The following is a 230,686-nucleotide window of genomic DNA, read 5'->3' as shown; positions in this document are numbered from 1 at the left end:
AATATCCCTAGTAATGCGAGTGACTTTTAATGATAATGAGAGTGCTTATCAATAATGGTATTTATCAATAAAATGTATTTGACCTTCTTCTATAGTAAATGACTACAATTATGAATCTTTTAAAAACTAGCCTAGCGCTTGCCATCAGTTTGGTTGCAACGTCTTCTATGGCAAACAGCTTGGATCAAGCTCAATCAATTCAAAACAAGACCAATAACGCGTCGGCTTCGAGCCAAAAGGTTATTGATAAAAGCTCACAAGCGACTTTAATGCTGCAAGCTGAGATTGAGCGTCTGCAAGAAGAAGTTAAAAACCTAGAAATCTATCACGATCACCTTGCTGCATTAGTTGAGAGCCAAAACCAAGAAGCTCAAAGCATTGAAGAGCAGATCGAAGAAATCAAATACACACGCCAAGGTGTTGTGCCATTGATGTATCAAATGATCGATGGTCTTGAACAGTTGGTAGAGAAAGACGTGCCGATTAAGAAAGAACAGCGTCTAGAAAGAGTAGAAAAGCTACAAGCAATGATGACTCGTGCTGATGTGAGTGATGCTGAGAAGTATCGTCGTATCCTGGAAGCTTACCAAATCGAGATGGACTACGGCATCAAGCTCGGTGCTTACCAAGGCCGTGTCGCATTGGCGAGTGATAAAACAATCGAGGCAGATGTTCTGCACCTAGGTCGTATCTCTTTGGTGGCTCGTAACCTAAATGGCAGCCAATATTGGTCTTGGAATCAAACACAAAATCAGTGGCAAGAGCTAGATTCTTCAATGAAATCTGAGCTAGATAAAGCTTACGACATTGCAAGCCAACAAGCGGCGCCAAGCCTAATTACTTTACCTGTTTCTTTAACTGTTGCGGAGGTTAAGTAATGAACTTAAAGCCATTAGCAGCATTGCTTTGCATTACATCACTTTCATTTTCAGCTTTCTCTGCATCAGATACGACGGCTCAGCTAGTTAATAAAGCAAAATCAGAGAGTCGAACTCAAGCTTCTCACAACGTAGTGCGTGAAGCTGATTTCAAAAAGACAGAACAAGAACTGAAAGCGATCAAAGCTCAGCTTGAAGCGAAGCGTACGTCTATCCAAGGTGCGACAGATGTTCTGACTCAAACGTTCAGTGATAACGAAAACAAGCTTGCTCGCTTAGAAGAGAAGCTGCGTTTAGAAACCGGTAGCTTAGGCGAGCTGTTCGGTGTCGTTCGTCAAAACGCAAAAGAACTCGGCGCAGAGCTTAGCTCAACCGTGAATAGTGTTGATCGTGCTGAACACACTGCAACTGTTGATCAAATCATTGATGCTAAATCACTGCCTTCAATGCCACAGCTGACCGGTTTGTGGATGAGCATGGTTGAACAGATCCAAGCGAGTTCTGAGCTTAGCAAATCTCAAATTGCATTCATTAATGGTGAAGGCAATACAAACAAGGTTGACGCTTACCGACTAGGTTCGATTGGTCTTGTGACAGAGCAAGGCTATGTTAGCTGGAACACTCAGCGTGAAGATGCGATCGCTTACCTTAAGCAACCATCAAATGGCCCAACGTTGGCATCGCTTTCTTCACTTGTGGATGGTGAAGTATCTAATGTAGTCGTCGATCCCTCACGCGGATTCATGCTAGAACAATTGGCTTTGGAACCAAGTCTAACTGATCGCCTTCAAGCGGGTGGTGTGGTTGGTAAAGTGATTCTTGGCCTACTAGCGATTGGTCTAATCATCGCATTGGTTCGCGGTATTTCTCTCGCTATCGCTCGTCAAAAAATTCGCGCGCAACTTAAGAACCCTGAGCAAGCGGGTGATAACCCACTAGGTCGTGTTCTTGCGATGTACAACAAGGAACAAAACCAAACGGTTGAAGCGTTAGAGTTGCGACTTTTAGAAGCGGTAGTTGATGAGCAGACTCACCTAGAGAAAGGTCTATCGATGCTTAAGCTATTGGCGGCACTAGCACCAATGTTGGGCCTTTTAGGTACAGTAACCGGCATGATCGAAACATTCCAAGTGATCACTCAGTTTGGTAATGGCGACCCTAAAGTTATGGCGGGTGGTATCTCGATGGCGCTTGTAACTACGGTACTTGGTCTGGTTGCGGCAATGCCTCTTCTACTGGCACACAACATTCTTAGCACTCAAGCAGAAAACATTCGCAATATTCTTGAGAAGCAAGGTATTGGTCTTGTTGCTGAGCAGGCTGAAAAGACCGTTGAATCAAACGCTGTTGTTTCACCAGTTGGGACTGCTGCGTAATGGATATTTTGTCGGGTTCTCTATTACCAGCGAGTTGGTTAACGAGTGACTGGCTGCTGTCTTTATCAAGCTTTATGGAGCAGGGCGGTTTCGTCCTGTGGTGGCTAGCGGCTGTCGTCCTAGTGTATTGGGTGCTTGTGGTAGAACGTGTGCTTTATCTTGCGTTCTACTTTCCTAAGCAACGCCAAGCTTGGATAGCGAAATGGCATGAAAGAGAAGATCACTCTTCTTGGCATGCCAAAGCCATTCGTGAAGGTTGGTTAGGGCAAGCGAGTATCTTGCTTAACCAAAACTTGAATTTTATTAAGCTGTTAGTCGCTATTTGCCCGATGTTGGGCTTGCTAGGCACTGTAACCGGTATGATCTCTGTTTTTGATGTTATGGCGACACAAGGCAGCAGTGACCCTAAATTGATGGCTTCAGGTATCTCGTTAGCAACACTGCCAACCATGGCAGGCATGGTTGCAGCGTTAGCGGGCATGTTCGTTCACGCTCGCTTAGCGAAAGTATGTAACCGCTTAGAATTGAAATTAGAAAAATCTTTAAGGAGTCAACGATGAGACTCGGTCGACGTCATTCTAAAAACGAAGAGGCTCAAATAGACCTTACTTCGATGCTTGATATTGTCTTTATCATGCTTATTTTCTTTATTGTGACCAGTTCATTTGTTCGTGAATCAGGGGTGGAAGTCAATCGCCCACAAGCGTCTAACGTAGTAAGCCAAAAGGATGCGGGTATCTTTGTAGCGATTACGTCTGCGAATGACATCTTCATCGATAAACGTGTTGTTGATGTTGAACGTGTTCAAGCGACGTTAGAGCATTTATTGCTAGAACAACCTGATGCTTCTTTGGTCATTCAAGCGGATGAACACGCTTACAACGGAACCGTTGTTAAAGTGATGGACGCCGCTAAAGGTGCGGGTGTTAAAAACATTGCGCTTGCTGCTGAAAAGCGATGATCTTGGAGGATCTTCATAAATGATTCGCCTATTTCTTGCTTTACCGCTAGCGGGTGCATTGGGCTTAGCACTGTTTTCTTTCATGGCTTGGATGGTCGATAATGGCCACCAACGTTCACCAGACGATAGCGAGACGTTAAGTTTCAACATGGTAATGGTGGAACAAGAACAAGAAGTTCAAAGAAGACAACGTGCAGTCCCTGAAAAACCAGAAATGCCAGAGCCGCCACCGGAAGCGCAAACGTCTCAGTCACAAGCTGAAGTTACGCCTCTGAATTCGATGTCTTCATTACCTTCTTTGGATTTGAATACATCCATTGACGGCCTAGCGATTAACGCGCCGACATTTTCTGATTTTGGGTCAAACCAACAAGCAATGCCTCTGTATCGAGTAGAACCTCGTTACCCACCTAAAGCGCTGAAGCGTGGCGCTGAAGGCCATGTGATAATGTCTTTTACCATCGACGAAACGGGACGCCCAATTGACATTCAAGTCACTGACGCAAACCCACGTCGTATGTTTGAACGTGAAGCGATGAGAGCACTTAAAAAATGGAAATATCAACCAAAAGTCGTCGATGGAAAAGCGATAGCTCAGGTTGGTCAAACCGTGAAACTAGAGTTTAAGTTGGCAAAATGATGAAACAGATATGGATATTAGTGGGCTTGTTGTTAATGCCCCTTACAACACAAGCGCAAGAGCTATCTCAATATACTGCCATTCGTGTTCAAAAGGCGCATAAGCTTGCTCAAGATGAACAGGTTAAACAGGCGATTGATGTACTCGCAGGCTTGGAGCTTTCTAAAGGTTACGACAAAGCATACGTAGCTCGTATGCTAGGTGTTTTTTACTGGCAAGATGGCAAAACCGATAAGGCGATTAAGCAGCTTACATACGCCGTCGATACCAATTTGCTGGTGGATGAACAAGCTTGGATAACGAAGCGTATGCTTGCGGATCTGTTATTAAACGATCAACAGTTCAAAAACGCGCTTCCACATTACTACGAGTTAGTAAAAACAGCGCCAGAGGCAGAAAAGAAAGACGTGCTTTGGATGCGAATTGCACAAGCGGAATACCAAATCGAAAACTGGTCAAAAGTACTGGTTGCTATTGGTAATCGCGACAAGTTCAATGCGAAATCAGAACTGTCGCCTCTTTCGCTAAAATTGGGTGCACAACTACAGTTAAAGCAATGGAAGCAATCTATTCCAACACTGGAAAGCCTGATTGAACTTCAGCCAGAAAAAGACAACTGGTGGCGTCAACTGGTTGGTATTCAACTTAGGTTAGATCGTAATCGTGATGCATTGAACACGTTAGCACTGGCTGATCTACAAGGTGTTGAGCTGAAGAACTCAGATCGCCGCTTGTTAGCGCAGCTTTACGCGAAACGTGGCATTCCAGAGCGCGCAGCACAAGAAATTAGTAAGTTAGATGATGCGAACAGCGATGTTCAACTTCTGGCTGAGCAAGCAACCTACTGGCAGTTAGCGAAAGAGTGGGACAGTGCTATTGAAGTATGGACGTTAGCGTCTAAAAAGGACACGCAATATCATTGGAATGTGGCTCAATTACTGGTTCAGCAAGGTTACTACGATCGTGCTCTGGTTGTTTTGGATAAAGTGAAAGACAAGAACAAGCAAGCTGATGTTGCTTTAGCGAAAGTACGTTCATGGTACAAGCTAAAGAATCTTGATAATGCTCTTGCTCAAGCGAAACGTGCGAACAACATTGAGCCTTCTTCTGAGGCAAAAGGTTGGATTAAATATCTGACTCAGCTAAGAACAGTGAGTGATAACGGCAACGTCTAACTGCGAATAGCACAACAGAAGACAAGAGAAAGTAATATAGAGAAAAGGGTGTCATTTGATGGTTCAAATGACACCCTTTTTAATTTTGGCGGTTAAAGCTTTTTGAACTTTATCGTTCCAATGCGGCAGTTAAGGCTCGCACATCGTGCCGCTGGACGTAGCACTTTGAATCACGCCGCTGGTATCAGCAACCCAATTAATGGTGCAGTCACGATAAGGGTTTTTGAATGCGTGTACTGTATAACCATTGTCTAACGGTTTCTTGGTTTCAATCCAAGCATAGTTTCGAGACGCCCAAAAACTGATAGGGCGTGAGCGTTCGGTGAGATAACGTTCTTGTACATCGGTTATGTCTGAACCGATGTATTGTTGAATATGTTCTTCCGTGCTGATTATTTGGCTGGTGCACGCCGTCACTAGCGCAGCAAAAGCCAAAACAAAAATACGCATTTCAAATCCTTTTAAGCTTCATTAGCTATCATCAAACCAGTGATCAAATAGTCCCAACTTTCTATCCTTAAAGCTACGACTGTTACCTTAAACCCATCTCAATCAAGCATGTTGAGATTGAGCTTTTTTGAGCTTTGACCCTGTTATCAATAACCTCTAATAAAACGAATCAAATCCCTTTAGTACACGTTAGCAAGAATATGCATACAGTTCGATTACTTCCCATGTAATGTTATGTAAATTTCCTTACGCCACTCGGCAAACGTAAACAATGTAAATTGAATGCCAATACGAATGATTATCAACTAAATTGTCGCCATAAAATTTATAGGTATTGGTTTGTATGTCGTTAAAAAGTAGGGCGGTTCAGTCATGGGCTCGTCGACTTCATGTTTATATTTCTATGGCGCTTCTGTTCGTGGTTCTTTTTTTCTCAGTAACCGGTATCACCCTGAACCGACCTGAGTTATTTGAATCAAGCCAACCCAATATCCAACGCTCTACGCTAACGCTTCCTACAAGTTTATTTACGGTTCAAGACGGACGTTTAAAAGCTGACGAGACAGCCTTTGAAACGTTTCTGTTCGAAGAAGCCAACCTCTCCGGCGTTCCTTCTGGTTTGGACATCTATGCAGAGATTGAAGATGGTGAGTTGCTCATCGGTGAGGTATCTATGGACTTCAAAGGACCCGGCTACAACGCTTCCGTTTTTGTTGACGTTACGTCTGAGTTTGTAGAAGTCGAAACCACTAATTACGGCGTTATCGCATTGTTGAACGATCTGCATAAAGGTCGTAACAGCGGTGAAGTATGGAAATGGTTTATCGATATCACTGCGCTATTGATGATCTTCTTTGTGCTTACTGGCGTGTGCTTACTGTTACCTAAGAAAAAGACGCTTAATACTTCCATCAAATGGACGGCGTTTGGGTCTGCAATCTCATTGGTTATCTATTTTGTCGCCGTGCCTTAACGCTTGATTCGATTGATGAATCGGATTGAAGAGCGAACTTAAGGTTAAACGGATTTAAAAGGTTGTTAAAAATGAAAAAAATGAACTGGAGCAAGGCGCTTCTTGCTTTATCTCTTTTGCCAAGCCTAGGTATGGCACAAGCGATTCCTGATACGGCAAAACTGGATGTCAGCTTTGAGCTTCCAAAGATTGATACCTCTATGTATGCACGTCCTTATGTGGCGGTGTGGGTAGAGAATAGCGAACGAAAGTCAGTGAAAACCATCGAGCTTTGGGTCGGTAAAGACGAATGGCTTAAGGATCTGCGCAGCTGGTGGAGAAAGGTTGGCCGTTACGATCGTGAACTGGTTGATGCTGTGACGTCTGCAACACGTCCTGCTGGCCAGTACCGTTTCGTGTGGGATGGTAAGAGCGACAGCGGTGAAACGTTAGAACAAGGCGAGTACACGGTTCATATCGAAGTGGTTCGTGAACACGGTGGCCGTAATTACCTTCGCCAAAAAGTATCACTCGCAGATTCAAACATATCTTACGAATTAAAAGCAACGGAAGAGACGGGTGAAATCACCCTGAACTACATCGCTAAATAGTAAGTGCGAACAGTAAAACCAAGCTGAACAGAATAGACAGTGGTCATCGTAGGCTCAGATAGAGCGACACGGCTAACAATTATGAATAATGGAATTGAACATGATGAAACAGACAAAAATCAAAGCACTTGCTCTAGCGGGTGTGATGGCATTCGGCCTAGCAGCAACGACAACGGCACAAGCTCACCCACGTTGGATTTTGCCATCTCACTTTACTGTATCTAAAGAAGGTGGTGATTGGCTAACGTTCGATGTTACTGCGTCTCACGGTACGTTTGTTTTTGATAAGCCTGCTGGCAGCGAAAATGCTCATGTCATCATGCCAGATGGCCGCAGCGAGCGTCCTAACTTCGTTATTCGTGGCAAGCGTCGTTCAATCTTCGACTTCTATTTTGAAGAAGAAGGTACACACAAAGTGGCGATCAACAACCAGCCGTCTTACTACACGCAATACAAAGCGGGTCGCCGTGACACGGTGAAGTGGATTAAAGCAAACAAAGCTGAGCGTGACTCAGTTCTGCCTGAAAAGTCACGTGACGTGGTAACACAAATCAGCTTCACCCGCGCAGAAAGCTACATCACGGTAGGTAAGCCAACGGATTCAGTGTTCAAAATTGAAGGCAAGCTTCTAGAAATGAAGCCTGTGACACACCCTTCAGATATCGTTGAAGGCGAACCTGTGACATTCCAGTTCTTCTACAACGGTGAAATCCAGAAAGACGTGAAAGCGGAGATTACTCGTGAAGGTACGCTTTACCGCAACCACCAAGAGCAGATTGATGTGGTGAGTGATGAGAACGGTGAAATCACGTTTACTCCAGACGTAGCAGGTCGTTACGTAATGAAAGCGAACTACAAAGGTGAGTTGATTGACAACCCACTGGCAGACAAAGCAAGCGCGAACGTTCACCTAACGTTCGAAACACTGCTTCAATAATCTGTGCTATCGGGGCTAGGTTCCTGATTAAGCAACCAAAAACTTAAGGGCTCATTTGAGCCCTTTATCGCTCAGTTTACTTCTGAGAATTTGCACTGTGGCTAGGGTACGAACCATGACAATAAAAACAAAACTTAACGCTTTAATGACTCCTTGCTTAGCATTGGGACTTGGTTTCGCTGCATTACCTGCGCAAGCACACTTTCCACTGATAAGCTGCTGGTTTGAAGGTAAGACTGTTGCTTGTGAAGCGGGTTATTCGGATGGCAGCAAAGCGATTGATTACGCAGTTGAGATGTACGATTACGAAGACAACTTGATTGCAAAAGAGATGACAGATAAACGTTCTATCGTTGAATTCCCACATCCTGACACTGAGTTCTACCTTGTGTTCGATTCAGGTCATGAGTTTCCAGTTGAAGTTGATGTTGTAGAGATCAGTGAAAAATGATGATTCAAAGCGTACGTGCTGATACGGGCGGCAGAGAGGGCAAATGGGTAGGACTGATCATTGTGTTCATCCTTTGCTTTGCAACTGTCGCAATCCCATTTCATCAGGCTGAATCCCACGTTAAAGCAGTGCTTGATCATCAAATTCTAGTGACTGATGTTGAACAAGAAAACTTGGCGATGCTATCAGAGCTGCGTTTAGCGCATGAAGAAATCCGTGACCTGCGCATGGACTCAGATGGTGAATGGCCGAGTGTTGCATCACTTAAAGATGAATGGGTTGCCCCGTTTGTAGAAGATCAGAGTTGGAAGCGCAAAGGTTCTCATGCTTGGGTACTGGACGAGCGTGGTTATTACTTTTCTACTCCAAGTGAACAAGCTACGCCTACCGATCATGGTTTTGCGGATTCCTTTATTTTAAATGCGAACAGCGTTTCTCCTGAAATCTGGATCTTCTTGGGCGGTGTAGCGAAACAGCCCGCTACTTTTGACCAACACACGCTAGAGTCTACGGGTTGGAAAATGGTCGTGAACGAATCAGAAATTGAACAGCATCATGAAAGCGATGCTCACTAATAATAAGAGAATTACTATGCGAATTATGACTCTGTTCATGTCGTTATTAGCGGTGTTCATGGCACCCAATGCATTGGCAAAAGAATATAAGATCGACAGCAACAAGCTGACGATTGGTATCACGCTTCAACCTTACTACAGCTACGTAAAAGCAGTAGTAGGCGACAAAGTGAACATCCTTCCTTTGGTTGATGCCGGCTTTAATCCGCATAACTACTTGCCACAACCGAACGACTTGAAGAGATTGAGCCAGATGGACGCCATCGTGGTAAACGGTATTGGTCACGATGACTTCGCGCTTAAAGTGATTTCAGCCGCGCAACGTGATGACCTAGTCGTGATCGAAGCAAACAAAGAAGTGCCTCTACTTCCTGCTCTTGGTCAGTCTGTTGGTCAAGGTGCCGTTAACCCACATACCTTTGTTGGGCTTTCGACAACAATTCAAAAGGTTTACACCATCGCGAGTGAGGTCTCTAAGCTCGACCCTGACAACGCGGCTTTTTATCGTAAGAATGCACGTAAATACGCAAAGCAATTTCGCTTTATGAAGCGCGATGCGATGTTGTCATTAGGTGAGTTAGATACTTCAGGTATGAAGGTGGCGACCACGCACAATGCGTATGGCTACATCCTTCAAGAATTTGGTGTGGATGTTGCGGCGGTGATTGAGCCTGCACACGGTGTTGAACCAAGTGCGAGCCAGTTGCAAGAAACGATCGAAAAGATCCGCGCATCGGGCATTGATGTGTTGTTCTACGAGCTAAACATGCCAAACCGTTTTGTTGACACGATTGAAGCGGAAACGGGTGTTCAGCTTTACCGTTTCTCTCACATGACGCATGGCGAATATGAAGACGACAAAGTCGAAGTTGAGATGCAGAAGAATCTCGAGACATTAATCGAAGCAATGAAATTTGCGGCGGCGAACCAAGCTAAAAGCGGGAACGCATAATGTTAGGTCCATCGATTTCAATCAATCAACTCGGTCTGCAATATGACAACAACGTCATTCTTGACGATATCTCACTAGAACTTAAAGCGGGTGAGTGCCATGTAATCATGGGGCCAAACGGCGGTGGTAAAACCTCTCTGCTACGCTCTGTTCTTGGTTTGACGCCTTTCTCTGGGCAAATCAATATTCATTGGCCAGAAAAGCCAAGTATCGGTTATGTTCCACAAAAAGCGACCTTCGAATCGAGCTTGCCTTTGACTGTCATGGATTTCGTGTTGCTTAACCAAACTCGAATTCCGCTATTTTGGCGTCGTAAGTCTAAGCAGTTGGATCTCGCACTCGCGCAATTGGATCGTGTGGGTATGGCGACTCGTAGCGATCGCAGAATGGGACAGTTGTCGGGTGGTGAGCAGCAACGCGTGCTGTTTGCCCAAGCGCTATTAGATAACCCAAGTCTACTGGTGTTGGATGAACCAACCACGGGTATGGACGAGCAGGGCGTTCGTTATCTTGAATCGTTAATTCGTGAATGTGTTAGTGAAGGTCGTACGATCCTTGCGGTACACCACGATGTCACGGCAGTGCGTCGACTCGAAGCGAACGTACATGTTGTGAATCGATTCTTGGTTGATAGTGGCCCACACGAACAAGTCTTACACCCAAGTAAAATCGAGAGCCTGTTCCAGCACTACAGCAGTGGCTCTGCGATGACCAAATCGAAGGAGGTTGCGTAATGGATTGGTTACGACAACTAGCCATTAGTGGCGTGGAAGCGGGCTGGTTATCAGACAGTTTCATGTATGCCTTCATGGTCAATGCTTTGGTTGCAGCGTTACTACTTGGTCCTCTGTTAGGTGGCCTGGGTACTTTGGTGATTGCTAAGCGTTTGGCTTTCTTCTCTGAAGCGGTAGGCCACGCGGCATTAACCGGTATCGCTATAGGTGTGTTGCTTGGCGAGCCACCAGAAAACCCAATTATTGGTCTGTTTAGCTTCTGTATGATCTTCGCGCTGCTTCTTCACTTTGTAAGAAACAGAACCAATGTGCCATACGATACTTTAGTTGGCGTTTTCCTTGCTTTAGCACTGGCAGTGGGTGCGGCATTGCTGATGTACGTGGCGCGTAAGATCAACATCCACATGCTTGAGAACGTACTATTTGGTTCGATTTTGACGGTAACAGACCAAGACTTAGCGATTCTCGCAGGCAGCTGCGCGATCATTATTTTGCTCTTGATACCGACGTTCAACCGTATTCTTCTAACCTGTATCAGCCCTGATATTGCCAAGGTTCGTGGTTATAACACCAGTTTCTACGACTACTTGTTTGTCATGATGATCACCTTAGTGACGATTGCAGCGGTGAAGATCGTAGGTGCTGTTCTGGTTGGTGCGTTATTGTTGATTCCAGGTGCGACCGCTCGATTGTTAACTAAACGTATGGGGAGCTTTGTTCTCTTGTCGGCATTACTCGCAACCATCGCATGTTTGGTTGGAACCGTGTTGCCTATGGAACTCAAACTGCCAGTGCCATCGGGCGCTTCAATCATCATCGTTTCTGCAACGTTTTTCCTAGCAGCAACGCTATACCGAATTGTAAGAAAGGCGTAATCATGACTTGTTTAATGAATCGTATCGCTAGCTCAGTAAAAGCAACGGCTCAAGTAGGTGTGCTTGGTAGTGTATTAATGGCTGGTTCTGTGATGTCACTGAACGTGAATGCAGAAGACATCCTAACCAGTACACCTGTGACTTATGCATTGGCGACAGAGCTAACCAAAGGCACGGACATTACGACCGAATATCTACCACCTAAGCGCTACGGTATTGACCGTCTGCCGAATTGGTTTGGTACCAAGGGTGCGAGTAAAGTGCTTCAATCGGGTGAAAAGGCGACCGTTGCGGTAACGTTGTCATCGATCTGGCAAGCCGACCCTACGTTTGTATACGCAAGACAGGGCAATATCCGTTTGGTTGAAGTGGATGCGGCTCAAGCGATTACACCGCGCGCGCAAGGTGTAGCTGCGCTGACGTTATCAAATGGTGAAGTGTCTAAATACGCGTGGTTAAACCCAACCAATCTAACGCGTATGGCGGCAATTGTGGCTGATGACTTTAAGTTGTTGTGGCCTGCGCAAGCTGAAACGATTGATAGCAACTTACAACGTGTGATGTTGGATGTTCGTGAACTGATCAACAAGCAGCAAGCAGTATTGCTCGACAATGACGTAGATTCAGTATTGTTGCTTTCAGAAAGCTTGGAAGATTTCGCCTCTGGCAGCCAACTGTTTGTTGAAGAACGCATGTTCAAAGCTGAACTGGAATGGACAGAGCAGGACAAAGCCAAGCTTAAAGAGATGTTTTCGGAAGATGATGCTCTATGGTTAGTTACAGCGAAAAAGCCAAGCAACTTGATTAAATCATTGGTACCGAATGAGCGTATCTTGGTAGTGGATTCTGTTGATCGTTGGGGCAGAGCGGGAATCAACGCAAAAGCACCGTTTGCCCGTTGGGAAGTGCAGCCATTCAAAGGCTAACCAGCGCGATTAAAAATGGTAGGATCAAAAAAGCAGCCCAATTTGAGGCTGCTTTTTTGTTCTTGTCTGTTGGCTCTGAAAAGAGTGTCAGACAAGAGGACTGCGAGTATAAACTTACTCTGCAGCTTTTGTCTCTTCAGCTTCAACAGTTGCTTCTACTGAACCTTCAGCTTGCTCTTGAGCTGCTTTCGCTTGTTCTTCAGCTTCCATTTTTGCACGGTCAGCTTTAGAGATGTAGCGAGGCTTGTTGCTACTATGCAGTTTAGAATTCGCCTGTTTCTGCTTCTTTTTTAGAATTTGATTGATTTTTTTCTTACGGTTCATTGCTGCATAGCCTTGTATTTAGTTTAGGCGGTGGAGGATAATCATTTTAGCTCTAGAACTCAATATTTACATGGTATTCAGCAAGGAAAATATCACTATGCAGTCAGTCGAGACCGAACGTTTAAGATTAAGAATGATCACACCTCAAGATGCGGCGTTTATTCAACGACTATACAGCTCAGAAGATTTCCTGCGTTACATTGGTGATAAGGAAATCAACGACACTGAAAAGGCTGTCGAGTACATTGAAAACAACATTCTTAAGATGCATGAAGAGAAGGGTGTCTGTTTGTTGATGGTTGAAATCAAAGAAACTTCAACGCCAATTGGTATCTGCGGATTAATAAAAAGAGACACCTTAGCGTCGCATGATATTGGCTACGGGTTTGCTCCTGAGTTTTATGGTCAAGGCTTTGCCCAAGAAGCCGCGGAGGCGATAATTGAACAAGCTAAGCAGAATGCTGATATCGATCATTTAGTTGCCATCACTACCTCTGATAACATTCGAAGTATCACACTACTGACTAAGTTAGGCTTTGTGTTCGAGCGAGTTGAAGATGTGATAAGCGAAAGCGTTAATCTCAACCTGTACGGTTTCTCATTAGGTAATTAAAACATGTTCCAACATAACAATATTCTACAAGGTGAGCTCGCAACGGAGTACAAAACCGTTATTGCGATGGTGCACATCTATTGCAAAGATCACCACGGTGAAGTTCGTCAGAATAACGCGTTATGTGAGGAGTGTGAGCAACTGTTGCGTTACGCCGAAACACGACTGGATAGATGTCCTTATGGCGAAGCAAAACCGACCTGTAATAAGTGTCCGATTCATTGCTATAAACCAGACCCGAAAGAGCAAATGCGATTGGTGATGCGCTATGCCGGGCCAAGAATGCTACTTAAGCATCCGATATTAGCGATTCGACATCTGATTCATGAGAAACGGAAAGTGCCTGAAAAGCCGTTGCCGAATGTGTCGAACCGCCATATCCGAATGAACAAGAAGTAAGTGGCGCTTTAAAGTAATTTCTAAAGAAATGCAAAAGGTCTGATTTCTCAGACCTTTTTTATGTAGATACGTTTTATCTAAGTTTGAATATAGCCAGGTAACTGAAACTTACGCCGCTTGAGGCTCTTCGTAGGTCACCGTTAGGTTGTTGATCCAGCGTCGGCTCAAGTAACGGTGTGAACAGATGGTCAATTTCACGACTTCTTCTACCAACATTAGACCATAGATGTATTTAAAGTCCCATTCAGCGACAAACGCGCCGTAAACACATACTGGAATGCCCACCATCCACATCGCGATGAAATCCATGCGAAGGCAGAACGCATTATCACCACCAGCACGAATAATACCGTTAATGATCACCATGTTGAGCATGCGAATCACGACCGCAAAGCACATGATCATCATCGCAGGTGAAGCAAGCGGGTATAAAGCGTCTTTGGTCAGGTTTAGCCATGACAGAACGTGCTCTTTACCCATAAACAATAGCAAGCCTACAACCGCACCAAAACCAACCACGGCTTTGATGAACGTCAGACCCATACTCATAGCGTCATCAAACTCATCACGACCGAGTGAGTGACCAAGCAACACGGAACACGCTACAGAAATACCAAAGAATATCGAGTAACACAGCGACTCAAAAGGCGCGAGCATAGAGAACACAGCAAGTTCCGTTGTGCCCATGTGACCGAAGATCATTTGGTATGCCATAGTACCCATTGCCCATAACACGGCATTCATCGTTAGTGGCAAAGCAATACGACGGTAAGATAGCCACAATGATGGACGATGTGGTGAGCTAGGCGTGGTTAACAACCAATGTTTACGCATGCGCATGTAGCTATACATCAAGCCGACTTGAATTGCGCGAGCGAGTGTCGTCGCTAGTGCTGCACCTGCTACGCCCATAGCGGGAATACCAAAGGCACCTTTGATTAGAACGAAGTTAAGCGCAATGTTGAGTGCAATGGTCACCGCGCCTAATAGTAGCGGGGTTACGGTGTCACCTGATGAGCGCATGCTTGCTTCTACCACGACCACAATGTGAGTCAGCAGAAGGACAGGGAATCCATACCACAGGTAAGTCGCGCCAAGTTCAATCACGGTTTGATCGCTGGTCTGCAACATCATTAAAAACTGAGAACCAAGAGTGATGATTGCAGTAACAGGCAGCAGAACTTTTAAGCCAAACACCATTGCGATAGATGATACCGTTCGCGCGCTTTTTCGGTCGTTCTTTCCCCAGTATTGAGCGACTAATGTTCCGTTTGCTGAGGCCAACCCTGCCATAATCATAATAGCAACGAAGTGCCATTTTGATGCAATTCCCACAGCCGCAGCTGCTTCCATACCATAATCACTGACCATTAATACGTCAGCAAGGGCAAGAATAGCGACAAGCGCACTTTGTAAAGCAACAGGTAAACCCAGTTTAACGATACGAGGTAAGATGCTCTCTGGCTTGTTATTCATAGATGAGTTAGGGTTGATGTTAGTTGTCATAAGCTCTCCGATTTATGGCAGAACTATAGTGATTTGAGCGAAGTAACAACATGTTTAAAAAACAACAAAACCTGTGCGAATCCGTCATTGATTCAATGAGACCAAAATCAACTTGGCATGATGATGTTTTTCTCGCTGAACAGTGCAAAGAACGTTTTTTGACCGTTGAAGATATTCCAGAGATGAAAAGCTTTGGTGTCTATATGGGCGGCATGGCGAAGCTATATGATGGCTACTGGGTTGAGCGCGAATCCGTTAATGTTCATACGTTGATTTTCACTATGGAAGGTGGCGGCATTCTAACAACCGCAACATCGGTCCAAGCGATTACACCTTATACACTCGTGGTGCTTCCTGCTGAAACCCCATTTCGTTTTGAACTCGATCCTCAATATAATTATTGGAAAATGGCGTGGATGCTGACGCCTGACACCAAGCAATGGCAGCACATAGCAAGTTTAGGACAGGGGATTGTGCCTTTTGGAGAGTGTGAGCAGATCTGGTCATTAATGAACTTGGTTTACTTTGAGATAGGCGGTAGAGCCAGTTACCGTAAGTTACTCTTGAGTGAAATTATCCGAACATTGACGGGGTTTGAGCCTAAGTCGACCAGCACCACTGAACGTGTTCAAGCGCTCTATAACGAAATTGAAAGTAGTCTGCATCAGCCATGGACAGTGGCAGGGATGGCTGAAAGAGTGTTTATCAGTGAAGAGCAACTCAATAGAGTCACCAAGACGCTATTCAACCTCTCACCACGCAGTAAATTGATTCAATTACGCATGGACAAAGCCACCAGTCTACTGAAATATCAAGATTGGTCAGTTTCTATGATTGCTAATCGCTTAGGCTACAAAGATCCTTATAACTTTTCGCATCGTTTCAAAAAGCATTTCGGTTTGTCACCCAGTCAATATCGAAAGAGCCATCGACTTCTTGGTTAGCCTTGCACGATGAAATGAGAAGTGTGGGAGAAGAAGGTTACATATAGGCATGAGTTGAAAAGAGCCCTTCGCTTAGACATAAAGTCTGAACTCGGAGCCCTAATGACACGCATCTAGTGTCTGTCTATTTAAGCTTACTCGCCTGCAATCTGTAGGTGAGAGCGCTTTAGGCTAGCAATCAACATGTAGATCGTTGTAGCAAGTAGAGACGCGAACAGGTAAGTGAACAATCCTGCTTGTGAATCCATAAAGCTGTCTGCAACGATTGGTCCCGCAACAGAACCGATGCTGTAGCAAAGTAGCATGATTTGAGTCACTGACACCAAGTAGCTTGGGTCAAGGTTACGGCAACCTAAGTTAATCGCGATTGGGTATAGCGCAAATGTGGCCATGCCTAATACGAACAAGCTCATGCCTAGTACGTAGAAATCGTGATTGATAGTCAGCACACCAATGCTTGCAACCCCTAGCAGGCAGAACAGAGCCATTAATAACACTTGTCCTACGTGGTGAGATAACCAAGTCACCATCGGCTGTACAGCCATACCACCCATGATAACCAAAGCCATCAAACCACCAATGTCTTCGTGTGCAATGTTACGTTGAGCAAGTTCAACTGGCATCAAGCCGTAAATCGCACCTAGCGTTAATCCGGAAACAATGCAGCCAATTAGCGCGCTGTGGCTTAATTTGCTGATCTGCTTTAAAGACAAAGATTGCGCATCGTGGATCTGTGGTGGAGTTGCTTGTCCGTACATCAGCACAATGATCGCACCAAACAGAAGGGTGAACATTGCGATGAAAGGTACGCCACCAGTAATACCTAAGTAACCGATACCAAGCTGACCAACTGCAGAACCGCCGTACAGTGAACACATGTAGATAGCGAGACGTTTTGCGCGTTGTGACTCGTCGCCGCTCATTAGCCAAGACTCTACAATCACGAAGATACCTGCAACCGCCACACCAGCCACAAAGCGAGCTAGTAGCCATACTGCTTGGTGTGGGATCAATGGCAATACAAGGATCGTTGCGATGAACACACTCAATGCGATGACGAACGCATCTTTGTGGCCAACACGCGCAATGGCACGTTCAATCAATAATGTACCAGCCAGTAGACCTGCATAGAATGCACTCGCTAACCAACTCGATAGATCTTTGTCTAAGCCATACTCAGACAGCATTAATGGTAATGAACTCATTAAGTAGCCTGAAGCGATCGCGTAAAAAGACAATGCAATAACAGGAACAGTTATGCGAGTTGTTGGTTGGATGTTGTCCAATGCAGGAGCCTCTGATAGTAAAAGAAACGATGAATTTTCCGCGACTATGGGGGAGAAACTGAATTGGGTAAAACAAATAAAAATGGTCGTTAAGATAAAAGAAATTTATCGACCAACTAAACTAAAATACGGTTGCGATATTTGGTGGTTTGGCGAGATTTTATGCGGGCAAAAAGTCGTTAAGCCGTTGTTCATTGGTGGTTTAATTTAGAAAAAGATTGCAGCGTGATTGTCTTTTTATGATTTGGATTGAGTGGGATTTTAAGTGTTAGACCGTTTCTTTACGGTATTGACGTGGCGAGTTACCACTCCACTTACGAAAGGCATGACGAAAGTTAGCGCTATCAGAAAAGCCAACTCGTTCAGATATCTCTTCAATACTCATTCGAGTTGAAGAAAGGTAGTGCCGGGAAAGGTGAAAGCGAACATGGTCCAGTATCTTCTGATAGCTCGTATCCGCTGCTTTCAGGTGACGACGCAGAGTTCGAGAAGACATGCCCAGTTCTGAAGAAATGGATTCTATAGAAGGGTAACATCCTGGCCTTTCAATCAGCATCTGAGAGACTTTCTCTTTGAGGCTACTGGGTGCACTGACTTTTGCCAACATGTCATCACACGATTTTAAGCACATCTGTAAAGTGATGGGGTTGGCGGTAGGAAGAGATGAATACAAGGTGGTTGCGTCGAACTCCCATTCAAGCCGGTCACTATTGAATTCAACCGGGCAGCGGAAAATCTCTGTGTATAGATCGCCGTATTCAGGTTTTGGATAGGGGAAGCGGATCACTTGAGAAGGAAAGGGCTTCTGTAAGACCTCTTCGCACAAACTGTGTATCGCTGCGAACCAGTATTCACAACAAAAGGGCAGTAAAGAATCGAGTTCGATAAGTTGCTCTGCGCGAAAGTAACCAATGTTGTCTTCTACAGACATGGTTTTCCTGAGGACAGGGCCAGCAAGTTGCAGATACTTAAACCCGATTAAAAAGGCATCGAGTAGTGTTTCGCTGCTAAACACCGCATAACCGAGCACGCCGAAATCGCTGAACCTCGCTTGTTGGCCAACTTTAAGCCCCAATCCGTCTTCGTTGGAATTCGCTAACGCATTACTGAACACAGCAAGCTTTTGCGCCAAAGTGATGTGTGTATCGGGTGTGTTGAGTTGGAGAGCATCGATGTTACTGCCTTCGAGCAACTCTTCGATACTGAGAACAGGCGACAGGTAACGATGCAGCAACTGAAGATCCAGAATGCCGAATGCTTGCATGTCGGGTTCGTAAACTGCGGTGTATTCCATAAGCTGCCTCTTGTTGAATATCGATATCTTAACCGAACTTTTAACATTTACGCCTGTTGCTTGTTCTCACTTTCGCAAGCTTGTTCCAAATTTTGGTTTATGTGTGCAAGGTTTTATTGGGCTAGCGCAGGCTGTGTCCGAATATCACCGGTTTTTGTCTTTTTGAAACCTGTTCGAAATGTTATAGAAATGTTGTAATTTATTGGGCTGCACATTGGAGCGTCTCAAACATTTTGCTCAATAACGACTCTTATCTACATGACACACCAATGTGCAGGCTCGTGATGACAAGAAAGAGACTTATTACAACGATTAGAACGTCTACGGTGACCGTCACAAACAGGTCTAAGCCGCACAAGGAGATCATGGATGCACAATCTTGCTGTTAATTTGGAGCGTAGCGCTTCGCTTTTTCCAACTAAAGCCGCTCTGCGTATGGGATCGGATGAAATCAGTTTTTCTCAGTTAGAACAACTTTCTGGAAACGTGGCTGCTAACTTGAAAAGACTTGGGTTGCAGAACGGAGATAAGGTAGCGTTGTCATGCCCGAACGTGACTTACTTTCCGATAGCCTATTACGGGATTCTAAAAGCGGGTTGTGTAGTCGTGCCTTTGAACGTGCTATTCAAGGCCAGAGAGATCGCTTATCACCTTAATGACTCTAACGCGAAGGCCTATTTATGTTTTGACGGCAGTGAAGAGCTTCCAATTGGTCGCTATGGTTTACAAGGTTTTGAGCAGGCAAACCACTGTGAACACTTTGTCGAGATGCCTATCCCAACAAACACAGACACTACTTTAGAAAGTAATGAGGAGCATGAATCAATCGCTGATTGGTTGGCACAACCTTTTACTCCTTTTGAGTCTGTGGCTTGTCATGGCGATGATACCGCTGTGATCCTTTATACCTCTGGCACGACGGGTCAACCAAAAGGGGCTGAGCTTTCCCACACCAACATGCAAACCAATGCGATGTCGTCACAGTATCTAATGAGATTGGAGTACAGCGACACCACAATGGCTACACTGCCTTTATTCCATAGCTTCGGTCAGACGGTGATGATGAACGCGAGTGTGCTAACAGGGTCCACCATGGTGTTGATTCCTCGTTTTGAACCGTCATTGGTTATTGAACAGATCATTAGCCATAAAGTCAGCGTGTTTGCGGGTGTTCCTACTATGTATATCGCGCTATTAAAGGCGGGAGAAGAGTCTTCTGATAGTTTAGAAAACACAAGCAAACGCTCTGAACAGGTTAAACACAGCTTGAGGTTAGGTGTTTCTGGCGGTGCTTCTATGCCGCTTGAGGTTATACGACAGTTTGAATCTCGTTTTGAATTACCAGTCTTAGAAGGTTATGGGCTCTCGGAAACGGCGCCGGTTGCGACCTTTAATCATATTGATGGCGATCGTTTATCGGGTAGTGTCGGTCAGCCTTTATGTGGCCACCTCATCAAGATTACTGATATACAAGGCAACTCTGTCGCTATGGGTGAACTCGGCGAAGTCTGTATTAAAAGCCCAAGTGTGATGAAAGGCTATTATCAAAGGCCAGAGGCGACAGCTGAATCTATTCGTGATGGTTGGTTCTTAACGGGAGATATCGGTCGCGTCGATGAGCATGGCAATTTGTTCATTGTTGACCGTGTTAAAGACATGATTATTCGTGGTGGGTACAACGTTTATCCACGTGAAGTCGAAGAAGTGTTGATGTGTCACCCCGATGTCGAAATGGTCGCGGTGGTAGGCGAGCATCATGAACATTTAGGCGAGGAGATCCACGCGCATGTGGTTCTTCACGAACATACGCAATGTGATAGTGCCGCCTTGATAGCATGGTGTCGTGAGCAACTCGCCGACTACAAATACCCGCGTAAGGTATTCATTCGTAAAGCCTTACCCATGACAGCAACCGGAAAAATCTTGAAGCGTGAGTTACACCCACTAGAAATAGCGGAGATGGCAAATGGATAGTTATGATTTTATTATTGTTGGCGGTGGTTCAGCTGGGTGTGTGATGGCTTCTCGGCTGTCGGAAGATCCTGATGTGACGGTTTGCTTGTTAGAAGCGGGTGGTAAAGACACCAGCCCATTCATTCACACACCCGTTGGCGTGGTGGCGATGATGCCAACCAAACTCAATAATTGGGCATTCGAAACGGTTGAACAGCCGGGTTTGAACGGTCGTAAAGGCTATCAGCCTAGAGGTAAGACACTTGGCGGTTCTAGCTCTATCAATGCCATGATGTACGCTCGTGGACATCGCTATGACTACGATAGATGGGAAAGCTTGGGCAATGCTGGCTGGAACTATGAATCCTGTTTGCCTTACTTTAAGAAAGCAGAAAACAACGAAGTCCACCAAGATGAGTTCCATGGCCAAGGTGGTCCTCTTAATGTGGCCAATCTTAGATCGCCAAGCCCTATGTTGGAACGTTATTTAACGGCGTGTGAATCGATAGGTGTACCTCGCAATGAGGATATTAACGGCGCTGCTCAGTTTGGGGCGATGCCGACGCAGGTAACACAGCTGAATGGTGAACGATGCAGTGCTGCCAAGGCTTACTTAACGCCAAACCTTTCACGATCGAATCTCACGGTCGTGACTAAAGCCACCACACATAAGGTCTTATTTGAAGGAAAGAAAGCGGTTGGCGTTGAATATGGATCTAACGGCAAGCGTTATCAGATCCAATGCAACAAAGAGGTGATTCTATCTGCTGGCGCGTTTGGTTCTCCGCAATTGCTACTACTGTCTGGTGTCGGTGCTCAAACTGAACTAGAGGTGCATGGCATCGAACAAGTTCATGAATTACCTGGAGTGGGCAAGAACCTTCAAGATCATATCGACTTAGTACATTCGTATAAATGCAGTGAAAAGCGTGAAACTTTTGGTATCTCGCTGCAAATGGCCTCTGAAATGACCAAAGCCTTACCACTATGGCGCAAAGAACGCCGCGGTAAAATGAGCAGTAATTTTGCAGAGGGAATAGGCTTTCTCTGTTCCGAAGATCATATCGCTGTACCGGATTTAGAGTTTGTATTTGTGGTCGCTGTTGTAGATGACCATGCTAGAAAAATTCATACCAGTCATGGCTTTACCTCTCATGTCACCTTATTGCGACCGAAGAGCTACGGCACCGTAACGCTCAATAGTAATGATCCCTATGATCCGCCTAAGATCGATCCTGCGTTTTTCAGTCATCCTGAAGACATGGAGATCATGATTAAGGGCTGGAAGAAGCAGTATCAAATGTTAGAGAGTTCCGCGTTTGATGATATCCGAGGCAATGCTTTCTACCCTGTGGACGCCAGTGATGACAAGGCTATCGAGCAAGATATTCGCAATCGTGCAGACACTCAGTATCACCCGATCGGGACCTGTAAAATGGGACCTAGTAGCGATTCTTTAGCTGTGGTAGATAAAGATCTCAAAGTTTATGGATTGGATAATTTGAGAGTCATTGATGCTTCTGTGATGCCGACACTGATTGGGGCAAACACCAATGCACCAACCATTATGATTGCTGAGAAAGTCGCAGATCAAATCAAACAGCAATACGGGTTTGGCAAGCAAGAATCTAATATTCAAGCGAAAGGCGAAGCTGTAGTTTTATTCAAGAAGTTAAGTGATAACCATAAATAAAACAGTAGGTTAGATAGTCTTGATTTGGTAAGACTCTCTAACCTATTTTTGTGTGCTTACTTAGAATTAAGTAATGCTAAATCAATAGCTTAACCAATAGTATTACTTAGTTAGTGCTTGATTAAGCCACTGATCAAATTGACCTTTTGGCAGTGCACCGTTAATCGTATCAACACGTTGACCGTTCTTGAACACCATCACCGTTGGGATGCTTCTGATTTGATACATAGCCGCCAGTTGCTGTTGAGCTTCGGTATCAATTTTAACAAATCGAACATCGCCAGCGCGCTCTTTAGCGACATCGCTAAATACAGGTGCGAAACCTACACATGGGTTGCACCATGTCGCCCAAAAATCGACAACGACAGGCTGTGAACTGTTCAAAATTGATTGGAAATTCAGTGACGTACCTTCGATTGGTGCACCGTCTAGAAGTGCGTTTTTGCACTTACCACAAGTAGGGCTTTCTGAAATTCTTTCTGAAGGAACTCGGTTTACGCCACCGCAAGAAGGGCAACGTGTGTTGAATGTAGACATAACTTTCTCTTTTTATTGCGTCTCCGTGCCTAACGCGATTTACGAATCATGTACGGAACGCTTATACTGTTTAAAACAAGAATAAGATACTCAAATAAAAACAAACAATAAACAGGTAAATGATGACAAAATTTTACGCTGAAATTACGGGCTGGGGAAAGTGTCTGCCACCAGCCGTGCTATCCAATGATGATTTAAGCACTTTCATTGATACGTCTGACGAGTGGATTCGTACTCGAACTGGTATCGAAAATCGTCGTATCAGTCATGTAAATACCTCTGAGCTAGCGACCGTTGCTGCTCAACATGCAATGGCGTGTGCTGGTTTAACAGCCGAAGATATCGATCTTGTGATCGTAGCGACATGCAGTCCAGACTCTCTTATTCCAAATACCGCGTCTAAAGTTCAACAGAACTTAGGCATCAAGAGCGCAGCAGCTTTTGACCTTAATGCAGCGTGTACAGGCTTTATCTACGGTGTTGAAACAGCAACTCGATTGATTCAAGCGGGCAACTACCGCAATGCGATCGTTGTGGGTGCAGAGCGTCTTTCATTCTTCATCGACTGGACCAAGCGTGATACTGCGGTTCTATTCGGTGATGGCGCTGGCGCTGTGGTTTTATCGCGTACTGAAGAACAAGTGGGTTTACAAGAAGCTCAAATCGGTTGTGACGCAGAGGGCCGTGACATTCTAGCAGTACCAAAATTCGGTACGTCTATGGACCGCTTTGCTGCTGATAACGGTTACTGGGATTTTGATTTCGTTGGTAAAGAGATCTTCAAGCGTGCAGTGAAAGGAATGGGCGCTGCAGCACATACAGTATTGAGTCGCACTGGCATCTCAACTGAAAACATCGATGTTGTGATTCCGCACCAAGCGAACATCCGAATTATTCAAACTCTGTGTGATATGGCGGGCATTGAACGTGAGAAAGCGTTTGTGAACATTCAAAACTATGGCAACACGTCGGCTGCGACTGTGCCAATTGCATTGTGTGAATCGTTAGAGCAAGGCTTTGTTAAACCGAACTCAAACATCCTTGTGGCGGCATTCGGTGCCGGTTTAACTTGGGGGGCAGGCCATATTAAGTGGGGTAGCCGTGTTGATCCGTTAGGTCAATCGGACGCTAAGCTTCCAGAAGCAGATAGCTCGGCATTAGAACTTCTAGAGAGAGCCATTTTACACTGTAAAACGCGTCCTAATTCTGAGAATGAGTAGCAGCATGGCCCAAGTTCGTTTTATGACAGAAGCCGACCTCGATGGAGCGGCTTTAGTTCACCAAGCTACTTTTGTTCGACAGCAAAACTCAAAAAATTGGTTACAATGTAACTTAAATGCTGCGCCACGCTTTCTTAACTTTGTTGCTGAAAGCGATGGCGAGATTGTCGGCTACATTATTTGGGTTCAAAAGAGTGGGTTTAGGCCTGAAGCTGTTTTGGAGCTAGAACAACTTGCTGTGTTACCGAGTGCTCAGGGGCAAGGATTGGGCAAAAAGCTGATTCTAGACTCTTTGCCTCAAGTGAAGCAGAAGCTATCAGAGCAGGGCTCGACACTAAAACATGTGCTAGTGACGACCAGAGCAGATAACTTTGCACAAAAGCTCTATCAGTCGACATTGGGCGCTCAAGTCGAAACCACGATTTCAAACTTTTACTCAGCCGATGAAGTGCTTATGATAGCTCGCAATGTAGGTGAGCGAATCTGATCGCCGAGTGATTAAAACTCATTATGATCAGCGATATAAGTCGACCACGATCGATAAACGTTTTATTAGGGGCTAAGTTAGTCCCTTTTGTTATTTCTTAGGAAGTGTTTTGAAGAAAGTTTTTGCAATTGGCTACGTTTGGCCAGAACCGAATTCATCGGCGGCTGGCAGCCATATGATGTCTCTTTTACGTCTATTTAAGAGACAAGGTTGGTCAGTTGAATTTGCAACACCCGCTCAAGAAACCGAGCACATGATTGATCTCTCTGAAGAGGGCATCACAAGCCAATCTATACAGTTAAATTGCGATAGCTTTGACGATTACATTGAAGAGCTGCAGCCCGATGTTGTGATGTTTGACCGTTTTATGATGGAAGAACAGTTTGGTTGGCGTGTCGAGAAAGTATGCCCGAATGCCTTTAAGTTACTGGATACGGAAGACTTACAGTTTCTGCGTAATGCTCGACACGAAGCGGTTAAGAAAGAAACAGATCTGACCAAAGCACACTTGTACAGTGACTTGGCTAAACGTGAAATTGCCGCGATTTTGCGCTGTGATCTTTCGTTGATCATTTCAAGTTACGAGATGGAACTGCTTCAATCTGAGTTCAATATCGATCCCAAACTGCTTCATCATCTGCCGTTCATGGTTGATCTTAATACGCTTCCTGAAAGCACGAAAAGCTTTGAAGAACGTAAGCATTTCATGACGATAGGCAACTTTAGACACGCACCGAACTGGGATGCCGTACTTCAGCTACAGAAGATTTGGCCGAAGATTCGTAAACAGTTACCTGACACTGAACTTCATATTTATGGATCGTATCCGCCGCCAAAAGCAACCGCTTTGCATAACCCTAAAACTGGCTTCCATATCAAAGGTTGGGCGAAAGACGCTCAAGAAGTGATGGAGCAGGCTCGTGTGTGTGTTGCACCTTTACGATTTGGCGCAGGCATTAAAGGCAAGTTACTTGATGCGATGAAGCTACAGACTCCGAACGTGACCAGTGAAATCGGCAGCGAAGGCATGTTGCCACAAGGAGAACTGCAATGGCCAGGTGCGGTTGCTGATGATATCGACGAATTTGTTGAAGCTGCAGTTGCCCTTTATAAAGATGAAGAGAAGTGGCTTAAGGCACAAAGCCGATGTCATTCAATCCTTGAAGCGCACTACGAGCAGAATAAACTGGGCGACACATTGATTGAGCGATTGATTGCGTTAGAGTCGGATCTTGAATCTCATCGACTGGATAACTTCTTTGGTTCGATGCTCAAACACCACAGCATGGCGAGCACGAAGTATATGTCCCAGTGGATAGCTGAAAAGAACAAGACTAAGTAGCTTACATAATACAACCAATACAACCGAATTAAATCATAAGCCCTTAGGTTAACGCCTAGGGGCTTTTTCATGCAGGGCGCTTGTTAATTCCAGACTTACAAAACGACACATACTCGCAGTACATTAGCATTGACTAATTTATATTTATTAGTAAACTCTAACTTATAGGTTGTTATGAGTTTATGATGTTTGTGGATAGGAGAGGTTTGTGCTTAGTTTGATTCCTTGGGATGCTTTTTTCGGCGGCATGTTGTTAGGCGTGTCGGCCATTGTTTTAATGTTGGGGATTGGTCGAGTTGCTGGCATTAGTGGCATTGTCAGCCGATTATTGCCAACTGGCACCAGCAACAAAGAACGTAAAGATGCGGATACAGCAAACACCGAAAAACACTGGCGTATCGCCTTTGTTGTGGGAATGGTCGCAAGTGGTTGGCTATTAATTCCGACGGGCTACCAACTTCCGCAGTTAGAAGAGATGAATCTCGCTTTAGTGATTATTGCTGGCCTTCTGGTGGGCTTTGGTACTAAAACAGCGAACGGTTGTACTAGCGGGCATGGCATTGTCGGAATGGCTCGTTTATCTAAACGTTCTATTGTTGCGACCTGTGTATTTATGGGTGTGGCAATCGTAACCGTGTTTATCAAGAATCTGACTGGCTTGGGGGCATAATGAAAAACGCTTCATTTACTATCGTTATCGGTTTGGTCGCAGGTATTCTTTTTGGCTCTGGCATGATCATCTCAGGGATGGTTGATCCTGAGAAGGTACTCGGCTTCTTAGACATTACCGGTAACTGGGACATTAGTTTGGCATTCGTCATGGGTGGCGCGCTATTGGTCTTTGCACCGTTTTATCATCTGGTCATTAAAAAGCGCGCTAAAGCCATCAATGGCGAGCCGTTAGATAGCCGTAACAATCCGTTGATAGACAGAAAGCTGATTCTTGGATCTACAGCGTTTGGCTTAGGCTGGGGGATTGCAGGCTTTTGCCCAGGCCCTGCGGTAACCAGCCTAAGTGGCGGCAACCCGACGGTGTGGGTGTTTATGATAAGCATGCTGGTGGGAATGTGGCTGGCGGATCGTATGAACAAAACGTGTTAGTAGCAAGCTTATAGCTGATTACATTGGCTTTGACGTTATCCGTTCTGAGCTGACCAAGCATAGAGGTTGACTCGCTTTCAGCACGAAAGTCAGTCAGCCTCTTTCTATATTTACTGTTTCTATTATTTTCAGTTATCTACAATCTGCTGTTATCTAAAATCTACTATTTAATAGTCGTTGAAACTGGGCAGTGGTCACTGAGTTTGTAGTCCAGAACATCTTGTGTTTCAAATACCTTCTGCTTTGCAGGAGAAGCATTTAGCGACTCACTCACCACAATATGATCAATAACAGAGCGGAACTGATGTGTGCGATAATTGTTGCGGTTAGAGCGTACCTTACAATCTGCACGGGTCTTTCGTGTCGCTAACTGCGCATCAGTATATTGTGATAACTCTTTCCACATCCAATCTCGTGAGTAAGCGAGGTTATGGTTAAAGTCGCCAAGAATGGCGTAGTCTTCGTTATTGCGCTCTCTTTGCTTTATCCACTTGTTCAGTTGCTGAGCTTGCTCTTTTAAACGAGAGCAATCGCGGTTGGACTTATACGCTCCGCTACAACCTGCCTTTAAATGCACAGACAACATGTGAATGGGTTTAAAGTTTGTTTCTACAACGATATAGCTGGCAAACCTAAGTTTACTGTTGGATGTGGTTTCAAGCGGAAAGTCAGCGTAGTCGGTGAGGGCTACTCCTTTACGAACTGCAAATCCCGTGTATTGGTTCACTTCTTTAAATTGGCGGTTGCTGTTCTTAGATAGCGTCCGGTCAGACATCAATATCTTGTATTGATCACCAGCCACACGCTGAATGGCATTTACGTTATCGACTTCTTGAAACGCAACCACGTCTGCGTCTAAGGATTGAAAATAAGTTGCGAGTTTGTCGAAATCAGCTTGATCACGTTTGTCAGAAAACTTATTCACAGCCTCGTTGGTTGATAACCATTCGATATTCCAACTGGATATGGTCAAAGGTTCAGCAAATGTCTGGCTACTGAGTAAGCAGCCTAACATTATCCAGTTTTGAAGTCGTTTCATGCCAAATATCCCTAATTTTGTCTGCCAATATTGATGAGCCGTTATCCTACAACACTTACCAAAAATTCAACTCTTTTTAGGAGTTTTTTTATTGTTACATTGTTTCTTTTCGACTTGAGAACTAGCGTAATAATATTGAATTGATCTTAGTCAGCGTTCTCTTTTTATTGATCCAAATCAATACTCAAAGTTGGTGGTTCTCGTTAAATACGCCACAATATCTAGTGTTAGTTAAACGATAAATCGCTCTATATAGTGTGTTTGTGGATAAGTCTGTGAATACCTCAAGAGTAAGGAGAAGTGGTGAAATCAATCGTAATCAAGCGTGATGGCTCAAGAGCTCCATTCAGTAGAGATCGCATCCAAGCTGCAGTGGAAGCAGCATCAGACAAAGCCGATAAGGAAATTGCTATTTATGCACTGAATGTGGCATTAGCAGTTGAGTTGAAGCTCGAAGACTACGATGAAGTTCATATCTCTGAAATTCAAACCATGGTCGAGAACGAGCTAATGCAGGGACCATACAAGTCTCTGGCTCGTGCCTACATTGAATATCGTCATGACCGCGACATCGCCCGTGAGAAGCAAAGCGCTTTAACTCGTGAGATCGAAGGTTTGATCGAAGAAAGCAACGTTGATCTAATCAATGAAAACGCGAACAAAGATGGCAAAGTAATCCCAACTCAGCGTGACCTGCTGGCGGGTATCGTGGCTAAACACTATGCGAAAACTCACATTTTGCCACGTGATATCGTACATGCTCACGAATGTGGTGATATTCACTACCACGATCTAGACTACGCACCGTTCTTCCCAATGTTTAACTGCATGCTTATCGATCTGAAAGGCATGTTAACGCATGGCTTCAAGATGGGTAACGCGGAAATCGACACACCTAAGTCTATTTCTACGGCGACAGCGGTAACCGCGCAGATCATCGCGCAAGTGGCGAGTCACATCTACGGCGGCACAACGATTAACCGCATCGATGAGGTTCTTGAACCTTACGTTATGGCGAGCTACGAGAAGCACTTATCGCTAGCGAAAGAGTGGGACATTCATAGCCCAGAAGCTTTTGCTATCTCTCGCACAGAGAAAGAGTGTTACGACGCGTTCCAATCTCTGGAGTACGAAGTAAACACGCTGCACACCGCTAATGGTCAAACACCATTCGTGACGTTTGGTTTTGGTTTAGGTGAAAGCTGGGGCTCGAAATTGATTCAGCAATCAATCTTGAAAAACCGCATTGCAGGTTTGGGTAAGAACCGTAAAACAGCCGTGTTCCCTAAACTGGTATTTGCGATCAAAGATGGTTTGAACCACCAGAAGCAAGATCCAAACTACGACATCAAGCAATTAGCGCTAGAGTGTGCGTCTAAGCGTATGTACCCAGACATTCTTAACTACGACAAAGTAGTAGAAGTGACAGGGTCATTTAAAACTCCTATGGGTTGTCGTAGCTTCTTGAATACTTACGAAGAAAATGGTGAGTTGATTCACGAAGGTCGTAACAACTTAGGTGTTGTTAGCTTGAACTTGCCACGTATTGCGATTAACGCAAAACAAGATATGGCTAAGTTCTACGAACTGCTTGATGATAAACTCAAGCTGGCTCGTCGTGCATTAGAAACTCGTATTTCTCGTCTAGAAAACGTGAAAGCGCGTGTTGCTCCAATCCTATACATGGAAGGTGCGTGTGGCGTTCGCTTGAAAGCAGACGACTCTATTGCAGACATCTTCAAGAACGGCCGTGCTTCTGTTTCTCTTGGTTACATTGGTATCCACGAAGCAATGACTGCGCTTTACGGCACAGACGTTCACTTGTACGATGATGGCGAAACGCGTGCTAAAGCGCTTGAGCTAGTGGAGTACATGAAGCGTGAAGTAGAATCTTGGACCAAAGAGACAGGTTATGCATTCAGCCTATACGGCACACCAAGTGAAAACCTATGTAGTCGTTTCTGCAGCATCGACACCAAAGAGTTTGGTGTGATTGATGGCGTAACAGACCGTGGTTATTACACCAACAGCTTTCACTTAGACGTGCAGAAGAAAGTGAACCCATACGACAAGATCGATTTTGAGATGCCTTATCCTGAAATCTCTAGTGGTGGTTTCATCTGTTACGGTGAGTTCCCGAACATGCAGAAGAACATCGAAGCACTAGAAAACGTATGGGACTACAGCTACACACGTGTTCCTTACTACGGTACAAATACGCCGATTGATGAGTGCTACGAATGTGGTTACAACGGTGAATTTGACTGTACTAGTAAGGGCTTTACGTGTCCTAAGTGTGGCAACCACGACTCAACCAAAGTATCGGTAACACGCCGTGTTTGTGGTTACCTTGGTAGCCCAGATGCACGACCATTTAACTTCGGTAAGCAAGAAGAAGTTAAACGCCGAGTGAAGCATCTTTAGTAAGCTCTAAGATTATTAGCTAGCTTATTTAGAAGAGCTACGTTTCAAGAAATATGATTGGTATCGGCGTTATGTCGATACCAATTCTTTCGTTTCAGCTTTTACAACACATCTTCTCAAACTATTAAGTAATCACGAGTTTTCAATACTGCCTTATGAATTATCACCAATATCACCCAATCGACGTTGTAAATGGCCCTGGAACACGCTGCACTTTGTTTGTGTCGGGTTGTGTACACCAGTGTCGCGGGTGTTATAACCAATCGACGCAAAGGTTGGACTCTGGGCATTTGTTTACTCAAGAACTGCAAGACCACATTATCGCTGATCTCAATGATCCGCGAATTAAGCGTCGTGGCTTGTCGCTTTCTGGTGGTGATCCTTTGCATCCTGCAAACGTGTCTGAAGTGCTTAAGCTTGTTCAGCGTGTAAAAGCAGAATGTGAAGGCAAAGACATCTGGATGTGGACGGGCTACGAGCTCGACGAACTCGACGAAAAGCAGAGGCAAGTACTTGAATATGTTGATACTTTGATTGATGGTCGTTTTGAGCAAGATAAAGCGGATCCAATGTTGGATTGGCGTGGTAGTTCAAACCAAATTATTCATCGGTTCCGACTCTAGTAGACTTTCGTTAGTTAACGTCAACCTACATTAGTGCAAATTAGTAGCCTCAGCTTCTCTGTTGAGGCTTTTTTATTTTATGACGTTCTAAATTTGTAAATTGATTGAATATTGAACTATATGGAATAGGGAATATTAGATTGCACCAGTCTCAACTAGAGTTATCTCCTAAAAATCAAAACTTTGATGAATTTCTGTTTCTTAAATTGTAAATAAAATGATAACTTGGAGGCCATTACTTGAATTTCAAAGGGTTGTGACTTTCATGTTTTCACATCTACCAAAACCAACTTTAGATCCAATTCTATCTCTTTCTGTTGCTTACCGCGGCGATACTCGTACTGATAAAGTCGACTTAGGCATTGGCGTTTACAAAAACGATCAAGGCGAAACTCCGATCATGAAAGCCGTTTCTATGGCTCAAGATATCGTTGTTGAAACGCAGAAAACCAAAGCTTACGTTGGCCTAGCAGGCTGTGAAGAGTTCAACCAGAGCATGGTTGATCTGCTGCTTAAAGGGACTTCTGCAATGGATCGCGTTGCTGCGATTCAAACACCGGGTGCAAGTGGTGCACTTCGCATGTTGGGTGACTTAATGAAAGTTTCTCAACCAGACACCACGGTTTGGATTTCAAACCCAAGCTACGTTAACCACAAACCGGTGATGGAAGCGGCAGGCTTAAAAGTTCGATATTACAATTACTTCAGTCCTGAAACGAAGCAAGTTGATACTGCAAGAATGTTGGATGACCTTTCAAAAGCGGGTCCATCAGATGTGGTACTACTGCACGGTTGCTGTCATAACCCAACGGGTGCGGATATCAACTTTGAAGCGTGGCAGGAAATCACCAAATTATCTCAGAAGAATGGTTTCTTACCGTTCGTTGATATTGCCTACCAAGGCTTTGGTGATGGCTTAGAAGAAGACGCAAAAGGTCTTCAACACATGGCTAACAACGTCGAAGAGATGTTGATTACGACATCTTGCTCGAAGAACTTCGGTTTATACCGTGAAAGAACGGGTGCCGCTATCGTGATTGGCAAAAACAGCGAACACGTTGGCAATGCTAAAGGTAAGCTTCTAACGCTTGCTCGTTCAACTTACACAATGCCGCCAGATCATGGTGCAGCTTTGGTTAAAACAATTCTTCAGAATCAAGAGCTAACCTCGATTTGGAAGCAAGAATTGAGTGAAATGCAGCAACGTTTGTTAAATCTGCGCCAAAGTTTATGTGATGAATTGCGAAATACTTATAACACGTCACAATTTGACTTCATTGAAAGCCATAAAGGCATGTTTAGTGTACTAGGCTTTAAAGAAACTCAAATGAATCAATTACGTGAAGAATATGGAGTCTATGGTGTTGGTGATGGACGCATCAATATCGCAGGCCTTTCCGAATCTCATATTCCTTATGTAGCAAAAGCGATAGCAAACGTTTCAAAATAGAAGGTGACTGAATGTATAATTGGAAAGCGATTGTAGTTTTAATGCTAAGTGGTGGCCTGTTTGCTTGTTCGGCTACAACTCAAACTCCTGTTGAGCCAGAGCAAAAGCCTCAAATCGAACAACCTGTTGTGGATGACTCTTCAAAAACTGACGCTACAGAAGGCGAGAAAGTAACGGAACCTACTGAGAAGCCTGAAGAAGTAAAACCAACTGAGCCGGAAGTAAAACCTGCACCTGTTGAAAAACCAGTAGAGAAGGTTAGAAAAACAAGTGATGGCAAACTGATTCTTGGTGAAGAAGAGTGGGTGTTTGTTCCTGGTTTAAAAGAAGCGTTTAAAGCACGTGTCGATACCGGTGCAACAACCTCTTCAATCAGTGCAGTTGATATTGTTGATTTTGAACGTGACGGCAAAGACTGGGTTAAGTTCAAGATTGAACACGACGGAATTACAACTGAAGAGATCAGCTTACCAGTAGAACGCTGGGTTAAGATCAAGCAATCAAGCGCAGAAGGCACACAACGACGCGCTGTGGTTGTAGCTTCGATTCAAATTGGCGATCTAAAAGACAAAACTGAATTTACGCTAGCCGACCGAACGCATCTTTCTTTCCCACTTCTGTTGGGTAGAAGCTTCTTTAGAGATGTTGCGGTTGTCGACGTGAGCAAAAAATACGTTCAGAAGAAAATTACTAAATAACAAGTTCTGCTCGTCATCAAAGCTTTTCGTTTTGAAGAGCTATAGTTTCAAAGGTGACGAGCTTAAAAGACTTTTAGTGTTGATAAATGAAATCCCTACCAGTTCTGCTGGTGGGGATTTTTTTATTTACACCCCATAACGTATGAAAAGCATCTAAATGGTCTATGTTTACTATTCGTTTACTGTTTAGCCTCGACAACGTGATCGAGATCTCTATATAATCCGCGCTTCGATTTTTGTTTAATCCATACTTTCGTACTTCTTATTTAGGTTCTTGAAATAGCCTAATAATTATCTGTCAGTACACGCTTAGGAATTAGTTCTTTGATATCTACCGCGAACATCACAATGCAATTTGGCGCAGAGCCGCTGTTTGAAAACATCTCTGCTAAATTTGGTAACGGCAACCGTTATGGTTTGATCGGCGCTAATGGTTGCGGCAAATCAACGTTCATGAAAATCCTAAGTGGCGCATTAACGCCAAGCTCGGGCAACGTTTCTATCACTCCAGGAGAAAAGCTGGGTGTGCTAAGCCAAGATCAGTTCGCTTTCGAACAGTACAGCGTTATCGACGTTGTGATCATGGGTGACAGAAAGCTGTGGGAAGTAAAACAAGAACGTGACCGCATTTACTCTTTGCCAGAAATGAGCGAAGACGATGGCATGAAAGTCGCTGAGCTTGAAAGCGAATTCGCGGAAATGGATGGCTACACAGCAGAAAGCCGTGCTGGCGACATCCTAATTCAAGCGGGTATTGAAGAAGAGTTCCATTTCGGCTTGATGCAGCAAGTAGCTCCAGGTTGGAAACTGCGTGTGCTATTGGCACAAGCTCTGTTTGCAAACCCAGATATCCTGCTTCTTGATGAACCAACCAACAACTTGGACATTCACACGATCAACTGGCTTGCTGAAGAGCTAAACCAGCGTAAATGTACAATGATCATCATTTCGCACGATAGACACTTCCTGAACTCTGTGTGTACACACATGGCAGACATCGACTACGGTGAGCTACGTGTCTACCCTGGTAACTACGAGTACTTCCTAGAAGCATCTGGCTTGATTCGTGAACAGCTTTTAGCAAGCAACGCTAAGAAAGCGGCTGAAATCAGCGAGCTTCAAGATTTCGTAAACCGTTTTGGTGCTAACGCATCTAAAGCAAAACAAGCAAGCTCTCGTGCCAAGAAAATGGATAAGATCACGCTTGATGAAGTGAAATCATCGAGCCGTATGAGCCCATCTATTGATTTTGGCGAAGGTAAGAAATTACACCGTCAAGCGCTTGAACTTAAAGAGCTTAGTCACGGCTTCGATGGCGAAACACTGTTTGCTGGTGGTAACTTGTTGCTTGAAGCGGGCACACGTCTTGCTGTTATCGGTGAGAACGGTGTGGGTAAAACCACGCTGCTACGTTGCCTAGTTCAAGAACTAGAGCAAAACGAAGGTATCGTTAAATGGTCTGAAAACGCATCGGTAGGCTACTGCCCACAAGATAGCACGACTGACTTTGACAACGACCTGAGCATCTTCGATTGGATCTCTCAATGGCGCACAGTGAAGCACGATGACCTTATGGTACGTGGCATTCTAGGTCGCCTATTGTTTACTGCTGACGATGCGAACAAAAAAGCGCGTAACTGTTCTGGTGGTGAGAAGAACCGTCTGTTATTCGGCAAGCTAATGATGCAAGACATCAACGTGCTTGTAATGGACGAACCAACCAACCACATGGACATGGAAGCAATCCAAGCCCTGAACGACGCGTTGAAGGTTTACACTGGCACGCTTATCTTCGTAAGCCATGACCGAGAGTTCGTTTCTTCATTAGCAACACACATCATCGATGTAAAAGATCAACAGCTAGTGAGCTTCCAAGGTACTTATGAAGAGTACTTAGATCACCAGAAAAAGATGCTGATGGTTAGCTTATAAAGCAAGTCGCTGGCTCAGGTCGTGAACGACTAAAAGCCAGCGAAACTAACAAACAAAAAAGCCCCGAACATTAATATGTTCGGGGCTTTTCTATGTAATACGTTTAGCTATTTATTACTCAGTAATTGAAATCTAGATTAGAATCCGAATCGAGCCGACATTAAGATTTGGTGGCCATATGTGCCGTTATTGCGCATATCAAGACCAACAGACAGTTGATCAGTTGAATGGAAACGAGCACCGATACCCAAAATTGAACGAGTGTCATCGTTGTCGATCAGTTGACCAAGGCGTGCGTTAACTTCAACGTTTGCCATTAACCAAGCTCTCAAGCCAAGGTTAATTTCTGTTTTGATGTGGTTATCGTCATTCCGTTCAATGTTGTGCAGTAACATTTGGCCAGTAACGTCAGCAAATTGACTGATTGGGCCGTTGAATCCCATACCTACCGCTGCATCCCAATCACTTTCAAATTCTGAATCGATACGAGCAACAAAATGAGAGTTCTGAGTGAACATTGTTGTGACTTCACCACCGAAAGTACTTGGGCTAGTACCCATGCGCAGCTCGAATGTGTTGTAGTTAAAGTTGTTTGCAGACGCAGAGAATGAACACAGTGCAGCGAGTCCTAAAAGGACAGTCTTATTCGTGCAACCTAGCATGGTGACTCCATATAAATTGTATTTTGCGGCAGTATAATACAAAAAAGCTTGCAATATGCAGGCCAATTATTTGAAGTCGGTATTTTTATATTAATCGCTTATAGAACCTGGATGTGGTCCACTTCGATTTCAGGTGTCTTACCACCTTCATATTCACCGAAGATACGAACTTTTGTATCAGCGGTCAGTGGTTGTGCTAGGCGGATATCATCATCAAGTTCGATTTGAATTTCACTCTGGCCATCAGAGAAGACAAACGTGTCATTCTTAAGTTGACGAACGATCTTGCCATCCACAATTGCTTCTTGCTCTGCGAACATGCTTGTGTCGGCAAGTAGTGTCGCAACAGAAACGGTTTCAATTGGGCCAGTATAAGCAATAGCGCTTTCGTGCTTGTTGCTGTTGTGGTCACTAGCCATTGCGAAAGTAGGAGCAAGGATAATAGTAGATGCGATAGCTAATACAGTTTTTTTCATGGTGAATCCCTTAATGTTGTTTTTAGTAGAAACGTTTTTCTGAATTTGAAACGTTTCTTTTCGTTAGTACGTTTTTTGTTGAAGCGCCTGTTATCGTTCACAAGCTTCGTTTCGATGGAGCTATTAAACAACACTGGGGTTGAATCCAGAGTGAGTAACACATTCATTTTCCATTCATTTTATTGAGCATCTACTCGGCAATGACGTTAAGATGGTCGCAGAGAAATATTGCCCACAGCTATAAATTGAAAATTAAGAAATTAAGGATTTAAGTACAAATGCGAGCACCATTAAGTGCCCTTATGGTTCAAGGGACAACGTCAGATGCCGGAAAAAGTGTTTTGGTGGCAGGTTTATGCCGTGTTTTGGCAAGGAAAGGAATCAAAGTGGCACCTTTTAAGCCACAAAACATGGCGTTGAACAGTGCTGTGACAAAAGATGGTGGCGAAATTGGCCGTGCTCAAGCGGTTCAGGCGCAAGCTTGTAATATAGAGCCAACCGTTCACATGAACCCTGTATTGCTAAAGCCCAACTCAGATACCGGCGCGCAAGTGATTTTGCAAGGCCGAGCGCTGAGCAACATGGAAGCGACGGGTTATCATGATTACAAGAAAGTGGCGATGGATACAGTTATCGATTCGTTTGACCGACTTTCTGAAGAATATGAAAGCGTGATGATTGAAGGTGCGGGGAGCCCAGCCGAAATCAATCTTCGTGAAAATGATATCGCTAACATGGGATTTGCTGAGAAAGCGGACATCCCTGTGCTCATCGTTGCTGATATTGACCGTGGTGGCGTTTTTGCGCATCTCTACGGGACATTAGCTCTATTGTCTGAATCTGAACAAGCTCGTGTAAAAGGCTTTGTGATAAATCGTTTTAGAGGCGATATCGCACTGCTTCAATCTGGCCTAGATTGGCTAGAGGAAAAAACCGGCAAGCCAGTCATTGGTGTTTTGCCATATCTGCATGGTTTTAACTTAGAAGCGGAAGATGCCATTACCTCTGCTCAAGAGTCTGACGGAGAAGCTAAGCTTAAGGTGGCGGTGCCAGTGCTAACCCGAATCAGCAACCATACAGACTTTGACGCGTTAAGATTGAATCCTTCGATTGATTTACGTTATGTCGGTAAAGGCGAACGTGTAAACAATGCTGATTTAATTATCTTGCCGGGTACAAAGTCGGTAAGAGCAGATTTGGATTACCTAAAAGAACAAGGCTGGGATAAAGATATTCAACGCCACCTGCGCTTAGGCGGCAAAGTGATGGGTATCTGCGGTGGCTACCAAATGTTAGGTAACATCATCCACGATCCTGATGGCGTTGAAGGGGAACCCGGCAGCAGCGAAGGGTTAAGGTATCTGGATACTGAAACGACCCTTACACAGCAGAAAACCTTAACCAACGTACGCGGCACCATGACGCTGGATGGCAAAACAGCACAAGTAAAAGGGTATGAAATCCACGTAGGTAGGACTGATGTCAAAGAAACAGCCTTACCGGTTCAGTTAGAATCTGGCAGCCTAGATGGCGCTGTGAATCAAGATAACTCGATTTTTGGTACTTACTTGCATGGCGTATTCGACAACAGTGATGCGTTGTCGCTTATTTGCGAATGGGCAGGAGCCAACGATGTGACCGCGATTGACCACGAACAGCTTAAAGAGCTGGGTATTAATCGAATCGCTGATGCCATCGAAGAGTACTTAAATCTTGATCTGCTTTGGCCAGAGTTAACAGCTTAAGCCGCCATTTAGAAGTTAGCTAAAGAACTTAAACGAACAATAGATAAGTGATAACAATGAAAAAGCGAGTCTTCCTTTTAACCATGGCTTTAACTTCGGCATTGAGTTCTAGTCATCTTTTTGCTGCGGAAAAGCTACGAGTTTACGCTGCATCGTCGATGACCAATGCGGTTAATCTGTTGGTTGAAGAGTTTGAGAAAGACCATTCTGTCGATGTGATTCCTGTGTACGCGAGTACATCGTCTTTGGTGCGACAAATCGAAAGAGGAGCACCAGCAGACATTTTTATCTCGGCAAATGAGAAATGGATGACGCATTTAGTCGATCGTAAATTGGTTTATAGTGACAATGTCACAAACCTATGTGAAAACGAACTGGTGCTGATTGCTCCTAAAGAGACATCGGTAACGTTAGACCTATCAAAAGGTGAACAATGGGCTAAACTTCTTACTAATGAAAGGCTTGCAGTGGGTAACACCATGTCGGTTCCTGCTGGTATCTATGCAAAAGAAGCGTTAGAAACGTTAGGTGTATGGGACGATGTGAAAACTCGATTGGCACCAAGTAACAATGTTCGTATGGCCTTAGCCTTAGTCGAGCGCAGTGAAGCTAAGCTTGGCATTGTCTACAAAACGGATGCGTTGCTTTCTAAAGAAGTAAACCTAGTGTCGACCTTCCCATCAGATCTGCACACACCAATACGTTACCCTGTAGCGAAGTTGAGTGATAAAGTTGTGGCAGAAGAGTTCTATACTTTCCTAAAGAGCGAAAAAGCGAAAGACACCTTGAACAGTTTTGGATTTGAAGTGCGTTAAATGATGTATTTATCGGAATACGAATACCAAGCCTTAATGCTGAGCTTAAAAGTCGCTGGGTTTGCAATCTTATGGCTTATCCCTATCGGTATTGGCTTAGCATGGCTACTTGCTAAGAAACAATTTGTAGGTAAGAGCATTGTTGAGAGTATTGTCCATTTACCTTTGGTACTTCCACCTGTGGTTATTGGCTATTTACTGCTAGTGATGATGGGCAGGCAAGGTATCATAGGTTCGTGGCTCAATGACGTGTTTGGTATTGTATTCAGCTTTAGCTGGAAGGGCGCGGCACTCGCTTGTGTGGTTGTGGCGTTGCCGCTGATGGTTCGCTCTATTAGATTGAGCCTAGAAACCGTAGACAGTAAGCTTGAAGAGGCGGCTGCTACATTAGGCGCTTCACCTCTTCGTGTGTTTTTCACGATCACTTTACCCTTGATGATCCCAGGGGTCATTACCGGCACCATGCTTTCATTCGCAAGAAGCCTAGGGGAGTTTGGCGCGACCATCAGCTTCGTTTCAAATATTCCCGGTGAAACTCAAACCATTCCTTTGGCTATGTATACCTTTATTGAAACCCCTGGCGCTGAAATGGAAGCCGCGCGTTTGTGTGTCATTTCTATTGTGATAGCGCTGGGTTCATTGATGCTATCTGAGTGGCTCAACAAAAAGTCAGCACAACGCTTGGGAGGCAATGCATGAGTGCTTTGATCCTCCAATATCAACAACAACTTGGTGAAACGTTCTTTGATATCGACTTGGAATTACCAAGTAGCGGCATTACGGCAATTTTTGGTCGTTCTGGCGCGGGTAAAACCTCACTTATCAATGCAATCAGTGGCCTTAAACAGCCCGATAAAGGTCTGATCAGCGTATCTGGAACCACACTGTTCGATAGTGAAAATGGCATTAATTTGCCGACTCACAAACGCAACGTCGGTTATGTGTTCCAAGAGTCGCGATTGTTTCCACATATGAAGGTGGCAGCGAACCTTAAATACGGTATGAAAAGCGTCGATCAAGCGCACTTTGAGCAAATAGTCTCGCTGTTGTCTTTGGGTTCATTGCTTGACCGATACCCAGCTCGTTTGTCTGGCGGTGAGAAGCAACGTGTGGCGATTGGCCGCGCTTTGTTATCAAAGCCGAGCATTTTGTTGATGGATGAGCCTTTAGCGTCTCTCGACTTGCCTCGTAAGCGCGAAGTGATGCCATTTCTGGAAAACTTATCCGAAACCGTCCAAATACCGATCATCTATGTCACCCATAGCCTCAATGAAATTTTACGCTTGGCAAATCACCTTGTGATTATTGACCAAGGCAAAGTGATTTCGTCGGGTGTGACGGAAGAGGTTTGGGCATCGAGAGCCATGCAACCTTGGCAATCTTTCTCAGAGCAAAGCTCGTTGTTTGAAGCGACATTAGCGGAACACAATGACGATTATGCGCTGTCTCGCCTGATGCTAGGAAAGTCGACGTCGTTATGGGTTCAGAAAGTATCGAGTGAGCTTGGTACGACAGTGAGGCTGCAAGTTAGGGCAAATGATGTCTCTATCACGCTAGAACGGCCGAAAGGGACTTCTATACGTAACATCCTTCCTGTCACCATTAAAAGCGTAGAGACGCACCAACAAGGCACAAATAAGCAGAGTGTCGAGGTCGAGCTAGAGTTAGAGTCTGGGTGCTACCTATGGGCAACCATTACATTGTGGGCGCTGGATGAGTTAAATCTAGAAATCGGGCAGCGTGTTTACGCTCAAATTAAAGGTGTGAGTGTCGCTCAAAGAGATATCGCGGTAACGCATTAAACCTGACAAGGTCAGTTTTTCGATATTGCCGCGATACTGCCTGTTATAGGTTCTGAAAATTCGGTCTTGATTCCATGAATGGATACATGCGTCATTTTTATACGGTATAACTGCCAGTTTTGCGTCACACTATATAAGTGTTAAAGCATATAATTTGTCGAATCATATGAACATTAGCAACAAGAACATACAGACGTAACGATCGACGAACAGAAAATAGCGGATATAAAAAAGCCGCGTGTTTAAAGAAACATGCGGCTTAATTCTAAGTAGTACTGTTAGCGCTTAGCCTAGTTTAGGCGACTAGCGACTTACTTAGTAAAAACTTCTTTGAAATCACGCTTCAAGATTGCATCACGACGAGCTTTCTTGATTTGTTTAACCATGTCTTTTACACAGTTGTGTAGAACTTGGTCTAGCAGTTGAGCACGGTACTCTTCTTTTTCTTCGTCAGACATGTCTTCTGGAAGTTTAAGAGTAGGGAACTCTTCCATCACGTTAACACCAGCGAAAGCTTGGCTAACTGAGATTAGAGCGTGGAACTGCTCGAAGTTGTCTAAAACATTTTGTGCGCTTGCTGGAAGACTATCCCAAGCTTCGCGTACTGCTTCTTCAGACACTTCGTGAATAGAAGTAACCATAAAGTGCATCTCTTTTGGTACGCCATCAAATTCGATAACTTGACGAAGTTCTGGTGAGATGGTGGTTAAATCGATTTCTTGTTGTTCGTTGTTTGTAGCGTCTGACATAGTATTTCTCTTTAAAAAGAAACAATGCTAAAAAGATCTGTAAAAAAGTCAATATAATATAGAGATTAGGGCATGATTTAAGCCCAAATTTGAGCTACTTTGAATATTCAACACTAGATAAAGGTGATGTGATGATAGAAAAGGGATCTTCAATGCGCATATTGCTGGTTGATGACGTTCAACTAGACAGGATGCAACTTGCTATCCGACTCAAGCAACTGGGTCATATTGTAGAAGCTGTCGGTAGCGGAAAAGAAGCCCTGAGTGTTTATTCTGATTTTGATCCTGAACTCGTGTTACTTGATATCAACATGCCTGATATGGATGGTTTTGAAGTGGCGAATGAGGTTCGAAGCCGATTCCCAGAATGGGTTCCCATCATCTTTCTTAGTGGTCACGAAGAACCTGAGATGATCGCAAAAGCGATTGACGCTGGTGGCGATGATTACCTGATCAAGCCAGTAAACAAGGTTGTTTTGAATTCTAAGCTGATTGCGATGCAACGTATCGCGCACATGAGACGAGAGCTAAAACAAAGCACAGCCAAACTCGAAGAACTGAACATCCTTCTGCAGCAACAAGCCAACGAAGATGGCCTGACCAAATTGTATAACCGTCGATATATGGATACTAAGCTTGAAGAGAGCATAGCGTGGCACGGAAGACGTAATATATCCATGACAGTCATACTTCTAGATGTAGACTTCTTTAAGCCTTACAACGATAATTATGGTCATATTCAAGGGGATAAGTGCTTACAAGGGCTTGCTAATACCTTGAAACAGCTGTTTGTTCGTGCGGGAGAATTTGTAGGTCGTTATGGCGGTGAAGAGTTTGTTCTGATTCTTAGCGATACAGACAGTGAAGGCGCTAAGGTACACGCGACTCGAGTTAAAGAGGCATTGCATGAGATGAACTACGCTCATGAACACTCAACGGTATCGGATAGAGTGACAGCGTCACAAGGTGTGTTGTCATTTGTGCCAGAAGGTGGCGAATCTATTGCGTCTATTTACGAAAAGGTCGATCAAGCGCTTTATCAAGCGAAGCAAAGTGGTAGAAATACCTTTGTACAACGTAACATTTTGGAGCTTGCGCGTTAGTTGGCGAGCTCTTTTAGATATTTGAATTTATACTTCTAATAGCGTTTGAGCTAGGAAGTACTTTAAGTGATAAAAGAAATGCCACATTCGAAGTCATTTTCTATGACTAACACATCTTGGACGCTTGCGGTTCCTCTATTTTTTACCGCTTTGGCGACCACTGTTAATGCCAATACGCTATCTGATCTTTTTCGAAAGGATCTAGAGCAGAGCTTTGCCACCAGTGTATTGCTCAACGACACCGATGTTTTCACTTTTGGTATCAATAACTTTGACCCCAATAAAGTGTTTAGTTTGGACAATGAAGACATCGGTTCGAATGATTCGGTAAGTCGTCGCCAAAACATCACCTCCCTGAGTTTGCCTTACACATTTGAATTACCAAGTTACATCGAAGACAACCATCAAGAGGTGACGCTACGCTTGTCTGCATTGCGAATCGAGAACGATGTCGAGTACGCGGCAGCAAACAGAAACGATTTTCAAAAAGAGTCGGTAGTGTCTGGCTACGTCGAATTCGCGAATGTGTCCCAGCTAGACGAATATTGGAGCTTCAGCTCTGCAATCGGTAACCACATCTCTTACTACCGCAATGATTATGAATATCGCGCTTCGTTGCTAAAGCCTATTCAAGACCAACTGGATGGCGTATATCTCAATACTGATGCTTGGGCTTACATCATCGAGCCTAAAATCAAGCTGATGTACGAAGATAAGAATGACTGGGGAAAGTATAAATTGAGCACCAGTTGGCATTACTTTAATGGCATCGGCTGGGGCGAGGCGAATAATGGCAATGTCGGTCATCCTGAAGGGTGGTATATCGCCAATGAAGCCAAGGTTTTCTATGATCTCGTGCGTTGGGATAAGAACATCACATCGATGTACTCGAGTATAAGACGAATTGATATTGGTGGTGACACCGTGGCATCTATGGGCACCACATCTTACTACGAGGGCAGTGTTGGTTGGTTGCTTAACCCAAACCTGTTTAATGAGTGGGTCGATAACGTGGGAATAGGTTTTACGATTAACTACGGAAGTAGCTTAAAAGGTGGCAGCTTGGTTATATTCTTCAACCAAGATTAAGCTCTTTTTTCCAGTTAAGCCCATACGGCCTCAAATCAATGAGGCTCGTTGAACTTGGAAGTGATAGTTATTGAAGCAGATCGCTATTAATGGCTTAAGCTATTTAGATCTCTAGCACTCAATATCTTTCGCTATCAACTATTGTTAACGGTCAATACACAGTTTGTTTCGACCGGTTTCTTTCGCTTTATACAGCGCTTGGTCAGCAAGCTTCAACACCTCTTCAGGATGTCTGGTGGTTGTACTATCAGACAATCCAATACTCACCGTCACATTCACCACTTCCGATGGTTTGCCTTTCTTGCCACGCTTTTTCATACCCACTTCATGATCGTCGGGGCGTTCATGACTATTACGAATCGTCATGTCGTAGTTTTGAACCTCGGAAATCAGAGCTTGAAGGTGCTCTTTAACTTGTTCCGAATGTTTTCCTTTGAAGATAATCGTGAACTCTTCTCCACCATAGCGATAAGCTTTAGCGCCGCCTGTGGTTTCCCTCAGAATGCGTGCCACCAGTTTTAACACATCGTCGCCAATGTCATGTCCGTAGGTATCGTTGAATTGTTTAAAGTGATCAATATCGACCATCGCCATCGAATACTTACGCCCCAAGTGCTTCATATCGACTTCTAAGGCGTGTCGACCGGGAATGTTAGTCAGTTGGTCGTTAAAGGCCATATCATGACTAGCAGACATCACATAGACGATGATCAGTGTGCCTGACAGCGAGAACATGGTGCTCGAGATGTACTGAATATCGAAGAAGATGAACGTACAAGAAGAAAGCAGGATAGCGCTATAAACCACAACATCGATAGAGCGGTTATACACCAACACGAGAATGGCAGTAAGGCCAAGCAAGCAAAGGCTATACAGCACTAAAACAAAAGGCAGTTTGGAGAAGTCTCTGACAATAAATAGAAGACCATCACTCCATGATTCAAAACCGCCGGCATGGAAGTGAGAGACGATCAATTGTGCCCACACCATAAACAGAACAAGAACGATGGCGTAGAGCAGCATCGACTTTGAGTTTACGCCGTTATCAGGGAAGGCATAAACAAGTAAGCAAGTGACAGGTACTAATGCCGCAAGTAACGAGAGCTCTAATAGCGTTGTGCCAGTATTGAGAGGCGTTTGTAAGCGAACTTGGATGATCAGATAAGCGACAAGCATGGTCACCGATACCATCGCCATTCGACCTTGTCTGAACGTATGGCATAGCAGAACCGCAACGCTCAATAAAATGTAAGGGAGGTTGCTAGCAAACCCTAAATTTGAGTCCGTCACGAGAATGACGTTGTCCATACCAACGAGCAAAATTGTTAACAGGACTAAAGGGAAGCAAAATCGAAACATGCTCGACGTTACAAAAGATGATGCCATTTATGTGGTGAGCCTAACTATATTGATGATCTTATTATTTAATACTATGCGTAGGATACGGTTAAACAAGCGATTGCCAAGCTTTTTGCCTAAATTAGAGCAAAAACATAGTCATAGGTCGCTATTGGTGCAATCATTTTTATATGTGTTTTGAGTTGCTATTAACCTTAGAACGAACTACACAGTATATATGAGAAATTAATTAGTCGTTATAGATACTTAACAAAATCTGCTCTGCTGCTCTTACGTTGGCGCTGTCACTTAAAGGGCTTGATGATCAGTTATCATTGAGTGACCTTTTCATTAAGCGACGAAGATCTGTAATGAAGTCAGAGTAAGATTAAATAATGCCTAAGTTTCAACTATGGACAGTAAAACCTATAACTGAGTTATAGAAAGCTATTAGGAATTGCATGGTTTCAAGTGACTTTAGAAACGACTGCGACTAGAAAAACCGCTACAAATGGAGGTGTGGTATGCAAATTAGTGTTGATGTACATAACTATATGGAAACTCTGGTCGGTCATGTATTGGCTACCGAGGAATATGTGTCTAGTTATACCAACGAACAGTTGGCCGATCTCGCGTGCTTGGCTTTGGGCCAGCTAAAACCTATCTATATTCGTTTTGATATCGATTTTCTGTCAGCATTGCCAGAAGACAAATTGGTGCTCTATAAACGCAATAGTGAGATCGCGGTCAAAAATGCAGAAAGTATGATTATTGACGATCGAAGACGTGAACGTGATGACAATGTGCCTGTTATATTTAGTCAACACAATTTTGACGATGACGTAGAATTGCAATGGTATGAAAAGCCGTTGTTGAACCGTAAACAGTCATGATAGTTTAGGGTGAATACGGTCATTTAAGGAGTAAAAACGTGGGATTCTTTTCTAGATTATTTGGTGGCAAAGAAAAAACCGAACAAAAAGTAGAGATTGAGCCAGTCGAATATAAGGGTTTCAATATCTATCAAGATGCCATTGCAGAATCTGGTCAATACCGTGTTGCTGGGCGAATCGAGAAAGAATTCGATGGTGAAATCAAAACTCACCGTTTTATTCGTTCAGATGTTGTTTCAAACAAACAAGATGCCGATGAATTGATGCTCAAAAAATCGCAGATGTTCATCGACCAAATGGGCGACAATATATTTAGCTAACCAATTAGGGTTAGAATTGATGTTGGTCATAATTTAGAGAGCTTTCAGTGTATATGCTGAAAGCTCTTTTTAGTTTTATGGATAAAGAACAGCTAGTGAGTTGTTATTAAAAGGATTATTTGCAAGTGGTTTGACCTCTTGGTTCGAGACGGTCGTCATTTATCCGAATGAAGCGCTCAAATTCCGTCCAAATCGTTATAAGTAATAACTTTTCCTGTTCTTTGAACAAAACGCTTGAAGTATTAGTTGTCGTTAGATACAAACGAATAAGTCATTCGTGCCAATAGTCAAGGAATAGCTATGCAAATTGGTGTACCAAGAGAAACGCTCGCAGGTGAAACGCGAGTCGCTGCTTCGCCGAAATCGGTAGAACAGCTTCTAAAATTAGGATTTGAAGTTTGTGTTGAATCACAAGCAGGTGCGTTAGCAAGTTTTGAAGATGCAGCTTATGAACAAGCTGGAGCAAAAGTTGTCACCGCAGATGAAGCTTGGAAATCCGATATTATCTTTAAAGTTAACGCTCCGATCGTTGACGAGTCTAAAAATGAAATCGATCTTCTTAAAGATGGCGCAACATTGGTCAGCTTTATTTGGCCTGCTCAAAATCCAGAGTTAATGGAACAATTGTCCAGTCGTAACATCAACGTGATGGCGATGGATTCTGTACCACGAATTTCAAGAGCTCAGGCGTTAGATGCATTGAGTTCTATGGCAAACATCGCGGGTTATCGTGCTGTTGTTGAAGCGGCGCATGAGTTTGGTCGATTCTTCACGGGCCAGATTACGGCTGCGGGTAAAGTTCCACCAGCAAAAGTACTGGTTGCAGGTGCTGGTGTTGCTGGACTAGCGGCAATCGGCGCTGCGGGTAGCTTAGGTGCGATCGTTCGTTCATTCGATGTTCGTCCTGAAGTTAAAGAACAAGTTGAGTCGATGGGCGCTGAATTCTTGGAAGTGGATTTCAAGGAAGACACCAGTGCTGGTGACGGCTACGCAAAAGAGATGTCTGAAGCATTCAATAAGAAAGCGGAAGAGCTTTATGCAGCTCAAGCAAAAGACGTTGATATCATCATTACTACGGCGCTGATTCCAGGTCGCCCGGCTCCGAAGCTGATTACCAAAGAGATGGTAGACAGCATGAGTGCAGGTAGTGTGATTGTAGACCTTGCGGCGGCCAATGGCGGTAACTGTGAATACACGGTTGCGGATCAAGTCATTACAACGGCTAATGGCGTGAAGGTGGTTGGTTACACTGATATGGTTGGTCGACTGCCGACTCAATCATCTCAGCTGTATGCAACGAACCTAGTTAACCTTTTGAAACTGCTTTGCAAAGAGAAAGATGGCAACATCAATATCGACTTTGAAGATGTTGTTCTGCGTGGTGTTACTGTCGTTAAAGAGGGCGAGGTCACTTGGCCAGCTCCACCAATTCAAGTTTCAGCTCAACCACAACAAGTTAAGCCAAAAGCGGCCAAACCAGAGCCTAAAGTTGAAGAACCTGTTTCTCCAATTAAGAAAGTGGCGGGTATGGCGGTAGCTGTTGGTGCATTCGCTTGGGTAGCTTCGGTTGCTCCAGCTGCGTTCTTATCTCACTTTACCGTTTTTGTTCTCGCTTGTGTGGTGGGTTATTACGTAGTTTGGAATGTAAGCCATTCTCTGCATACGCCTTTGATGTCCGTGACTAACGCGATTTCAGGCATCATTGTAGTAGGTGCACTGTTACAGATCGGACAAGGAAGTGGCGTCGTCACGTTCTTATCATTTATTGCCGTATTAATTGCAAGTATCAATATCTTTGGTGGCTTTACCGTGACCAAACGTATGCTTGAAATGTTCCGTAAAGACTAAGGAGTAACAGATGTCTGAAGGATTAGTACAAGCAGCTTATATTGTTGCTGCTGTATTTTTTATTATGAGCTTGGCTGGGTTATCGAAACAGGAATCTGCGCGTGCAGGTAACTATTACGGTATCACGGGTATGGCAATTGCGTTGATCGCGACGATCTTTGGTCCTCACTCTGCAGGTATTGTATGGATCATCATTGCTATGGTGATCGGTGGTGGTATTGGTATCCACTACGCAAGAAAAGTAGAAATGACTGAAATGCCAGAGCTGGTTGCAATTCTGCACAGCTTCGTAGGTATGGCTGCAGTACTTGTAGGTTACAACAGCTACATCGATCCACCTGCTGCTGTTTCTATCAACCCTGCAGATATTCATGCAGAGCACGTTATCCATCTAGTAGAAGTGTTCCTTGGCGTGTTTATCGGTGCGGTGACGTTCACGGGTTCTATTGTTGCGTTTGGTAAGCTTCGTGGCGTTATCTCTTCGTCTGCATTGAACATCCCTCATAAGCACAAGTGGAATCTAGCGGCTATCGTAGTTTCTACACTGCTGATGATCATGTTCGTTAAAGCAGACGGCAGCATGTTCGCACTAATGGTGATGACACTTATCGCATTCGCATTCGGTTACCACCTAGTGGCATCGATTGGCGGTGCAGATATGCCAGTAGTTGTCTCTATGCTGAACTCGTACTCTGGTTGGGCAGCAGCAGCGGCAGGTTTCATGCTTGCAAACGATCTGCTTATCGTAACTGGTGCATTGGTTGGTTCGTCGGGTGCGATTCTGTCTTACATTATGTGTAAGGCGATGAACCGCTCTTTCATCAGCGTTATTGCTGGTGGATTCGGCCAAGAAGTGGTTGTGTCTGATGGCGATGAAGAGCAAGGTGAACACCGCGAAACATCAGCTGAAGATGTGGCTGATATGCTGAAAAACTCTAAGTCAGTAATCATCACTCCTGGATACGGCATGGCAGTAGCTCAAGCACAATACCCAGTGCATGAAATCACTGAGAAGCTAAGAGCGCAGGGCATTAATGTTCGATTTGGTATCCACCCAGTTGCTGGTAGGTTACCGGGTCACATGAACGTACTGCTTGCTGAAGCGAAAGTGCCTTACGATATCGTTCTAGAAATGGACGAAATCAACGATGACTTCGATGAGACAGATACTGTATTGGTAATTGGTGCGAATGACACCGTAAACCCTGCAGCACTTGAAGATCCAAACAGCCCAATTGCTGGTATGCCAGTACTTGAAGTTTGGAACGCTCAGAATGTTATCGTATTCAAGCGTTCGATGAACACAGGTTACGCCGGTGTGCAAAACCCACTGTTCTTCAAAGAGAACACGCAGATGCTGTTTGGCGATGCTAAAAAGAGTTGTCAAAGTATCTTAGAACATCTATAGAGATCACCTCTAAACAATCTGTAACAACTCGATAAGGAGCTCATTTGAGCTCCTTTTTTTATCTTACGAAAGCGACTCTATGTGTGATCTCAGTTGATACGAAGTTGACGAAGCCTGATGCAAAACTTGTCGCAATTGAGGTTTGGCTTGCCAATCAGCCTACTAGTACGTATGTACAATGTGGCCGTAATATATTGGCCTTTATCTCTGTAGCTCGCCATTCTCAATGTTTTTCATGCGGTTAAAAATTTATCTTTGATAGCGAATGGTATATATTTGGTTGATCTATATGAATTTGCGTTGGTTTGTGATCATCAAAAGAACATTTACTCTTCTTATCGCTACGTTGTCTGTGTCTGCAAACGCATTTGCTGACTCTTTACCTGAGCGTATCGATAATTTCACCAAACTCTTTGATCATGAAACGGCAATCGAATCTTACGATATTCGAGTGCTACAGGCTGATTATCCAACACGTTTGATCATGCCGTCTTCTATGCTGCCACAAACAGCAGAGTACCCGTTAAAAGACATTCAGCGCTTGTACCAGTTATCAAAAACCTGTAGTGGTAAACTGCCGTTAAGCCCTTTGATTACTGAGCCTTTAGTTTTTACTCGTGCAATGTGTAAAGGCACCAAGCTTTCTGACCGTTGGTTTAGCCGTAGTGGTTTGATTCACCCTGGCGGCGGTTCTTATGCGGCACGATACGTTGAGAAGTACCCAGAAAAATTCGACTCTCTGAAGCGCTTTATGCATATTCAAGAGCGACCAAACACCGAACACGATGAACTACTGTCTCGCTTGCAACAAATGGATAGCGAAGCAATCACCGCGCTGTTAGCGGGTGCGAGTATGTTTGTTGAGCTTGATGAGATGTGGGTAAAACGCGGCTACAGATATTACCTGTATAAAAAATCAGTCTGGAACGAAAATGCCACGCTTGCTGGGTTATCGTTTAGCTTGTCTTCAGAAGGTAAAAGCTGTTTTGTCCAGCGTGGTAATGTGTGTTGGGAAATAGAAGATCATTCAGAGCTTCTGCAAGTCGCCATGTTTATCTTGGTTATTGCCAACATCATGCTTGTCTTAGGTTGGGCGATTTACCGCTGGAACAGCAAGAAACAAGAGATGAAGAGTCGCATGCTGGTTCTTCAAATCCTAACGCACGAATTAAGAACGCCGATTGCGAGTTTGTCATTGACGGTGGAAGGGTTCAGGCGTGAGTTCGAACACTTACCAGAATCGGTATATGATGAGTTCCGTAGGCTGTGTGAAGATACACGCCGTTTAAGACAGTTGGCGGAAGCAAGTAAAGATTACCTGCAATCAGATAATCAACCGCTCGCAACAGAGTGGGTGCCAAGTGTTGAAGAGTGGCTCCAATACAAAGTTGAAGAAGACTTTGCGCCGGGGATTGAACTCCGTGTAAACAAAGATATAGCTGCAAAAGTGAACGTATATTGGTTGGGAACGTGCATCGATAACCTAATCAGAAATGCCGTGAAATACGGTGTGGCTCCAGTAATTCTAGAACTGAATACTTCTGACAAGAAGCTGACATTCAAAGTTATAGATAATGGAGACTTGTCTCGCAAAGATTGGGGGCAACTAAGAAAGCCATTCGTAAGTAAGAGTGGACTCGGTTTAGGTCTGACGATAGTGGAATCTATGGTTGGAAAAATGGGCGGTCACATGACGCTTATCGGCCCCCCAACAACATTTATTTTGGAGATACCTTGTGAAACAGACATTGCTTCTCGTTGAAGATGATAAAAATTTAGCTGACGGTTTATTAGTTAGCCTTGAGCAAGCTGGATATGAATGTTTGCATGCAGAACTGATCTCTGAAGTTGAAGGCTACTGGGAACAAGCGGATTTAGTGATTCTAGACCGTCAACTTCCTGATGGCGACTCAGTAGATTCACTTCCAGGTTGGAAGAAAAAGAAAGATATCCCAGTTATTTTGCTGACGGCTCTCGTGACAGTAAAAGACAAAGTAGCGGGCCTAGATTCAGGTGCAAACGACTACTTAACAAAGCCATTCGCAGAGGCTGAGCTATTTGCTCGAATTCGTGCTCAACTTCGCCTGCCAGATTCTGAAGAACAAGATGCATCAAAAGTTATCGCTCAGAATCTTGTTATCGATAAAGCGACACGTGAAGTGTTTTTCAATGAACAGGAAGTAACGTTAACGCGCACTGAATTTGACCTTCTACTGTTCTTGGCAAGTAACCTTGGACGTGTGTTTACACGTGATGAACTGCTTGACCATGTATGGGGTTACAACCATTTCCCAACAACACGTACGGTAGACACGCACGTTCTGCAACTAAGACAGAAACTGCCGGGTCTAGAAATTGAAACGCTGCGTGGCGTTGGTTACAAGATGAAAGCGTAATGAGAATAGCCTTACTTCCACTATTAATGTTTTCTTGCGTAGCGAATACCGCGCAAGCAACGGATTGGTTTAAGAGCAGCGATGCTCTGACTCAAGTTCATAAACATCTGCTAGATAATGATTTACCTCAGATGTTTGACTCATTAGTGGAAGTTTGGCAAATCAACTCGTCTCAATCACGAGAAGATCACCTCAATGAACTGTTCGATCAAGCATTGAACAAAGATTGTGGTAAAACTCTCACCAGAAAAACACTCCCAGATTGGATTAGTTCAGTCGTCGTTAAAAGACACATCATTCAAAGCCCTGGCCGAGATACCTTTCGTGTATCGATTAATGTTGAATCCGAAAACAACATTCAAGACATTACCTTCGAGAAGTGGGTCGATAAGATCGTTTCTTCGGACAGTGAGTTAACCAAAGACAGTGAAGTGGTTAACAACGCATCGGTGAGTCTATACCGCAAGCGTTACAATTTAGCCTCTCAACTTGAATCCGGTTTATACCGTTTAAGCGTTAAAGGTGATGGCGGAAAGTCTTGGAGCACTTGGGTTGTTTTGGGTGAAGTTGCCATGCGTCAACAAGTTCGCTGGGCATCAAAAGACACGTGGCGAATCGATAAAAAAGAACTACTCAATCCTTATTGTCCGCTCCCTAAGCTCGAAATCGGTTTGTACGATTACGTTGATGAACACTATGAACAGGTCTGGGGCAAGAGCTACGAATCTGATTATCCAATGAACCTTACTGGTGAAGAACTTCCTAATGATCGCTATGTTTTAGCGGTTTCAATGGTGCATTCACGCTGGCAAGGCGACATAGCGATAGAACAAGCACAAACTATCAGCAAAACTTATGATATTTCTAGCGAAGAAGAGTTAAAGTAATTTAAAATTGTGCCGTTAACTATGTAAGGGATCTAACAAAGATAAACGGCATGAAAAAAACCACAAAACTACTCGCAGCGTCAATTGCATTCGCCAGTCTTCCTCTTTCAGCAGCAAACTACGCCATTGAAGCGCGTGGTGATGCGATGGGTGGTGTTGGTGTTGTTTCAGCAAACTTCCTAACTGCTCCATTCTATAACCCAGCACTTGTTGCGATTTATCGTCGTAATGATGACATGGGAATGATCACGCCAAGTTTTGGCGGTAATTATAATGACCCTAATAACTTAGTTGATGATATCGATAATTTAGTTGACAGCATTGAGTCAGGTACTGTGACTGGTTCTGATCTAGATGCTCTTAATGGTGATAGCCTGAATGTTGATTTAGGTGGTGTTGTAGCATTCGCTCTACCAAATCAGTATATTGCAGCAAACGTATTTGCAAAAGCATACACTGAATCATTTGTAACCCCTGATACATCTAGTGACGCTGCTAATAGTGACTTGGTTAATGCTGAGTTAACTGCTGTTAAAGCTGTTTCTATTGGCATTATGGAAGCTGGTATATCATTAGCAAAATATCAAACGTTCATGGGACAACATTTGTCGTTTGGTATTTCTCCAAAACTCCAAAGAATCTATACGTATAACTACATTGCCTCGGCACAAAACTACGATCTAAGTGATGTTCGAGAAAACGACACCGCGGAAACTACATTTAATATTGATGCAGGTGCGCTTTGGTTTTACGGCCCATTTAGAGTGGGTTTTTCTGCAACGAATATTATAGACCGTGAGATTGAAACTAAATCCGTTAGCCAACAGCTAACAAGCAGCACAGGGGCTACAAGAACAGTAACATCGAGTCATTCTTATAACCTGGGGCCTGTCTACACTGTTGGTGCGGGGATCGTTTCTGATTACTTTACGTTGAGTGTTGATTATGATTTGAATGAAGCAGAGAAGTTTACTTCGTTCGAAGACAACGAACAGATGATTCGTGTTGGTACTGAAGTCGACCTGTTACGTCAGCTTAAGCTAAGGGGAGGGTATTACAAGAACCTGGCTTACTCTGATTCAGAAGGAACAGTGACAGCTGGTGTTGGTATCTCGCCATTGAACTTGTTTCAGCTAGATCTAAGTGCTAACTACACGAATGAAAATGCAATGGGTGCATCCATCAATTTCCTTGCTAGTTACTAACAGTCCTTATATAGTTCTGCTCATAAATAAAGGAGCAGAGCATGCTAAACGACTTACCAACCCTTTCTCACGAAGAACAACAGAAAGCTGTTGAACGAATTCAAGAAATGATGACCCAAGGCATCAGCACAGCACAAGCTATCAAAATCGTTGCTGAGCAAATCCGTGAAGAAATGAGTAATAAAGAAGAGTAGGGCATCAGCCCTTCTTTTTTAATACGATAGTGCACTATAACTAAATATATTACCCTCTAGTATATTATCTCGTACATACCTACTCTTTAGTTTCTCTAAATCCCGACCTGTCCAAAACTCTTAAATACTTTTTATTCAACAAGTTACGTCAGAGTAATTAACTTCTCAGGCTTTACTTGGCTTTGAGTTGTAATTAAATTACAGCAATATCTGAAAGTAAAACAATCACCACTTTAGGTGTCAGTATTTGTGTCACCATGGCTAAATGGCTAAAAATGGCTAAATATATGGTGTTTTTACGGCTAGTGACGTTGTTACTTCTATTTTTAGCGGATACGAGTGTATGAATGTTCAGAAGCAGACAAATGAGGATTTCATCTAAAAACAGTGCGAGATAAGTAACGACGGTAATGTTCAAAACCGATACCGCGAATGGCTTACCACCGCTTAGAGCAAGCTTCGTTGCCACATATGTGCTTTACAGAATAAGTATTTAAAAAGCTTACGAGGCGTAAGGTGTTGTGTAGAAGTCGATTAAGGAATGCGGCGCGTATCAATTTGAGAATGCTAAATTGATGTGTTTTCTATTGGGGAATGATAAGTCTAAGCGATAGAACTTGTTAGAAATAGGGTCGCTTTGAGCGCTGTAGTTGTCGTCGTGGTTACGTATGTAGAATCGAAACCTTGGCTCCTCTTGACCTTCATATTCTATATTGATGGTGACCGAATCGAACGTTGAGAGATCGAGCCCTTTATTTTGGGTCGATATAACGAACTCAATTTCACAGAAGGGTAAGCTATAGGTTTGCTCAAAGTCACACTGTAACTCAATTCCATCTTCTGACTTATGTAATGAGCCTACGGTGCCACCATCGTGGTCTCTGTCCGTATTTACGCGCGTAGGCTATCTGTCAGGTGTGATGATGTAGTTCTTATCCATGAGCGTATTAAAAGAGATCAACGACACTAGCGTGATTGCTAGGCAAAAATACGCGCCCAGCGACAGATATATGCCTAAATAGCGTTGTTTTTGTTCGGTATTTATACGAAAGGTAACGTTTTTAAGGGGATAATAATTTAACTGTGTAAATATACAGTTGTTATTTGGGTTCTTTATTTTGTGTTCCATAGGACCAAGCTTTACCTGTACAGCTAGCTACAGTGTCACTTTACTTATTGATTACATGTGCCGATAAACATTATAAGCTTTCTAATCTCAGGCGGTAACACCATTGCAACTTCAAAGCAGGCATATCAGTTAGAGAAAACAAGTAAAGAAAAACTAAGCGCAATGGGTTTAAAGTAACTCTTAGGTTTATTACCAAAGCTACCTAAATCCAATTGAACGTAATTTCAGGGCAAACCGTGATTATGGATCTCCCAAGTATCGGTGTTGTGTACCAGCAATAAGTGTAATGAATCTATGCAAACTGAACACAAAGTACTAACTCTAGAGAGAATCGTTAAGAAGGTTTGAAAAATCTGTGTGCGGGTCTACATAAGACACACGAACTTTATTAGTTGATGGATTTAAACGAGAGCTAAGCATGTGCAGTTGATAAGAAACATTGGTCGCGTGTGTGAAATCTGGAATAGAAACAACAGCAATGCTTACAAGAATTGCACACAGCGCAGCGAACCGTTAGTGCAAACAGAGAAGTGGCATATAAGTTAAACCAGACGGACAAAGTTTCGCGTCAATTAGATTTTCTGAATGAAGATTGAATTGTGTAGACGCTGGCCGTACATATAATTATTAGATTTCAAATGCGATAAGAAAACTCTGAACGGCGCAAGAAGCGTGAGAGTCAGTTGGAACAAGGATTTTAAGGACAAAAGATGAGAATACTACCTTTAGAATTAACTACACGCATTATTAACTGCGTATTATGTACGTTATGTTAAATGGATTTTGATGTTTATAAGGCAGGTATCTTTGTGTGATGCCCTGCCTTTGTATTGTGGCGATATTCTCTAATTTATACTGTGTATTTAACCAAACTGGCTATTTACCATAAAATACCTAATAACCAGTGATAATAATCTTCGATTTTAACCCTGGTATTAGTTAGAGATTAACCGCCAGCAAATTTAACTTTGTAGCCTTTCTTTTCAAGGTGCGCTTTGATCTTGTCGCGCGCGTCACCTTGAATTTCGATGTTGCCATCTTTTACTGAGCCACCGCAGCCGCAAACTTTCTTGAGTTCTGCTGCCATTAGTTTTAATGGTGCGTCATCTAGGTCTAAGCCAGTTACGACAGAAACGCCTTTGCCTTTACGGCCTTTGGTTTCTTTTTGGATTCGAACGATACCATCGCCTTTAGGACGTTGGACTTTCTCTTCTTCAGGCTTAATGCGACCTGTTTCTGTTGAATATACTAGGCTCATAATTTACTTCTTTTGTTGCTCTGCTTTTTGTTTTGCGAGTAAGTAAGCTTCTATATGGCGTTGGATTGCAACCTTGCCGCCTTTGATTAAGCGACCGTTAAACATGCAATACCACGCATTAGGCTCACCGGTGTCATTCTTGATTTGGTAGCCGTTGAAGTTTTCAGTCGAGCCACCAGTTCCTCTCGACTTATTTAATGACATGAATTCTTTTGGATCAATAATAGATGCGGTATCAATCCACCAATCAATACTCTTTTTCACGGCAGCTAGGTTGCCCTGAATAACGTTGTTTTTTAACTTAGCACGCCAAACTGTGTTGTTAGCATCTATCGATTGAAGATGGACGCTTCGGTAAATTGAATTAGCCATATCTATTAATCATCTTTCTGTTTTCACTGCATTAATCATAAGTATACTAATAATGATATCAAGCATAATATGGTAAAAACACCTGTCGAGGTATGGTAATTTGAGAAAAAAAGTCCCTATTTTAACTGACTCTGTGATAATTAATTCATTTGTTGAAAAATTAAACAGCAACGCAACAATAGAAATTATAGATGAGTTGACAGGATTTCAATACTCTCGCAATTCACTGTTGGGCATTTACAGTGATTGGAATCGCTATCATGCGTTCTGTACCAAACATCGTATTAACACACTTCCCGCATCTATAACCGCTGTTCGTCGTTTTCTTGAAACGGAGTCTAACGATAGAAAATACGCATCGCTAAAACGTTACACTGCAACGCTTAGCATGTTACATACTGTGTTGAGCTTTGCTAACCCGATCAAGCACAGGCAAGTTCGCTTTACCCTACTCCACTTACAATCTCAAATGGCCGGTGACGCTAAACAAACCAATGCTATGACATCTGTGCATCTCACTGATTTGAATACGTTACTCTCCCATGAGAAAGCAAACCTGAAAGAGATCAGAGACATTGCTATTTATAACGTGATGTTCGAGTGTGCTTTAAAGCGCTCAGAGCTTAAGTTGTTATCGATGAGTGATGTTGAGTACGTTGAAGATCATTACCAAGTAACAGTCAAAGATTCGGCTTATCAGTTGTCACAAATAGCCAGTGTTGCACTTCAACGTTGGCTTTCGTTTACTGGTATACAAGATGACTTGCCAGTATTTCGTGCGATAGACAAGCATGAGAATATTGGTTTGCAGCCTTTAGATGATTCGTCCATCTATAGGATATTGAGAAGAGCTAGCGACTTACTTCAACTGCCAGAAAATCACCATTTCTCTGGAAATTCGATTCGTGTTGGTGCTGCACAAGAGTTGTCGAAACAAGGTCTTAAGGTTAGAGAGATTCAGGACTTTGGTCGCTGGCTTAGCCCTGCCATGCCAGCCCAATATGTGGGTTTCACGGGAACGGCTGAGAGTGAGAAGATGAAGTTTAAGGCGCTAATACCTTGGCAATAAACGGTTCGTAATTACTTGGATATAAGTTGTGGCTAAATGATAGATTCGTAAAAAACGGCTAGCTTTAAAAACAAAAAGTGCCTTGGCGAAAGCTTAAGGCACTTTTGGGTTCAGCTCTAAGTGAACGAAAACGAGTTAGAAACCTAAGAAAGGCTTGTTCTCACGCAGTTTTCTAAGAACTGGCTGAATTTGTGGCCGTCATGCTCAACCATTTTAGGGAACATGGAGATTGGCGTCATACCTGGGAAGGTGTTGACTTCGTTCAGGTAGATCTCGTTGTCTTGCGTTAAAAAGAAGTCGATACGAGACAAGTGACGAAGCTTCATCTGGGTGAAGACTTTTCGTGCGCTGTCTGCAATCAATTCACGCTGTTCGTCAGTTAAATTACTTGCTTCAACTTCAGTGATCGAGTGGCTGTCTGCACTGTACTTCTCTTCGTAAGAGTAAAATGCGCCATTCGGTGCAATCACCTCACCCGGCTTGCTGATGTGTAGCTCGCCATCGATTTCATAAGCAGCAATTTCTAGCTCTCTAGGCACCACTGATTTCTCAACCAATACTTGGTCCGAGAAAGTGAACGCCTTGTTGATAGCCTCGCTTAAATCTTCTACTTGGTTAACTTGGTAACAACCTACAGAAGAACCTTGACGAGCCGCTTTCACAAACACTTTACCCCACTTTTCAAATGCTTGAGTTGCTTGTGAGTGAGCTTGATCATTGTTGTCTGATAAGAACAGGTACGGCGTGTTTGGAATACCAAGTGCGTCGTACCAAAGCTTTGACGTGATTTTGTTAAAGCTGTTGTTGCTTGCTTCTGGACCACAACCTAGGTATGGAATTTTAGCCATTTCAAACAGTGATTGAATGTCACCTGTTTCACCTGGGAAACCGTGTATGCAAGGCACAATGAAATCGACTTTAGATGCTAAATTGTCACCGCGTAAGGTTTGGTCGTTAATATCAAGATAAACCAATTCACCTGAATCAAGACACCAGCCTTCGTTCTTAATTTCAACTCTTACAACGTTAAAATCTGCAACGCTATTAAGTTGTTCAAAAAGGTAATTGGCTGAAACTAAAGATACTTCATGCTCTGAAGATCCACCGCCGCAAAGTAGAAGGATGTTTGTGGTGTTCATGGGTAAATTCGGTCCTTGAAACTAGGAGTACTGACTTCAATGATAAACAAAAGTCGAGATAGGTACAGTGTTTTGATTGTTAAAATTGCGTTCGAAAGATCGAGCGATTAACTATTAAACAAAACAGCGAGTCTTAAAACAAAAGAAGGAGCATTTGCCCCTTCTTTATGAATCAAAACTTAGTTCAACTTGTTAAGCGTTGGGTATTCAGAGTTCTTGATGTCATCAATGCTCTTAACGAACGGCTTCAAGTTTTGGAAAGTGTTCGGCAGTGTTGAGATTGCCTTTTTAGCTTCTAAGCGTGTTGCGTAGTCACCATAAAGTACCGTGAACCACTTAGTGCCGTTAACCATTTTGTAGTTTTCCCAAACTGGCTGAGAAGTCGTAGGTAGCATTTTCACGAAAGAATCGACTTTACTTTGGCTGCCAACAGCAACAACTTGAACTGTGTAACCAAAACGCTGGTTCATGTCTTGTTGTTTCTTCGTTGGTCCTGTCACTACTGCAACTGGCTTAGCTTTAGTCGTTTGAGTGACTTTCTGTTCAACAGGTTCAGTTCTGATCACGTTGACAACGTTTTCTTCAACAACGCCTGTTTGCTCAGATTGAGATACAACTGGAGCTTCAACTTTGGCCGTCTTGTACTCTTCTTGATAACTATCTGAAGTGACATTGGTAACGTAGTCGTCAGATACACACGCAGCCAAGAGCAGTGGCAAAGTCACAATTGCAAATTTTTTCATGGAAAGCTCTATATCCTTAATAATAATTACTATAAATCATGCCGATACGTCGGTTTAGAATCAAGTTAACTTTGGGATTATACACCATTAGTGGGTGACCTATTTCACAAACTTTATGCAGTGTTTGCTTATTCATCTGAATTCGGTGAATTTGCCATCAACCTGTGAGTGCAAAGTAAGTTACGATGAACTTACGTGCATTGCTAGGATATGTCTATGAATCATCTTGATCCCCTACTTAAACCCCGTTCAATCGCTGTTGTTGGTGCTTCTCAACGAGAAACACGCGCAGGATATATTGTTATGAACAATTTGTTGCATGGGGATTTTAAAGGTGCGGTGATGCCGGTTACGCCGAAATATGATTCAGTGGCCGGTGTGCTTTCTTACAAGAACATTTTGTCGTTACCGATTGTTCCTGACCTCGCAATCTTGTGTACCAATGCGACCCGTAATGTCGCTATTTTTGAAGAACTGGCTGAGAAAGGTATAGCCTCTGTCATTGTGCTTTCTTCAGACATGCAGCAAGAAAGCGATAATGGTGAGACGTATGATGAACGATGCCTAGCGATTGCCAAAAAGCACAACATTCGAGTGTTGGGTTCCAATAGTTTGGGGGTGATTGTCCCTTGGTTAAATTTGAACGCCTCATTCTCTCCAGTGACAGCATTACCCGGTAAGATCGCCTTTGTTTCTCAGTCGGCAGCTGTGTGTACCACTATTCTCGATTGGGCTAATGACAAAGAGATCGGTTTTTCGGCGTTTATCTCTATAGGCAATGGTAGCGATATCGAATTCTCGGAGTTATTGGATTATCTCAGTACCGACTCTCACACCGAAGCGATATTGCTTTATGTAGACAGCATTACTGATGCGAGGCGCTTTATTTCTGCAGCGCGTGCGGCTTCGCGTAACCGACGAATTTTGGTGTTGAAAGGCGGTCGAACGGCGAAAGGCAGAGCCGCAGCAATGGCTCACACTGGCGGTGCCGACACATTAGATATTATTTATGATTCCGCAATCCGACGCAGCGGCATGCTACGAGTTAAGAACTTACATGAACTGTTTGCTGCGGTAGAAACACTGACTCATTCAGTACCATTGCGAGGCGAGCGCTTGGCTATTGTTACTAATGGTGGCGGCCCTGCGATTATGGCTGTGGACACCCTATTTGACCGCGGTGGTAAGCTCGCAGAGTTTTCAGAAGAGACACTTGATAAGTTGAACAAGGTTTTGCCATCGAGTTGGTCTCATAGCAATCCTATCGATATTGTCGGCGACGCTGGTGATCAACGTTATATCGACATTATAAACATCTTACTCGATGGCGATGAAGCAGACGCGATTCTTATCATGCACAGCCCTTCAGCGGTCGCACATTCCGCTAAAACGGCAGAACGAATTATTGAAGCGATTAAGAAGCACCCTCGCCACAAGCGCTTTAACATCCTGACGAATTGGTCTGGTGAGCTAACAGCAAGGCCCGCACGAAAGCTGTTTACCGAAGCGGGTTTCCCAACTTATCGGACCCCTGAAAGCTCTGTGGTCGCATTCATGCACTTAGTCGAGTACAGACGTAACCAACGTCAGTTAATGGAAACGCCGACCACTGCAGAAAAAGTACACATTGAAGATCTAGCAGATGCGAAAGGTTGGATAGAAAGAAAACTACTGGATAAAGATACAGTTAGCCTTGATACTCACCAAAACAGTCAGTTTTTCAAGAGCTTCAACCTCGATGTGTTACCAACTTGGATCGCTTCTGACCCAAGTGAAGCGGTACACATCGCTGAAACGATCGGTTATCCCGTCGCAGTAAAATTACGTTCGCCGGATATTGCACATAAGTCAGACGTACAAGGCGTAATGCTCAATTTGCGAAACAGCAGTGAAGTTGCCAATGCGGCTCAGGCAATTCTCGATCGTTCTCAATTATCCTTCCCTACAGCAAACATCCACGGCTTGTTAATTCAAGGTATGGCTAAGCTCGCGGGCGGCCAAGAGTTGCGTATTAAGGTTACAACAGACGAAACCTTCGGCCCAATCATATTACTTGGACAAGGTGGTTCGGAGTGGGATGAGTCGATTGATGCCGCAGCTGCTTTTCCACCGCTCAACATGACACTGGCGCGTTACTTGATTATTCGAGCGATAAAAAGCGGCAAGATTCGTCTACAAAAACTCCCTAACCCCATCGATATAGAAGGTTTGTCTGAGTTATTGGTACGTATATCGCAAATGGTAGTGGATTGCCCTGAAATACATGATTTGGATATCCATCCAGTACTGGCCAATGGTGACAAGTTCACGATATTAGATGCCGATATCATCTTGAAAGCGTACGAAGGCGATCCACAGGAACGTCTTGCGATTCGCCCTTATCCGGTCGAGCTTGAAGAACGTATCCAGCTAAAAGATGGAACCGAAGTGTTGTTACGCCCTATTCTTCCCGAAGATGAACCGCTTCATGCTGACTTCATTAACCGTGTGTCTAAGGAAGATCTCTATAAGCGTTTCTTTAGTGATGTCGGTGAATTCAATCATGAGGCGTTGGCGAATTTCACTCAGATTGATTTCGATAGAGAAATCGCCTTTGTGGTCGTTCGCGAGGAACAAGGCGTTCCAGCGATCATCGGCGTGTCCCGTGCACTGATTAACCCTGAGAACACAGACGCCGAATTCGCAATATTGATTCGTTCTGACCTTAAAGGTGTTGGTCTAGGTCGCATTCTTATGACCAAGGTTATCGATTACTGCCGTGCGAAGCAGACCAAGCAGATGTCGGGGATGACGATGCCAACCAATAGAGGGATGCTGACACTAGCTCAAAAGCTCGGTTTTAAGCTAGATATCAGTTTTGAAGATGGTACTGCAGATATGGTGTTACCGTTACTTTAACGCCCATGTCTTTTTAAGATGTTGGATACACCAAGACTTGGCGTCGCCCATTTTGTTGCGTCGCCAAGCCATAACAATATCGATCGGTTGTGGTTCTGTACCGGAGATCTGCTGTAGTACGCCAGATTCAATCAAAGGTTTAGCGACACTATTCGGTAAGGTGCCAATCCCTAGTCCTGATGTCAAAGCCTCTACTTTCGCAGGAAAGCTTGTCACGGTTAAACGTGGCTGTTTCTCTAGAATATTGATGCTTAGTGCTGGCTGATCGCGTGCGGTGTCTGCAATGGCAATAACCCTGTAACTTTCTCTCGCCTTCTGATCGAATTCACCAGAACGATTGTGAACATAGTGGCTTGATGCCGCGACCCACACCATCTCCATTTTACCAATTACGTCACTTTTCATATCGTTTGGAATTGTATCGAGCTTAGGGCATATCAATAAGTCAGCACGACCATCTGTGAGAGATTCCCAACAACCCGCTAAGATTTCCTCTTGCAAACGAACGCGTGTTTTACTGATTTTTCCTAGTTCATCTACCAGTGGGAAAAAGTTAGCAATCGGGATAATGCCATCAAAGGCGATGGTCAAATCGAGCTCCCAACCATTGGCTAGAATGCTTGCCTCGTTAACAAGACGTTCTGTAGCTCCAAGAATGATTCTACCTTGCTCAAGTATCAACTGACCCGCTTCCGTGAAATTTGCACGGTGGCCTGAGCGGTCAAAAATCATGATGTCTAGATCTTGTTCAAGCTTCTGTATTTGATAGCTGAGTGATGAAGGCGCTCTGTCCATTTCATTGGCCGCGGCGGCGAAACTTCCACGTCGGTCGATGGCGTCTAGGATGTGTAACGCTTCAAGTGTTATTGGACTATGCATAGCTTTCCTACTTTATAAATGAGACTTGAATCACAAAAACAGAAGCATTCAGACTGTGAATGGAACTGTAAAAGTCTTTTTAATACAGATATTTAAGAGTATTAATTATGAGTTAGTTGATAAAATTGAAAATTATTTAAATGCAAATAATAGTAATTATCATTTAGATCCAATATTATATTTCGCAAATCAAGATAATACTATGGAACTAAGGTAACTATCAGATGTATAAGCAATCCCTGCTCTCTGCTTCAATCGTTTTAGCGCTTTCATCAACATCAGCCTTTGCTGAAGATTATGCCCTATTTGACGAGGTTGTTGTATCTTCGACTCGTACTAATCAACAACTTGAAGATGTTGCTGCGTCGGTAACTGTGATTAACGATAAAGATATCGAAAAAAACATGGTTACGGATGTAGAAGACTTATTTAAGTACACACCAGGTGTCACGGTGACTACGAATTCTCGCCAAGGGATTCAAGGTATTAACATTCGTGGTATGGAAGGTAACCGAGTAAAGGTTATCGTTGATGGAGTATCACAAACTAGCCAATTTACTCCAAGTGGTACTCAGTCATATAACTTCATTAACTCTTCACGCATTGATGTCGATACGGATATGTTGAAGTCTGTCGAGATTGTTAAAGGTGCGGCTTCTTCTCTGTATGGTTCTGACGCGATTGGTGGTATTGCTGCGTTCGAAACAAAAGACCCGAGTGACTTTTTAAAAGACAAAGACTTCGGTGGCCACGCGAAGTTCAACTACTCTTCATCTGATAATACCTTTAGCGAATCGGTTGCTTTAGCAAATCGTATTGGCGACCTAGAAACGTTAGTTGCTTATACTCGCAGAGACGGTGAGCAAACTGATAACTTTGGTACACCTGATGAGCAAGATACTCAGAACAACAACTTGTTGGTTAAGCTTCAGTACCAATTAAACGAACAACACCGTTTAGAGTTTTCTGGTAACTTCATTGAGAATTCTGGTGATACCGATTTAAATAGTGCAAGTTACACCGACTACACTGGCGAAGACACAACTAGCCAACAGCAAATCGGTATCAAACATATTTGGGATGCTGACCTAGCGTTTGCAGATACTATTACTTGGCAAGCTGACTGGCTGAGCAAAGAAGAGAATGGCGTAACTAATCGTACTTCTAATGGCGGTATGTTCCTACCTCCGGCAGGTAATGTTCAGAAAAAGGACTATATCTACGAGGATGAAGGTTATCAATTTGATGTGCAATTCGATAAGTTCTTCATGACGGGTAATGTAGAAAACTACTTTATCTATGGCGCTTCATATTCGGACAAAGACATTAAAAACGTTAATAACGAATATAACTCCATCAGCGCAGACCAAGTTATTTTCTACATCCCTGCCGCATCTGAAAGAAAATATGGATTCTTTGCTCAAAATGAAATGACGATCGGAAATTGGATGATTACTCCGGGTGTTCGTTTTGATGGTTTTGAAACTGATCCAGGTGATACAAGTCAAAACCCAAGTGGTAACCCAGAAGAGTCTTATGCAAAATATTCAGACTCAGCTGTTACCGGACGTTTGGGTACAACTTACACGCTTAATGATGAAAATAAGATCTTCGGTCAAATCAGCCAAGGCTTTAGAGCTCCTGATTTCCAAGAGCTTTACTACTCATTTGGTAATCCTGCTCACGGTTATTTGAATGCCCCTAACCCTGACTTAGAAGCTGAAGAAAGTATTTCATACGAGTTAGGTTGGCGTCATAACACAAATTATTCATCAAGCGAAATCGCTATCTTCTACAGCGATTATGATAACTTTATTGATAACGTAGCAGTTAGTGGCTCAGCCACTCCGGCCGATCCAACAATATATCAGAATGTAAACATTGATGAAGCCGTAATTAAAGGTATCGAAGCGTCAAATACACAGTCTTGGAATAGCTTCATGCCAGTGAAAGGTGTTAGTACTCGTGTTTCTGCAACGTATACTGAAGGTGAAGATGGCGAAGGTAATCCTCTTAACAGTGTAAACCCTTGGAACGCTGTCGTTGGTTTTAACTATGATGCTCCTTCAGCACTATGGGGTACATCACTTAACATAAGCTACACAGCAGGTAAGAAGTCTAGTGATATCAACAGCGATGGTTTGAATGATGAAATTCTACCAATTGATTCAGCAACTGTAGTTGACCTAACAGCATACTACTTGCCGATGAAGGATCTTACGCTTAGAGCAGGTCTCTTCAACGTTACGGATGAAGAGTACTACTCGTGGAATGACGTTCGTGGATTCTCACAAGAAGATAAAGATTACACGCAAGCAGGTCGTAACTGGTCAATTACAGCTAAATACGAATTCTAATTCGTTAAAAAACTGAATTGCAGATACTAAAAAGCCAGCTAAATGCTGGCTTTTATTATTTCACTAAAAAATTGTATAAAAAAGGTAATAAGTGAAATTACTTCTCTGCCATCTCTTTTTTAACCATTACTGCAGCAGCAACGATGAAAGTGATGATTAGGCCTAGTTCCATGATTAACTCCAAAGAAAATTAACATTAAACATATAATTCGCGAGCATAATAACACAGCGGATACAGAATGATACTTTTTAACCACTAATTTACTTTTTATTCGATTAAGATCAAAAAAGATGCCCGAAAGCATCTTTTAATTTTTGAATCATTCACGAAACCACTAGGTTAACCAGGGAATCCATTCGGGTTTGTTGACTGCCAGCGCCATGTATCTTCGGTCATTTCAGCCAATGTGCGGCTTGCATTCCAGCCCAGTTCTTTCTGAGCTTTAGCTGGATCTGCCCAACACTCTGCGATGTCACCAGGACGGCGTTCAACTAGCTTGTAAGGGATCTCTTTACCGCTTGCTTGTTCGAATGCTTTAACCATGTCTAACACACTTGAACCGTTACCCGTACCAAGGTTGTAGATATGAAGACCGTCTTTGCACCCTACTTTCTCAAGCGCTGCGATGTGGCCATCAGACAGATCCATTACGTGGATGTAATCGCGAACGCCAGTCCCGTCTTTTGTTGGATAATCGCTACCAAATACAGATAGGAATTCACGGCGGCCCACTGCTACTTGAGAGACAAATGGCATTAGGTTATTTGGGATACCTTGCGGGTCTTCACCTAGCTCACCACTTGGATGTGAACCTACAGGGTTAAAGTAACGCAGCAGTGTAATGCTCCAATCAGGATTGGCTTTTTGGAAATCGGTTAAACACTCTTCAACCATTAGTTTACTACGACCATATGGGTTGGTAGCGCTTGTTGGGAAGTCTTCAGTAATTGGCACACTTGCAGGATCACCGTATACCGTTGCTGAAGAGCTAAATACCAAGGTTTTTACACCCGCATCACGCATTGCATCAACAAGAACTAAAGTGCCGTTTACGTTGTTGTCGTAGTATTCAAGAGGCTTTTCCACAGACTCTCCGACGGCTTTCAGACCAGCAAAATGGATAACCGCTTCGATGTTGTGTTGCTTCATAGTTTCAGTCAAAAGCGCTTTATCACGAACGTCACCTTCAATGAAGTTGGGACGAACGCCCGATACTTTTTCGATACGCTCTAGAACGCTTGGTTTACTGTTATACAAGCTATCAAAAAGTACAGGTGTCATTCCTGCGTTGATCATCTGGATACTTGTATGGCTACCGATGTAACCCATGCCACCTGTAACTAAAACATTCATGTTTAGCAGACCTTTTAATTAAAAATATTCAACCTATCACTTATGATACAACAACTTAGGTAGAGGTCACAAACGCCTACGGCTATTAACTATCACGAGAGAACACAAATTGACCTTTTCCTTTGCGTTTTGCTTGGTACATCGCCTCATCGGCAACCTTTAGGATCACGTCTATATCACGCTCTGAACCATCAACTAAGTGTATGCCCAAGCTCGCTCCAACATGAAGCGAACGCTGTTTATGGGTCACCTCTTGCCCGATTAGCTCCAACAGTCGCTCCGCTAACTTTGCTAATAAGACTTTGTTTGTCTGTTTAATAATAAGAACAAATTCATCACCCGACAAACGTGCAACCAAATCCCCCGCTCTTACCTGAGATAATAACCGGTTTGACACTTCTTTAAGGATTTCGTCACCCGCATCGTGACCATAGTTGTCATTCACTTCTTTGAAGCCATCCAAATCCAAGTAAATAACCGCAAAATGCTGATTTGAATAGTGGCTCGACGTGACAACATCATCCATAACCTTATACAGCTGCGCTCTATTCGCTAACCCGGTTAATGCATCGTGATGAGCCAAGTGTTCGAGTCTTTCCATCTCTTTAACGTTGGATAAATCAGACAGCGTTAATACCATATCAAACTCGTCTTTCTCGTTGTCTGAGGCAATTCGATTCACTTTGACAAACATTGGAACTAACGTGCCGGACGCGCTTTTCTCCCACACTTCGCCTTGCCATTGACCATAGTTGTCTAACGAACTGCGAATTGTCGGCATCAATGATGAAAATTGCTGCCACGAAAATACTTCAAATGGTGTTTTGCCCACCAGCAGCTCAGAGTGATAACCGAGAAGTTGTGTGATCGCCGGGTTAACCATGGTTATCACATTGGATGAGTTGAGCACGATCAAGCCGTCTTTACTGTTTTCGAAAACACCCGCAGCAATACGTTGGCGACTCATGGCCGTTTCTATGTCGGTGACATCTTGGATTGCATAAAGAATACGACCATGTTTTGTCAAAGAACGACTGCTCACACGAAGCCAGCGTTTTGATTGAAAGAGATCGGTGGTTTCCAGCAATTCGTCATTAAGTTCAATATTGGCATCAATAACATCTTGTAAGTAACCCGTTTGCTTGGTCGCGATCAACTCTTGGATCAACAAATTCTCAAGAAAGGCTTCCGAGCATTTAAAAATATCCCGAGTAGCTGCGTTCGCATGAAGAATGAGCCCTTTTTCATCCACCACCAACAAAGAGTGCTGAACGGTTTCAATGACCTCATTTGCGAATGATTTTTCTTCTTGTAACTTGTCTAACGTAAAATTGATTTGGTTATCGCGATGTTGAAGCCTTTCTAACATGGTATTGAAAGCTCGAACCAGATCGCCGATTTCATCGCGGTTCGTTACGACTAATTTAGGCTGCTTCGAACGACGCTCAACAAAGGCTTGCATCGCCTCATTGAGGTCAAACATCGGTTCGATAATCAAGCGTTGCACCAATTTGACCACTACTCCGCCTAACATCACCAGAAACAACAGGTAGACGACCGCAACCTTGAAAATATTCGTTAAGATCGAATTAAACGTCTCTTTCGATATTGTTACTCTCAAGTTCGCGATCACTGCGCCATCCAGTGTCACTGGAACGAGCAAGAAGATGAAATGCTCAGAGATGGCAAATTGATGATCGGCGATATCGTCTAATTCTTCTGCGTTTGGCCTTGGAACCAGAGTGTTGCTCACCTGATAGCTGGCAAAAAGCTGTTCGTTGATGTCATAGAGCTTCACTCTAACAATATCTTTATCTGCGACGAAAGCTGACAATATTTCCTGAGCCGATGACTTGTCTTCAAATAAAATCGCGGCTTGCAAGTTATAAGCAACACCTTGTGCTAGCACTTTAACACGCTGAATAAGACTCTCTTTTCTCTCTCAAACGTGACAGTGTAATTTACCGATTGGATCGTTACAAAAGTGACTGCGATGAAGATGATAATGGGTAATATCAGCTTGTTTTTAATCGATATGTTATTAATGAAAGACAACATTATTGGCCCTCCACTATAGCGATTCGTAACAGGTTCGAGCCAATGACGTAGTCACCGCGCCTTGCGTTCTCTAGATTGATCTTAGGTTTGAGCTTATTATCGATGTGCGTGAGTTCAATGATTCCACCTAAGTCCGTAAAGTTAGGGATATCACTGATTGTCACAGTATGTGGCGAGTGCTCTTGACTAAGAAATTGGTCATTTTTACGGTCAGACAAATACGTAATATCACACTTAGAAGTAATCGACTGTTGAACTCGGATAGCGAGCGAACGAATAGATTTCCCCTCGGTAATTGACGTTAGCACTTGGCTTACCTTTTCATCGCCAATCACACAAAAGTTCACAGCGTTCATTGAGCTTTCATCATTCCAACGTATAAAATTCGCAATTCTAAAAAGGTACACCGCTTTCACTTCATAAGGTTTGAAGCTAGCAGCTGAGGTGTTCAACGGCACAATAAGCATCGTTAAAGCCGCTAAGCCTAGTTTAGATAAGCCGAGCTTAATGCGGTGCTTAAGCCATTTAGAATTCATGAGAGATCCTCACATACACCGATTCTTGATTGACGCTTTTCTGAGATGTGAATTCAGCTTGATAGCCGTCACTCTTACCTATATTTTCAACAACCACTTCAATTAAAGGTGCTGCGGACGATTTTTTCCATGCGAGACGCGCATCAAAGGTTATTTCATGTGGGTAAGACTGCCATTTATATTGAGTGCCATCGCCTGCTACCCAATAGTCTGGGTAATTCACATTAATGTACTGGCCTATCACATCGAATTGCCAACTTTCGGTGATATTCCACATCAACTGTGCCGTGGCTAAATGTTCATTATCAATATCGTAATAAACACTCGTTTGAGGACTAGATTTCAGGTCATCACCTTTATTCTCACCTTCCAATGTCGTATAGGCGTAACTCAGGTAACTGGCTAAATCTGCGGTGAGTTGGTAACTCGCGCCTAACTCTAAGCCATAAGTTTTTGCTTTATAATCATCAGACAACGCACCGACATAGACATGATTCGCAGGGATATCATTCGGGTCATAGCTGTGAAAGCGAAGGTTGTCATGTTCACTCAGATAAATCGTTGCATCGAGTTCGAAATTTGAATTGTTTGAGTAGCGATAACCCATTTCCGCCGTTACGACACTCTCTGTTTCAAGACTCGAGCTTGATTTATATACATCTAGGTAGCTGTTGTTTGAGTCAGCATTGTAACTATTGAAATAATAAGTGGAATTGGAATCCATATAAGATGGTGCAACGACCGCACGGCTAAGCCCCGCCCATACGGAGTGACGTTGGGTGAACTTATATAAACCACGCAATTGAGGTGAAAGCTCAGTTGATTCATTCTGTGTAAAGTGTTCAACCTTGGCACCAAGAGTAATAGACAGCGCTTCCGTCATTTGAATTTGAGACTGTATAAAAGCGTTCGCAATATAATCGTTGGCAGATTGGATGTTGTAAGCTCGACCGTAGTAATCGGGATTGTACCAATCCACGTCCGAAACTTGGCTTGAGGAGAAATCAATATTCATATATCGCAGGCCACCACCGAGTGTTAGCTGATGGCTTTCCGATAGTTGGTTGATATAAGTAGAGTCAAAATCGAGGGTCGAATAGCTTCCTGGAGCGTCTGGCGCATTATCCTCATTATATTCACCCCATAATGAATATGAGAGAGTCGAACTTTCATCAAAATGGCGAGAGTCGTTGAATTGGACATAAACAGATTGGCTCTTGTTATCGAAATCATTAGCTTGTGATCCGACAAACGACCCTGAGTTATCATATTGGAACGTATATAACTCCGACTCATAAAAGCTTTTCTCACCACCAATACGTAATGACCAATTTTCATCAGTATTACTTGGCTGAAACACCATCCCTGCCGTTTGTGCTTTCCATTTTTCAGATTCATTTGTGCGATATGTTGGTTCTTCTCGGTATTTATAAAAGGCACGAGCATTCACACTGTCGTTGAGGCTTAATCCCTGACGAACACTAAATTCGTAGTTATCAGTATTAGACGCAACACCGGAGAGATAAGTCCCCTGCGTATTATTGGCAGACTTAGTAATGATATTGACAACACCATTAACCGCGTTACCTCCCCAAATTGTTCCGCCGGGGCCTTTTAGTACTTCGATGCGTTCTATGTCGGAAAGCACATAATCAACGTCGCTCCAATACGTACCGCCATAGACTGGGCTAAACAAGCTTCGTCCATCCATCATCACGAGCATCTTGTTATATAGCCCATCATGAAAGCCGCGTGTCGAAACAAACCATGAGGTTTCATTGAATTTGGTGACTTTGAGTCCGGGTACAAGCGTTAGGACTTCAGCAATGGTTTTCGCCCCACTACGCTGAATTCGCTCATTAGAAAGTACGTACACCGACGAGGGAATGTCAGTGAGTTTTTGTGTCACTTTCGAAGCCGTTTCCATTTTGACATCTAACATAGACAACTCTTCAAGGCTCATCGACATGAGCTGGTCTAGAGAGTTTTCTTGAGCAGAGACAAAAACAGGTATCGTTAATGCTAGTCCTAAGCAAACCTGGCGGGATATCATGTGCTCACCTAATATACAGATAGATATTAATCCTTTAATCAATAGTTCAACTATATATGAAATGCCATACTGGCAAATCTACGGTGTCGAAAGTTTGAGTTAGGTCACTGTTTATTTATGGTATTTATAAGACCGTCATTACTTACCTCAACGTAAAGGATTAGCACCACGTGACAACGAAGATTTTGCTTAATTGCGACATGGGAGAAAGTTTCGGCAATTGGAAGATGGGCGATGACGAGTCGGTCATGGAATGGGTCGATATGGCAAACATCGCTTGTGGCTTCCACGCGTCTGATCCGCACGTTATGTCCAAGACGATAAAACTGGCGCAGCACTATCACACCCAAATTGGTGCTCATCCCGGTTATCAAGATCTCGTTGGTTTTGGTCGCCGTTCTATTCCACACACCATGGACGAAATCAGTGAGCTGGTTTGTTATCAAGTCGGTGCATTACAAGCCCTTTGCCGCTATCACCATACCACTGTTGGCTATGTGAAACCTCATGGCGCTCTTTATAACGATATGATGGCAAACATTGATGTGTTCAATGCGGTAGCCCAAGCCGTCGCTGAGTTTAACATCCCGTTGATGATTCTCTCTTCATCAGACAATCAACAGTATTTGAATATTGCTGACGACCATGACTTGCCTCTCTTGTTTGAAGCGTTTGCCGACCGTGCTTATTTAAATAACGGACAATTAGCGCCACGTACTCAAAAAGGCTCGGTTTACGTCAATCAAGACGATATCTATAACCAAGTTATGCAAATCATTAACTATGGCTCGGTTACGACTTTAGAGGGCGAAAGACTGCCTATTGAAGCCGATACTATCTGTGTTCATGGTGATAACCCTCAATCCATCGCATTAATTAGAAAAATCAGACAAGACCTCAACGCTTTTAATTAGTATGAAGCGTGTGATTGGTATGACGCATGGTCTAATCGCTCGTGAGATCTAATTGACTTGTATTGGCTTGGACACGGAAGTGAGACACGCCAAGTAAGCTAAAAAAGGCAAGATAACAAACGTATGGAAACGAAATGACGACGAATCAGATTGAATTCAATATAGCGCCAGTCGCGGAATGCAGCGTTTTGGTGACCTTGACGCTATCGCCTTCAAATAATCAATCTAGCGCCGAATATGCGCAATACATAGCTCACTTTTCCGATGCCATTCGCCAAAACTTAGCATCGGTGTTGATGAATGTGACACCGGCTTACCAAACAATATTGGTCGACTACCTCCCTTATCGAATATCAGAACAGCAGCTCATTGAACAGCTCAATAATTTGTTGAGTCATGCTCTGTCGTCCTTTTCTAGTGTTAGTAAAACTCGCGATACGATTGAGCTTCCTGCCTATTACTCACCAGAAACGGCGCTCGATTTAGACCGATATCAAAACAAAGGCCTGTCGCTCGACCAGATAATTCAACATCACACCTCACAGACATACAGCGTCAGTGCGATTGGGTTTACGCCTGGCTTTGCCTTTATGTCGGATGTGGTTAATGAGCTTGCCTTGCCCCGTCACTCCACACCCCGCTTAATTGTGCCCAAAGGCAGTATCGCCATCGCGGATACGAAAACAGCTGTGTACCCTTCGGATTCACCGGGCGGTTGGAATATTATTGGCAATTGCCCACTTCCGTTGTTCGATCATAGCCAGTTGAAGAACGCCGATATCACGCAAAGACCACTGTCTCTGCTTAATGTTGGTGATACCGTCCGTTTCATAGCGATTTCAAAAAAAGAATTTGTAGAGTTGGGTGGAGGCATCGTAAATGGCTAAGACAAAAACTAAACCAACACTGACAGTGATTAAGCCCGGCCCGTTGAGTTTGATTCAAGACTTTGGGCGATTTGGTGTTGCTCATCTTGGATTAACGCAAGGTGGACCGGTTGATGACTACTCTTATAGCTGGGCTAACCATCTATTGGGCAACCCAGTCAACCAAGCGGCGTTGGAAATCACGCTTGGGCAATGTGCGTTGAGAATCGATTTTGATTGCGAGATGGCACTATGCGGGGGTGATTTACAAGCGAAACTCGATGGTAAACCACAGGCTAACTGGAGCACTTTTCAAGCTTTTAAGGGGCAAGTTCTCTCATTTGGTTTGCCTAAAAATGGTCTAAGGGCGTATTTAGCCATTAAGGGCGGTTTCGATGTTCCATCAACTCTTGATAGCTGCTCTACAGTCACTCGTGAAAAGATTGGTGGATTAACGCAAGATGGCGAGCCATGCCAGCAAGGGCAACAAATCGCTTTTACCCAACACCAACTCTCTCATCCATTTAAAGCGTTGAGTGTTACCTTCCGATACACGCCTGATTACAATCTACCCGTGAACCTACGAGTGATTGAAGGCTATCAAAGCGAGCTATTCTCCGAGTCAGCAAGAGAGATTTTGTATAACGCGCAGTATCACGTTGACCAAAACTCTAATCGGATGGGTTATCGACTCAGTGGCGAACCCGTCGACTCGCCTGACATTTCGCTATTGTCAGAAGGCATTGCCTTAGGTGCGATTCAAATTCCACAAGATGGACAACCTATCGTGCTGCTTAATGATAGACAGACCATAGGTGGTTATCCGAAGATAGGATGTGTCGCCAGAATCGATTTACCACGCTTGGCGCAAGCAAAACCTGGACATGCGATATCGTTCAGCAAGGGCGATCGCTTGGGCTTACAAGATGTTTGGTGCCAATGGGCTCAGTTTTTCGGCTATTAGTTTTTGCGATGTGTTATGTGCTAAATGCTATGTAGCTGAGAATAATCAACTAGGAAGATGTCATTTAGATGAGGTTCGGTATCTAAGCAGATGTTGAAATGAAGATTCGGCTTACCTATTACTGTAAGCCGAATTGAAGAAATTAAACGCAGTCGATGATGATAGACTAATTATAGGCTATTAAGCGTGATCTTGACCTGACACCTTGGCAAGCGCTTCTGGGTATCCACGTTCTTGTGTCAAATCTATCGCTCTGTTTTCAATATCATTTAGATTAAGTGACATTGTCACTGAGTGTGTATCTTCAATAGATGCCGCCTCTGATACATCAAACCATTGCTCAGCGACCTTTTGTGCCGCTTCTAATGTTGAAGAAGCTTTTACTACTTCAAGTCGAGCATAGCGATCCCCACAGAATGAAACGTCTGAAGCTCTTAAGCTTGGATCGGTTCCCGGAATCTGTTGTGCACCAAACAAAGGTTTACCACCGACCAATGCAGAACTGAAACTTGGGATGAACTGAGACATATGCGTTATTGCCGCGCGAGTTCTTAATTCAAGCTGATCTTCACTCCAACCCGATACGATTTTCTTAAGCAGCTTCGAAGGCAACTGTGGCTGTGACGAGTCTGTTGACGATGAAACAAGCCCACCCTCAAACAGAGTAATCCCTTCTGTCATGCCGTGAAGTTGGAACACACCATCAGCATACGGCGTTAATTGCGCCATGCCTTGCGGTGTGCCTCTCGGGCCATGGAAGATAACTTCTGGCCACTCTTCCTTACATTCTTGCGAATATGGCCACTCTGTAACGTATGCAGCTTTAAACTCAACAAGTCTTTGCTGCTTAGAGCCAACAAAGTCATCTACGATACCCGTTTCAAACCCACTCGCATTAATCAAGTAATCGGTCGTTAGTTGGCAGCTTTGGTTTTCGGCATCGGTATAAGTCAAAGACCAACCTTGACCTGTCGACTCAACAGATTGTAATCGGCTGTTGGTTAACACAGTACAGTTAGCTTGTTGCCCCAAAGAGAGTTGAGCGGTCGCAGAAAGTCGGAATACGCTCCAGCCATACTCTTGGACCATCGCAACAGGATACTTTAGGGTCTCTAAATCCGTATGCTTGGCGAAAGGAATACACCAATCATCAAGCGATGTTGGTTTCAGAGGCTGTGTTTTCGCAGAAAGTGCTAATAAATCTTCTTTGCTGTACAGCTTATAATACTCTTCCGGATCACCGAGCACTTGGTTGCTTTTATCTTGTTTAACAAGATCGGCATAAGCGCTTTTGATTATCTTGAGACGAGGAAGCAGATCCAACGGCTCTCCACCATCACTGTGCGGAACGGCGATGATTGTCGGACGAATATTGATCGTATGAGGGAATAAGCGGACGGTATCAATTGACTGTGTGAGCAATTGAAGACACTGCTCTACAGAAATATCTCGATACAAATTGCCGCCAGCGTGCAGGTGGCAAATTGGTGGACCATTAACCAAACTCGGCCCTTTTTCTAAGATAGTGACCTTAAAACCCAACTCACTAAAGTGAATCGCGCTCGTTGTTCCGGCAATACCACCACCAACAATGGCAATAGAAGGTTGATTTGTATCCGTTTTGTTGTGGTTCATCGTGTTCTGTAGAATAAGATTAACTGCCTCTATTCTACTTTTGTTCTGCGATGAATTAAAACACATTTTTATCAAGGTCTTAGATAGGCGGGATTTAATATCTATGTAAAAAACATAAATAATCTCTTGACTCAATAACTCCAGATAGGGTTTTAAAGGTTATTCTAACAGTCAAATTTGTCCTAAGTGACGCCACATAAAGGCTGCCTCAGTACTCTTAAAACATAGCGGTTAACTTATCCCTAAAGTTATCCACCGTTTTTGTGGATAACTGTTGATAACGTTCTTGCTAAGTTGCGTAAACCCTTTGTTTACAGGGACTAACCGCTGTTCATTAAATCGGCATTATTGGGTAATTAGTTTTAAAAAATGCTAAAAACAGTGGAATCTAAGGTGCGATATTTTTTACTTATGCTACCGGTTGGTTAAATAAAAAACGGTCTAAAGCGACGTATTATAAATAGTGCATGACTAAGTATAAATAATCTCACTTTTAGACCGTTTTAAGCGCTTGGCTAGATCTCGCTAACGACTAGCCAAAATCCTTGTTTACTGGTGCCAACAAACGTTTGATTAAGCTATTCACTACCGCGGCTAATGTGATGAACGTTAGCACCGGTAGCGCTATCCACAACATCGGGTGAAGTGAAGGTTGTAACTCAAAACCAAAGTTCATCACTCCTGCCACGCTGAGCTCAGAACCAAGGGCTGCAATTGAGCCTGCGACTAACGCCATTAAACCGTACTCACACCAAATAGTATTGAGAATTCGCTTCTTACTCGCGCCTAATGTTCGATACAAGCGTATCTCTTGTTGTCTTTGAGATAAGCTCAATCGCAATAGAGTGAAGATAAGCAACAGCCCCGCCACCACACCTAACGCCGCAAGTACCGTTATCGACCAAACAATCTGTTTGAGCAGCTCTTGGATCTTGCTACCCATCTTGCGAATATCCATCAAACTCACGGTTGGATGATTTCGAGAGAGTTCATTGAGCATCTGATTGTGTTGTTCTTCTAATCTGAAGCTCACGAGCCAAGTAGAAGGGATTGAACTCAAGACATCTGGAGTAAAAATGAAGTAGAAGTTCGGCTTCATTTCTCGCCACTCGACTTTGCGGATGCTATTCACCTTGGCAGAAACATTCTGGCTGTTGATTGTGAATGACAGCTCATCGCCAATCTTTAGATCCAGTTGCTCCGCGACATCCGATTCCACAGATACGCCATGCTCTTGCGTCCAGTTACCTTCTAACACTTCATTGTACTCGGGCAAGCTATCTCCCCAAGTGAAGTTGATCTCTCGACTTAGTGCGTCTGTTTCGCCTGAGGTATCGCTGTATTCCGACGCTTCAACACCGTTTATCGTCGTCAGTCGTCCTCGGATAATTGGAAACGCTTGAGTACGCTCTACTTCGTTTGCATCAATCGTCTCGAGATAACTGTCTTTTTCATAACTTGCAATGTTAAGTGCAAACGCATTCGGTGCGTTCTCTGGCAAGGTTTGCTGCCAATCTGACAGTAAATCACTTCTTACCAACCAGATGATAGACAGCAACATCAGTGAAAGCGCTAAAGAGCCAAATTGAATCCCAGTTGCTAAAGGTGTGCGATTAATTCGACTCAATGCTAAACGCATAGACGTAGATGTCGGCAACTTACTAACCAAACGCAGAACAAGCGTACTAACGACCGCAAGCACTAAGAACAGGCAAGCGATACCCGCTAGAACTATCCATACCAATAGATTGTCGCCGTACATCAGCATCATTGGAATAGTCGGTACCAGTAACAACAAATATTTCTTGTAGCTTTCATTAGACTGGTGACTTGATTGAATAACGCTGATTGCCGAGGTATTGACCAAGCCAATTAACGGGATACCAAGAGCAGGAACACCAATTAAGATGCTTGATAAAATCGCCAAGATTGCAGGTTCAATACCATAGCTAGGAAGTGGCGTTGGTAATAAGTCACCCAGAGGTATACGAAGCAAAAACTCTAAGCCGATACCGATAGTTATTCCCAGTACTGCACCGATAACCACTAATAAAGATACCTGTACAGACAACCATTTAACGATCCACTGCTTGCTTGCACCCAAACTCTTAAGCATCGCGATGGTTTTACGGCGACTCGCAACATAATGTTGGCAAGTGAGTACCAAAGTGGTCGCAGCCATGATCACTACGATAGCTACCGTTAGTGATAAGTATTGAGTGGTGCTTTCGAACATGTCGTTGGTACGACTGGCTGAGTCTTGTGTACGCCAGCGGTCACTTGGTGTCAGTTCGATACTGTCTTGTGCGGCTTTGAGTTTCGATTCATCACCATTTAAAAACAATCTAAAGCTAACGCGACTGCCCGGTTGAATCGCTCCCGTGGCATCGATATCACTTGTATGAATCAGCACAGCTGGCATTTGTTGGAATGGGTTAAAGCTTAAGCCTGGTTCTTGAGTGATTCGTCCAGTTATCGCTAAATCGGCATCACCAATAGTGACATTGTCACCAATTTCAACCTCTAACTGTGCAAATATACGCTCGTCTAGCCAAAGTTCACCCGGCTCAACATGGTTACTTGATGCTTTATCAGCGCCCTCTAAGATCATTTCACCGCGTAATGGGTAATTACTTTCAACTGCTTTTACCGTCACTAACTGCATTGAGTTATCACTGAATGCCATGGTTGAAAAACGAGTCAACTGAGATCTTTCTAATTGTTCAACTTGAGTGAGGTCTAACAAGGATTGCGGAATTGGGTTTGCTGAGATAAACACGCTATCAGCAGTAAGCGCATCTTTGCCCTGTTTAACAATTACCTGCTCCATACGTTCGGCCAACGCCGACAATGCAAATACACAAGCAATAATAAGCGTTAAAGCGATTGAAACTGGCCACAACTGGCCGTGTCGAATCTCTTCGATACTCCATGAAAACAGGCGTTTATTCAGTCCGTTTGATGAATTCAATTTAGACTTCCTCTATCTGACCGACATGCATCTTGAGTGTTCTTTGGCAACGTTGTGCAAGCTTAGGATCGTGTGTCACCAAAACTAAAGTTGTGCCGTGGGATGAGTTCAATTCAAACAACAACTCGACAATTTTGGCAGCAGTTTGTTGGTCTAGGTTGCCTGTGGGTTCATCGGCAAAAAGAATTTTTGGCTTAATCATAAATGCGCGCGCCAACGCGACCCTTTGTTGTTCACCACCCGATAGCTGCGACGGCAAATGATCAAGCCTGTCTTTCAAGCCTACTGATTCAAGCAGAGCAGTCGCGCGTTCGATGTCTTCGTCTGCTCCCTTCAACAAACAAGGTAACGTGACATTTTGCAGCGCAGAAAGGCTTGGAATTAATAAGAAGCTTTGAAATACAAACCCAACCGATTCACTGCGAATCTTAGCCCTTGCCTCATCATCAAGCTGTGAAAGTGGCTGTCCTAATAAACTGATTTCGCCTTTCGTTGGTACATCAAGACCAGCTAACAGCGTCATTAGGGTCGATTTACCCGCACCAGACGTGCCGACAATCGCGACGGTTTCGCCTTCACGAATATCGATATCAACGTGCTCTAGGATTGTTAAATGTTCTTGATTAGTAGACACTGTCTTGGAAACAGCTTCTGCTTTAATGATGGATGTATGCATGACTCGACTAATTTCCTTTTTATTCTTTATTTTATTTTCAACCGCTTCTTTGGCTCAAGATACCCGCTTGGATTCTAAGTTACTGGTCCTTGGTGATAGCCTGAGTGCTGGTTACAACATGGACATCAAACAGAGTTGGCCAAGCCTGTTACCAGACGCGTTAGCAAAGCATGACAAAACGGTAACCGTGGTTAACGGGAGTATTTCTGGTGATACAACGGGCAATGGTTTAGCCCGCCTACCACAATTGCTTGAAGAACATGCTCCAGACACCGTTCTTATCGAACTTGGTGCGAATGATGGACTTCGTGGTTTCCCACCTAAGCTGATGTCTGCAAATCTTGAGCAGATCATTGAGCAGATAAAAGCTGCGGGCGCCAAACCTATAATGATGCAGATTAAAATCCCACCAAATTACGGAAAGCGTTACAACCAGCAGTTTGAATACGTTTTTGCAGCGCTTGCTGATCAACAAAACGTGCCACTTTTGCCGTTTTTCCTAGAGCATATCATCCTCAAACCTGAGTGGATGATGAACGATGGACTGCATCCAAAACCAGAAGCTCAACCTTGGATTGCTGAATTCGTCGCCGAAGAATTATATCAGTATCTTTAAGTTTTAATGGTCTAGCTCAATAAATTTTACACAGCTTTACGTTAGCCTGAGTGCATATCACCGTTAACTGTAAGGTTATTTATGCTGATCGAACCTGTTATCAAGGGTGTGGTAGCCAAAAGCGCTCACCCTCTTGGCTGTCAAGAAGCCGTAAAGCAACAAATCAAGTTTGTTAAGAGTGCGCCGCAAATCAAAGATGGCCCTAAACGAGTACTGATTATCGGCGCTTCCTCAGGCTTTGGCCTTGCCGCTCGTATTGCCCTTACCTTTGGCGGCGCAAAAGCTGACACTATCGGCGTCTCATTCGAGCGCGGTCCAAACGAAAAATCCCTAGGTAGTGCTGGTTGGTACAACAACATCTACTTCAAAAAAGAAGCCGAACGAGAGCAACGCACTGCTATCAACATCGTTGGCGACGCATTTTCGCAAGAAACACGCTCACAAGTTGTCGAAGCCATTGAAACCTACTTCGAAGGTGAAGTGGATCTGATTATCTATAGCTTAGCTGCAGGCGTTCGTCCTAAACCAGATTCCGATGAGTTTTGGCGCTCTGCCATCAAACCTATTGGTGAAAGCGTAACTGGCGCAACCATTTCTCTGGAACACGACAACTGGGTCACCAACACGCTTGAAGCCGCGACGGAAGAAGAAGCCGAAAGCACACTCAAAGTGATGGGAGGCGAAGATTGGGAACAATGGATAGATGAGCTCATCAACGCAGAATCTATTGCTCCGGGTTGTAAGACAATCGCGTTTTCTTATGTGGGTCCAGAAGTCACACATCCTATCTATTTAGACGGTACATTGGGACGCGCTAAGATCGACCTTCACCAAACCAGCCACGCTCTTAATCTAGAGTTAGCTAACTTTGATGGCAACGCTTACGCGGCGGTATGTAAAGCCCTAGTCACTAAAGCGAGCGTTTTCATCCCTGGATTAAGCCCTTACTTACTTGCTTTGTATAAGGTGATGAAAGAGAAAGAGACCCACGAAGGTTGTATCCAACAAATGCAGCGTCTGTTTGGCAGTAAACTTTATGGTCAATCCAAAGTACCACTTGATGGTGAGCGATTGATCCGTATGGATGATTGGGAATTAGACCCAGAAACCCAAGCGCACGTAACTGAACTGCTAGAAAAGATGGACGAAAATAACTTCCAAACCTTAGGGGATTACCAAGGGTTTAAAGAAGAATTTCTACAATTAAATGGGTTTGCTCAACCATCGGTAGATTATAGCCAGAAGCTTAATACAGAAGATTTTATAAAGTTAAAGCCTTAATCTAAAATTATCTCATTACTGAGACCCGGATTCACATTTGAAAACCTCTGCATAATTGCGGAGGTTTTTTCGTGCAACATTTCTTATACTTATTAAACGTAAGGTTCATAGTTTTCTTTGGTTCATCATAATTAACACAGGATGTGTTGATGCATTTAGCATAATTGACTCGGAGTCATATGAAGAAGATAAAAACAGTAGACTTAGATATCCCAGACGATCTGGTGTCTGGTTGGCAAAATATTGTCGACCTCTTGGCTCAAATCACTCAAGTGCCCGCCGCACTGATCATGCGTGTTCACGCCAATTATATTGAAGTATTCTCGACCAGCCGAAATGAAAATAACCCTTACAACAAAGGTGATTCTGAAACCCTAGGCAATGGGCTTTACTGTGAGACGGTGATGGATTCCCAGCAGCAACTTGTGGTACCCAATGCGCTTGCCGATGTTGATTGGGAAAACAACCCCGACACGAAGCTTGGCTTAATCTCTTATTGTGGCATTCCGCTGCTTTGGCCGAATGGTGAATTATTTGGCACTATCTGCATTTTAGACTCGAAAGAAAACCACTACACCCCCACCTATATCAAGCTTTTACAGAGCTTTCGCACCTCGATTGAATCTCAGCTTAAAACCCTATTCCAACACGCCAAGCTTACCCAAATGAATCGCGACCTAAAAAACCGCGTTTACAATCGCACTAAAGATCTCGCGAGCCTTAATTACTCGTTGAATCAAGAAATTGATAAACGAAAAGCGGCTGAACAGAAGATTAACTTCCAAAAGAATCACGACCTCGGCACCGGCTTTTTAAACCGAAACGCATTTGAATCTCGCTTAAACCACAAGCTACTGTCACAGAGAAGGCTGACAGACAGCTCATTTGCAGTCGTTCATATTGGTTTTACCAACGGTAGACGCATACAAGCACGCTACGGCTATAACGCGTTAGACCAAGTGCTTGTTGAATACCGAAAACGCATCGACTGTATTTCTGATATCGATGTATTAACTGCACGCCCTACTTCGGTTGACCTCGTATTGGCGTTTAGCGTTAAAGATTTACACCATCGCCTTGAAGAACTTTGCCAGACGCTCGTTAAAGTTGGTCATTCAGAATTCGACATCGAAAGTGACAAAGTGCATTTGCACGCGTTTATTGGGATTGCAATTACGAACGACGAAGATGACGCGGAAAGCATTCTGCAGAAATCTTCTGAAGCGATGTTAGCCTGCAAAGATTCAGGACAAAAGTTCGCTTACTACTCTCAATCCCATACCGAAGAACAAACTCACATTAATAAGATCGAAGGCTATTTGCTTCAAGCCGTTCGTAATGATGACCTTATGCTCTACTTTCAACCCAAAGTTAGCCCGTTGACGCATCGCTGGGTCGGTGCTGAAGCTTTGCTTCGTTGGCGACATCCTGTTTTGGGTGATATCTCTAACGAAACCCTGATCCACATGGCTGAACAAAACGGTTTGATTTTCGAAGTGGGCAGCTTTGTTTTACGCAATGCGATTGAAAAAGCCAAAGAGTGGTCCGAATACGTTGAAGATTTCAAGATGGCTGTGAATGTGTCTGCAATTCAACTCAAGAACGTACACTTTGCGGAACAAGTGGTTCACCTACTCGAAACCTATCATTTAGAGCCTCGTTTCTTAGAACTTGAAGTTACGGAGAGTGGACTGATAGCAGATGAAGTGGTTGCCAAGAATACCTTGGGATCTTTGCACGATATTGGCGTTACATTGTCACTAGATGACTTCGGTACGGGCTACGCCTCCTTCAGTTATCTGAAGAAGTTCCCATTCGACACCATTAAGATTGATAAGAGCTTTATCGACCAAATGCTCAACTCACACGAAGACTCGGAAATTGTTCGTTCTATTGTCCAAATTGCCAAAAAGCTCGACTTAAAAGTGACGATTGAAGGCATAGAAACGGAGGTTCAGGAGCAATTTATTATTAACGAAGGCTGCGATGTGGGCCAAGGTTACCTTTACGGAAGACCAATGCCGAGCCAAGAATTCGAACACAGCTTAATCAATCAAAACTATTTGGGGACAACTCGTTACGCTTAAAGCGAAAAAGAGCAGTTAGTTTTGGATTTAGGCCTACTTTCTCTTTACTCTAAAGGTGGTGATTTTTATAATCGCCGCCTTTCTGTTTTTATCTTTCCCCTTATATAGGCATTCCTCGTTATGGATCAGTTGACTGCAAAGCTTAAAAAGCTCGAAAAACAAAACTACCGTGCATATCAACAAATTAAAGGTCAATACGACTTTGCTGATTTTGAATTACACATCGACCACATCCAAGGTGACCCATACGCGTCAGCTTCTCGTTTTCGTGCAACGCGCGCGTGGTCTTTGACCGGGTTAGATTGGCTGAAAGAAAAATCTTACGAATACCAAGTAGCCGCTCGTGACTTTATCGCACGTAGCTTCTCTGAGTTCGCGAAACAAGAGTCGACCGTTTCTATCGCGCTGACGGGTCAAACCGTATTAGACAACACAGCTGTTGTATTCACAGACCACGGCATCGAAATTCGTTTCCGTATTAATTTACCAGCTGATGGTCGTAGCATTCTTGCTAAGAAAGCGAACAACATCATCACTTTCTACTTACCGAAGTTTATTCGTCGCGCGACGCTTGAGCGTGAGTTAAACATCGATGCAATGATCAAACATTGTGAAACGATTGAAGACCAAGAAGCGCTGCGTGCTCAATTGGATGAAAACAACCTAGCCGCTTTCGTTGCAAACGGCAGTGTGTTACCTCGTATCGCGGGTAACTGCGACCTTCCAATGAAAGACGCGGTACCTTTCGCGGCTCCAGAATCATTGAGTGTTACGTTAAATACTCCAAACCAAGGTGACGTGACCGGCCTAGGCATTCCAAAAGGCATTACGCTGATCGTTGGTGGTGGTTTCCATGGTAAATCGACACTGTTGAACGCCGTTGAACGTTCTATCTACAACCATATTCCTGGTGACGGTCGCGAAGGCATTGTAACTGCGATTGATACGATGAAGATCCGCGCTGAAGATGGTCGATGTGTGCACAGCTTGAACCTGTCAAACTACATCAACCATTTACCAATGCAGAAAGACACATCTGACTTCAGCACACAAGATGCGTCAGGTTCTACGTCTCAAGCGGCTTGGTTACAAGAATCGATTGAAGCCGGCGTTCAAACTCTACTTATCGATGAAGATACGTCAGCGACTAACTTCATGATTCGTGACGAGCGTATGCAAGCGCTAGTGTCAAAAGGCGATGAGCCAATCACACCACTTGTCGACCGCATTGGTCAGCTTCGTGAAGAGATGGATATCTCTACCATTGTTGTAATGGGTGGCTCTGGTGATTACCTAGATGTCGCGAACACTGTGATTCAAATGCACGACTACCAAGCGGTAGATGTGACTGAAAAAGCAAAAGACGTGATTGCTCAGCACCCTACTCAGCGTACTAACGAATGTGAAACTGCTTTAGAAACGTTTGTACCGCGTTCATTGAACCGTGCTTCACTGATGAACATTCTGACTGACGGTAAATTCCGTGTTAATGCTAAAGGCAAAGAGTCACTGCGTTTTGGTAAAGAGTTTGCAGACCTTTCTGCGCTTGAGCAATTAGAATCACCGTCTGAAGTGAATGCGATCGGTTGGGCTTGGTTCCAATTCGCACAAACTCCAGGTTGGTCAAACAACCCTGCTAAAGAGTTTAACGCTATTTTAGAAAACGAATGGCACGCTAACATGCCTAACTACGGTGACCTAGCGAAACCAAGAACGTTAGATGTGATGGCTGCTCTGAACCGTATGCGTAAATCTCAGTTCAAGCCTTCGAACTGATTTCGTTAAATATCGGATTTATTGTGCTTCTAGGTTTTTGAAGTTTTAATCTTCTAATTTACTAAAGCTTCTAAGCCACTAAATAAGCAAATTAACCTTCTACGGCTCTCATTCTGCGGGCCGTAAATTTATCTAACCTCTTTTGACCTAACCTCTAGTGTCGTCAAAACTCTTGAACTTTATAAATTCATAAAACCAATCTTTACATCAATTACTTATCATCTTTTGTAATGAGAAAATTAAAGGCACTGTTTACCGCCATCTAATGCTGTCGATCCTTCAAAACATGACACAGCTTTTACAAAACCCTAGTGATATTCAGATAAAGTCCCGACTCGACAAGTGTAACCAAATGTAACAGACCCTTGAGGCTTCAATGAATCATAAACGCGTTAAGATGCGTGACCATAAAATCGAAGTGAACCTATTCAAAAACCGCGTAATCGTCGCGTTTTGTGGGATCTTGATGTTCACTCTTGTCTTAGTCGGCAATCTATACCGACTTCAAGTTGAAAATTTTAAAAGCTATCAAACTCGTGCCGATGGCAACAGAATCAAAGTATTACCTATCGCCCCTACTCGTGGACTTATTTACGACCGTAACGGCGTGTTGCTTGCAGAGAACAAGCTTGTCTTTGATCTAACCATGATTCCTGAGCAAACCGATGATGTCGATGCAATGCTCACCAAGCTAGACAAATATGTCCCCCGTGATGCAGAGCAGATCGCTCGTTTCAAAAAACGCTATCACAACACCCGCCGTTTTAAATCTGTGACTATTCTAGAGAACTTAACGGAGGAAGAGATCGCCAAGTTCTCCGTGCACCAGTACCAGTTCCCCGGCTTATCTATCGATACCAGCTTAAAGCGTTTTTACCCGAATGGTGAGGTGCTTACCCATGTTCTTGGTTACGTGGCGCACATCAATGATAGCGATCTCAGAAAGCTTGAAGAACAAGGGATAGAAGCGAATTATCAAGCTACAACAATCATAGGAAAACTGGGTGTTGAACGTTATTACGAAGATATTCTGCACGGCACCAAAGGTTATCAAGAAGTCGAAGTAAACAGCCGTGGGCGAATAGTCCGAACCATTGAGTACGTGCCGCCAGTAGCCGGCAAAGATATCGTGTTAAATATTGACCTTGAGCTGCAAAAATACGTCTTTGAGCAACTTGATCACCGAACTGGAAGCGCGGTTATTCTCGATCCGAAAGACAACAGCGTGTTGGCGATGGCATCAAGCCCGAGTTACGACCCTAACCTATTTGTCGACGGCATTTCGAGTAAGAACTACCAACGTTTATTGAATGATCCGGCTCACCCGTTGGTTAACCGCACCACTCTAGGCGTTTATCCTCCTGCCTCAACCGTTAAACCATTTATGGCTGTGGCAGGACTGCAAGAACATGTCATCTCTGAAGATACCATCCGTAACGACCATGGCGTTTGGAGAATTCCTGGCTCTAAACGAAACTCTAAATCGTGGCGTGACTGGAAACGTTGGGGTCACGGACCTGTCGATGTCACTCAAGCCATTGAAGAGTCGGTAGATTCATTCTTCTATCAAACCGCTTTCGATTTGGGTATTGACCGAATTTCAAGTTGGATGAACCGATTTGGATTTGGTGAACCGACAGGCATTGATATCTATGAAGAAAGTACCGCCAACATGCCGACTCGAGAATGGAAGATGATGCGTTATCGCACCCCTTGGTATCAGGGTGACACAGTTCCGATTGGTATTGGCCAAGGTTATTGGACATCGACACCTATGCAACTTGCTAAAGCAACGTCAGTATTAGTTAATCATGGTAAGGTGATGCCCCCTCATATCTTAAGAGCCACCTTAGATCATGGTGAAGATTTCAGTACACAACAACTTGTCGAACCGGAGCCAATGCCCTCAATCACCGAAGTACCGGATAGAATTTGGGATGTACCAATCAATGCGATGCGACTCGTAAACCACGGTAATCGAGGCAGCGGCAGACGTGCATTTAAGGGAACTGAATACACGAGCGGCGGTAAATCAGGAACTGCACAAGTCTTTGATCTTGCGAAAGACCAGGTCTACAACTCGAAGAAACTCGCTAGACACTTGCTTGACCATGCGCTTTACACGGCTTTCGCACCGTATGAACACCCTGAATATGTCGCAACTGTGGTCATTGAACACGGTAACGGCGGTTCAAAAGTCGGTGCGCCTTATATCCGTAAAGTACTCGACTATGCCTTTGAACATAAAAGTGGCGAGAGCAAAGATCACTCCTAACACCAATAACTTAAGTCGCTACAGCACATAACGTAGTTACCCAAAACATAACGTAATGACGACAAAGCCCCACTTGTATCACTCACAATGTGGGGCTTTCTGTTTTAGGGTTCTAAGCAATTAGACAGCTAAAAATGCCTGTCGATTATGAGCTTCTTAATACATGCCATGCTTCACAGAGCGTCTGAAATTTTGCGGTGTTGCCTTCGTCTCTGTCCGGATGCCATCTCAATGCCAGTTGTCGCCAACGTTTTCTAATTTCATGGTGTGTCGCGTCTAAAGGTAACTCAAACAGGTTCAATGCTCGACTTCGGTCCATATCGAGTTCATCACCACCCACATACTTTCTATACCGAGTCCAAAATTCGTTCAACAGCCTTTTGACTTCACCTTCATCCGCTTCATAGTTAACCCAATTAATGTAGTATTCTCGAAGTGGGTCTTGATGATCGATGCTGTGACTGCTTCCGTGATAACGACCATTCATCAATTCGATGTCCATCGCTTGGACTTGGAGCCAACCATCTGGGTGTAAGGTTTCTTGAAGCTGATAAAGCGCATTCATGATAAGGAAGTTCTTTTTAAACAACTCTTTCTCAGGCACAGCATCCAACACTGGCACAAACCCAAGATCGTTCAGATGAGCTGCCAATGTGTGTACTTTCCATCCGCTTGGCTTTTGCTTAAGCACTTCCATTATCGGCCAAAGCAATGGGTTTTCCATATGGCAATGAAAGTTTGCTCTCACATCTTGATAATTCGACATAGTTGACTCAGTTAGCTTCTCTGAATTAATGGATTTCTAGAACTGTGGATACTATAAGTAACCTGTTTCGCATCCGTTGCGTATCTTCTTTAATTGAAAGCGATTTTCTAAGATTTGTCGAGCTTAAGGACAAACAACTTTCTAACGTTTGGCTTAAAGGCACCTTTTATCGTCAAAACTGAGTACCATTTCGTTGAATACAACCGTTAGTAATAAAGCCGTAATTCTTTGGTACGGATACAAAAAAGGTCAGCGACTTAGCTGACCTTTCACATCTATCCCAATTTTAGGGACGAAGCATTGAACTGACTAGATAACGCCAAGCTCTCTTAGACGTTCCATTAGGTATTCGTTTGCTGTGTACTTTTCAGATAGCACTACTTCTGGTTTCGGGTGAAGGAATAGAGGCAAAGAGATACGAGACTTCTCTTGGCGTTCACCTGATGGGTTGATTACACGGTGAGTTGTCGATGGGAAGTAACCACCAGATGCTTCTTGAAGCATGTCACCGATGTTGATGATCATGTTACCGAAGTCACATGGAACATCTAGCCACTCGTCATTTTGAGCTTTAACTTGAAGGCCCGGCTCGCTTGCAGCAGGAAGAACCGTCAGTAAGTTGATGTCTTCGTGTGCCGCAGCGCGGATTGCACCTGGCTCTTCATCACCTTGCATTGGTGGGTAGTGAAGAACACGAAGCAGAGTCTGTTCACTGCCGTTGATCATTTCTGATAACGCTATAGAGAATTTATCTTGTACTTCTTTAGGAGCATGAGCTTCAACCCAACCTAGCAGCTCTTGAGCAAAAGCATTCGCACGTTGGTAGTAATCTAGAATCTGTTCTTTCAGCTGTTCAGGGATTTGGCCCCAAGGGTATACGTGAAAGTACTCTTTGATGTCTTTTACAGTGTGGCCTTTAGCAACTTCAGACACTGAAGGTGGAAAATATCCATCTTGTGTTTCAACATTAAAGTGGAAGTTCTCTTTTTCTTCAGAGATGAAGAATTGGTACCAGTTTTCGTAAATTGACTCAACAAGCTCTTTCGGGATTGGGTGGTTCTTAAGAACACCAAAACCAGTTTCACGTAGAGAGCGAACAAATTGTTCTGCTGCGTCGTCAGCAAGGTAATCGACAGTTTCCAGTTTCATGACTTTCTTTCTTGTTATGTAGTAATAGAGCGATTTTAAGGATCGCTTTGTTGTAAATCAAACTTTTGTGAAACTCTCGCAACCGTTTGTCTAGATACTGGGCGATAACGCCGGTTTTCAACAAATATGGTGATTAGAGCACAATTGAACACTGTTCATTATTGTGTAACTATACATGAAACTAATACAGGATCTGATGATGACAATTACGCCACTTGCTCAAAATAGACCATTACTGTCATTGACGACGCTGTATCTGATTGTGTTTCTATTTTCAGCGTTTGCTCCCTCTTCAAGAGCGGTATGGATTGCCGAAACTGTCCCAGCGCTCGCGATATTGGTGGGTATTTGGTGGTTATCAACAAAGCTCACCTTCACTAAGACAGCTTACGTTTTGATGTTTATCTGGCTGATTTTGCATACGATAGGCGCAAAATATACCTTCGCGGAAGTGCCATTTGATTGGTTCAATAACATGATAGGTTCAGAACGGAATAACTTTGACCGTGTCGCGCACTTCTCTATTGGCCTTTATGCTTACCCACTCGCTGAGTACTTGATTCGTAAAAAACTGGCTCAACCGGTGCTTGCATGTTTCTTTGCGTTATTTGCGATCATGAGTGTTGCTGCAGGTTATGAAATCATCGAGTGGTGGTACGCGGAGATTGCAGGTGGTGATGAAGGTATCGCATTCCTTGGTTCACAAGGCGATATTTGGGATGCACAGAAAGATATGCTGTGTGATACGACGGGCGCAATTGTTTCGCTATTACTTCTTAAGCTTCAAGGGCGTGTCAGAGCTTACTGAGCTCAATTCTTTACTCTGAGTATCAAAAGCAACGTTGAAATGCCACACACAAACTGTGCTGTGGCATTTTTAGTTTCAACATTATTTTCTCGTTTATAATGATTGGTCGTTTCATCGTGACGGGTTATTTCATCGTTACCTTGCCACCAACAAACTTGTAGGCTGGCGTACCTCGAACCAAAGTGTCTCGCGCAAATTCAATCCCGCATTCAGGGCACACACATGGTTTTGTCGTGAAATCTTCAACGATACGCTCCTTAAAACATTTCACGAGTGCACCTTTGCCACCTTTCCGATACTTAAAAAGCTGCGTTTTACATTTGGCACAGAAAATCTGAACCGTCTTGGTCGGTTGTTTCTTGTTTGGTTTAGCCATAGAAGTTAATGATTGAACTCTTTATTTCTTAAGTTTAGGGGCGACAAGAACCAAGCTTATCCCTAGAAGTATAACGGTTGATGAGACTATAAATTGCATGGTGACAGGTTCAGATAACAATAATACACCACCAAGTGTTGCGATAACTGGAACAGAAAGCTGTGCAATAGACGCCACCACGGTATTCAGTTTTTTCACTACGTAATACCACAAACTATAACCGATACCAGAAGCCACAGAGCCCGATATAATCGCGTAAATCAAACCTTTCTCAGTGATAGACACTTGCGTTAACGCATTAGGTATCAAAACTAATAAGCTCAATGCCACAAGGATAACTAGCGAACTGAATCCAAAGTTAGCGGTGGTCGATTGCAGTGCGTTTGACGATTTCTTTCCTGCCAATGTGTAAATGCCCCACCCAACTCCGGCCAGAGACATCAAGATAATAGAAACTAAATCAGGTGCCTGTGTCGATTCCGTTGGCATTAATAAATAAACAAGCCCTGCTACCGATAACAAACATCCGCCCCATTCAATCAATGACATTCTGTTGCCAGAAAACAAGTGCGCGGCAATCATCGTAAATTGCACCGCGACAAACAACACCAGAGCACCAAGACCTGCGCCAAGCTCTAAGTAAGCAAACGAAAAACCAAACATATACACGAGCAGTGACAATATTGATGTGAGTTTAAACTGTGATTTGAGCTTTGTGTATAGCGATGTGTTACTTGCTAACTCACTTTTAGCTTTAGATTGGGAAGATAAAGCTAATAAAATCAAAAGCGTAAGCGCACCAGATAAGATGCGAACGATCGAAAAGCTCAAAGGATCAATCGTTTGATCCATTAAGGCCCAGCGACACAGAACTGAATTAGCAGCAAATGCCACCAGCGTAATAAATGTAACCATCAGAGTTTGCATCGTTTTTCCTAAATGAGTTGTTTGGTCCTAATTGAGTTTTCTTGGATTTCAATCAACGTCAGGCTTCACCCAAACTTGGCTAAAGTCGAACCAACCTAATGCATTACATTTCGCGTTTTGCAACGTACCACATTGATCTTTATTAACGCCTAACCAGCAATGGAACATTGGAATCAATTGATTGCTTTGGACAAGTTGTTTACCGAGTTGTCTTGCTGGGAATTGCTCGAATTCCCCCGAACGCCAACGGTCAATCATGTGACACCATTGGTCGAAGTCTTCTGCCGGGCTAGATTCATCAAGAAAACTGTAGTCCATTAGCCAACCGGCTAAAGCGTCGTCTCTGTTATTAGCGATACCCATAGGGCTAATCCAAATATCGACATCATCAGCGTGTGGAGGATCGGTTTCGTAACCGTAAAGATCAACATCGACGTTGTATTGCTTCAGCACCGTGACAATCGCCTTGGCAAGCGTTGGAAACATTGGGTGTTGGCATTGATACGCCAATCTTATCGTTGGTTTGGAAATTGCTGGTGGACAAACTGGCACCTTCAATTTGATGTCATACCAACCAGGTTTTATGCCATAAGCGTGTAACACGCCCAAATCGATAACGGTCTCTTTTGGAATATGAACAAACAGATCCGCCGCATTCAACGCGTTAGATAAAAACTGTGCCCATGCAGGATCTTGTGCAATACCTTTCTTTCTATTGAGCAGTAAATACGTGCAGCCAGGATCGAGTTCTACTTCATCGCTATCGCCACGGTCGGCCATAACAGGCTTAGATAGGCTTGGGTAAACCATTGAAGAATAAGCCTCATCCACCACCCAAACTTCAACGCGATCAATTAACGGTCTAAAACCAAAGTACCCATTAAAAGCGGTTAACACGAGTTGTTTCTCGTCGTTCTTTTCGATGCGATAAGGTCCCGTTCCAATCGGTCGAATATCGTAATCTTCACCACGTAAAGTGATCGGTAACGTGACTTTAGCGACCGATTCCGTTAGTGCGAGCGGAAAATACTTGTCTGGGCGTGTGAGAAAGACATCTACGACACAATTTGCAGGTGAAGAGACATCTTTGATATGCGAAAACATGTTGAGAGGTTCGAGGGCAAGAAGTGTATCCACAACATGGTTGGTTAACAGAGGTTCTCCGTTATGAAAACGAACACCTGGCCTCAAGAAGAACCGCCATTGATAATCACTAATCTGCTGCCACGAGTGCGCAAGATCAGGCTGGAGCTGATCGTTTTCATCCAAACGCGTTAGACCACTGAAGACTTGGCAGGCGATGTGTTGCTCTGAACGACGCATAGACTTTATCGGATTAAGCATGGATAGCGGACGGTAATAAGGCAAACGAATAACTTGTTCGCCTTCTTGATACTGTACACCCAAGTAGTTTTGAATAACTTGGGTGAGTTTGGCAGCATTGTGATCAAGCACTGACAGCGCCTGTCCAATTTTGCCTTCTTGTAAATAGCGTCTTGCTAGGTTCTCGCTGACATCACAACGATTCTGTTTAAAGATAAGTTGAGATAACTTCCCTCGACCAGCTGCAGGTAACCATTCTACCCACCCTTCTTCTTCAAGCTTGTTGAGTACCATTCGGGCATTACGACGGGTACAACAAAGCACATCCGTGATGTCGTCGAGTTGAACATCAGAATCTTTACCATCGAAGTATTCAAACAGGGTTTCAAATTGAACGCGAAGTCTTGGGCTGCTCATAAAGAGGAAAACTTATTCAAAGGACATTGAATTCAGTTTCCCTATTTTATGGCGTAAAATCAATATTACTGACACAATTTTATTGTGAATTATGAGTACGACACCCTAAGATGTTATTCAGTCTTAAGGGTTAAGTGCTTTTACCGTAAAGGATTACATTACATCGCAGCCAATTTCATTGGCGATTTCACGGAGCTGCTGTTCATCGTCTAATTTTATCGACCATTTACACTCAGAACCGTTAGCTGAAATAACATTTGCCCCTTTTCCGATCAATTGAATTGCATCAACTTGGGCTTGCAGCGTGACTCTATGCTCCCCATCTAAACGAACAACCAATTCATGTGCGGTTGCGATGACTTTTCCACTTTTAAACGTTATGACCATGGGCTTCTCGGGTTACTTCTTTAAATACTGATTGCTTGTTCTAAGTACTGATTACTTCTTCTAAAGACAAAACCAGCGTACGACTGCCTAGTCTGTTATCGCTTATGTTTCTTAACGGCAATGGTTAAACGGCTGGTACAAACTAAGCGTTGACGATCATCAGTGATATTGATCTGCCATACTTGAGTAGAGACGCCCAAGTGAATAGGCTCAGCAGTACCAATGACATGCCCTTCACGCATTGACCTTACGTGGTTCGCATTGATATCGAGCCCAACGCAATAATAGCCTTCTGGTACGCAGAAGTTTGCAGCCAATGAGCCAAGCGTTTCTGCTAGCACAACCGATGCGCCGCCATGAAGCATACCCAGTGGTTGGTGCGTAAAGTGACAAACCGGCATGGTTGCTACCAAAGAATTGTCATTTACTTCGGTGTAAACAATGTTGAGGTGTTCAATTAAGGTATTTTTTGAGGTCGCGTTGAAGGTATCTAGGTCAACGGGCTTTTTCCAAATACTCATATAGGTTCCTTAATTATTGATCTTGTTATCGCGTGCATAGCTTTTTTCTATATTACCGCTGTTAGTTATCTTACAGCCCTTAGCTATTACGCAAGTTGATGTTAACATGCATAAAAACCGAATACACAGAGGATATTGTATGACGTCATGGATGAAGTTTGCCTCGCTTCTCACACTTGCAGGCCTAACCGCGTGTAGCGCTTCTCCGACAGGCAGAAACCAATTGCTGCTTTTTTCAGATAAAGACATGTCTCAGCTTGGTGCACAGTCTTTTGAACAAATGAAAAAAGAACAACCCATCAGCAAAGATGCCAAAACTAACGCTTATGTACAGTGCGTAGCGAACAGCATCACTCAATATATTCCTAAACAAGGTTTTAGTGAATGGGAAGTTGTTGTGTTTGATAGTGATCAAGTGAACGCATTCGCCCTACCTGGCGGAAAAATCGGTGTATACACAGGGTTACTCAAGGTTGCAGTCAATCAAGACCAACTCGCGACGGTTATCGGTCACGAAGTGGCACACGTTTTAGCGGACCACAGTAATGAGCGCCTTTCTCAGTCTCAAATCGCTAATACGGGCTTATCTATTACTAACGTTGCGTTAGGTGCATCAGAATACAAACAGTATCAAGGTATGACGATGGCCGCGTTAGGGTTAGGCGTTCAATATGGCGTTATTCTACCGTATGGGCGAACTCAAGAGTCTGAAGCCGATGTTGTTGGTTTAGAGTATATGGCTCAAGCAGGTTTCGATCCAAACCAAAGTGTCAACTTGTGGCAAAACATGGCGAAAGCATCAGGGGGTAATCAACCGCCAGAGTTGCTTTCTACGCACCCTTCCCACAGTACGCGTATTAAAGATCTACAAGCAACGATAAAAACGCTTCCTCAATCAGGTTCACCAAGACCAAATTGCAAAGCGTAATCTAAGTAAGAATCGCCTAGCTGGTGTAAATACAAAAATGCCCTATCCATATTGGTTAGGGCATTTTTAGTTTCTTGCTTGCTAACAGTTCAAGTGCACTAAGTAGCTGGATAATTCCAACAACAGAAATTCACAGGTTAAGTACCAAGAATTTGTAATGGTAGGCTTAATAGCTGATCACCAGTAGATGCAAAATACCAGATGACACCAATCAAACTGCTCACTAAACCCACATACCAAACGAACGACACGACTTGCCCGTATTTGTCTAACGGTAACAAGTGACTGTGATGACGTCCTTTCCATTCGAACAGTATTTCAACACTGCCCATGATCAATAAGAAACCAAACAGGGTTAAATTCAACTGATAACTCAATACCACACCAGCAACGGCAGCCGCGACACAAAGTACAATGCCAAGTACGCTGTTCATCGAGAAACTGATACTTTTAAGAACATGTCCGCCATCGAGAGGCAAAATCGGCAATAGATTGAACAGGTTTAATAGAGCATTAAATACTGCAAGGCCGGCAAAGAACATTTCGCCAGTCGCCCAGTACAGCACCATAAATACTAACGACAATATCAGGCCGAACAATGGCCCCATGATTGATATAACCACATCTTGCCAACGCGTATTAATCTTTTCATCGGATAACGCCAAGCCACCAAGAAATGGTATCAAATAGATCCCTTTGGTTTTCATGCCGAAGTATTTCATCGCTCTAATATGACCGTACTCATGGAACATTAAACAGGCGATTAAGGCCAAAGCGAACTGAATTGAAAACAACCATGAATAGGCCGCTAAACTCGCAGAAGCAAGTACGACCTTGATTAGCTTGGCGCTTTTTAGCGCTTTCATACCGAGCGACACCAACCCAATTAAGCTAAAACGCTTCTCTGGTTTAGGAGCGACAACAGGAGTTTGTTGTTCGATATCTTTGGTGTTTCGATTGCCTTCGGAAATGGTTTGGCCATTGACCAATGCTTTATACGTCATCTCAAACGGTTGCCACTGAACTGTCGACTCAACGTGACACTGCAACGTTTCTTCGCCAGCGCGTAGTGTAAATTCGTGTTTTCGTGCGTCTTCTTGGTCTGTGGTCGCATCTAATTGAGATACCAAAGTGTTATCCCAATACAACTGTTGCCACCCTGCCATTGATCCTTCTAAACGAAGCGGTTTTCCAAGAAACTCTATCGCGAGTAATTCCAAACTTAAAATTCCAATTTAATGACTTCTAACGAGTGTCGATATTATGCCGATTTAGCGAATGGTGGTAAACAGAAACAAAGTTGTTACATATTGAGCTATTGAACACTATTTATACCGCAACGATGCATAAACACTCTGGTCACACCTCCAACCACGAATAAATTATTGATTATACTTATATTATCGATGTTAAAGTGTCGCCCCTTTAAAACATAACCTCACAAAATAACAACTCTTTCTTTGACTTTATATAAAACATGAATTTAACATGCCATTTACATTAGAGCTTCAACACCAAAAATGCTCAGTGTGTTTTCAAACCATAATAACGAAATTCGATGCCCTAGGAGGGTCAAGGATGAAAACAATACAACGCTCTCTCGTTTCACTTTCAGTACTATTTGCATGTAACTCACTTGCGGCTGGTTTCCAAGTTGCTGAGCATTCTGCCTCAGGTCTTGGTCGCGCATTCTCAGGTGAAGGCGCTGTAGCCGATAACGCGAGTGTACTAGCGAGAAACCCCGCCGCAATGACCCTATTTGATACAGCCCAATTTTCAGGCGCGGTTTCTATCGTTGATCCAGAGGTTAACGTCACTCAAACCAAAATTAATGATAGCGATTTCAATCAGAAGTCTTCTGACGTAGCCCCTTTACAAATAGTCCCTGCCGCTTACTACATTAGCCCTATCAACGATAAATGGGCTTGGGGGATTGGCATGTTCACTACATATGGCGTTGCTACTGATTATCCCGATGATATTTATGCAGGTGATTTAGCCGGTGACACATCTTTGGTGTCCGTAAACCTAAATCCAAACATTGCGTACAGAGTTAACGATAGCTTTAGTGTTGGAGCTGGCGTTAATTTTGTTTATGCAGAAGCTGAACTCAACAGACATAAAGGCAGCCTTCCTGTTGGTGGTTCATCAAGCGACAAATTGATATCGATGACTGGTGAGACATTTGCTTTTGGTTGGAACGTGGGTGCGTTATATGAACTAAACGAGTACAACCGTTTTGGCTTTGGTTACCGATCGTCTGTTGAACTCGATTTTGATGACGGTGAGTTCACTGACTATGTAGGTTTAAAAATGGCTAATGACCAGCCAGGAAAAACAACAGGGCGGCTAGAAATTGAGCTACCAGACATCTTCGAACTATCTGCTTTCCACCAACTAAATGATGCTTGGGCCGTACACTACGGTTGGCAGTTAACTAAGTGGAGTAAGTTCAAAGAGTTAAAAGCGACGAGTCCTGATTGTAAAAATAATGAATGTTTCTTAAAGACAGAACATTACGAAGACAACCAAAGATGGTCTGTAGGTGCTACTTACACGGTTAACCAAAACTGGACTTTACGTGCAGGTTTGGCATATGACGAACAAGCAGGTGAAGCAACCTTAAGTATCCCAGACAGCGATCGGATGTGGTATTCAGCGGGTTTAACTTACGCAGTTTCTGAAAACATGACTGTCGATGCTGCATTTGCTCTCGTGCAAAGTAAAAGTGGTTCATTCACAGAAACTGATGCTGCCGATGACAAGTTAACATTTGATGCTGAAGGCGCTGCTTACCTTTCTGCGATCCAACTAAACTATACCTTCAACTAACCGTACGGGAATAATTACATGAACAATAAATTTTCTTTTTCTCTCGTATGCTCGGCATTACTAATTGCTGGATGTGGTGATAATAGTGAAAGCTCAGGATCTATCTATTCTGATGCTATCGAACAATCCTTGGAACGAAGCTCAAAAGTCAGCTTTACGCTCTTAGGCCCAGAAGCAGATATTCCTCTGCCGTCTTTCTTTCTATTCGATACCAATGATCACACATTGAACATTCCTCTAGATGCAAAGTCAACGGGGTTACTGAATGATCCAAAAGTAGCGATGGGAGAAGCTGATGGTTGGAGTACTATCATGCCATTCACTATTAATGTGAATCTTCCAAGTGACAGAACGTTGAAGAATGATGTCGTGATGAACGGGACGACACCATTTAGCGCGCACCTAAATGCTGGCGTAAAAGTCGCTAAAGTGGATGTTGATCTTAGCACAGGGGTTATGTCTAACTTTACTGCACTAACAGCTGGTGTTGACTACTTAGTGGTATCCAGCGACTTCAAAACCATAAATATTGTGCCTCTTAAGGGGTTAGATCCTAGCTCTGACTATATCTACGCATTAACTGACTCAATTGTTGATAGTGCAGATGAACCACTCGGAACATCAAGCTCTTACGCGTCTCTAAAAACGACAGATATAGACCAAGCTGGCTCACTCGATTTACCACAAAAAATCATCCACCAGGTTGAAGCATTATTCGCTGGCTATGGGTCTGTATCAAGCTCAGATGAAATCATCTACTCATCTTGGTTTACCACCGCCTCGGCAGGTAACGTTATGCAAAATACTAAAAACGCGTTAGCACTAGGGTATGAATCAACCCAATCTCAGATTTGGCAAGGCAGCGCCAACCCGAACAATATTGATGCAGATATGCTCAATAGCCTTTATGAGATAGAAATAGACAGTGCAAGCCCGATCCCAAACACTATGCCATTTGATACCGCGTTAAGCGTTGACCCGTATGCAATGGCTGCTCTGGGGACGGCAGGTATTGATGCGCTCACAACCAACTACGCAGGTTTCAAGTTAGCAACAGGAAGCGAGATCACGGTATATCGTGCCAAGGTGAAATTGCCTTATTTTCTATCAAATGATACGGCGAATAGTGGTTGGAAAACTCAGCCTTGGCGCAGTAGCATGCCAAGTGTACTCAAGATACTAAAGGTTCTATCATCGGGTTCAGATGCGGATAAAGGTGAGATTGCACGACAACTATTTGAGTTAGGTATCTCAGATCCAGCTAATCAATTATTGGACCCAAACTACCAAAAAAACCTAATTGGTGCCGAACTCACCTTAGCGAATGGCTCACAGTTAGACCAGGAACGAATTTTAACCAAATACAGCCCAGTACCACAGATTCGCTCTGTTGAAAGCGTTGATGTTATTATGTTTATTCCTTCTGGTGTCCTTGTCGGTAACAGCCTGCCAGTACTTCAATACCAGCACGGTATTACCAGTTTAAAAGAGACCAGTTACGCTTTCGCGTTGCAGCATATTGCGGGCGCAATCCAAACCGGCCAGCAACCTTATGCCATTGTTGCGATTGATCAACCGCTACATGGTCAGCGAGGTCTTGGACAAAATGGAGAAGTCGTGACTACGCCAAACACACCGACTGTGTACATGAACCTTGAGTACTTACCGGTTGCCCGTGACAATATTAGACAAAGTGCGATTGATGGCATTGGTTTGAGACTTGCGCTCAATAACGGTACTGGTGCACCATTTAGCTCTTTAGATACGAGCAACGTCTCTTTGATGGGGCATTCTATTGGTGGCATTACTGGCATTAGCTCTTCAGCGGTAGCCAACACCAAAATTGATGCGAAATTCGGCATCACGGTTGATGACGAACTTGCTTATAAAGCGACAACGCTAGCGAATCCAGGCGGTGGTATCGGTCAATTCTTACTTGAATCTACCTCATTTTCCGGCACAATAAAGCATACGGTAATAGGTACTCAAGTCACCGCCTATCAAGACTATTATGCGGTCAATTGTTATAACAAAACGCCGGCAGTTGACGGTGGTGATTGCTTTGATGATTTCTATGAAACGCTCAGTGACTCGAACGCAAGTAATGAACAAAAGCAAACAAAAGCCGTGATTGATGCAACGCTCACGTCATTCACTTATGCGGCGCAAACCGTGTTAGACAATGTTGACCCGATTAACATAGCGACACTTATGTCTGGCCCTGTACTTGGCATACAAGCAGAAGGTGATGAAACAATACCTAATACGACTCGACTGCCTACAGCTGGCACGCAAGCTCTGTTTAGCAAACTTGAGTTAAAGAACAGTGTTAATCATTCTACAGGCCAATTATTGGCATCTTATTTTGCTCGCACTTCATTTGCTGAGCATAGTACTGTGATTGCACCACAAAAATCTCACCTACCTGCAGAAGACGACAGTGCCGCGCATGAAGAAATGGTATCACAAATTGTGCAATTCAATCTCACACAAGGTAATGCGACGGGTAGCTTGGTCGTTAACCCTGCACTGCTTGATGCAACGATTGATTAGCAACAAGTAACTAATGATTAAAAGGTAAATAGCCCAGATCATTAAGCCAAGTTATAACTTATTCATGCCAGCCTAACCGCTGGCATTTTTGTATCTGCCGTTCGAACAGTTCCCCTAGTTAACCGTTTGCATAAAACTTTAAAACACAAATGGTTGATCTCAGCTAAAATTAATCAAGACAGAATACCGTACGACCTCTTTCTTTATTGTAAATAAAGTGGATAATAGCCCCGTAATTTAATACCTAATAAATGTGAGTCCATTATGTCTTCTGAAGCTACTATGCTAGAACGCTGCCAATCTAAATGTGAACTATGTGGTTCTGATTCTTCTCTTACTGCATACGCAGTGCCGCCACACAGCCACGTAACAGTGGATCACGGCATCATGGTATGTGACAAATGTCTTGGTGAGATTGACGATCCTAAAGATATCAACCACTGGCGTTGTCTGACTGACAGCATGTGGAGCCAGGAAGCGCCAGTTCAAGTAACGGCATGGCGTCAACTTACTCGTCTGAACACAGAAAGCTGGGCTCAGGACGCGCTAGACATGATGTACCTTGAAGAAGAAACATCAGTTTGGGCACAAATCGGCATGTCTGCTGATGACAAGCCTCTTGATGTGAATGGCGTTGAACTTAAGAAAGGTGACGACGTAACAGTAATCAAAGACCTGCCAATCAAAGGTACTAACCAAGTGATTAAGCAAGGTACTGTTATTCGTGGTATCAGCGTTGGTGACGATCCTAAGCTTGTTTCTGGTAAAACAAACGGCGGTCAATCAATGTACGTAATCGCTGAGTTCTGCCGTAAGAAGTAATCTTACTGTAAGAAAGTGATAGAAAACGAAAAGGCGCTAATTAGCGCCTTTTTTCTTGGAAAAATTCAACCTATTCCGTTGTTCTAGAAACCACTGCCTACGTTAAAGTAGATAGCGCGTTCTTCATGGCTTTGCGCATAATCCATCCCAAGGTGCAAACCGTAACGTCTCGCGATTTGGTATCGAAAGCCGACACCTCCGGCATTGACGGTACTGTCGTGGCTTATGCCGTTATCTTGCTTTGCAACCCCTGAACCGTAAAACCCAGACACCTTCCAACGATGAGTGATGCTATACGTCAATTGGCCTTGAATTGTTTCAATCTCATCTCCTTGGTACCGATAAGATGACACCCCGCGTAACGACACGTACGGTTTCGCTGTGGGTGATACAAACAGGTCTTGCTGTTCGAAGCTTTGATAATTTGCAGCCAAGCCTAACGTCCATTTATTGGTAATTGGGATATAGGCTTCGCCATCTATGTTCAAATTTCGGTAATTGTAATCACTGCCAATCGCATCGTCGTACACCATGTAATCTGCAGACAATTTGTAACCTTTGGTTGGATAAAATAAATTATCTCTTGTGTCATATTCAGCCTCCAACCCTAAACCAGAAGTAACCGATTCGTTACCCAAAATTCGGTCTAAAACCATGTTATCAAATTCAATCTCAGACTTAGCTAATAACTGCTTTATTCCCAACATCCAAGGCGTATGCCCAATCCGGAACTGCACCTTTTGTGAAAGTACGGCTACCGAAGTTGACGTGCCTATTCTAAGGTCATGATCTATGGGGCCCCAGTTGATTGATGTGTACAAATCCAAATTCGCAACACCAAAGCCGCCGCCTCCTGTGTAACGAATGGAATCATTCATCCAAGATCGTCTATGGCCACCAAATACAAACCAAGTTTCGTTCTCTGTCCCTACTGCGCCCACTACTGACATTGCTGAGGGTACTAACTGCGCACCACCATCTATGGCAGAAAGAGCAGCTTGCTTTCTTTGTCGCTTTTCCTCATCCGTCTCATGTAAAAACAAACCAGCCACACCGCCGCCGTACCCCACCGCAGGCTCGGTAATCAAAATTGGGATAGGCAAAAAGCCATGTGCGTTTTCCGCAAGGTGATGCCCCATATCAAATTGACCATCAACAGGATCATAAAACGATGCGAAAGAAGATGTTGTAAATAAAAAGCAGGAAAGAAGAACAATGCCGCCGCAGCGAGTCATAAAATTTGCCTCATAAAAAAGACCGGGTGACGAAACCCGGCCAAAAGTTTGCTTCCTTGCAATAAACATAGAAATTAAACACTTATTGCCAATAAAGGGGGTCCTTAATCGACAGGCATAGAATAGGCCAAATAATGGTGTTGCCCTACTCTTATATAGAGGATGTCGCCCTACAAAATTAAAGAGCTTTCGAGATGACAGAAACGCAAAAGGCTCATATAAATGAGCCTCTATTAATAAGTTACCTACATTCTTCCTTTGCTAATATTGACTCAATACTCGATCAACATGTTCTTGTATAACAGATAAAACCGATAATTTTACATCCTTCACTTGCTTAGAATGATTGCACCAAAGCGCAAAACCGAATTTGAATCCTTGGTGCATTTCAGACGACTGTATAGGTTCAATGTCGTAATGGGAAAATTCAGAATGAGCAAACGTTTTTGGTAACAGTGCCCACCCTAAACCGGCTTCAACCATTTTAATAACTAACGCCAATTGATTGACTTCTTCGTTATCGGAGCTGATGGTTACTTTTTCTGACATTCCCTCTTCAATAAACGATCTCAAGATAAACTGCTTTGAATTTCTTAACGCTAAAAGTACATCCTCTTGCGCCAAAGATGAGAACTCACCATTTTTTTGAACGAATGGGGAAAATTCAATGTGACCTAGAAAAGTCGCATCAAAGCTGTGTATACCCCGGCTGTCATGCACATTGACTAATCCAAAGTGGTACTCGCCACTTTGAAGGCCCTTCTTAATATCCTTTTTGTTTCGGATTAAAAAGTTCACTCGCATCATCGGGAAATCACTACGCAGTTTCTTTCGAATATCCAAAAGCATTTGATGAGGTATCACACCAGAATAAGCAAAGGTGATGTTTTCCAACCCGCCATAAGACAAGCTCAAAGCCACCTTGTCGAATGTTCTTGCCTGTTCAATCGTTTGCTTAGCGTAGTGGTAAAGAAGATGACCATCTTCTGTCGGCTTTACAGAGCGTCCAACCCTTTCAAATAGGCTTACCGCGAGTTGGTCTTCAAGGTTAGTTATAACCTGCCCGATTGTCGTTCTGTGCTTGTTAAGCTTGACTGCTGCCTTGCTGAAAGACAGTTGGTCATAGACAGTTACAAAAGCAAGAAGTTGTTCAATGCTGAAATTCATTTTGTTGTGCTTACTTTTAATCGTTATGTCTTTAAATTATCACAGGTTGGCGAAATATCTACTTTGTCAGAATAATATTAGTGAAAATAATTCGTCAATTTGAAACAAAAAAACCTACTTAAGCTAGTAGGTTTTATCGTTGATGTCAAACGAATAACTTAAATGTATTCGATAACTCGAGCTAGATAGTTAAAGTCCCCAGAATCACCGTGGTAATTACGGTAAACATCGACACTGAAATATCTAGGTTGGTCCACTTGAATATGCTCAGCAATTCGCTGCTCGATGGATTCTAGAGTTTCACCTGTTTGCGAGTAAATGTATTTCTTGGTGGTCTTTTGAAGCTGGCGTTCTTTAGCTTCTTTGTGTGTGACGTAATTGTTCACGTCAACCCACTGACCAATGTAGTCAATCTCCACGTAGTCTGAATTTTCTTCAACCATGAACAACGCCGCTTCTTGTTGAACGTCGGCCAGTTGTAGCATGTCGTTATCGACTTTTTGCTGTTCCATTGAGGTCACATTTTGTGCCATGGCAGCGCTAGACGTTGCCATGATAAGTAGCGCTAAAGCTGTTTTATTCATTTTACGATATCCCTAAATTAAGGTAATTCTGTTACCCAAGGTTTGCCCTGAGTTGCTTTGTGATAACCATATTCGTATATGGTTAATAAATAGTGTTCATCAAACATGTCTTTGGTTCGTTTGGCGTAACCAAAGTCGTGCTCGATGTAAGTAAATTGCATATCAATGTTGTTGATTTCACAGATGTATTTCATTCGATATAAATCACCACGTGTTTGAGCAAGAGTCAGGCTTGATACGCTCTTTGCTACTAAATCTAGACCCTTATCTCTCAGCGAGTGGTACGGCGCTTTCAGTGCTCCATTTCGAATAACATCGAGCTGTGGTGGTTTTTCTAACCCAAGAGCATCTGAGATCTGCTGATAGTCGAAGTTAGATGGATTGAAAAATACTTGAGCGGCTAAACCACCATCGACGTGAAGTTCTTCATAACTTTTACCTTCGTACTTCACATTGATAAACTGCGGTGGGAAGACTCCAGGAATAGAAGCACTTGCTGCTAAAACCTTATATATAAGTTCAGACTTATCTGGCATGTCACTATTTGCAATTGCGCCCACATTCCAAATGACAAGCTCTCCAGAATCAAAGTGTGTGCTACCAATAAACAAACGCTTACCGTTGCGGTGTCGCGCAGCAATTTGCTCGATCATCGGTTCAGGGAACGCCTGAGCGATAAATTGATTCAAGTTTTTACCGTCAGTAAAAGCATCTTTAAACACGGTGTTTAAAAAGTTCTTTTTGCCGAGCACTGATTTGTCATTGATGTTTAACATCACCTCCTTCATCTTCGGAAATGCATCTCCGCCGATGAATACAAATGGTGCCATTAGCGCTCCTGCACTGATGCCAGTAACTATTGAGTAGTCTTTCAATTGGCCAGATTCTTCCAACCCTATCAAAATACCGGCTCCAAAGGCTCCGTTCGCGCCGCCTCCTGACAAAGCTAAGATATTTAGTTGCTCACCTGACACTTTAATTGGCGTTGTTTGATCGATTGGAGAGTATAAGAAGTCTGGGTTCTCACTCGCCCACATACGCAATGGCTCTTTTACTGATATCGCTTCTTCTACAACCACTTCTTTGTAATTGTCTTTGTGTACGCGTACATCCAACGTGTGGGGTGAGCTACATGCCACTACAAGTAATGACAAAGCAACGGTAAAACCCGAGGAAATTAGACGGTTCATAATTAGGCTCATTTAATGTTCTCTAAAATGATTCAGAAACTCTGTTTAATCAAAAGAACAGCTATAAACAGAGAAGTTAATAAATAGGGATAAAGTGAAGTCCGTCTCTTTCTGGGAGTAATATAGCTAGGTTTAGTCTTAGCTCGTAATCTCGTTTGTAGGATGCGACCCATCGAATAGGTACACCCTCCACCACTATCGGAGTTAAACGCTCTACCCGATTTTGACCACGTTGAAATCGTGGGTAGGCTCTACAAATTCATATTGTGCATTGATTGTTTGTAGCTCCCAAGTGCCATAGCTTTTAGTTAGCTCCAACACACCATAGACCGCGTTATTTGCATGTCGGAATGCAGCTATGGGAGACATTCTCTTTATTAACCCTGCGGTAAACAGGCCAGAGATAAGGTCACCGACACCAACCGGTTGTTGAGCAAATTCAATGTTCGGTCGTTGGGCTAAATAACATGCCTTTTTCGTTGCTAAAATCATACTGAACGCGTCATCGGGTAATGAGTGAAGATGCTTCACGAGCACCATCTTTGGACCAAGCTCCAATGCTTTCTTACATGCTGTAACCGCGTCATAAAGGGAGAGGATTTTAATGCCGGTCAATTCACTTAGTTCAAATTGGTTTGGCACTATAACATCGGCAATAGGAAGCAAGTGTTTAGTAATGGCGGTTCTAACGCCATCCTCAACGATACAACCTTTATCTGGGTCACCCATTACAGGGTCACAAACATAGAGTGCACTGTGGTTCTTTTCTTTAACTAAATTAACCGACTCGGCAACCGCTTTACATTGGTCTGCGCTTCCCTGATAACCCGATAGGATCGCACCACAGTCTTTCAGTACGTTGATGTTGTCTAAGCCTCGAATCAAGTTTCGAATATCATCTGAGCCGAATGTTTGCCCGGTCCAACCTTGTTGATATTGAGTGTGATTAGAGAACTGAACAGTGTGGATTGGCCACACATCGAGTCCCATTCTTTGGATTGGAAAAACCGCAGAACTGTTTCCTGCATGCCCGTAAACCACGTGAGATTGAATAGAAATAATGCTTTTCATACGTCGCTCTTTCAGTTTGAAATGGATTTGAATACTTGGATAAGACGACTAAATAAACACAACGGAAAATCAAGATAGGAAGTTTTATCGATTTAACCACTGTGCTTATTTGGTCGGAATAGCCTCGACATCGCCGAGGCTTATTCTTAATGAGTTGGACGTCATCGGCTTTAAATCATGTATTTGATTCTAAGCCAGACTTGAACTTATGCGTCTTGAAACTCAGCGAAGTGCTCGTCCAATACCTTGCGAGTTGCGCGGCCAATCAGTTCGTACTCATGGTGAGTCAGGTTAGCCAGAGATACGCGAACCGACGCATGTACAGTATCGAAGCCATTTCCTGGTAGTAAAATAACACCAGTTTCGTGAGCTAGACGGAATAAGAAATCTTTACCTTTACCGCTTGCTTTGAACCATTCAACGAACTCTTGACCGTATAGTTTGCCACCTAGAGTGTCTAACTCTAATAGTGTGTAGTAGTCCACACGATTCTTTGTTCTCTTCAACTTCTAGCCCCATGTTGGTGTATAGAGTTGTATAGCGCTCACGAATGATGCGCTTGCATGCTGCTTTGTAGCTACCTTCAGAATCCATTAGGCAAGTTAGAGCAAACATCGCCATTTGCACTTGTTGCGGTAGAGATAGACCGGCAGTGTGATTCAAGGCTACGCTACGGCTATCCGCAACGATGCGGTCGATGAACTTAATGTCACGTGGCTCTGGAGTCAGTGTTTTGTAACGGTCATCAAGTTGACACTGTTTTTCTTCGCTGAAAGAACTTAGTGCGTCATCAAATACGTTTTTGTGTTGGATACCAATGGTACCTAAACGCCAGCCTGTTGCGCCAAAGTACTTAGAGAACGAGTAAACACAAAGTGTGTTGTATGGTAGTTTTGCAAATAGAGAAACGAAGTCATCGGCAAATGTACCGTATACGTCATCAGTGATGATGAATAGGTCACTGCGTTGCTCATTCACAAAGTTTGTTAGGTTCTCTAGAGTCTCGTCAGAGAATTTCACTGATGCTGGATTAGCAGGGTTAACGACGCAAAGTAGTTTGATGTCTGTATCTGCCAGTTTCTCGATTTCAGACATTGGTAGCTGCCAAGTGGTCTCATCAAGACGCAGTTCAACGATCTCTAGTTCGTACTCAGAAAGCTCTGGGATTTCTAGGTAAGGGGTAAAGATTGGCGTAATTAGCGCCACTTTATCGCCTTTTTTCAATAGACCATTGTTGAACATCGTTTGGAATGTGTAGGTCATTGATGCCGTACCACCTTCCGTTGCGAACAAGTCAAAGTCCGTGGTCATTGGAACTGGGCCATACATCTCTTCTGCAATGTACTGCTTCACCACTTTCTCAATGTTAGTCAACATACGTGGTGGTACTGGGTAGTTACACGCTAGGTAAGCAAGAACGAGTTCGTTTAGGAACGCTTGTTTTTGGATGCCTAGACGATCTTTTGCGTAGCTTAGTGCGCGCTCGATGAACTGAACACCTTTGTCGTTTGAGTATTCTTTAGTAAACGTATCGAAACGCTCAACGATACCCACGCCATCAGGGATACCACCGAAATCACCACCGAGGTAAGCGTAGTTACGTTCCGCTTCCATTACTGCAAATTCACCCAAGCGAATAAATGCTTTACGTGGCAATGTTGCTAGGAAGTTTGGATTACCACGACCTGCGTCTAGTAAAGCACGATCTGGCACTGCTTGAGCAACTTCAATTAATTTGTCTTTTAATTCAAATGGGCTTAAATCAGCGAATTTTGAAAAGTCGATAGTTGTATTTTGTGTAGTCATAATATTTACCTAATAATTTAATATTAAACACTTGTAATTAAATAAAGTGTTTTACTTAAGCGTGATTATTCAGGCCTACCCTATTTTTGATTGGGTAGGTCTGTTAATAAGTTGATGATTTTTTAAATCTATAATGAGTTGTAGGTTTTAATTACATACCCGCATTAACGGTAATAATGCCGACGATAATTGGTCCCCATAGAGTCAGTAACACGTTGGCTACGGCGTAAGTCACAGTGAAAGAGAATACTGGCGTTGCGTTGCCTGTTTTTTCCATCAATGCAGCGAACGCTGGGTTTGCACTTCGACCACCAGTCACACAACCTAACGCTTCTACTGGGTTCTTTATCTTCAATACAAAGTACGAGAAAAAGAATGAAATAATCTGTGGAATGATGGTGACCGCCATACCCAAGAACAGAAGCGACATACCATGTTCTTTTATGGTATCAACTGCTTGAGGGCCCGCTTGGAGGCCAACGATGCCAACAAATGCTGCTAAACCAAAGTCACGAATAAAGTTTGCTGCACCCGCAGGGAACTGAGCCACATGTGGGTTTCGGCTACGTAACCAACCAACAAGCAAACCAGAGATCAAACAACCTGCACCAGATCCAATCGTTACTGGAATACCTGCAATCTTGAAACTGATTAAGCCGATAAGAAGGCCCAACACCATACCAAAACCCAGTACGATGAAATCAGTCATGGTTGCTGAGCCCATACGCTTACCGATGTGTTTTTCAACTCGGTTGATGTCTTGTGCGGTGCCTGTTAATTGAATAACGTCGTTTTTCTGAACAATCAGATCATCAGTAATGGCGACTGAAGCACCAGCACGCATGTAGTCTGTAACATACACACCACGGAACGAACGTTGATTTGAGCTATCTTTGATCTCTCTTAGCGAACGACCAATCAGTTTGCGATTGTCAGCGATAAGTTGACGGTTTTCTTCAATAACTTCATAGCTTTCCGGTAATGCGACTTCATTACTTTGCGCCTTGCTCTGTAGCTCATGAACCGCATTTCTACGGCCGGTAACCACAACAAGGTCGCCCGCTTTAAGTGCTGTGAACTTGTCTGCACTCAGCTCTTTTCCGTCGCGTTCAATAAGTTCGATACACGCAGCAAGTGATGATTGATTCAATTGCGCGAGTGTTTTTCCAACCAGTTTATCGTCGTGAGTGACTTTAAAAGCACGTGTCACTAGAGCTGTGACTGCGTTAAATTCGCCATCTGCCAAATCACGTTTACCGTTAGAATTTTTCTCCTCTAACGCAATTGCTTCAGAGCGAATGTCCCACTTCATCAACGTTGGGAATACCCAAGTCACCATCAAGATTGGACCTAATGAACCAAAGATGTATGTTACAGCGTAACCTACAGCAACGTTAGTTTGCATCAGATGTTTGGCTTCTTCAGACACACCACCCAAACGGGCGATCGCATCGCCTGCAGTACCAATGATCGCAGACTGAGTTAAACCACCGGCAGCTAGGCCCGCAGCAGTACCTCTATCTAAGTCAAACAACCACGCAGCGGCAAGTACACACAATAAGCCTGAAACCGTCATAACAACCGCAGACAACAGAATGTTGATGGTTCTAAAGTTAAGCGCTTTAAAGAATTGTGCGCCGCCTTGATAACCCACAGCATAAATAAAGAGCGCAAAGAAAATACTTTTTACGCCGGGATCAATCTGAACACCAAATTGCCCAATAATTACGCCCATTAATAATGTTCCGGCCACACCGCCTAAAACAAATCGGCCGATAGTAATTTTACCAACCATATAACCCAATGAGAGTGTAATAAATAGTGCGACAAATGGTGCCATGTCAAACAGATTAGAAATAATGTCCATGACAAATTTACTCTTGTTACTAAATATAAGGAGTAAATAATCTAACTAATAACTTAATAATGATATTTGTTGGATTATTCAAAATAAATAAAGCATCTCGTTGCTTCGAACCGAATATTAAGAACAAAAGGTTTTATTATGTAATCCCATTTGATGGATCAAATCATCACTTTAACTGTTCGCATAGTTTTTGAAGTGCAATTTACACCTTAAGTGATTGGTTTAAATAGATTTATCTTAAATCGGCAAAAGTAGATGATTTTCGAAATCAATTTCAATTAAGTGTTTCCACTTCAAGAACGACAACCTACCTACCGTTGTTTTACTGGCTTACGGCTCTCAACAAAGAGGCAGTTGGCATAATCACCGAATAAAGTTGGATTTTGATGGGTACGATCCTCTATAAGCGATTATCACAATAAATCGAACTCCGTTATCGTTGCATTCATCAAACAAATAGAGAACAGAACCATGAATACCATGCCGCATGAGCTTGTGTGGGATGAAGTCTACTTCCCACCGCTGTTATTGGTTATCGCACTGGCTTACATACTGACAATGCTAACAGGGTCAATCGCGACACGGTTTGGCCTTCATAAGTACGTCGCCTTTCCTGCAATAGCAGAACTGAGCTTGATCGTGATTTTTACTGGCGCTATCGGCCATTTTATTACCATTTTTTGAGGCACTTACTGTGATCAAACGTTATCTCATCACACTTTTATTATTGGCTGCTGCGGGAACTGTGGTTTATAGCTATTACCAGTCGTACTCAAGTAACCCATGGACCAGAGACGGACAAGTCAGCGCTTATATCGTCTCGATTACACCTCGAGTCACGGGTCAAGTCATTGAAGTGCATGTCGAAGACAACTCGAAGGTAAAAAAAGGCGATCTTCTTTTTGAGATCGATCCGAGTATTTACAAGGCGACCTACAGAAAAGCACTTGCGACTCAAAAACAAGCATTTGCCCTACTCGCCAAAGCCAAAAACGAAGAGCAACGCGCGTTGAATTTAGAGAAAAGAACGCCCGGTGCCGTGCCCGTGCTGACACTAAACAACTTGAACAACGCGGTAGAAACCAGCGCCGCAAATGTCGAACTGGCAAAAGCGAACGTAGAAGAAGCACATCTCAACCTTGAGTACACCAAGGTATATGCGCCTACTAACGGCTATATCACCAATCTGAACCTACGTGTTGGCTCTCAAGTTGTCGCGAATTCACCTGTGGTTGCGCTAATTGATGAAGATAGCTTCTGGATTGAAGGTTATTTCAAAGAGACTGATTTAGTCGGTGTCGATGCTCAGGACACTGCTTATGTGACCTTAATGATGCACAACAATGTTCAGCTAGAAGGACATATCAAAAGTATTGGTTTTGGTATCGCGAAGCAAGACGGCAGCACAGGTAATGATTTATTGCCAAACGTGAATCCAAACTTCCAATGGATACGCCTAGCTCAACGCATCCCTATCAAAGTGAAGTTAGACAAAATACCAGAAGACGTACAACTGCGTGTTGGTATGACTGCCTCGATCAAAATAATCAAAAATAGCTAGGTGATTCTTATGTTCACTGCATCGACTAAAGACGCGATTAAAGTCGCACTCTCTATCGTTATCGCAATCTGCCTAGCGTTGTGGTTTGGTTGGGAAAAACCGTATTGGGCTGCGATAGCCGTCGCAGTGATGGCATTGAACGAGAGCTTCGCCCATTCAATAAACAAAGGCCATAACCGGTTAATGGGAACCTTGTTAGGGACCGGTTATGCCTTTTTCCTCATTGCGATGTTTTCACAAGATCGATTTTTGTTTCTAACATTTCTTACCGTGTTCTTAGGCACTTGTATTTTCATGTCTAGTGACGAGAAATACGGCTACATCTTTTCAATAGGATTTACCGTGTGTTCGATTGTTGCTTGTATGGGCGGGTTTGATAACCAAACCACCTTTCACTTTGCTGTACTTAGACTTCAAGAAACACTATTAGGTGTTGTTGTGTTCTCTATTGTGTATCGCATCGTGTGGCCTGTGAATACTGAACTCAACTTTGTACAACGTTTCGAAACCAGTAAACAAGCGTTGTTAGATGCGATGGAAAAAACAGACAACATCGACATTGCCGCACTTGAAAGCAACACCGCGAATATTGATAAGCTGTATCAACTTTTAGATCTGCCACTGACCGGAAGCTACCACCTTAAAGAGAACATCCAAACATGGCGCTTGCGTATCGATGAAATGGCACATATCCAAGATACATTACTCAAACAAAGTAACAGCGAATCAGACTTAGATATCCAATGGGCAGTTCTTACTCACAACTTGAAGACGTTCGATGTATTAACACCAGAACAATCTCTTGTTGAGGGTGAACTCAATGTCATAGGTGATCATAAAGACGTGTCTTGGCATCATGCACATCGCACGTTTGTTGAACATTTGAATGAAGATGGGCGCAAAGTACTGCAAGGCGTGTCGATGTTTATCACATCGCTGTTGATTTGGATTTATCTTCCAGTTCCAGGTGGTTTCATATTTCCTATGTTAGCCGGTGTATTCTCTTCTATGGTGCCGACCATGCCACCAAGCGTTATTAAGGACGCTTTTTATGGTGTGTTGGGTACAGGGTCGGTGGTTCTGTTGCAATACATCTTTGTGATGCCATTAATGACAGAACTATGGGAGCTGGGACTATTCTACTTCCTTAACATTATGGTGATATGGAAAGTGTTCGCGACACCTAAGCTCATGGTACACCGAATATTGGGTATTAACTTATTAGTTGTTCTCACATCTGGTGCGCTCAACCTCACACCTGTTTATGGAATTGAAACGCCACTTTTGATGCTCGTAAACATTTTGATTATTCTGATGATAGCGAAGTTGTTTACTGATCTATTTAGAGTGAGGGTAACTGCTTAGAACTAAATGCGCTTAACAACTCACAACAAAACGGTCTGCCAAGTATTTTTACTTCACAGGCCGTTTTTTTATCTATTGAAAATCATTATAAATCAATTGATTAACGCTAATTATTACTAAGTGAGGATAGCGTCCATCAAAAGCGATTAACGCGATCTGCCACCTCCTCTTAAAATCCTCTCATTGATTGACGCAATGCATTTTTAGTCGCGACATTCACACTAGCAATCCTAACGGATAAATACATAACAACTGAACACGACGTTCAGTATTACATCGACTGTTTGAGTCTCGAAGGTTTGAGGCCACTCAGCGTGGAAACCGTCATGAGTTTTTTTGAAATACGCACCAGCGCCTGTAAGACCCATACTCTTTCTGTGTTAGCGAGCGCCCTATTACTTACCACCCCCAATTTTGCGTCTGCGGCAGAAACCAAGACTTACAGCGAAGTTATGGAAAAAGGTCGAGCACTATTTGACAAATATGGCATCAGTCATGATTTACCAAAGCTAGCAATCAGTTCGCTCGTACAGGGCGAACACCTAGTTGAACACGCACATCGAACCATACAAATTGGCGATGAGGTTCGTGACTCAAGCGTCTATCTGATAAAAAACACAGACAGCAAAGGCAACATCGACCTGCGCGTCAAATACAACCCGCAAGAGCTGGATGAAAACGAAAAACTGATCGATGAAATTGAAGAGTTTACGCGCACTGAGTATCGACTAAGAAATTATGCAGAAAGCTTCGATCCATCGTCAGTGAAAGTCAATGAAAAAGACAACGGCGACGTGACCATTAGCTTCAACTATTCGAAATACGGCTTACCACAAGACATCGCCTATTTCCGTTTCTTGAATGTTGATATTGAACTTGTAGGCGGCACACCAAAACGCATGGTAATCACCAACGACAAGCCATTTAATCTTGGTAAGTCAAAAGTCGATACCTATTACCAAGTGATTGATTTCCAAACGTTAGACTCTGGTAAAGTCGTTATTGAACGTAAGACAACTAACATCGAGGGTACGTCTAAAACGAAACCGATGACCATGAGCGCTGTAACTGAACCCGTCGCAATTTATGAAGACGACAACGGCGTTAATGTCCTGCATGAAGAGCGTCTAAAAGAAGTTTCAGATCCTCGTATGCAAGAAGCGAGTGTTAAGTTAGATCGAGTATTCCCTTTAATGGGTGACATGGTGCGTCGTCAAGGTATCGATTTGCCATTACCATTCGGTGTTTCAGTTGCTTATCGCAATCAAGACATGAACCTTCCTATGACCGATTACGTGATTGGCGGTGTGCGCTTGAATGACCTGTTCGACCCTGAAGATAGCGTTGCAACGGTTAAAGCAGAAAGTCTTTCAATACGTGGTGATGTGAATATTCTGCCGTTCTGGAATGTATTCGGGTACGTAGGAAAGGTAAACGTTGACGCGAATGTTGATGCCTCTTACACCGGCGCTGCGGGAGAATATCTACAAGATAAACTCAATAACAAACTACCTGGTCTAGGTGACAAACTATGCGAGGGCGTATCAGCACTGTGTAACAGTGGGCGTTTAAATGTACCACTGCATCTCGAATATGACTTACGCGGTGCGGGTACAACACTATCTGTTGGTTACAAAGAGTTCTTTGCATCACTGACCGGCACCTATTCACAAACCCGTCTGAAAGGGATGGATGATTGGGGTGACGGCATTGTCACGATTCAGCCAATGTTGGGCTACCAATTAGTTGATTATCGCGCTCAATTCTTCGTTGGTGCTGAATACCAAGGTTTAGATTCACGTATGCAAGGTACTGTAAAGACAGACGATATTGAGTTTGATTACGACGTTGGTGTCGACATTAACCAGTGGGCATTTTTAACCGGAGTCAACAAACAGATTGGCAAGCATTACAACATGACCGTGTTGTACAACAAAGGTGAAACTCGTTCGGCTGTGACATTGAACCTTGGCTATCGATTCTAACGGTCAAACCATCGCTCTATTGTGAATATAGATTCGTTAGAGCGATATTTTCATACGAGCCTCTGAAGCTCAGTCGTCCAGCAAGATGACAACTCAAATATATGCCATGTCGATGCTCCATAGATGGAGCGCAATACCCAATGGAACTGCAGGATTGTCGATACAAGTGCGTTTGATCGTAACTATACCGAATATTATTGTGGAAAATTAAATATGAATATTGCATACCGCTCACTTATCGCATTGTCTATTGCTACTGCCCTTATAGGCTGTGGCGACGATAGCCAGCCAACGGTTCCTTTCCCTGATAAACCTGAACCTTTAATTCCAGCACCTTCAGAAACCTTTACCACTCAAATCGGCGATGTGATGATTACTGCGACCAAAGAAGAGCTGGTTGTTACATCTAATACCGAAGACGATAAACTGGCTTCTGTTGAGTCTTTTAAAGGCATTAAGTTTGCCGATGCAGAGCGTTTTGAGCACAGTGAAATGGTTGATCTTGGGAGTGACATTGATGCCACTTCGTTTGGTGATGCATGTCCTCAATTGAAGACCGTTTCACAGACACAATCTGAAGACTGTTTGAACCTGAACATTTGGCGCCCAGTAGGCGTAGATGCTGATGCAGACCTACCGGTTTATGTATTCATTCACGGTGGTGATTTCGAATACGGTTCTGGTGCAGAGCCGCTCATCCAAGGTGATACCGTGGTTGCTCAAGGAAGCGACGATGGTAAGCCTTTCATCTATGTAAACTTGAACTACCGTCTTGGTCAGTTAGGTACTCAATGGATTAAAGGCGCGAACAAAGATGGCAATTATGGTCTAGGTGACCAGAAGCGCGCCTTAGAGTGGGTACATAACAATATCGCTGACTTCGGTGGTAACGCTCAAAACGTAACCGTTATGGGTCAAGGCTCAGGTGCTATGTCTATCGGTTTCTTGCAGCAAGATGACGATATCGCAGGTCAATATTTCCAACGTGCCATCATGCAAAGCAACCCTTATGGGTTCGAGTATCCAAGTTATGAAGTTGCAAAAGATCGCAGTAAGGGTTTTACAGCAGACACTTCGCTTGACAAGATCATGGCGTCGCAAGAAACAGCTTTGGATGGTATTGAACAACTGAAAAACTGGTTACTTAGTTCTCTGTCACTCTCACTGAATTACAAACTCAAGTTTAATGATATAGACGAACAAGGAAATATAAAATTGGGTTCCAACTCTGATAAGACACCAATGTCTACCCTTATGCCATTTGCTCCCTATATTCTTTGTAAAGAGCTAGAGACAGACTCAGACGCTGATGAAATTTGTGTAAGTTCTATTGAAACACCTATAAAAAAAGATTTCGCTGTGTCTACAGTACTTGGAAATAACGCTAGTGAATCTAACAGCTTCGGCATGTTATTCAATGTGACCTTTTTAGTTCCTACCATAATTGAGTATATAAAGCCCGAGATCAACGAAGATACAAACTCAGAAGAACTTGCATTAAGTATGTTGGATTGGTTGAGTGATGAAGATAACGTAGCCATGCTTGAAACTAAAATTGGGGGGATGAGTACTGAAGAGTTGACCCAAAACATGACGCTTTCCCTTACGGCATATAAGTCTGTAACACAGCTATTTTTTGGTTTAGATACAGACATCAACATTGACGTAAATTTTTTAAATTCGATTGCATTTGGTATATGCCTAGCAAATGCATCTAATGGTGAGGATAGTTACTTAAGTTGCTTATCAATTATTGGAGACATAGAACTTGCTAGTCATGATGAGGTAAAAGCTGCTCTAGATTTAACAGACTTCTACCCTAACTCAGAATCTAGCTTTGGTGGCGCTCTTGACAACATGAAGCAATTTAAAACCTTGTTAAATGACACCTTGTTCAATGGTCCAGCTCGTCACATGGCAGCAAACAGCGGAGTAGAAGCAACGCTATACCACTTTGAGCACAAACCAAGCTTTAACATGTGGAACTATAAAACAGGTCTAAATGAAGAAACGGGCGAATACGACCAACTGCCAATCATTGATCTATTCAAAACGATTGGTTGCATCAGCGGTGCATGTAACGGTTCAGAACTGCCATTTATGTTCAACAAAGCTGTACGTTTTGATGGAAGCGAAGTAAATCCATCAAGCAAAGATAAAGCCCTTATGAACGAAATGTCGCGTCTTTGGTTTAGCGATGAATTGTTCCAGAGCTACCAGTACAGCGATGCTACCGACAATGTGCTTGTCATTGATGGTGCAGGATTCAGCGACAACAGCACTACCTTCGACTGGGACTATGTCACAAACCCAGGTGTTGATCCTAAGCTTCGTGAAGGTCGCTTAACGGGTCTAGCAGAGCAAGGTCTTATGCCTTGGGACTGGTACCTAAACTAAACATATTCAACACCCTTCCTACTTTAACGGCCAGCTCGCTGGCCGTTTCTATATCCAAATTTTATGTTTAAACGCAGGTTAGTTATGACACTTAGCAAACTAAAAACAGCATGCACAATAATGTTGATTGCTTTGGTCACAGGATGTGCCCAACCTTACCCCGATGTTGAACCTGACTTCGAAGCTAACTGGCAAAGCACAGAACATCAAGCCGAAGTCTATTTGATCCCGAGTGCGCCTGAAGCCTTTGCGCGCCGCATTGATCTGGTTCGCCAAGCAAAACACTCGATTGATATGACTTACTTCTCTTGGGAAAACGACACTCTGGGTCTGATGCTGTTAAACGAGCTGAAACACGCCGCTGACCGCGATGTGGCCGTACGCCTCACACTGGATGACTTGTTGGTATTCAATGACAAATGGCTTGCGGAGTTGGACTCACACGCCAATATTGAGATTCGACTGTTCAACCCTTTTGAGTCACGTAAAGCTGGCTGGATTGGTCGTGCGCTCAACTTCTCTACTCATCAAAAACAGTTAGATAATCGGCTGCATGAGAAATACTTTAACGTTGATCACCAATCGATGATCCTCGGTGGGCGCAACATCGGTGATGACTACTTTGGCTACAGCGAAAGTGCCAACTTCTTTGATATGGATGTGCTGTTTAAAGGCGACGTGATTGCTGCTTTCGACCGAAACTACCAAGCGTTGTGGAACAGTGAGCATGTAGTGCCAATTCAAGAACGCATTAAAATCAAAGAGAAAGAGCAATACCAAGCGTTCACCAAAGCGTTGAACAAAGGTGAAAAGAATCAAGCATTGATCACGTCTGAAGTCGAAAGGCAGATAAAGAGCTTAAACCAACCGAAGTTCATTTCAGCCTCTGTCACGCCGGTATTTGACTCACTGGAGAAACTCAATGACAACAAGCCCTACTTTCGCCAACGTATTGAACACTTGATGAAGCAAAAAGTACCGACACCTTCTAAGGTTATTATTTCTACGCCTTATATGGTGCCAAGCGATAACAAGTTTGTATTCGTCGATGCACTTAGAGAGAGCGAAGCCGAAGTCACCTTACTGACGAATTCATCGGCTTCTAATGATTCGGGCTTTGTGCCTGCGTATTACGAAAAACACCGTGAGACTCTACTCGACAAGGGCGTAAGTATCTATGAGTACAAAAGCCAAGCGATCAATGATGATCACTACTTTCATGTTGATACCTGCTACCACAACAAGACAGTAATTTTAGATGAGCGTGTCACCTATATTGGCTCTTCTAACTTCGATCCAAGATCAGACTTTCTCAACGTTGAGTTTGGGGTGTTGGTTGACAGTGAAGAGTTTGCGAAGCAAGTGACACACTACTTAACACGTCAGAAAGAGGAGTTGTTCTGGGCTGTGTCGCGAGAACAATCAGGTGACACCATCTGGGCTTCAGAGGAACAAATCCATACTAAGAACCCGAACTACAGTTCATGGAACAAGGTACCTGATTGGTTATTTCGAAAAATGAATGGCGAGTTCGAGCTTTAAGTGTTCAGCTTCGAATCTTAATTTTTAATTTTCTCCAGTCCAAATGTAAAAAAGCCGCGTAATTCGCGGCTTTCTCATGTTTCAAATACACGTATCTGAGCTTATAGACGGTAGGTCATCGCTCTTTGGGCTACGTAGTTCACCATATCAAGCGTTGTGAAGATCGAATTAACATCATTAATGTTGTAATCCACATGTCCACGCTCCACATATTGCTCAGCGAGACGGTAAATATCAACGACACGCTCAGCTACCGCTTCCATAGGATCAATAAAAGTGACTGTTGGAAATGCCGTTTCAAGTTGCTTTCTAACCAAAGGAAGTTCCGTGCATCCCCAAATAACCGTATCAACGCCCTTCTCTACGATGGATTGAATCGCTACAGCAAGCAGTGCGGCATTACGCTCAAACTCGCCCGCTTTGATCCCGTTGGTTTCTCGGATTGCTTGTCCACACTCTGTCATCTCACCGGTTACTTCACCATAGATAGCACTATGCACGTTATGCTCTTGCTCAAAGGAATCTGGCTTAACGAACACCAGATTCGCGTCCGTTAGGTAACGATCATAGATTCCCGAATTGTATGTGCCGTTGGTACATAAAATACCAACAACAGATTCAGAGTTCTGCTCTTTGATTTGATCAACGGTGGTTTGAAGCATGTCGACGATATAAACGTTGGTGTGCTTTTGAACCTCAGGTCTAAAGTAATGAGCGGTGTTACAGGTCATTACGCCAAACTGAACATTGGCATGTTCTAAAATGCACGCTGACTCAATCAGTTCAGGCACAGGATCGGTACCGCCTTCGTTAATCACTTCAGATCGATCGGGGATATCTGAGTTTTTCACCACTATCATGGCCATGTGGTCTTAGTCTTTAAGTGCGCCGTGTTCAATTTCTTTCTTGGCGACGATATCTTGGAACAGAGCATCTGCTTCAGGGCCCATATTACCAAATACACCGAATCGTAGCTTTTTCATAGTTTTTACCTTTGTGTTTGCTAAAGCACAAAGGTTATTACGCTCTTTCGATTTACTTGAATCCTATTAGATGGTTCGCATCCTCGCGAGTGCATAAACAGCGTACAAAAATCAGAATTGAGTACCAAAGGAAAAATGAATACGAAATTCGTCGCCTTCAGGCGCATCTAAGCCGTAAGCAAAATCGAGCTTAACTGGCATTAACTGTGAGTTCCAAATCAAACTCACGCCCGTCCCACGCTTCCAATCCGCTTGTTGATCAAATGCATCACCCACATCAAGAAATGCGCCCAACCAAATTGAACGATAGACTTGATGCTGATATTCGAGCCCAGCAGTTAACATATAACGTGCCCCCGTTAGTTCACCATTCTCGTCTCTAGGGGAGATAGATTCGTAACCATAACCTCGCAGGTTTCCATCGCCACCAGCAAAATACCGCAGTGACGACGGCACATCAGATAATGATTTGGCAATGTTGATGCCTACGTTGGAGCGGAAATGGAGCTTCTGCCTGTCACTAATATCCCATGAAAGGACACTGTTTCCTTCCAACCGCAACAGCCTTGAGTCAGAGAACAGACTAGGGTCAGAATACTCGACAGAATAGATGTGTCGATGATTGAGCTCCAACTGATCATTTTTACGATCAACCTGAGAAAAACTGATGCCAGGTAACAGTAATTGCGATTGCTCTTCCTCAGACGCCTGACGGTACTGTTCGTGCAAGTATTTGACATAAATGGTGCTTTGCCAATCACTGTCTAATTGCCAGTAACGTTCGAACTTAAGATCGTTTGTAAAGCTATTGGTGTCTCGATGATCAATTCGTTTCGATTCAAACTGAATACCAAAGTAATCCGTTGTGACTTTCTCTGTGGGGATTTTGTACCCCAACTGAAGTGATTGCTCCTGTTCAGACAAATATGTCTGTGTTTCAAAGCTGTGGCCTCTCCGGTTATACCAAGGCTTTGACCAACTGAGAGAGGCGCGTAAACCGAGATCAGTAGAATAGCCGCCACCGACCTGCACGATATTTCGAGAACTTGGCTCGGCAATGATTTCAATTGGAACTTCTAGGTTGTCATCAAGTTTGTCAAAGTCACCATGTACGATGACACTTCGAAACCATTGAGTGTCTGACAAATCAGATTGCAGTTCACCTAACTTGATGGTGTCAAAGTCATCACCTTTTTTAAAGGTGGGTATTTTCTCGATACGAGTAGGGTCAACCCCATCATCAGGAATACTTATAGAACCGAACTTGTAGCGTGGACCACTTGCAAAATACAAGTGTATATTCGCGATGTTCTCGCTAGGAATAACTTCAATCTTTGACTCGATAAACCTGCCGTCAAAATAACCTTTCCGCTTTGCTAAAGAGAAAATCGCACGCTTAGTTTGGTCATATTCTTGGTGAGACAAAGTTAAACCTGAGCCTAACTTGCTTTGATTGAGTATATTGATGAACTCCGCATCTAGGCTAGCTTCACCTGTTATTTTTACTATCGATTCTGCGATGCGCATGACAGGACCAGAATCGATGTTAATGATCACGTTATCAGAATCATTGAGGTCGATATCGAGCTGTGGGTGATAATAACCATAAGGGTTGAGTGCATCTTGAATACGTTTAGATAGCTTCGTTTTCGATAGCTGTGATGCAGGAACATCGGCTAAAGGTTCTAAATATAATTCTACATTTTCGGTGAGAGTTTTATTAACCCCTTTAACCTCAAATTCAGCAGCACTAGAAGAGTGTTGGGTAAACAGGAAAAATGAAGTGGCCAGCACTAATTGTTTAATCGAGGTCTTCACGCGGTTACCCAATTGCTCAAAACCCGAACAGGTTATGAGCAAAGCGTTAAATCGCCGAATCTCTTATGGAGGACGCTATCCTTCGAACGGCTTATCGGGTTGTTTAACACTGCAACAGTCGTTTATTAACGACTCAAATCCCAGCCCTACAGACACAAAAAAGGCGCAATTAAGCACCTTTTGAATGTCTATTACTTATTGATTTATATGGCTTGCTGACTCAAGATCAGTTGTTGTTCAGCCACACATCTTGGTTTTTTGGAGCTTTCTTCTTCTTTTTCTTCTTGCCAGTACCGGCCGGTGGCGCAACAGGTTTTAGTGCTGCGATCAGTTCAGCTGTCGCTTCTTCATCCACTTCAAAGCCTTCAATTTGCTCACGCTCAAGACGAATCTTGTTCTTCTTCTCGATGATTTTGAAGTGGTGGTAATCTTCGTGATCGATCAGAGATAACGCAAGACCAACTTCACCTGCACGACCACTTCGGCCGATACGGTGCATGTAGTCTGACGGGCTACGCGGTAAGTCAAAGTTGATTACCACTGGAAGCTTCTCAATATCCAGACCACGTGCCGCGATGTCTGTCGCGATCAGAACGTCAATCTCGCCAGATTTGAAATCTTCTAGGATACGAGTACGTGAACCTTGCCCTTTATCGCCGTGGAATACTTCTGCGATGATACCGCGCTTGTAAAGCTTGTCTGCTAGGTGCTCACAGCTGTTCTTCGCATTAACGAAGATCAGAGCTTGGCGCCATTCATGTTGTTGAATTAGGTGTGCGAGTAACGCTGTCTTGCGACCTTTTTCTACTTCGAATACACGTTGAACCAGTGTGCTCGCATTGGCACTTTGAAGTTGAACTTCAATTGGATCGCTTAGAAGTTCGTGAGTCAGCGTTTTAACTTGCTCTGGGAAAGTTGCAGAGAACAACAAGGTTTGTTTTTTGCTCGGCAAGAGCTTCAAGATTGCATCAAGTTCTTCGGTAAAACCTAGGCTTAGCATTCGGTCAGCTTCATCAAGCACTAACGTTTTCACTTTATCTAGTTTGATAGCGTTGCTCGAAATAAGGTCAAGCAGACGACCCGGTGTTGCCACCAATATATCAGTGCCGCCACGTAGCGCCTGCATTTGAGTGTTTACCGATACACCACCAAACACACAAACCGTTTTAATCGCGCCATTGAAATGCACAGCGTAAGATTTAACGCTGTCAGCCACTTGCTTAGCAAGTTCACGAGTAGGAACCAAGATAAGGCCAGAAACAAAGTTACCTTTGCCTGAACGACGGTCCAGAGGGGCATCTTCATGAATCTTTTGTAACAGTGGAAGTGCAAATGCTGCGGTTTTACCTGAACCGGTATTTGCGCCTGCAATTAAATCGCGTCCTGCTAACACACTTGGAATAACTTGCGCTTGGATAGGCGTTGGCTGTTGGTATTCAAGCTCAGATAAACGAGCCATCAAAGGAGAGATTAAGCCAAGATCAGAGAAGTTGGTTGGTGTAGTGGTGTTAGTCATTAATTGCAGGAACTCAAAGCTAAAATAATAGCGCGCTATATTAACGTATTTCAGCAGTATTACGTAACTAAATCGCCCTTTCGCTTCTATTTCACTGATTAATATCCGTCAGAAGCGAAGTTATCGATGTGAGAACATCGATACTCGCCGTACCAACTTCGTCTAAGAGTATTCCAGCTACACAATTGTCGTGGGTTGCAGTTAGTTCAGCCAACCTGCTACCGTTTGTTCCGGTGCATACGAATTCGGCTCGGTTAACCAAACAGCGACTGCGTCTGGTGTAGCGACAAGTGGCTCAAAATTGATATTAAATTGCCATTCAGACTCACCACGCTGATAACCATCGTAAACCACAACAAAATCATGTTCGAGTTTCTTACCCCTGTTCTCGCCCGCCTTAACGCTGGTGACTTCGTTCATCGCCAGCAAAGCTATATGAGCAACATAATCCCCTTTGCCTTCGTAACTTACGCTGAACGTATCGCCTTTATAGTTGACCGTTAGCTTGGGGTTATTTTGTTGTTTGAGCGAAGGCAACGTTCTGTCTAACCAGTTAAAGTAACCGCGCCACTCTTTTCCATCGACAACAAAGCCGGGTGTGTAAACCCCACTTGTTACTCCATAAGCTTTGTACAAGCGTTGCTTCTGACTAAACGCCTTACTCGCGAACTTGTCGCCCCAACCTAAGTAATCCCAATAATCGACGTGATAGGCAAGCGGAATAACTTGTGTCCAAAGTTTTGGATGGTCTTCAAAAGTACTGAGGTACTGATCAGCAGGTGGACAACTTGAACAACCTTCAGAGGTGAAGAGCTCGATAACCTGTGCGGGCTGGCCTTCATTACTCCAGGTTTGTGCAAGCGACACTGAGGAATAGAAGCCGATCGGTAAGGAAAATAAACAAAGTTTAATCAATGATGAATTGCGTTTGGCGTGTGACATACCGAGATCCTTGTACAAAGCGAATTGAATGGCGCTCAAATACAGACCGTTATGCCTAGGTTTTTCTTTCAGGTGCTTAGTTTACGAAGAGATTGAGTTTATTTCAGATACAAAAACGCCAGCTTTAGAGGCTGGCGTTTTCTTAAAATTCTATATTTACATGTTAACGCTGAGATTAACGGTTAATACCGACATCGCGTTGCATGTGACCAGATAGGTCGCTTGCGTAGTAACTACGTGGAGAGTTGTCTACGAAAAGAATATCGAAAATGTGTGCAATCAATCCTTTGAAGTTAACCGAGTAGGTTTTCTTATCCATAGAGTTAGGAACAGCGATAGTATTCATTTGTACTGCTTGAGCCATGATTGCCTCTCTATAAATTTATTAATGTGTTTCGTTCTGATGACAAGAATAATAGGTGATCTTTTGCAGGTTAAAAAATGACTAAAATTAGATTTTGGGATTAGTTTTTCTAATAAAACAAACCATTAACAATACCACAAAATAGATATGCAGATTATGTGAGTACAAATTCAATATAGTGTTTAAATCATGCATTTAGTACAAATACCCCGCAAACAACAGTGGCCAATGTCACAGAGAATTTACATAAATAAATTTTCCACTTCATCAGCCACGTGTTCATTATCGACTTTTCGATAAGTTATATTTGTTTTTGATTTACTTGTTCAATGCCTGGCTTCTTCGCATAAACCGACGCTATAACCGCAATCGTCATCGTAGAAACCAATACCGCCAATGACCAGTAAGTTGGGATAGCCCACTCGCTATCAACCAGAAGCATTTTCACACCAATGAACACCATGATGAATGAAAGCGCGGGTTTCAAATAGATGAACTTGTCCATCATACCTTGCAGTACAAAATACAACGAGCGAAGACCAAGTAACGCAAACACGTTAGCCGCAAGTACCAAGAACGGTTCTTGTGTTACCGCAAAGATCGCAGGGATAGAGTCTAATGCAAACATCACGTCCATGACTGCGATCGCACCGATGACCAACATCATTGGAGTGAATGCCCATTTAGCACCCTGTTTAACCATTAATGCAGGGCCATGGAAGTCCTCTGTTACCGGCATCACTTTACGAAGTAGCTTTTCAGGCAGAGTATTCACACTCTCCTCTTCGCCCTTGTCTAATGCCAGCTTAATACCTGTACCAATCAAGAACGCAGCGAACACGTAAAGCACCCAGTGATATTCCGCCAATAGCTGTGCGCCTAGTGCGATCATAATTGCACGAAGCACCAATGCACCAATTACGCCCCAAAGAAGCGCACGAGGTCTTAGATGCTCAGGAACTTGGTATTGAGCAAAGATCATCGCAAAAACAAACAAGTTGTCTACGCTAAGGGATTTTTCTAACAAGTAACCCGTAATGAATGACACGGTTGCTTTTTGCGCTATGTAGTCACTGTTCGGCGCATAAATGTCCCAAAATAGGTAAATCGAGCCAGCAAACAAAAACGCAAGTACAAACCAGAAAACACTCCAGATTGCCGCTTTCTTGATAGTAACGTTACCGCCACGAGTCTGATAGATATCAATAGAGACGAGAATAACCGTTAGCAGGAAAAAGCCCGCATAAGTCGTCATGATTGGCGATGAAAAAAAGGATTCACTATTTGTAGATAATAGAGATTGAGTTGAGTTCATTATTCCTCCGGGCGGAAGAACTGTACAAAGACCTTCCGCAAACAAAGCATATCAAGCTCCATTACGGATCTTGACTGTGATTGCGTTGGTCTCGTTGAAGTGAAATATGGGATTTCACTTTTACATACCGGATAGACTCTTGGCCTAACGAGATGACGATATGTAAACTTGCGCTAACTACTCCCCAAACGCGTGGATAATAATCCTCTGGTTGTGTTTCGTCTATATAAATTTGCACGGAAAAAGCAAAAAATGAGCAAACGCTCCTTTCTGATTGATGCCACTTTGTCAAATAAACACGCGAATTGATTCTAAGAATAAATTCGCAAGTCAAACACACTATTGCACTGCGTAATGAAGTTGCAAAAAGAGCAATTTACAGCCCTGCGGCAGGTATTAAATACACTAACGCTGACCAAACTGATACCCAACCGACAACCGCTACCGCATCTAACCAATCTTTCTTATCCATGCATATCTCCACAAGAAGGCGACCTGCAGAGATAAAGCATAAACAATGCCAATTTTATAAATAACCCAAAGTAATAGTGTTAAATATCAGTATCAGCTTTAGTTATCTAAAACACTCCATGCAATTCAACGGTTCATTGAGTTGAAGCGACTCTGGGTGGTCTTGCAGAAACTCGATGAAGCAGTCTGCCATAGAGTCAGTGGTGACCGTGCCATCACCGATCATATCCAACACAGCGTTATAGCCCTCTTTGCCTTTCATTGTATAGGCTGACGACGCGCCCCGGTAAATACGGTTGCGAGAAACAGCTTGCCAACCTGAATCATCAGAGTGAATTTCTAGATGGTGAATCCTGTGTCCTATAGGCGCTTCTTTGTGGTAACAAAACCTCAAATTATGTGTATAAGGAAAGCTACCTGAACCTGTGCCCACGACACCATTATCAATCGCGTTATTGATTGCACCTTCAAGCATGCCAGCGATCGTTTCACCTTTTACTTCATACACACCAATAGGTACGGCAAACGGTAGTAGTTTTCCGGCAATATCGGCAACAGAAACATCGCCGCTATTCAGTGAATTTCTAACACCACCTGCGTTGTGAATGGCAAAGTCAACCTGATGCCCTTTCTTGTTCATTAGGTGGTGAAATGATTGAGCAACCAAGGGCGCGAGTTGGCTCGGGCCCTTATCATCTGGAATACGTACATGGCGAAGTTTAGTGTCTGCATGAGCAATCACTTGTTGCTGAAGCTTTCGAACTCGCGGCTGGTATTTATCCGTCAGAATGCTCTGCAGCTCAGGATCTTTCTTACACACTGCAATATTAGGGTGATTGTTTAAAAACTCACACGCCATATCGTGGGCATCGTCTTGCCCTACTTCACTCAGTTTCGCGTCTATAAAGAGTCGACGGCCTAATAACAGTTCGTTTTTACCATTGAAGTGCGTCACTTTGCCTTGAGAATCGAACTCGATTTCGCAGTGTCCTAAGCTCATGGCGTGGAAACCCGCTTGCACAACATAGGTATCGCCAATTTTCACACCGTATTCATCATCTTTAACTAAGCCGATATCAGAGAAATCACCTTGTAAGCGATGACTATGACCACCAACGATGACACCAATACCTGTTACGTTGGCTGCTAACTCTAAATCAGCTTCGTAACCAAGATGGCTAAGTAACACAATCTTGTTGATACCTGCTTGATGGATTTGCTCAATGGTCGCTTTTGCTGTTTCCAAAGCATTTTCAAACGGTGTATCGATATCTGGGTTAGCGATGCCTGCCATCTTGTCGATGCTTAAGCCGAATATTGCGACCTTCTCGCCATCAAACTCTTTCGTTATAAAAGAAGCACTTCGTGTTTCAGGCCGATAAGGCTTAACAATGTCGTTGTCCGCTAGCGTATGAGTTTTATTGATATCCTCATTCGATAGATTCCAGTTACCGGCCAACAGCGGGAATTTGATTCTTTTCGCGAAAATCGCAACGGGCTCATTACCCATGTCTAACTCGTGATTACCGAGCGTCATGGCATCTATATTAAGGGCATTCAACAAATCGGCATTGGCTTTTCCCTTGAATAAGGAAAAGTACAACGTGCCTTGGAAGCAGTCACCAGCGTGCAAGAACAAGGTTCCAACCTTCTGACGCTGGGCATCTTGTTCTATTTGTTTGAAGCGTGTTGAAATTCGAGCAAAGCCACCAGCACTGACATAAGGTTCAATGATGTGGTTGTTCATTTTAAGTGATAGCTGTAACGAGGTTGGTTCAAAGTATGAGTGGGTGTCGTTGATGTGTGCCAACACTATTTTTGTCGGCTTATTCTTTTTAGTCATATTTTCTTCTCTCTTTGTCCCTTCATACTAGGTCGAGAATCATGACAGAATCGTGAATTTTATGAAACTGCACTGCAAAAAAATACTCGAGATAGATCAAAAATCTCATTTTGCACCGTATTAATAAACAACGGGTTTTGTGACAGGTGAGCATACCGGATTTGGATTTTTCGATTATGATTAAAGATATCTGTTAGCTTTCAAATAATTAGCAGAGCCTTCCGTTAGGAGTAAGCCTATGCAACTAGAAAGAATCGAGATTTCTGGCTTTCGAGGTATCAAGCGCATGTCACTCGCGTTTGACGAGCTAACCACGCTTATTGGTGAAAATACTTGGGGTAAGTCTTCATTATTGGATGCCCTTTCCGTCATTCTGCCCTCAGACGGTGTGCCATATCACTTTGAAATGACCGATTTTCATGTCGATTACTCTGTTTCACACCCGCAGTCTCAACATCTTCAAATTGTTCTCGCTTTAAAAGCTAACGATAAGAGCGAACTTAACGCAGGTCGTTATCGCAAACTCAAACCTATTTGGGTTCAAGATGAATTTGGCGTATTTCGCATCTACTATCGCATCAGCGCGACGTTAGAACAGTATGAGACAACAACACACTATGCATTTCTTGGTTTGGACGGTAATCCGCTCAAGCTTCATCATTCAGAAAAGCTTGCTCAAGAATTAATGACCTTACATCCCGTTATCCGTTTGCGTGATGCAAGGCACTTTGATCGTCCTTTCAACGGCAAGTCCCTTAACCACAATGCTCACCTGCCGACTAATGTTCACGCAACTAATGCAAATTCAAACGGGAACGGGAACCATCACACGAGCAATGGCACAACAAATGGAAACGGCGCCAATAACGGTAATGGTCGACAAGCAAGAATAGAAAAACGAATAGACAACACCTGCCGCCGTCTTATGGCGATACCCGGACATGTTAATAAAGGTGAAATGCGCAGTAGCCTAGAGTCGATGCAAAGTTTGATTGAGCACTATTTTTCTTTCAAAAGTACTTCTCGTCGTAACCCTAGAAAACAGCGAGACGGATTGCTTTATTCTGCGGGTACCAATGATCAGAGTATTCATCAACTCGTCGAAGAGACCAAGAACAAACAAACTCGCTTATTATTCATGGGGTTACTTAACGCTTATCTACAAGCTAAAGGGCCAAACGACTTAAGGCGATGTGCGCGCCCTCTGTTGATCCTTGAAGATCCAGAAGGTCGATTGCACCCAACACACTTGGCAAGGGCTTGGAGCTTGATGCAGAAATTGCCCATGCAGAAAATCCTGACCACCAACAGTGGCGACCTACTTGCGGCGGTCCCACTTCAATCGATTCGTCGCTTGGTTCGTCAGTCAGACAAAACCATCGCCAATCAACTCAACATGAACCATTTCAGTAAGGATGAACTTCGACGAATTGGTTTTCATATCCGCTTCCACCGCTCTGGGGCACTATTTGCTCGCTGTTGGCTATTAGTAGAAGGTGAAACCGAGGTTTGGTTGTTCAATGAACTTGCCAACCAATGTGGCTATAACCTAGCAGCAGAAGGTGTGCAGATTATTGAGTTCGCCCAATCAGGACTTAAGGCACTGATTAAGGTCGCGCAAGAGTTTGGCATCGATTGGCATGTGGTAACTGACGGCGATGCGGCGGGTAAAAAATACGCAGCAACGGTGCTATCGAAGCTTGGTAATGATCAGGAAAGACATCGACTCACGGAACTGCCAGATAAAGATATCGAGCATTACCTATATATGAATGGATTTGAGAGCTTTTTCCGTGACATGGTTAAGATTCCATACGATCACCCTATCCCTCCAAAGAAAGTGGTTGCCAAGGTATTGAAGAAACATGCAAAACCCGACCTTGCACTCGCCATTGTTTCTCATTGCGAGAATCAAGGACAAGAATGCATTCCGCTTTTATTAAGGTGGACATTAAAACGCGTGATCACCATGGCGAATGGAAATACCTAAACATAATTTGTTTTATAGATGCTATCAGTTGCTCTACTGATGAAATATTTAGCTAGTCGCCTCAACCAAAAAAGGCACACCAAACGGTGTGCCTGTATAAATCGATATACAAATTAATTGGGGGTTATCTTGCAAGAGTTCACAGTGACTAACTAAGGTTAGGTTAACGAATTAAGCCTTTGCCTGTTTAGCGTGTTGTTCAACAACTTCCGAAGATTGAGTCGATTTCTCGTGAAGCCATAGCCCCGTTGCTTTCATCAAGTATCCAAATACACCACCAAGCAGTAAAGATGGCACTACAAGTTGCCAATCACCACCTGCAGCAAACGTCGCACAGCAACCAATGAAGGTGCCTGGGATATAACCTAGCCACGCTTGTTTCGCTTGAATACACATAAAGAAAGCCACAATAGCAGTAATCATGTAGCCTAAAATCTCTAACCCTGCGAAGGTTGAGCTTTCGATAATCACCATTGCCCAGAATACGCCAGTCATGTTGGTCAATAAGCTACCTGCTAGTCCTTTAACGCCGCCTGTTGGCGAAGCAAAGTAACTGGTGCAACCTAAGAAACCTGCCCATGACAATAAGCCGAAAGAGATAGCAATCCATCCCCATAGACCTGACAAAATACCTGTTGTTAATGAAATCGCGACTAATGTACTCATACTATTTCTAAAGCCTAATTACGTAATTGAACGCAACCGGATTTAGCCTCACTTAAAATCAAGTAAGCATACTATGGGAAGATAGCCCTTATTTAGCCGATCACGATCACATTAATAATGTATGCAGATGTGTATTTATCACTAGATAGAGACCGGAATCGCTTATTCAACATATTTAGTTATTAGAATTGGTGTTGAGTAGCGACTAAAGAATCGACCGTTTGCCTTTCATCATGCGCTTACCTTCACGCTTGATACATTCAGCAAGTGGGTTCTCTGCCATGTCAGCACGCCAAATAAAGGACAAGGTTCTTTCCATTTCAAGCTCAGGAACATTCAACGTCACCAGTTGCCCTGACTCAACAAACTGTTCGACATCTAGATAAGGTAAACACGTTAAATATGGGCCGTTTGCAACCAAACTTCTTAAAACAGGAACGTGTTCATACTCTCGCCATACATCGAGATCGCCAATTAAATGGTGAATAGAGCTATCAAAAACTTTGCGAGTACCCGAACCATGTTCGCGTAATACCCACTTTGCTTGTTCTAATTGTGCCAAGCTGACTCGTTCACGCTTCGCAAACGGGTGATGAGCCGATGCAACCACCGTTAAATGGTCGGTACACCACACTTCTTGGTGAACTCGGTTGTCATCACAACGACCTTCGATAACGCCCAAGTCATATTGATAATCTAATACACCATCAATGACAGCATCGGTACTTTGCACGCCGAGCGAGATTCGCATCTCAGGAAAGTCGTTATCAATAATACTGATGAGATCAGGAACGAGGTGTTCCGCTGGAGTTTGGCTAGCACCTAATTTGAGTTCGCCACTCAACAAATGCTGCTCGTAAAAACCCATCTCAATTTGCTGCGCATCTTGCAGTAAACGCTTCGCTTTTGGTCTTAACCACATGCCCCAATGAGTCAGGGCCATTTGCTTGCCCTGCCTTTCAAACAAAGGCCTGCCGAGCATTTTTTCCAACTGTGCAAGAGACATACTTGTTGCCGACTGAGTCAACGCCAATTTGTCTGCTGCCTGACTAACGCTCCCGGAGTCTGCTACTGCATCAAATACCGCGAGTTGCTTTAATGAATAACGCAAAATTCATCCTTAATGCTTTTAATTATTTGTGTCCTGATGCTCGTTTTTTATAAAGCCAATGAGCAATCAATTTCATTCTACGCGTAACCAAATCTATATCAATAAATTTGATGTGGTTTCTAAAAATTATCAATTTTACCTCTACCCCTCAACGCCCTAATCTGAAATGGCAGGACACAACGAGCCCTGCAAAACATTACTGATTAACCATTACGGATTAACCAGGTCATTAACACTAGGAATTACACATGACGGATTGTTCAAGGGGGGGATATGGCAACCAGCACTTCTGAAAATCATCAACTGTTCTCACCAACAGAAATGATGGCGGAAGCAGAGAAGTTTGCATTAAGTAAAGCAAATAAAACCAGCAGCATGACATTGAGTTTGGCAATCATGGCTGGCGCATTCATCGGGCTTGCTTTTTTATTCTACATCACGGTAACCACGGGCAGCGCTGATGCTGGATGGGGACTGAGTCGCTTAGCCGGCGGTCTTGCCTTCAGTATGGGTTTGATCTTGATTGTGATTTGCGGTGGTGAGCTATTTACCAGCTCAGTGTTATCAAGCATCTCATGGGCTAACAAGCAAATCACCTTCACGAAGATGCTGTCTATCTGGGGCAAGGTGTATGTCGGCAACTTTATCGGTGCCATGTTCCTATTGGCTTTGGTAAGCGCAGCAGGCTTGTATCAACTGGATGGCGGGCAATGGGGCTTAAACGCTCTAAACATTGCTCAACACAAACTACACCACACCCCAGTTCAAGCGTTTGCTTTGGGAGTGCTTTGTAACTTGTTGGTGTGTTTAGCGATTTGGTTAACGTTCAGCTCTGCTAACGCAATGACTAAAGCAATGATGACCGTGTTACCCGTTGCAATGTTCGTAAGCTCAGGCTTTGAACACTGTGTGGCGAATATGTTCATGGTTCCGCTAGGCATCACGATTCAAGCATTCGCACCAGAAAGCTTCTGGATGCAAATCGGCGCAACACCAGCCCAGTATGCAGACCTAAACGTCATGCAATTTGTCACCGCAAACTTAATACCAGTGACAATCGGCAACATCGTAGGTGGTTCAGTATTGGTCGGCTTAGCTAACTGGAGCATCTACCGTCGCCCACAACTTAAAGCAGCAAAAATTACCGCTATTACACAAACAACAGAAATTACGTCAGTTAAGGAAATTATTATGAACACAGCAACTACTATCAAGCAAATCATGAACACTCAACCAATTACATTGAGCGTAGAAATGCCAACATCAGTCGCGATTGATACACTTTTAGACGCGCAACTTGTTAGCGCTCCTGTTTGCGATGTTGAAGGTCGTCTAGTGGGTATCTTCTCTGTTCATGACGTAATGGTTGACCTTTGGTGCCAAGATTACATCCCAACTAAAGGCCAAAAAGTTGTAGACCTAATGAGCCGTGACGTTGTGGCAATCGACGCAAACGACAAGCTAGTGGACGTTGCTGAGTTCCTATGCATCGACAAAGAGCAACTGTACCCGACGACAAGCATGGGCTTCGCTACTCGCCTGACATCTCTTTCTCTAGAAGAGCGTGCAAAAGCGATGAAAGTAAGCCAACCACATATGCTTCCAGTGTTAGAAAACGGCGTAATGGTAGGTGTGTTGACTCGCATTGAAGTGATGCAAGCACTACGTCCAATCTACGGTGACCGACTAAACGTGGTTCCACAAGCTGAACTAGAAACGGCTTAACTAATCTTAAGTTGAACTATTAGGGATTAGTAGTTCAATTAGATAACTCAGTCATGGCAACGTTGACTGGCTAGAGGCAAATGGTGGCTTTTAACGTACTAAACGGTTTGACACAAAACAGACCTAAACGCGTTGCCATTTATCTCAATAAAAAAGGCGCAAAGTGAAAACTTTGCGCCTTTCTCTATTTCTAACTGCTGACCTATTTAGTATCGACCAAACTTTTGATATTTCTAAATAATGTTGATACCTGTCAGAGAGCTAGAAAGCTAGATTACTTTTTTACGCCTTCAACGTGTAGATCCATATCTACATAGCTTGAAGCGCCCATTACTGGAATGTTGAAGTCAGCAAGTTCTAGACGAGTTGTACCAACGAAACCTGCACGCTCACCGCCCCATGGGTCTTGACCAGCACCGATGAATTCAGCTTCGATAACGATAGGCTTAGTTACACCGTGAAGTTTAAGGTCACCCATTACTTCAAGTTTGCCGTCGCCTTTATCAACAACTTTCGTGCTGTTGAATGTCGCATCAGAGAACTTACCAGCATCGATGAAATCGCCGCTACGGATATGCTTATCACGTTCTGCGTGGTTTGAATCAAGGCTTGTAGTATCAACCGTTACGTTTACTGTAGACGCTTCAACGTTGCTTTCATCAAATGAGAAGTCACCTGAGAATGTGTTAAAACGACCTTGGATAAAGCTGTAACCCAGGTGGCTAACTTTAAAGTTAACTGAAGCATGCGCACCTTTTGTATCAATCACGTAATCAGCGGCGTTCGCAGCGAAAGGCATTGCCATTGCAAATGCTAATCCTGTAGCGATAATTGACTTTTTCATTTTGAAGCTCCTATCATTTTTCGTAGCGTATCGTCTTTGTCGATAACGTGGTGTTTTATCGCCGCTAAGGCGTGTACTGATGCCATGATGATCAGTACCCATGCAGCATAGTAGTGAATCGTTCCTGCGAGATCAGATTGGTTTGCAAACAGTTCACCCATACTTGGTACAGTGAACCAATTGAATACGTCGATCCCGCGGCCATCTGATGTTGAAATCAAATAACCTGAAATAAATAAAACCGCTAAGTTAATGTACATAAAGCCGTGAGCGATCTTCGCTGCTGCAACTTCATAGCTTTTACCTTCTACTTTAGGTGACGCGGTAACTAGTTTCCAAACCAAGCGGATAACAGTAACAGTAGCCAAAAGAATGCCTACCGAGCGGTGATAGTCTGGCGCTGTTTTGTACCACTCGCTGTAATATGAAAGATCAACCATCCACAGGCCTACACCAAATAAGCCAAATACTGCGAGAGCTGAAATCCAATGCATCGCTCTTGCTAAAGGGTTGTAATTTCTAACGTTGTTGTCCATGCATCTCTTCCGAATGTTAACGAGTAGTGTAGTTTCGAAAAGCGTACCCTACACCAAGTTTGTGTAACATATTATTTACCAAGCTTTACATTGGTAACATCATTTCAAATTAAACGAGTTATTCAAATTATTTGAACAAGTTTGGGCTAAACGTTAGATTTCAACGATTTGTTCAATCTCGTAAAGCTCATCTGAGATATCTAACATTTTACGTTCCATGACTTTTTGAGCGTCTTCTATCCCTTTGTTGTAGTAAACCGCCCCAAACTTTTTACTTATGAAATCGACCAAGAATTCCGTGTCGAACTGACCAAGCTCCACATCAAGTTCATCTTGCAGGTACTTTTGGAGCGTATTAGTAAGCTCAGACTTTTGTTTCGAATCTAATTGAATGGTCATGAATGTTTCCAAATAAAGAGTAAGTAGATCAATTGTGATTTGCTGACTAGACTATAGTCGAGGTAACTAGCTAGAATTCCACATAATTTAGAATACAGACCTGTAGAGCGCCAGTGCTATCCATAAAATCACTCAGCAATGGTTAATTTTGATAGAGAGATCAAGAACTCGCACTTTGACGATAGGTAACGGAACCTCAATTACCGTACTATTGCCCATCAATAAGATAGTAGCTGTGTATAAGGGACTTCATTGTTATTAGATCTAGTGATTAAAAGCGTTAATCAATTTCAAGACGATTGCCTAAAGCTCTGTGAACGCCACTACCCTACGGTGCACAATCAAGGGATCAGTGAGCACCATATAGGAAAGGCATTTGCTCGCCGAATGGAGCACACCTTCGTTAGCTTTAATCATGCAAGCAACATCAGCCCACTTGAAATGCTTTCTTCTGGCGAAACGCCTCGACACTTCCGAATATCTTCCGAAATCGGTACCGTTTGGATGATCAGTCATCATATGGTGAGCGCCGGGAAAACATGTCGTAGAAAGTTGATGTTGGACATCCATAATTGGCAACAAGAGTATGGATTTTCCATTCAACCCAATGACGTTTTGATCATTGTCTCCGACCATTGGATTAGCCGAAGTAAAAACAGTGGCGAATTATTGCATTGGTGGATGGGTGAACTCCCAGATGAGATCACGGAATATAGTCAACAAGGTATCACGCTAAGAGAGAGTGATTCTCAATTTGCTACTGACTTAAATAATAATTTTAAAATCAGCCCTTGCTTCATTAAATTTGGACACCCTTTAAAGCGGTCAGGAAATCAACAACTGGTTCGTAAATATCTGCAACTTTACGCAGTACTTCAATGGCAGTAAGAATACGGGTCAACTTTTTTAATCAGTCTTGAAAGTAAATAGTTAGACCTCCATCCCAGTATTTTATAAAAGATAACTCATTCCCTGTTCATTAATTATTCGAACTTCCTGTTTTAATTATTAATAGCCAATCGACTCACAGTCTCGATTTTGAGAGATAGATATCATTTCTGTGTAACTCGCTTAGTCAATCTATTTTATAACTTTGACACTCCCCCATAATTTAAGCCATTAACCCTACTTTTCTCTGGTGTATCAGCGTTCTAGCCTTATATTGGTTGGGGTTAATATGTGAGACGTTACTTAGCCATTAGATTCACTTAAACTATCAAACACAGTCAATGATAAGTAAATTTAATGGTTAATGTCATTTATCATGCTGATTTTTCGTTAGTTATATTAATTTAAATATTGACGTTACAAATGAATTTTTATTAATTGACAATTTAGTAACACCTGTCAATATTGTGACAGCCGTGACGTATATTCTCGTCATTAAATAAACACCTTTATTAGCGACTATGATTTTATCAGACAGAAGTGAATTTATTAGCTGTATATCTGTGGATGCCGACATGCAGTTTATTGCGAAATATCAAGACCTAACACTTAGAAGTGTCTACCAACCTATATTTGATTCTTCTATGACTCAGATAGGTGTAGAGGCTTTAGTTCGAATTTCGAACAGCAAAGGTGCCATTGTTCGCCCTGATCACTTCTTTCATTCCGACGAAACCTCATGCACAGACAAAATTAATGTCGAGAGGCTGAGCCGAGCCATTCATATACGCAACTTCGCACAGTCGACTATTCGTCATTTACACCTATTCTTGAATGTTCTTCCTAATGTTGGCGAGTTATTTGCCGCAGAGAAAGTGAGCGATAGCTTGTTAGCTAAGCGCCTGTATGAGCTTAACTTATCGTGCGAACAAATTGTGATGGAGTTGGTCGAGCTTAATGTAGAGAGTGAAGAACGTTTGAAAGACGCAGCCCATTCATTGGCGGAAAATGGTTTTCAAATCGCTGTTGATGATTTCGGAACACAAGCGTCAACAGAACAGCGGGTTCGCCATATTAATCCTCATATCATCAAGATAGATCGCTCTGTGATGTTGGATTTTGAACAAGGCGACACAAGTGAAATGGAGTTGGCCCTAAAGCTTGCTACTCAAATCGGTGCGAAGACGGTAATCGAAGGGATAGAAACCCAACAACAACTCGCAGCGATGCAAAATTTAGGCTTCGATATGTATCAAGGTTATCACTTAGCCATGCCAAAGCCGATTGAGTTAGACATACGGCTAGCAATTTAGAATCGCCCTATTGTTCTTAAAGCCGCTTGCCCATTGAGTAGCGGATTTTTTAATGCTTGCCTATTCGTACCCTCTTACCGCTCTCACGTGTCAACACATTTCAGGACGGGACAACACGCATAAAAAACCCAGTCAAATTTGACTGGGCTGGCTTAAAAGAATCTGTTTTATATCATTCCCTAATAACCCGCAGTGGACGGTTTGATTCTATATAAAATAGCGAACATCACCGGTACTACTATTAGCGTTAGTACGGTAGCAAAGCCTAAACCTGCCATGATGGTAATCGCCATCGAGCCGAAAAATGCATCGAATACCAAAGGAATCATACCCAAGATAGTCGTTAATGCTGCCATAGATACCGGTCGTACACGACTAATCGCACTGTCGACAACCGCTAAATATGGGTCTTTACCTGTTGATAGCTCACTGTTGATTTGGTCAAGCAGTACAATGCCGTTCTTCAAAATCATGCCGCTTAGACTCAATAAGCCAAGGAACGCTGTGAAGCTGAATGGCATATTGGTACCTAACAGACCAATTGAAACACCAATGATAGAGAGTGGAACCGTAAACCAAATCACAAGCGGCTTACGAACCGAGTTAAACAGAAGCATCGTGATGATAAACATCAGCAAGTAACCCATTGGCAGTGAGCCAAACAGAGATTCTTGCGCATCTTTAGAGCTTTCGTACTCACCACCCCAGCTAATGCTGTAGCCTTCTGGTAAATCTAATGCTTCTACCTTTGGTTTCACACGAGCAAACAGACTCGCTGGCGTTTCATCACCAAGAACATCGTGGTCAGCCAATACTGTTAGCGTACGTTTTCTGTCGCGACGCTGAATCAGTGGCTCAGACCATTGAAGCTCTACGCCATCAATCACTTGCTCAACTGGGATGTAAGTTTGTAGTGATGGGCTCCAAATCTTCACATTGTTCAGTGATTCAAAATCAAAACGCTCTTCTTCAGGCAGGCGTGCCACGATAGGTAACATGTGCGTACCATCACGCAGTAGACCGATGTTGTAACCGCCAAACGCCATCTGTAGTGTCTCAGACAGATCCGTCTTTGAAATGCCAAGGCGACGTGCCTTTGATTCGTTAAACAGTGGCACGAGCTCTTTGGTACGTTCACGCCAGTCGTGACGAACATTTCGAGAGCCTGGATCGGCAAGCAAGATGTCTTCGACTTCAACTGCAATGTTACGCAGTACTTGTGGATCGGCACCGATAATACGCGCTTCAATTTTTGAAGCGGGTGACGGACCAAATTCAATCAACTTGAACTGGAACGTTGGTTGCTCAAATTTGTTGGCTAAGTCTTTGTCTAGCGCCGCTAGAGCCTTAAACATAGTGTCGCGGTCAGTGGTTCTTACTTGTAACTGGGCGTACGCTTCGTAACTTTTCTCTGGTTGATATGTCAGCGCAAAACGTTGCATACCCTGCCCAACCGTTGTTGTCACAAACTCCACGTCATCTTGTTGACGAATGTAGCTCTCAACCTTTTCAGTTTGTTTGATCGTTTCACGTACATCCGTACCTTCTGGCATCCACATGTCTACGTAAAACATTGGCGTATTTGATGGCGGGAAGAACTGCTGCTTCACCATACCAAAACCGACAACGGAAACCGCTAATAGCGCGACCATACTAACTACAGTAAGCCATCTAAATCGAAGTGCTACTTTCAGACACGCACCGAATACCACAAACAGGATGCCTTTGTATGGGTCTTCGTTCTCATCAACCTTGTCTTCTTCTTTAAGCAACATCTCGGCAAGGAATGGCGTTAGTGTTAGTGCAGTTACCCAACTCAAAAACAGTGAGAAACACAGTACCCAAAACAGTGAACCCATGAATTCGCCTGTCGCATCCTTCGACAAACCAATCGGTGCAAACGCTGTGATAGCGATAATGGTCGCACCTAACAGTGGCCATTGTGTTTGCTTGACGATGTCTTTCGCTGCTTGAAGCTTGGTTTTGCCTTTCTTCAAGCCCACCAAAATACCTTCAACGACAACAATCGCATTATCCACCAGCATACCCAGCGCGATGATCAGTGCCCCCAGAGAGATGCGGTGCAGTTCAACATCGTTGTAATCCATCAGGATGAAGGTACCGAATACCGTCAATAGAAGAACCAAACCGATGATCAAACCACTGCGTAAGCCCATTGCGAACAACAATACAATGATAACGATGGCTACCGCTTCAACTAGGCTGATTAAGAAGTCAGCCACAGATTTGTCTACTTCTTGCGCTTGGTTGTAGAAGTAATTCAGTTCTACACCCGCTGGCTTAATGCTTTCTAGGCGATCCAGTTCCGCATCCAGTGCTTTACCAATCTCAACCACGTTTACACCAGAAGAGAACGCAATACCCAAGTTGATTGCAGGTTTACCGTTGTACGTTAATACATTACCCGGTTTTTCTTGAATACCACGAGTCACTTCAGCAACGTCTTTTAGACGAATTAGATTGCCAGTGTCACGACCATGAATGATTAGGTTTTCTAGTTCTTCAACCGTGCTTAATGTGCCGTTTGGCTTAATCGTTAGGCTTTGACCATTCAGCATCACCTCGCCTGCCGATACCACACTGTTTTGTTGTGCTAGCAATGCTGTCACCGTCGACATATCTAGGTTCAATGCGGCTAAGCGTTCCAGTGACATCTCAACAAACAGTTGTTCTTGTTGGTCACCTGCAATGCTAACTTTACCGACACCGTCAACCAGTTCGATTTCACGCGTTAGGTAATCTGCGTACTGTTTGAGCTCAACGTAATCGTAACCATCACCGGTCAGCATGATCATCACACCAAACACATCACCAAAATCATCGATGATCTGAACGGAATTTACACCACTTGGCAGTGTTGGTTGTAGATCGTTGATCTTACGGCGCATTTCATCCCAGATCTGAGGCAGCTCGTCTGGACCGTAGTCCATCTTCATACTGACCATAATTTGGGACATACCGTTCGATGATGTCGAGGTAATCTTGTCGATGTACGGAAGCTGTCTTATCTCTTTTTCTAGTGGGTAAGTCAGCTCTTCTTCAACTTCCATTGACGTAGCGCCAGGGTAAGTTGAAATAATCATTGCATCTTTAATGGTAAAAGCTGGGTCTTCTAAACGGGATAGATTACCAAAAGACGTCACACCGCCAATGGCCAAAATGACTAGAAACAGCCAGCTGATTACTTTGTTCTTTATTGAATATTCTGCGATGTTCATTCTGCTTTTCCTGACAATTGGATTCCGTCACGGAGTTTTCTTAAATTCGAATTTACGAGTAGCTCACCTTGCTCAACACCATGAGCGATGAGTGCGCCTTGGCCACTGATCTTGTCGACTTCTACTTCGCTTTTGAATGCTTGTCCGTCTTCCATTTTCCACACATAGAACTGATTCGCTTCAGAGCCCGCTTCTAGCGTTGTCATTGGTAATTGGTAGCCTTGAACATCGCTCAGGCCCGCTTTCGCCATATCTACATTGACCGTAACGCTCGTGCCTGGCAGGATTTCACTTTCAGGCTGCTGCATCTGCATCCAAAATTCGTAGGTACGGGATTGTGGGTGCAGTTCACTGGTGTGTTCTAGATACGTCAGTGGATATTGGCCTGTGTGACCGCCAAAGGTCGCCTCAGGACGATAGCTATTTGAACGCATGTCTGGGCTAATTGACGCCAAGATCGAATCTGATACTTGAATTCGCACATACACCTTGTCGTTCTGGTACACACTCAGTAGTGTTTCTCCAGGCGCCGTATTTTCGAATCGTTGCTTATCGACAGTTGAGACTGTTCCTGAGAACGGCGCTAAAAGTTCTGTGTAACTCAGCTTGCGTTTCGCCGCCGCCAAATTCGCCGATGCGAGCTTATAGTTAGCCGTCAGTTGGTCGTGTTCTGATTGCGATAACATTTCGCTGCCAAACATCTCCGTTCCACGGGCCAACTGTTTGCTTGCCAGTTTGAATTGAGATTGAGCATCAGTCAGATCTTGTACGTACGTTGCGTTATCTAAGGTGGCTAATAACTGCCCTTTTTCGACATTGTCGCCCGCTTCTACTAATACTTGTTGAATCTCGCCTGCTAGCTTAAATGCCAAGGGAGTCAATTCAGCTGGTATCACCTGTCCATTAAAACTTCTGAACTGATTAGTAAGCGGTGCGCCAACTTCAAAGGTAGAAACCAACAAAGGTGGTTGTTCACGGTGTACAGCTTCATTGTTACAGGCTTGAAGTAACAGAACCGACGCGACAACAACTGATAATTTTGAAAGGTTCATTAAATACCGCCCTCACGAAGCCAAGCTTTTACTTGTTGTCCGTCTGATAACACATCCACACCCGCTTCAACGATAAGGTCACCAGACGACAATCCGTCGATAACCTTGCCTTGCTCATCAAGAAGGACTTGTACTTTAGAAATCAGTTGAGAGTCAGGGTTATAACGCCATAGTTCACCATGGCCTACGTCTTTGTTTAACCAAGCTGAATCCACAATACCAATGCCGTAGTCAGATTTACTTTTCTGAACTTCAACTTGCGCTGTCATACCAGAAAGTAGATTGATGCCTTCTGGCTTTTCGATAGACACAACCGCTTGGTAGCTGTTGGTATCTTCATCTGGTTGCGTTGAGATTTCTTTAAAGCGAGTCGGGATACGAATGCCGCGGTGGCTGTCCATCACAACCCACATGTTTGAGCTCGTTAGGTCTTGAATAGAACGGTCTTCAAGCTTTGATACTGGAATTGAAAACGTCACATCCATTTCACTGTGATTCAAAATATTCAGTACAGGCTGCTTTTCTGCGATCAATTGATATTGCTTTCCAAACACCATCGATACCACGCCATCGAATGGAGCAACTAAGGTAGTGTAGCCAAGGTTTGTTTTTGCTTGGTCCAACTCAACTTCAGCGGCAGTAAAGGTGTTTACGGCTTGGTCGTAGTAATCGGTACTGACCAGTTTTTTCGCATACAACTCAGAAGCTTGTTTGTATTGGCTGTTCGCCAGATCAAATTTAGCTTGGGCTGCGTCAACGGCAATACGGTAATCCGTCGCGTCTAATACGGCTAACACCTGACCTTTCTTCACTTCTTGTCCCATACGAACATCGAAGGTTTCTATATCTCCACCCACTTGGAAAGAAAGTGCCGCACGGTCGGTTGCATCAACCTTTGCAATGAAGCTATCGAGATCAATATCAGTCTGTTGTGGGATTTCGAACAGCTTGACTGGCTTGATTACCTGCACATTTTCCTCTGACTGAACTTTGTCACATCCAGTTAGAGATCCTGCGAGCAATAGTGCTGCAATAACAGCTCCCATGCGCTTGCTCGATATGGCATTGATAGACAAATTGAACTGCATGATGCCTCTCCGTTTAATTATTATGATTTATTACACAGGTGGGCAGTATATTTAATATTAAATAATTCTCAAGATTTACTTTCCACTTGTGCAGTATTTTTTATTTCAGTAAAAACAGTGTAGAATGTTGTAATCAGGTAATTATGTGAAATGAAGATGACCGAAAAGAAGCAAGGTAGAAGAAGTGCAAAAGACGCCGAAGAGACGCGTTTTTTGATCATGAGCGTTGCCGCAGACATGTTCTGTGACTTTGGCTACGATCGTGTATCACTGCGAAACATCAGTGAAAAGGCAGGCGTCTCGCATAGCCTTATCCGCCACCACTTTGGTAGCAAAGAAAAGATTTGGCATGCAATAAGTGATTGTTTACACGATTATTTTCAGTCTTACATCAGTAAGATTATGGAAGAGCTGCCAAAAGATGTTGCGCCAAATATCGCTATCTACCTGTTTAGCATGCGTCTGTTCACCAACATGATTCACTCACGTAGGCCAATGCAGCTTATTTCAGACTCTGTTCGCCAAGAAGACAACCTAGTTGATTACTTCATCGACAATGTCGGCGATGTTGAAAAAGAGATTAACGGGCTTGCCGCTGAGTACAATGCAGCTAACCCAGACAAAATGATCAACATTTACGAAGTTAAATGGCAAATGATCATGTACGCAAACGGCGCTGTATGCCTCACTCCCTTTATGGAAAGCACTTGGAATGAAGGTGATATGGTCACCTCACCCGAAGACGCCCTACTTAAGCATTGGCAGCTTTTCAACACGCAGATGGTCAGCAAGTTCAATATTGATGAAGAGTGGGCTCTAAATCCAACCTCGATTGAAGAGCTGATTTATGAAGTGCCATGTGAATGGAAGTGTAACCAGGAACATAAAGCTTAATCGGGTTCATAACCATTATGAGCTTATAAGATACAAAAACGCGCCGTTACAGAAGTCACTGTAACGGCGCGTTTTTATATGTATAGATCTTTAAACTGGAGCTTTGTACAGCTTATTAGCGACGTGCTTTACCGCGGTTTTGGTGAATCTTAAGCTTCGCTTTCATCTTACGTTTTTCTGATGAACGGCTTTTGCTGCGACCACCACGATCGGGCGCTAGATCTTTTTCAAGGCTTGGTTCAAAGCCCTCTAGCCACTCTTGAGGCAAGCGAGTATCAAGTAATCGCTCAATGTCACCCAATAGGTAAGCTTCATCCTGACTCATCAAAGAGATCGCTAAGCCGCTGTTACCCGCACGGCCAGTACGTCCGATGCGGTGAACATAATCTTCTGCTTTAAATGGCATGTCATAGTTCACAACTTGTTCTAGCTGCTGAATATCAATACCACGAGCTGCCACGTCGGTTGCGATCAACGCACGAACTTTGCCTGACTTGAAATCGTCTAGGGCTTTTTGACGCGCACCTTGGCTCTTATCGCCATTGATTGATGCCGCTTTAATGCCGTCTAACTTAAGCTCTTTAACGAGAGCATCAGTGCCCTGCTTAGTCTTTGTGAACACCAACACTTGTTGCCAGTTTTTTGAACCAATCAAATACGCTAATAGCTCACTTTTACGCGACTTATCTACCGGGTAAACCATCTGTGTTACGGTTTCAGCGGTGCTGTTTTTTGGAGTAACTTGGATTTCACTTGGCTTCTGCATCATACGGTGTGCAATCGCTTTGATTTTGTTATCAAACGTTGCAGAGAAGAACAGAGTTTGACGCACTTCGTTCATGCGAGAAAGAATACGCTTGATGTCAGGCATGAAGCCCATATCTAACATACGGTCAGCTTCATCCAGTACCAGTACTTCCGTTTGGCTCAACATGATGTTTCTAGTGAACATGTGATCAATAAGACGACCAGGCGTCGCGACAAGAATATCTGCGCCACCGCGTAAGTTATCAGTTTGCACCTTCATGCTAACGCCGCCGTAAGCCACCACGACTTTAATGTCGGTGCCCTTTGCGTAGCTAGTTAAGTTATCGAAAACCTGTTGTGCCAATTCACGAGTTGGCACTAATACAAGCGCACGAACGAGCTTAGGGTTCGGAATAACGTTGTCTTTTGTCTCGATTAATCTTTGAATAATCGGTAAACCAAACGCAGCCGTTTTACCTGTACCCGTTTGAGCACCAGCCAGTACATCTTTGCCTTCTAATACCAATGGAATTGCTTGTTCTTGAACACTGGTAGGAGCCGTAAAATTAAGCTCAGACAACGTGGCAAGAAGATGCTCAGATAATCCTAGTTGGTTAAAAGATTTTGTAGATTCAGACATAGTATGATGCTCAAAGATTAAATAGGCGCGGATTGTAGCAAACCTGCATTACGCTGTTTACCTTTCCTTTTGATTTTTCTTCATTTGAAGCGCATTAAACTGCTTAGCTTCCTCTAAAACGTTGGGATAAAGCTCATTAAAGTGACACTGCAACGTATCATAGTGACGTTCGAGGTCATCGTAACATGCCTCGAGCATACCGAGCTTAGGCCTTCTCAACGCCATTCGCTGCAACACCACCTCTATAGATGACATGTCTTGATAGCTCTCTAACCATCTATGCTCAGCCATTTTCTGATGAACCATAACGAAATTTTCAGGCCAGTGTGGCTCTTGATGTTCAAAGATCTGCTCATGGCTATCTAAACAAAAACGCTCTAATGTCTGCTGTGAAAACTGATCCCAATGATTGGCTAAGCAGTGATCCCAAAATACATCGAGTGCGATAGGCGCAAAGCGTCGTGTTTGGTCTGAGAAAAGTGATTTTGCAGAACGAGATACATCATGACGATCAGTATAGCTATCAACAAATCGATGAAGCCTAATACCGTCAGAAAGGGAATCAGAATAGTGTTTATTAGGGTCGCCTTTAACAAAATCACCTAACAGGTTACCTGCTAAGTTGCTGTTACAGTGCTTGGCGATGTGAAGGTGTGCGAGAAAGTTCATTGAACCTCATTAAAGTATCGAGAACTAAGTAACATGGTAAACGTACTCGTTTATCTTCGCGAACTTTAATGAGGATAGTTTTGGTATGACGTGTGAGCGAATACGATTTGCTCAGTTTAGAATTGTTTGCTTTGAGAAGCTTTAGCTAAGAAAACTTTTAGCTTTAAAACGTTTCAGTTGAAACTGAATTAAAGATCTTAAAAGCTTAGTTCGAAGACTTGAAAAGCTCTTCTGCTAACTGTTTCACTGTCTGCTCATAGTCAGACAAATCAATGCCAATTTCCATAGCATCTAACAACTCTAGACTTTCGTCATTATAAGATTGGTCACTCATTGTGCCCCCTCTATTCCTTGATGTGGACATGATGTCCGATTAACTAGTGCACCATCTTGGACTTATATTATGTCACTTTGATGAACGCACTCTACTCTACCCATTCCATATTCATAGCTTAAAGCTACTCGCGATCATTAACGCTTTTTTGCGTTAAAGGGGTATACGCGAACGACATATGTACTGCCACCTTACACCAAGTACAACAAATTACTCTATAAATTTTGAAACCGATCATGGTCAAACGTTTGCTTTGCTCATTTGAATGCTGACACGCCCTTTGTGTAAATATTAATTTACAGTGGATGTTTTTAATTACAATAAGAATTGCATTTGGAATTAAATTCAATCAGAATACTTAAAAATCGAGATATTCTTTGGGTTTATGCGCTTAAGCTAGAAGAATTACAATGAAAACACACCCTAACGTAAAGAATTATATACAATGAATAAATCAAAGGTTTTTGGTAGTACTTTGATCATTGCAGGCACAACCATTGGTGCTGGCATGCTCGCTCTTCCACTTGCTTCTGCAGGTATTGGCTTTTCAACTTCACTTTTCTTGATGCTGGGTTTATGGGCGTTAATGGCTTTTACTGCGCTATTAATGGTAGAGCTTCACCAATTCGCAGAATCTGACGCTACCCTACACACGTTAGCTCATACCATTTTGGGGACAAAAGGAAAGTGGATTGCGAGCTTCGCGGTGATGTTTCTTTTCTACGCTCTGTGTGCGGCATACATAGCTGGCGGCGGTGCGCAATTTAACCAACGAATTTCGGATATCGCGGGTATCGAACTTAATGCTCAAATCACCACGCTTCTATTTACCCTATTAGTTGCCGGCGTTGTTACGATTGGTACACACAGTGTTGATAAAGTTAACCGCGTTTTGTTTGGCTTAAAGCTTATCGCGATGGTTTTGGTACTCAGCTTCCTAGCGCCAAACATTACCTCTCAATACTTAATGAGCATGCCTTTACAGCAAGGCCTGATTGTTGCGGCTATTCCGGTTGTGTTTACCTCTTTTGGTTTCCACGGCAGCATCCCATCAATTGTTCGATACCTAGATGGTGACGTTCGTTCTTTACGTAAGGTAATGATTATTGGCTCGGCACTGCCTCTGGTTATCTACGTTTTCTGGCAAAGTGTTACTTTGGGCGTGATTAGCCAAGAGCAGTTGTTGTCTGACACAAGCTTGGGCGCGCTATTAGTCTCGCTATCGCAAACGGTTCATCAATCCAACCTAAGCGTAATCGTCGGTGTGTTTGCAGACCTTGCACTGCTGACATCTTTTATTGGTGTGAGCTTGGGCTTATTTGAATTCATGGGCGACTCACTGAACAAGAAACTAGGTAACGCAAAACGTGTTAAGACAGCTGCTATCACCTTCTTACCGCCACTGGGGTTTGCCTTATTTTACCCACAAGGCTTCATCATGGCTTTAGGCTACGCAGCCATTGCACTTTCAGTGCTCGCGATTCTGTTACCAACAGTGATGGTCTACAAGGTTCGTTACACTGATTTCTCTGTCAAACCACAATCTTCAGAAGCCAGTTACCAAGTGTTAGGCGGTAGCAAAGCGTTGTTTTTAGCAGGTAGCGTTGGCGTATTTATCATTGCGATTCAAGTTCTTATTTCAGTAGGGTTACTGCCTTCTTTAGGCTAATAAACCTATACAGAACTAATTTACTTGATTCAGATCTCATAAATGACATATCACTATCATTAATTTTCACAATTAGTCGATTGAAGTCACATTTTTATTGAGGTCGGTTATTTAGAGTCCACGGTAAAGGATTTACCGTGGAGTTTTTATGAAAGAAGTACAATTTCGAACGATAGACAAACTGTTTATTAAGATGTCGATCAACGACAAGTTTTGGGTCATTTTCTTAATCTTTTTTGCCGCTCTGGCAAGCCTAGCAGGACTGAACTACGTCAACAAAATGGAACACATTGACGTAACTGCAAAACAGCAGGTCGAGTATCAACTGCAAGGCATTTTATCAGCATCAGATTTCCCGGCATCTGTTCGCTCTGTTAGCCAGCAAACTCGCGCTCAACAAACCACTATTTCAAATAATGGTTCTGTGACTGCCACAGCACTCGCACAAGATGGCAACTACTACTCACTTACCGTTTCAACGAACGATATACAGAATCAAAAGCAGCAAGCACTGTACACTTTATTACTGAGCTTCTTGTGGTGTGTGCCTTTTGGTCTTTTCTGTTACTGGGTAGCGACTTTCCTAGGCGGCGCACTTTGGGTTCTTTATTCAACGACTCAAAAGATTGGTGATGGTGACTTAACATCACGCCTTGGCTTCCACTCTGGCCGTGATGAGTTCGGCACGATTGGTTGTGCGCTTGACCGTTCAATGGACACGCTTAGTGAGTTAGTCAACAACGTAAACCACAGTGCAGCAACGCTAAGCGAAACATCGGCTTCTTTCGAAACTGAGATGAAGCGCAGCGAAACACAAATCATGAGCCAAAATGCCTCTCTAGACTCTGTAGCGACAGCAATGGATCAGATGACAGCTTCGGCAAATGAAGTCTCTAACATCTCTGCACGCTCAACTGAACAAACAGAACAAGACGCGCAGCAAATCAACGATAGCCACGCGAAGGTTCAACAGGCAATCTCGGAAATCACCACCCTTTCTTCTTTGATTGAGCAAACCTCATCTTCTGTTACTAGCTTGAATGTGAATACGAGCCAAATTAACGAGGTCATCACGACGATCAATGCTATTTCAGAGCAAACTAACTTACTTGCTTTAAATGCCGCGATTGAAGCCGCTCGTGCGGGCGAGCAAGGCCGAGGTTTCGCTGTTGTTGCTGATGAAGTAAGAACACTGGCAAGCCGCACTCAGTCGGCTACTGTAGAAATCCAAGCGATGATTGAACGCTTACAGCAAGAGAGCCAAAATATCGCGAAGATCACCGAACAGACGGTTGACCAAGCGCAAACCAGTAGCCAGTTGATTTCAAACATTGGTCACGACGTAAACTCGATTGCAGATTCAGCTCAAGCACTAATGGACATGAGTATCCAAATCGCAACATCAGCCGATGAGCAAAGTAACGTTGCCAATACGATTGCAGCAGAGCTTAACGATATTCGAAGCCAATCCGATGTGATTAAAGACGTGGCTCAGAATTCTTCAAATGGCGTATCTAGGCTAACAGAAGCGTCGGTTTCTCTATCTCAGACATTGGCACGCTACCGAACTTAAGGATCAACTGGTGAACTAGCGGCGTGAATTGAAAACAAACTAATGAGGACTCGTAATGGGTCCTTTCTTTTTGGCTTTTGTTTAATAACATTACAAGAACCATGGTCAATAACGATGACATTATCAATTACCATGAAGCAAGTCGCAAAGGAGAGATTAAGAAGTGTCAGAACTGTCTAATATTCGAGCTTAGGAGTAATCTAATTGAACGTGTCTTTTTTCGCTTACCCCCTTGCTGCAGGTGACACATAATGAATAAAACAGAAACACCAAACACCGACGACATTACATGCCCTTTATGCCAACACGACGAGTATCTGCTTTCAGAAAGTGGAGAAAAGTTTACTTGTGCATCTTGCGGTTTCCACACCAAACAATTTAGTAAGGTAGTCAGCCTTCAACTAAGCTCTACCCCACCAAAGCTGCAGAATTCGATATACCACCATTTGAGCAGTGCTTGCCATTAATCCAAACTGAAATTTCTTCTAAACTGTAGATATCCTGAGCCGCGAGTTCTGCTGAGTCGGCTTCGGGATCTACGATTGCTTCATCAATACTCGGGCGTAATCGAAACGATTGGATACCCGCGCGAACACCAGCCTCAATCCCTTTCAACGTATCATCCACGTAGATGCACTCATTTGGCAGAAAGCCCATGTTCATGGCCGTGTACATGATTAGATCAGGCTCTGGCTTCCAGCTGTTAGCATCAAAAGCTGAGAACACTTTGCCTTTGAAGTCGTCTAGCATGCCTGTCATCGCCAATGAAGATTCAACCCTAGATTTCGGTGCATTGGAAGCAATACAAAACTCGATGTCTTGTTGTTTGAGGAATTCAATAAGTTCGATAGCGCCATCCATCGGTTTTAAATGACGCTGGAACAGTGCTTGTAATTCATTGCGATATAACGGCTCAAGTGTATCAATCGAGATAGATAACCCAAGACGTTCTTGTGTATCCATTAAGATGTCGGCTAGCTTCCCGCCTTGAAAGTGCGCATAGCAGTCGTTGACGTTTAGCTCCGCTCCAAAGCCAGTGAAAACGTTCACCAAAGCTTGGCAGCACAGCTTTTCACTATCGATAAGTGTTCCGTCACAATCGAAAATCACACATTTAGTCTGTTCTAACCGCATAGGTATCTCACTCAGATTGAATCCAAGTTTTATCCTATAGTGTTCTTTCAATGCGCGAGATGATTGAGGTAACAGTTTGCAGATACAGGCTTATTTCTCTTCGCGAAATATGGAGTTGATCACTTTATCGCTCGGCATAAGCAACAGTTTTCATCAAATTAGCCCAAATTCTACGAAATCAAATGCTGCGAGGTTTACATAAGCGACTCAATTTCAGGGGAAAATATAAATCACTACTTTCTAGCCGGATCGTGATGAATAGATAAAAAATAAGACTTATAGGCTACTCAGATAAAGCAACGGTTAGCTAACAACCGACTCTTCTAATACCTTTGCTTCAATAGTAGGTGCAGACGCATATTCTATAGTTCCAGTATCGGGATACGAATCTCGGATAGCGACAAACTCGGGTAAGTGTTTCAGTAGCAATTTAGTTAGCTGAGGATCAAACTGGTAGCCACACTCTCGCTCGAACAAATCGACCACCATCTCTAATGGCCACGGTTCTTTGTAGCAACGTGCACTAAGGAGCGCATCAAATACATCGGCTACAGCTGTGATACGAGCAAACAAGTGTATTTCATCCCCCACTTTGCCATTCGGGTATCCAGCACCATCCCAACGCTCGTGATGTTCGTTAGCAATGATTGCTGCGAGGTTGGTAATATCACCCGCTCCGCTCTTCAGTAAGTTATAGCCAGCCGTAGTATGAAGCTTCATCACCTCCCACTCTTGGTCGGTTAATTTCCCAGGTTTATCCAAGATCGATTCAGGGACAGAAATCTTACCCACATCGTGCATTGGGCTGATGATCTCAATCATCTCGACCTCGCGATGGCTCAAGCCACGATACTTAGCAAGCAGTGCAGACAACTTGGCTACACGCTTAACGTGATTACCAGTTTCGCCAGAGCGGGTTTCAATTGCCTCTCCGAGAACATGAATCATATCCTTTTGGATATTCAAGGTCTGTTTCTGAAGCTTTAAGATTCGTTTGTTCTTATTCGCCAACTCTTTCTTTTGGCGCAGAGTGACAAATTGCATCAAGATGATCAGGCTCAAACCCGCAATCACCATCGACAGCCCCAATAACAACTGGAAGTTTTTGCGAATAAAGGATGAAGGCTCGTTAATGAAAACCGCTTCGTCAGGTAACGCGTTTCCACTAATCCCGTATCTCTTCATTGCAGGGTAATTGAATACAAAACGTTTGTTGTCTCCGGGAGTTAACGGTGTAGTAAAACCAAGTGGAAGGTATTTATCCAACGCATCGACGGCCTGTTCACCCATGCTTTGTGAGTGATTAACGTAACCACCGAGTACATCACCCGAAATATAGAACTGCCATAAAGCAAACACCGGAGCAGCACTCGCTTTTGACAACGTATCCGCAATCTCTTGGTAAGTGTGATAAACCCCTTGCTTTAACTCGGTGTTGTAATGACTTAGCAATACCGCATCGTCCGCAGAGATCCCTTCCAAAAATTGGCTCGTATGCTCCAGCGACAAGTCGCGAATTTCTACGAGATTGATATTTGAAAATTCAGCCATCATTTTGTTCATTTCTTTATGAATCAATTCAGACGTGACACTGTAATCATTTACAAAATAGAGATTCTTTAGATTAGGTCTTAATTTGGAGATCAGCTTAATATTAACGTCTATCTGATCGTTCTCGTAAAGCACAGTTGCTCTGTCAGACACCGCGTACATGTCGGTGCTGAAATCATTGATGCCGGCTGCAACGACAGGTGTGGAGCGTTCAATCAAATTAGGCAGAGATTCAAGAAAATTGGCTGCGTTATCGTCCGTCGCAATTACGCCATCAAATTTATAACCTGCATACTTCGCACGTAAGTAGTTCGCGAGAGAGTCGTAATACTCTGGGCTGTGGACACGCTTTGAATCCAAATACTCTATTGAGAGTTTAACTTCGGTTTGAGACTGGCTGAACGCACTGTCTATCCCTTTTTGGAAGTCAGCAGTCCATTGATAAGAAGGTTCGTATGAGTGTAAAACTAGGATGCGTTTAATATCCCAGTCGTTAGCAAAACTGAGTGAAGAATAAGCGCTAACACATAATACAGCGATTGATATCAATAGCTTGTACATACAATACCCTTTAAATAAGACGGGGTATTGTACTTAGATTAACGCTTTGTCAAAGAATCTTTAGTTCTCGATCCATACTTTATCGCAAGAAGCATGATCTTGTGCCCAAAAATCGTGTAACTGCTTAGCAAAGTTGTTGATACTTTGACCATTTTCAGCAACGACATCCGAGATCAATAGGGAACCATCCGCTTCTGTGACGATAGCGCTCGCCACAACTTCACCGTTTTGAGTACCAATATATAATACATGATCGTCAGAAAGCATAATTTGGCTCAAGAACTCAAGCATGTGTGCCCTTTCGATTTCATCTTGGTAAACGCTTGCTTGGTTGAGTGAAAATAGCACGGTCAATTTATGGAAATCGACTTTATGCAGTTCATCAATTTGGGAAGGAGTTTGATCTTGTGCTAGGAGTTGGTATGTCTTGGATGGAAGTTTGCTTTGATAAAGTTCACGGCCGAGGAGGCTCTCTTTTGCGGGGTAAGCAATATCGAGCTGACTAAATAGCCATTGGTTTTTCTTGTGTGCAATTTCAGGTATTTCGTTATTCATTCTTTTAGTACCTACGGTTAGTATCCCCAAATATCGCAGTTATTTGGAAGACATACGGTCGGCTGAGGTGCCGAGCTACAAGCAGAGAGCATACAGAGCATGACCAAGGCCAACAAGTACTTTAAATGCTTCATATTTTTCATTATCCAACAACATCCTTTAAGAACTTAACGAAAAGCTCTACACTCGTATCCAAGCTTTCAATATCCTTATAGTAAACAGAACTATATAAATAAAAAGGACTTCTTATGAAAAAAGCCTTAATAGCAGCAGGTATCGTGACAATGTTAGCTGGCTGTTCGGACAACGAGGTTGGCGACGTCTCACTGGGTTTCTTCACAATGAAGGATATCAAGATGTCTTCATTAGATGACGATAAGATCGCGGGTGTTACCTGTCATATCGCATCAATCGAAGCAAACCTTAGCCTTTCTGATCCAAGTGATAGCTCTATATCTTGTCGTCAAACAGGTGAAATTACACCAGAAATGATTGCTCAAATAGACAAGAGTAAGTCTGGCGAAGTGGTATTCAAGCAATCGAAAAGTATCTTCTTTAAAACAATGAAGGTTCGTCGTATCTACGATGCAGAGAATCAATCGCTACTTTATTTGTCTTACACCACCAAAGAAACGGAAGGCAGTTTCAAACATAGCCTTTCAACTGTTCCACTTTGGGGTACAGAGGCTTACGTAGACCCAGCAACACTTGTTCCAGCTGAATAGCCTTAAGCACAAGTAAGCCGAATCACCTGTACAGACATTGTGCAGGTGATTCAAAATGTAATAAAAATGAAAGAAACAGAAACAAAATGTGATATCATGCGGCAAAATTTTTTCACTGTATTTTTCATATGAAGTTTCCTGGACAGCGTAAATCTAAGCACTACTTTCCAACTCACGCACGTGATCCGTTGGTCAACCAAATTCAACAAACGCCTAAGCTTCACCGCGCAACGATTGTGGGTGTTGGCCAAACGATTGTTGATATCGAAGCCCGTGTTGACAACGAGTTCCTAGAAAAATACGAGCTGAGTAAAGGTCACTCACTGGTATTGGAAGAAAGTAAAGCAGATGCGCTGTATGAAGAGTTAGTTGAGCGCGGTTTGATCACGCATCAATATCCTGGCGATACTATCGGCAACACACTGCACAATTATTCCGTACTTGCGGACAGCAAATCTGTCCTGCTTGGCGTAATGTCTAAGAAGATTGAAGTTGGCTCATTTGGTTATCGTTACCTTTGCCGCACTTCTTCTCGTATGAATCTAAACCACCTTCAAACTGTTGATGGTCCAATTGGTCGTTGTTACACGCTGATTTCTGAAGATGGCGAACGTACGTTTGCAATCAACGAAGGCCACATGAACCAACTTCTTCCAGAAAGCATTCCTGAAAAAGTCTTCGAGAAAGCTTCTGCATTGGTTGTGTCGTCATACCTAATGCGTGGCAAACCTGAAGATCCGATGCCAAAAGCGGTACAAAAAGCGATTGAATACGCGAAAGCGCACAATGTGCCTGTTGTACTAACACTTGGTACTAAGTATGTGATCGAAGGCAACGCTGAATGGTGGCAAGAATACCTGAAAGAAAACGTAACCATCGTCGCGATGAACGAAGATGAAGGTGAAGCGCTAACGGGTGAAAAAGATCCTCTATTGGCTGCTAACAAGGCACTTGAGTGGGTTGACCTAGTTCTATGTACTGCAGGTCCTATTGGTCTATACATGGCAGGTTACACTGACGAACCAGCGAAACGCGAAACCACACTGCCATTGTTACCGGGTAACATCCCTGAGTTCAATAAATACGAATTCAGCCGTGCGATGCGTAAGCAAGACTGTAAAGACCCAGTAAAAGTGTACTCTCACATTGGCCCTTACCTAGGTGGCCCACTTGAGATTAAGAATACCAATGGCGCTGGCGATGGTGCACTTTCAGCACTACTTCACGACATGGCAGCAAATAGCTACCACCACGTGAATGTACCAAACTCAGAGAAACACGAGCACACTTGTCTAACTTACTCTTCACTGTCTCAAATTTGTAAGTACGCAAACCGTGTAAGCTACGAAGTGTTGACTCAGCACTCTCCTCGCCTTTCTCGTGCATTACCTGAACGCGAAGATAGCTTAGAAGAAACATACTGGGATCGTTAATCGACCATATTAGGCAGTTACCTCTTAAAGGTTAACGCCAAGTGAGATTACCCATTCCTTGAAGGGCTGCTATATGCAGCCCTTTTTGTATTCAACACCAATATAACGGCAGGTGAAGTTAATCATATCGAATATTTTGCTCGTTTAAGATTTAATCTCGCGCAATGACTCTTTAGATCTGTTATCTTCCAGCACATAATTCGTGTGGTTTGCCTTTACTTGGCAAATTTATACAGTACTATCGCCACGCAAACGTTTACGTACCGCCTTTCGGTTCTGATATAAGGATCAAATATGCTGTCTGATATTGATATTTGTCGCTCTACTCCCCTTAAAAACATCAGTGAGGTTGCCAAGCAAGCTGGCCTGCACCACAACGAACATCAGCCATTAGGGCAATTCAAATCTAAAGTGTCTCTCACGTCACTTGAACGCCTCGCCAACCAACAAGATGGTAAATTAGTCGTAGTCACGGCGATCACACCGACACCTCTTGGTGAAGGCAAAACCGTCACTACTATCGGATTAGCACAAGGCCTCGCAGAGATTAACCAATCTGCAATGGCCTGCATTCGCCAGCCTTCAATGGGTCCGGTATTTGGTGTAAAAGGTGGCGCTGCGGGTGGTGGTTACTCTCAAGTTGCCCCTATGGAACAATTAAACCTGCACCTGACGGGCGATATTCATTCTGTTACGGCCGCTCACAACCTCGCCTCTGCCGCCATTGATGCACGTTTGTATCATGAACAACGGGAAGGCTTAGAGGCGTTTGAAGCGCGTTCTGGCTTAAAAGCCTTGGATATTGACCCAAGCAGAATCGTTTGGCGACGTGTACTTGACCACAATGATCGCGCACTACGCATGATCACGGTTGGCAAGAACGAAGCAGACAAAACAATTAACGGCTTTGAGCGAGAAGATGGATTTGATATCTCAGCTGCTTCAGAGCTAATGGCCATTCTTGCTCTAGCCAATGACCTTCAAGATTTGAGAAAGCGCATCGGACGAGTGGTACTTGCCTACAACAAACAAGGCTTGCCGTTGACCGCAGATGACTTCAACGTTGCAGGCGCAATGACCGTAACCATGAAGGATTCTATTGAACCAACATTGATGCAAACCCTTGAAGGCGTTCCTACCCTAATTCACGCCGGGCCTTTCGCGAACATCGCACATGGTAACTCTTCAATTATTGCCGATAAGATAGCGTTAAAACTGAGTGACTTTGTCGTGACCGAAGGTGGTTTCGGCTCAGATATGGGCTTTGAAAAAGCGTGCAACATAAAAGCAAAAGCGTCGAACAAAAAGCCCGATTGCGCTGTGGTTGTTGCAACATTACGTGGATTAAAGGCCAACTCTGGTTTATACGATTTGAGACCCGGCACTCCATTACCAGATTCAATTTTTAATGATGACCAAGACGCGCTAATTGCAGGCTTTGAGAACCTAAAATGGCACATCAACAACGTTAAGCAATACCAAGTGCCTACAGTTGTTGCGATTAACCGATTCCCACAAGACTCAGCTCAAGAGCTCGATGCTTTGAAACAGATGATCACCGACTTCGACTCAAGCGTTAACGTTGAAGTAAGCGAAGCATTTGGTCAAGGTGGCGAAGGCGCGACTCAACTGGCTCACGCTGTAGTCAAAGCTTGCCAAAAACAGAGTGAATTTAAGCCTTTGTATCACTCAGAGCAAAGCCTAGAAGAAAAGCTGATGGCAGTTGCTGAAGTTGGTTATGGCGCGGCAAGTATTTCGCTATCTCCACTGGCTAACAAACAACTGGCTGAATTCAAACTGCATGGCTATAGCGACCTATCAGTTTGTTTGGCAAAAACACCACTATCGATCTCGACAGAAGCACACGTAAAAGGTGCACCAACCCAATTTGACGTGCCTGTTAGAGAACTAAAATTGTGTGCTGGTGCTGGCTTTATTTACGCGTTGTGCGGCAATGTAATGACCATGCCAGGCTTGCCTGACAAACCGGCGTTCATGTCGTTAGATATTGATAGTAATGGAAATATCGTCGGCCTAAGCTAGCTGCCCTTAGTTAGATAATCGGCAATTAATCGCGATTAATTTAGCTTAGGTTTCGGAGCAGTGTTCTATATTGAGCAATCATTTACTAACGAAGTGATTGCTCAACAATCAAGCTTAACTGCAAAAAGTTGCACTTAAATCGTAGTTATATGCGAATCTTGTCTTAACTTCTGGGTCAAGATCACATTAAAAACCCTATAAAATATATAGTATTGCGCTGATTCTTTGAGGACAGTGATGAATACAAGTATAAAAAAACTAGTCAGCCAATTTCTATGTACCATCTTTGCCCTAGGACTAGTCCCTGCCCTCTACATTAACTCTGAATTTGACAGGGTTGAAGCTCAGCACACGCTAAATATCCAACAGTCCAGCCAGAACCAGATCGAATACAGCTTTCATGAACTCGCTGTTATTGTTGAGCAAATCTCTAACTCTGTTCCGTCAATCGCCGACTCTCAAACACTACTCCGAGCGATTCGAGAACCTTCTATTATCCATAAAGAAACCCTGCAAGATCTTTGGGTGATGTTAGCTCGTGGCCAAAAATACTATTCCCAGCTTCGTTATCTCGATCTAGCCGGCAACGAAGTGTTCCGCGTTAACTACAAAGACGGTCGAGCCACTGTCGTCCCCGAGAACGAACTGCAGAACAAATCATCTCGAGATTACTACCAGATGCTTCAGAAATTAGAGATTGGCGATGTCAGATCCAGAGGCATTGACCTAGAAATGGAAAATGGAGAAATCATCCACCCGTTAACGCCGGCGCTTCGCATTATGACGCCAGTCGCTGAAGGGAATCGAATTATTGGTTACTTCATTGCAAATCTAAACATGCTAGAGATTTACAACCGCCTTCATTACCAAATTGGAGACTCAGATGCAGTCCCGGTCATTCTAAACAAAACTGGTCATGTCATCATGGGCCCTGACCCAGCTGAATCATTTGGGCATGTGATTGAATCACGTTCAGACAAGACATACGCAAAGCTATACCCAGAGCTTTGGAAAGACATTCAAGACAACTCTTCGTCTAGCTATTTCGATGGTAAGAACTGGTATTTCCACTCGGACATCAGCCCAAAGATAAAGCAGTTTGCAGGCCCTATTTACATGGTTCTTCACATTGAGAATCAGCATTTCAGCAGTCAATACCGACAAGAAAAACAAGCGATTGTCGTTCAGATCATCACCTTGTCTTTCTTGATTTCGATGATCTCCGCTGGCTTTGTATTGTGGAACAGTAACCACAAGAAGAACAGTATCGATAGTCAACTGGCTAAAGCCGCGATGAATGGTATGTCTGCCTTAGTGATTACCGACAGAAACAACCGTATCATCAAGGTAAACCAAGAGTTCACCCGTGTTAGTGGCTACGAGTTAGAAGACGTAAAAGGCCGCCAACCATCCATGTTTGCCTCTGGTCGCTACAACGAAGAGTTCTACATCAAGATGTGGAGCATAATCACTAAGACTGGGGTATGGGAAGGCGAAGTGGTCAATCGCCGTAAAGACGGATCTTTGATCACGGAAATATTGCGAATCCAAACCATTAAAGACTCGAAAGACGTGATTCAGTTTTATGTCGCTTCATTTGTGGATATCAGTAAACACAAAGAGCTAGAAAACAAACTGAGAAACCTGAGCGAAAAAGATGCCTTAGCTGGGTGTTGGAACCGCCGTAAGTTCGATCTTGAGCTGAGAGATGAGTGCTCTCGTGTGAATCGATACCCTACTCGCGAACACTCTTGCTTAGCGATCTTGGACATAGACTATTTCAAACGCATTAACGACAGATTTGGTCACGATTATGGTGATCGCGTCATTCAAACCGTTGCTGAGGTATTACAACGTGAGTGTCGAGAAACTGATTTTGTGGCTCGCATTGGTGGTGAAGAATTTGGCGTTATTCTGCCTCATACCACAACTGAAGAAGCTGAATATGTGCTTAACAGATTGAGAATCGCAGTCAATATTGAGCTCGACAACGTGGTGACGGTCAGTGGCGGAATCACCAACCTGACCAACGACCCTACTCTCAACTACAAGTGTGCGGATTTAGCACTCTATGAAGCCAAAGCCGCAGGTCGAAACAGTGTTTGCCTGTTCCTAGACAGCGAAATGAGCGAAATCGCCTAACAGAAAATCAGTATTGTTCCGCTAGGCTATCAGTTTGGCGGTTTAACAACCCAATCCTTTCAATCAGCTTGGTGCTGGATAGAACTCTAACTTTTTCCCTTCTACCACCAGAATACAATCCATGTTCGCAGCATGAGCAGCCTGCTTACCTAAGTTCGTATCTTCAAACACAACACACTGCTTTGGCTGTAATCCCATACCAAAACAAGCATCTAAGAAGGTATCCGGATTTGGTTTGTGATTCTTCACATCTGTTGCTGTCACTAGGATATCCAGCTTGCTCAAAATATCTGTTTTGTCCAACAACTGTTCGGCACTTTTACGTTGACTGCCCGTTCCGACTGCAATCTTCTTGTTACCCAGATGCTCTAACAACAGAGAGTGAGTACAAGGGATAACGTCTCCTTTGTCTTCAATAGCCGCAAACGACGCCATTTTAAACGTAGAAACCGCTTGTGGGTCGAGCGATAAACCGTATTTGCTGTTCACCTCACCGGCTATCTTATAACTCGGCATGCCACCTAAACTATGTAGCCAAGACGCTTCAAAATGAAAACCAAACTCTTCAGCCGTTTGCTGTCACGCCTTTACATGTGCAGGCATTGTATCGATCAACGTACCGTCCATATCAAAGATTAATCCTTCATATGCCGTTAAATCTATTTTCATCACTACTACCACTCTTTAATAAAGTTACTGATACCATAACCAATATTCAGTATCATGGCGCCATATTACCGTTCAAAATGGATGTTTATGTTACAAATATCTAATTCTGTTTCGATTCAAGACTGGGAACTTCAGTTAACAGCGATCAGAGCACAAGGAGCCGGCGGTCAGAACGTCAATAAAGTATCGAGCGCGATACATTTACGTTTTGATATCAAGCACTCTACCCTACCTGACTTCTATAAAGAAAAGCTCCTCGCACACAAAGATAGCCGCATCACCAAAGACGGTGTGATTATCATTAAAGCGCAACAGTATAGAACTCAGGAACAAAACCGAGATGATGCTTTAGTGCGCTTGAAAGAATTGATCTTGGAAGCGACAAAGGTTCAAAAAGTAAGACGAGCAACTAAGCCGACGCGTGGCTCTCAGAAAAGACGTTTAGAAAGCAAAAAACAAAGAAGCACCACCAAACAGCTGCGTGGAAGAGTGAGCTGATGGCTTCATGCCCTCAGAGAACACATTACCCTAGAAGTATCTGTCAATTTGACTAACGAATCGATCTATTACGCTGTTTATTTGAAAGAAAGACTACTGCTTCTTTTTGACCGACAAAATCAGCTTGATCAACAACAGGCGCTCTTCGCTGGTCAGCAGACGACTGACCGCAGCTACATCTTCCGCTGTTACTTGTGATGCGCCAACAATATCAAGCACCACATCCAAATCCGTCACTTTTAAGGTTCTAGTGATTGAACGATACTGAGACATCTTGATGTCCGCCTCTCCGCGTTCAATCCTTTGATAGGTTTTTAAGCTCATTCCTGCACTCGAGGCTAACTTTTCTTGAGACAAGTTGGCTTGTTTCCTACGCTCAATCAGCGCCAATATTATGGGTTCTTGTGACATAAGCTCATCCTCAAAAGACAGTTATGTCCTAAATTCAGCAAGAAGCAGACCATATTGACTTGTGATGGTTTACATAAGCCATCAAAGGCATATTATTCGCTTGATAAAACCGTTACGTTTCATAAACCTTCACACTGATATCAGTTGTGAACGTACGGCTAGGTAACTTGAGTATTCAAGTGTTGGGAAATTAGAAAAATTGCAAATTGCGAATAAGAAAGACGTCATATTGGAAATTGCGAATCGTTATAAATTGGCATTTCCTTGCATTAAGCACGCATTAGAAACGGACAATGCCCGCTCCGAAATTATTGCAGTGCAGCATAGGCTACTCACTTACAAAGAAGTATTACTTCACCAGAGTATGCTGGATGACAAGGAAATGAAGCAAGCTTTTGAAGCACTCAATTCAACAGAGAAACAGATAGTAAAGAGTGGTATCAAGACAATTAACGATACTGTTAAAGAGATCGATGAGATCATTGAGAAATACGGCAGGAAATCGACCCTAGAATTGAACTAACAGAGAAGGTTTGAGCTACCATCTGGGGATGGTGCATAGTCGACAGAAAAAGCGAACAACAGGTAAGTCGACGATATCCAGAGACATCATGTCGACTTACACATTACATTAAGTTCTGCGTAATAGAGTAGATCTCAAGCCTGCAAGCAACATCAGCATGCCAAGCAATCCAAATGAAACACTACCACCGCTGCTTGAACCAGATGAACTAGTGCCAGCGTAAGCCGCGCGCTTAGCGTCTGTTGAAACAAATTTAGCGGTTTCAGTTCCTGCAATCACACTATCAATCCAACTCTCATAATTATAGATTTCAGTGAATACTGATGTGACGGTAACGCCCTCAGTAATGTTGCCACCACCACACGTTTCAGGACCAAAACTTGTAATACCTACTTGTTTATAATCAGTACCATCTTTCCAGTAAACAGGCCCACCAGAGTCACCCTGACAAGTACCGCCATATAAGCTAGAGAAAACGCTATAGTCACCAATAAAGCATATTTGATTATCAGTTAGGTTCGAACCTGAGAAAAATGCCGCTGCACATGTCGTGTTATCGACATAGTTGAGCGATGCTTTTTGTAATAAAGTAGTAGCATCGACACCAGATTCAGTATCTCCATGTCCCACAGCCGTAAAAGCCTGTAAGGAACTTCGATAGGTTTCGTTGTCTGGGCGTTTCACAACATCATTAACTGAATCTATATTGAGCGCGCTTTCAAGTTTTAAAATTGCCACGTCATTACGCAACAAATCGTTCAAGCTATTTGAATAATTGCTAGGATAGAACACCTCAGATACGCGAATTTTTTCAATGCTTCCATTTGGGAACTGAGAAGTGTCTTGTAATTGTGGGACGACAACAGTAAATAACTGAGCGTTCTCATCACCATAAATACAGTGTGCTGCCGTCAGAATATGCGTTGGATCTAAAATTGTAGCTCCACAGTAAGGGCCTGTAGAGTAAACACCGTCATAATCAATACGATCAATGAACAAGCTTGCCATCGAAGGAAATTCCGTGACTGAAGCGTCGCTACCATTCACAATATAGGGTGTTACACCCACATCAGGAGTACTTTCGTCCGTGTTTTCCGTTGCCATAACACTTGATGTGTAAATTAATGGCGCTAAAAGCCCTAAAACGGCTTTACGAACCGGACTCATTGTATGGTTTACGTTCATAGTTAACTCCTTGTAACCCCTACTACTTATTTACAAAAATGATGAATCGTCACCATAACACGTCACAATCGTGATTATAGTAAGTATTTGTAACGATATCGCCACATATCTCATTTTATAAACGAATTTTAAGTAACCGTTGTTAGTGGGTAACGTTAAAAGCAATACGTTACCAAAGACATACGCTACCAAAATCAAAAAAGCCTACCGTTAGGCTTCCCAATAAAGAGAAGCAAACAATAGGCTTTCATTTAGCTTAGTGGTTTATCTTAAAAGAGATTAGCCACGATAGTAACGCTGAGGTACGAATGGCATTTTTTCTACTGTCATTGGTAGCTTCTTGCCACGAACGTCAGCGAATACTTCAGTGCCAATTGTTGCTAAGTCTGTACGAACGTACGCCATAGAAACAGGCTTGCCGGCGTTAGGACCCGCAGTACCGCTCGTTACAACACCAATCTTGTTGTCTTCAGCATCGAACAATTCAGCACCTTCACGTACTGGTGCTTTAGTTTGACCAACAAGACCAACACGTTTACGTTGAACATCTTTCGTTGCGATTTGCTCAAGGATGATATCAGCGCCTGGGAAACCGCCTGCACGCTCACCGTCAGTACGACGAACTTTTTGAATACCCCATAGAAGGCTAGCTTCTACTGGTGTTGTCGTTGTGTCTAGGTCGTGACCATATAAACATAGACCACACTCAAGACGAAGTGAGTCACGAGCACCAAGGCCAATCCACTCCACTTCTGCTTCTGATGTTAGTTTACGAGCAAGTGCTTCAGCGTGATCGTTCGGTACTGAGATTTCGTAGCCGTCTTCACCGGTATAACCACTGCGGCTCACGATGCATTCTACGCCGTCGATATCGACTTTTTGAACGTCCATGAACAGCATGTCTGCAACACTTGGTTGGAAACGAGCAAGAACTTCAGACGCTTTAGGGCCTTGAAGTGCTAATAGAGCGCGATCATCAATCACTTCCATTTCTACGTCAGCTGGAAGGTGCGCAGTTAGGTGGTCGATATCTTGTGTTTTACAAGCCGCGTTAACAACAACAAACAAGTGATCGCCTAGGTTAGCCACCATCAGGTCATCCATAATGCCGCCCTGCTCGTTAGTAAAGAACGCATAGCGCTGTTTACCAGAAGGAAGGTCAATAATATCTACAGGAACCAAAGATTCTAAGACAGCTGCTGCGTTTGCGCCATGAAGACGAAGTTGCCCCATGTGAGAAACATCAAAAAGACCAGCAGCGTCACGAGTGTGTAAGTGCTCTTTCTTTACACCCAGTGGATACTGAACTGGCATGTCGTAGCCAGCAAAAGGAACCATTTTTGCACCGACTTCAACGTGAAGCGCATGCAGAGGTGTTTGTAGTAGGTCTTGATTAGCGTGTTCTTGAGTCATTTTATTCTCCATGAAGCGTTGCAGGCTTTCCAAATCGAATCTGCCGCTTATATCTCTATTTAGAGTCGCCTCTAACGATATGGGTTAACGTTAGAAACAGTAGATAGTAAAAAGTGATGTCTTCTATATAGGCTTTTATTACTAGCGATATAAAAAGAGGCTTCTGTATAAAAGCTATACGACTCACTTTCTAAGAATTCACTTCAGTAAACTTCAATCAACATGAGTAAACCGTGTTCACTATAGTAAACAAGCCTGAGTCAGTTTTACACCCTTAACAAGATTAAAACAGCTCAAAATGTGACATTTAACAATTTAAAAACAATTTTCAATCGCATACAAAAACGCGATATTGATGCTTTTCACACCAATATCGCGTCTTTTGGCAAACGTTAGAAACAAAAGCAAACGTTTGCATTCACTATAAGAAATTCTAACTTTGTTAACTTATTTTGCAGTCACCCACAAAATCAGTGCATCTTCTGTACTAGTAGAAATCAACATATGCCCCATGTTGGCGTCGTAATACATGCTGTCACCTTCGCTCATGGGTACCGGCTCATAGAATTCTGAGTAGAACATCACATCACCAGAGATCACCATCAAGAACTCTTCACCATCGTGGCGAACCCAATCGTTATACTCTTCAAAGGTGCGTGCTCTCACTCGGCTCTTGAACGGCATCATCTTCTTATTCGAAAGTTCTGTCGCCAGCAGTTCATGCTCGTAAGTCGGAGTTGGGTGAGGTTTACCCTGGCCTGCTTTAGTTAAGTCACGACGTCCTGTGGCAACTTTTTTTCTTGGCGGCTCAAAGAGTTGCGGCATATCGATTTGCAAACCCATAGCCAATTTCTGCATCGCTTGGAACGTCGGTGAGATTTGTTCGTTCTCAATTTTACTCAGCGTTGAACGTGCCAAACCAGTGCGTTGGCTCGCCTCTTCTAACGTAATGCCCAGCTTGCTGCGGATATCTTTAATACGCTGGCCGAGCCTAAGTGGTTCGATATTCTGATCTAACGTCTCTTTAGCCAACGTTAAAGATGGGTACTCATCATAAATGTCTTCTGACATAGGTCCCTCATTTATTTCTTACTTCCTGTCTATTGATTTCATTGTTGCATGAAGCGCTTTGTTGATTAAAGAGCACACAGGAAAATAAAGCGTGCTCCCTGTAGCAAAATGAGAAAAACTGTTTCCTATTGGAAATTTTTGTTGAAAATTGATTTTATCGGAGCTATGTTATCGACTTGTTAGATGAAGAGATGCTACTTCAGCTTGCAGCAAGTGATAGATTTAACATTTGTAAGAGCTGTTTTTTACCCGAAATTTTTGGGAACCAATTCGTGCTGCATTGACCCTACAACGATTGCTTTGACGCTATGGTCGTATAAATAAGAAGCAACGCACTATTTATACACCTAAATAACGCAAACGATACCGATGCAGAAATCAACGTAAGACCTAATGGACTATAAAAACAATCACCATTAGCTTAATGAAAGGTCTCGACAATGAACGCTTATCAAAACCATAGCTTAGACAGTTTTTTCTCTACGAACCTATCTGCGACTGACGACGCAGTATTTGCTGGAATCCAAGCAGAGAACACTCGTCAAAACGAACAAATAGAACTTATTGCTTCTGAGAACATCGTTTCTAAAGCAGTAATGCAAGCTCAAGGCACTTGCCTTACCAACAAATACGCAGAAGGCTACCCAGGTCGTCGTTACTACGGTGGTTGTGAGCACGTAGATACAGTAGAAGCTATCGCGATTGAACGTGCTAAACAGCTATTCAAGTGTGAATACGCGAACGTACAACCTCACTCAGGTGCTCAAGCGAACGGCGCAGTTAAACTTGCCCTACTTCAACCTGGCGACACTATCCTAGGTATGTCTCTTGACGCTGGTGGTCACCTTACGCACGGTGCACGCCCTGCGCTTTCAGGCAAATGGTTCAACGCAGTTCAATACGGCGTAGACCGCGACACTCTTGAAATCGATTACGAAGCGGTACGCGCTCTCGCTATCGAAAGCAAACCTAAAATGATTATTGCTGGTGGTAGTGCTATCCCACGCGTTATTGATTTCGCTAAGTTCCGTGAAATCGCTGACGAAGTTGGCGCTATCCTAATGGTCGATATGGCACACATCGCAGGTCTTATCGCGACAGGTGCACACCCTAGCCCACTGCCACACGCGCACGTTGTAACGACAACGACACACAAAACACTTCGTGGCCCACGCGGCGGTATGATTCTGACCAACCACGAAGACATCAATAAAAAGATCAACTCTGCAGTATTCCCAGGCCTACAAGGCGGCCCACTAATGCACGTAATTGCGGCTAAAGCTGTCGCATTTGGCGAAGCACTTGGCCCAGAATTTAATACTTATATTAATTCAGTGATCGATAACGCAAAAGTTCTTGCTGAAGTGTTGCAAACTCGCGGTTGTGACATTGTGACTGGCGGAACGGACACGCACCTAATGCTGGTTGACCTTCGTCCTAAGGGCTTGAAAGGTAACGTAACTGAAGAAGCATTAGAGCGTGCTGGGATCACATGTAACAAAAATGGCATACCATTCGACTCAGAGAAGCCTATGATTACTTCGGGTATTCGTTTAGGTACGCCAGCTGGAACCAGTCGTGGTTTTGGCACTGAAGAATTCAAACTTATCGGTGAATGGATCGGTGATGTTCTTGATGGCTTAGTTGAAAGCCCTGAAGGCAACGCTGAAGTTGAGCAACGTGTTCGCAAGCAAGTTAAAGAGCTTTGCAAACGCTTCCCTCTTTACCGTTAATCCGTTTTTAAGATTTAAATTAAAACCTCATAAATTTTTGGAGAATAAGCAATGGACAATACACTTAAGTTTGCAGACAGCCACGAGTGGGTAAAAGACAACGGTGACGGTACTGTAACTATCGGTATCTCTGAGCACGCTCAAGAGATGCTAGGTGACGTTGTGTTTGTTGACCTGCCTGACACTGAAGACGAAATTGAAGCTGGCGAAAGCTTCTCTCTAGTTGAGTCAGTTAAAGCTGCTTCTGATATCTACGCGCCAATCTCTGGTGAAATCGTAGAAATCAACGAAGAACTAGAAGATAGCCCAGAGCTAATCAACGAAGAACCTTATGAAGGTGGTTGGATTGTTAAAGTGAAGATGTCTGATGCGTCTGAACTAAACAACCTTAAAGATGCGGAAGAATACCTAAGCTCTATCGAAGAAGACTAATAGGTAACCTCATTACGATAAAGCTGCTCTTGTGAGCAGCTTAATTTTAGGGGCTAGCTCACGGCTCCAGAGAGAAAGTAGAACGATATCATGACTGAATTACTTCAAAGCCAATTACTGAAAGACTTGGGTACACAAAACGAGTTTGTTGCTCGTCATAACGGCCCAAATAAAGCAGACCAGCAAAAAATGCTTGAAGCGATCAACGCGACTAGCCTAGACGCACTGATCGACGAAACGGTTCCTGCACAAATCCGTCTTGAAAAACCAATGACACTTGCTGCGCCACTGAGCGAAATGGACATGCTGACCTCTCTAAAAGAGATCGCTAACCTAAACCAAGTGAAACGTACTTTCATTGGCCAAGGCTACTACAACACATTCACTCCAAACGTTATTCTACGTAACGTTTTAGAGAACCCAGGCTGGTACACAGCTTACACACCATACCAACCAGAGATTTCTCAAGGTCGTCTTGAAGCTCTACTGAATTACCAACAAATGGTAATGGACCTTACAGGTATGGAAATCGCGAACGCGTCTCTTCTTGACGAAGCGACAGCGGCTGGCGAAGCAATGACACTGTGTAAGCGTGCTGGTAAAAGCAAGAGCAAAGTATTCTTCGTTGCTGACGATGTTCACCCTCAAACACTAGAAGTTGTTAAAACTCGTGCTGAGTACATCGGTTTTGAAGTAATGGTTGGCGCTCTTGAAACACTTCCAGAGCAAGACGTATTTGGTGCGTTAGTTCAATACCCTGGTACAACGGGCGAAGTTCGTGACCTAACAGACATCATTGCGAAAGCTCAAGCAAACAAAACTCTAGTAACCGTTGCTACTGACCTACTCGCATCTGCTCTACTTAAGCCTGCTGGCGAAATGGGCGCAGACGTAGTAATCGGTTCAGCACAACGTTTCGGCGTTCCTATGGGGTACGGCGGTCCACACGCTGCATTCATGGGTACTCGTGAAAAGCATAAGCGTACAATGCCAGGTCGTGTAATCGGTGTTTCTATCGATACTCACGGTAACCAAGCGCTACGTATGGCAATGCAAACTCGTGAGCAACACATCCGCCGCGAGAAAGCGACATCGAACATCTGTACAGCTCAAGCACTTCTAGCAAACATGGCGTCTTTCTACGCGGTTTACCACGGTGCAGAAGGCCTACGTACTATCGCTCGTCGTACACACCACATGACAGCTATCCTAGCGGCTGGCCTGACTAAAGCGGGTTACGAGCTAACAAACAACAGCTTCTTCGATACCATCACAATCAACTCTGAAGAGAAGACAGATGCACTGTACGCGAAAGCACAAGCAGCAAACATCAACTTGCGCCTTCTTAAAGGTAAGATCGGTATCAGCTTAGATGAAACAACCACAGTCGACGACGTGAATGCCCTATTCGCTATCTTCGACGTAAAAGAAGACGTTCAAGCGCTATCTTCTGACATTGCATCAAATGAGTTTGCGGCAATTCCAGAAAACTGTCGTCGTGAATCAGAGTTCCTAACTCACCCAGTGTTCAACACGCACCACAGCGAAACGCAAATGATGCGTTACCTAAAACAGCTTGAGAACAAAGACTTCTCACTAACGCACGGCATGATCCCACTGGGCAGCTGTACGATGAAGCTGAACGCTGCTGCTGAGATGATTCCAGTAACATGGCCTGAGTTTGGTTCAATTCACCCATTCGCACCTCTAGAGCAAGCGGCGGGTTACACAGCACTAGCAAAAGATCTTAAAGAGAAGCTATGTGAAATCACCGGTTACGACGATTTCTCACTACAGCCTAACTCTGGAGCATCTGGCGAATACGCAGGTCTAATCGCGATTCAACGCTACCACGCAAGCCGCGGTGAAGGTCACCGTAACGTTTGTCTGATTCCAAGCTCGGCGCACGGTACTAACCCTGCAACAGCATCAATGGTTTCTATGAAGGTAGTGGTTGTTAAGTGTGATGAAGATGGCAACATCGACATGACAGACCTAGCAGCGAAAATCGAGAAGCACAAAGAAAACCTATCAAGCATCATGATCACCTACCCTTCTACGCACGGCGTATACGAAGAGCAAGTGAAAGAAGTGTGTGAACAAGTACACGCAGCGGGCGGTCAAGTTTACCTAGACGGCGCGAACATGAACGCTCAAGTAGGTCTAACTTCACCTGGCTTCATCGGTTCAGACGTATCTCACTTGAACCTACACAAAACATTCTGTATCCCACACGGTGGTGGCGGGCCGGGTATGGGTCCTATCGGTGTTAAATCACACCTAGCACCTTTCCTACCAGGTCACATCGAAAACGGTGTGCAAGGTTCTGACTACGCGGTATCAGCTGCAGATCTAGGTAGTGCTTCAATTCTACCTATCTCTTGGGCTTACATCGCGCTGATGGGCGAACCTGGCCTAACAGACGCAACGAAAGTAGCGATTCTGAACGCGAACTACGTGATGGAAAAACTACGTCCTCACTACCCTGTTCTTTACCGTGGCACTAACGGCCGCGTAGCACACGAATGTATTATCGATATTCGTCCACTTAAAGAAGACACAGGCATCAGCGAAGAAGATATTGCTAAGCGTCTAATGGACTTCGGTTTCCATGCGCCTACTATGTCTTTCCCTGTAGCTGGCACACTAATGGTAGAGCCAACTGAATCAGAAGATTTAGAAGAGCTAGACCGTTTCTGTGAAGCGATGATCGCAATCCGTCACGAAATGGCAGCAGTAAAAGCGGGTGAATGGCCACTAGACAACAACCCTCTAGTGAACGCACCGCATACACAAGTTGACCTTTCAGGCGCAGAATGGGATCGCCCTTACTCTCGTGAACTTGCTTGCTTCCCATCGAAAGCAACCAAGAACTCGAAGTACTGGCCAACAGTTAACCGTGTAGACAACGTATACGGCGACCGTAACCTAATTTGTTCTTGCCCAAGCATCGACAACTACGAAGACTAATTTTGTAGATTTTAGATAAACAAAAGCGAACCACTTGGTTCGCTTTTTTGTTTTTGGAGAATCAATCATTTCAAGCTGAGAGGTAAAGATCGCGCTAGCTAACCAACAATCCACATATAGACTTTCTATTATCGTTGTTGAATATCTAAGTTTTGGTTCTATTTGTAACGCCAGTAATAAACTTATCTACTTCCGCATAGAACTTGGCCGGATCGTTTTGCACCCAGTGGTTTGCGCCCTCAAATGAAACGTTGTCTAACGTACTAATAAACTCTTTCGCACGCTCACAACCCTCTAGGCTGTCAGCACCCCAAAAATATACTTTAGGTATGGATAAGTTTTCGAAAATTTGTCCCCAGCCAACCACGCCACGGATATCTTGAGTCGCATGTTGTCCGTAGATTTCACTGGCGGTTTGACCAAGAACCTCTGGCTCACATCTTCTAACTGACGAAAGATACTTAACACCTGCTCCGTGTCCCCAAGCCATGGGAAAACGTTTTGAGAAACCTTCTCCTTTCACCCAGTTCGCAAACTCGTCAGTGCTTAGTTCAGAATATGTATCTGTAATAATCTGGGATAGGATGATGCTTTCTTCGTGCAGTCCGCCTTCAGCATTAATGAAACCACGCACGATGCCTCTCGTGTCGTATTCACAAATCAACGTCGATGTATCGCCTCCCCAAGAGTGCCCAAGTAGAAAGCAACCATGGATGCTCAATAAGTCGAGTGCTTTCAATATTCGATTTGCTTGAGTTTCTGTTGAGTGGGATATATTCGAAGCAGGAGAATAGCCATAACCACACAGGTCGAACATGACTAAGTTGTAATTCGGTAGCCAGTCAAACACATCGGCAAAACATAAATGCGACTCACCCAACCCATGAATCAACACCAGTGTTTCCTGAGACTCTTTGATATCAGTCGACAAGCAATAAAGCTGATCACCATCGATCTCTAACCACTTTTCTATCAACACATTATCCTCACACTTCTAATCGCAGACTTTGGATTTATCTTAACGAATCCAACACGATAAGAAAGGTTAATTTGGTTAAGTTTTATAAACTTATTGACCTTACTGTAAGGGGAAGGTTTAAGGTCAACTCACGAGCTCAATATAACTAGGAAACGATTATGGGATGTTGCAATAAAGCGCCAAAAGGTGGAGCCCCTCTTGGCTTACTTTTAAAAGTCACGCTTGGAATTGGGTTATTTGTGTTTCTGCTGGCATTGTGGCAATAGGAGAGTTATCCAGCACTAGATTTGAAGCTAAGACGTGGCGGTATATATCAGAGCAACTTGAACTCAATAAATCCAATGCTTGACCCTATACGGTAAGGTGTTTATATTGTCGCCCGCCCAACGGGGCACATCCTAAAATGCACACCGGCCATCCTGCCATCATTCGTGTATTTATATTGGTGTTGTGAACTTCCATGCTAACGAAACTTCGTCCTTTTACTCGTGAATCGGGTGCGCTTATGCATCTTTCGATTCCAATCATTTTGACTCAAATAGCGACCCAAGCGATGGGGTTTGTCGATACGACAATGGCTGGCCAAGTAAGTCCTGCCGATCTTGCCGCTATTGCGCTCGGCACCAGCCTTTGGATTCCTGTATTACTGCTACTACGTGGCGTGATTATGGCTTTAACGCCTGTAGTCGCTTACCACCGCGGCGCACGTGATTTCCAAAGTATCTCTGTTGAATTCTTCCAAATGGTTTGGTTGGCATTAATTGCTAGCGTATTACTCATCGCTTACTTAGTGAGTGCGAAACCGATCTTAGAATGGATTGGGGTTGCCGCTGAGATCATTCCCATTGGTAGCGACTATGCTTTTGCCCTGGCCTTTGGTGTTCCGGGTATTGCCCTGTTTTATACCTTGAATGGCTTCTGTGAAGGTATGAACAACACCAAAGTGCCAATGATCATTTCTGTGGTTGGTTTGTTGGTAAATATTCCGGTCAACTACGTGCTTATCTACGGTAAGTTTGGCTTCCCTGAAATGGGCGCTGTAGGTTGTGGTTGGGCGACAAGCTTGGTGTACTGGTTAATGTCGGGAATGTTGTATTCCTACATTAAAGGTCATCACCATTACAAGACCATCATCAACTTTTCAGATGCGAAGCCAAAAGCAAAAGAGATGCTTCACCTTCTAAGGTTAGGTTTACCTATCGGGATGAACATCGCGGTGTGTGGCAGTATCTTTGCGGTTATCGCATTGATGATCGGCCGTATTGGTGCCGAGAATGTGGCAGCGGCGCAAATCGCTCTCAATATATCGAGCCTAACTTATGTGATCCCGATGAGTATCTCGTTTGGCATTACGATTCGTGTTGGACACGCTTTGGGTGAAAAAGACGAACTCGGAGCGATTGAGCGCAGCAAAGTCGGTATCTTGGTTGCAGCGTTAATTTCATTGCTTTCGGTTGCGATGTTCTTGCTGTTCCCTGAATTAATCATTAGGCTTTACACCACTGACCCAGTAATCAGTGCAACAGCGGCAGTGTTATTGACCTTTACCGCTATGTACCAATTCAGTGATGCTCTGCAAACCTCTGCAAATGGTGCTCTGCGTGGCTATAAAGATACCAAGATCCCGATGATCTTAGCTATCGCTTCATACTGGGGCTTAGCGTTACCACTGGGTATGGTGTTGGGCTTAACAGACCACATTGTTCCAGCAATGGGTGAAGAAGGCTTTTGGATTGGTATCCTAACGGGCTTGAGCGTTTCAGCGACGTTGATGTTAATTCGCTTACGATACGTGATTAGGAAGCGTGACTTGCCACCAGCAAGTGCTCCATTGGCAAACTAAGACAGAGCATCAAGCTAATACAAAAAAGCGCGTTATTGCTACTCGGCAATAACGCGCTTTTTTATTGAATTTCTATCAATCAGTTAAAGAGTGCGGTTTAACAATTGTTGTTAACAATACGGACTGTACACTCACATCCTTCATCAGGACATTGGCTGCCATTTGTTCGGCCAAAAGAGTCATAAAGAACAAAGCAACCTTGGCGCGTCTCTAGATCCGCGTCCGTTATGTTCGTACTATCTAGTTCAGCTTGGGTAAAATCGTAATCGTAACCAACTACAGTATGTCGGTTACCGAAATCAGACGTTAAGCTGTCATCATCTGACAAGGTAAGGAAATCGAGCATTTTTAATGGTTTATCACCGGACTCTCCTTGACTTTCAGGGCATAGCGTACCCCAATCAACTTCAACGCTACCAATACCAAAGTCAATCACATAGTTACTTTGGTCACCTGGGTTTGTTGCGTCAGGATCAAGCCCTGCGATAATAGCTTTAGAAGTCACTTGCGTGATCACGCCTTCCATCGCACCCGCAACACCTTCAAGTACCGTTTCTCTCGCTGATTCCTGAATACCAAGGAATCTTGGAGCAGCCGTTACCGCTAATACTCCGAGTATCACGATCACGATGATTAATTCCATTAAAGTAAATCCGTTTTTCTTCATGACATCCGCATCTTTTGATAACTTAAATATTCAATAACCCAATGAATTACCTATAACTATACACCTCAAATAGGACTCATAACACTCCACGGCTATCGCTTTTTATAACGCTGGTTGTGGTATTTGTTCCCTTTAGAGGCTGAAAAGATAACTGGAAGCGTTATCACATAAGGTGTCAGCGGGTTTAAATTCGATCAAATGCGTGGTGCAACTGAAAGTATCGATGGAAGAAGGTTTAATTGATTTATTTGAACTGAGGCTCGCTGCGTATAATCAAAGTTAGACCATTTTTGAGTCGCCCTTTGTGTTTCTACACTTAAGAAAGCAAGAAATGAAATAGAATCCATAAAAAAGCGCGTTATTGCCATTTGGTAATAACGCGCATCTATAATCGTTGTACGACTATCGCAACATTAGTTCACTGCTTTCACGTAAGGAAGCACTCGGAATCCATCACGTACTTTTTGGCTTGGAATGTAATGACGGAAAGCTAAGTTAAACACACCAGAATCGTTTTCTGTTTTGATGTTGTTTACTGCATCATCACCACAACCAAAGCTTACGGTGTAAGTGCCGTCTGCATTTTTCTCAGCCGTGTTTGAGCTTACGTTCGCCACTTCACCAAACATGAAACCTTGCTTGTTGTAGACCGTTACCGACCAAAACGCTTGGTTCTTAGGATCATCAAAGGTTGCCTGATGACAAGTGTCTGCTGGGAAGTTACCAGAGACTTCGTAAATATTGTCATCTAACTGCGCGCCACCCCAACCGATAGCCGCACCCACTGCGTACTTCTCTTTGGTAAACATCTCTTTTGAAGCATCTTCAGGGCTGGTAAACATACCAAACGTCGCCTGAGCACCATCGCGTTTCAGTAGTTTCGGCATTTCCATTTTAAGGTTTTTCTCTACCTCATCGAATGATTTCTCATCCACTTGCATTGCCATAAATTTGCCGTCTGCTTTTGCATCAATGCTCATCTGATCTTGGATTTTATGAACTTCATCTTTGGTGAACGTCGCATCAGTACGAACGATGACATACACGTGGTCTCCACTATGAGTAGAAAGATCAAACGTACCTGAACCGTATTGCATTGGCTGAATGCGGTGATCTTCAGTAATCACTTCCATCGACATGTACTTGCCTTCAGGGATCTCAGGTAACGTGACGGTCGCCCCCTTTGATACATTAATTACTGCCATTGAGTAGTAGGTGTCTCGGTTCATTCGAACCACATCCTGTTCATCTGTTGGCGTTAGCTCGCGTTACGTTCCTCTCTTTGATTAAAACACTTAACGACACCAATAAGTTTAGATCCAGCCGAGAAAGCTGTTGTTCGATAGTCATCATAAGACATGCATCTGAGTAATATCACTCGTTAAATAATTGCACCATTGTGACTAACAAACAAGTCTCTGTTTAAACGATGGCATTTATATCCAACTAAAAAGGCGAACCCATCGGTTTAATCATTTTGTTCGCCAGAATCGTTTAGTCGTTACGAATGGGTGATAACAACTCAGGGTTAACCACCAAATTTCTCACACCGTGGGCGTGATCTTCGTTAAAGTCATTGCCTTCACACCAGCTACCTACTGTCGCGATATTTACTTTCGCGACTTGTGGTCTAACGCTCCATGTTACTTGGAAAGGTGAACCTTGCTCATTATAACCAGGACCCGTTGTAGAGCCTGCGTATTGGATCGCTGAGCCCGTATCTTGTGGGATGTTTGGTGCTTGGTGTAAGCCGTTCACTTTTGAATGTTTAGCGAGCGCTTCAAAGTCGGGTGCTTTGTCGTCATTCACTAATACGTAAACTTGGGTTTCTACACGCAGTTGCGGGTTGGTAATCGCATCGTTAAAACAAGCACCCAGTGTTTCACCCGGTTCAACTTGCGCCGTTGAATAAACATAGTGAACTTCAATGGTGTCACCCGAATGCAAAGAACCATGCTCGCTCGGACAAACCTTGCCCTCAAATGGTTTCAGCTCAGCAGAACTCAGCTTGCCTGTGTATTTAAAGCCACTCTGGAATCCCTTACCATCACCGTTACCAGCGTATTGAGTAAACTCTCCACCTTTATGCTCAGCATTTTTATGGAAGTGAATATTACATAAGTTCATCGCTGTTGAATCAGGGGCATCCGAGAACAGCCTAGTATTTTTACCTTCTAATGAACCCAAATCTCGTGGAGCTTGCGGTCCAAAACCTTGTCCTTGGGTATTTTCAGAAAGCTTTGCTCTTTGTTCTGCGATAACACCATCTGATACAGACTCATGGTTCACGTCTGATGCATTTGCATGAGCTGACAACATCACCAATGCGGCACTTAAAAACACACTCTTATTCTTCATTTTTCTTCCCTAGAATATTGATAACTAAACCCAAACCTACTTAACAGCAAACATCTTACTATGCTCATAAGTGAATATAAGGCTTGTCTTTGTAAGATTAGATTTCATTGCTTACTTTGGGATGAGTATTAGAACCCTTGATGCATATAACAAGTCAAACAGGGTAAATTCGGCGAGTCCCTTCCAGAACGAATAATTTCCTATTTACGTTAACCGTCGCCTGACTCAGCGCTCAGATAAGTGAGCACGATTCTTAGGAAGAACGGTGGCCAGATTTAGAAGATCAAAAAAGGCGAACCATCTGGCTCGCCTTCACGTTTCATTCTATCTATTAGGTTGTGGTTCTAAGTTAACGATTTAACCGTTACCGGTGGCAAATATCCCAAACGTCATGACGTTCAATGCATCTGTCACGCCCTCTAGTGATTTAATCACCGTCTTAGTCGGTTTATTATGACGAATAAAATAGCTTCCGATGCCTTTTTCACCGCCACTCTTAGCATCGCTTTCAGTTGTTTCTGTCGCTTCTATTTGAGAAGGCTCCACTGATTCTGGCTCTGCATTGGCGTGAGCTATCGTGTCTTTATTTGAATCAAGGTTAGTGAGTGGTTGATGATTAACGATTGAATCATGGGAAGAATCAACGCTGGTCTCAGCGTTTGTATCCTTTGAAGTCTCGAGATTACTCTCTCCCTCTATACTTTTCGACATAGCGTCTTCGTTGCTCAATGTCTCGTCGTCTAGCTGATGATTACTCGTTGAAGAACAGGCTGTTAAGAAGAACAGGCTAACGATGAATATGAGTAATTTTCTCATCATAATGATAAAGCACGAATTAATAAAACATTGTTCGATTGTATTTTATTTGGCTGACGACATCCAGTGATAAGCGGAGTAAACACGAACAGTCACGGTCTTGAAGAGTAAACCAAAGCGTACGGGTTTAGTGCTTAAGAATAATAATTCGAGAGCTCAATTAGGTTGCCCGCCGCTTATCATCTGAAAGGTGGTGTCAGTTAGGCTTGAGGATTCACACGCTATAAGCTTAATCTTTACTGGAACACAGTTCAGAGATTCGGTCACACATGGCTTGGTTGACTGCGAAGTGGGTGTTGAGGAATGCTAGTTGGGCAAGTGCCGATTCAGCGGTGCGCTCGTAGCCTTGGGTAAAGGTTGGTAGCAATTGGGCAAACTTAGGGAAGCGTGCTTCTAGCCTTCTATCCGACATAAATTCATCAACGAATTCAGGCTCAGACTGTTCAGTTTGATCCACAAGATCGATCAAACGATCGAGTGCGTAAGATTGAACGAACCGACTGCCCGACAGCTTTTCGCCTCGGTTATAACGAGACATACCCACATAAAGATTGGTTAGAGCCTCACCAATGATCCAATCTTGGGAATTAGTGTCTGTCTCCCCTTTTATTGGTGAAACACAACACTGTGTATCAAATTCATGTTGCTGCCAAACAATACGCCCTTCAGCAAACGGAATGTGCGCTAACTCGTGGGGTTCAAACACTGCAAACTCACAAAAGATTCCGTCAGCGTACAGAACTTTATAGCCATCGACGGTATTTCTCACTGCGTAGTCGATTGAGTGAATATCAGATAGCCAATGCAAACTGTCTAAGAAATACTGCTTGTGCCCTGTTTGCACTATTGCGAAAAAATCGACATCTGAATACTGATCAAGTCGTTCTGTTTCAATACCTACTGAGCCCAATCCCAGTAAAGCATGAGCCTTACCCGATGCTTCCAAAGACTCCCCAATCGCATCTAAACGCTGTAGTAATTTTTCTGGTGTGTTTATATGTCTTGTCTGCATCACTTTATCCGTTTGCATTGCTAAATCCCTATCAAGTTGAATGCCACTCAACCTAACTGATAGTTAGAACATCTAAGAAGCTTAATTTATAAAATATGTGTTTTGGATAACGATCTGCGCAAGTTATTGTTTGAATAACAACAGGATTTCGGAGTAAAAAAGAGTGCGTTCAACCGATAAACAACACTCTTCTATCATGACTTACCTTTTTAACCGCTGATCTTTTTAACAGCATATATTTTAAAAAATCTTAGCCTATAAAATCTTTAGGGTTAAACCGATGACTTCGCTAAGTAAGCTGCCATTTCTTGTGGTGGCACCATGCCTCCGCCAGTCGCCCACACAAGATGCGTTGCATTCGCTAGCGTCGACTCATCAATTTTTAGGCGATCAAGATATTCTCTATTCTGCTCAACATGAATCACACCTGGCATACCCGCTAATGCTGAAGGTTCAAGTTGAATACCCTCCACTTGGTTCAGTTCGCCTAGCAATTGGTACATACGTTCATCGGTTAATGTGTAATAACCATCAAGCAAGCGCTCCATCGCGCGACCCACAAAGCCAGATGCCCGTCCAACCGCCAAACCATCCGCAGCTGTTAAGTTGTCGATACCAAGATCTTGCACCGCAATCTCATCATGCAATCCCGTATGAACACCGAGCAACATACAAGGCGAATGGGTTGGCTCAGCAAAAATACAGTGCACGTGATCACCAAAAGCCATCTTCAATCCAAATGCAACACCACCGGGGCCGCCACCCACACCACAAGGCAAGTAAACAAACAAAGGATGCTGTTCATTAACCACAATCCCCTGTTGCTCGAATTGCTTCTTGAGCCTTTCTCCAGCCACAGAATAACCAAGGAACAGGGTTTGCGAGTTTTCATCATCAATGAAAAAACAACGCGGGTCTTGCTCCGCTTCTTTACGCCCTTGTTCCACCGCAACGCCATAGTCTTGTTGATACTCGACCACGTTAACACCGTGCTCTCGCAGTTTACTTTTCTTCCAAGCTCTCGCGTCTGCTGACATATGAACGGACACTGTAAAACCTAGCTTGGCACTCATGATACCAATCGACATTCCTAGGTTACCCGTTGAACCTACCGCAATGCTGTATTGTTGGAAGAAGTCACGAAATTCAGGTTCGAGCAACTTACTGTAGTCATCGCTCTCACACAGTAACCCCGCTTCAATCGCAAGCTTCTCGGCATGCGTTAGTACTTCATAGATACCACCGCGCGCTTTGATTGAACCTGAAATCGGTAAATGGCTGTCTTTCTTCATCATCAAACGCCCTTTTATTGGCTGCTGATAATGAGCTTCTAATGCTAACTTCATTGCAGGGATATCGATAAGCTCAGATTCGATGATGCCATTCGTCACATGAGTTTCAGGGAATGCCTTCACCAGATAAGGGGCAAACCTTTGTAACCTCAAACTCGCATCATGAATATCTTGTTCGCCTAAACCCACATAAGGCAAACCGCGCTCCAGAGTCGTCACATTTGGGTTAAACCAAACCACTTCTTCCAATGCAATCAATTGTTGAAGTAATGGGAAATCTGAGATGAGTTTATGGATATTCAATATGGTCATGGATTACCTTTTTTGGTAAAGCGCGCGCGACGCTGGTTCAGTCATTAGTAAACCTATTTAAACGGTATTTGTGTAATCATTCAATGACCTGTAGGCTAGCTTTTCTTCTCATAAGCAAACAGTAGAACAACCTATGAGCGCCTCTCTTCGTAATAGCATTTTCGTCATGTTAGGGATTCTATTCCTAGCACTTAACCTTCGTGGGCCTTTTACGAGCTTGGCTCCTGTGCTTTCTCAGGTTATGGAAGGCCTCAACCTTACGTCGTCGGCTGCTGGCTTCTTAACAGCTTTGCCACTGTTGACTTTTGCCTTATTTTCACCATTAGTCACTAAGATATCCCAACGAATTGGGCTAGAGCCTAGCCTACTCTTAGGCTTAGTTTTGATCACTTCGGGGATTACACTGCGCTCTTTTGGAGCAATTCCGACGTTATACATCGGCACAGTAATGATTGGGCTTGGTATCGCGATTGGTAACGTGTTGTTGCCCGTTGTAGTGAAAATTAGCTTCCCTACTCGTATTGCGACCGTTACTTCTTTGTACATTTTTACGATGGGCATCGGTTCGACGTTAGGCTCAAGTTTGATGGTGCCGTTTTCAAATCTAACCTTATTTACGATCACGGGTTGGCAATTAGCACTGTTAATGAACCTAATATTCCCAATATTAGCTTTGATGATCTGGTTGCCTAAAATCAAAAAGCGCTCTTCTTCATCTACCAATAACAAGCATCAAGAAAAGCCGATTCCGATGAAGAAGATGATCAAGAGTGGCATTGCATGGCAAGTGACACTAGCTCTTGGGCTTAACTCATTTACCTTCTACTCTTTGGCAGGCTGGCTTCCACAGATCTTGAACGACCTTGGCTACAGCGAAATCGATGCGGGTTATATCTACGGATTTCTACAATTTTCGACTATGGTTCCGGGATTACTGTTACTGCCGTTCTTAGGTAAAAGCGATAACCAACAATGGCTCATTACGCTTTGTACTTCGAGTGTATTTATTGGATTGATTGGGCTGCTGTATTTGCCTGAGTTTGCGATCTTTTGGGTAGGACTGTTTGGATTAGCCAACTGCTCGACGTTTATTATTGCGCTCTCTTTTGTTGGCCTGAGAACATCGAATAGCAGCCAAGCCGCATCGCTGTCGGGTATGGCTCAGGGAATCGGTTATGCGTTGGCTGCCACTGGTCCAACATTGGTGGGTAAGCTTCATGCTCAGACAGATTCTTGGAGTGTTCCTATTCTGCTGATCGCATCTGTTGCCTTTGCGTGCACGATTTTCGCAGCACTGGCAGCACGAGATAAAAAAGTGAGCGTTTAGGCCAAACAGAATGATTATGGTGTCGCGACTTTATTGCTCGCGACTGTATTGCTGACGACGGTTTTGATGTATTCACTTGGCGACAAACCAAACTTCCCTTTAAAGCGCTGGCTAAAACGCCCTTCCGATTGGTAACCGCAAGACTGAGCCAACATCGCCACATTCTGCTGCCCGTTTTGCATCAGATAAAGCGCATGACTCAAGCGAACTTCAGCCAGTACCTCACGATATTGCATGCCTTCAAGTTTCAATTTACGGATAAGCGTGGCGCGGCTCATCGCAAAGCGCTCTGCTACCGACTCTAACGGATGTTTCTCGTCCGGTGAATGCGAAAGGTAGTGGCTGAGTTTCTGGCTAAACGAGACGTTTGAGCTAATAAACAATCGATGCAGTACGCCCTTCTCGGCTAATTGCTGATACAAACCCTGCAACCAAAATTGTTGGGTTTGTTCACTCATGCTCTGACGATCAAACGAAAACAACGCATTGAGAGAATCTTGCAAACTTCGATCTGCCTCTACGGTGGGTAAATCCAGTTCATTTGCTCGATCCTCACTTAAATCAAGCATCGCCTGAGAAGGTTGGAATTGAAAGCTGAACACTCGTGATAAGAAGCGCCCTTTGTGGGGCATGTTCTCAAAACTTAGTGAAGCTGATGCCTCACACAACAACAGCTCAGAATGTGAAAGTTCTGCCGCTGAATCTTTCCAAAACAGGCGCTTACTGCCTGTAATGATCTGAATGATACTAGGAGATAGAATCCTCACATTACGCAATTTTTGTAACTGCTCTGCACGAAAGATCGTCACTTGATATTGATGATTCATTTCATCTCCCTTGTTTACTTATTATCAACGACCAGCTTTCGCATCAATAACTGGTCGCTTTATTAGCTTGTGTCAATTACTAACGTGTATAAAGTTATTAACGTATACAAATTATTGGCGTATATCAGCTATTAACGTGTGTAAGTTGTAGTCAGTTTCGCTTTGTCTAAAGCCATGCTGTTCAACGTGAATCCAACCACTGCCGACGGCGTGTTTTCGTCTAGGTTGAGCTTATCCGTTGGCAATGCCCAAACCGTGAATTGATAACGGTGCATACCATCTTTTTCTGGAGGACAAGCACCACCGAAACCTACCGTTCCATAATCGATACGGCCTTCTTTGCCACCCACTTTAGAGATATCGACACCGCGAGGTAGCTCGCTCACTGTTGCTGGAATATCAAACGCGACCCAGTGCCAGAAACCACTTTCAGTCGGAGCATCTGGATCATAAGCCGTGATTGCAAAGCTTTTGGTTCCTGCTGGAGCATCTTTCCACATCAACTGCGGTGACAAGTTCTCGCCATCACAGCCCCAACTTGAATATTCAAACGTCTTCGCCATTGGGTGACCTTCTTGAATATCATTACTCGTTAATTCGAATGCCTGAGCCGAGCCAGCTGTTAAGATACTAAGTGCCAATACTGATTTAATGAGTGTTTTCATGGTGGTTCCTCTGATTAGGTATGAGCCCAGTATAGTCCCCTCCATCCGCCCAACAATGACAATAAGTACACAATTATCTAGTTTAATCCATCCAAATGATACTTACTGTATTTTTAGTTTATTATTTTAAAACATGACCCACTCGACAATTTGTTGTTAAAGGAACACTTGTTGACATTCAGGTTACAAATCACGTCCAAAACTCTTTAGACTCGCCCCACGACTTTTAACGAGAATGATTGGATGCGCAGGTTTACCTTAGCCCTTGGCTTGATCTTTTGGCTCCCAGCTCTAGCCAATGCCCAAAGTTTGCAAGACAAGTGGCAAACCCTGTATCAACTGAGCTGGCAATCATCCCCAATCCTAGTATCTCAACAAGAGTTGGCTCAGTATCCGAAAGTTCTGCTTCATGAACGTAGCCGCTATCCTGATTTCAACCAATTCAGTTGGGACGACATCGCAGCGTTAGCGTCAATACAAGATCACTGCCGAGCGATTGAAAGCAATAACCCTTCATTAGATGACGCCATCGAGTTTGAGCTCGCTTTGTGTCAGCAACAAGCATTGGATTCCATTTGGTTTGCAGCACACTCCAAACGACACCCTGCAGGTGGCAGTTTTGCTGATCGTTATTTAGCCGCTTACCCAGATGTGACCGAGCAGATACGCCCATTTCTGAGTCTTACCAACCCTCAGCACCCTTTATATAACAAGCTAGAAAACCTAAGTGCACAAGGCAGAGAAGCACTGCTCAGTGGATACCGAGCTTGGCAACAGGACGATGTGCTTTGGTTAAGTGGCGAACAAGGCTGGAAAGCCATTCCCTTAAATATTTGGCAACCTATTGCAGAGCGGCAAGAGGTATCTTTGACGGGTGAAACCTGTACTTTTCGTTACAGCAACGTGTGCTTAAGCGAGCCTAGCAATGACAATCTGATCATGAAAACGTTGATCTTTACATTGCTGTTAACGTTGCTTTCCGGACTCGGTAGAGTCTTATACCTAAGAACAAAACAACGAAAAGAGAGGCAGTTCATTTTACAGCTTCTTACTCATGAACTGCGCACGCCCATTACTAGCCTAGGCTTAACCGTCGAGATGTTTAGAAATCGCTACGATGACTTTTCTGATGAAACTCAAAATGCGGTTTGGCGTTTAATATCCGACTATCAAAGGCTCTCTCAGCTCACTGAAAACAGTAAAGTGTATCTAAATGCGGATCAGTCGGAGCCTTTATTAAAGCAGAACGCATCCTTAGAAGAGTGGCTCGATCATGTATGTGAGAAGCACAATATCGAGTATCAATGTGATTCAAGTGATGCTGAACTTAACCTACCGTATTACTGGCTAACCATCTGCTTAGATAACTTGATTAAGAACGCTAAACAGCACGGTATAGGTGAGGTTTTGGTCAAGGTAGAACTCGCTGATAAGCTCAGGATTGAGGTGCAAGACGAAGGTCACTTCCCTTCTTTTCTGCAACGGTTTGTATCTCGAGCAACACCGAATATCAATCACAGACAAGACAACATGGGCATTGGCCTGACTATTGTCGAACACTTGATGAAACAAGCGAATGGCCGTCTCATTATTCTTCGTAACCCAACCCGATGTATTTTGGAAATAGCTTATGAACACCCTACTGCTGATTGAAGACGACCATCTACTTGGACAAGGCCTCGTCAGCTTCTTTGAGTCCAATGGTTACCCATGCCTTTGGGCGAAGGGTTCAGAGAGTGCCAGTAAGCAATGGTTCCGCGCCGATCTAGTGATACTGGATCGACAACTCGAAGACGGTGACAGCTTGCGACACCTGCCGAATTGGCTACTCCTCAAAGCGCTTCCTGTGATTGTGTTAACGGCTAAAGTGGAAGTCCAGCAACGCGTAGAAGGCTTAATGGCAGGTGCCAAAGATTACGTCACTAAACCTTTCTCAAACGAGGAGTTGCTTGCTCGAGTCATTACCCAACTTCGTCCGTTAGGGGTGAGCCAACTAAATTACGCCAACATTGAAGTCCGCTTGTCTGAACGAATCGCTTATTTGGATGAAAGCCCGATCACGTTAAAACCTAAAGAGTTCCAGTTATTGGTCTTGTTTGTTCAGAACCAAAGTCGTGTGTTTCATCGTGATGAGTTACTCAATAAGATTTGGGGTTATCAAGCCTTTCCAAGTACCCGAACCGTGGATAATCACATCCTACGCTTGCGCCAGAAGCTGCCAACCCTAAAGATCGAAACACATCGCGGCGTTGGTTACCGCTTAGCTGGGGAATCATAATGAGAGTCACTTCGTTAATCGCATTGATCTGCGCTTTGCCGTTTGCGTGTCACGCCGCTTGGTTTACCAACACACCATTGCAACATACGTATCAATCTCTGCTTGATGAACAACCTCAAGTCGCGTGGCAAGAGCTTCAAATCGCACTCGATCAACAAACACTCGATAGTGAGCTTTGGCTGCCTGTGAAACAAGAGATATTGAGCCAAACTCAATGCGGAACTTCACTAAGACAAGACACTGAAACGAAACATCACATTCAAGTTAGCTTCATTCGACGTTACGGCCTGTCATCGCAAGGTTATCAAATCAAAGTCGCTGCAGAACAACTCAGTGAAGACATGAAAATCCAAACACAACCTATCTCTCTGGTCTCCCCAAGAGGTAAAATCCTTCTCGATGGACAACTCGCTTCTAACAATGAGTATCAAGAGATTGAGACCAGTGAAATGTTTATCAAACCCGAACCTGGTGTTTATCAACTAAAGATAGGTTCAAACCACTATCCTATTGTTGTCGCTTTAGACAACAGCAAGCGATGGTTAACACTCGAAAGTAAACTCAGCGAACCACATATCGTGATCACGCCACCGAAGGTGATCGACAACTGCCCTAACGCCAATGTGAGTTGGCAATGGTTCGATGAGAACTACAACCTGTTAGGCTACAAAGTGCCAATCAAGACAGCGCAAGCACCCGTTCCCACAGAAAGCCCGCTAGGGACTAATGCCAAACATTTGAGTGCCTCGGTTGAAATGTTTGAATACCAAGGCGCGATTGAAGTCCAATATGTGCAGCGTGTCGCGGTGCCTTTCTAATGGAATGCTTTCAGAAGAAGATTAGAAACTAAGTAATGCAGAAAATAGAGACATATAGGTGACAAAGCACTAACGCTACTTGGGTGTAATGACCGTACTTACCCTTTACGGAATCTAGATATGCTCAGCGTACGTCACCCACTCAGTCTTTCTACTTGTGCCATTGTAGCTTTAACAACAGCTTGTCTGTTTTCATCCAATGCACAAGCGAGCCAAATAACGCTCACCAGTAATAGCAGCGTTAGCTCTAACACCACTACCAGCAATACAGTCTCTATTTCATCGAATACCTTAGAGATAGATTGGAACGGCTTAAGCGTTAACAGCGGCGCTCTCACCGTTGATAGCCAACCACAGAAAGTGACGAATCTAGTCATTGGTCTTTCCGATAAAACTAACTCAGCAAAGGCCGCAACTTGGACCTTAGTACCTAGTAGGATAAACGTTGAGGCGGAACTAAATCAAGATCAACTCACTTTTCAGTTCAGCTTCCCTTCAAATATACAGGTGAAACGTAACCAGCCCGTAGAGTTGGCGTGGTTTGATCTTGCAGAAAAACAAACTCAGACCCTATTTCTTCCTTTTAGCGAAGGCATGCGTGTACCTACAAATAACAAGCTTTGGGGTAGTTATCTAGTCGACAACCATTCTGGAAGCAACACCACTCAAGACCTAAAGATGCCTTTTTGGACAGCACAACAGAACGACCACTTCATTAGCTATCAGATGATTAATGCAACCAACAATCAACTGCTCTTTTCAGATGCATCCTCTAATGCTTCCTCAAATACAAAGACCAAAATTGATATGAAGGCATCACACCAATTTACGATGCTCAATCAGTCACAGCCTTTTATTGTTCGTATCACCCTCGGAGACTCGTGGTTAGATGGTGCCAAACAATACCGAGATTCGCGCATCAATAATAACCAGTCTGAAACACTTGTAGCAAAGCAAAAGCGCAATCCAGATGTGAGTCAGTTAATCGGTGCGAGCCACGTTTATTTGTTTGGCAAAGATCCATTAAGCGTCCAAGATGTGAGTGACTGGTGGGGATTGAAAGCTTGGTATCTAAAAGGCTCTAAACTCAACGTTTCCAAGGAAGCAAAAAGAGAGCTTTCATCACTCTCCAAGGGTAAAGATTGGTTCAGTCAGTACCACAAACAGTTATTGTTGGACTCTATTAGCCAGTCGTTGCAGGTGTTATTTCCAATCGGTAATCCGACACTCGAAAATAACACGATTAAAGCTCAATACGTGGCAGCGCAGAATAAGAAAAATTGGTTGGTTGAACACGCCTCCCCCTACCTAAACTCGTCAGACACTTGGGGACAAGCGTTGTCTTCAGACATGGTAACCAATCTAAATAAGGCAGGCTTAAACAAACTGTGGCTCGGATTCGATAATTGGATGCCAGCATTCTATCAACCTAACGCTGTGGGTCTGGCAAAACAGTCAGGATATCTGGTCGGCACCTATGACTCCTACAACACAGCCATTCCTGCGAAGCTGAACGACAACTGGCTAACCGCTCAATTACCAGAGCCGATGCGTGAGAGTTGTGCCATTGAACTAACGGATGGCAGCCTAAAAAAAGGGTTTCGAGGTAACGGATTCTACCTCAATCCGAATTGCCATTTAGATTACGTAAAGCAGCGCGCTCAAGACATTATGAAATTCGGCAACTTCAACAGCTTGTTCTTAGATGTTGATGCAACCGCCATGGCACGTGAGGATTACAGCGGCTCTATAGACAGTCATAGCAAGAGTCATAGCTACAGCGATGGCGATGGCGATACAAACGAATCGGATATGCTTTCTGCCTTCAACAACCGAATGCAGTGGCTTAGCGAGCAACCATCGTTAGTATTAGGATCTGAAGACGGCAACAGCCTAACAACAAAAGGCATCGCGTTTGCGCACGGCTTAGAAACGGTTGGTTTTGGTTGGACAGACAAAGACATGAAAGAGAACCACCAATCTCCCTATTACTTAGGTCGTTGGTACCCAGACCACAAGCCTGACTTCTTCTTTAAACCCGCCGAGGTTAAAGAGCCCTACAAATCGCTACTGTTTTCGCCTCAATACCGAATTCCGTTATACCAAGCCGTTTTCCAGGATGAAGTGATCAATACGCACCATTGGCATTCAGACAGCCTTAAGTTCACTAATGTACAAGCAGAACGTGACTTAACCGCCATGCTGTACAACACGCCAGCGATGGTTCACTTGACCAGAGATGAAGCTTTATCAAGTTCAAGCACGAGAATCAAAGCATTGAAACACTATCAAGATGGCTTTGAACCGATGCACGAGCAGTTATGGGATAAACAGTTGGTCGATTTCGACTGGTTAGACAAAAGCGGAGACGTTCAACAAACTGAGTTCAGTGACGGGAGTAAAATCATAGCGAACTTCTCCGACAAGTCATTTCGTCACAACGGTATCGATATTGCTGCCCTATCGGTCAAAGCTATATTAGCGAATGGACAAGTCGTCGACTGGCAGCCCAATCATAGTTAGCTTCGATACGGTTTAGACAAAACGAATAATAGGAAGCTTAAGCACTTAACCGCTAAGGTTTTCCCCGTTACTTTTGCTTCCTATTTTGAAAGGCAGTCAGTAGATAGTCGATAAAGACCTTTTTACGTTTCGGCATCAACTGCCTGTCTGCATACACTAGGCTTACTGAAACTTCTGGCATCTCATATTCAGGTAACAAACGAATCAGCTTACCTGTCTTGAAATGTTCGCGACAAATGAATTCAGGAAGCACCGCCAAGCCGAGCCCATCCACACACGCTGTTAGGCATGCCGTGATGGTATTCACCCGTAACTGACACGGCAGATCGATCAAAATCGACTCTCCGCCTTCTAATTGCAAATGCCACTTAGGTAGACGTGCCGCCTTGTTCACCACCTCAATCATCCTAAATGGAGGCTTAAGGTCATCGGGTGAAGAGATTTCACCGAACTGTTCTAAATACTCAGGGCTGGCTACCAATACACGCTTCGATGTTGTGAGGTAGCGAGAAACCAAGCTCGAGTCCACTAGCTCACCAATTTGTGCGTAAAGATCGATCCCCTCTGCAATGATGTCGACTTCTCGATTCGACAGTTCTAAGTTCAAAGTCACGTTTGGGTGCTCTTTTAGGAAACTGTGGATGTATGTGGCTAATACTTGATGTCCCAATTCGACAGGCAACACAACATTCAACTGCCCTCGGATCAAATCCTGATTGGCAGAAACCTCTAACTCAGCTTGGTTCATGATCTCTTGCATCTGCATGCTCGACTGATAAAAGCGCTCACCCTCTGGCGTTAAAACTAAACTTCGTGTCGAACGAGTGATCAACCTCACACCTAGGTGCTGCTCCAGCTCGTCTAGCTTTCGGCTGACGGTCGACTTGGTCATGTTCAATGCTTCAGCCGCTTGCGTGAAACTCCCACAATCAACAACTTGTGTAAAAACAGTCACAGCATTTAAGTCCATCGTACTTCTCCCAAAGCCCTATTAGTAAGATTATTGCAATAGTGTTTCCCTTTTTTCCTATCTTATCAATCAATCGAATTCATTTACAATTCGTTACATCTAAATAAAAACAAAATGAGAAATAAAAAATGACAGAGAACAACAACGCTTCGCAATCAGTAAGCACAAAAAAACGTAAAAAAGCCCCGCTTATTGCTACTGCGATCATGCTGTCATTAGGTCTAGCTGGCGCCGGATATTGGTATGGCTATGGCCAATACTTTGAATCTACCGACAATGCCTACCTACAAGGCGACATCACTAATATAAGCCCGAAGGTGTCAGGTTATATTGTTAAGTCTTACGTGAGTGATAACCAATCGGTTAAACAAGGTGACTTATTGGTTCAAATTGATGATCGTGATTACCAATCTGCACTTGCTCAGGCGAATGCGCATTTAAGCGTCGTTCAATCAAGCGTACACAACCTTATCGCTCAACAAACGTTACAACGTAGCCAAATAAATCAAGCCGAGAGCCGTGTTGATTCCGCACAAGCTGAATACGAGCGTGCAATCCAACAAGTCGTGCGTTCTCGTAGCTTATTAAAGCGTAACTATGCTTCGCAAGATGAAGTAGACAGCATGGTCGCACAACAAAAAGTCACCCAAGCAGAACTTGAAGAAGCAAAAGCAAACCTCGTCGCAAGTAATGATCAGCTAATCGTGATTGCGAGTGAAATCGAACAAGCAAACGCGTCCGTGACTGAAGCTCAAGCACAAAGAGATCAAGCACAACTTAACCTTGATTACACCAAAGTTTACGCGCCAGCAGATGGCGTGATTGGTAAACGTAGCGTCCGTGAAGGCTTGCTGATTCAAGCAGGCGCACCACTTATGAGCTTGGTACCAAACAACCAAGTGTGGATTGAAGCTAACTTCAAAGAAACACAGCTAAGCGGCATTCACAAAGGCCAAACGGTAGAAGTCGAACTGGATGCCTTTCCGGGTCAGCCACTTGAAGGCGTGGTAGACAGTTTCTCTCCTGCGACTGGCGCCAAGTTTGCGCTACTGCCGCCAGAAAACGCGACAGGTAACTTCACTAAAATCGTTCAACGTGTACCGGTGAAAATCATCATTCCAGATCAGCAAGAATTGAAAGGTCGACTGCTTCCTGGTTTGTCTGTGGTAGCGACCATCGATAAACGAGGCTAGACCATGAGTAACGCTGGTGTTGTCACCCACACTAATGATGATGGCGAGGTTTCAAGACGCCATTGGATCGCCCTATTTGGTGGTTTGATTGGCGCGTTTATGGCGATCTTGGATATTCAGATCACCAACTCGTCTCTCAAAGATATTCAAGGCGCGCTGTCTGCCACCTTAGATGAAAGTTCGTGGATCTCTACGTCTTATCTAGTCGCAGAAATGATTGCTATTCCACTCAGTGGTTGGCTTTCTAAAGCACTCGGTAAACGCCGTTATATCACGTGGACAACGGCCATTTTCACCATTTCATCTTTGTTATGTTCGTTCTCTTGGAATATGACCTCGATGATCGTATTCCGCGCGATGCAAGGCTTCAGTGGTGGCGCTTTAATCCCGCTTGCTTTCTCGTTAGTGATTCAGTTATTGCCTGTTAACAAACGTGCTGTGGGTATGGCACTGTTTGGTGTAACCGCGACCTTTGCTCCATCGATCGGCCCAACATTTGGTGGTTGGCTGACGGAGAACTTTTCATGGCACTATATTTTCTATATCAATATTCCGCCTGCTTTGCTTGTGATCACCATGATCCGATATGGTTTGGATCATGAAAAGCTCGACCTTGGTACCCTGAAAAAAGCCGATTGGTTTGGTATCGCCACCATGGCGTTAGGGCTAGGTTGTTTAGAAGTGGTACTAGAAGAAGGTAACCGGGAAGAGTGGTTCAGTTCGAGCTTTATTATTGGCTTGAGTATCGTGTCGGCGGTGAGTTTGGTTTACTTCGTGATAAACGAACTCCAACACAAAAAGCCATTGGTTAACCTGCGGCTATTGCGGGATGGGCAGTTTGCGATGTCCTGTATCGCCTATTTGATTCTAGGGATGGCGTTGCTTGGCTCTATCTATGTTCTGCCGATGTATCTCACTCAAATTCAGCAATATAACGCGATGGAAATTGGTGAAGTACTAATGTGGATGGGTTTCCCACAGCTTCTGATATTCCCAATTGTGCCCAAGCTAACACAGATAATTAAGCCTAAGTACTTGGTGACCTTTGGCTTCGCAATGTTCGGTTTCAGTTGTTACGTGAATACGCACATGACAATCGATTTTGGTGGGCAACAGCTGATTTTGTCTATGGTTCTGCGTGCTATCGGTAGCCCATTTATTATGGTTCCGCTGTCTTTGGTTGCCATGAAAAACATCAGTAAAATGGATACACCAGATGCATCAACGTTAACCAACGTGATGCGAAACTTAGGTGGTGCTTTCAGCATCGCGATTATCGCTACGCTATTGGATAACAAAACCCGTGAGCACTTAGCACACATCAAGGAGTCGTTGCCTTCTGTGAGTCAACTTGGTTGGCAGACGCTTCAGCAACAACAAGCGTTTTTCATTCAGTCAGGAAGTGATGCCGCAACGGCGATGCAACAAGCGCAAGCAAGCTTACTTGGTACAATGCAACGTGACGCTGCCATCATGGCTTACAACGATGTGTTCTTAATGATGACGGCGTTCTTGGCTCTAGCGGCAGTATTGATTTTTAACATGCGTGATTAGCGCTAGTTTTTTAGTTAGTAATGCTTCAAAAAAGGCTACATTTCGGATAAAAAATCGAGTAAGCAAACAGAGAGGTAAGCTTATCGGCTTACCTCTTTTTTATTTCTAAAACACGGATAACCCCACAAAAATAAGGTAAACGCAGCCTGCGTTTGAAGGCTTTCATAAATGTTATCGAATACTCTTTAATTACCAATAGTTTATTGAGTGTTTGTATGTGATACAGGCACCTTGACAATGTGCAACCTGACACCTAAATTAAACATAACATTTGGTATTGAGGAAAATGGATTTGACCTTACCAACAGACCTGCGGGTTTTGATTGTCGACGACTCTAAGAGCGCAACAATACTTATTAAGCAGCAACTCTCGAGCTTGGGCATTTCACATGATTGCATCTTTATTGCGACCGATTATCGACAAGCCATCAAGGCGGTCGAGACGCACTCATTTCATGTACTCCTCATTGACTACCACTTAGAGCAATCCTTCACGGGGTTTGAGCTTTTGGGGATCCTTTATCGAAACAGGCTCATCAATCATACAGTCGCCACGATTCTTGTTTCTGGGGATATGCGTCAGGAAACCGTATTGACGGCCCTTTCTGGCGAAGCACATCACTTTGTTTCTAAACCGATCAATACTCAATCTTTAGGCAAGAAGATTCAAAGTGCTGTGTCCGTTTCGAAGAAACTCACCCAACTGAATGATTTGTATCCCATTGCCAGTCAAGAGAGATTAGCTCAAGCTTTGGCGATCTCCCCTAATGGTACTAGCGTTCAGTTCGAAGCGACATTGATTGAACATTTAATTGCAGGTAAGAAATGGCAGTTACTCTCTAGCGTCATTAACAACTCCAAAACCAACATGCACCCAACCAAATTGGTGGCTGAGGCGCTGATTCTCGACAGCTTAGGCAAGCCAAATTTAGCCATAGATAAGCTCCACAATTTTCTAATAGCACAGCCACTCTCATTGAGCGTGATTGACTGCTTAAGCTGTATCTATGAAAAACATAAAATGCTGCTGCCTGCTCTTAAATTAGCGATTCGTGCATTTGAGATGACTCCCAGCATCAGCCATCGTGCAATCAGGGCCATCGACTTAGCTGAGAACGCAGATAACACACATATGATCATAAAGTTAGGTGAGATGTATGCAACCCACATTTCAGCTGCTGACATTGATGTCATCCATTCCATTGGTGCGCACTTTAATTCCTTAAAAGCAACGTATCAGCGCGAGACGCAACTAAAGTACAAACGTATTTTGCTTGAGCACGCCAACCAATTCACCGAGTTGGTAAACCTGAAACTTCCGGTAAAACAACAGCAGCAAGTTTTGGCCAGCCTTGCCCTATTTCAGAGCAGCATATTGATCATCGAAAATAGCCCTCAGATTGCCCACAAAAAAGTGATTAGAGCTTCGACACTGTTAGCGAACAATTTCCACAGCCAACCGACTTATTTGCTCACTCAGTTATTACCCATGCTCGCCCACTTTGGTGAGTACTCTCTTTATCATTTAACAGTGGAATGTCTCAAATCTCGTGGAGAAGCCATAAATCACCAACTTGAGTCCAAAAATGTCGACCCTTCAACGTGTATAAACATTGAAAATTTGGGTTCGATCCAAGAAATAAAGGACTACATTCACAGTTACCCATATTCAGTTGCCGCCAAACTTGACTATATATACGCCGTCAATAAAGCTCATATAGAAGAGAAACTTAGCGACGACTATCTAGAAGAAATCTTACAGTTAGAACTTCCTCCAAAATGGAATCAATGGATTAGTGATTCATCAAGGTATGGTTTTTCCACTAAGCCGCCTAGCCCATTTTCAACATTCAGCCGACAGGAGTCCACATGCTAGACTTTGATGCTTTAAACGCCTATTTAGACAATGACAGAGACGTCATTTACGCCGTTTTGTCTACATATCAAGAAGACCATGGCAATTCGCTACAAGAGATCGAAGAGTTGGTTCAACAACAAGATTGGGGCAAGCTTCATTTTACCGTGCACACCTTAAAAGGCATTTTAGCCAGCTTTGGTGAAGAAACGGCCACAGTTGCATTGGAAAGAGTAGAACAAAACACACTCAATAAGCTTGCGCCGCAAGATGATGATCTTTCGGTTATCTACAGCGAAATGAAGATCATTAATCAGCAAATCGATGAGGTTCTTAGCACTTATTAGTCGATAGAATTAAAACGTGCATGGCGATACTTAACAGCCGACACAGCTAAAAGAGTTGAGGTGCTTGGAAACATTGAACCTCGACTCTTAACATTTTTCTCATCATTTCTCCTCTCAATTATAGTTCTAACCCACACCTATAAATTCACGTCATTTATCTAGATAAACCGATGTATAACACATGCTTTATAAACTATCCGTCTTAATGTTTTAAACGAAAAACCAACACACTTGATGAGATGCAAAATAGTTAAATATTTGTAGATCTTTTTGTGACATAAACATACGAAATTGCATTTTATTTATTGGTAAAGAAGAAATTGTTATCTACACTCTAATGAAACCAAGCGTTAATCACTTGGTGGCATAATAAAAAAAACTAAAACGTTCAGTCGGCTAGATAAGGACAAGGAAATGAACAACGATAGTTTTGCTGCGTTTCAGGGGCTCACGGATGAAACACCCATTACCGAATCATTTTCTACCAGTGCAGACCCTTATGCTCATTATCTGAAAGATATTGTTGGCATTGATCTGCTGTCGCGTGAAGATGAGGTGTATTACGCAAAATTGAATCGCGCGGGTGAGAAAAAAGCGCGTGATGTAATGATCGAATCAAACCTGCGCCTTGTTGTGAAAATCGCAAAGAGTTACCTAAAACGTAAAGGCAATAATTTCACCCTGCTCGACCTGATCGAGGAAGGCAACATTGGCTTGATTAAGGCCATCGACAAATACGATCCAGAACCAGGCTATCGTTTTTCAACCTATGCTGTTTGGTGGATCCGCGAAAACATTGAAGCCGCACTCATGAACACGGGTCGAACCGTTCGATTGCCAGCCCACGTGTGTAAAGAAATAAACAGCCTCGCCTCAAAAAAGCTCGATGCAAGCAAAAAAATGAGTAAAGAGGTTTCAATTTCTGAGCTATCAGACAGTTCAGGTGTAAAGGCCGAACGCGTCGATCAACTGGTGGCGTTAAGCGGGTTTATTGACGTGACGACAACGGTTGGAACTAGCCATGCGCCTATGGTGCTTGATCAATGCGAAAGTGAATATATCCCAGACCCTCAACAAGATTGTGAGGATCAATCCTTTACCCAAGCTCTAGAACAAATCATCTATACACTTCCTCCAAAATTACAAAAGGTGCTCATCCACCGTTTTGGTTTCTTTGATAACAAGGTGAAAACGCTGTCTGAGGTCGGACAAATGTTGGATGTGAATGTTTCTAATGAACGTGTTAGACAAATGCAGAAAGAAGCGGTCGAAAGAATTCAAAAACGACTCAAATTTGATGGTTGGGTGTAAGTCGTAGCCCAGTTGAGAATTAGTTGAAAATAACGTTAAGCCAAAACAAAGACCTTTAGGGTGAGCCTCCAAGCTTGCCCTTTTTGTTTGCTGATTCGTTAGAAAAATAAAAAAATCGTAAGCACACGAACCCTAAGTCGCTAATGCCTAATGCCTAATGAAAAATGACAAATGCCACACCATTAACTTACCTTAAAGAAGTGACTCGCTCACTGCGCAAAATGAGATAATTGATATAAGTGGTTTCAAGACAATCTTGTTCCCACACTGATAAAATCCGTTTAGCCGCAAAATAATAATCTTTGTTTCTCAACAACATCCCAACGGTGCGGCTAAGCTTTTCAAATCGAACGTGATCGCTCGCAGAGATGTAGTCATCGTCACTTTCAATAATGGGCGCTAAACCATCAGCAAACCAATTATTCAATATTTCTCGCATCTCTAATTCAGACTCAGGCACATCCACACTCGACAACTCTCGATGTTGAGGCGGTGGCACTATGTACTTCGACGCTTGCGGTGAACTGACATAACGATACATGTCGTCCCTCCTGTCTAACGGACCCTTCTAATAATTAAGGACATATTTACCTGTTCTCAAGTTTATTTAGCGAAACAAAAAAATAAATAAAAAAAAGCCATGTATCAATAACTCTACATGGCTTTAATGAGGGCAACTTTACGCTGCCCTATCTACTTGTTGGTTTAGACTAAATGTCGGTTCAGACTAAAACTAAGCCCTCTCGATTAAATCGAGCTTTGGTCGAAGTCGTTGCCTTGATCGGTTCCAGTTTGAGAATCTGAATCGAAACTTCCAGAGTCGTCCGTGAAGTCGACACCTTGGTCTTGACCTCCCGCACTTGTCCAGTCGCTGCCACCAGATTCCATACCTGCCATGTCCGGTTGCTGTTCTTGCGTAGAGCCTTGCATGGTGTATTGATCATCGACCTCAACTTCAACAGAACCGCTAGCACCGTCTATTGAGCTACCCAATTCGTCGTAACCTTGGAATTGGATCTCGCTAGTACCTTCGTAACCTTCTGGAAGTTCAACAGATACAGGCTGCTCTAAGTTGCCACTGATTGTGAAGCTACCATCACCGTTATCCAGTGCGTTACTTACAGTAGCGCCCTCAGGTAAGCCAGACATATCAGCGTAATCAACCGATTCGTTACCACTCACCTCATCTGGAATCGAGATAGAGATAGTATCGCCCGGCGCCGCAGTTACATCTGCTGCGCTGTCTTCAGTTTCAGCATCTTGAGCTTGGTCATCAGCTTGTTGAGCCACTTCCACTTGTTGCTCTTCTGTTGCTTGAGCAGCTTGGACTTGTGGTTCATCACTTTGTACTGAATCATCTTCAACTTGGATGCTTAAGCTGTGACTTGATACTTCACCGCCGTCGTTAACTTCAACATTCATCGCTAAATTGCCATCGAAGTCTTCGTTCGGCCAGTAAGTCCACTCACCTTCACCTGATTCGGCAAAGAAGCCAGCATCGTTCGCGTCTGCAACATCAACAACTTGTGCAGAATCACTGACGCCTAACTCATCCACCAGCTGTGCATCCGTGATAGTTAGTGAACCATCATCAGCTAAGGTATAACCTTCGCTCGCCGCTGCTTCATCGCCACTTTGGATATCCACATTGAAGAAGCTTTCGATGCGATTTTCGCCATCGGTCGCTATAAACCCAACTTGAACATCGCCGGTGTAGTCTTCAGCAGGAGTGAATTGATAGTTACCTTGGTTATCGCTCTCAATTACGCCCTGACCTTCCATCAAGCTTACTGACTCAATGCTCAAGCTGTCGCCTTCTGCATCGCTCAGATTCGCTAACATGTCTTCATCAGTGAACGACAAGGTGGCATCCGCTGCGATTTCCGTCGTTGTGATGCTGTTAACTTCTGGTGCTGCATTCCCTTGCGAGTCACCTTCTTTCACGACTACGCCAGTTTGCTCATCATGAAGCACGCCATCTTTATCAACTACGTACGCAATGTCTGCTTCGCCCGTGAAGCCTGGTGCTGGTGTGAACGTCCAAGTGCCATCGCCATTATCGACAATCTCACCTTGGCTGCGGTCGGCAAGATGAACCAGTTTCACTTCATCATCGCTGTCTGCATCCACATTCTCAGCCAAACCAATTAGGTCGTCCGCCGTTAGGATGATGGAATCACCCGCCACAGTTTCGAAATCACCTGAATCGATACCATCATCAAACGCTTCCGGCTCATCTCCGTAATCAACCGTTGTTGCGCTTACGGTTACGAAGAACTCACCATGGAAGTCTTCAGGCGGCGTCATTTGAATGTTTGAGATATCCCAGTCGAACAGGTCGATGTATTGACCCGGCTCGGTGATCATCACGGTATTCACACCATCTGTTACCTCGAATCCAACAGGGAAACCTGTCATCACCAAGTTACTTAGTGTTTCTGAATCATCGACTAGGCCAACGTTCAGTCCCAAGTGACCCGTTTCATCTTCGCCGAAGACTAATGGACCGTCATGGTCAGTTGAAATAACCGCGCCATCTGCGACAGGACGTACGTACACAGGAACATCGAGAACCGTTTCGAACTCACCGTCACTCACGACAACTTGTAGGTCAGAAACACCCGCAAAGTCGCCTGTTGGTGTGAATGTCCAAGTACCATCACCGTTGTCTGTAACTTCTCCGCCATCTTCACCGTCTGCGGTGATAATGCGAGAAACAACAAGGTCTGCGGTATCAATGTCACCGAACAAGTTCATCAAGTCGCCAGCATCGAAGGTGAACGCGCCATCTTCGTCTGTGGTCATCATTGCGTTGCCGACATTGAATGGTGCGTCGTTAACCGGAATGACATCCACATTCAGCGAGCCATCAACCACTTCTTCACCGTCAGTAGCTTGATAACCGAGTTCTACTAAGCCATTAAAGTCTTGAGTAGTCACTAAGTGATACATGCCGTCTGGTTGCTGAGTTAAGGTCGCATTCGCTGGTGCTCGTACTGTGATGCTCTCAATGCTGATCTCGTCGCCATCAAGGTCTGTCACTTGACCCGCGATGTAAGCAGGGTCAATCACCATGACCACATCTTCTTCGCCTTGCATCTCAATGGTTGGCGCTTCAGGTGCATCATTCACTGGCGTAACATCGATGTTGCCGTCGACTGAAATTGTCTCTTGGCCATCGCTAACGTTAAACGTCATTGGCACATCGCCATTGAAGTTTTCGTTTGGTGTAAATGACCAAGTACCATCTTCGTTATCTAGCAACTCACCCAAGCTAGGGTCGATTTGTAGACCAGAAGCCGACAGCTCGTCTGCGGTGTTATCGATGTCGGTAGCTTGAGCTAACAACATGTCTTGTGTGATAAGAATGGTGCTGTCTTCGGCTGTGGTTAGTTTCACATCCTCAGATTCAGGTCCATCGTTCACAGCCAGAACTTCGATACCTGCCGTTGTTGTTGCCGTTGCACCGTCATCATCGGTCACGACCACATCTAGGCTGATATCACCATTAAAGTTCTCGTTTGGCGTGAAGGTCACAGACCCATTATCGTTTTGAACCAAGGTGCCGTCAGAGCCTGAGTAAGTCACGCTTTCAAGTGACACTTCACCATCAACGTCAGAGCTATTAGCAATTAACTGCTCAGGGCTGATTGTGATGGTGCCATCTTCGTTCATTTGGTAAGACGTAGAACCCGCTACCGGCGCATCGTTAACATCCGTTACCGTCACACCAATATTGGCATCGACTGTCTCAGTGCCATCAGTCACTGTGAAACCTAGGTTGACATCGCCATTGAAGTTCTCGTTCGGAGCAAAGCTATAAGTGCCGTCACCGTTATCAGTGAACACACCTTCTGCGCCCGTGTAAGACACATCCGAGATAGACAAGTCATCGCCGTCAATGTCTGCAGCGCCTGCTAGTAGGTCTGCATCCGTGAAGATTAGCGTTCCATCTTCCTCAACGGTAAAGTTTTGGTCTTCTGCTGTTGGTAGGTCATTGACTGGGTTAACCGTTAGGTCGACGCCAGCTTGAACAGTTTCAAGGCCATCTGACACATCGAAGCTCAAATCAATGTCACCGTTGAAATCAGCATCCGGCATGATAGTAAATGAACCATCTTCGTTCGCTGTTACAGTCGCATTGTCACCTGCAGATAGGTTGCTTGCGGTCAGTGCATCACCATCAACATCGGATGCGTTAGCCAGCAACTGCTCTTGAGATAGCGTAATTGAACCATCTTCATCAACCGAGTAAGCCAGGTTTCCGGCCACTGGTGCGTCGTTAACTGCAATGACTTCAATACCAGCAGTAGTCTGAGCCGCTACACCGTCGTCATCAATAACTGTCACATCAAGGTTGATGTCGCCGTTAAAGTTTTCGTTTGGTGCGAACGTTACCGACCCATCTTCATTTTGAACCAAGATACCGTCTGCACCTGAGTAGCTCACGCTATCAAGCGACACTTCACCGTCCACATCGGAGCTATTAGCAATCAACTGCTCAGGGCTCAATGTGATGGTGCCATCTTCGTTCATTTGGTAAGACGTTGCGCCTGCCACTGGTGCATCGTTAACGTCTGTTACCGTTACGTCGATGTTAGCATCGACCGTCTCTGTACCGTCAGATACTGAGAAGTCTAGGCTTACGTCACCGTTGAAGTTCTCGTTCGGTGCAAAGGTGTAAGTGCCATCGCCATTGTCAGTGAACACACCTTCTGCGCCAGTGTAAGACACATCAGCAACTGAAAGTTCGTCACCATCAATATCAGAGGCACCCGCTAGCAGTTGCTCGTCCGTAAAGGTAAGCGAACCGTCTTCTTCAATGGTGTAAGCGACATCTTCTACAACTGCGATGTCATTTACTGGATTCACAGTAAGGTCAGCCGTTGCAACAACCGTTTCAGTACCATCAGAAAGGTCGAAGCTTAGGTCAATATCGCCATTAAAGTCAGCATCCGGGGTAATGGTAAATGAACCATCATCGTTTGCCGTAACGGTCGCGTTATCACCGGCGGTTAGGTTGGCCGCGGTAAGATCATCGCCGTCCACATCCGATGCTTGAGCAAGCAGCTGCTCTTGGCTTAGTGTGATTGAACCATCTTCATCCACTGAGTAAGCCAAGTCACCTGACACTGGCGCGTCGTTAACCGCGATAACTTCAATACCCGCAGTGGTTTCAGCCGTTGCACCCTCTTCATCAGCAACGGTGACATCTAGGCTGACATTGCCGTTGAAGTTTTCATTTGGTGCGAAGCTGTAAGTACCATCACCATTGTCAGTAAAGATACCGTCTGCGCCTGAGTAGGAAACGTCGCTAACGGATACATCACCTTCAATGTCTGAGCTGTTCGCAAGAAGCTGTGCTTCAGAGATGGTAATCACGTTATCTTCGTCAACGCTGTAGGTCGTTGAACCTGCAACTGGCAAGTCATTAACGGCAATGACGTCGATACCTGCGGTTGTTTCAGCGGTTGCGCCATCTTCATCCATAACAGAGACATCAAGACTGATGTCACCGTTAAAGTTTTCGTTTGGAGCAAAGGTGTAAGTACCATCACCATTATCAGTGAATACACCATCAGTGCCGCTGTAGCTTACATCGCTGACAAACACTTCCCCTTCAACATCCGAGCTATTCGCTAGAAGTTGTGCATCGCTTAGGGTGATACTGCCGTCTTCTTCAACACTGTAAGTCGTAGAACCCGCTACCGGTACGTCGTTGATTGGAACCACTTGAACATCAATATTCGCCGATACAACATCTGTACCATCACTCACATCGTAAGTTAGGTCGACATTACCATTGAAGTTCTCGTTTGGAGCAAAGGTATAAGTACCGTCGCCGTTATCCGTGAACACACCGTCTGTACCTTCGTAGTTAACCGACTCGACAGAAAGGTCATCGCCATCAATATCCGTTGCACCAGCCAATAGCTGTTCATCGGTAAAGGTCAGCGAACCATCTTCATTAATGGTGTAGTCGTGGTCGTAAATTACAGAAAGGTCGTTAACTGCTGTTACGGTCACGTCTAGTTCCGCTGGAGTAACCCCACCGTTGCCATCGTCTACGTTGTAGCTAATCGAGAATTCACCATTGAAGTTCTCTTCCGGTGTAATGGTGTAAGTACCATCACCATTGTCAGTGATAAGAGCGTTCTCAATGGAAACATCTCCAACACTTGGTTCGTTACCACCCGTTTCACCAGAATCATCACCTTCCTCGCCGGTTAGCAATTCAGAGATATCAATGCCGTTTTCATTCGCGAGCGCTTCTTCTGCCGTTGGTAAATCAAACGCATTCTCGCTGCCTACATCTTGGCTTGGAACAATAACGCCGTTCACGATATCAAATACATGCCAGTGGTCACCCGATGGGCTTTCAGATAAATCAGGGCTAAAGGTTTCAACCAATGTATCGCCAACAAATACCTGAACCTGTACATCTTCAACACCATCTACATCCCAACTTCTGCTGGTGTAGTTGTGTACTGAATAGTGCATGTCAGCATCTTGATAATTTGGAATAGTGATGGTTTCAGGACCACCGCCATTCGTGTCATCTACATCTTGCTGAACGACATTACCTTCACCCAAATCATGGCTCATGTCGCGATAGTAAATATGGTCTAGCTCACTGCCATTCTCTGTATCGTAGAGCCATAGGTGGTTGTCCATATCACGTGGACTGTCACCCCATGTGACCACGATACGCATATCTGTTTCTTCAAGGACTTCAGATATTGCAGTCACGCCACCATTGGTATCTTCGCCTGCTGGAACTAGGAAGCTGCTAGTAATTGAGCCTTCTTGTTCAATCGTAACGGTACCTTGGTCAACAACTGGACCGCTCACAGAGTAGTTACCAGATTGATCCGTCTCCGCTGTGTAAGAATGACCTGCGTTGTCGGTTAGCGTAACATCCGCACCTGCGATTGGATTGCCAGTTTCAGCATCCAACACTGTACCGGTTACGGTTGTTTCATCGCCCTGCTCTCCGATAATTGCGGTCATGTCATCGTCTTCGATGTCAGTCGCGAATTGTAGGAGCTCTTCTTGAGTAATGGTGTATGAACCGTCTTCTTCAATGGTTATCGCCACATCAGCAGAAACAATTGGCGCGTCGTTAACTGGGTCAACGGTTAAGCCTAAGTTAGCGGCAATTGGTGTGTCGCCATCGCTGATGCTGTAGGCAACATCGATGTAGCCATTGAAGTTTTCGCTTGGAGTGATTGAGAACGTGCCATCGCCATTGTCGACAATCGTTGCATCGTCGCCCACTAAGGTTAAGTCGGAAGCGACAAGGTCATCGCCCTCAATATCAGCGGCATTCGCAAGTAACTGCTCCTGCGTGATAGTGATGACATTATCTTCATCAACGTTCGCATAAACATCAGATGTCGTTGGCAAGTCGTTGACTGGGTTTACCGTCAGATCGGCGTTCGCCACAATCGACTCGGTGCCGTCCGAAATATCAAAGCTTAGGTCGATATCGCCATTGAAGTTCGCATCTGGCGTTACCGTAAAGGTGCCATCGCCATTATCAACAACGGTTGCATTATCGCCTGCGCTTAAGTTGCTTGCGGTCAGATCATCGCCATCCACATCAGATGCTTGAGACAGCAACTGCTCTTGAGTCAGAGTAATCGAACCATCTTCATCAATGCTGTATGCCAAGTCACCCGATACTGGTGGATCATTAATTGGAAGAACATCAATACTTGCGCTGGTGGCTACTGTCGCACCGTCTTCATCTGTCACCACTACATCGAGGCTAACATCGCCATCGAAGTTTGCGTTCGGTGCAAAGCTGAATGTGCCGTTGCCGTTGTCAGTAAAGATACCGTCAGCGCCTGTGTAAGTAACACTATCAATCGCCACTTCACCTTCAATATCAGAAGAGTTCGCCAACAGTTGCTCTGCACTGATGGTGATAACTTCATCTTCGTTGACTGAGTAGCTGGTTGAGCCTGCGATTGGCGGATCGTTCACCTCAAGTACGGTGATTCCCGCGGTGGTCGCTTCTGTTGCCCCTTCTTCATCGGTAACAACAACCGCTAAGCTCACATCACCATTGAAGTTCTCGTTTGGCGAGAAGGTGTAAGTGCCGTCACCGTTGTCTTCGAACACACCGTCACTGCCAGTGTAAGTCACGCTATCAATCGCAACCTCACCTTCAATATCTGAAGAGTTGGCTAATAGCTGTTCGTTACTGATCGTGATTGAGTTGTCTTCATGCACAGTGTAAGACGTGCTACCCGCCACTGGTGGATCGTTCTCAGGCGTCACGCTCACATCAATGTTGGCTTGAACCGTATCCGTGCCATCTGACACATCAAAGCTGAAGTTCACATCACCATTGAAGTTCTCGTTTGGCGCAAAGCTGTAGCTTCCGTCACCATTGTCGGTAAGCACACCATCAGCACCAGTGTATGTCACACCTTCGACTGTTAGGTCATCACCTTCAACATCCGTCGCACCCGTTAACAGGTCAGCGTCAGTGAAGTTAAGAACCCCATCTTCACCAATAGTGAATGCTTGGTCTTGTGGCTCTGGCGCATCATTGACAGGTGTTACCGTCAAGTCTAGGCCAGCCGCGACCATGTCTTCTCCATCGGTTACATCGTAACTAAATTCGATATTACCGTTGAAGTTTTCACTCGGTGTAATGGTGAAGCTACCATCGTCGTTCATTTGAACGGTCGCATTTTCATCATTGGTAGTTAGGTTGATTGCTGATAAATCATCACCATCAATGTCAACAGCGTGCTCTAGCAACTGCTCTTGAGTTAGCGTGATGCTGTTATCTTCGGCTGTAACGGCACTAATATCACCGTCAACTTCTGGAGCATCGTTCGCAGGTGAGATGTGAATCGTCACGTCTTGCGTAGCTGTTGCGGTTGTACCGGTATCAACATCTGTTGATGTTGCATTCACAGTTAGAACCACATCACCATTGAAGTCACCTGAAGGGATAAACTCTAGCCCTTCTAGCTCGCCTGGTTGCAATGACCAAGTGCCATCACCGTTATCGGTACCTGCAGAAAGCGAGCTGCCTTCTGGCACGTCTTCAATCAAGATAGCAAGGTTTTCTGAGCCATCGGTATCTGTTAGAGCTGCATCAATATCAAGTGGTACAGGTGTGTCTTCAGTACCAATGATTTGGTAATCCGCGTCAGACACTGTGATTTCGATGTTGTCGATACCAAACGCCTCGTCATCGACGCTTTGATTCAGGGTTGAACCGAAGCCAAGTTCAAGTTGGCCGTCTTCTACTGGCACCGTTAGGTTGATTTGATGTGCTTGGTCATTCCAACCACTGAAGCCCTCACCTTGCGATACGCCGTGAACCACTTCGCCGACTTCATTTCCTTCTGAATCGTAAAGCGTTGTTGTGCCATCTTGAGTACGGAACGCAGAATTATCTAATGTCGTTAGCTCTTCGCCGCCGACAAAGATTTGGAACGACTCACCATCCCAAGAATCAATTTCGTAGAAGTTGAACGAGATATTAACTTCGCTCACATCACTTGGAATGTCGTAAGTTTTGCTGACGGCTTCATCACCGCCCGTTCCACCAATACGACCTAGCATGTCACCCGACTCGAAGCCTTGAGAGCTTTCTGTGCCTGTATTCCAACCGTTTGAGCCAGACTCGAAGTTGTCTGAAGCAATCACTAGGTCAGAAGCAATCGACAGCTCTGGCATATCAACCACAGATTGAACATCAATCGTCGCTTCTGCTGGTACTGTCGCGGTACCGTCATTCACGTCGAACGTCACATTCACATTGCCGTCGAAGTTTTCATTCGGTGCGAATGTGTAAGTGCCGTCGCCGTTATCAACCAAAGTACCGCTATCTGAAGCCACATTTTCAACCGATAGGTTATCACCATCAATGTCACCCGCATTTTGCAGCAGTTGTTCTTCTGTGAAGGTAAAGCTGGTGTCTTCTTGAGTCACAAATTGTGGCTCACCGACTGTTGGCAGGTCATTAACTGGGTTAACCGTTAGGTCAGCCGTTGCTTGAAGCGTCGCATCGCCATCGGTTATGTCGAAGTTCAAATCAATGTCGCCATTGAAGTTAGCATCTGGCGTGATAGTGAAACTACCATCATCGTTTGCTGTAACTGTCGCATCACCACCAACGGTTAGGTTAGCCGCTGTTAAGTCATCGCCATCAACATCACTCGCTTGAGCAAGTAATTGCTCTTGGCTCAAGGTAATTGAGCCATCTTCGTCCACGCTGTACGCCAAGTCGCCCGATACCGGAGCATCGTTAACAGGCAGAACATCAATGCTTGCGTTGGTCGCTACAGTTGCGCCTTCTTCATCAGTAACGACAACATCAAGGCTTACGTCGCCATCGAAGTTAGCGTTAGGTGCGAAGCTGAATGTTCCGTCACCATTGTCGGTAAAGATACCGCCTGAACCTGTGTAGTTAACGCTATCAATCGCCACTTCACCTTCGATATCAGAAGCGTTTGCCAACAGTTGCTCTGAACTGATGGTGATAACTTCGTCCTCGTTGACTGAGTAGCTGGTTGAGCCTGCGATTGGTGAATCGTTCACCTCAAGTACAGTAATACCCGCGGTGGTCGCTTCAGTTGCGCCCTCTTCATCAGTTACGACAACATCAAGGCTAACTTCGCCGTTGAAGTTTTCGTTTGGTGAGAAGGTGTAAGTACCGTCACCGTTGTCTTCAAAGACACCGTCAGCGCCAGTGTAAGTCACGCTATCGACGGCCACATCACCTTCAATGTCAGAAGAGTTAGCAAGTAACTGTTCGTCACTGATGGTAATTGAGTTGTCTTCATGAACGGTGTAAGACGTGCTACCTGCAACCGGTGGATCGTTCTCTGGTGTCACGCTGACATCAATGTTGGCTTGAACTGTATCCGTGCCATCTGACACATCAAAACTGAAGTTCACATCACCATTGAAGTTTTCGTTTGGCGCAAAGCTGTAGCTTCCGTCGCCATTGTCAGTAAGAACACCGTCGGCACCTGTGTAAGTCACGCCTTCAACTGATAGGTCATCCCCATCGATATCGGTAGCACCTGTTAGCAAGTCTTCATCTGTGAAGTTCAAGATGCCGTCTTCGCCAATGCTGAACGTTTGATCTTGTGGTTGTGGAAGGTCATTAACTGGATTAACGGTTAGGTCAGCCGTCGCAACGAGCGTGTCTGTACCGTCGCTAATGTCGAACGTTAGGTCAATGTCACCATTGAAGTTCGCATCTGGCGTAACGGTAAAGCTGCCGTCATCGTTAGCAACAACCGTCGCGTCTCCATCAACAATCAAGTTAGAAGCAGTAAGGTCGTCGCCATCTACATCACTCGCTTGAGAAAGAAGCTGCTCTTGGCTCAAGGTAATCGAACCGTCTTCCTCAACACTGTATGCAAGGTCGCCTGATACTGGTACATCGTTGATTGGTAATACATCAACCGTAATAAACGTATCAACCTGAGCGCCGTCTTCATCTTGAATGGTTACATCCAATTGAACTTGGCCGTTGAAGTTTTCATTCGGAGCGAAGCTACATGTACCGTCACCATTGATTGAGAAGATACCGTCTGGGCCATCGTAGTTGATCTCAACAAGCTCAACATCACCTTCAATATCAGAAGCGTTCAACAGAACTTGAGACTCGTTGAAAGTCAGTACTGAATCTTCATCGATGGTGTATGACGTAGGGCCAGCAACTGGCGGATCGTTCACCTCAAGGACAGTAATACCCGCCGTTGTTGCTTCAGTCGCTCCATCTTCATCCGTCACGACAACATCTAGGCTAACTTCGCCATTAAAGTTCTCGTTTGGCGAGAAGGTGTATGTACCGTCACCGTTGATTTCCAGAACACCGTCGCTACCACTGTAAGTCACGTTATCAATTGCGACTTCGCCTTCGATATCCGAAGAGTTCGCTAGCAGTTGTTCGTTGCTGATTGTAATAGAGTTGTCTTCATGAACCGTGTAAGACGTACTACCCGCAACCGGAGGATCATTCTCTGGCGTCACGCTCACATCAATGTTAGCGGTTACCGTATCGGTTCCATCTGATACATTGAACGAGAAGTTCACATCGCCATTGAAGTTTTCATTCGGCGCGAAACTGTAGGTGCCATCGCCATTATCGGTTAGGACACCATCTGCGCCAGTGTAAGTTACACCTTCAACACTTAGGTCGTCCCCTTCAATGTCCGTTACACCTGTTAATAGGTCTTGGTCATTGAACGTTAACACGCCATCTTCGCCGACTGTGAATGCGTGGTCTTGTGCTTCTGGACCGTCATTTACTGGTGAAACTGTTAACTCAAGGTTGGTAGAGACAACATCATCACCATCAGACACATCAAACGTAAAGCTCACATCGCCATTGAAATCAGCATCTGGCGTTAATGTGTACGTACCATCACCGTTATCGGTAATCGTAACGCTCTCATCATCGGTTGCTAAATTCAGAGCCGTCAACTGATCGCCATCTAAATCACGCGCATTAGCCAATAAGTCTTCTTGCGTAATGATGATTGAACCATCTTCTTCAACCGTTGCAGAAACCGGAAGTGCTTCAGGTGCGTGCTCAATGTGCGCGCCTGTCGCGTTAATGTAGATGGTTTGAGATACCGTTTCAGAATCATCATTCGATAACTCTGTCGCAGTTGCGGTTACATGAACTTCAAGCTGCTCATTGAAGTCTTCTGGTAACTGGATTTGTAACGCATTTTCGATAGCCGTTGTTGGTAAGTTCACCGTACCATCAGGGCCAACCGTTACTTCACCGCTGTAGATTTGGCTGTTCACTTCACCGACATCGATTGTGAAGTTGAAGTCAGAATAGTCAGCATCACCGCCGCCATACAAATCTTCAAATCCGTAAACCAGCTCGCCGTCTTCATTAACCGTAGTACGAGTATGTTCGATACCATCTTGGTTTAGCTGAGAGCTTGAACCACCATGGAAGATCGCGTCACCATTTTGGCCTTGAATCACTGTCTCGGTTCCATCAGCAGCCACAAAGACAAGTTGAGGATCAACCGTATCCATGTTCGCAGGCGAACCATCCTCAGCACGGAACTCGTACTGACCGTCTTGCATCGCATCAAAGTCGTTGTGCTGATGTCCGTTTGGAATTAAGAACAGGTTAAAGCTTTCGCCTTCCTCGACTTGGAAGCTGAATTGATCTTGCCCTGGAACAAGGTCGCCGCCACCACCAACTTGTGATGCGTTTTCGTAAACAACTTCAACACCTGTGATGTTGCCGTCTTCGTCTACTTTGTAGTAACCCGCAGCGTTTTGGTAGCCAGCCGTCTCACCTTCAAACGTTACTGTGATTTCAGTGTCGTTGTAACTAGTGATACCGTTCTCTTGGTCATTCAGAACGCCTTCGTTATCGTATTGAATAACCGAACCTTCTGGCACACCATCTACTGTAACAGTGAGTGTTTCAGACAAGTCTTGGTCGACAAGTGCCGCAGCAATGTTCAGTTCAACAATACCGCCTGGCTCAACCAAAATCGCCTGGTCGTCGACGTTAACACCATCACCATCCGTGATAACTAAGTCAGGCGCATCAGCAACTGCTTCAATGTGAACATTAATGTCTTGTTCAACTTCATCCGTACCGTCTGTCACAGTAAAGCTGAACTGCAGATCACCACTGAAGTGCTCTTCAGGAACGAAGCTGAACGTGCCATCGCCGTTGTCGGTTACTGTGCCTTCATCACCAGAGTAATTGATGCTGGTAACGCTTAGGTCGTCGCCATCAATATCAATTGCAGCACTCAATAGATCTTCTTGAGTGAACAGGATGCTGCCATCCTCTTCGATGTGGTACATTCCTGGAGCAACAATTGGAATGTCATTCACCGGATTAACGGTCAATGTCATATCATTAGACGTGCTCAGCTCACCGTCGCTCACCTCATAAGTGAATGCAATATCGCCATTGAAGTTCTCTGAAGGTGTCACTGTGTACGTGCCATCACCATTGTCTACAATGCTGGCATTTGGATCGTTAGTTTCAAGCGCGCTTGCAAACAACTCATCGCCATCTTGGTCGCTCGCGTTCTCCAACAACATTTCTTGTGTAACGAGGATTGAACCATCTTCGTCGACATCTGCCACCATCGGTGTCGCTTCTGGCGCATCGTTGACGAACTCAACTTTTAGGTCGATGTTTGCGGCAACCACATCAGTGCCATCGCTCACATCAAACGCTAAGTCAACATTACCGAAGAAGCCTTGCTCTGGTGTTAATGTGTATGTTCCGTCACCATTGTCTGTGACTTCTACCGTGTCGCTTGCGCTCGTTACATTCACAACTGACAGTTCATCACCTTCAACGTCTGTCGCTTGTGCCAGTAATTCAGCTTCGGTAATAGTAATCGCTTGACCATCTTCCGTAGCGAAAGACATGTCAGGCACGTCTGGGGCATCATTGATTGGATTTACGGTTAGGTTGAGGTCAGCGGCAACAGTTTCGATTGCGTCAGTGACATCGTAAGTAAATTCAATCTCACCAAAGAAATCTGCACTTGGTGTAATCGTGAAGCTACCGTCTGGGTTTTCTACAACAACCGCATTTGGATCGTTGGTCGCTAAGTTAACGGCTTCAAGGTTGTCGCCATCTACATCGGTTGCATTCGCTAACAGATCCTCTTGAGTGATAGTGATTGAACCATCTTCATCAACAGCGGCTTCAATTGGACCACCAACCTCTGGGCCTTCATTGACAATTTCAACGTCAACTCTTGCTGTACTTGGTGCGCTTGCTTGGCCATCACTGATATCGAAAGTCAGATTCACTGCACCGTAGAAGTCCTCTGCAGGTTCGAAGGTAAAGGTATTATCACCGTTATCCGTTAACGTACCTTGCGCTTGGTCTGCAAGTAATAGGTTTTCGACATGAAGAATGTCGCCATCAACATCGGTAGCACCAGACAATAGGTCTTTCGCTTCGATGATCATGGAGCCGTTTTCAAGCATTTGGGTGTGCAATGGTTCACCCGGAACCGGCACATCATTGACTGGTACAACCGTTAGGTCTAGGTGCGTTGCAACTTCATCAGTTCCATCAAACACCTTGTAGTCGATGTCGATTTCACCATTGAAGTTTTCATTCGGCATGAAGGTAAACGTACCATCGCCGTTGTCGACCAAGTCACCGTTATCACCACCGTAAGTGATGTCAGAAATAGACAGCGTATCGCCTTCCACATCTGTGGTGTTCGCTAGCAAGTCATCTGCACTGAACGTGATACCTTCATCTTCATCTGTCGATAGAACAATCGGGCCAGAAACGATTGGCGCATCATTTACTGATTCGAAGTTGATGTTGATGATGTTGCTGTCTGTCAGCTCACCATCCGTAACTTGGTAACCGAGTTCGATTTCACCATGGAAGTTTTCATCCGGTGTTACCGTCCAAGTACCATCACCATTATCGGTGAGTGTTGCATGCTCTGAGTTTTCACCCACTAGCTCGAGATTTTCAATATCAAGGTCGTCGCCATCAATATCAGATGCTTGCGCCAGTAGTTGCTCTTCGGTAATCACAACCGAAGCAAACTGGGCAGAACCATCGGTATCGACAGTGATATTCGGAAGATCAGCCGTTAGTTCGATTTCGTTGTCACCCGCATGGATGTTCAACTCAACCGTTTCGGTGATTTCTGAACCGTCTACACCAATCGATGTAAACACCGCTTCATCATGAAAAGTTTGTGACACTGTCATGTTTTGAACGACGTAAGTACCATTACCTTGCACGGTACCAAGCTCAAAGTAAGACACTGGTTGATCAACCGTTAGCGTGTAATCTGTCTCGAAAGTACCACGGTCTTCTTTGTGGTAAGTCATCGAGTCAATTAGGTCGCCATCCTCATTGAACGCTTTGATTTCTACTTCTGTAAAGTGACGAGACTCTTCCATAAACCAGCCACCCAAACCATCTAGGTGGAAACTGATTTCATTGATGTCTTGACCTTCAACCGAAACAGTCAGTTTCTCATCACCACTTAGACCTTGGCGGTCGGTATCACCAAGTCCGTGACCAATGTGGGTGTTACCATTCCAAGCACCAAGAGGATCATCGTTACTTTGAACGGTTACCGTTAAGTCACCATCTGAGAACTCACGCGTATAAGGGTCTACTTCTGTACCCCAGTCATCCACGCTCGCGTTATCGTCAAACGTACCGATTTGTGTGGTGTGTGTACCTTCAGCAAGAGCATCTTCACTTGGAACAAAGCGCACTTCGGTATCTGCAGGAACTTCTTGTCCTACTTCCAGTACCACCCATTCGTCATTCACATTTGCTTCAATGATGCCGTTTTCTGGCGCTTGGTCTAAACGTAGTGCTGGTTCTTCACGAAGTGTCACACCAACTGTTTGGTCTTCTTGCGCTTGGATGAAGATTTCATCGCCCGCTTCTGGCGCATCGTTGACAGGGTTAACCGTCAAGTCGAGTGTCGTCAGAACTTCATTCTCACCATCACTGATGCTGTATGTGAAGTCCAACTCGCCATTGAAGTTTTCTGTGTGCGTAATAGTGAATGAACCATCGTCATTAGTAACAATTGTCGCATCTGGATCGTTGGTTTGTAGGTTAGATGCCGTTAACTCATCACCTTCAACATCGGTCGCATTAGCGAGTAACTGCTCTTGAGTAATGGTGATTGAATTATCTTCATCGACTTCAGCCTGAATGCCCGAAGTTTCAGGTCCGTCATTCACAGCGATAACATCGATGCCAGCGGTTGTGGTTGCGGTTGCACCGTCTTCGTCAACGACAACAACGTCTAGTGAAATATCACCATCGAAGTTTTCATTTGGCGTAAAGGTGTAAGTACCATTGCCATTATCAACAAATGAGCCGTCATCACCGAAGTACGATACTCCAGACAGTGAAACATCACCTTCTACATCGGAAGAGTTTGCCAATAATTGCTCATCACTGATCGTGATTTGGCCATCTTCTTGAACTGTGTACGATGTTGAGCCCGCTACTGGTGGGTCATTCTCAGGCGTTACGCTGACATCAATAACAGCTGATGTTGAATCAGTACCGTCAGAGACATCGAATGAGAATTGAACATCACCATTGAAGTTCTCGTTTGGAGCAAAGCTATATGTGCCGTCGCCATTATCGCTAAGAACACCATCTGCACCTGTGTAGAGTACGTTTTCAATCGACAGTTCATCACCATCAATATCCGACGCACCTGCAAGCAGGTCAGCATCGGTGAAGAGTAACGTACCGTCTTCTTCAATCGTGAACTGTTGATCTTGCGCTTGTGGCAAGTCATTAACCGGATTCACGGTAATGTCTAGGCCAACTTGAACTGAACCACCATCGTTATCGATGATATCGAAGTTCAGATCTAGGTCACCGTTGTAATCTGCGTTCGGTGTGATGGTGTAGCTGCCATCATCATTGTGTTGGATGGTCGCATTTTCATCAGTAGATAGATTGATAGCTTCTAAGTTATCGCTATCGATATCACCTGCTCTTGCTAGCAATTGCTCTTGGCTTAGCGTGATGGAGCTATCTTCATTGATGGTGTAAGCCAAATCGCCCGATACTGGCGCATCATTGATTGGCAATACATCAACGTTAATGTGTGTTTCAACCGTTGCGCCATCTTCATCTTGAATGGTCACACCCAGTTGAACCTGACCATTGAAGTTTTCGTTGGGTGCAAAGCTGCATGTACCATCACCATTTACAGTGAAGATACCGTCAGAGCCATCGTAGTTAATGCCAACAAGTTCTACATCGCCTTCGATATCCGAAGCATTCACAAGAATCTGAGATTCACTGAACGTCAGAACCGAATCTTCGTCAATGGTGTATGACGTTGGACCCGCAACTGGTGGATCGTTCACTTCAAGAACGGTAATACCTGCTGTGGTTTCATCAATTGCACCTTCTTCATCTGCAACAATCACATCAAGGCTGATATCACCGCTGAAGTTTTCATTAGGAAGGAAGGTATAGCTGCCATCGCCGTTATCTTGGAACACACCATCAGTGCCACTGTAAGTCACAGTATCAACCGACACCGCACCTTCAATATCCGAAGAGTTAGCTAGCAACTGTTCATCAGAAATTGTGATGGCATTGTCTTCATTGACCATGTATGAGGTTGAACCCGCAACTGGCGGATCGTTCTCAGGAGTCACACTCACATCAATGTTAGCGCTAACGGTTTCTGTGCCATCAGACACATCGAAACTGAAGTTCACATCGCCATTGAAGTTTTCATTTGGCGCAAAGGTATAAGTACCATCACCGTGGTCGGTCAGTACGCCATCACCACCTGTATAGCTAATACCTTCAACGGTTAAGTCGTCGCCATCAATATCGGTGGCACCGGTAAGTAAGTCGGCGTCTGTAAATTGAAGCGTACCGTCTTCTGCGATACTGAATTGTTGGTCTTGAGGAACCGGCAAGTCATTAACTGGGTTAACAGTAAGATCGGCGGTTGCTTGAACCGTATCAGTACCGTCAGTGATGTTGAATTGAATATCAATGTCACCATTGAAGTTCGCATCTGGTGTGATGGTGAAACTGCCGTCATCGTTAGCTACAACCGTCGCATCACCACCAACTGTTAAGTCACTTGCGGTTAGATCTTCGCCTTCTACATCGGACGCTTGAGACAACAGCTGATCTTGGCTCAGTGTGATTGAACCATCTTCGTTAACGTTGTAAGCCAAATCACCAGACACTGGCGCATCATTGATTGGTAATACGTCAACATTGATGACGGTTTCCACTTCTGCACCATCTTCATCACGAATGGTGACATCAAGCTGAACTTGGCCATTAAAGTTCTCATTTGGAGCGAAGCTGCAAGTGCCGTCACCATTTACTGAGAAGATACCCTCAGGGCCATCGTAGCTAATACCAACAAGATCAACATCCCCTTCTACATCTGAGGCGTTAAGCAACACTTGAGACTCACTGAAGGTAAGTACTGAGTCTTCATCAATGGTGTAAGACGTAGGGCCTGCAACCGGCGGATCGTTCACTTCAAGAACATTGATGCCCGCGGTCGTTGAGTCGGTCGCACCATCTTCATCAGCAACAACCACATCCAGTGCAATTTCACCGCTGAAGTTCTCATTTGGCGAGAAGGTGTAAGTGCCGTTACCATTGATTTCGAGGACACCGTCGCTACCAGAGTAAGTCACGCTGTCTATAGATACATCACCTTCAATATCTGAAGATGTTGCCAATAATTGTGCATCAGAAATGGTAATCGAATTATCTTCATTCACCGTGTAGGACGTTGAGCCCGCAACAGGCGGATCGTTCTCAGGAGTCACGCTAACATCAATGTTTGCAGACACGGTATCGGTGCCGTCAGACACATCGAAGCCGAAGTTTACGTCGCCATTGAAGTTCTCATTTGGCGCAAAGGTGTATGTACCATTACCGTTGTCGGTAAGAATACCGTCACCGCCATCGTAGGTCACACCTTCAACTGTAAGGTTGTCACCTTCGATGTCTGTAGCACCTGTTAACAGGTCGGCATCAGTAAAGATTAACGTGCCGTCTTCTTCAACGCTGAACTGTTGATCTTGAGGTACTGGCAGGTCATTAACTGGGTTAACGGTTAGGTCAGCTGATGCTTGAACCGTATTAGTACCATCTGAGATATCGAAACTGATATCGATGTCACCGTTGAAGTTTTCATCTGGCGTAATCGTGAAACTGCCGTCATCGTTTTGAGTAACGGTTGCATCACCGTCGACCGTTAAGCCGCTGGCTGTTAGGTCATCGCCTTCAACATCTGACGCTTGTGATAAAAGTTGCTCTTGGCTTAGGCGAATCGAACCGTCTTCATCGATTGAGTACGCTAGGTCGCCCGATACTGGCGCATCATCAACCGCAGTCACACTTACATCGATATTTGCGGATACCGTATCGGTGCCATCAGATACATCGAAACCGAAGCTTACATCACCATTGAAGTTCTCGTTCGGCGCAAAGGTGTATGTACCATTACCGTTGTCGGTAAGGATACCGTCGCCGCCGTCGTAGGTCACGCCTTCAACAGTAAGGTTGTCACCTTCGATGTCCGTAGCGCCTGTTAACAGGTCTGCATCAGTGAAAATGAGCGTGCCGTCTTCTTCAACGCTGAACTGTTGGTCTTGAGGTACTGGCAGGTCATTAACTGGGTTAACGGTTAGGTCAGCCGATGCTTGAACCGTATTGGTACCATCTGAGATATCGAAGCTAATATCGATATCACCATTGAAGTTCTCATCTGGCGTGATGGTGAAGCTGCCGTCATCATTAGCTACAACCGTCGCATCTCCACCAACCGTAAGGTCGCTAGCCGTAAGGTCATCGCCTTCCACATCTGATGCTTGAGAAAGCAGCTGCTCTTGGCTTAGACGAATCGAACCATCTTCGTCGATTGAGTACGCTAGGTCACCAGACACAGGCGCATCATCAACCGCAGTCACACTTACATCGATGTTCGCAGAGACCGTATCGGTGCCGTCTGACACATCGAAGCCGAAGTTTACGTCACCATTGAAGTTTTCATTCGGTGCGAAGGTGTACGTACCGTTGCCATTGTCAGTAAGGATACCGTCGCCACCATCGTAGGTCACACCTTCAACCGTTAGGTTATCACCTTCAATGTCAGTAGCGCCTGTTAATAGGTCTGCATCAGTGAAGATTAACGTGCCATCTTCTTCAACGCTGAACTGTTGGTCTTGAGGGACTGGCAGGTCATTAACTGGATTAACAGTAAGGTCTGCAGAAGCTTGAACGGTATTGGTGCCATCAGAGATATCGAAACTGATATCGATGTCACCATTGAAGTTCTCATCTGGCGTAATCGTAAAGCTGCCATCGTCGTTGGCTACAACCGTTGCATCACCGTCAACCGTTAGGCCACTAGCAGTAAGGTCATCGCCTTCAACATCAGATGCTTGTGATAACAGTTGCTCTTGGCTTAGACGGATAGAACCATCTTCGTCGATTGAGTACGCTAGGTCACCAGACACAGGCGCATCATCAACCGCAGTCACACTTACATCGATGTTCGCAGAGACCGTATCGGTTCCGTCTGACACATCGAAGCCGAAGTTTACGTCACCATTGAAGTTTTCATTTGGCGCAAAGGTGTATGTACCATTACCGTTGTCGGTAAGAATACCGTCACCGCCATCGTAGGTCACACCTTCAACCGTTAGGTTGTCGCCTTCAATATCAGTCGCACCTGTTAATAGGTCAGCATCAGTGAAAATAAGTGTGCCGTCTTCTTCAACGCTGAACTGTTGGTCTTGAGGGACTGGCAGGTCATTAACTGGGTTAACGGTTAGGTCAGCCGATGCTTGAACCGTATTGGTACCATCTGAGATATCGAAGCTAATATCGATATCACCATTGAAGTTCTCATCTGGCGTGATGGTGAAGCTGCCGTCATCATTAGCTACAACCGTCGCATCTCCACCAACCGTAAGGTCGCTAGCCGTAAGGTCATCGCCTTCCACATCTGATGCTTGAGAAAGCAGCTGCTCTTGGCTTAGACGAATCGAACCATCTTCGTCGATTGAGTACGCTAGGTCGCCAGACACTGGCGCATCATCAACCGCTGTAACACTCACATCGATGTTGGCAGAGACCGTATCGGTGCCGTCAGAGACATCGAAGCCGAAGTTTACGTCACCATTGAAGTTTTCATTCGGTGCGAAGGTGTATGTGCCATTACCGTTGTCGGTAAGAATACCGTTGCCACCGTCGTAGGTCACACTTTCAATAGTAAGGTTGTCACCTTCAATGTCCGTTGCGCCTGTTAATAGGTCTGCATCAGTGAAGATTAACGTGCCATCTTCTTCAACGCTGAACTGTTGGTCTTGAGGGACTGGCATGTCATTAACTGGATTAACAGTAAGGTCTGCAGAAGCTTGAACGGTATTGGTGCCATCAGAGATATCGAAACTGATATCGATGTCACCATTGAAGTTCTCATCTGGCGTAATCGTAAAGCTGCCATCGTCGTTGGCTACAACCGTTGCATCACCGTCAACCGTTAGGCCACTAGCAGTAAGGTCATCGCCTTCAACATCAGATGCTTGTGATAACAGTTGCTCTTGGCTTAGACGGATAGAACCATCTTCGTCGATTGAGTACGCTAAATCGCCTGACACAGGTGCATCATCAACGGCAGTTACACTCACATCGATGTTGGCAGAGACCGTATCGGTGCCGTCAGACACATCAAAACCGAAGTTTACGTCGCCATTGAAGTTTTCATTCGGCGCAAAGGTGTAAGTCCCGTTGCCGTTGTCGGTCAAGATACCGTCGCCGCCATCGTAGGTCACACCTTCAACAGTTAGGTTGTCGCCTTCAATGTCCGTTGCGCCTGTTAACAGGTCTGCATCAGTGAAGATGAGTGTGCCGTCTTCTTCAACGCTGAACTGTTGATCTTGAGGGACTGGCAGGTCGTTAACTGGGTTAACCGTTAGGTCAGCTGATGCTTGAACGGTATTGGTACCATCTGAGATATCGAAGCTAATATCGATATCACCATTGAAGTTCTCATCTGGCGTAATCGTGAAGCTGCCGTCATCATTAGCTACAACCGTCGCATCTCCACCAACCGTAAGGTCGCTAGCCGTAAGGTCATCGCCCTCTACGTCAGATGCTTGTGATAGCAATTGCTCTTGGCTTAGACGAATCGAACCATCTTCGTCGATTGAGTACGCTAGGTCGCCAGACACTGGCGCATCATCAACGGCAGTTACGCTCACGTCGATGTTTGCTGATACCGTATCGGTTCCGTCTGACACATCGAAGCCGAAGTTTACGTCACCATTGAAGTTTTCATTTGGCGCAAAGGTGTACGTGCCGTTACCGTTGTCGGTAAGGATACCGTCGCCACCATCGTAGGTCACACCTTCAACCGTTAGGTTGTCACCTTCAATGTCTGTAGCACCTGTTAACAGGTCTGCATCGGTGAAGATGAGTGTGCCATCTTCCTCTATTTCAAACGTTTTATCTTCAGGAACCGGCGCGTCATTAATCGGACGTACCGTTAAATCAATTGCGCTGCTAATCGTTTCTTGGCCATCACTGATGTCGAAAGTAAGGTCAAGTTCACCATTGAAGTCAGCTGAAGGAACTACTGTGAAAGTACCATCACCATTGTCTTGAACTGTTGCATCAGCACCAACTTGAACGTTAGATGCAACCAGTTCGTCCCCATCTACATCACTTGCGTATTCGAGTAATTGTTCTTGAGTGAATGTTATGGAGCCATCTTCATCCATGATGTAAGCCAGATTTTGTTCTGCTTCTGGCGCATCATTTTCACTTTCTACTTGGATTTTGAACGTTTCGCTTACTGTTTCAGAATCAAAGTCATCCTCTACTTCACTGATGGTCTCTTCATCTGAAGCTTGAACATCAACGGCAAATGTCTCTTCGACTGTCTGTGAATCGAGGTCGTCACCGACTTGTTGCTCACCCGATTCAGAAGATGTAGAACTCGACGCTGCAGAGGTACGTGCAGCTTGGCCTTGTTCTTCATTACCTTCAGCATCTGCTCCACCTGTCGCAGACTCTGCGTTATCGCCACCTACTGCTTGAGCGCCAGCACCTGCTCCGCCACCACTGCCAGCAGCATTGTCCGAGCCAGCTTCCGAAGCCGCACCACCGACTACATTGGATTGAGCTGCATCAGAATCTCCATCGCTTTCTGGCGTCTCTTCTTGAACAGCCGCACCAGAAGCCGACGCATCTTCAGCATTACCTGCGCCACTCGGATTGTCTTCTAAAGCCTGATTAACCTCGTCGGCCGCATCCGTGTTTTCAGCACCCGTCGCTATTGTCGACGCAATCGTATTTTGTTGATTTTGTTGATTCTGCTGTTGGGAGGGCGTACCCGCGTCGTTCGTGTCCGTTTGTTCTACCGCGTCATTGAGATCTTCATTTTGGTTGTTTTGGTTATTTTCGCCTGCCATTACAGCCTCCGTTGCTACTAGCTAACTGATCGTATTTAGAGGCATTAAAGGACACCATTTTGAAAAACCAAGTTTTTATACAACATTTTTCATATTTTTCTTTTTATACATAAAGAATCAAAAAAAATTTGAAAACTACCTTTAAACATCCTTAGTTATTGTGATTAAAGCAATTACGGCGGTGGAATGATGATAGACATGACGAGTTTGCTGCGTTCAATCGACAACAACCACAAAGGGCTTCAATTGCTACTAGGCGATTTTTATAAGGACTTTTCAGACGCAGCGATCAACATAGAGACGCTCCATAAAAGTGACCGTTTTGATGAACTCAACAACTACTCAAAGAGATTAAAGACCATCTTAACTTTACTGTGTGATCAAGACTTGCCACCCAAAATGGCCAAATTGGAACATTTGAGTAAGCACGAATTCCCTGCACCTGAAGATCTTTTAGAGGATGTAAAAACTGAATTGCACAACGTCAATCGACAAATCAATCACTTGTTGGACATTAAGGAAGTAATAGATGACAAGTTATCGAGGTAGTCATGAGCAATAACCAAATAGAACACCACTTAAGAAAAGCGCTCGTTTCTAATAATGAGGCTTCTAAGGTCACAGCTGATGACACCATTGTGCTTGCAAGTGCCATGACCAGTGTTCACAAAACGTTGCTCATCATATTCCTACTCGCTTTAGTCGCTATTGCCGTGGCATCACAAGCGCGTATCGACATCGTCGTTTCTGTACGTGGTGAACTGTTGTTGGAATCTGACGTTGAGAAGGTTCAACACCTAGAAGGCGGCATATTGGAAGAGATGTTAGTCCGAAAAGGAGAAGTCGTTTATGAAGGACAGCCGATCGCACGAATTCGCTCACTAGACCGCAACACACAACTCGATACCGTGAATACTGAGATTATTCAGATAGAGCTCGATAAGATTCGTTATGAAAGCTTACGCGACATGGTAGAACCCAACTTCGCTTCTTATATCGAAAAATTTCCAGAACAAGTTCAGGTCAACATGAATACATGGCGACAAGAGTTCTCTAAAAACCGTTCAAATGAAGAGCTCATTACCCACGATATTAAACACAAAAACTCCCTGATTAGGTCAATGCTTAAGCGTCGTAAAAGTTCAGAGAACCAACTATCGCTCATTCGCAAACAACTCAACATCAAAAATACGCTTTATAAAGAAGAGATGGCGTCTTATGTCGACGTTCTTAACATGAAAGTACAAGAGTCGAATATGGTGCGTGAGATTGAGAACCTTGACGAATCTGTGATGAATGAGCGTTTCCAACTCGACAAACTGGAAAAGCAACACCGTGACTTGGTTGAGAATCGAAACTCTGAGTACCAAGCACAAATCATTCAAGCGAACAAAGACCTCAAGCTAAAGCGAATCTTACAACCGCAGCATTCCGACAAGGTTGATCGCCTAGTCGTCTACTCGCCAGTCGATGGTGTGGTCGATAAACTTCACTTCAATTTCCGTTCTGCTGTGATTCCGCCAGGAGAAAGTATCGCCGATATTGCCCCAATAAATAATTCGTTACACGGTGAAGCGAAGATCCCACGTAAAGACATGGGATTTGTCGAAATTGGTCAGGCAGTGAAAGTAAAAATGGATACCTATAACTTTGCAAAATACGGGTTTGTTGAGGGAACCATCGCCTCAATCAGCCGTTCATCATACGAAGAAGAAGACGCTGAATTCTATTTAGCTGAGATTGAAATTGACCGAAACTTTCTTGAACGAGGAGGCACTCAATACAAGTTATCACCTTACATGGAGTTTACCGCTGATGTGAAAACAGGCTCGCGTCGCGTGATCGAATACGCTGCGAAACCGGTGATGTCAGCCATCGAGGATGCTTTCGATGAGAGATAATCAATGAGCGGTAAACCTTCGTACAATATTTCCATACCCGCCCTACGTCTAAGCATACTATTTAGCGTGGTATTGGCTGCGCTCGCTTTCTATTTATACTTTTCTTGGTCAAAAATAGATTCAGTCGCACAAGTGCAAAGCGCCCCACTGCTCATACAAGCCCAGAAGCTTAATCAGACCATAGAACAAGATATTCAAACTCTGCAACAGTGTTTAAGTACCAACACTTGCGGCACTAACGAATTCAACCTGGTTAACTTGAAGCTTGAAATTGATGAATTTCGCTCTTTAGCCTCGTTGAACAAAACCGAGTTCAGCTTGGTTGGGGCAACTGAATACACACAACTGGAATTGGCGATTAATCGTTTCTCCGATAGCGCAAAAACACGTAACGACGTATTAGGCTTGTACCTTTCATTGACCAATAACTATCTGCAGATGGACGACAACTATCGCACCATGTTTAACAACCATGCAAATGACTTAATGTCAGAAAAAAACGAGTTCTTTATCTGGTTGTTTATGGTGGTCGTGATATTGGCTGTGATTACGATTCTATCCAACTCAGTTGCTATGTTGAAGCTAAAGAAATCCAGTTCTAACGAACGCGAAATCGACTATGAATTCGATGCCCTGTATCAAGAGCTGAAGCAGCTAGATTTACAACGTCTTGAAGAGCTTCTTAATGAAGTTAGCATCAACCCCAAGCAGCGTCAGATTTACTCTCATCTCAAACTTATTTTCAGTAAATTAGAAGACCAAAAGCGCAATAACGATCTCTACAAACAGTTGTATGCGCTGATCGGTTATGAGATTCGCGGAATTACAAACACCATCAACGGTGGTGTCCAATATCTGGTTCAAGAAACCGATGAAAATGGCGTATTGATGGCGAAGGATATTACCTCTGCATGTAGCACCCTATCTGAGCTAGCAGAAAACTATAATCGATTGATTTCACAGGGTACGGAAAGCAAGTCGAAAGAGTTTTCTCTGCTGAGCGTGTTATCTGAATTAATGATTCATATCAGTGCCAAAGTACAACGTAATGAAAGCCAACTGGACTGCTTTATTTCCGACAACTTACCCAATCGCGTAGAAGGCCAATCCACCAGCTTGTTCTGGATATTGTTCCTGCAGCTTTCCAATGCCATTCAACTCAAATCAAATAAGAAACTATTTGTGACGATTGAATCTGGGGCGGCTTCAGACATGGAAAATACCCGAGTTACCATCAATCTAAACTTCCTTTCAACGTTAGATGTCTCTGTAGCCAAGCTCAATAAACTCCATTGGAGCAGTCACAAGGACCACACCGCAAGCACAGACGACTTGGCAAAAAGCGTATTAAAAGATTACGGGTATTACGAAAGTCACTGGTTCCAATCGGGTACGCAGGAACGTTTTCAGATCGAGCTTGATCTTAAGGCTAAGAACTTCCACACAGAGAAAACTCGCTTTGATGGCAAGCGTTTACTCTTGTGTGCTAATACTCAAGTTCGCATCGATGTGATGAAGAAAATGCTCAGTAACTTGGGGCTTGATATCACCGAGATTCGCACTGCAAATGAGCTTTTCTCAGCGGCGAAAACGTTCGGTGATTACGATGCGATTATGCTCACCGATACCTTTGAACCCAACAAGCTGCCGTCGTTGAGCAAGACGGTGAAATCTCAGCTTAAGAACCACCCAAATACCAAGTTACTGTTGTCAGTGACCAACACTCAGCAAGCACAAGAGTGTCATAGCTTCGTCGACAAAATCATCAACGCTCCTGCTATCCCTTACGAGTTCATTCCAAACCTACTCACCATTATGGAAGCGGAAGCATCGGAAGAACAGATGGAAAACAGCTCATTCCTTATCGTAGAGGATGACCGAGTTCAACAAATTTTACTGAAACGAATCTTGACCAAACAAGAATATGAACCAGACATGGTTGGCGATGGCGCCGATGCCGTGAAGCACTTTATGAACAAGCGTTCTGACATCATCTTCATGGATTGCATCATGCCGGGTATGGGTGGCATCGAAGCCACAAAACGCATTCGCCAATTCGAACAAGAAAACGAGAAAAACCCTTGTACCATCATAGGTGCAACCGCATTGACCAGCAGTAACGAACACCAGGCTTGTATTGAGGCCGGAATGGATTACGTAATCAGCAAACCTTATAAAAGCGACCAAATCATCAAGGTGATCAACAAGTATGTGGCGGTACAAAAACTTAACTAGCAGCATCATAGCTGCGCTTACATTAAGCACGACACCTTCAGCATCGGCGACTACCCTGCTTGAGGCGGTAGAACTCGGTCTGCAGAACAGCCTTTCTCTTCGGGCGAGTGATAAAGGGGTCGAAGAGAACGAGTACAACATTGGTATCAGCCGCTCAAAATTTCTTCCTTCCCTCAATGGTGCTGCCGATACCACATGGAATGAAAATGAAACCTTGCTATCAAGTGTGCCTGATGAAACTTCAAGCTATAACTCGAACAGCTACAGCCTTTCCCTTTCTCAATCGATCTTCAATCTGGGCGATATTTTCAAATATGGGACGGCAAAGCTCGACTTCAACATTGAAGAGATTAAACACGAGAACAAAATCCAAAGCACTATTTCAGAAATCGGCTCTCAATACTTTGAGTATTTGAAAAACAACGCACAAATTAAAGCGACCAAGGTAGAGCTTAAGTCGTCTGAGACGCGTGAACATCAAATGCGACGCAATGTGGAACTCGGCAATACAGCCGCCAGTGAGCTTTACGAAGTGATTGCTCAGAAAGAAGGTGTGTCGAATCGATTGAGAACCTTGCAGAAAGACCGTCGCGTCATTCTCAACGGGCTATCGATTCAGATTCAATACCCTATCACTCCGTCTCAAGATATCTACGAAAGTGTGCCTTTAAAAGAGATAAACGAAACCGAACAACGATCAATCATGGATCAAGCGTTAAAGCTCAACAACGACTTGTTAGTGGCTAAGAAAAACGTCGAGAGAAGCCGCAGAAGCTTAAAAGAGAGCGGTTCGAACTTCTTACCGACCGTATCGCTTTCAGCCAGCTATCGACACGATGACGCCAATAACTTCGACAAAACCGACATTACAGCGACAGGCGAAAGTAACTCAACCAGTGTTGGGTTAAACCTAGCAGTTCCTATCTTGTCTGGTGGCTCTGATTACTACGACTATCAAAAATCATCGACGGCCATCGAACGTACTGAGCTGCTTTACCAAGATTCGCTTTACACCACACGTAACAGTGTGAATACCTCCGTGCTCAACATTAACGATTTCTCGCAGTCTATAAGCAGTTACGAAAACATCATTCGCGCCAACTACGCGTCTTATAAAGGGATCCAAAGAGCCTACCAATTGGGCACGCGTACTATCACCGACTTGCTGGCGGCGGAAAGTAAACTATTCAGCGCCTTAAGAGACTACGAAAGCGCACGATACGACTACATCATCGAGACCATCAAGCTTGAGCAAATTAAGGGAATACTCTCAATTCAATCTATCGAAAGCGTGATGCAATTAATGAGCGATATTGAGGGACGAGACAATCAAGATTTGGTGCCTAAACATCTTCTCTCAACGGAGTCGTTGAGGAAAGGAGGTCGCAATGCAAACTGAGCAGTTTTCGCAAAAGATCAACATGGCAGATAAGTGTTATCTGACTTTCTCAACGATAATATCGACCCTGTTTGGTTTGGTACTGCCCTTCTCCATTCTGATCATTTTTGACCGAGTGTTACCCAACCAAGCACAAGATACTCTGTTCTTATTGTTCGCGATTATCTTGATTTCTATCTTCCTCGACTATCACTTAAAAAATCAGGAAGAGAAGATTGCCTCTGTCATCATGAGGCAGTTTGAGACCAACTTAACCAATAAGGTATTTCAATCCATCTGTTTGGCGGAAATCTCTAAGTTCCGACGTTTGGAGCCAGGCGAATACCTAGAACGAATCTCAACCATTCCTGAATTGAAAACCTTCTTTGGTGGCGAATCGGTTCGAGCGCTTATCAACCTTGCCGTCAGCGTGATCACTATCCTCATCATAGGACTCATCAACATATGGGCTGGCATTACCCTTCTGATTGCCTCTGTCATCTTGGCTATTTTTGCGTGGAGCCTTTCCAAACAAAAGATTGGTAGTTTGCAGAATAAGTCAGACATCGAAGGGTTAACTACCTCCAAAATCATTGAGATCATCTCTAGCCCGCTTGATATTAAAGCGCGAAACATGGAGTACCGCGTTGAAAGCCTGATGACACAAATGGTCGAAGAGCGTGAAGTGGAGAACATCAAATATGAGCAAATCGAGTCGAACTTTGGCTTGATTTTGGCGCTCATCCAACAGCTATCCATTGCTTGCGTTGTTGTGGTACTGGCAACGGCCGTTATCAATATGGAATCTAGCCAAGGCATCATGGCCGCGATCATCATGCTAACCAACCGTTATTTTGCGCCTTACCAACAAGTGATGCGCACCGCGAGCCGTTGGGAGTTAAACAAACTCCATATTCAGCGTATCGTTGACCTCCTTGAATTGGCCGCCTCTGTTGAACACCAACATGAAACAACAGAAGTAGAACGTATCTCGGTTAAGTATTCTGAAAAGCAGCGTATCGAGTTCGAACTCGGACAAGCCTATTTGCTGACAGGGAAAAGTGGTTCAGGTAAGACCCACCTCGCTAACTGTATTACGCGTCAGAACAGTGATAGCAAACTAGATATCATGATTAACGACACGCCTTTGGATGACGTCAATTACAACGTTTGGCGTAACAGTGTTCTGATGGTTGATAAGACCAGTTCATTCGTAGAAGGGACGATTATCGATAACCTCACCTGTTTCCGCCCAAGCTTGAATAACACGGCGTTTGCACTGTGTGAAACCATGAACATCAAAGCTCAAATTGATGGGCTTCCTGCCGGTTTTTATACAGAACTCAAAGGCCATATGCGTAACCCATTCTCACGCCAAGTTGGCTACGCCCTATTATTAGTTCGCGCCCTGCTCGCCAGTAAGCGCGTATTGATATTTGATGACATCGACTGTGTGTTTGATGAGGAATTTGCACGAATGGTTCTCACCAGTACGGCTTATCGAGCCAACGACAAAATCTTGATCATCGCCAGTAATAAAATGGACAAGCTTAACCATCGCCTCAAACGCGTAAAACTTACCGGAGGTGACCAATGAGTATTTTAGTCGACTTCAATAATGTACCGCAACGTGTCTTGGATTTTGAATCCAGCGGATACGACGAACGTTACAGTCAATCGCCACTTATCCGCGGTTTGGCCTACACCTTGATAGCACTCGAATGGGAAGGCACACCCGCGATACTCAGCGATGCTTTTATTCCGAAACACAAAGACAGCGACAGCTTTACAGCAACCATAGAGCGTCTTGGGTATCGCTGTGATGTGACCAAATTAAAGACACTCGAGAATATAGATAAACACCCTCAGCCATGCTTTATTGAAATAGAGAATCTAAGTGCGATTTTCTTAGGCACCAAAGATGGAAAGTTGCTGCTGTTTGATTACACGAACAACAACACCATTGAATACCCAATGTGCAAAAAGCCCTGTTTGCTGATTGCGATTAGCGAATATTCTCGTCTGTTCCGCGAGCCACCTCCGGAATCGCAAGACAGAAGCAATTGGATTAAATACGCTTTCTATCGTTATAACAATGAACTTAAAAGCCTGATCATTCTCAGCTTCGTCATCAGTATTCTCGGTGCATTGCAGCCATTCTTTATTATGAGTGTATATAACTTCGCACTGACTTCGAGCTCCGAAGCCACACTCTATTGGCTAACCTTATTCGCCATTATTGTCGGCTTCTCTGAATACTTCTTTAAGAAAATGCGGGTCAATATCATTGCCACTTCCGGTAAAGACCTCGCCGTGCACATCTCGCAAGCCGTTATATCTAAATTGCTTTGGCTACCCTATGCGATGACATCTACTGCTGGGGTCTCTTCTCAGCTAGCACGTTTGAAAGATATCGATACCTTCCGACGCTTGGTGACCGCAGAATCAACGCTTAGCTATTTTGATATGCCGTTTGTGATTGTATTTATCATCGCCATTGCTCTGATGTCTGGTACAGCGGCATTGGTGGTGATGGGCGGCTTAATACTGATGTTAGTGTTCTGTATTTACTCTCGCTATATCTACTCGCAAGCCACATCCAAAAGTTCGCGCGCCAATGCGATGGTCTCGTATCAATGGAACGAAATCCTTCGTGGTATCAAAACAATCCAAGGCCTGCCTTTACTTCGTGTCGTTCAATCTCGATTCAGTGCATCGCATATGCAAAGCACCAGCGATGCAGAGAACGTTGCCGTGACTAACAGTAAGATTCAGGCCGCTGGTGGCAGTTTGATTCAAGTGATTGGTACAGCAAGTATCGTGACCGCGGTAATCGGCGTGATGGAAGGTACTTCTGATGCGGGTGCCATGCTCGCAACCGTTATTTTGGTTTGGAAAGCGTTAGGCCCAATCATGGGTATCTATAACTCAATTTCCAAGTTCCAATCGATCAAGGCTTCATCAGCACAGATAAACAACCTGATGTCGATGAATGACGACAAATTGACCTTAGAAAAAAGCCCACCTATTCGCCTGTTCCAAGGAAGCATTGTGGGCAGCGGTGTCAGTCACCGATATGCAGGAGCGGCGACCGGCTTAACCAACCTTGGTTTCAAAGTGCCACCCAGTGCCAAAGTGGTCATTTGTGGCCCTACGGGCTGCGGTAAAACCACCTTAATTTCAATCATTGCTGGGTTAGAAGACCGCTATCAAGGCGCTGTATCTGTCGATGGTTACAACATTAAACAGTTCAATAGCTACCGTTATCGCACGTCGATTAACTACATCCCTTTCAATTTGCATATTTTTGAAGGCTCACTTGAGACCAACTTCATTTTACACAACGGACTGATTCCAACAGACAAGATGCAAGAGATGATCAGCTTCTTCGAATTAGATGAATGGCTTCCGGAAGGCTTGGCTACTCAGTTAAGCGTGGATAAATGCAAAAGTCTTCCGAATGGAATTCAACAAAAACTGCGTCTGGCACTTGGCCTAGGTAACTGTGAGCAATCTCTGATTATCATTGATGAACCGTTCAACGGTGCAGAGCAAGAAAACGCTCAATACTTTAATCGCCTGTTCTCCGATAAATTGTTGAATAAGACCGTGATTTTTTCGACTAACGACCCTGGTTTGATCGCAACATCAAACATGAGTTTAGTGTTAGAGCCGGATGGGAATTTGAAATATTTTGGCTTAACAGACAAATACTTAAACAGTTTGAGCTAAATCATAACGCTTACTCACAATTCGTCATTTCGCGAGATGGATGTAATTGACAAAATCATAAGTGAGAGAGATGATTCGATCCAATACCACAGGTAACAAGGAAACAAATGTACACATTCGTTGCAGACAAGCTTGATGTTGCTTACTTATCCGCAATTCCTGAGAATCATATATTTCAGGGCTGTGACGTGCCTGAAGAAGAAATCGAGCTTCGAGAGATCGTTGAGGTTTGGTATGAGTCTGCCTTCCTACCCGCTTTCAATCTTCAGAAAATAGACATTGAGAACAAAGCAGAGCTCACCATCGTACAAATGCACGTATTCAGCAATGATACGAGCACACTCGCCTTCCTACTAAAAAACAGAGTGTATCGCGCCGCACTTAACAGAATGCTCGGTATTTGGACATTAGAACCCTCTGCAAAAACCGTATTAGAGCAACTTCTTTTCGAATTAAGCCTCGATAACAATCGTCCTCATTAGTAAGCTTTTTAAGTGATTCATCAATAAGCATAAAATTAAACAAACTGCCAAACGCTATAAATTACTAATAAAAGAACGCATTTCAAAATAAGCTCTGGAATCACAAGAACTTATACCTCTCCCACACTTACGTAAAATTTACCGTTTCAAAGTTTCCATATCGGCATTTTTATTCTACTGTTTTTATATAACGACAGTTGGATGGATCCTTATATGGCGATTACGGTTTGGAATAACCTTTCAGTCAAACATAAACTCTTTGGCTTAGTTCTACTTCCCATTTCATTATTACTCTTCCTAGCAGGTAGACAGGCTTATATATTAACGACTCAGTTAACCGATTTTGAACGAACCAATCAGTTATCTGCCTATCTTCAAGATATTTCTATTTTGTATAGAAGTACCTTAGCCTCTAGCCCTGAAGAGTTTGCTACTCAAAGCAACCAAGTAAAGGCAGAACTTAAAAACCTGTCTCCCATCATTTTTTTAGACGCATCTGGTGAAATGAATCAACTTGTTGCCGATTTCAGCGAAGCGACCTTATCGACGATGCAAGTGACTGACACTTACGATAA

The 230,686-nt window shown here is 43.9% G+C and carries 176 protein-coding genes and 6 pseudogenes (1 of these 182 only partly in view); 103 read left to right on the top strand and 79 right to left on the bottom strand.

The features are described from left to right. Window positions 1-110: 110 nt before the first annotated feature. Genes LMH68_RS21050 through LMH68_RS21025 form a run of 6 tightly spaced genes read left to right on the top strand, consistent with a single transcriptional unit; the run spans window position 111 to window position 5,030 of the window. Window positions 111-878 carry a DUF3450 domain-containing protein gene (locus LMH68_RS21050; protein WP_229647491.1) on the top strand — a complete coding sequence of 256 codons (768 nt, stop codon included), beginning with the start codon at window positions 111-113 and terminating at the stop codon, window positions 876-878. Further along, window positions 878-2,254, top strand: coding sequence for a MotA/TolQ/ExbB proton channel family protein (locus tag LMH68_RS21045; RefSeq protein WP_229647492.1), 1,377 nt, complete (start codon window positions 878-880; stop codon window positions 2,252-2,254). The genes LMH68_RS21050 and LMH68_RS21045 overlap by 1 nt, the downstream gene beginning before the upstream one ends. After that, the gene (locus LMH68_RS21040) at window positions 2,254-2,814 is read left to right on the top strand and encodes a MotA/TolQ/ExbB proton channel family protein (RefSeq protein WP_010429842.1); all 561 of its coding nucleotides are present in this window, start codon (window positions 2,254-2,256) and stop codon (window positions 2,812-2,814) included. Before LMH68_RS21045 ends, LMH68_RS21040 begins: the two co-directional genes overlap by 1 nt. Beyond that, complete coding sequence (locus tag LMH68_RS21035) at window positions 2,811-3,215, top strand: ExbD/TolR family protein (RefSeq protein ID WP_004731145.1); 405 nt, start codon at window positions 2,811-2,813, stop codon at window positions 3,213-3,215. Before LMH68_RS21040 ends, LMH68_RS21035 begins: the two co-directional genes overlap by 4 nt. Before the next feature lie 19 nt (window positions 3,216-3,234). Next, window positions 3,235-3,855 (top strand): energy transducer TonB, encoded by a 621-nt coding sequence (locus LMH68_RS21030; protein WP_017067523.1) that lies wholly within the window; start codon window positions 3,235-3,237, stop codon window positions 3,853-3,855. Next, window positions 3,852-5,030: a tetratricopeptide repeat protein gene (locus LMH68_RS21025; RefSeq protein WP_229647493.1), complete on the top strand. Its 1,179-nt coding sequence runs from the start codon at window positions 3,852-3,854 to the stop codon at window positions 5,028-5,030. Before LMH68_RS21030 ends, LMH68_RS21025 begins: the two co-directional genes overlap by 4 nt. A gap of 129 nt (window positions 5,031-5,159) precedes the next feature. Here the strand turns inward: LMH68_RS21025 and LMH68_RS21020 are convergent, their stop codons facing one another. After that, window positions 5,160-5,480, bottom strand: coding sequence for a hypothetical protein (locus LMH68_RS21020; RefSeq protein ID WP_229647494.1), 321 nt, complete (start codon window positions 5,478-5,480; stop codon window positions 5,160-5,162). Between the two features lie 343 nt (window positions 5,481-5,823). Between LMH68_RS21020 and LMH68_RS21015 the strand changes: the two genes are divergently transcribed. The 9 genes from LMH68_RS21015 (at window position 5,824) to LMH68_RS20975 (ending at window position 12,493) form a co-directional block, all read left to right on the top strand. Further along, a complete protein-coding gene (locus LMH68_RS21015) occupies window positions 5,824-6,453 on the top strand; it encodes a PepSY-associated TM helix domain-containing protein (protein WP_229647495.1) in 630 nt (209 codons plus the stop codon). 71 nt (window positions 6,454-6,524) lie between these two features. Continuing rightward, entirely contained in the window at window positions 6,525-7,043 is a 519-nt protein-coding gene (locus tag LMH68_RS21010; protein WP_017062545.1) for a DUF2271 domain-containing protein, read from the top strand. 100 nt (window positions 7,044-7,143) lie between these two features. Then, complete coding sequence (locus tag LMH68_RS21005; protein WP_229647496.1) at window positions 7,144-7,980, top strand: DUF4198 domain-containing protein; 837 nt, start codon at window positions 7,144-7,146, stop codon at window positions 7,978-7,980. Between the two features lie 115 nt (window positions 7,981-8,095). Next, on the top strand, window positions 8,096-8,431 hold the full coding sequence (locus LMH68_RS21000; RefSeq protein ID WP_229647497.1) for a hypothetical protein: 336 nt from the start codon (window positions 8,096-8,098) through the stop codon (window positions 8,429-8,431). After that, window positions 8,428-9,006 carry a DUF6162 family protein gene (locus LMH68_RS20995; protein ID WP_029235381.1) on the top strand — a complete coding sequence of 193 codons (579 nt, stop codon included), beginning with the start codon at window positions 8,428-8,430 and terminating at the stop codon, window positions 9,004-9,006. Before LMH68_RS21000 ends, LMH68_RS20995 begins: the two co-directional genes overlap by 4 nt. A 16-nt stretch (window positions 9,007-9,022) precedes the next feature. Continuing rightward, entirely contained in the window at window positions 9,023-9,958 is a 936-nt protein-coding gene (locus LMH68_RS20990) for a metal ABC transporter solute-binding protein, Zn/Mn family (RefSeq protein ID WP_104216034.1), read from the top strand. Further along, window positions 9,958-10,692: a metal ABC transporter ATP-binding protein gene (locus tag LMH68_RS20985; protein ID WP_017070975.1), complete on the top strand. Its 735-nt coding sequence runs from the start codon at window positions 9,958-9,960 to the stop codon at window positions 10,690-10,692. The genes LMH68_RS20990 and LMH68_RS20985 overlap by 1 nt, the downstream gene beginning before the upstream one ends. Then, window positions 10,692-11,567, top strand: coding sequence for a metal ABC transporter permease (locus LMH68_RS20980; protein ID WP_065206162.1), 876 nt, complete (start codon window positions 10,692-10,694; stop codon window positions 11,565-11,567). Before LMH68_RS20985 ends, LMH68_RS20980 begins: the two co-directional genes overlap by 1 nt. Window positions 11,568-11,569: 2 nt before the next feature. Beyond that, on the top strand, window positions 11,570-12,493 hold the full coding sequence (locus LMH68_RS20975) for an ABC transporter substrate-binding protein (protein WP_229647498.1): 924 nt from the start codon (window positions 11,570-11,572) through the stop codon (window positions 12,491-12,493). Window positions 12,494-12,607: 114 nt separating this feature from the next. On the opposite strand, the gene LMH68_RS20970 is transcribed toward LMH68_RS20975, so the two are convergent. Beyond that, on the bottom strand, window positions 12,608-12,817 hold the full coding sequence (locus LMH68_RS20970; RefSeq protein WP_017060973.1) for a DUF2986 domain-containing protein: 210 nt from the start codon (window positions 12,815-12,817) through the stop codon (window positions 12,608-12,610). Window positions 12,818-12,914: 97 nt separating this feature from the next. Here LMH68_RS20970 and LMH68_RS20965 point away from each other — a divergent pair, with 97 nt between their 5' ends. Next, the gene (locus tag LMH68_RS20965; protein WP_017067858.1) at window positions 12,915-13,430 is read left to right on the top strand and encodes a GNAT family N-acetyltransferase; all 516 of its coding nucleotides are present in this window, start codon (window positions 12,915-12,917) and stop codon (window positions 13,428-13,430) included. A gap of 3 nt (window positions 13,431-13,433) precedes the next feature. Beyond that, on the top strand, window positions 13,434-13,829 hold the full coding sequence (locus tag LMH68_RS20960; RefSeq protein ID WP_017060975.1) for a nitrous oxide-stimulated promoter family protein: 396 nt from the start codon (window positions 13,434-13,436) through the stop codon (window positions 13,827-13,829). Window positions 13,830-13,937: 108 nt separating this feature from the next. On the opposite strand, the gene LMH68_RS20955 is transcribed toward LMH68_RS20960, so the two are convergent. Then, window positions 13,938-15,335, bottom strand: coding sequence for an MATE family efflux transporter (locus tag LMH68_RS20955; RefSeq protein ID WP_136978233.1), 1,398 nt, complete (start codon window positions 15,333-15,335; stop codon window positions 13,938-13,940). A gap of 50 nt (window positions 15,336-15,385) precedes the next feature. Between LMH68_RS20955 and LMH68_RS20950 the strand changes: the two genes are divergently transcribed. Then, window positions 15,386-16,279 carry an AraC family transcriptional regulator gene (locus LMH68_RS20950; protein ID WP_229647499.1) on the top strand — a complete coding sequence of 298 codons (894 nt, stop codon included), beginning with the start codon at window positions 15,386-15,388 and terminating at the stop codon, window positions 16,277-16,279. Window positions 16,280-16,413: 134 nt separating this feature from the next. Here the strand turns inward: LMH68_RS20950 and LMH68_RS20945 are convergent, their stop codons facing one another. Next, window positions 16,414-17,565, bottom strand: coding sequence for an MFS transporter (locus tag LMH68_RS20945; protein ID WP_029235229.1), 1,152 nt, complete (start codon window positions 17,563-17,565; stop codon window positions 16,414-16,416). Here LMH68_RS20945 and LMH68_RS20940 point away from each other — a divergent pair. Next, on the top strand, window positions 17,537-17,776 hold the full coding sequence (locus tag LMH68_RS20940; protein WP_017060129.1) for a hypothetical protein: 240 nt from the start codon (window positions 17,537-17,539) through the stop codon (window positions 17,774-17,776). The two genes, LMH68_RS20945 and LMH68_RS20940, sit on opposite strands and share 29 nt — an antisense overlap. Window positions 17,777-17,833: 57 nt before the next feature. On the opposite strand, the gene LMH68_RS20935 is transcribed toward LMH68_RS20940, so the two are convergent. Beyond that, a complete protein-coding gene (locus tag LMH68_RS20935) occupies window positions 17,834-18,859 on the bottom strand; it encodes an AraC family transcriptional regulator (protein ID WP_229647500.1) in 1,026 nt (341 codons plus the stop codon). A gap of 369 nt (window positions 18,860-19,228) precedes the next feature. Here LMH68_RS20935 and LMH68_RS20930 point away from each other — a divergent pair, with 369 nt between their 5' ends. Both LMH68_RS20930 and LMH68_RS20925 read left to right on the top strand, forming a co-directional pair. Further along, window positions 19,229-20,833: a long-chain-fatty-acid--CoA ligase gene (locus LMH68_RS20930; protein WP_017060127.1), complete on the top strand. Its 1,605-nt coding sequence runs from the start codon at window positions 19,229-19,231 to the stop codon at window positions 20,831-20,833. Then, window positions 20,826-22,505: a GMC family oxidoreductase gene (locus tag LMH68_RS20925; RefSeq protein WP_229647501.1), complete on the top strand. Its 1,680-nt coding sequence runs from the start codon at window positions 20,826-20,828 to the stop codon at window positions 22,503-22,505. The genes LMH68_RS20930 and LMH68_RS20925 overlap by 8 nt, the downstream gene beginning before the upstream one ends. A gap of 102 nt (window positions 22,506-22,607) precedes the next feature. On the opposite strand, the gene trxC is transcribed toward LMH68_RS20925, so the two are convergent. After that, window positions 22,608-23,042: a thioredoxin TrxC gene (trxC, locus tag LMH68_RS20920; protein WP_017060125.1), complete on the bottom strand. Its 435-nt coding sequence runs from the start codon at window positions 23,040-23,042 to the stop codon at window positions 22,608-22,610. Between the two features lie 122 nt (window positions 23,043-23,164). On the opposite strand from trxC, the gene LMH68_RS20915 reads away from it, so the two are divergent. The 5 genes from LMH68_RS20915 to LMH68_RS20895 all read left to right on the top strand — a co-directional run bounded on the left by LMH68_RS20915 (window position 23,165) and on the right by LMH68_RS20895 (window position 27,192). Further along, window positions 23,165-24,262: a ketoacyl-ACP synthase III gene (locus LMH68_RS20915; protein WP_017060124.1), complete on the top strand. Its 1,098-nt coding sequence runs from the start codon at window positions 23,165-23,167 to the stop codon at window positions 24,260-24,262. A gap of 22 nt (window positions 24,263-24,284) precedes the next feature. Further along, on the top strand, window positions 24,285-24,749 hold the full coding sequence (locus LMH68_RS20910) for a GNAT family N-acetyltransferase (protein ID WP_029235379.1): 465 nt from the start codon (window positions 24,285-24,287) through the stop codon (window positions 24,747-24,749). Between the two features lie 109 nt (window positions 24,750-24,858). Then, a complete protein-coding gene (locus tag LMH68_RS20905) occupies window positions 24,859-26,091 on the top strand; it encodes a glycosyltransferase (RefSeq protein WP_229647502.1) in 1,233 nt (410 codons plus the stop codon). A 208-nt stretch (window positions 26,092-26,299) separates the two neighbouring features. Continuing rightward, window positions 26,300-26,761, top strand: a complete 462-nt coding sequence (locus tag LMH68_RS20900; protein WP_010429747.1) for a YeeE/YedE family protein — start codon at window positions 26,300-26,302, stop codon at window positions 26,759-26,761. After that, window positions 26,761-27,192 carry a YeeE/YedE family protein gene (locus LMH68_RS20895; RefSeq protein ID WP_016787649.1) on the top strand — a complete coding sequence of 144 codons (432 nt, stop codon included), beginning with the start codon at window positions 26,761-26,763 and terminating at the stop codon, window positions 27,190-27,192. Before LMH68_RS20900 ends, LMH68_RS20895 begins: the two co-directional genes overlap by 1 nt. 163 nt (window positions 27,193-27,355) lie before the next feature. Here the strand turns inward: LMH68_RS20895 and LMH68_RS20890 are convergent, their stop codons facing one another. Then, complete coding sequence (locus tag LMH68_RS20890) at window positions 27,356-28,231, bottom strand: endonuclease/exonuclease/phosphatase family protein (protein ID WP_229647503.1); 876 nt, start codon at window positions 28,229-28,231, stop codon at window positions 27,356-27,358. Window positions 28,232-28,534: 303 nt separating this feature from the next. Here LMH68_RS20890 and nrdD point away from each other — a divergent pair, with 303 nt between their 5' ends. From nrdD to LMH68_RS20865, 5 genes are all read left to right on the top strand, one after another. Continuing rightward, window positions 28,535-30,655 (top strand): anaerobic ribonucleoside-triphosphate reductase, encoded by a 2,121-nt coding sequence (gene nrdD / locus LMH68_RS20885; RefSeq protein WP_137001491.1) that lies wholly within the window; start codon window positions 28,535-28,537, stop codon window positions 30,653-30,655. A 155-nt stretch (window positions 30,656-30,810) separates the two neighbouring features. Beyond that, window positions 30,811-31,278 (top strand): anaerobic ribonucleoside-triphosphate reductase-activating protein, encoded by a 468-nt coding sequence (gene nrdG, locus LMH68_RS20880; RefSeq protein WP_017064571.1) that lies wholly within the window; start codon window positions 30,811-30,813, stop codon window positions 31,276-31,278. Window positions 31,279-31,543: 265 nt separating this feature from the next. Continuing rightward, on the top strand, window positions 31,544-32,728 hold the full coding sequence (locus LMH68_RS20875; protein WP_048612657.1) for an amino acid aminotransferase: 1,185 nt from the start codon (window positions 31,544-31,546) through the stop codon (window positions 32,726-32,728). A gap of 11 nt (window positions 32,729-32,739) precedes the next feature. Then, window positions 32,740-33,426, top strand: coding sequence for a RimK/LysX family protein (locus LMH68_RS20870; RefSeq protein ID WP_229647504.1), 687 nt, complete (start codon window positions 32,740-32,742; stop codon window positions 33,424-33,426). Window positions 33,427-33,750: 324 nt separating this feature from the next. Further along, window positions 33,751-35,358 (top strand): ABC-F family ATPase, encoded by a 1,608-nt coding sequence (locus LMH68_RS20865; protein WP_267868974.1) that lies wholly within the window; start codon window positions 33,751-33,753, stop codon window positions 35,356-35,358. A 137-nt stretch (window positions 35,359-35,495) separates the two neighbouring features. Here LMH68_RS20865 and LMH68_RS20860 read toward each other — a convergent pair whose 3' ends face one another. Continuing rightward, window positions 35,496-36,020, bottom strand: a complete 525-nt coding sequence (locus LMH68_RS20860; protein ID WP_017060115.1) for a hypothetical protein — start codon at window positions 36,018-36,020, stop codon at window positions 35,496-35,498. Between the two features lie 98 nt (window positions 36,021-36,118). Then, complete coding sequence (locus LMH68_RS20855) at window positions 36,119-36,496, bottom strand: YgiW/YdeI family stress tolerance OB fold protein (RefSeq protein ID WP_048608277.1); 378 nt, start codon at window positions 36,494-36,496, stop codon at window positions 36,119-36,121. A 278-nt stretch (window positions 36,497-36,774) separates the two neighbouring features. Here LMH68_RS20855 and LMH68_RS20850 point away from each other — a divergent pair, with 278 nt between their 5' ends. From LMH68_RS20850 to modC, 4 genes are read left to right on the top strand one after another with little or no spacing between them, the layout of a single operon-like run. Continuing rightward, window positions 36,775-38,241, top strand: coding sequence for a cobyric acid synthase (locus tag LMH68_RS20850; protein ID WP_017067811.1), 1,467 nt, complete (start codon window positions 36,775-36,777; stop codon window positions 38,239-38,241). A gap of 56 nt (window positions 38,242-38,297) precedes the next feature. After that, on the top strand, window positions 38,298-39,056 hold the full coding sequence (gene modA, locus LMH68_RS20845; protein WP_017060111.1) for a molybdate ABC transporter substrate-binding protein: 759 nt from the start codon (window positions 38,298-38,300) through the stop codon (window positions 39,054-39,056). Next, a complete protein-coding gene (gene modB, locus LMH68_RS20840) occupies window positions 39,057-39,755 on the top strand; it encodes a molybdate ABC transporter permease subunit (RefSeq protein ID WP_017060110.1) in 699 nt (232 codons plus the stop codon). After that, window positions 39,752-40,858 carry a molybdenum ABC transporter ATP-binding protein ModC gene (gene modC / locus LMH68_RS20835; protein WP_017060109.1) on the top strand — a complete coding sequence of 369 codons (1,107 nt, stop codon included), beginning with the start codon at window positions 39,752-39,754 and terminating at the stop codon, window positions 40,856-40,858. The genes modB and modC overlap by 4 nt, the downstream gene beginning before the upstream one ends. Window positions 40,859-41,169: 311 nt before the next feature. Here the strand turns inward: modC and LMH68_RS20830 are convergent, their stop codons facing one another. Beyond that, window positions 41,170-41,607, bottom strand: coding sequence for a DUF3069 domain-containing protein (locus tag LMH68_RS20830; protein WP_017060108.1), 438 nt, complete (start codon window positions 41,605-41,607; stop codon window positions 41,170-41,172). Between the two features lie 131 nt (window positions 41,608-41,738). On the opposite strand from LMH68_RS20830, the gene LMH68_RS20825 reads away from it, so the two are divergent. Continuing rightward, complete coding sequence (locus tag LMH68_RS20825; RefSeq protein WP_372135576.1) at window positions 41,739-42,710, top strand: diguanylate cyclase; 972 nt, start codon at window positions 41,739-41,741, stop codon at window positions 42,708-42,710. A gap of 78 nt (window positions 42,711-42,788) precedes the next feature. Beyond that, on the top strand, window positions 42,789-43,799 hold the full coding sequence (locus tag LMH68_RS20820) for a Solitary outer membrane autotransporter beta-barrel domain (protein ID WP_029235232.1): 1,011 nt from the start codon (window positions 42,789-42,791) through the stop codon (window positions 43,797-43,799). 144 nt (window positions 43,800-43,943) lie between these two features. On the opposite strand, the gene LMH68_RS20815 is transcribed toward LMH68_RS20820, so the two are convergent. Further along, on the bottom strand, window positions 43,944-45,185 hold the full coding sequence (locus LMH68_RS20815) for a GGDEF domain-containing protein (protein ID WP_032546996.1): 1,242 nt from the start codon (window positions 45,183-45,185) through the stop codon (window positions 43,944-43,946). A gap of 476 nt (window positions 45,186-45,661) precedes the next feature. Here LMH68_RS20815 and LMH68_RS20810 point away from each other — a divergent pair, with 476 nt between their 5' ends. The 9 genes from LMH68_RS20810 (at window position 45,662) to LMH68_RS20770 (ending at window position 54,288) form a co-directional block, all read left to right on the top strand. Continuing rightward, the gene (locus LMH68_RS20810) at window positions 45,662-46,030 is read left to right on the top strand and encodes a late competence development ComFB family protein (protein WP_017060104.1); all 369 of its coding nucleotides are present in this window, start codon (window positions 45,662-45,664) and stop codon (window positions 46,028-46,030) included. 38 nt (window positions 46,031-46,068) lie between these two features. After that, window positions 46,069-46,350 (top strand): HlyU family transcriptional regulator, encoded by a 282-nt coding sequence (locus LMH68_RS20805; RefSeq protein WP_004731023.1) that lies wholly within the window; start codon window positions 46,069-46,071, stop codon window positions 46,348-46,350. 300 nt (window positions 46,351-46,650) lie between these two features. Next, window positions 46,651-48,198, top strand: a complete 1,548-nt coding sequence (pntA, locus tag LMH68_RS20800) for a Re/Si-specific NAD(P)(+) transhydrogenase subunit alpha (protein ID WP_229647506.1) — start codon at window positions 46,651-46,653, stop codon at window positions 48,196-48,198. Window positions 48,199-48,208: 10 nt separating this feature from the next. Further along, window positions 48,209-49,606, top strand: a complete 1,398-nt coding sequence (gene pntB, locus LMH68_RS20795; protein WP_229647507.1) for a Re/Si-specific NAD(P)(+) transhydrogenase subunit beta — start codon at window positions 48,209-48,211, stop codon at window positions 49,604-49,606. A 289-nt stretch (window positions 49,607-49,895) separates the two neighbouring features. After that, window positions 49,896-51,368, top strand: a complete 1,473-nt coding sequence (gene vxrA, locus LMH68_RS20790) for a sensor histidine kinase VxrA (RefSeq protein WP_102428373.1) — start codon at window positions 49,896-49,898, stop codon at window positions 51,366-51,368. After that, window positions 51,343-52,002 carry a response regulator transcription factor VxrB gene (vxrB, locus tag LMH68_RS20785; protein ID WP_017060099.1) on the top strand — a complete coding sequence of 220 codons (660 nt, stop codon included), beginning with the start codon at window positions 51,343-51,345 and terminating at the stop codon, window positions 52,000-52,002. Before vxrA ends, vxrB begins: the two co-directional genes overlap by 26 nt. Continuing rightward, window positions 52,002-52,889 (top strand): DUF2861 family protein, encoded by an 888-nt coding sequence (locus tag LMH68_RS20780; RefSeq protein WP_029235234.1) that lies wholly within the window; start codon window positions 52,002-52,004, stop codon window positions 52,887-52,889. The genes vxrB and LMH68_RS20780 overlap by 1 nt, the downstream gene beginning before the upstream one ends. Before the next feature lie 50 nt (window positions 52,890-52,939). Beyond that, on the top strand, window positions 52,940-54,094 hold the full coding sequence (locus LMH68_RS20775; protein ID WP_017069084.1) for a conjugal transfer protein TraF: 1,155 nt from the start codon (window positions 52,940-52,942) through the stop codon (window positions 54,092-54,094). Between the two features lie 41 nt (window positions 54,095-54,135). Beyond that, window positions 54,136-54,288 (top strand): YoaH family protein, encoded by a 153-nt coding sequence (locus LMH68_RS20770; protein ID WP_004731009.1) that lies wholly within the window; start codon window positions 54,136-54,138, stop codon window positions 54,286-54,288. A 193-nt stretch (window positions 54,289-54,481) separates the two neighbouring features. Here the strand turns inward: LMH68_RS20770 and LMH68_RS20765 are convergent, their stop codons facing one another. From LMH68_RS20765 to LMH68_RS20750, 4 genes and pseudogenes are all read right to left on the bottom strand, one after another. Beyond that, the gene (locus tag LMH68_RS20765) at window positions 54,482-54,757 is read right to left on the bottom strand and encodes a hypothetical protein (RefSeq protein WP_229647508.1); all 276 of its coding nucleotides are present in this window, start codon (window positions 54,755-54,757) and stop codon (window positions 54,482-54,484) included. An 87-nt stretch (window positions 54,758-54,844) separates the two neighbouring features. After that, window positions 54,845-55,333 (bottom strand): annotated as a pseudogene (locus LMH68_RS20760) (GGDEF domain-containing protein); the annotation flags it as partial. A gap of 1,030 nt (window positions 55,334-56,363) precedes the next feature. Beyond that, window positions 56,364-56,675, bottom strand: a complete 312-nt coding sequence (gene yciH / locus LMH68_RS20755) for a stress response translation initiation inhibitor YciH (RefSeq protein WP_008221404.1) — start codon at window positions 56,673-56,675, stop codon at window positions 56,364-56,366. Window positions 56,676-56,678: 3 nt separating this feature from the next. Next, window positions 56,679-57,047, bottom strand: a complete 369-nt coding sequence (locus tag LMH68_RS20750; RefSeq protein ID WP_017060095.1) for a DUF3319 domain-containing protein — start codon at window positions 57,045-57,047, stop codon at window positions 56,679-56,681. Window positions 57,048-57,147: 100 nt separating this feature from the next. Between LMH68_RS20750 and LMH68_RS20745 the strand changes: the two genes are divergently transcribed. Then, a complete protein-coding gene (locus tag LMH68_RS20745; RefSeq protein WP_102320805.1) occupies window positions 57,148-58,116 on the top strand; it encodes a tyrosine-type recombinase/integrase in 969 nt (322 codons plus the stop codon). Window positions 58,117-58,259: 143 nt separating this feature from the next. On the opposite strand, the gene LMH68_RS20740 is transcribed toward LMH68_RS20745, so the two are convergent. Continuing rightward, window positions 58,260-59,255, bottom strand: coding sequence for a D-alanine--D-alanine ligase (locus LMH68_RS20740; protein ID WP_017064584.1), 996 nt, complete (start codon window positions 59,253-59,255; stop codon window positions 58,260-58,262). 179 nt (window positions 59,256-59,434) lie between these two features. Beyond that, a complete protein-coding gene (locus LMH68_RS20735) occupies window positions 59,435-59,998 on the bottom strand; it encodes an SPOR domain-containing protein (RefSeq protein ID WP_017064585.1) in 564 nt (187 codons plus the stop codon). A gap of 216 nt (window positions 59,999-60,214) precedes the next feature. Here LMH68_RS20735 and LMH68_RS20730 point away from each other — a divergent pair, with 216 nt between their 5' ends. After that, window positions 60,215-62,896 carry a bifunctional acetate--CoA ligase family protein/GNAT family N-acetyltransferase gene (locus LMH68_RS20730; protein WP_229647509.1) on the top strand — a complete coding sequence of 894 codons (2,682 nt, stop codon included), beginning with the start codon at window positions 60,215-60,217 and terminating at the stop codon, window positions 62,894-62,896. On the opposite strand, the gene LMH68_RS20725 is transcribed toward LMH68_RS20730, so the two are convergent. Beyond that, window positions 62,888-63,775, bottom strand: a complete 888-nt coding sequence (locus LMH68_RS20725) for a LysR family transcriptional regulator (RefSeq protein ID WP_065584957.1) — start codon at window positions 63,773-63,775, stop codon at window positions 62,888-62,890. The genes LMH68_RS20730 and LMH68_RS20725 overlap by 9 nt on opposite strands. A 224-nt stretch (window positions 63,776-63,999) precedes the next feature. Here LMH68_RS20725 and LMH68_RS20720 point away from each other — a divergent pair, with 224 nt between their 5' ends. Next, complete coding sequence (locus LMH68_RS20720) at window positions 64,000-66,132, top strand: TonB-dependent hemoglobin/transferrin/lactoferrin family receptor (protein ID WP_017060089.1); 2,133 nt, start codon at window positions 64,000-64,002, stop codon at window positions 66,130-66,132. A gap of 340 nt (window positions 66,133-66,472) precedes the next feature. Here LMH68_RS20720 and galE read toward each other — a convergent pair whose 3' ends face one another. The 4 genes and pseudogenes from galE to LMH68_RS20700 form a co-directional block, all read right to left on the bottom strand. Continuing rightward, window positions 66,473-67,486: a UDP-glucose 4-epimerase GalE gene (galE, locus tag LMH68_RS20715; protein ID WP_017060088.1), complete on the bottom strand. Its 1,014-nt coding sequence runs from the start codon at window positions 67,484-67,486 to the stop codon at window positions 66,473-66,475. A gap of 85 nt (window positions 67,487-67,571) precedes the next feature. Continuing rightward, window positions 67,572-69,544, bottom strand: a pseudogene (locus LMH68_RS20710) (diguanylate cyclase domain-containing protein). After that, window positions 69,544-70,080, bottom strand: a complete 537-nt coding sequence (locus tag LMH68_RS20705; protein ID WP_017060086.1) for a YfiR family protein — start codon at window positions 70,078-70,080, stop codon at window positions 69,544-69,546. The pseudogene LMH68_RS20710 and the gene LMH68_RS20705 overlap by 1 nt, the downstream one beginning before the upstream one ends. Next, on the bottom strand, window positions 70,070-72,133 hold the full coding sequence (locus LMH68_RS20700; protein WP_229647511.1) for a TonB-dependent receptor plug domain-containing protein: 2,064 nt from the start codon (window positions 72,131-72,133) through the stop codon (window positions 70,070-70,072). Before LMH68_RS20700 ends, LMH68_RS20705 begins: the two co-directional genes overlap by 11 nt. Window positions 72,134-72,303: 170 nt before the next feature. Between LMH68_RS20700 and LMH68_RS20695 the strand changes: the two genes are divergently transcribed. The 3 genes from LMH68_RS20695 (at window position 72,304) to LMH68_RS20685 (ending at window position 74,877) form a co-directional block, all read left to right on the top strand. Continuing rightward, a complete protein-coding gene (locus tag LMH68_RS20695; RefSeq protein ID WP_229647512.1) occupies window positions 72,304-73,047 on the top strand; it encodes a 5-oxoprolinase subunit PxpA in 744 nt (247 codons plus the stop codon). Between the two features lie 134 nt (window positions 73,048-73,181). Continuing rightward, a complete protein-coding gene (locus tag LMH68_RS20690; RefSeq protein WP_017060083.1) occupies window positions 73,182-73,934 on the top strand; it encodes a 5-oxoprolinase subunit B family protein in 753 nt (250 codons plus the stop codon). Further along, complete coding sequence (locus tag LMH68_RS20685; RefSeq protein WP_171732626.1) at window positions 73,927-74,877, top strand: biotin-dependent carboxyltransferase family protein; 951 nt, start codon at window positions 73,927-73,929, stop codon at window positions 74,875-74,877. Before LMH68_RS20690 ends, LMH68_RS20685 begins: the two co-directional genes overlap by 8 nt. 180 nt (window positions 74,878-75,057) lie before the next feature. On the opposite strand, the gene LMH68_RS20680 is transcribed toward LMH68_RS20685, so the two are convergent. The 3 genes from LMH68_RS20680 to LMH68_RS20670 form a co-directional block, all read right to left on the bottom strand. After that, the gene (locus LMH68_RS20680) at window positions 75,058-76,512 is read right to left on the bottom strand and encodes an FAD-dependent oxidoreductase (protein ID WP_017060081.1); all 1,455 of its coding nucleotides are present in this window, start codon (window positions 76,510-76,512) and stop codon (window positions 75,058-75,060) included. Window positions 76,513-77,044: 532 nt separating this feature from the next. Beyond that, window positions 77,045-79,483: an ABC transporter permease gene (locus LMH68_RS20675; protein ID WP_229647513.1), complete on the bottom strand. Its 2,439-nt coding sequence runs from the start codon at window positions 79,481-79,483 to the stop codon at window positions 77,045-77,047. 1 nt (window position 79,484) lies between these two features. Further along, window positions 79,485-80,159 (bottom strand): ABC transporter ATP-binding protein, encoded by a 675-nt coding sequence (locus LMH68_RS20670; protein WP_017067780.1) that lies wholly within the window; start codon window positions 80,157-80,159, stop codon window positions 79,485-79,487. Here LMH68_RS20670 and LMH68_RS20665 point away from each other — a divergent pair. The 5 genes from LMH68_RS20665 (at window position 80,158) to mrdA (ending at window position 88,194) form a co-directional block, all read left to right on the top strand. Continuing rightward, window positions 80,158-80,775, top strand: coding sequence for an arylesterase (locus LMH68_RS20665; RefSeq protein WP_017060079.1), 618 nt, complete (start codon window positions 80,158-80,160; stop codon window positions 80,773-80,775). The genes LMH68_RS20670 and LMH68_RS20665 overlap by 2 nt on opposite strands. 81 nt (window positions 80,776-80,856) lie before the next feature. Continuing rightward, window positions 80,857-82,056 carry an enoyl-ACP reductase FabV gene (fabV, locus tag LMH68_RS20660; RefSeq protein ID WP_017067782.1) on the top strand — a complete coding sequence of 400 codons (1,200 nt, stop codon included), beginning with the start codon at window positions 80,857-80,859 and terminating at the stop codon, window positions 82,054-82,056. A gap of 179 nt (window positions 82,057-82,235) precedes the next feature. Continuing rightward, complete coding sequence (locus tag LMH68_RS20655) at window positions 82,236-84,143, top strand: GGDEF and EAL domain-containing protein (protein WP_229647514.1); 1,908 nt, start codon at window positions 82,236-82,238, stop codon at window positions 84,141-84,143. A 120-nt stretch (window positions 84,144-84,263) separates the two neighbouring features. Continuing rightward, window positions 84,264-85,919 carry an ABC-ATPase domain-containing protein gene (locus LMH68_RS20650; RefSeq protein WP_017060076.1) on the top strand — a complete coding sequence of 552 codons (1,656 nt, stop codon included), beginning with the start codon at window positions 84,264-84,266 and terminating at the stop codon, window positions 85,917-85,919. Between the two features lie 376 nt (window positions 85,920-86,295). Then, a complete protein-coding gene (gene mrdA, locus LMH68_RS20645; RefSeq protein WP_017060075.1) occupies window positions 86,296-88,194 on the top strand; it encodes a penicillin-binding protein 2 in 1,899 nt (632 codons plus the stop codon). A 145-nt stretch (window positions 88,195-88,339) separates the two neighbouring features. Here mrdA and LMH68_RS20640 read toward each other — a convergent pair whose 3' ends face one another. After that, complete coding sequence (locus LMH68_RS20640; protein WP_029235437.1) at window positions 88,340-88,960, bottom strand: DNA-J related domain-containing protein; 621 nt, start codon at window positions 88,958-88,960, stop codon at window positions 88,340-88,342. A gap of 309 nt (window positions 88,961-89,269) precedes the next feature. Further along, entirely contained in the window at window positions 89,270-90,109 is an 840-nt protein-coding gene (locus LMH68_RS20635) for an isopenicillin N synthase family dioxygenase (protein WP_136974601.1), read from the bottom strand. A 199-nt stretch (window positions 90,110-90,308) separates the two neighbouring features. Between LMH68_RS20635 and LMH68_RS20630 the strand changes: the two genes are divergently transcribed. Continuing rightward, entirely contained in the window at window positions 90,309-90,917 is a 609-nt protein-coding gene (locus LMH68_RS20630) for a DUF2238 domain-containing protein (protein WP_229647553.1), read from the top strand. A 124-nt stretch (window positions 90,918-91,041) separates the two neighbouring features. Here LMH68_RS20630 and LMH68_RS20625 read toward each other — a convergent pair whose 3' ends face one another. The 5 genes from LMH68_RS20625 to LMH68_RS20605 form a co-directional block, all read right to left on the bottom strand. Then, entirely contained in the window at window positions 91,042-91,293 is a 252-nt protein-coding gene (locus tag LMH68_RS20625) for a hypothetical protein (protein WP_017060071.1), read from the bottom strand. A 21-nt stretch (window positions 91,294-91,314) separates the two neighbouring features. Next, window positions 91,315-92,220 carry a DMT family transporter gene (locus LMH68_RS20620; protein WP_229647515.1) on the bottom strand — a complete coding sequence of 302 codons (906 nt, stop codon included), beginning with the start codon at window positions 92,218-92,220 and terminating at the stop codon, window positions 91,315-91,317. Between the two features lie 48 nt (window positions 92,221-92,268). Continuing rightward, the gene (locus LMH68_RS20615; RefSeq protein WP_229647516.1) at window positions 92,269-93,960 is read right to left on the bottom strand and encodes an SgrR family transcriptional regulator; all 1,692 of its coding nucleotides are present in this window, start codon (window positions 93,958-93,960) and stop codon (window positions 92,269-92,271) included. Window positions 93,961-94,113: 153 nt separating this feature from the next. Further along, window positions 94,114-94,347: a DUF3389 domain-containing protein gene (locus tag LMH68_RS20610; RefSeq protein WP_017064605.1), complete on the bottom strand. Its 234-nt coding sequence runs from the start codon at window positions 94,345-94,347 to the stop codon at window positions 94,114-94,116. 95 nt (window positions 94,348-94,442) lie between these two features. Continuing rightward, window positions 94,443-94,868 carry a hotdog fold thioesterase gene (locus tag LMH68_RS20605; RefSeq protein ID WP_017060067.1) on the bottom strand — a complete coding sequence of 142 codons (426 nt, stop codon included), beginning with the start codon at window positions 94,866-94,868 and terminating at the stop codon, window positions 94,443-94,445. 139 nt (window positions 94,869-95,007) lie between these two features. On the opposite strand from LMH68_RS20605, the gene LMH68_RS20600 reads away from it, so the two are divergent. Continuing rightward, complete coding sequence (locus LMH68_RS20600; RefSeq protein ID WP_017060066.1) at window positions 95,008-95,796, top strand: M48 family metallopeptidase; 789 nt, start codon at window positions 95,008-95,010, stop codon at window positions 95,794-95,796. Between the two features lie 137 nt (window positions 95,797-95,933). On the opposite strand, the gene LMH68_RS20595 is transcribed toward LMH68_RS20600, so the two are convergent. Then, window positions 95,934-97,016 (bottom strand): site-2 protease family protein, encoded by a 1,083-nt coding sequence (locus LMH68_RS20595; protein WP_086968002.1) that lies wholly within the window; start codon window positions 97,014-97,016, stop codon window positions 95,934-95,936. A gap of 358 nt (window positions 97,017-97,374) precedes the next feature. On the opposite strand from LMH68_RS20595, the gene LMH68_RS20590 reads away from it, so the two are divergent. From LMH68_RS20590 to LMH68_RS20580, 3 genes are all read left to right on the top strand, one after another. Further along, entirely contained in the window at window positions 97,375-98,628 is a 1,254-nt protein-coding gene (locus tag LMH68_RS20590) for an outer membrane protein transport protein (protein WP_229647517.1), read from the top strand. A gap of 18 nt (window positions 98,629-98,646) precedes the next feature. Then, window positions 98,647-101,181 carry a VolA/Pla-1 family phospholipase gene (locus LMH68_RS20585; RefSeq protein ID WP_229647518.1) on the top strand — a complete coding sequence of 845 codons (2,535 nt, stop codon included), beginning with the start codon at window positions 98,647-98,649 and terminating at the stop codon, window positions 101,179-101,181. 264 nt (window positions 101,182-101,445) lie between these two features. After that, window positions 101,446-102,003: a PhnA domain-containing protein gene (locus LMH68_RS20580; protein WP_017060062.1), complete on the top strand. Its 558-nt coding sequence runs from the start codon at window positions 101,446-101,448 to the stop codon at window positions 102,001-102,003. 83 nt (window positions 102,004-102,086) lie between these two features. On the opposite strand, the gene LMH68_RS20575 is transcribed toward LMH68_RS20580, so the two are convergent. The 7 genes and pseudogenes from LMH68_RS20575 to aspT all read right to left on the bottom strand — a co-directional run bounded on the left by LMH68_RS20575 (window position 102,087) and on the right by aspT (window position 110,923). Beyond that, the gene (locus tag LMH68_RS20575) at window positions 102,087-103,238 is read right to left on the bottom strand and encodes a BamA/TamA family outer membrane protein (RefSeq protein WP_048608357.1); all 1,152 of its coding nucleotides are present in this window, start codon (window positions 103,236-103,238) and stop codon (window positions 102,087-102,089) included. A 261-nt stretch (window positions 103,239-103,499) separates the two neighbouring features. After that, window positions 103,500-104,405, bottom strand: a complete 906-nt coding sequence (locus tag LMH68_RS20570; RefSeq protein WP_413755839.1) for a LysR family transcriptional regulator — start codon at window positions 104,403-104,405, stop codon at window positions 103,500-103,502. A 158-nt stretch (window positions 104,406-104,563) separates the two neighbouring features. Next, entirely contained in the window at window positions 104,564-104,989 is a 426-nt protein-coding gene (locus tag LMH68_RS20565; RefSeq protein ID WP_017060059.1) for a hypothetical protein, read from the bottom strand. Window positions 104,990-105,006: 17 nt separating this feature from the next. After that, complete coding sequence (locus LMH68_RS20560) at window positions 105,007-106,179, bottom strand: patatin-like phospholipase family protein (protein WP_017060058.1); 1,173 nt, start codon at window positions 106,177-106,179, stop codon at window positions 105,007-105,009. Window positions 106,180-106,392: 213 nt separating this feature from the next. Next, entirely contained in the window at window positions 106,393-107,250 is an 858-nt protein-coding gene (pdxY, locus tag LMH68_RS20555; RefSeq protein ID WP_229647520.1) for a pyridoxal kinase PdxY, read from the bottom strand. A gap of 206 nt (window positions 107,251-107,456) precedes the next feature. Further along, window positions 107,457-109,056: pseudogene (locus LMH68_RS20550) on the bottom strand (bifunctional aspartate transaminase/aspartate 4-decarboxylase). Window positions 109,057-109,207: 151 nt separating this feature from the next. Further along, a complete protein-coding gene (gene aspT, locus LMH68_RS20545; RefSeq protein WP_102427945.1) occupies window positions 109,208-110,923 on the bottom strand; it encodes an aspartate-alanine antiporter in 1,716 nt (571 codons plus the stop codon). 471 nt (window positions 110,924-111,394) lie between these two features. Here aspT and LMH68_RS20540 point away from each other — a divergent pair, with 471 nt between their 5' ends. The 6 genes from LMH68_RS20540 to LMH68_RS20515 all read left to right on the top strand — a co-directional run bounded on the left by LMH68_RS20540 (window position 111,395) and on the right by LMH68_RS20515 (window position 119,773). Further along, a complete protein-coding gene (locus LMH68_RS20540) occupies window positions 111,395-111,607 on the top strand; it encodes a DUF1656 domain-containing protein (RefSeq protein WP_017059802.1) in 213 nt (70 codons plus the stop codon). A 10-nt stretch (window positions 111,608-111,617) separates the two neighbouring features. Further along, window positions 111,618-112,484, top strand: coding sequence for an HlyD family secretion protein (locus LMH68_RS20535; RefSeq protein ID WP_017059803.1), 867 nt, complete (start codon window positions 111,618-111,620; stop codon window positions 112,482-112,484). Window positions 112,485-112,493: 9 nt separating this feature from the next. Next, window positions 112,494-113,849 (top strand): FUSC family protein, encoded by a 1,356-nt coding sequence (locus tag LMH68_RS20530; protein ID WP_102427946.1) that lies wholly within the window; start codon window positions 112,494-112,496, stop codon window positions 113,847-113,849. A 326-nt stretch (window positions 113,850-114,175) separates the two neighbouring features. Continuing rightward, window positions 114,176-115,834: a hypothetical protein gene (locus LMH68_RS20525; RefSeq protein ID WP_229647521.1), complete on the top strand. Its 1,659-nt coding sequence runs from the start codon at window positions 114,176-114,178 to the stop codon at window positions 115,832-115,834. Between the two features lie 213 nt (window positions 115,835-116,047). Continuing rightward, window positions 116,048-118,231, top strand: coding sequence for a carboxylesterase family protein (locus LMH68_RS20520; RefSeq protein WP_229647522.1), 2,184 nt, complete (start codon window positions 116,048-116,050; stop codon window positions 118,229-118,231). A gap of 84 nt (window positions 118,232-118,315) precedes the next feature. Beyond that, window positions 118,316-119,773 (top strand): phospholipase D family protein, encoded by a 1,458-nt coding sequence (locus LMH68_RS20515; protein ID WP_229647523.1) that lies wholly within the window; start codon window positions 118,316-118,318, stop codon window positions 119,771-119,773. A gap of 101 nt (window positions 119,774-119,874) precedes the next feature. Here LMH68_RS20515 and LMH68_RS20510 read toward each other — a convergent pair whose 3' ends face one another. The 7 genes from LMH68_RS20510 to LMH68_RS20480 form a co-directional block, all read right to left on the bottom strand. Continuing rightward, window positions 119,875-120,639, bottom strand: coding sequence for an aspartate/glutamate racemase family protein (locus LMH68_RS20510; RefSeq protein ID WP_017070494.1), 765 nt, complete (start codon window positions 120,637-120,639; stop codon window positions 119,875-119,877). A 228-nt stretch (window positions 120,640-120,867) separates the two neighbouring features. After that, complete coding sequence (locus tag LMH68_RS20505) at window positions 120,868-122,586, bottom strand: autotransporter assembly complex protein TamA (RefSeq protein ID WP_029235239.1); 1,719 nt, start codon at window positions 122,584-122,586, stop codon at window positions 120,868-120,870. A 214-nt stretch (window positions 122,587-122,800) separates the two neighbouring features. Then, window positions 122,801-124,090: a DEAD/DEAH box helicase gene (locus LMH68_RS20500; RefSeq protein ID WP_017059810.1), complete on the bottom strand. Its 1,290-nt coding sequence runs from the start codon at window positions 124,088-124,090 to the stop codon at window positions 122,801-122,803. Window positions 124,091-124,291: 201 nt separating this feature from the next. Continuing rightward, the gene (locus tag LMH68_RS20495; RefSeq protein WP_229647524.1) at window positions 124,292-125,032 is read right to left on the bottom strand and encodes a DUF1223 domain-containing protein; all 741 of its coding nucleotides are present in this window, start codon (window positions 125,030-125,032) and stop codon (window positions 124,292-124,294) included. A gap of 175 nt (window positions 125,033-125,207) precedes the next feature. Beyond that, entirely contained in the window at window positions 125,208-125,396 is a 189-nt protein-coding gene (locus LMH68_RS20490) for a hypothetical protein (RefSeq protein ID WP_229647525.1), read from the bottom strand. Between the two features lie 301 nt (window positions 125,397-125,697). Then, window positions 125,698-126,711, bottom strand: coding sequence for a TerC/Alx family metal homeostasis membrane protein (locus LMH68_RS20485; RefSeq protein ID WP_229647526.1), 1,014 nt, complete (start codon window positions 126,709-126,711; stop codon window positions 125,698-125,700). A 574-nt stretch (window positions 126,712-127,285) separates the two neighbouring features. Next, complete coding sequence (locus LMH68_RS20480; protein WP_229647527.1) at window positions 127,286-129,025, bottom strand: bifunctional metallophosphatase/5'-nucleotidase; 1,740 nt, start codon at window positions 129,023-129,025, stop codon at window positions 127,286-127,288. A 238-nt stretch (window positions 129,026-129,263) separates the two neighbouring features. On the opposite strand from LMH68_RS20480, the gene LMH68_RS20475 reads away from it, so the two are divergent. Continuing rightward, a complete protein-coding gene (locus LMH68_RS20475) occupies window positions 129,264-131,015 on the top strand; it encodes an ATP-dependent endonuclease (RefSeq protein ID WP_017059816.1) in 1,752 nt (583 codons plus the stop codon). A gap of 171 nt (window positions 131,016-131,186) precedes the next feature. On the opposite strand, the gene LMH68_RS20470 is transcribed toward LMH68_RS20475, so the two are convergent. Beyond that, on the bottom strand, window positions 131,187-131,681 hold the full coding sequence (locus LMH68_RS20470) for a DUF1097 domain-containing protein (RefSeq protein ID WP_017059817.1): 495 nt from the start codon (window positions 131,679-131,681) through the stop codon (window positions 131,187-131,189). A gap of 205 nt (window positions 131,682-131,886) precedes the next feature. Beyond that, on the bottom strand, window positions 131,887-132,792 hold the full coding sequence (locus LMH68_RS20465; RefSeq protein ID WP_065584985.1) for a LysR substrate-binding domain-containing protein: 906 nt from the start codon (window positions 132,790-132,792) through the stop codon (window positions 131,887-131,889). A 273-nt stretch (window positions 132,793-133,065) separates the two neighbouring features. On the opposite strand from LMH68_RS20465, the gene focA reads away from it, so the two are divergent. Further along, the gene (gene focA, locus LMH68_RS20460; RefSeq protein ID WP_229647528.1) at window positions 133,066-134,517 is read left to right on the top strand and encodes a formate transporter FocA; all 1,452 of its coding nucleotides are present in this window, start codon (window positions 133,066-133,068) and stop codon (window positions 134,515-134,517) included. A gap of 274 nt (window positions 134,518-134,791) precedes the next feature. Here the strand turns inward: focA and LMH68_RS20455 are convergent, their stop codons facing one another. From LMH68_RS20455 to LMH68_RS20445, 3 genes are all read right to left on the bottom strand, one after another. Further along, window positions 134,792-135,361, bottom strand: a complete 570-nt coding sequence (locus tag LMH68_RS20455) for a YceI family protein (RefSeq protein ID WP_017059819.1) — start codon at window positions 135,359-135,361, stop codon at window positions 134,792-134,794. Beyond that, a complete protein-coding gene (locus tag LMH68_RS20450) occupies window positions 135,358-135,897 on the bottom strand; it encodes a cytochrome b (protein WP_017059820.1) in 540 nt (179 codons plus the stop codon). The genes LMH68_RS20455 and LMH68_RS20450 overlap by 4 nt, the downstream gene beginning before the upstream one ends. 153 nt (window positions 135,898-136,050) lie before the next feature. Then, entirely contained in the window at window positions 136,051-136,296 is a 246-nt protein-coding gene (locus LMH68_RS20445; RefSeq protein WP_229647529.1) for a DUF2164 domain-containing protein, read from the bottom strand. A gap of 252 nt (window positions 136,297-136,548) precedes the next feature. On the opposite strand from LMH68_RS20445, the gene LMH68_RS20440 reads away from it, so the two are divergent. Both LMH68_RS20440 and LMH68_RS20435 read left to right on the top strand, forming a co-directional pair. Further along, entirely contained in the window at window positions 136,549-137,184 is a 636-nt protein-coding gene (locus LMH68_RS20440; protein WP_017069925.1) for a hypothetical protein, read from the top strand. A gap of 575 nt (window positions 137,185-137,759) precedes the next feature. Next, entirely contained in the window at window positions 137,760-138,497 is a 738-nt protein-coding gene (locus tag LMH68_RS20435; RefSeq protein WP_229647530.1) for an EAL domain-containing protein, read from the top strand. A 179-nt stretch (window positions 138,498-138,676) separates the two neighbouring features. On the opposite strand, the gene LMH68_RS20430 is transcribed toward LMH68_RS20435, so the two are convergent. From LMH68_RS20430 to LMH68_RS20420, 3 genes are read right to left on the bottom strand one after another with little or no spacing between them, the layout of a single operon-like run. After that, window positions 138,677-141,736 (bottom strand): efflux RND transporter permease subunit, encoded by a 3,060-nt coding sequence (locus LMH68_RS20430; protein ID WP_229647531.1) that lies wholly within the window; start codon window positions 141,734-141,736, stop codon window positions 138,677-138,679. Then, a complete protein-coding gene (locus LMH68_RS20425) occupies window positions 141,733-142,788 on the bottom strand; it encodes an efflux RND transporter periplasmic adaptor subunit (protein ID WP_229647532.1) in 1,056 nt (351 codons plus the stop codon). Before LMH68_RS20425 ends, LMH68_RS20430 begins: the two co-directional genes overlap by 4 nt. Further along, window positions 142,788-143,876 (bottom strand): efflux RND transporter periplasmic adaptor subunit, encoded by a 1,089-nt coding sequence (locus LMH68_RS20420; RefSeq protein ID WP_017064636.1) that lies wholly within the window; start codon window positions 143,874-143,876, stop codon window positions 142,788-142,790. Before LMH68_RS20420 ends, LMH68_RS20425 begins: the two co-directional genes overlap by 1 nt. 150 nt (window positions 143,877-144,026) lie before the next feature. On the opposite strand from LMH68_RS20420, the gene LMH68_RS20415 reads away from it, so the two are divergent. Next, the gene (locus tag LMH68_RS20415; RefSeq protein ID WP_017064637.1) at window positions 144,027-144,770 is read left to right on the top strand and encodes a TetR/AcrR family transcriptional regulator; all 744 of its coding nucleotides are present in this window, start codon (window positions 144,027-144,029) and stop codon (window positions 144,768-144,770) included. 115 nt (window positions 144,771-144,885) lie between these two features. On the opposite strand, the gene LMH68_RS20410 is transcribed toward LMH68_RS20415, so the two are convergent. From LMH68_RS20410 to LMH68_RS20400, 3 genes are all read right to left on the bottom strand, one after another. Further along, complete coding sequence (locus LMH68_RS20410; protein ID WP_017059829.1) at window positions 144,886-146,157, bottom strand: DEAD/DEAH box helicase; 1,272 nt, start codon at window positions 146,155-146,157, stop codon at window positions 144,886-144,888. A gap of 57 nt (window positions 146,158-146,214) precedes the next feature. After that, window positions 146,215-146,826 carry an ACP phosphodiesterase gene (locus tag LMH68_RS20405; protein WP_017059830.1) on the bottom strand — a complete coding sequence of 204 codons (612 nt, stop codon included), beginning with the start codon at window positions 146,824-146,826 and terminating at the stop codon, window positions 146,215-146,217. Window positions 146,827-147,031: 205 nt separating this feature from the next. Beyond that, complete coding sequence (locus LMH68_RS20400) at window positions 147,032-147,160, bottom strand: hypothetical protein (protein WP_017059831.1); 129 nt, start codon at window positions 147,158-147,160, stop codon at window positions 147,032-147,034. 445 nt (window positions 147,161-147,605) lie between these two features. On the opposite strand from LMH68_RS20400, the gene LMH68_RS20395 reads away from it, so the two are divergent. Together LMH68_RS20395 and LMH68_RS20390 are read left to right on the top strand one after the other, a co-directional pair. Continuing rightward, window positions 147,606-148,829, top strand: coding sequence for an aromatic amino acid transport family protein (locus tag LMH68_RS20395; RefSeq protein WP_102393231.1), 1,224 nt, complete (start codon window positions 147,606-147,608; stop codon window positions 148,827-148,829). A gap of 148 nt (window positions 148,830-148,977) precedes the next feature. Beyond that, window positions 148,978-150,402: a methyl-accepting chemotaxis protein gene (locus tag LMH68_RS20390; protein ID WP_229647533.1), complete on the top strand. Its 1,425-nt coding sequence runs from the start codon at window positions 148,978-148,980 to the stop codon at window positions 150,400-150,402. Between the two features lie 408 nt (window positions 150,403-150,810). Here LMH68_RS20390 and LMH68_RS20385 read toward each other — a convergent pair whose 3' ends face one another. From LMH68_RS20385 to LMH68_RS20375, 3 genes are all read right to left on the bottom strand, one after another. Further along, complete coding sequence (locus LMH68_RS20385) at window positions 150,811-151,536, bottom strand: HAD-IA family hydrolase (RefSeq protein ID WP_017059834.1); 726 nt, start codon at window positions 151,534-151,536, stop codon at window positions 150,811-150,813. A gap of 303 nt (window positions 151,537-151,839) precedes the next feature. After that, window positions 151,840-153,648 carry an HD domain-containing phosphohydrolase gene (locus tag LMH68_RS20380; RefSeq protein ID WP_229647534.1) on the bottom strand — a complete coding sequence of 603 codons (1,809 nt, stop codon included), beginning with the start codon at window positions 153,646-153,648 and terminating at the stop codon, window positions 151,840-151,842. Between the two features lie 60 nt (window positions 153,649-153,708). Then, window positions 153,709-154,203, bottom strand: coding sequence for a hypothetical protein (locus LMH68_RS20375; RefSeq protein ID WP_017064644.1), 495 nt, complete (start codon window positions 154,201-154,203; stop codon window positions 153,709-153,711). Window positions 154,204-154,451: 248 nt separating this feature from the next. Between LMH68_RS20375 and LMH68_RS20370 the strand changes: the two genes are divergently transcribed. The 4 genes from LMH68_RS20370 (at window position 154,452) to LMH68_RS20355 (ending at window position 160,546) form a co-directional block, all read left to right on the top strand. Then, window positions 154,452-154,928: a CreA family protein gene (locus tag LMH68_RS20370; protein ID WP_017059837.1), complete on the top strand. Its 477-nt coding sequence runs from the start codon at window positions 154,452-154,454 to the stop codon at window positions 154,926-154,928. A 128-nt stretch (window positions 154,929-155,056) separates the two neighbouring features. Then, complete coding sequence (locus LMH68_RS20365; RefSeq protein ID WP_017069885.1) at window positions 155,057-156,361, top strand: inosine/guanosine kinase; 1,305 nt, start codon at window positions 155,057-155,059, stop codon at window positions 156,359-156,361. A 294-nt stretch (window positions 156,362-156,655) separates the two neighbouring features. Next, window positions 156,656-158,404, top strand: coding sequence for a formate--tetrahydrofolate ligase (locus LMH68_RS20360; RefSeq protein WP_229647535.1), 1,749 nt, complete (start codon window positions 156,656-156,658; stop codon window positions 158,402-158,404). A gap of 237 nt (window positions 158,405-158,641) precedes the next feature. Then, entirely contained in the window at window positions 158,642-160,546 is a 1,905-nt protein-coding gene (locus LMH68_RS20355; protein WP_102331910.1) for a GGDEF domain-containing protein, read from the top strand. Between the two features lie 63 nt (window positions 160,547-160,609). Here LMH68_RS20355 and LMH68_RS20350 read toward each other — a convergent pair. After that, window positions 160,610-161,215, bottom strand: a pseudogene (locus tag LMH68_RS20350) (beta-phosphoglucomutase family hydrolase). A gap of 87 nt (window positions 161,216-161,302) precedes the next feature. Here LMH68_RS20350 and arfB point away from each other — a divergent pair. Next, window positions 161,303-161,713, top strand: coding sequence for an alternative ribosome rescue aminoacyl-tRNA hydrolase ArfB (arfB, locus tag LMH68_RS20345; protein WP_017059842.1), 411 nt, complete (start codon window positions 161,303-161,305; stop codon window positions 161,711-161,713). Between the two features lie 93 nt (window positions 161,714-161,806). On the opposite strand, the gene LMH68_RS20340 is transcribed toward arfB, so the two are convergent. Further along, entirely contained in the window at window positions 161,807-162,124 is a 318-nt protein-coding gene (locus LMH68_RS20340; protein ID WP_017059843.1) for a helix-turn-helix transcriptional regulator, read from the bottom strand. 199 nt (window positions 162,125-162,323) lie between these two features. Between LMH68_RS20340 and LMH68_RS20335 the strand changes: the two genes are divergently transcribed. Further along, window positions 162,324-162,647, top strand: coding sequence for a hypothetical protein (locus LMH68_RS20335; protein ID WP_229647536.1), 324 nt, complete (start codon window positions 162,324-162,326; stop codon window positions 162,645-162,647). A 108-nt stretch (window positions 162,648-162,755) separates the two neighbouring features. On the opposite strand, the gene LMH68_RS20330 is transcribed toward LMH68_RS20335, so the two are convergent. The 3 genes from LMH68_RS20330 to LMH68_RS20320 form a co-directional block, all read right to left on the bottom strand. Then, window positions 162,756-163,832: a S1 family peptidase gene (locus LMH68_RS20330; protein WP_229647537.1), complete on the bottom strand. Its 1,077-nt coding sequence runs from the start codon at window positions 163,830-163,832 to the stop codon at window positions 162,756-162,758. A 279-nt stretch (window positions 163,833-164,111) separates the two neighbouring features. Continuing rightward, a complete protein-coding gene (gcvT, locus tag LMH68_RS20325) occupies window positions 164,112-165,245 on the bottom strand; it encodes a glycine cleavage system aminomethyltransferase GcvT (RefSeq protein ID WP_229647538.1) in 1,134 nt (377 codons plus the stop codon). 447 nt (window positions 165,246-165,692) lie between these two features. Further along, window positions 165,693-166,316, bottom strand: coding sequence for a helix-turn-helix domain-containing protein (locus LMH68_RS20320; protein ID WP_017059847.1), 624 nt, complete (start codon window positions 166,314-166,316; stop codon window positions 165,693-165,695). 440 nt (window positions 166,317-166,756) lie between these two features. On the opposite strand from LMH68_RS20320, the gene LMH68_RS20315 reads away from it, so the two are divergent. The 3 genes from LMH68_RS20315 (at window position 166,757) to gcvP (ending at window position 171,451) form a co-directional block, all read left to right on the top strand. After that, complete coding sequence (locus tag LMH68_RS20315; RefSeq protein ID WP_229647539.1) at window positions 166,757-168,049, top strand: serine hydroxymethyltransferase; 1,293 nt, start codon at window positions 166,757-166,759, stop codon at window positions 168,047-168,049. A gap of 51 nt (window positions 168,050-168,100) precedes the next feature. Beyond that, complete coding sequence (gene gcvH / locus LMH68_RS20310) at window positions 168,101-168,481, top strand: glycine cleavage system protein GcvH (protein WP_017067508.1); 381 nt, start codon at window positions 168,101-168,103, stop codon at window positions 168,479-168,481. A gap of 90 nt (window positions 168,482-168,571) precedes the next feature. Beyond that, window positions 168,572-171,451 (top strand): aminomethyl-transferring glycine dehydrogenase, encoded by a 2,880-nt coding sequence (gene gcvP / locus LMH68_RS20305; RefSeq protein ID WP_229647540.1) that lies wholly within the window; start codon window positions 168,572-168,574, stop codon window positions 171,449-171,451. A gap of 145 nt (window positions 171,452-171,596) precedes the next feature. On the opposite strand, the gene LMH68_RS20300 is transcribed toward gcvP, so the two are convergent. After that, on the bottom strand, window positions 171,597-172,430 hold the full coding sequence (locus LMH68_RS20300) for an alpha/beta fold hydrolase (RefSeq protein ID WP_229647541.1): 834 nt from the start codon (window positions 172,428-172,430) through the stop codon (window positions 171,597-171,599). 460 nt (window positions 172,431-172,890) lie between these two features. On the opposite strand from LMH68_RS20300, the gene LMH68_RS20295 reads away from it, so the two are divergent. Further along, entirely contained in the window at window positions 172,891-174,273 is a 1,383-nt protein-coding gene (locus tag LMH68_RS20295; RefSeq protein WP_229647542.1) for an MATE family efflux transporter, read from the top strand. A 97-nt stretch (window positions 174,274-174,370) separates the two neighbouring features. Here the strand turns inward: LMH68_RS20295 and LMH68_RS20290 are convergent, their stop codons facing one another. The 6 genes and pseudogenes from LMH68_RS20290 to LMH68_RS20265 form a co-directional block, all read right to left on the bottom strand. Next, complete coding sequence (locus LMH68_RS20290) at window positions 174,371-174,916, bottom strand: type II secretion system protein (RefSeq protein ID WP_206360670.1); 546 nt, start codon at window positions 174,914-174,916, stop codon at window positions 174,371-174,373. Between the two features lie 437 nt (window positions 174,917-175,353). Further along, window positions 175,354-176,208, bottom strand: a pseudogene (locus tag LMH68_RS20285) (DUF1254 domain-containing protein); the annotation flags it as partial. A gap of 226 nt (window positions 176,209-176,434) precedes the next feature. Next, window positions 176,435-177,298, bottom strand: coding sequence for a delta-class carbonic anhydrase (locus LMH68_RS20280; RefSeq protein WP_229647543.1), 864 nt, complete (start codon window positions 177,296-177,298; stop codon window positions 176,435-176,437). Window positions 177,299-177,655: 357 nt separating this feature from the next. After that, window positions 177,656-178,117, bottom strand: a complete 462-nt coding sequence (locus tag LMH68_RS20275) for a lipoprotein (protein ID WP_102331902.1) — start codon at window positions 178,115-178,117, stop codon at window positions 177,656-177,658. 226 nt (window positions 178,118-178,343) lie between these two features. Then, window positions 178,344-179,144, bottom strand: coding sequence for a hypothetical protein (locus LMH68_RS20270; RefSeq protein ID WP_229647544.1), 801 nt, complete (start codon window positions 179,142-179,144; stop codon window positions 178,344-178,346). A gap of 254 nt (window positions 179,145-179,398) precedes the next feature. After that, window positions 179,399-180,730, bottom strand: a complete 1,332-nt coding sequence (locus LMH68_RS20265; RefSeq protein WP_108099142.1) for a D-serine ammonia-lyase — start codon at window positions 180,728-180,730, stop codon at window positions 179,399-179,401. A gap of 133 nt (window positions 180,731-180,863) precedes the next feature. On the opposite strand from LMH68_RS20265, the gene LMH68_RS20260 reads away from it, so the two are divergent. Further along, complete coding sequence (locus tag LMH68_RS20260) at window positions 180,864-182,057, top strand: MFS transporter (RefSeq protein WP_102549083.1); 1,194 nt, start codon at window positions 180,864-180,866, stop codon at window positions 182,055-182,057. A 14-nt stretch (window positions 182,058-182,071) separates the two neighbouring features. On the opposite strand, the gene LMH68_RS20255 is transcribed toward LMH68_RS20260, so the two are convergent. After that, a complete protein-coding gene (locus LMH68_RS20255; RefSeq protein ID WP_229647545.1) occupies window positions 182,072-182,884 on the bottom strand; it encodes a helix-turn-helix transcriptional regulator in 813 nt (270 codons plus the stop codon). A gap of 131 nt (window positions 182,885-183,015) precedes the next feature. After that, window positions 183,016-183,549, bottom strand: coding sequence for a YbhB/YbcL family Raf kinase inhibitor-like protein (locus tag LMH68_RS20250; RefSeq protein ID WP_029222229.1), 534 nt, complete (start codon window positions 183,547-183,549; stop codon window positions 183,016-183,018). 243 nt (window positions 183,550-183,792) lie between these two features. On the opposite strand from LMH68_RS20250, the gene LMH68_RS20245 reads away from it, so the two are divergent. From LMH68_RS20245 to LMH68_RS20230, 4 genes are all read left to right on the top strand, one after another. Continuing rightward, window positions 183,793-185,202 carry a DUF3404 domain-containing protein gene (locus tag LMH68_RS20245; protein ID WP_229647546.1) on the top strand — a complete coding sequence of 470 codons (1,410 nt, stop codon included), beginning with the start codon at window positions 183,793-183,795 and terminating at the stop codon, window positions 185,200-185,202. Further along, a complete protein-coding gene (locus tag LMH68_RS20240; RefSeq protein WP_108223908.1) occupies window positions 185,180-185,827 on the top strand; it encodes a response regulator transcription factor in 648 nt (215 codons plus the stop codon). The genes LMH68_RS20245 and LMH68_RS20240 overlap by 23 nt, the downstream gene beginning before the upstream one ends. Continuing rightward, window positions 185,827-186,645, top strand: a complete 819-nt coding sequence (locus LMH68_RS20235) for a DUF2861 family protein (RefSeq protein ID WP_108223907.1) — start codon at window positions 185,827-185,829, stop codon at window positions 186,643-186,645. The genes LMH68_RS20240 and LMH68_RS20235 overlap by 1 nt, the downstream gene beginning before the upstream one ends. Before the next feature lie 120 nt (window positions 186,646-186,765). Further along, a complete protein-coding gene (locus tag LMH68_RS20230; protein ID WP_229647547.1) occupies window positions 186,766-189,168 on the top strand; it encodes a glycoside hydrolase in 2,403 nt (800 codons plus the stop codon). 67 nt (window positions 189,169-189,235) lie between these two features. On the opposite strand, the gene LMH68_RS20225 is transcribed toward LMH68_RS20230, so the two are convergent. Next, window positions 189,236-190,138, bottom strand: coding sequence for a LysR family transcriptional regulator (locus LMH68_RS20225; RefSeq protein ID WP_108193142.1), 903 nt, complete (start codon window positions 190,136-190,138; stop codon window positions 189,236-189,238). Between the two features lie 128 nt (window positions 190,139-190,266). On the opposite strand from LMH68_RS20225, the gene LMH68_RS20220 reads away from it, so the two are divergent. The 5 genes from LMH68_RS20220 (at window position 190,267) to LMH68_RS20200 (ending at window position 196,398) form a co-directional block, all read left to right on the top strand. Further along, complete coding sequence (locus LMH68_RS20220; protein ID WP_061023004.1) at window positions 190,267-191,331, top strand: HlyD family secretion protein; 1,065 nt, start codon at window positions 190,267-190,269, stop codon at window positions 191,329-191,331. A 3-nt stretch (window positions 191,332-191,334) separates the two neighbouring features. Then, window positions 191,335-192,885 carry a DHA2 family efflux MFS transporter permease subunit gene (locus LMH68_RS20215; protein WP_229647548.1) on the top strand — a complete coding sequence of 517 codons (1,551 nt, stop codon included), beginning with the start codon at window positions 191,335-191,337 and terminating at the stop codon, window positions 192,883-192,885. Window positions 192,886-193,171: 286 nt separating this feature from the next. Beyond that, window positions 193,172-194,761 (top strand): response regulator, encoded by a 1,590-nt coding sequence (locus tag LMH68_RS20210; protein WP_413755816.1) that lies wholly within the window; start codon window positions 193,172-193,174, stop codon window positions 194,759-194,761. Next, on the top strand, window positions 194,755-195,087 hold the full coding sequence (locus LMH68_RS20205) for an Hpt domain-containing protein (RefSeq protein ID WP_017060508.1): 333 nt from the start codon (window positions 194,755-194,757) through the stop codon (window positions 195,085-195,087). Before LMH68_RS20210 ends, LMH68_RS20205 begins: the two co-directional genes overlap by 7 nt. 414 nt (window positions 195,088-195,501) lie before the next feature. After that, the gene (locus LMH68_RS20200) at window positions 195,502-196,398 is read left to right on the top strand and encodes an RNA polymerase sigma factor RpoD/SigA (RefSeq protein ID WP_229647550.1); all 897 of its coding nucleotides are present in this window, start codon (window positions 195,502-195,504) and stop codon (window positions 196,396-196,398) included. A 187-nt stretch (window positions 196,399-196,585) separates the two neighbouring features. Here LMH68_RS20200 and LMH68_RS20195 read toward each other — a convergent pair whose 3' ends face one another. The 3 genes and pseudogenes from LMH68_RS20195 to LMH68_RS20185 form a co-directional block, all read right to left on the bottom strand. Then, window positions 196,586-196,939 carry a hypothetical protein gene (locus LMH68_RS20195; RefSeq protein WP_017060510.1) on the bottom strand — a complete coding sequence of 118 codons (354 nt, stop codon included), beginning with the start codon at window positions 196,937-196,939 and terminating at the stop codon, window positions 196,586-196,588. A gap of 206 nt (window positions 196,940-197,145) precedes the next feature. Beyond that, window positions 197,146-218,289 carry a tandem-95 repeat protein gene (locus LMH68_RS20190; RefSeq protein WP_413756207.1) on the bottom strand — a complete coding sequence of 7,048 codons (21,144 nt, stop codon included), beginning with the start codon at window positions 218,287-218,289 and terminating at the stop codon, window positions 197,146-197,148. A gap of 36 nt (window positions 218,290-218,325) precedes the next feature. After that, window positions 218,326-220,383 (bottom strand): annotated as a pseudogene (locus LMH68_RS20185) (tandem-95 repeat protein); the annotation flags it as partial. Between the two features lie 186 nt (window positions 220,384-220,569). Between LMH68_RS20185 and LMH68_RS20180 the strand changes: the two are divergent. From LMH68_RS20180 to LMH68_RS20145, 8 genes are all read left to right on the top strand, one after another. Continuing rightward, a complete protein-coding gene (locus tag LMH68_RS20180; protein WP_229648373.1) occupies window positions 220,570-220,932 on the top strand; it encodes a hypothetical protein in 363 nt (120 codons plus the stop codon). A gap of 2 nt (window positions 220,933-220,934) precedes the next feature. Beyond that, on the top strand, window positions 220,935-222,284 hold the full coding sequence (locus LMH68_RS20175; protein WP_017092939.1) for an HlyD family type I secretion periplasmic adaptor subunit: 1,350 nt from the start codon (window positions 220,935-220,937) through the stop codon (window positions 222,282-222,284). Window positions 222,285-222,287: 3 nt separating this feature from the next. After that, the gene (locus LMH68_RS20170; protein WP_229648372.1) at window positions 222,288-224,519 is read left to right on the top strand and encodes a response regulator; all 2,232 of its coding nucleotides are present in this window, start codon (window positions 222,288-222,290) and stop codon (window positions 224,517-224,519) included. After that, a complete protein-coding gene (locus LMH68_RS20165) occupies window positions 224,494-225,918 on the top strand; it encodes a TolC family protein (protein WP_229648371.1) in 1,425 nt (474 codons plus the stop codon). The genes LMH68_RS20170 and LMH68_RS20165 overlap by 26 nt, the downstream gene beginning before the upstream one ends. Continuing rightward, window positions 225,908-227,494 carry an ABC transporter transmembrane domain-containing protein gene (locus LMH68_RS20160; protein WP_229648370.1) on the top strand — a complete coding sequence of 529 codons (1,587 nt, stop codon included), beginning with the start codon at window positions 225,908-225,910 and terminating at the stop codon, window positions 227,492-227,494. The genes LMH68_RS20165 and LMH68_RS20160 overlap by 11 nt, the downstream gene beginning before the upstream one ends. Next, entirely contained in the window at window positions 227,491-229,629 is a 2,139-nt protein-coding gene (locus LMH68_RS20155; RefSeq protein ID WP_136975020.1) for an ATP-binding cassette domain-containing protein, read from the top strand. Before LMH68_RS20160 ends, LMH68_RS20155 begins: the two co-directional genes overlap by 4 nt. 107 nt (window positions 229,630-229,736) lie before the next feature. Beyond that, window positions 229,737-230,111, top strand: coding sequence for a hypothetical protein (locus LMH68_RS20150; RefSeq protein ID WP_229648369.1), 375 nt, complete (start codon window positions 229,737-229,739; stop codon window positions 230,109-230,111). Between the two features lie 213 nt (window positions 230,112-230,324). Continuing rightward, window positions 230,325-230,686, top strand: the 5' portion of a protein-coding gene (locus LMH68_RS20145; RefSeq protein ID WP_229648368.1) for a response regulator. The gene runs 2,842 nt beyond the window's last position; the window shows 362 of its 3,204 coding nt (coding positions 1-362); its start codon is at window positions 230,325-230,327; its stop codon lies off the right edge, out of view.

The organism is Vibrio sp. F13, assembly GCF_020806305.2.
Taxonomy (GTDB): domain Bacteria; phylum Pseudomonadota; class Gammaproteobacteria; order Enterobacterales; family Vibrionaceae; genus Vibrio; species Vibrio crassostreae_C.
This window is presented reverse-complemented; position numbering and strand designations above follow the sequence as displayed.

Excerpts from the sequence above, each read along its gene's own strand:
- LMH68_RS21050 (WP_229647491.1), top strand. The coding sequence starts at position 111 with ATGAATCTTTTAAAAACTAGCCTAGCGCTTGCCATCAGTTTGGTTGCA.
- LMH68_RS21045 (WP_229647492.1), top strand. The coding sequence starts at position 878 with ATGAACTTAAAGCCATTAGCAGCATTGCTTTGCATTACATCACTTTCA.
- LMH68_RS21040 (WP_010429842.1), top strand. The coding sequence starts at position 2,254 with ATGGATATTTTGTCGGGTTCTCTATTACCAGCGAGTTGGTTAACGAGT.
- LMH68_RS21035 (WP_004731145.1), top strand. The coding sequence starts at position 2,811 with ATGAGACTCGGTCGACGTCATTCTAAAAACGAAGAGGCTCAAATAGAC.
- LMH68_RS21030 (WP_017067523.1), top strand. The coding sequence starts at position 3,235 with ATGATTCGCCTATTTCTTGCTTTACCGCTAGCGGGTGCATTGGGCTTA.
- LMH68_RS21025 (WP_229647493.1), top strand. The coding sequence starts at position 3,852 with ATGATGAAACAGATATGGATATTAGTGGGCTTGTTGTTAATGCCCCTT.
- LMH68_RS21020 (WP_229647494.1), bottom strand. The coding sequence starts at position 5,480 with ATGCGTATTTTTGTTTTGGCTTTTGCTGCGCTAGTGACGGCGTGCACC.
- LMH68_RS21015 (WP_229647495.1), top strand. The coding sequence starts at position 5,824 with ATGTCGTTAAAAAGTAGGGCGGTTCAGTCATGGGCTCGTCGACTTCAT.
- LMH68_RS21010 (WP_017062545.1), top strand. The coding sequence starts at position 6,525 with ATGAAAAAAATGAACTGGAGCAAGGCGCTTCTTGCTTTATCTCTTTTG.
- LMH68_RS21005 (WP_229647496.1), top strand. The coding sequence starts at position 7,144 with ATGATGAAACAGACAAAAATCAAAGCACTTGCTCTAGCGGGTGTGATG.
- LMH68_RS21000 (WP_229647497.1), top strand. The coding sequence starts at position 8,096 with ATGACAATAAAAACAAAACTTAACGCTTTAATGACTCCTTGCTTAGCA.
- LMH68_RS20995 (WP_029235381.1), top strand. The coding sequence starts at position 8,428 with ATGATGATTCAAAGCGTACGTGCTGATACGGGCGGCAGAGAGGGCAAA.
- LMH68_RS20990 (WP_104216034.1), top strand. The coding sequence starts at position 9,023 with ATGCGAATTATGACTCTGTTCATGTCGTTATTAGCGGTGTTCATGGCA.
- LMH68_RS20985 (WP_017070975.1), top strand. The coding sequence starts at position 9,958 with ATGTTAGGTCCATCGATTTCAATCAATCAACTCGGTCTGCAATATGAC.
- LMH68_RS20980 (WP_065206162.1), top strand. The coding sequence starts at position 10,692 with ATGGATTGGTTACGACAACTAGCCATTAGTGGCGTGGAAGCGGGCTGG.
- LMH68_RS20975 (WP_229647498.1), top strand. The coding sequence starts at position 11,570 with ATGACTTGTTTAATGAATCGTATCGCTAGCTCAGTAAAAGCAACGGCT.
- LMH68_RS20970 (WP_017060973.1), bottom strand. The coding sequence starts at position 12,817 with ATGAACCGTAAGAAAAAAATCAATCAAATTCTAAAAAAGAAGCAGAAA.
- LMH68_RS20965 (WP_017067858.1), top strand. The coding sequence starts at position 12,915 with ATGCAGTCAGTCGAGACCGAACGTTTAAGATTAAGAATGATCACACCT.
- LMH68_RS20960 (WP_017060975.1), top strand. The coding sequence starts at position 13,434 with ATGTTCCAACATAACAATATTCTACAAGGTGAGCTCGCAACGGAGTAC.
- LMH68_RS20955 (WP_136978233.1), bottom strand. The coding sequence starts at position 15,335 with ATGACAACTAACATCAACCCTAACTCATCTATGAATAACAAGCCAGAG.
- LMH68_RS20950 (WP_229647499.1), top strand. The coding sequence starts at position 15,386 with ATGTTTAAAAAACAACAAAACCTGTGCGAATCCGTCATTGATTCAATG.
- LMH68_RS20940 (WP_017060129.1), top strand. The coding sequence starts at position 17,537 with ATGCGAGTTGTTGGTTGGATGTTGTCCAATGCAGGAGCCTCTGATAGT.
- LMH68_RS20935 (WP_229647500.1), bottom strand. The coding sequence starts at position 18,859 with ATGGAATACACCGCAGTTTACGAACCCGACATGCAAGCATTCGGCATT.
- LMH68_RS20930 (WP_017060127.1), top strand. The coding sequence starts at position 19,229 with ATGCACAATCTTGCTGTTAATTTGGAGCGTAGCGCTTCGCTTTTTCCA.
- LMH68_RS20925 (WP_229647501.1), top strand. The coding sequence starts at position 20,826 with ATGGATAGTTATGATTTTATTATTGTTGGCGGTGGTTCAGCTGGGTGT.
- trxC (WP_017060125.1), bottom strand. The coding sequence starts at position 23,042 with ATGTCTACATTCAACACACGTTGCCCTTCTTGCGGTGGCGTAAACCGA.
- LMH68_RS20915 (WP_017060124.1), top strand. The coding sequence starts at position 23,165 with ATGACAAAATTTTACGCTGAAATTACGGGCTGGGGAAAGTGTCTGCCA.
- LMH68_RS20910 (WP_029235379.1), top strand. The coding sequence starts at position 24,285 with ATGACAGAAGCCGACCTCGATGGAGCGGCTTTAGTTCACCAAGCTACT.
- LMH68_RS20895 (WP_016787649.1), top strand. The coding sequence starts at position 26,761 with ATGAAAAACGCTTCATTTACTATCGTTATCGGTTTGGTCGCAGGTATT.
- LMH68_RS20890 (WP_229647503.1), bottom strand. The coding sequence starts at position 28,231 with ATGAAACGACTTCAAAACTGGATAATGTTAGGCTGCTTACTCAGTAGC.
- nrdG (WP_017064571.1), top strand. The coding sequence starts at position 30,811 with ATGAATTATCACCAATATCACCCAATCGACGTTGTAAATGGCCCTGGA.
- LMH68_RS20875 (WP_048612657.1), top strand. The coding sequence starts at position 31,544 with ATGTTTTCACATCTACCAAAACCAACTTTAGATCCAATTCTATCTCTT.
- LMH68_RS20870 (WP_229647504.1), top strand. The coding sequence starts at position 32,740 with ATGTATAATTGGAAAGCGATTGTAGTTTTAATGCTAAGTGGTGGCCTG.
- LMH68_RS20860 (WP_017060115.1), bottom strand. The coding sequence starts at position 36,020 with ATGCTAGGTTGCACGAATAAGACTGTCCTTTTAGGACTCGCTGCACTG.
- LMH68_RS20855 (WP_048608277.1), bottom strand. The coding sequence starts at position 36,496 with ATGAAAAAAACTGTATTAGCTATCGCATCTACTATTATCCTTGCTCCT.
- LMH68_RS20850 (WP_017067811.1), top strand. The coding sequence starts at position 36,775 with ATGCGAGCACCATTAAGTGCCCTTATGGTTCAAGGGACAACGTCAGAT.
- modA (WP_017060111.1), top strand. The coding sequence starts at position 38,298 with ATGAAAAAGCGAGTCTTCCTTTTAACCATGGCTTTAACTTCGGCATTG.
- modB (WP_017060110.1), top strand. The coding sequence starts at position 39,057 with ATGATGTATTTATCGGAATACGAATACCAAGCCTTAATGCTGAGCTTA.
- modC (WP_017060109.1), top strand. The coding sequence starts at position 39,752 with ATGAGTGCTTTGATCCTCCAATATCAACAACAACTTGGTGAAACGTTC.
- LMH68_RS20830 (WP_017060108.1), bottom strand. The coding sequence starts at position 41,607 with ATGTCAGACGCTACAAACAACGAACAACAAGAAATCGATTTAACCACC.
- LMH68_RS20825 (WP_372135576.1), top strand. The coding sequence starts at position 41,739 with ATGATAGAAAAGGGATCTTCAATGCGCATATTGCTGGTTGATGACGTT.
- LMH68_RS20820 (WP_029235232.1), top strand. The coding sequence starts at position 42,789 with ATGCCACATTCGAAGTCATTTTCTATGACTAACACATCTTGGACGCTT.
- LMH68_RS20815 (WP_032546996.1), bottom strand. The coding sequence starts at position 45,185 with ATGGCATCATCTTTTGTAACGTCGAGCATGTTTCGATTTTGCTTCCCT.
- LMH68_RS20810 (WP_017060104.1), top strand. The coding sequence starts at position 45,662 with ATGCAAATTAGTGTTGATGTACATAACTATATGGAAACTCTGGTCGGT.
- pntA (WP_229647506.1), top strand. The coding sequence starts at position 46,651 with ATGCAAATTGGTGTACCAAGAGAAACGCTCGCAGGTGAAACGCGAGTC.
- pntB (WP_229647507.1), top strand. The coding sequence starts at position 48,209 with ATGTCTGAAGGATTAGTACAAGCAGCTTATATTGTTGCTGCTGTATTT.
- vxrA (WP_102428373.1), top strand. The coding sequence starts at position 49,896 with ATGAATTTGCGTTGGTTTGTGATCATCAAAAGAACATTTACTCTTCTT.
- LMH68_RS20780 (WP_029235234.1), top strand. The coding sequence starts at position 52,002 with ATGAGAATAGCCTTACTTCCACTATTAATGTTTTCTTGCGTAGCGAAT.
- LMH68_RS20775 (WP_017069084.1), top strand. The coding sequence starts at position 52,940 with ATGAAAAAAACCACAAAACTACTCGCAGCGTCAATTGCATTCGCCAGT.
- LMH68_RS20770 (WP_004731009.1), top strand. The coding sequence starts at position 54,136 with ATGCTAAACGACTTACCAACCCTTTCTCACGAAGAACAACAGAAAGCT.
- yciH (WP_008221404.1), bottom strand. The coding sequence starts at position 56,675 with ATGAGCCTAGTATATTCAACAGAAACAGGTCGCATTAAGCCTGAAGAA.
- LMH68_RS20750 (WP_017060095.1), bottom strand. The coding sequence starts at position 57,047 with ATGGCTAATTCAATTTACCGAAGCGTCCATCTTCAATCGATAGATGCT.
- LMH68_RS20740 (WP_017064584.1), bottom strand. The coding sequence starts at position 59,255 with ATGAACACCACAAACATCCTTCTACTTTGCGGCGGTGGATCTTCAGAG.
- LMH68_RS20735 (WP_017064585.1), bottom strand. The coding sequence starts at position 59,998 with ATGAAAAAATTTGCAATTGTGACTTTGCCACTGCTCTTGGCTGCGTGT.
- LMH68_RS20730 (WP_229647509.1), top strand. The coding sequence starts at position 60,215 with ATGAATCATCTTGATCCCCTACTTAAACCCCGTTCAATCGCTGTTGTT.
- LMH68_RS20725 (WP_065584957.1), bottom strand. The coding sequence starts at position 63,775 with ATGCATAGTCCAATAACACTTGAAGCGTTACACATCCTAGACGCCATC.
- LMH68_RS20720 (WP_017060089.1), top strand. The coding sequence starts at position 64,000 with ATGTATAAGCAATCCCTGCTCTCTGCTTCAATCGTTTTAGCGCTTTCA.
- galE (WP_017060088.1), bottom strand. The coding sequence starts at position 67,486 with ATGAATGTTTTAGTTACAGGTGGCATGGGTTACATCGGTAGCCATACA.
- LMH68_RS20705 (WP_017060086.1), bottom strand. The coding sequence starts at position 70,080 with ATGAATTCTAAATGGCTTAAGCACCGCATTAAGCTCGGCTTATCTAAA.
- LMH68_RS20700 (WP_229647511.1), bottom strand. The coding sequence starts at position 72,133 with ATGATATCCCGCCAGGTTTGCTTAGGACTAGCATTAACGATACCTGTT.
- LMH68_RS20690 (WP_017060083.1), top strand. The coding sequence starts at position 73,182 with ATGACGACGAATCAGATTGAATTCAATATAGCGCCAGTCGCGGAATGC.
- LMH68_RS20685 (WP_171732626.1), top strand. The coding sequence starts at position 73,927 with ATGGCTAAGACAAAAACTAAACCAACACTGACAGTGATTAAGCCCGGC.
- LMH68_RS20680 (WP_017060081.1), bottom strand. The coding sequence starts at position 76,512 with ATGAACCACAACAAAACGGATACAAATCAACCTTCTATTGCCATTGTT.
- LMH68_RS20665 (WP_017060079.1), top strand. The coding sequence starts at position 80,158 with ATGACTCGACTAATTTCCTTTTTATTCTTTATTTTATTTTCAACCGCT.
- LMH68_RS20670 (WP_017067780.1), bottom strand. The coding sequence starts at position 80,159 with ATGCATACATCCATCATTAAAGCAGAAGCTGTTTCCAAGACAGTGTCT.
- fabV (WP_017067782.1), top strand. The coding sequence starts at position 80,857 with ATGCTGATCGAACCTGTTATCAAGGGTGTGGTAGCCAAAAGCGCTCAC.
- LMH68_RS20655 (WP_229647514.1), top strand. The coding sequence starts at position 82,236 with ATGAAGAAGATAAAAACAGTAGACTTAGATATCCCAGACGATCTGGTG.
- LMH68_RS20650 (WP_017060076.1), top strand. The coding sequence starts at position 84,264 with ATGGATCAGTTGACTGCAAAGCTTAAAAAGCTCGAAAAACAAAACTAC.
- mrdA (WP_017060075.1), top strand. The coding sequence starts at position 86,296 with ATGAATCATAAACGCGTTAAGATGCGTGACCATAAAATCGAAGTGAAC.
- LMH68_RS20640 (WP_029235437.1), bottom strand. The coding sequence starts at position 88,960 with ATGTCGAATTATCAAGATGTGAGAGCAAACTTTCATTGCCATATGGAA.
- LMH68_RS20635 (WP_136974601.1), bottom strand. The coding sequence starts at position 90,109 with ATGAAACTGGAAACTGTCGATTACCTTGCTGACGACGCAGCAGAACAA.
- LMH68_RS20630 (WP_229647553.1), top strand. The coding sequence starts at position 90,309 with ATGACAATTACGCCACTTGCTCAAAATAGACCATTACTGTCATTGACG.
- LMH68_RS20625 (WP_017060071.1), bottom strand. The coding sequence starts at position 91,293 with ATGGCTAAACCAAACAAGAAACAACCGACCAAGACGGTTCAGATTTTC.
- LMH68_RS20620 (WP_229647515.1), bottom strand. The coding sequence starts at position 92,220 with ATGCAAACTCTGATGGTTACATTTATTACGCTGGTGGCATTTGCTGCT.
- LMH68_RS20615 (WP_229647516.1), bottom strand. The coding sequence starts at position 93,960 with ATGAGCAGCCCAAGACTTCGCGTTCAATTTGAAACCCTGTTTGAATAC.
- LMH68_RS20610 (WP_017064605.1), bottom strand. The coding sequence starts at position 94,347 with ATGGTCATAACGTTTAAAAGTGGAAAAGTCATCGCAACCGCACATGAA.
- LMH68_RS20605 (WP_017060067.1), bottom strand. The coding sequence starts at position 94,868 with ATGAGTATTTGGAAAAAGCCCGTTGACCTAGATACCTTCAACGCGACC.
- LMH68_RS20600 (WP_017060066.1), top strand. The coding sequence starts at position 95,008 with ATGACGTCATGGATGAAGTTTGCCTCGCTTCTCACACTTGCAGGCCTA.
- LMH68_RS20590 (WP_229647517.1), top strand. The coding sequence starts at position 97,375 with ATGAAAACAATACAACGCTCTCTCGTTTCACTTTCAGTACTATTTGCA.
- LMH68_RS20585 (WP_229647518.1), top strand. The coding sequence starts at position 98,647 with ATGAACAATAAATTTTCTTTTTCTCTCGTATGCTCGGCATTACTAATT.
- LMH68_RS20580 (WP_017060062.1), top strand. The coding sequence starts at position 101,446 with ATGTCTTCTGAAGCTACTATGCTAGAACGCTGCCAATCTAAATGTGAA.
- LMH68_RS20575 (WP_048608357.1), bottom strand. The coding sequence starts at position 103,238 with ATGACTCGCTGCGGCGGCATTGTTCTTCTTTCCTGCTTTTTATTTACA.
- LMH68_RS20570 (WP_413755839.1), bottom strand. The coding sequence starts at position 104,405 with ATGAATTTCAGCATTGAACAACTTCTTGCTTTTGTAACTGTCTATGAC.
- LMH68_RS20565 (WP_017060059.1), bottom strand. The coding sequence starts at position 104,989 with ATGAATAAAACAGCTTTAGCGCTACTTATCATGGCAACGTCTAGCGCT.
- LMH68_RS20560 (WP_017060058.1), bottom strand. The coding sequence starts at position 106,179 with ATGAACCGTCTAATTTCCTCGGGTTTTACCGTTGCTTTGTCATTACTT.
- pdxY (WP_229647520.1), bottom strand. The coding sequence starts at position 107,250 with ATGAAAAGCATTATTTCTATTCAATCTCACGTGGTTTACGGGCATGCA.
- aspT (WP_102427945.1), bottom strand. The coding sequence starts at position 110,923 with ATGGACATTATTTCTAATCTGTTTGACATGGCACCATTTGTCGCACTA.
- LMH68_RS20540 (WP_017059802.1), top strand. The coding sequence starts at position 111,395 with ATGAATACCATGCCGCATGAGCTTGTGTGGGATGAAGTCTACTTCCCA.
- LMH68_RS20530 (WP_102427946.1), top strand. The coding sequence starts at position 112,494 with ATGTTCACTGCATCGACTAAAGACGCGATTAAAGTCGCACTCTCTATC.
- LMH68_RS20525 (WP_229647521.1), top strand. The coding sequence starts at position 114,176 with ATGAGTTTTTTTGAAATACGCACCAGCGCCTGTAAGACCCATACTCTT.
- LMH68_RS20520 (WP_229647522.1), top strand. The coding sequence starts at position 116,048 with ATGAATATTGCATACCGCTCACTTATCGCATTGTCTATTGCTACTGCC.
- LMH68_RS20515 (WP_229647523.1), top strand. The coding sequence starts at position 118,316 with ATGACACTTAGCAAACTAAAAACAGCATGCACAATAATGTTGATTGCT.
- LMH68_RS20510 (WP_017070494.1), bottom strand. The coding sequence starts at position 120,639 with ATGGCCATGATAGTGGTGAAAAACTCAGATATCCCCGATCGATCTGAA.
- LMH68_RS20500 (WP_017059810.1), bottom strand. The coding sequence starts at position 124,090 with ATGACTAACACCACTACACCAACCAACTTCTCTGATCTTGGCTTAATC.
- LMH68_RS20495 (WP_229647524.1), bottom strand. The coding sequence starts at position 125,032 with ATGTCACACGCCAAACGCAATTCATCATTGATTAAACTTTGTTTATTT.
- LMH68_RS20490 (WP_229647525.1), bottom strand. The coding sequence starts at position 125,396 with ATGGCTCAAGCAGTACAAATGAATACTATCGCTGTTCCTAACTCTATG.
- LMH68_RS20485 (WP_229647526.1), bottom strand. The coding sequence starts at position 126,711 with ATGAACTCAACTCAATCTCTATTATCTACAAATAGTGAATCCTTTTTT.
- LMH68_RS20480 (WP_229647527.1), bottom strand. The coding sequence starts at position 129,025 with ATGACTAAAAAGAATAAGCCGACAAAAATAGTGTTGGCACACATCAAC.
- LMH68_RS20475 (WP_017059816.1), top strand. The coding sequence starts at position 129,264 with ATGCAACTAGAAAGAATCGAGATTTCTGGCTTTCGAGGTATCAAGCGC.
- LMH68_RS20470 (WP_017059817.1), bottom strand. The coding sequence starts at position 131,681 with ATGAGTACATTAGTCGCGATTTCATTAACAACAGGTATTTTGTCAGGT.
- focA (WP_229647528.1), top strand. The coding sequence starts at position 133,066 with ATGGCAACCAGCACTTCTGAAAATCATCAACTGTTCTCACCAACAGAA.
- LMH68_RS20455 (WP_017059819.1), bottom strand. The coding sequence starts at position 135,361 with ATGAAAAAGTCAATTATCGCTACAGGATTAGCATTTGCAATGGCAATG.
- LMH68_RS20450 (WP_017059820.1), bottom strand. The coding sequence starts at position 135,897 with ATGGACAACAACGTTAGAAATTACAACCCTTTAGCAAGAGCGATGCAT.
- LMH68_RS20445 (WP_229647529.1), bottom strand. The coding sequence starts at position 136,296 with ATGACCATTCAATTAGATTCGAAACAAAAGTCTGAGCTTACTAATACG.
- LMH68_RS20435 (WP_229647530.1), top strand. The coding sequence starts at position 137,760 with ATGCAGTTTATTGCGAAATATCAAGACCTAACACTTAGAAGTGTCTAC.
- LMH68_RS20430 (WP_229647531.1), bottom strand. The coding sequence starts at position 141,736 with ATGAACATCGCAGAATATTCAATAAAGAACAAAGTAATCAGCTGGCTG.
- LMH68_RS20425 (WP_229647532.1), bottom strand. The coding sequence starts at position 142,788 with ATGAACCTTTCAAAATTATCAGTTGTTGTCGCGTCGGTTCTGTTACTT.
- LMH68_RS20420 (WP_017064636.1), bottom strand. The coding sequence starts at position 143,876 with ATGCAGTTCAATTTGTCTATCAATGCCATATCGAGCAAGCGCATGGGA.
- LMH68_RS20415 (WP_017064637.1), top strand. The coding sequence starts at position 144,027 with ATGAAGATGACCGAAAAGAAGCAAGGTAGAAGAAGTGCAAAAGACGCC.
- LMH68_RS20410 (WP_017059829.1), bottom strand. The coding sequence starts at position 146,157 with ATGTCTGAATCTACAAAATCTTTTAACCAACTAGGATTATCTGAGCAT.
- LMH68_RS20405 (WP_017059830.1), bottom strand. The coding sequence starts at position 146,826 with ATGAACTTTCTCGCACACCTTCACATCGCCAAGCACTGTAACAGCAAC.
- LMH68_RS20400 (WP_017059831.1), bottom strand. The coding sequence starts at position 147,160 with ATGAGTGACCAATCTTATAATGACGAAAGTCTAGAGTTGTTAGATGCT.
- LMH68_RS20395 (WP_102393231.1), top strand. The coding sequence starts at position 147,606 with ATGAATAAATCAAAGGTTTTTGGTAGTACTTTGATCATTGCAGGCACA.
- LMH68_RS20390 (WP_229647533.1), top strand. The coding sequence starts at position 148,978 with ATGAAAGAAGTACAATTTCGAACGATAGACAAACTGTTTATTAAGATG.
- LMH68_RS20385 (WP_017059834.1), bottom strand. The coding sequence starts at position 151,536 with ATGCGGTTAGAACAGACTAAATGTGTGATTTTCGATTGTGACGGAACA.
- LMH68_RS20380 (WP_229647534.1), bottom strand. The coding sequence starts at position 153,648 with ATGTACAAGCTATTGATATCAATCGCTGTATTATGTGTTAGCGCTTAT.
- LMH68_RS20375 (WP_017064644.1), bottom strand. The coding sequence starts at position 154,203 with ATGAATAACGAAATACCTGAAATTGCACACAAGAAAAACCAATGGCTA.
- LMH68_RS20370 (WP_017059837.1), top strand. The coding sequence starts at position 154,452 with ATGAAAAAAGCCTTAATAGCAGCAGGTATCGTGACAATGTTAGCTGGC.
- LMH68_RS20365 (WP_017069885.1), top strand. The coding sequence starts at position 155,057 with ATGAAGTTTCCTGGACAGCGTAAATCTAAGCACTACTTTCCAACTCAC.
- LMH68_RS20360 (WP_229647535.1), top strand. The coding sequence starts at position 156,656 with ATGCTGTCTGATATTGATATTTGTCGCTCTACTCCCCTTAAAAACATC.
- LMH68_RS20355 (WP_102331910.1), top strand. The coding sequence starts at position 158,642 with ATGAATACAAGTATAAAAAAACTAGTCAGCCAATTTCTATGTACCATC.
- arfB (WP_017059842.1), top strand. The coding sequence starts at position 161,303 with ATGTTACAAATATCTAATTCTGTTTCGATTCAAGACTGGGAACTTCAG.
- LMH68_RS20340 (WP_017059843.1), bottom strand. The coding sequence starts at position 162,124 with ATGTCACAAGAACCCATAATATTGGCGCTGATTGAGCGTAGGAAACAA.
- LMH68_RS20330 (WP_229647537.1), bottom strand. The coding sequence starts at position 163,832 with ATGAACGTAAACCATACAATGAGTCCGGTTCGTAAAGCCGTTTTAGGG.
- gcvT (WP_229647538.1), bottom strand. The coding sequence starts at position 165,245 with ATGACTCAAGAACACGCTAATCAAGACCTACTACAAACACCTCTGCAT.
- LMH68_RS20320 (WP_017059847.1), bottom strand. The coding sequence starts at position 166,316 with ATGTCAGAAGACATTTATGATGAGTACCCATCTTTAACGTTGGCTAAA.
- LMH68_RS20315 (WP_229647539.1), top strand. The coding sequence starts at position 166,757 with ATGAACGCTTATCAAAACCATAGCTTAGACAGTTTTTTCTCTACGAAC.
- gcvH (WP_017067508.1), top strand. The coding sequence starts at position 168,101 with ATGGACAATACACTTAAGTTTGCAGACAGCCACGAGTGGGTAAAAGAC.
- gcvP (WP_229647540.1), top strand. The coding sequence starts at position 168,572 with ATGACTGAATTACTTCAAAGCCAATTACTGAAAGACTTGGGTACACAA.
- LMH68_RS20295 (WP_229647542.1), top strand. The coding sequence starts at position 172,891 with ATGCTAACGAAACTTCGTCCTTTTACTCGTGAATCGGGTGCGCTTATG.
- LMH68_RS20290 (WP_206360670.1), bottom strand. The coding sequence starts at position 174,916 with ATGGAATTAATCATCGTGATCGTGATACTCGGAGTATTAGCGGTAACG.
- LMH68_RS20280 (WP_229647543.1), bottom strand. The coding sequence starts at position 177,298 with ATGAAGAATAAGAGTGTGTTTTTAAGTGCCGCATTGGTGATGTTGTCA.
- LMH68_RS20275 (WP_102331902.1), bottom strand. The coding sequence starts at position 178,117 with ATGATGAGAAAATTACTCATATTCATCGTTAGCCTGTTCTTCTTAACA.
- LMH68_RS20270 (WP_229647544.1), bottom strand. The coding sequence starts at position 179,144 with ATGCAAACGGATAAAGTGATGCAGACAAGACATATAAACACACCAGAA.
- LMH68_RS20265 (WP_108099142.1), bottom strand. The coding sequence starts at position 180,730 with ATGACCATATTGAATATCCATAAACTCATCTCAGATTTCCCATTACTT.
- LMH68_RS20260 (WP_102549083.1), top strand. The coding sequence starts at position 180,864 with ATGAGCGCCTCTCTTCGTAATAGCATTTTCGTCATGTTAGGGATTCTA.
- LMH68_RS20255 (WP_229647545.1), bottom strand. The coding sequence starts at position 182,884 with ATGAATCATCAATATCAAGTGACGATCTTTCGTGCAGAGCAGTTACAA.
- LMH68_RS20250 (WP_029222229.1), bottom strand. The coding sequence starts at position 183,549 with ATGAAAACACTCATTAAATCAGTATTGGCACTTAGTATCTTAACAGCT.
- LMH68_RS20245 (WP_229647546.1), top strand. The coding sequence starts at position 183,793 with ATGCGCAGGTTTACCTTAGCCCTTGGCTTGATCTTTTGGCTCCCAGCT.
- LMH68_RS20240 (WP_108223908.1), top strand. The coding sequence starts at position 185,180 with ATGAACACCCTACTGCTGATTGAAGACGACCATCTACTTGGACAAGGC.
- LMH68_RS20235 (WP_108223907.1), top strand. The coding sequence starts at position 185,827 with ATGAGAGTCACTTCGTTAATCGCATTGATCTGCGCTTTGCCGTTTGCG.
- LMH68_RS20230 (WP_229647547.1), top strand. The coding sequence starts at position 186,766 with ATGCTCAGCGTACGTCACCCACTCAGTCTTTCTACTTGTGCCATTGTA.
- LMH68_RS20225 (WP_108193142.1), bottom strand. The coding sequence starts at position 190,138 with ATGGACTTAAATGCTGTGACTGTTTTTACACAAGTTGTTGATTGTGGG.
- LMH68_RS20220 (WP_061023004.1), top strand. The coding sequence starts at position 190,267 with ATGACAGAGAACAACAACGCTTCGCAATCAGTAAGCACAAAAAAACGT.
- LMH68_RS20215 (WP_229647548.1), top strand. The coding sequence starts at position 191,335 with ATGAGTAACGCTGGTGTTGTCACCCACACTAATGATGATGGCGAGGTT.
- LMH68_RS20210 (WP_413755816.1), top strand. The coding sequence starts at position 193,172 with ATGGATTTGACCTTACCAACAGACCTGCGGGTTTTGATTGTCGACGAC.
- LMH68_RS20205 (WP_017060508.1), top strand. The coding sequence starts at position 194,755 with ATGCTAGACTTTGATGCTTTAAACGCCTATTTAGACAATGACAGAGAC.
- LMH68_RS20200 (WP_229647550.1), top strand. The coding sequence starts at position 195,502 with ATGAACAACGATAGTTTTGCTGCGTTTCAGGGGCTCACGGATGAAACA.
- LMH68_RS20195 (WP_017060510.1), bottom strand. The coding sequence starts at position 196,939 with ATGTATCGTTATGTCAGTTCACCGCAAGCGTCGAAGTACATAGTGCCA.
- LMH68_RS20190 (WP_413756207.1), bottom strand. The coding sequence starts at position 218,289 with ATGCCAGTCCCTCAAGACCAACAGTTCAGCGTTGAAGAAGATGGCACG.
- LMH68_RS20180 (WP_229648373.1), top strand. The coding sequence starts at position 220,570 with ATGATGATAGACATGACGAGTTTGCTGCGTTCAATCGACAACAACCAC.
- LMH68_RS20175 (WP_017092939.1), top strand. The coding sequence starts at position 220,935 with ATGAGCAATAACCAAATAGAACACCACTTAAGAAAAGCGCTCGTTTCT.
- LMH68_RS20170 (WP_229648372.1), top strand. The coding sequence starts at position 222,288 with ATGAGCGGTAAACCTTCGTACAATATTTCCATACCCGCCCTACGTCTA.
- LMH68_RS20165 (WP_229648371.1), top strand. The coding sequence starts at position 224,494 with ATGTGGCGGTACAAAAACTTAACTAGCAGCATCATAGCTGCGCTTACA.
- LMH68_RS20160 (WP_229648370.1), top strand. The coding sequence starts at position 225,908 with ATGCAAACTGAGCAGTTTTCGCAAAAGATCAACATGGCAGATAAGTGT.
- LMH68_RS20155 (WP_136975020.1), top strand. The coding sequence starts at position 227,491 with ATGAGTATTTTAGTCGACTTCAATAATGTACCGCAACGTGTCTTGGAT.
- LMH68_RS20150 (WP_229648369.1), top strand. The coding sequence starts at position 229,737 with ATGTACACATTCGTTGCAGACAAGCTTGATGTTGCTTACTTATCCGCA.